This is a genomic window from Anaerobacillus alkaliphilus (genome assembly GCF_004116265.1).
GTDB lineage: Bacteria > Bacillota > Bacilli > Bacillales > Anaerobacillaceae > Anaerobacillus > Anaerobacillus alkaliphilus.
The window spans coordinates 346,029-576,714 of the sequence record NZ_QOUX01000046.1 but is presented as its reverse complement, the minus strand read 5'-3'; the positions used below and the strand labels follow the sequence as shown (position 1 = coordinate 576,714).

234 protein-coding genes, 1 tRNA gene, 1 pseudogene and 2 other annotated features (1 of these 238 running past the window's edge) are annotated in these 230,686 nt (G+C 35.8%); of the genes and pseudogenes, 178 read left to right on the top strand and 58 right to left on the bottom strand.

All coding sequences use genetic code 11. From position 1 onward, the window contains the following. Positions 1–246: 246 nt before the first annotated feature. Genes liaF through DS745_RS18040 form a run of 3 tightly spaced genes read left to right on the top strand, consistent with a single transcriptional unit; the run spans position 247 to position 2,837 of the window. Positions 247–1,065, top strand: coding sequence for a cell wall-active antibiotics response protein LiaF (liaF, locus tag DS745_RS18050; RefSeq protein WP_129079617.1), 819 nt, complete (start codon positions 247–249; stop codon positions 1,063–1,065). 1 nt (position 1,066) lies between these two features. Beyond that, on the top strand, positions 1,067–2,215 hold the full coding sequence (locus DS745_RS18045; RefSeq protein ID WP_129079616.1) for a sensor histidine kinase: 1,149 nt from the start codon (positions 1,067–1,069) through the stop codon (positions 2,213–2,215). Further along, complete coding sequence (locus DS745_RS18040; protein WP_129079615.1) at positions 2,208–2,837, top strand: response regulator transcription factor; 630 nt, start codon at positions 2,208–2,210, stop codon at positions 2,835–2,837. Before DS745_RS18045 ends, DS745_RS18040 begins: the two co-directional genes overlap by 8 nt. A gap of 52 nt (positions 2,838–2,889) precedes the next feature. Here the strand turns inward: DS745_RS18040 and DS745_RS18035 are convergent, their stop codons facing one another. Further along, positions 2,890–3,597 carry a Crp/Fnr family transcriptional regulator gene (locus tag DS745_RS18035; RefSeq protein WP_129079614.1) on the bottom strand — a complete coding sequence of 236 codons (708 nt, stop codon included), beginning with the start codon at positions 3,595–3,597 and terminating at the stop codon, positions 2,890–2,892. 179 nt (positions 3,598–3,776) lie between these two features. Here DS745_RS18035 and DS745_RS18030 point away from each other — a divergent pair, with 179 nt between their 5' ends. The 4 genes from DS745_RS18030 to DS745_RS18015 all read left to right on the top strand — a co-directional run bounded on the left by DS745_RS18030 (position 3,777) and on the right by DS745_RS18015 (position 8,129). After that, positions 3,777–5,924 (top strand): DNA topoisomerase III, encoded by a 2,148-nt coding sequence (locus tag DS745_RS18030; RefSeq protein WP_129079613.1) that lies wholly within the window; start codon positions 3,777–3,779, stop codon positions 5,922–5,924. A 104-nt stretch (positions 5,925–6,028) separates the two neighbouring features. Then, positions 6,029–6,859 (top strand): DUF2268 domain-containing putative Zn-dependent protease, encoded by an 831-nt coding sequence (locus tag DS745_RS18025; RefSeq protein WP_129079612.1) that lies wholly within the window; start codon positions 6,029–6,031, stop codon positions 6,857–6,859. A 207-nt stretch (positions 6,860–7,066) separates the two neighbouring features. Further along, positions 7,067–7,276 carry a YuzI family membrane protein gene (locus DS745_RS18020; RefSeq protein WP_129079611.1) on the top strand — a complete coding sequence of 70 codons (210 nt, stop codon included), beginning with the start codon at positions 7,067–7,069 and terminating at the stop codon, positions 7,274–7,276. Between the two features lie 106 nt (positions 7,277–7,382). Continuing rightward, complete coding sequence (locus DS745_RS18015) at positions 7,383–8,129, top strand: YjbA family protein (RefSeq protein WP_129079610.1); 747 nt, start codon at positions 7,383–7,385, stop codon at positions 8,127–8,129. A 96-nt stretch (positions 8,130–8,225) separates the two neighbouring features. On the opposite strand, the gene trpS is transcribed toward DS745_RS18015, so the two are convergent. Next, positions 8,226–9,212, bottom strand: a complete 987-nt coding sequence (gene trpS / locus DS745_RS18010; RefSeq protein WP_129079609.1) for a tryptophan--tRNA ligase — start codon at positions 9,210–9,212, stop codon at positions 8,226–8,228. Positions 9,213–9,281: 69 nt separating this feature from the next. Next, positions 9,282–9,533: a binding site (T-box leader), on the bottom strand. Positions 9,534–9,708: 175 nt separating this feature from the next. On the opposite strand from trpS, the gene DS745_RS18000 reads away from it, so the two are divergent. Continuing rightward, positions 9,709–10,281, top strand: a complete 573-nt coding sequence (locus DS745_RS18000) for a TlpA disulfide reductase family protein (RefSeq protein WP_129079607.1) — start codon at positions 9,709–9,711, stop codon at positions 10,279–10,281. Positions 10,282–10,313: 32 nt separating this feature from the next. Here the strand turns inward: DS745_RS18000 and DS745_RS17995 are convergent, their stop codons facing one another. Further along, positions 10,314–10,853: an HD domain-containing protein gene (locus DS745_RS17995; RefSeq protein ID WP_129079606.1), complete on the bottom strand. Its 540-nt coding sequence runs from the start codon at positions 10,851–10,853 to the stop codon at positions 10,314–10,316. A 289-nt stretch (positions 10,854–11,142) separates the two neighbouring features. Here DS745_RS17995 and DS745_RS17990 point away from each other — a divergent pair, with 289 nt between their 5' ends. From DS745_RS17990 to DS745_RS25405, 4 genes are all read left to right on the top strand, one after another. After that, positions 11,143–11,373: an excisionase family DNA-binding protein gene (locus DS745_RS17990; RefSeq protein ID WP_129079605.1), complete on the top strand. Its 231-nt coding sequence runs from the start codon at positions 11,143–11,145 to the stop codon at positions 11,371–11,373. A 23-nt stretch (positions 11,374–11,396) separates the two neighbouring features. After that, positions 11,397–12,593, top strand: coding sequence for a putative glycoside hydrolase (locus DS745_RS17985; RefSeq protein ID WP_196121282.1), 1,197 nt, complete (start codon positions 11,397–11,399; stop codon positions 12,591–12,593). 339 nt (positions 12,594–12,932) lie between these two features. Continuing rightward, positions 12,933–13,484 carry a GNAT family N-acetyltransferase gene (locus DS745_RS17980; protein ID WP_129079603.1) on the top strand — a complete coding sequence of 184 codons (552 nt, stop codon included), beginning with the start codon at positions 12,933–12,935 and terminating at the stop codon, positions 13,482–13,484. Between the two features lie 45 nt (positions 13,485–13,529). After that, on the top strand, positions 13,530–13,658 hold the full coding sequence (locus DS745_RS25405; protein WP_277750932.1) for a hypothetical protein: 129 nt from the start codon (positions 13,530–13,532) through the stop codon (positions 13,656–13,658). Between the two features lie 44 nt (positions 13,659–13,702). On the opposite strand, the gene DS745_RS17975 is transcribed toward DS745_RS25405, so the two are convergent. Both DS745_RS17975 and DS745_RS17970 read right to left on the bottom strand, forming a co-directional pair. Beyond that, positions 13,703–16,768, bottom strand: a complete 3,066-nt coding sequence (locus DS745_RS17975; RefSeq protein WP_129079602.1) for an efflux RND transporter permease subunit — start codon at positions 16,766–16,768, stop codon at positions 13,703–13,705. Position 16,769: 1 nt separating this feature from the next. Next, positions 16,770–17,984, bottom strand: coding sequence for an efflux RND transporter periplasmic adaptor subunit (locus DS745_RS17970; protein ID WP_161568305.1), 1,215 nt, complete (start codon positions 17,982–17,984; stop codon positions 16,770–16,772). A gap of 349 nt (positions 17,985–18,333) precedes the next feature. On the opposite strand from DS745_RS17970, the gene spxA reads away from it, so the two are divergent. Beyond that, on the top strand, positions 18,334–18,732 hold the full coding sequence (gene spxA, locus DS745_RS17965) for a transcriptional regulator SpxA (RefSeq protein ID WP_129079600.1): 399 nt from the start codon (positions 18,334–18,336) through the stop codon (positions 18,730–18,732). Positions 18,733–18,803: 71 nt separating this feature from the next. Here the strand turns inward: spxA and DS745_RS17960 are convergent, their stop codons facing one another. After that, on the bottom strand, positions 18,804–19,487 hold the full coding sequence (locus DS745_RS17960) for a TerC family protein (protein WP_129079599.1): 684 nt from the start codon (positions 19,485–19,487) through the stop codon (positions 18,804–18,806). Between the two features lie 385 nt (positions 19,488–19,872). On the opposite strand from DS745_RS17960, the gene mecA reads away from it, so the two are divergent. The 4 genes from mecA (at position 19,873) to pepF (ending at position 26,025) form a co-directional block, all read left to right on the top strand. After that, complete coding sequence (gene mecA, locus DS745_RS17955) at positions 19,873–20,541, top strand: adaptor protein MecA (RefSeq protein WP_129079598.1); 669 nt, start codon at positions 19,873–19,875, stop codon at positions 20,539–20,541. Positions 20,542–20,956: 415 nt separating this feature from the next. After that, entirely contained in the window at positions 20,957–22,468 is a 1,512-nt protein-coding gene (gene cls, locus DS745_RS17950) for a cardiolipin synthase (RefSeq protein ID WP_129079597.1), read from the top strand. A gap of 95 nt (positions 22,469–22,563) precedes the next feature. After that, positions 22,564–23,757, top strand: coding sequence for a competence protein CoiA (locus tag DS745_RS17945; protein ID WP_129079596.1), 1,194 nt, complete (start codon positions 22,564–22,566; stop codon positions 23,755–23,757). A 447-nt stretch (positions 23,758–24,204) separates the two neighbouring features. Beyond that, positions 24,205–26,025 (top strand): oligoendopeptidase F, encoded by a 1,821-nt coding sequence (gene pepF / locus DS745_RS17940; RefSeq protein WP_129079595.1) that lies wholly within the window; start codon positions 24,205–24,207, stop codon positions 26,023–26,025. Positions 26,026–26,548: 523 nt separating this feature from the next. On the opposite strand, the gene DS745_RS17935 is transcribed toward pepF, so the two are convergent. From DS745_RS17935 to DS745_RS17920, 4 genes are all read right to left on the bottom strand, one after another. After that, positions 26,549–27,454, bottom strand: a complete 906-nt coding sequence (locus tag DS745_RS17935; protein WP_129079594.1) for a ClpXP adapter SpxH family protein — start codon at positions 27,452–27,454, stop codon at positions 26,549–26,551. 21 nt (positions 27,455–27,475) lie between these two features. Beyond that, entirely contained in the window at positions 27,476–27,856 is a 381-nt protein-coding gene (locus DS745_RS17930; protein WP_129079593.1) for a globin domain-containing protein, read from the bottom strand. A gap of 181 nt (positions 27,857–28,037) precedes the next feature. Continuing rightward, positions 28,038–28,685, bottom strand: a complete 648-nt coding sequence (locus tag DS745_RS17925; protein ID WP_241657857.1) for a lytic transglycosylase domain-containing protein — start codon at positions 28,683–28,685, stop codon at positions 28,038–28,040. Positions 28,686–28,701: 16 nt separating this feature from the next. Further along, entirely contained in the window at positions 28,702–29,289 is a 588-nt protein-coding gene (locus tag DS745_RS17920; RefSeq protein WP_129079592.1) for a CYTH domain-containing protein, read from the bottom strand. 167 nt (positions 29,290–29,456) lie between these two features. Between DS745_RS17920 and DS745_RS17915 the strand changes: the two genes are divergently transcribed. The 4 genes from DS745_RS17915 (at position 29,457) to DS745_RS17900 (ending at position 32,376) form a co-directional block, all read left to right on the top strand. Further along, positions 29,457–29,840 carry a UPF0738 family protein gene (locus tag DS745_RS17915; protein WP_129079591.1) on the top strand — a complete coding sequence of 128 codons (384 nt, stop codon included), beginning with the start codon at positions 29,457–29,459 and terminating at the stop codon, positions 29,838–29,840. Positions 29,841–29,933: 93 nt separating this feature from the next. After that, the gene (gene yjbM / locus DS745_RS17910) at positions 29,934–30,581 is read left to right on the top strand and encodes a GTP diphosphokinase (RefSeq protein WP_129079590.1); all 648 of its coding nucleotides are present in this window, start codon (positions 29,934–29,936) and stop codon (positions 30,579–30,581) included. Positions 30,582–30,681: 100 nt separating this feature from the next. Continuing rightward, positions 30,682–31,476: an NAD kinase gene (locus DS745_RS17905; protein ID WP_129079589.1), complete on the top strand. Its 795-nt coding sequence runs from the start codon at positions 30,682–30,684 to the stop codon at positions 31,474–31,476. A gap of 12 nt (positions 31,477–31,488) precedes the next feature. Beyond that, entirely contained in the window at positions 31,489–32,376 is an 888-nt protein-coding gene (locus DS745_RS17900) for an RluA family pseudouridine synthase (RefSeq protein ID WP_129079588.1), read from the top strand. A 16-nt stretch (positions 32,377–32,392) separates the two neighbouring features. On the opposite strand, the gene DS745_RS17895 is transcribed toward DS745_RS17900, so the two are convergent. Further along, a complete protein-coding gene (locus tag DS745_RS17895) occupies positions 32,393–32,839 on the bottom strand; it encodes a hypothetical protein (protein WP_129079587.1) in 447 nt (148 codons plus the stop codon). Positions 32,840–32,939: 100 nt separating this feature from the next. Continuing rightward, positions 32,940–33,680, bottom strand: a complete 741-nt coding sequence (gene prpE / locus DS745_RS17890) for a bis(5'-nucleosyl)-tetraphosphatase PrpE (RefSeq protein ID WP_129079586.1) — start codon at positions 33,678–33,680, stop codon at positions 32,940–32,942. Between the two features lie 237 nt (positions 33,681–33,917). Here prpE and DS745_RS17885 point away from each other — a divergent pair, with 237 nt between their 5' ends. The 3 genes from DS745_RS17885 to fabI all read left to right on the top strand — a co-directional run bounded on the left by DS745_RS17885 (position 33,918) and on the right by fabI (position 37,100). After that, positions 33,918–35,984 (top strand): cation:proton antiporter domain-containing protein, encoded by a 2,067-nt coding sequence (locus tag DS745_RS17885; RefSeq protein WP_129079585.1) that lies wholly within the window; start codon positions 33,918–33,920, stop codon positions 35,982–35,984. A 34-nt stretch (positions 35,985–36,018) separates the two neighbouring features. Then, a complete protein-coding gene (locus tag DS745_RS24950; RefSeq protein ID WP_196121281.1) occupies positions 36,019–36,162 on the top strand; it encodes a hypothetical protein in 144 nt (47 codons plus the stop codon). A 152-nt stretch (positions 36,163–36,314) separates the two neighbouring features. Next, positions 36,315–37,100 (top strand): enoyl-ACP reductase FabI, encoded by a 786-nt coding sequence (gene fabI / locus DS745_RS17880; protein WP_129079584.1) that lies wholly within the window; start codon positions 36,315–36,317, stop codon positions 37,098–37,100. A gap of 152 nt (positions 37,101–37,252) precedes the next feature. Here the strand turns inward: fabI and DS745_RS17875 are convergent, their stop codons facing one another. Next, positions 37,253–37,702 carry a hypothetical protein gene (locus DS745_RS17875; protein WP_129079583.1) on the bottom strand — a complete coding sequence of 150 codons (450 nt, stop codon included), beginning with the start codon at positions 37,700–37,702 and terminating at the stop codon, positions 37,253–37,255. 197 nt (positions 37,703–37,899) lie between these two features. On the opposite strand from DS745_RS17875, the gene DS745_RS17870 reads away from it, so the two are divergent. Then, complete coding sequence (locus DS745_RS17870) at positions 37,900–38,226, top strand: DUF1360 domain-containing protein (protein ID WP_129080083.1); 327 nt, start codon at positions 37,900–37,902, stop codon at positions 38,224–38,226. A gap of 37 nt (positions 38,227–38,263) precedes the next feature. On the opposite strand, the gene DS745_RS17865 is transcribed toward DS745_RS17870, so the two are convergent. From DS745_RS17865 to DS745_RS17855, 3 genes are all read right to left on the bottom strand, one after another. Then, the gene (locus tag DS745_RS17865; RefSeq protein ID WP_161568304.1) at positions 38,264–39,070 is read right to left on the bottom strand and encodes a glycosyltransferase family 2 protein; all 807 of its coding nucleotides are present in this window, start codon (positions 39,068–39,070) and stop codon (positions 38,264–38,266) included. Between the two features lie 85 nt (positions 39,071–39,155). After that, positions 39,156–39,797 carry a hypothetical protein gene (locus DS745_RS17860; protein WP_129079581.1) on the bottom strand — a complete coding sequence of 214 codons (642 nt, stop codon included), beginning with the start codon at positions 39,795–39,797 and terminating at the stop codon, positions 39,156–39,158. 132 nt (positions 39,798–39,929) lie between these two features. Next, a complete protein-coding gene (locus tag DS745_RS17855) occupies positions 39,930–40,619 on the bottom strand; it encodes a BMQ_0737 family morphogenetic spore coat protein (RefSeq protein WP_129079580.1) in 690 nt (229 codons plus the stop codon). A gap of 182 nt (positions 40,620–40,801) precedes the next feature. Here DS745_RS17855 and DS745_RS17850 point away from each other — a divergent pair, with 182 nt between their 5' ends. Further along, positions 40,802–41,344, top strand: a complete 543-nt coding sequence (locus DS745_RS17850) for a hypothetical protein (RefSeq protein ID WP_129079579.1) — start codon at positions 40,802–40,804, stop codon at positions 41,342–41,344. 44 nt (positions 41,345–41,388) lie between these two features. Here the strand turns inward: DS745_RS17850 and DS745_RS24665 are convergent, their stop codons facing one another. Further along, positions 41,389–41,538: a hypothetical protein gene (locus DS745_RS24665; protein WP_161568303.1), complete on the bottom strand. Its 150-nt coding sequence runs from the start codon at positions 41,536–41,538 to the stop codon at positions 41,389–41,391. A gap of 217 nt (positions 41,539–41,755) precedes the next feature. Between DS745_RS24665 and DS745_RS17845 the strand changes: the two genes are divergently transcribed. Then, complete coding sequence (locus DS745_RS17845; protein ID WP_129079578.1) at positions 41,756–41,938, top strand: hypothetical protein; 183 nt, start codon at positions 41,756–41,758, stop codon at positions 41,936–41,938. 58 nt (positions 41,939–41,996) lie between these two features. Here DS745_RS17845 and DS745_RS17840 read toward each other — a convergent pair whose 3' ends face one another. Then, entirely contained in the window at positions 41,997–44,273 is a 2,277-nt protein-coding gene (locus DS745_RS17840) for an ATP-dependent helicase (RefSeq protein ID WP_129079577.1), read from the bottom strand. A 137-nt stretch (positions 44,274–44,410) separates the two neighbouring features. Here DS745_RS17840 and DS745_RS17835 point away from each other — a divergent pair, with 137 nt between their 5' ends. Next, positions 44,411–44,665 (top strand): hypothetical protein, encoded by a 255-nt coding sequence (locus tag DS745_RS17835; RefSeq protein WP_129079576.1) that lies wholly within the window; start codon positions 44,411–44,413, stop codon positions 44,663–44,665. Positions 44,666–44,693: 28 nt separating this feature from the next. Here DS745_RS17835 and DS745_RS17830 read toward each other — a convergent pair whose 3' ends face one another. From DS745_RS17830 to DS745_RS17815, 4 genes are all read right to left on the bottom strand, one after another. After that, positions 44,694–45,821, bottom strand: a complete 1,128-nt coding sequence (locus tag DS745_RS17830) for an MGDG synthase family glycosyltransferase (RefSeq protein ID WP_129079575.1) — start codon at positions 45,819–45,821, stop codon at positions 44,694–44,696. A gap of 176 nt (positions 45,822–45,997) precedes the next feature. Then, a complete protein-coding gene (locus tag DS745_RS17825) occupies positions 45,998–46,429 on the bottom strand; it encodes a GNAT family N-acetyltransferase (RefSeq protein WP_129079574.1) in 432 nt (143 codons plus the stop codon). Positions 46,430–46,431: 2 nt separating this feature from the next. Then, positions 46,432–46,941 (bottom strand): YjcG family protein, encoded by a 510-nt coding sequence (locus DS745_RS17820; RefSeq protein WP_129079573.1) that lies wholly within the window; start codon positions 46,939–46,941, stop codon positions 46,432–46,434. Between the two features lie 22 nt (positions 46,942–46,963). Then, positions 46,964–47,686 (bottom strand): alpha/beta hydrolase, encoded by a 723-nt coding sequence (locus DS745_RS17815; RefSeq protein WP_196121280.1) that lies wholly within the window; start codon positions 47,684–47,686, stop codon positions 46,964–46,966. A 155-nt stretch (positions 47,687–47,841) separates the two neighbouring features. Between DS745_RS17815 and DS745_RS17810 the strand changes: the two genes are divergently transcribed. The 3 genes from DS745_RS17810 to DS745_RS17805 all read left to right on the top strand — a co-directional run bounded on the left by DS745_RS17810 (position 47,842) and on the right by DS745_RS17805 (position 48,824). Further along, on the top strand, positions 47,842–48,399 hold the full coding sequence (locus DS745_RS17810) for a phosphatidylglycerophosphatase A family protein (RefSeq protein WP_129079571.1): 558 nt from the start codon (positions 47,842–47,844) through the stop codon (positions 48,397–48,399). An 88-nt stretch (positions 48,400–48,487) separates the two neighbouring features. Further along, positions 48,488–48,664 carry a hypothetical protein gene (locus DS745_RS24945; RefSeq protein WP_196121279.1) on the top strand — a complete coding sequence of 59 codons (177 nt, stop codon included), beginning with the start codon at positions 48,488–48,490 and terminating at the stop codon, positions 48,662–48,664. 85 nt (positions 48,665–48,749) lie between these two features. Beyond that, positions 48,750–48,824: transfer RNA gene (locus tag DS745_RS17805), tRNA-Val, on the top strand. Between the two features lie 39 nt (positions 48,825–48,863). Here the strand turns inward: DS745_RS17805 and DS745_RS17800 are convergent. From DS745_RS17800 to DS745_RS17770, 7 genes are all read right to left on the bottom strand, one after another. Next, a complete protein-coding gene (locus tag DS745_RS17800; RefSeq protein WP_129079570.1) occupies positions 48,864–49,304 on the bottom strand; it encodes an Hsp20/alpha crystallin family protein in 441 nt (146 codons plus the stop codon). A gap of 62 nt (positions 49,305–49,366) precedes the next feature. Then, entirely contained in the window at positions 49,367–49,585 is a 219-nt protein-coding gene (locus DS745_RS17795; RefSeq protein WP_129079569.1) for a spore germination protein, read from the bottom strand. A 70-nt stretch (positions 49,586–49,655) separates the two neighbouring features. Next, the gene (locus tag DS745_RS17790; protein ID WP_129079568.1) at positions 49,656–50,033 is read right to left on the bottom strand and encodes a spore germination protein GerPE; all 378 of its coding nucleotides are present in this window, start codon (positions 50,031–50,033) and stop codon (positions 49,656–49,658) included. Positions 50,034–50,045: 12 nt separating this feature from the next. Further along, on the bottom strand, positions 50,046–50,228 hold the full coding sequence (locus DS745_RS17785) for a spore gernimation protein GerPD (RefSeq protein WP_129079567.1): 183 nt from the start codon (positions 50,226–50,228) through the stop codon (positions 50,046–50,048). A gap of 4 nt (positions 50,229–50,232) precedes the next feature. Beyond that, positions 50,233–50,850, bottom strand: a complete 618-nt coding sequence (gerPC, locus tag DS745_RS17780; RefSeq protein WP_129079566.1) for a spore germination protein GerPC — start codon at positions 50,848–50,850, stop codon at positions 50,233–50,235. A 37-nt stretch (positions 50,851–50,887) separates the two neighbouring features. Then, positions 50,888–51,133: a spore germination protein GerPB gene (locus DS745_RS17775; protein ID WP_129079565.1), complete on the bottom strand. Its 246-nt coding sequence runs from the start codon at positions 51,131–51,133 to the stop codon at positions 50,888–50,890. A gap of 15 nt (positions 51,134–51,148) precedes the next feature. Next, a complete protein-coding gene (locus tag DS745_RS17770; protein ID WP_129079564.1) occupies positions 51,149–51,370 on the bottom strand; it encodes a spore germination protein in 222 nt (73 codons plus the stop codon). Between the two features lie 315 nt (positions 51,371–51,685). On the opposite strand from DS745_RS17770, the gene spoVIF reads away from it, so the two are divergent. From spoVIF to DS745_RS17745, 5 genes are all read left to right on the top strand, one after another. Next, on the top strand, positions 51,686–51,946 hold the full coding sequence (spoVIF, locus tag DS745_RS17765; RefSeq protein WP_129079563.1) for a sporulation-specific transcription regulator SpoVIF: 261 nt from the start codon (positions 51,686–51,688) through the stop codon (positions 51,944–51,946). A 120-nt stretch (positions 51,947–52,066) separates the two neighbouring features. Then, the gene (locus DS745_RS17760) at positions 52,067–52,609 is read left to right on the top strand and encodes a TlpA family protein disulfide reductase (RefSeq protein WP_129079562.1); all 543 of its coding nucleotides are present in this window, start codon (positions 52,067–52,069) and stop codon (positions 52,607–52,609) included. 151 nt (positions 52,610–52,760) lie between these two features. Then, complete coding sequence (locus DS745_RS17755; protein ID WP_129079561.1) at positions 52,761–54,947, top strand: malate synthase G; 2,187 nt, start codon at positions 52,761–52,763, stop codon at positions 54,945–54,947. A gap of 240 nt (positions 54,948–55,187) precedes the next feature. Further along, complete coding sequence (locus tag DS745_RS25025; RefSeq protein ID WP_206662938.1) at positions 55,188–56,900, top strand: response regulator transcription factor; 1,713 nt, start codon at positions 55,188–55,190, stop codon at positions 56,898–56,900. Positions 56,901–57,072: 172 nt separating this feature from the next. Beyond that, positions 57,073–57,420 carry an STAS domain-containing protein gene (locus tag DS745_RS17745; protein WP_129079560.1) on the top strand — a complete coding sequence of 116 codons (348 nt, stop codon included), beginning with the start codon at positions 57,073–57,075 and terminating at the stop codon, positions 57,418–57,420. A 41-nt stretch (positions 57,421–57,461) separates the two neighbouring features. Here the strand turns inward: DS745_RS17745 and DS745_RS24940 are convergent, their stop codons facing one another. After that, positions 57,462–57,599, bottom strand: coding sequence for a hypothetical protein (locus tag DS745_RS24940; RefSeq protein WP_196121278.1), 138 nt, complete (start codon positions 57,597–57,599; stop codon positions 57,462–57,464). Between the two features lie 192 nt (positions 57,600–57,791). Between DS745_RS24940 and DS745_RS17740 the strand changes: the two genes are divergently transcribed. Further along, positions 57,792–58,595, top strand: a complete 804-nt coding sequence (locus tag DS745_RS17740; RefSeq protein WP_129079559.1) for a glycosyltransferase family 8 protein — start codon at positions 57,792–57,794, stop codon at positions 58,593–58,595. A gap of 98 nt (positions 58,596–58,693) precedes the next feature. After that, a complete protein-coding gene (locus DS745_RS17735; RefSeq protein ID WP_129079558.1) occupies positions 58,694–59,671 on the top strand; it encodes a phosphotransferase in 978 nt (325 codons plus the stop codon). 120 nt (positions 59,672–59,791) lie between these two features. Here DS745_RS17735 and DS745_RS17730 read toward each other — a convergent pair whose 3' ends face one another. The 3 genes from DS745_RS17730 to DS745_RS17720 form a co-directional block, all read right to left on the bottom strand. After that, positions 59,792–60,583 carry a hypothetical protein gene (locus tag DS745_RS17730; RefSeq protein ID WP_129079557.1) on the bottom strand — a complete coding sequence of 264 codons (792 nt, stop codon included), beginning with the start codon at positions 60,581–60,583 and terminating at the stop codon, positions 59,792–59,794. A 65-nt stretch (positions 60,584–60,648) separates the two neighbouring features. Further along, positions 60,649–61,524 (bottom strand): glycosyltransferase family 2 protein, encoded by an 876-nt coding sequence (locus DS745_RS17725; RefSeq protein ID WP_129079556.1) that lies wholly within the window; start codon positions 61,522–61,524, stop codon positions 60,649–60,651. Beyond that, positions 61,521–62,318 carry a glycosyltransferase family 8 protein gene (locus DS745_RS17720; RefSeq protein ID WP_161568302.1) on the bottom strand — a complete coding sequence of 266 codons (798 nt, stop codon included), beginning with the start codon at positions 62,316–62,318 and terminating at the stop codon, positions 61,521–61,523. The genes DS745_RS17725 and DS745_RS17720 overlap by 4 nt, the downstream gene beginning before the upstream one ends. A gap of 205 nt (positions 62,319–62,523) precedes the next feature. On the opposite strand from DS745_RS17720, the gene DS745_RS17715 reads away from it, so the two are divergent. From DS745_RS17715 to DS745_RS17695, 5 genes are all read left to right on the top strand, one after another. Next, the gene (locus DS745_RS17715; RefSeq protein ID WP_241657856.1) at positions 62,524–63,327 is read left to right on the top strand and encodes a UTP--glucose-1-phosphate uridylyltransferase; all 804 of its coding nucleotides are present in this window, start codon (positions 62,524–62,526) and stop codon (positions 63,325–63,327) included. Positions 63,328–63,611: 284 nt separating this feature from the next. Beyond that, a complete protein-coding gene (locus tag DS745_RS17710) occupies positions 63,612–64,826 on the top strand; it encodes a TIGR04053 family radical SAM/SPASM domain-containing protein (protein ID WP_241657855.1) in 1,215 nt (404 codons plus the stop codon). A 203-nt stretch (positions 64,827–65,029) separates the two neighbouring features. Beyond that, the gene (locus DS745_RS17705; RefSeq protein WP_129079554.1) at positions 65,030–67,705 is read left to right on the top strand and encodes a response regulator; all 2,676 of its coding nucleotides are present in this window, start codon (positions 65,030–65,032) and stop codon (positions 67,703–67,705) included. A gap of 15 nt (positions 67,706–67,720) precedes the next feature. Continuing rightward, entirely contained in the window at positions 67,721–68,566 is an 846-nt protein-coding gene (locus tag DS745_RS17700) for a CheR family methyltransferase (protein ID WP_129079553.1), read from the top strand. Between the two features lie 18 nt (positions 68,567–68,584). Beyond that, positions 68,585–70,144, top strand: a complete 1,560-nt coding sequence (locus DS745_RS17695; protein WP_129079552.1) for an ATP-binding response regulator — start codon at positions 68,585–68,587, stop codon at positions 70,142–70,144. A 47-nt stretch (positions 70,145–70,191) separates the two neighbouring features. Here the strand turns inward: DS745_RS17695 and nfsA are convergent, their stop codons facing one another. Continuing rightward, positions 70,192–70,941 (bottom strand): oxygen-insensitive NADPH nitroreductase, encoded by a 750-nt coding sequence (gene nfsA / locus DS745_RS17690; RefSeq protein WP_129079551.1) that lies wholly within the window; start codon positions 70,939–70,941, stop codon positions 70,192–70,194. Between the two features lie 113 nt (positions 70,942–71,054). Between nfsA and DS745_RS17685 the strand changes: the two genes are divergently transcribed. After that, positions 71,055–71,270 carry a hypothetical protein gene (locus DS745_RS17685; RefSeq protein ID WP_129079550.1) on the top strand — a complete coding sequence of 72 codons (216 nt, stop codon included), beginning with the start codon at positions 71,055–71,057 and terminating at the stop codon, positions 71,268–71,270. An 11-nt stretch (positions 71,271–71,281) separates the two neighbouring features. After that, entirely contained in the window at positions 71,282–71,485 is a 204-nt protein-coding gene (locus DS745_RS17680) for a hypothetical protein (protein ID WP_129079549.1), read from the top strand. Positions 71,486–71,623: 138 nt separating this feature from the next. Here DS745_RS17680 and DS745_RS17675 read toward each other — a convergent pair whose 3' ends face one another. Together DS745_RS17675 and DS745_RS17670 are read right to left on the bottom strand one after the other, a co-directional pair. Further along, a complete protein-coding gene (locus DS745_RS17675; protein ID WP_129079548.1) occupies positions 71,624–71,980 on the bottom strand; it encodes a YppG family protein in 357 nt (118 codons plus the stop codon). 25 nt (positions 71,981–72,005) lie between these two features. Further along, complete coding sequence (locus tag DS745_RS17670) at positions 72,006–72,434, bottom strand: Hsp20/alpha crystallin family protein (protein ID WP_161568301.1); 429 nt, start codon at positions 72,432–72,434, stop codon at positions 72,006–72,008. Positions 72,435–72,616: 182 nt separating this feature from the next. Between DS745_RS17670 and DS745_RS17665 the strand changes: the two genes are divergently transcribed. The 3 genes from DS745_RS17665 to DS745_RS17655 all read left to right on the top strand — a co-directional run bounded on the left by DS745_RS17665 (position 72,617) and on the right by DS745_RS17655 (position 75,523). Beyond that, positions 72,617–72,928 (top strand): phage holin family protein, encoded by a 312-nt coding sequence (locus DS745_RS17665; RefSeq protein WP_129079546.1) that lies wholly within the window; start codon positions 72,617–72,619, stop codon positions 72,926–72,928. Between the two features lie 176 nt (positions 72,929–73,104). Further along, positions 73,105–73,740, top strand: a complete 636-nt coding sequence (locus tag DS745_RS17660; protein ID WP_129079545.1) for a hypothetical protein — start codon at positions 73,105–73,107, stop codon at positions 73,738–73,740. A 244-nt stretch (positions 73,741–73,984) separates the two neighbouring features. Next, the gene (locus DS745_RS17655) at positions 73,985–75,523 is read left to right on the top strand and encodes a hypothetical protein (RefSeq protein ID WP_129079544.1); all 1,539 of its coding nucleotides are present in this window, start codon (positions 73,985–73,987) and stop codon (positions 75,521–75,523) included. Between the two features lie 76 nt (positions 75,524–75,599). On the opposite strand, the gene DS745_RS17650 is transcribed toward DS745_RS17655, so the two are convergent. Then, complete coding sequence (locus DS745_RS17650) at positions 75,600–76,295, bottom strand: ATP-binding cassette domain-containing protein (RefSeq protein ID WP_129079543.1); 696 nt, start codon at positions 76,293–76,295, stop codon at positions 75,600–75,602. Between the two features lie 298 nt (positions 76,296–76,593). On the opposite strand from DS745_RS17650, the gene DS745_RS17645 reads away from it, so the two are divergent. The 6 genes from DS745_RS17645 to DS745_RS17620 all read left to right on the top strand — a co-directional run bounded on the left by DS745_RS17645 (position 76,594) and on the right by DS745_RS17620 (position 82,529). Continuing rightward, the gene (locus DS745_RS17645) at positions 76,594–77,673 is read left to right on the top strand and encodes a mechanosensitive ion channel family protein (RefSeq protein WP_129079542.1); all 1,080 of its coding nucleotides are present in this window, start codon (positions 76,594–76,596) and stop codon (positions 77,671–77,673) included. A 412-nt stretch (positions 77,674–78,085) separates the two neighbouring features. Further along, positions 78,086–78,358: a glutaredoxin family protein gene (locus DS745_RS17640; RefSeq protein ID WP_129079541.1), complete on the top strand. Its 273-nt coding sequence runs from the start codon at positions 78,086–78,088 to the stop codon at positions 78,356–78,358. A gap of 189 nt (positions 78,359–78,547) precedes the next feature. After that, complete coding sequence (gene aceA / locus DS745_RS17635; protein ID WP_129079540.1) at positions 78,548–79,828, top strand: isocitrate lyase; 1,281 nt, start codon at positions 78,548–78,550, stop codon at positions 79,826–79,828. Positions 79,829–80,056: 228 nt separating this feature from the next. Next, positions 80,057–80,779, top strand: coding sequence for a 2,3,4,5-tetrahydropyridine-2,6-dicarboxylate N-acetyltransferase (dapD, locus tag DS745_RS17630; protein WP_129079539.1), 723 nt, complete (start codon positions 80,057–80,059; stop codon positions 80,777–80,779). Between the two features lie 272 nt (positions 80,780–81,051). Further along, a complete protein-coding gene (locus DS745_RS17625) occupies positions 81,052–82,173 on the top strand; it encodes an N-acetyldiaminopimelate deacetylase (RefSeq protein ID WP_129079538.1) in 1,122 nt (373 codons plus the stop codon). A 113-nt stretch (positions 82,174–82,286) separates the two neighbouring features. Continuing rightward, positions 82,287–82,529 carry a YkuS family protein gene (locus tag DS745_RS17620; RefSeq protein ID WP_129079537.1) on the top strand — a complete coding sequence of 81 codons (243 nt, stop codon included), beginning with the start codon at positions 82,287–82,289 and terminating at the stop codon, positions 82,527–82,529. A gap of 63 nt (positions 82,530–82,592) precedes the next feature. Here the strand turns inward: DS745_RS17620 and DS745_RS17615 are convergent, their stop codons facing one another. Next, positions 82,593–83,429 (bottom strand): mechanosensitive ion channel family protein, encoded by an 837-nt coding sequence (locus DS745_RS17615; protein ID WP_277750931.1) that lies wholly within the window; start codon positions 83,427–83,429, stop codon positions 82,593–82,595. Positions 83,430–83,746: 317 nt separating this feature from the next. Between DS745_RS17615 and DS745_RS17610 the strand changes: the two genes are divergently transcribed. The 4 genes from DS745_RS17610 (at position 83,747) to DS745_RS17595 (ending at position 87,226) form a co-directional block, all read left to right on the top strand. After that, a complete protein-coding gene (locus DS745_RS17610; protein WP_129079536.1) occupies positions 83,747–84,292 on the top strand; it encodes a peroxiredoxin in 546 nt (181 codons plus the stop codon). A gap of 272 nt (positions 84,293–84,564) precedes the next feature. Further along, positions 84,565–85,014 (top strand): redoxin domain-containing protein, encoded by a 450-nt coding sequence (locus DS745_RS17605; protein ID WP_129079535.1) that lies wholly within the window; start codon positions 84,565–84,567, stop codon positions 85,012–85,014. 153 nt (positions 85,015–85,167) lie between these two features. After that, positions 85,168–86,382 carry a peptidoglycan recognition protein family protein gene (locus DS745_RS17600; protein ID WP_129079534.1) on the top strand — a complete coding sequence of 405 codons (1,215 nt, stop codon included), beginning with the start codon at positions 85,168–85,170 and terminating at the stop codon, positions 86,380–86,382. A 178-nt stretch (positions 86,383–86,560) separates the two neighbouring features. After that, positions 86,561–87,226, top strand: coding sequence for a potassium channel family protein (locus DS745_RS17595; RefSeq protein WP_129079533.1), 666 nt, complete (start codon positions 86,561–86,563; stop codon positions 87,224–87,226). Between the two features lie 45 nt (positions 87,227–87,271). Here the strand turns inward: DS745_RS17595 and rnjA are convergent, their stop codons facing one another. The 4 genes from rnjA to DS745_RS17575 all read right to left on the bottom strand — a co-directional run bounded on the left by rnjA (position 87,272) and on the right by DS745_RS17575 (position 90,411). After that, positions 87,272–88,939 carry a ribonuclease J1 gene (gene rnjA / locus DS745_RS17590; RefSeq protein WP_129079532.1) on the bottom strand — a complete coding sequence of 556 codons (1,668 nt, stop codon included), beginning with the start codon at positions 88,937–88,939 and terminating at the stop codon, positions 87,272–87,274. A gap of 3 nt (positions 88,940–88,942) precedes the next feature. After that, complete coding sequence (locus DS745_RS17585; protein ID WP_129079531.1) at positions 88,943–89,152, bottom strand: DNA-dependent RNA polymerase subunit epsilon; 210 nt, start codon at positions 89,150–89,152, stop codon at positions 88,943–88,945. Positions 89,153–89,578: 426 nt separating this feature from the next. Beyond that, positions 89,579–90,130 (bottom strand): peptide deformylase, encoded by a 552-nt coding sequence (gene def, locus DS745_RS17580; RefSeq protein ID WP_129079530.1) that lies wholly within the window; start codon positions 90,128–90,130, stop codon positions 89,579–89,581. A 134-nt stretch (positions 90,131–90,264) separates the two neighbouring features. Then, positions 90,265–90,411 (bottom strand): YjcZ family sporulation protein, encoded by a 147-nt coding sequence (locus DS745_RS17575; protein WP_129079529.1) that lies wholly within the window; start codon positions 90,409–90,411, stop codon positions 90,265–90,267. A 293-nt stretch (positions 90,412–90,704) separates the two neighbouring features. Here DS745_RS17575 and DS745_RS17570 point away from each other — a divergent pair, with 293 nt between their 5' ends. From DS745_RS17570 to lpdA, 5 genes are all read left to right on the top strand, one after another. Continuing rightward, positions 90,705–91,358: a YkyA family protein gene (locus tag DS745_RS17570; RefSeq protein ID WP_161568300.1), complete on the top strand. Its 654-nt coding sequence runs from the start codon at positions 90,705–90,707 to the stop codon at positions 91,356–91,358. 495 nt (positions 91,359–91,853) lie between these two features. Next, the gene (pdhA, locus tag DS745_RS17565; RefSeq protein ID WP_129080078.1) at positions 91,854–92,939 is read left to right on the top strand and encodes a pyruvate dehydrogenase (acetyl-transferring) E1 component subunit alpha; all 1,086 of its coding nucleotides are present in this window, start codon (positions 91,854–91,856) and stop codon (positions 92,937–92,939) included. Positions 92,940–92,942: 3 nt separating this feature from the next. Further along, positions 92,943–93,920: an alpha-ketoacid dehydrogenase subunit beta gene (locus tag DS745_RS17560; RefSeq protein WP_129079527.1), complete on the top strand. Its 978-nt coding sequence runs from the start codon at positions 92,943–92,945 to the stop codon at positions 93,918–93,920. Positions 93,921–94,011: 91 nt separating this feature from the next. After that, positions 94,012–95,313, top strand: coding sequence for a dihydrolipoamide acetyltransferase family protein (locus tag DS745_RS17555; RefSeq protein ID WP_129079526.1), 1,302 nt, complete (start codon positions 94,012–94,014; stop codon positions 95,311–95,313). Positions 95,314–95,316: 3 nt separating this feature from the next. Continuing rightward, positions 95,317–96,726, top strand: coding sequence for a dihydrolipoyl dehydrogenase (gene lpdA / locus DS745_RS17550; RefSeq protein WP_129079525.1), 1,410 nt, complete (start codon positions 95,317–95,319; stop codon positions 96,724–96,726). Positions 96,727–96,960: 234 nt separating this feature from the next. Here lpdA and DS745_RS17545 read toward each other — a convergent pair whose 3' ends face one another. Beyond that, a complete protein-coding gene (locus tag DS745_RS17545; protein WP_129079524.1) occupies positions 96,961–97,344 on the bottom strand; it encodes a hypothetical protein in 384 nt (127 codons plus the stop codon). A gap of 133 nt (positions 97,345–97,477) precedes the next feature. Beyond that, entirely contained in the window at positions 97,478–98,533 is a 1,056-nt protein-coding gene (locus DS745_RS17540; RefSeq protein ID WP_129079523.1) for an FUSC family protein, read from the bottom strand. Between the two features lie 157 nt (positions 98,534–98,690). On the opposite strand from DS745_RS17540, the gene DS745_RS17535 reads away from it, so the two are divergent. The 5 genes from DS745_RS17535 to DS745_RS17515 all read left to right on the top strand — a co-directional run bounded on the left by DS745_RS17535 (position 98,691) and on the right by DS745_RS17515 (position 102,144). Next, on the top strand, positions 98,691–99,515 hold the full coding sequence (locus DS745_RS17535; protein ID WP_129079522.1) for a polysaccharide deacetylase family protein: 825 nt from the start codon (positions 98,691–98,693) through the stop codon (positions 99,513–99,515). Between the two features lie 134 nt (positions 99,516–99,649). After that, a complete protein-coding gene (locus DS745_RS17530) occupies positions 99,650–100,741 on the top strand; it encodes a M23 family metallopeptidase (protein WP_129079521.1) in 1,092 nt (363 codons plus the stop codon). A gap of 182 nt (positions 100,742–100,923) precedes the next feature. Further along, the gene (locus DS745_RS17525; RefSeq protein WP_129079520.1) at positions 100,924–101,367 is read left to right on the top strand and encodes a hypothetical protein; all 444 of its coding nucleotides are present in this window, start codon (positions 100,924–100,926) and stop codon (positions 101,365–101,367) included. A 197-nt stretch (positions 101,368–101,564) separates the two neighbouring features. Further along, positions 101,565–101,861 carry a DUF3055 domain-containing protein gene (locus DS745_RS17520; protein WP_129079519.1) on the top strand — a complete coding sequence of 99 codons (297 nt, stop codon included), beginning with the start codon at positions 101,565–101,567 and terminating at the stop codon, positions 101,859–101,861. A 163-nt stretch (positions 101,862–102,024) separates the two neighbouring features. Next, complete coding sequence (locus tag DS745_RS17515) at positions 102,025–102,144, top strand: GapA-binding peptide SR1P (RefSeq protein ID WP_129079518.1); 120 nt, start codon at positions 102,025–102,027, stop codon at positions 102,142–102,144. A 116-nt stretch (positions 102,145–102,260) separates the two neighbouring features. Here DS745_RS17515 and DS745_RS17510 read toward each other — a convergent pair whose 3' ends face one another. Beyond that, positions 102,261–103,739 carry an aminotransferase class I/II-fold pyridoxal phosphate-dependent enzyme gene (locus tag DS745_RS17510; protein ID WP_129079517.1) on the bottom strand — a complete coding sequence of 493 codons (1,479 nt, stop codon included), beginning with the start codon at positions 103,737–103,739 and terminating at the stop codon, positions 102,261–102,263. A 390-nt stretch (positions 103,740–104,129) separates the two neighbouring features. Here DS745_RS17510 and DS745_RS17505 point away from each other — a divergent pair, with 390 nt between their 5' ends. Continuing rightward, on the top strand, positions 104,130–105,089 hold the full coding sequence (locus DS745_RS17505; protein ID WP_129079516.1) for an NAD(P)H-dependent flavin oxidoreductase: 960 nt from the start codon (positions 104,130–104,132) through the stop codon (positions 105,087–105,089). Between the two features lie 233 nt (positions 105,090–105,322). Continuing rightward, the gene (locus DS745_RS17500; RefSeq protein WP_129079515.1) at positions 105,323–105,601 is read left to right on the top strand and encodes a UPF0223 family protein; all 279 of its coding nucleotides are present in this window, start codon (positions 105,323–105,325) and stop codon (positions 105,599–105,601) included. A 29-nt stretch (positions 105,602–105,630) separates the two neighbouring features. On the opposite strand, the gene DS745_RS17495 is transcribed toward DS745_RS17500, so the two are convergent. Continuing rightward, on the bottom strand, positions 105,631–106,254 hold the full coding sequence (locus DS745_RS17495; protein WP_129080077.1) for a YktB family protein: 624 nt from the start codon (positions 106,252–106,254) through the stop codon (positions 105,631–105,633). Between the two features lie 350 nt (positions 106,255–106,604). Here DS745_RS17495 and DS745_RS17490 point away from each other — a divergent pair, with 350 nt between their 5' ends. Both DS745_RS17490 and DS745_RS17485 read left to right on the top strand, forming a co-directional pair. Beyond that, complete coding sequence (locus DS745_RS17490; protein WP_129079514.1) at positions 106,605–106,793, top strand: hypothetical protein; 189 nt, start codon at positions 106,605–106,607, stop codon at positions 106,791–106,793. A 166-nt stretch (positions 106,794–106,959) separates the two neighbouring features. Then, positions 106,960–107,748, top strand: a complete 789-nt coding sequence (locus DS745_RS17485; protein ID WP_129079513.1) for an inositol monophosphatase family protein — start codon at positions 106,960–106,962, stop codon at positions 107,746–107,748. 25 nt (positions 107,749–107,773) lie between these two features. Here the strand turns inward: DS745_RS17485 and DS745_RS17480 are convergent, their stop codons facing one another. Continuing rightward, the gene (locus DS745_RS17480) at positions 107,774–107,956 is read right to left on the bottom strand and encodes a DUF5325 family protein (RefSeq protein ID WP_129079512.1); all 183 of its coding nucleotides are present in this window, start codon (positions 107,954–107,956) and stop codon (positions 107,774–107,776) included. Positions 107,957–108,126: 170 nt separating this feature from the next. Here DS745_RS17480 and typA point away from each other — a divergent pair, with 170 nt between their 5' ends. Next, positions 108,127–109,971: a translational GTPase TypA gene (gene typA, locus DS745_RS17475; protein ID WP_129079511.1), complete on the top strand. Its 1,845-nt coding sequence runs from the start codon at positions 108,127–108,129 to the stop codon at positions 109,969–109,971. A gap of 29 nt (positions 109,972–110,000) precedes the next feature. After that, positions 110,001–110,339 carry a YlaH-like family protein gene (locus DS745_RS17470; RefSeq protein WP_241657854.1) on the top strand — a complete coding sequence of 113 codons (339 nt, stop codon included), beginning with the start codon at positions 110,001–110,003 and terminating at the stop codon, positions 110,337–110,339. Between the two features lie 72 nt (positions 110,340–110,411). On the opposite strand, the gene DS745_RS17465 is transcribed toward DS745_RS17470, so the two are convergent. Further along, entirely contained in the window at positions 110,412–110,612 is a 201-nt protein-coding gene (locus tag DS745_RS17465; RefSeq protein WP_129079510.1) for a YlaI family protein, read from the bottom strand. A 260-nt stretch (positions 110,613–110,872) separates the two neighbouring features. On the opposite strand from DS745_RS17465, the gene DS745_RS17460 reads away from it, so the two are divergent. After that, complete coding sequence (locus DS745_RS17460; RefSeq protein ID WP_129079509.1) at positions 110,873–111,328, top strand: pyridoxamine 5'-phosphate oxidase family protein; 456 nt, start codon at positions 110,873–110,875, stop codon at positions 111,326–111,328. A gap of 32 nt (positions 111,329–111,360) precedes the next feature. Here the strand turns inward: DS745_RS17460 and DS745_RS17455 are convergent, their stop codons facing one another. Further along, on the bottom strand, positions 111,361–112,074 hold the full coding sequence (locus DS745_RS17455; protein ID WP_129079508.1) for a YhcN/YlaJ family sporulation lipoprotein: 714 nt from the start codon (positions 112,072–112,074) through the stop codon (positions 111,361–111,363). A 242-nt stretch (positions 112,075–112,316) separates the two neighbouring features. Here DS745_RS17455 and DS745_RS17450 point away from each other — a divergent pair, with 242 nt between their 5' ends. From DS745_RS17450 to pyc, 5 genes are all read left to right on the top strand, one after another. Beyond that, complete coding sequence (locus DS745_RS17450; RefSeq protein ID WP_129079507.1) at positions 112,317–113,645, top strand: PhoH family protein; 1,329 nt, start codon at positions 112,317–112,319, stop codon at positions 113,643–113,645. Positions 113,646–113,809: 164 nt separating this feature from the next. Further along, the gene (glsA, locus tag DS745_RS17445; RefSeq protein WP_421721827.1) at positions 113,810–114,742 is read left to right on the top strand and encodes a glutaminase A; all 933 of its coding nucleotides are present in this window, start codon (positions 113,810–113,812) and stop codon (positions 114,740–114,742) included. A 134-nt stretch (positions 114,743–114,876) separates the two neighbouring features. Further along, the gene (locus DS745_RS17440) at positions 114,877–115,161 is read left to right on the top strand and encodes an Fpa/YlaN family protein (protein ID WP_129079506.1); all 285 of its coding nucleotides are present in this window, start codon (positions 114,877–114,879) and stop codon (positions 115,159–115,161) included. A gap of 129 nt (positions 115,162–115,290) precedes the next feature. Then, positions 115,291–115,743 (top strand): site-2 protease family protein, encoded by a 453-nt coding sequence (locus tag DS745_RS17435; protein WP_161568299.1) that lies wholly within the window; start codon positions 115,291–115,293, stop codon positions 115,741–115,743. 554 nt (positions 115,744–116,297) lie between these two features. After that, positions 116,298–119,747, top strand: coding sequence for a pyruvate carboxylase (pyc, locus tag DS745_RS17430; protein ID WP_129079504.1), 3,450 nt, complete (start codon positions 116,298–116,300; stop codon positions 119,745–119,747). A gap of 61 nt (positions 119,748–119,808) precedes the next feature. On the opposite strand, the gene DS745_RS17425 is transcribed toward pyc, so the two are convergent. Continuing rightward, positions 119,809–120,714 (bottom strand): COX15/CtaA family protein, encoded by a 906-nt coding sequence (locus DS745_RS17425; protein ID WP_338324553.1) that lies wholly within the window; start codon positions 120,712–120,714, stop codon positions 119,809–119,811. Positions 120,715–121,031: 317 nt separating this feature from the next. On the opposite strand from DS745_RS17425, the gene cyoE reads away from it, so the two are divergent. The 6 genes from cyoE to DS745_RS17395 all read left to right on the top strand — a co-directional run bounded on the left by cyoE (position 121,032) and on the right by DS745_RS17395 (position 126,516). Continuing rightward, positions 121,032–121,952 carry a heme o synthase gene (cyoE, locus tag DS745_RS17420; RefSeq protein ID WP_129079502.1) on the top strand — a complete coding sequence of 307 codons (921 nt, stop codon included), beginning with the start codon at positions 121,032–121,034 and terminating at the stop codon, positions 121,950–121,952. 46 nt (positions 121,953–121,998) lie between these two features. Then, positions 121,999–123,006 (top strand): cytochrome c oxidase subunit II, encoded by a 1,008-nt coding sequence (gene coxB, locus DS745_RS17415; protein ID WP_129080074.1) that lies wholly within the window; start codon positions 121,999–122,001, stop codon positions 123,004–123,006. A 42-nt stretch (positions 123,007–123,048) separates the two neighbouring features. Then, entirely contained in the window at positions 123,049–124,863 is a 1,815-nt protein-coding gene (ctaD, locus tag DS745_RS17410) for a cytochrome c oxidase subunit I (protein ID WP_129080073.1), read from the top strand. Position 124,864: 1 nt separating this feature from the next. Continuing rightward, a complete protein-coding gene (locus DS745_RS17405; RefSeq protein WP_129079501.1) occupies positions 124,865–125,482 on the top strand; it encodes a cytochrome (ubi)quinol oxidase subunit III in 618 nt (205 codons plus the stop codon). 4 nt (positions 125,483–125,486) lie between these two features. Further along, positions 125,487–125,831 carry a cytochrome C oxidase subunit IV family protein gene (locus DS745_RS17400; protein ID WP_129079500.1) on the top strand — a complete coding sequence of 115 codons (345 nt, stop codon included), beginning with the start codon at positions 125,487–125,489 and terminating at the stop codon, positions 125,829–125,831. A 232-nt stretch (positions 125,832–126,063) separates the two neighbouring features. Next, a complete protein-coding gene (locus tag DS745_RS17395; RefSeq protein ID WP_129079499.1) occupies positions 126,064–126,516 on the top strand; it encodes a DUF420 domain-containing protein in 453 nt (150 codons plus the stop codon). A gap of 41 nt (positions 126,517–126,557) precedes the next feature. On the opposite strand, the gene ytvI is transcribed toward DS745_RS17395, so the two are convergent. Next, complete coding sequence (gene ytvI / locus DS745_RS17390; RefSeq protein ID WP_129079498.1) at positions 126,558–127,616, bottom strand: sporulation integral membrane protein YtvI; 1,059 nt, start codon at positions 127,614–127,616, stop codon at positions 126,558–126,560. 116 nt (positions 127,617–127,732) lie between these two features. On the opposite strand from ytvI, the gene DS745_RS17385 reads away from it, so the two are divergent. Next, a complete protein-coding gene (locus DS745_RS17385; RefSeq protein WP_129079497.1) occupies positions 127,733–128,077 on the top strand; it encodes an Asp23/Gls24 family envelope stress response protein in 345 nt (114 codons plus the stop codon). A 79-nt stretch (positions 128,078–128,156) separates the two neighbouring features. On the opposite strand, the gene DS745_RS17380 is transcribed toward DS745_RS17385, so the two are convergent. Continuing rightward, a complete protein-coding gene (locus DS745_RS17380) occupies positions 128,157–128,507 on the bottom strand; it encodes a YugN family protein (RefSeq protein WP_129079496.1) in 351 nt (116 codons plus the stop codon). A gap of 126 nt (positions 128,508–128,633) precedes the next feature. Between DS745_RS17380 and DS745_RS17375 the strand changes: the two genes are divergently transcribed. From DS745_RS17375 to DS745_RS17365, 3 genes are all read left to right on the top strand, one after another. Then, positions 128,634–129,818: an alanyl-tRNA editing protein gene (locus DS745_RS17375; protein WP_161568298.1), complete on the top strand. Its 1,185-nt coding sequence runs from the start codon at positions 128,634–128,636 to the stop codon at positions 129,816–129,818. Positions 129,819–129,939: 121 nt separating this feature from the next. Then, a complete protein-coding gene (locus DS745_RS17370) occupies positions 129,940–130,368 on the top strand; it encodes a CBS domain-containing protein (RefSeq protein WP_129079494.1) in 429 nt (142 codons plus the stop codon). A 214-nt stretch (positions 130,369–130,582) separates the two neighbouring features. After that, positions 130,583–131,653 (top strand): CAP domain-containing protein, encoded by a 1,071-nt coding sequence (locus tag DS745_RS17365; protein ID WP_241657853.1) that lies wholly within the window; start codon positions 130,583–130,585, stop codon positions 131,651–131,653. Positions 131,654–131,965: 312 nt separating this feature from the next. Here the strand turns inward: DS745_RS17365 and DS745_RS17360 are convergent, their stop codons facing one another. After that, positions 131,966–132,466: a PaaI family thioesterase gene (locus DS745_RS17360; protein WP_161568297.1), complete on the bottom strand. Its 501-nt coding sequence runs from the start codon at positions 132,464–132,466 to the stop codon at positions 131,966–131,968. Between the two features lie 136 nt (positions 132,467–132,602). On the opposite strand from DS745_RS17360, the gene ylbD reads away from it, so the two are divergent. The 10 genes from ylbD to coaD all read left to right on the top strand — a co-directional run bounded on the left by ylbD (position 132,603) and on the right by coaD (position 140,846). Then, positions 132,603–133,076, top strand: coding sequence for a spore coat protein YlbD (ylbD, locus tag DS745_RS17355; protein ID WP_129079492.1), 474 nt, complete (start codon positions 132,603–132,605; stop codon positions 133,074–133,076). Positions 133,077–133,116: 40 nt separating this feature from the next. Then, on the top strand, positions 133,117–133,359 hold the full coding sequence (locus DS745_RS17350) for a YlbE-like family protein (RefSeq protein WP_129079491.1): 243 nt from the start codon (positions 133,117–133,119) through the stop codon (positions 133,357–133,359). A 135-nt stretch (positions 133,360–133,494) separates the two neighbouring features. Beyond that, a complete protein-coding gene (locus DS745_RS17345) occupies positions 133,495–133,929 on the top strand; it encodes a hypothetical protein (RefSeq protein ID WP_129079490.1) in 435 nt (144 codons plus the stop codon). A gap of 27 nt (positions 133,930–133,956) precedes the next feature. Further along, complete coding sequence (locus DS745_RS17340) at positions 133,957–135,606, top strand: DNA repair helicase XPB (protein WP_129079489.1); 1,650 nt, start codon at positions 133,957–133,959, stop codon at positions 135,604–135,606. Then, positions 135,594–137,276, top strand: a complete 1,683-nt coding sequence (locus DS745_RS17335; protein ID WP_129079488.1) for a hypothetical protein — start codon at positions 135,594–135,596, stop codon at positions 137,274–137,276. Before DS745_RS17340 ends, DS745_RS17335 begins: the two co-directional genes overlap by 13 nt. Before the next feature lie 23 nt (positions 137,277–137,299). Beyond that, on the top strand, positions 137,300–138,262 hold the full coding sequence (uvsE, locus tag DS745_RS17330; protein WP_129079487.1) for a UV DNA damage repair endonuclease UvsE: 963 nt from the start codon (positions 137,300–137,302) through the stop codon (positions 138,260–138,262). A gap of 61 nt (positions 138,263–138,323) precedes the next feature. Continuing rightward, positions 138,324–138,770, top strand: a complete 447-nt coding sequence (locus tag DS745_RS17325; protein WP_129079486.1) for a YlbF/YmcA family competence regulator — start codon at positions 138,324–138,326, stop codon at positions 138,768–138,770. A 110-nt stretch (positions 138,771–138,880) separates the two neighbouring features. Beyond that, positions 138,881–139,156 carry a YlbG family protein gene (locus tag DS745_RS17320; RefSeq protein WP_129079485.1) on the top strand — a complete coding sequence of 92 codons (276 nt, stop codon included), beginning with the start codon at positions 138,881–138,883 and terminating at the stop codon, positions 139,154–139,156. Between the two features lie 562 nt (positions 139,157–139,718). After that, a complete protein-coding gene (gene rsmD / locus DS745_RS17315; RefSeq protein ID WP_129079484.1) occupies positions 139,719–140,270 on the top strand; it encodes a 16S rRNA (guanine(966)-N(2))-methyltransferase RsmD in 552 nt (183 codons plus the stop codon). A gap of 87 nt (positions 140,271–140,357) precedes the next feature. Then, the gene (gene coaD, locus DS745_RS17310) at positions 140,358–140,846 is read left to right on the top strand and encodes a pantetheine-phosphate adenylyltransferase (RefSeq protein ID WP_129079483.1); all 489 of its coding nucleotides are present in this window, start codon (positions 140,358–140,360) and stop codon (positions 140,844–140,846) included. Between the two features lie 232 nt (positions 140,847–141,078). On the opposite strand, the gene ylbJ is transcribed toward coaD, so the two are convergent. Next, positions 141,079–142,296, bottom strand: a complete 1,218-nt coding sequence (ylbJ, locus tag DS745_RS17305; protein WP_153188179.1) for a sporulation integral membrane protein YlbJ — start codon at positions 142,294–142,296, stop codon at positions 141,079–141,081. Positions 142,297–142,428: 132 nt separating this feature from the next. On the opposite strand from ylbJ, the gene DS745_RS17300 reads away from it, so the two are divergent. Together DS745_RS17300 and DS745_RS17295 are read left to right on the top strand one after the other, a co-directional pair. Then, positions 142,429–143,211 (top strand): patatin-like phospholipase family protein, encoded by a 783-nt coding sequence (locus DS745_RS17300; protein ID WP_129079481.1) that lies wholly within the window; start codon positions 142,429–142,431, stop codon positions 143,209–143,211. A 1-nt stretch (position 143,212) separates the two neighbouring features. Continuing rightward, entirely contained in the window at positions 143,213–144,259 is a 1,047-nt protein-coding gene (locus DS745_RS17295; protein ID WP_129079480.1) for a YlbL family protein, read from the top strand. 23 nt (positions 144,260–144,282) lie between these two features. Here DS745_RS17295 and DS745_RS17290 read toward each other — a convergent pair whose 3' ends face one another. After that, the gene (locus DS745_RS17290; protein WP_129079479.1) at positions 144,283–145,512 is read right to left on the bottom strand and encodes a nucleotidyltransferase; all 1,230 of its coding nucleotides are present in this window, start codon (positions 145,510–145,512) and stop codon (positions 144,283–144,285) included. Between the two features lie 294 nt (positions 145,513–145,806). On the opposite strand from DS745_RS17290, the gene DS745_RS17285 reads away from it, so the two are divergent. From DS745_RS17285 to DS745_RS17270, 4 genes are all read left to right on the top strand, one after another. Next, a complete protein-coding gene (locus tag DS745_RS17285; protein WP_129079478.1) occupies positions 145,807–146,316 on the top strand; it encodes a YceD family protein in 510 nt (169 codons plus the stop codon). Positions 146,317–146,394: 78 nt separating this feature from the next. Further along, positions 146,395–146,568, top strand: coding sequence for a 50S ribosomal protein L32 (gene rpmF, locus DS745_RS17280; protein ID WP_129079477.1), 174 nt, complete (start codon positions 146,395–146,397; stop codon positions 146,566–146,568). A gap of 92 nt (positions 146,569–146,660) precedes the next feature. Then, positions 146,661–147,407, top strand: a complete 747-nt coding sequence (locus DS745_RS17275) for an enoyl-CoA hydratase/isomerase family protein (protein ID WP_129079476.1) — start codon at positions 146,661–146,663, stop codon at positions 147,405–147,407. A gap of 155 nt (positions 147,408–147,562) precedes the next feature. Next, the gene (locus tag DS745_RS17270; RefSeq protein WP_129079475.1) at positions 147,563–148,153 is read left to right on the top strand and encodes an RsfA family transcriptional regulator; all 591 of its coding nucleotides are present in this window, start codon (positions 147,563–147,565) and stop codon (positions 148,151–148,153) included. Between the two features lie 120 nt (positions 148,154–148,273). Here the strand turns inward: DS745_RS17270 and DS745_RS17265 are convergent, their stop codons facing one another. After that, positions 148,274–148,747 (bottom strand): N-acetyltransferase, encoded by a 474-nt coding sequence (locus DS745_RS17265; RefSeq protein WP_129079474.1) that lies wholly within the window; start codon positions 148,745–148,747, stop codon positions 148,274–148,276. A gap of 266 nt (positions 148,748–149,013) precedes the next feature. On the opposite strand from DS745_RS17265, the gene DS745_RS17260 reads away from it, so the two are divergent. From DS745_RS17260 to DS745_RS17025, 48 genes and pseudogenes are all read left to right on the top strand, one after another. Further along, positions 149,014–149,931, top strand: coding sequence for a 2-dehydropantoate 2-reductase (locus tag DS745_RS17260; RefSeq protein WP_129079473.1), 918 nt, complete (start codon positions 149,014–149,016; stop codon positions 149,929–149,931). Continuing rightward, a complete protein-coding gene (locus tag DS745_RS17255; RefSeq protein ID WP_129079472.1) occupies positions 149,928–150,314 on the top strand; it encodes a DUF3397 domain-containing protein in 387 nt (128 codons plus the stop codon). Before DS745_RS17260 ends, DS745_RS17255 begins: the two co-directional genes overlap by 4 nt. An 87-nt stretch (positions 150,315–150,401) precedes the next feature. Then, on the top strand, positions 150,402–152,027 hold the full coding sequence (bshC, locus tag DS745_RS17250) for a bacillithiol biosynthesis cysteine-adding enzyme BshC (protein WP_129079471.1): 1,626 nt from the start codon (positions 150,402–150,404) through the stop codon (positions 152,025–152,027). A gap of 164 nt (positions 152,028–152,191) precedes the next feature. Further along, complete coding sequence (mraZ, locus tag DS745_RS17245) at positions 152,192–152,623, top strand: division/cell wall cluster transcriptional repressor MraZ (RefSeq protein ID WP_129079470.1); 432 nt, start codon at positions 152,192–152,194, stop codon at positions 152,621–152,623. A gap of 107 nt (positions 152,624–152,730) precedes the next feature. Then, positions 152,731–153,672: a 16S rRNA (cytosine(1402)-N(4))-methyltransferase RsmH gene (gene rsmH / locus DS745_RS17240; protein WP_129079469.1), complete on the top strand. Its 942-nt coding sequence runs from the start codon at positions 152,731–152,733 to the stop codon at positions 153,670–153,672. A gap of 4 nt (positions 153,673–153,676) precedes the next feature. Beyond that, positions 153,677–154,033: a cell division protein FtsL gene (ftsL, locus tag DS745_RS17235; RefSeq protein WP_129079468.1), complete on the top strand. Its 357-nt coding sequence runs from the start codon at positions 153,677–153,679 to the stop codon at positions 154,031–154,033. A 42-nt stretch (positions 154,034–154,075) separates the two neighbouring features. Beyond that, complete coding sequence (locus DS745_RS17230; protein WP_338324552.1) at positions 154,076–156,283, top strand: penicillin-binding protein; 2,208 nt, start codon at positions 154,076–154,078, stop codon at positions 156,281–156,283. An 87-nt stretch (positions 156,284–156,370) separates the two neighbouring features. After that, the gene (locus DS745_RS17225; protein ID WP_129079467.1) at positions 156,371–158,305 is read left to right on the top strand and encodes a stage V sporulation protein D; all 1,935 of its coding nucleotides are present in this window, start codon (positions 156,371–156,373) and stop codon (positions 158,303–158,305) included. A gap of 229 nt (positions 158,306–158,534) precedes the next feature. After that, positions 158,535–160,016 carry a UDP-N-acetylmuramoyl-L-alanyl-D-glutamate--2,6-diaminopimelate ligase gene (locus tag DS745_RS17220; protein WP_129079466.1) on the top strand — a complete coding sequence of 494 codons (1,482 nt, stop codon included), beginning with the start codon at positions 158,535–158,537 and terminating at the stop codon, positions 160,014–160,016. Then, positions 160,006–161,364, top strand: coding sequence for a UDP-N-acetylmuramoyl-tripeptide--D-alanyl-D-alanine ligase (locus DS745_RS17215; RefSeq protein WP_129079465.1), 1,359 nt, complete (start codon positions 160,006–160,008; stop codon positions 161,362–161,364). Before DS745_RS17220 ends, DS745_RS17215 begins: the two co-directional genes overlap by 11 nt. A 19-nt stretch (positions 161,365–161,383) precedes the next feature. Then, positions 161,384–162,358: a phospho-N-acetylmuramoyl-pentapeptide-transferase gene (gene mraY, locus DS745_RS17210; protein ID WP_129079464.1), complete on the top strand. Its 975-nt coding sequence runs from the start codon at positions 161,384–161,386 to the stop codon at positions 162,356–162,358. A 1-nt stretch (position 162,359) separates the two neighbouring features. Then, complete coding sequence (gene murD, locus DS745_RS17205; protein ID WP_129079463.1) at positions 162,360–163,709, top strand: UDP-N-acetylmuramoyl-L-alanine--D-glutamate ligase; 1,350 nt, start codon at positions 162,360–162,362, stop codon at positions 163,707–163,709. 85 nt (positions 163,710–163,794) lie between these two features. Then, a complete protein-coding gene (gene spoVE, locus DS745_RS17200; RefSeq protein WP_129079462.1) occupies positions 163,795–164,895 on the top strand; it encodes a stage V sporulation protein E in 1,101 nt (366 codons plus the stop codon). Positions 164,896–165,103: 208 nt separating this feature from the next. Next, positions 165,104–166,195, top strand: coding sequence for an undecaprenyldiphospho-muramoylpentapeptide beta-N-acetylglucosaminyltransferase (murG, locus tag DS745_RS17195; protein ID WP_129079461.1), 1,092 nt, complete (start codon positions 165,104–165,106; stop codon positions 166,193–166,195). 18 nt (positions 166,196–166,213) lie between these two features. Then, the gene (gene murB / locus DS745_RS17190; RefSeq protein WP_129079460.1) at positions 166,214–167,122 is read left to right on the top strand and encodes a UDP-N-acetylmuramate dehydrogenase; all 909 of its coding nucleotides are present in this window, start codon (positions 166,214–166,216) and stop codon (positions 167,120–167,122) included. Between the two features lie 286 nt (positions 167,123–167,408). After that, positions 167,409–168,194, top strand: a complete 786-nt coding sequence (locus DS745_RS17185) for a cell division protein FtsQ/DivIB (protein WP_129079459.1) — start codon at positions 167,409–167,411, stop codon at positions 168,192–168,194. Further along, positions 168,178–168,879, top strand: coding sequence for a DUF881 domain-containing protein (locus DS745_RS17180; RefSeq protein WP_129079458.1), 702 nt, complete (start codon positions 168,178–168,180; stop codon positions 168,877–168,879). The genes DS745_RS17185 and DS745_RS17180 overlap by 17 nt, the downstream gene beginning before the upstream one ends. A gap of 7 nt (positions 168,880–168,886) precedes the next feature. Then, positions 168,887–169,579 (top strand): DUF881 domain-containing protein, encoded by a 693-nt coding sequence (locus tag DS745_RS17175; protein ID WP_129079457.1) that lies wholly within the window; start codon positions 168,887–168,889, stop codon positions 169,577–169,579. Beyond that, the gene (locus DS745_RS17170; protein WP_129079456.1) at positions 169,580–169,942 is read left to right on the top strand and encodes a small basic family protein; all 363 of its coding nucleotides are present in this window, start codon (positions 169,580–169,582) and stop codon (positions 169,940–169,942) included. A 275-nt stretch (positions 169,943–170,217) separates the two neighbouring features. Further along, entirely contained in the window at positions 170,218–171,498 is a 1,281-nt protein-coding gene (gene ftsA, locus DS745_RS17165; protein ID WP_129079455.1) for a cell division protein FtsA, read from the top strand. A 51-nt stretch (positions 171,499–171,549) separates the two neighbouring features. Then, on the top strand, positions 171,550–172,683 hold the full coding sequence (gene ftsZ, locus DS745_RS17160; RefSeq protein ID WP_129079454.1) for a cell division protein FtsZ: 1,134 nt from the start codon (positions 171,550–171,552) through the stop codon (positions 172,681–172,683). Positions 172,684–172,995: 312 nt separating this feature from the next. Beyond that, a complete protein-coding gene (spoIIGA, locus tag DS745_RS17155) occupies positions 172,996–173,922 on the top strand; it encodes a sigma-E processing peptidase SpoIIGA (protein WP_129079453.1) in 927 nt (308 codons plus the stop codon). A gap of 41 nt (positions 173,923–173,963) precedes the next feature. Continuing rightward, the gene (gene sigE, locus DS745_RS17150) at positions 173,964–174,683 is read left to right on the top strand and encodes an RNA polymerase sporulation sigma factor SigE (protein ID WP_129079452.1); all 720 of its coding nucleotides are present in this window, start codon (positions 173,964–173,966) and stop codon (positions 174,681–174,683) included. Between the two features lie 175 nt (positions 174,684–174,858). Beyond that, on the top strand, positions 174,859–175,644 hold the full coding sequence (gene sigG, locus DS745_RS17145) for an RNA polymerase sporulation sigma factor SigG (RefSeq protein WP_129079451.1): 786 nt from the start codon (positions 174,859–174,861) through the stop codon (positions 175,642–175,644). 136 nt (positions 175,645–175,780) lie between these two features. After that, positions 175,781–176,023: a YlmC/YmxH family sporulation protein gene (locus DS745_RS17140; protein ID WP_129079450.1), complete on the top strand. Its 243-nt coding sequence runs from the start codon at positions 175,781–175,783 to the stop codon at positions 176,021–176,023. Positions 176,024–176,148: 125 nt separating this feature from the next. Further along, positions 176,149–176,967, top strand: coding sequence for a peptidoglycan editing factor PgeF (gene pgeF, locus DS745_RS17135; protein ID WP_241657852.1), 819 nt, complete (start codon positions 176,149–176,151; stop codon positions 176,965–176,967). A 14-nt stretch (positions 176,968–176,981) separates the two neighbouring features. Then, positions 176,982–177,650, top strand: a complete 669-nt coding sequence (locus DS745_RS17130) for a YggS family pyridoxal phosphate-dependent enzyme (RefSeq protein ID WP_129080070.1) — start codon at positions 176,982–176,984, stop codon at positions 177,648–177,650. A 250-nt stretch (positions 177,651–177,900) separates the two neighbouring features. Then, positions 177,901–178,200 (top strand): annotated as a pseudogene (locus tag DS745_RS17125) (cell division protein SepF); the annotation flags it as partial. 26 nt (positions 178,201–178,226) lie between these two features. Beyond that, positions 178,227–178,487: a YggT family protein gene (locus DS745_RS17120; RefSeq protein WP_129079447.1), complete on the top strand. Its 261-nt coding sequence runs from the start codon at positions 178,227–178,229 to the stop codon at positions 178,485–178,487. 17 nt (positions 178,488–178,504) lie between these two features. Next, positions 178,505–179,278, top strand: coding sequence for a YlmH family RNA-binding protein (locus tag DS745_RS17115; protein WP_129079446.1), 774 nt, complete (start codon positions 178,505–178,507; stop codon positions 179,276–179,278). A 96-nt stretch (positions 179,279–179,374) separates the two neighbouring features. Beyond that, positions 179,375–179,872 carry a DivIVA domain-containing protein gene (locus DS745_RS17110; protein WP_129079445.1) on the top strand — a complete coding sequence of 166 codons (498 nt, stop codon included), beginning with the start codon at positions 179,375–179,377 and terminating at the stop codon, positions 179,870–179,872. A gap of 66 nt (positions 179,873–179,938) precedes the next feature. Next, positions 179,939–180,156, top strand: a binding site (T-box leader). A 266-nt stretch (positions 180,157–180,422) separates the two neighbouring features. Then, a complete protein-coding gene (ileS, locus tag DS745_RS17105; protein ID WP_129079444.1) occupies positions 180,423–183,182 on the top strand; it encodes an isoleucine--tRNA ligase in 2,760 nt (919 codons plus the stop codon). 135 nt (positions 183,183–183,317) lie between these two features. Then, positions 183,318–184,001: a TraR/DksA C4-type zinc finger protein gene (locus tag DS745_RS17100; protein WP_129079443.1), complete on the top strand. Its 684-nt coding sequence runs from the start codon at positions 183,318–183,320 to the stop codon at positions 183,999–184,001. Between the two features lie 137 nt (positions 184,002–184,138). Beyond that, positions 184,139–184,603 (top strand): signal peptidase II, encoded by a 465-nt coding sequence (lspA, locus tag DS745_RS17095; RefSeq protein ID WP_129079442.1) that lies wholly within the window; start codon positions 184,139–184,141, stop codon positions 184,601–184,603. Further along, positions 184,603–185,526 carry an RluA family pseudouridine synthase gene (locus tag DS745_RS17090; RefSeq protein ID WP_129079441.1) on the top strand — a complete coding sequence of 308 codons (924 nt, stop codon included), beginning with the start codon at positions 184,603–184,605 and terminating at the stop codon, positions 185,524–185,526. Before lspA ends, DS745_RS17090 begins: the two co-directional genes overlap by 1 nt. 215 nt (positions 185,527–185,741) lie before the next feature. Continuing rightward, the gene (gene pyrR, locus DS745_RS17085; RefSeq protein WP_338324551.1) at positions 185,742–186,293 is read left to right on the top strand and encodes a bifunctional pyr operon transcriptional regulator/uracil phosphoribosyltransferase PyrR; all 552 of its coding nucleotides are present in this window, start codon (positions 185,742–185,744) and stop codon (positions 186,291–186,293) included. 136 nt (positions 186,294–186,429) lie between these two features. After that, positions 186,430–187,752, top strand: a complete 1,323-nt coding sequence (locus tag DS745_RS17080) for a solute carrier family 23 protein (protein ID WP_129079439.1) — start codon at positions 186,430–186,432, stop codon at positions 187,750–187,752. Between the two features lie 197 nt (positions 187,753–187,949). Continuing rightward, entirely contained in the window at positions 187,950–188,855 is a 906-nt protein-coding gene (locus tag DS745_RS17075) for an aspartate carbamoyltransferase catalytic subunit (protein WP_129079438.1), read from the top strand. Beyond that, on the top strand, positions 188,848–190,125 hold the full coding sequence (locus DS745_RS17070; protein ID WP_129079437.1) for a dihydroorotase: 1,278 nt from the start codon (positions 188,848–188,850) through the stop codon (positions 190,123–190,125). The genes DS745_RS17075 and DS745_RS17070 overlap by 8 nt, the downstream gene beginning before the upstream one ends. Positions 190,126–190,127: 2 nt before the next feature. After that, a complete protein-coding gene (locus tag DS745_RS17065) occupies positions 190,128–191,222 on the top strand; it encodes a carbamoyl phosphate synthase small subunit (protein WP_129079436.1) in 1,095 nt (364 codons plus the stop codon). Between the two features lie 4 nt (positions 191,223–191,226). After that, positions 191,227–194,442, top strand: a complete 3,216-nt coding sequence (carB, locus tag DS745_RS17060; protein ID WP_129079435.1) for a carbamoyl-phosphate synthase large subunit — start codon at positions 191,227–191,229, stop codon at positions 194,440–194,442. Next, positions 194,439–195,215, top strand: coding sequence for a dihydroorotate dehydrogenase electron transfer subunit (locus DS745_RS17055; protein ID WP_129079434.1), 777 nt, complete (start codon positions 194,439–194,441; stop codon positions 195,213–195,215). The genes carB and DS745_RS17055 overlap by 4 nt, the downstream gene beginning before the upstream one ends. Then, the gene (locus tag DS745_RS17050; RefSeq protein ID WP_129079433.1) at positions 195,212–196,123 is read left to right on the top strand and encodes a dihydroorotate dehydrogenase; all 912 of its coding nucleotides are present in this window, start codon (positions 195,212–195,214) and stop codon (positions 196,121–196,123) included. The genes DS745_RS17055 and DS745_RS17050 overlap by 4 nt, the downstream gene beginning before the upstream one ends. Continuing rightward, entirely contained in the window at positions 196,120–196,836 is a 717-nt protein-coding gene (gene pyrF / locus DS745_RS17045) for an orotidine-5'-phosphate decarboxylase (protein WP_129079432.1), read from the top strand. Before DS745_RS17050 ends, pyrF begins: the two co-directional genes overlap by 4 nt. Continuing rightward, entirely contained in the window at positions 196,833–197,462 is a 630-nt protein-coding gene (pyrE, locus tag DS745_RS17040) for an orotate phosphoribosyltransferase (RefSeq protein WP_129079431.1), read from the top strand. Before pyrF ends, pyrE begins: the two co-directional genes overlap by 4 nt. Positions 197,463–197,508: 46 nt before the next feature. Continuing rightward, entirely contained in the window at positions 197,509–198,165 is a 657-nt protein-coding gene (locus DS745_RS17035; protein WP_129079430.1) for a class I SAM-dependent methyltransferase, read from the top strand. A gap of 245 nt (positions 198,166–198,410) precedes the next feature. Beyond that, complete coding sequence (locus tag DS745_RS17030) at positions 198,411–200,180, top strand: ABC transporter ATP-binding protein (protein WP_129079429.1); 1,770 nt, start codon at positions 198,411–198,413, stop codon at positions 200,178–200,180. Then, positions 200,180–201,991 (top strand): ABC transporter ATP-binding protein, encoded by a 1,812-nt coding sequence (locus tag DS745_RS17025; RefSeq protein WP_129080069.1) that lies wholly within the window; start codon positions 200,180–200,182, stop codon positions 201,989–201,991. The genes DS745_RS17030 and DS745_RS17025 overlap by 1 nt, the downstream gene beginning before the upstream one ends. Positions 201,992–202,258: 267 nt before the next feature. Here the strand turns inward: DS745_RS17025 and DS745_RS17020 are convergent, their stop codons facing one another. Next, entirely contained in the window at positions 202,259–203,968 is a 1,710-nt protein-coding gene (locus DS745_RS17020; protein WP_129079428.1) for an Rqc2 family fibronectin-binding protein, read from the bottom strand. Positions 203,969–204,154: 186 nt separating this feature from the next. Here DS745_RS17020 and DS745_RS17015 point away from each other — a divergent pair, with 186 nt between their 5' ends. The 17 genes from DS745_RS17015 to spoVM all read left to right on the top strand — a co-directional run bounded on the left by DS745_RS17015 (position 204,155) and on the right by spoVM (position 222,760). Then, positions 204,155–206,863: a calcium-translocating P-type ATPase, SERCA-type gene (locus DS745_RS17015; RefSeq protein ID WP_129079427.1), complete on the top strand. Its 2,709-nt coding sequence runs from the start codon at positions 204,155–204,157 to the stop codon at positions 206,861–206,863. Positions 206,864–207,114: 251 nt separating this feature from the next. Then, positions 207,115–208,002, top strand: coding sequence for a YicC/YloC family endoribonuclease (locus DS745_RS17010; RefSeq protein WP_129079426.1), 888 nt, complete (start codon positions 207,115–207,117; stop codon positions 208,000–208,002). Positions 208,003–208,126: 124 nt separating this feature from the next. Then, a complete protein-coding gene (remA, locus tag DS745_RS17005; protein WP_129079425.1) occupies positions 208,127–208,387 on the top strand; it encodes an extracellular matrix/biofilm regulator RemA in 261 nt (86 codons plus the stop codon). 160 nt (positions 208,388–208,547) lie between these two features. Continuing rightward, a complete protein-coding gene (gene gmk / locus DS745_RS17000) occupies positions 208,548–209,162 on the top strand; it encodes a guanylate kinase (protein WP_129079424.1) in 615 nt (204 codons plus the stop codon). After that, positions 209,162–209,371, top strand: coding sequence for a DNA-directed RNA polymerase subunit omega (gene rpoZ, locus DS745_RS16995; protein ID WP_129079423.1), 210 nt, complete (start codon positions 209,162–209,164; stop codon positions 209,369–209,371). Before gmk ends, rpoZ begins: the two co-directional genes overlap by 1 nt. A 188-nt stretch (positions 209,372–209,559) precedes the next feature. Then, complete coding sequence (gene coaBC / locus DS745_RS16990; RefSeq protein WP_129079422.1) at positions 209,560–210,768, top strand: bifunctional phosphopantothenoylcysteine decarboxylase/phosphopantothenate--cysteine ligase CoaBC; 1,209 nt, start codon at positions 209,560–209,562, stop codon at positions 210,766–210,768. Then, complete coding sequence (priA, locus tag DS745_RS16985; RefSeq protein ID WP_129079421.1) at positions 210,765–213,182, top strand: primosomal protein N'; 2,418 nt, start codon at positions 210,765–210,767, stop codon at positions 213,180–213,182. Before coaBC ends, priA begins: the two co-directional genes overlap by 4 nt. An 84-nt stretch (positions 213,183–213,266) precedes the next feature. Further along, complete coding sequence (fmt, locus tag DS745_RS16980; RefSeq protein ID WP_129079420.1) at positions 213,267–214,208, top strand: methionyl-tRNA formyltransferase; 942 nt, start codon at positions 213,267–213,269, stop codon at positions 214,206–214,208. 2 nt (positions 214,209–214,210) lie between these two features. Beyond that, positions 214,211–215,557, top strand: coding sequence for a 16S rRNA (cytosine(967)-C(5))-methyltransferase RsmB (gene rsmB, locus DS745_RS16975; RefSeq protein ID WP_129079419.1), 1,347 nt, complete (start codon positions 214,211–214,213; stop codon positions 215,555–215,557). A gap of 238 nt (positions 215,558–215,795) precedes the next feature. After that, entirely contained in the window at positions 215,796–216,863 is a 1,068-nt protein-coding gene (gene rlmN / locus DS745_RS16970) for a dual-specificity RNA methyltransferase RlmN (protein ID WP_129080068.1), read from the top strand. A gap of 3 nt (positions 216,864–216,866) precedes the next feature. Beyond that, positions 216,867–217,631: a Stp1/IreP family PP2C-type Ser/Thr phosphatase gene (locus tag DS745_RS16965; protein ID WP_129079418.1), complete on the top strand. Its 765-nt coding sequence runs from the start codon at positions 216,867–216,869 to the stop codon at positions 217,629–217,631. Then, the gene (gene pknB / locus DS745_RS16960) at positions 217,621–219,603 is read left to right on the top strand and encodes a Stk1 family PASTA domain-containing Ser/Thr kinase (RefSeq protein WP_129079417.1); all 1,983 of its coding nucleotides are present in this window, start codon (positions 217,621–217,623) and stop codon (positions 219,601–219,603) included. Before DS745_RS16965 ends, pknB begins: the two co-directional genes overlap by 11 nt. Before the next feature lie 45 nt (positions 219,604–219,648). After that, entirely contained in the window at positions 219,649–220,530 is an 882-nt protein-coding gene (gene rsgA, locus DS745_RS16955; RefSeq protein ID WP_129079416.1) for a ribosome small subunit-dependent GTPase A, read from the top strand. Between the two features lies 1 nt (position 220,531). Beyond that, positions 220,532–221,179, top strand: a complete 648-nt coding sequence (gene rpe, locus DS745_RS16950; RefSeq protein ID WP_129079415.1) for a ribulose-phosphate 3-epimerase — start codon at positions 220,532–220,534, stop codon at positions 221,177–221,179. Between the two features lie 131 nt (positions 221,180–221,310). Beyond that, positions 221,311–221,853 (top strand): energy-coupled thiamine transporter ThiT, encoded by a 543-nt coding sequence (gene thiT, locus DS745_RS16945; protein WP_129079414.1) that lies wholly within the window; start codon positions 221,311–221,313, stop codon positions 221,851–221,853. Position 221,854: 1 nt separating this feature from the next. Continuing rightward, complete coding sequence (locus DS745_RS16940) at positions 221,855–222,484, top strand: thiamine diphosphokinase (RefSeq protein WP_129079413.1); 630 nt, start codon at positions 221,855–221,857, stop codon at positions 222,482–222,484. A 195-nt stretch (positions 222,485–222,679) separates the two neighbouring features. Then, positions 222,680–222,760, top strand: coding sequence for a stage V sporulation protein SpoVM (gene spoVM / locus DS745_RS16935; RefSeq protein ID WP_071390873.1), 81 nt, complete (start codon positions 222,680–222,682; stop codon positions 222,758–222,760). 109 nt (positions 222,761–222,869) lie between these two features. Here spoVM and rpmB read toward each other — a convergent pair whose 3' ends face one another. Continuing rightward, positions 222,870–223,058: a 50S ribosomal protein L28 gene (gene rpmB, locus DS745_RS16930; RefSeq protein ID WP_129079412.1), complete on the bottom strand. Its 189-nt coding sequence runs from the start codon at positions 223,056–223,058 to the stop codon at positions 222,870–222,872. Positions 223,059–223,385: 327 nt separating this feature from the next. On the opposite strand from rpmB, the gene DS745_RS16925 reads away from it, so the two are divergent. The 7 genes from DS745_RS16925 to fapR form a co-directional block, all read left to right on the top strand. Beyond that, entirely contained in the window at positions 223,386–223,748 is a 363-nt protein-coding gene (locus DS745_RS16925) for an Asp23/Gls24 family envelope stress response protein (RefSeq protein WP_129079411.1), read from the top strand. Positions 223,749–223,830: 82 nt separating this feature from the next. After that, a complete protein-coding gene (locus tag DS745_RS16920; protein WP_129079410.1) occupies positions 223,831–225,507 on the top strand; it encodes a DAK2 domain-containing protein in 1,677 nt (558 codons plus the stop codon). Positions 225,508–225,524: 17 nt separating this feature from the next. After that, entirely contained in the window at positions 225,525–226,379 is an 855-nt protein-coding gene (locus DS745_RS16915) for a DegV family protein (RefSeq protein WP_129079409.1), read from the top strand. A 181-nt stretch (positions 226,380–226,560) separates the two neighbouring features. Continuing rightward, positions 226,561–227,226, top strand: a complete 666-nt coding sequence (gene sdaAB, locus DS745_RS16910; protein WP_129079408.1) for an L-serine ammonia-lyase, iron-sulfur-dependent subunit beta — start codon at positions 226,561–226,563, stop codon at positions 227,224–227,226. A gap of 66 nt (positions 227,227–227,292) precedes the next feature. Further along, positions 227,293–228,177, top strand: coding sequence for an L-serine ammonia-lyase, iron-sulfur-dependent, subunit alpha (gene sdaAA, locus DS745_RS16905; protein WP_129079407.1), 885 nt, complete (start codon positions 227,293–227,295; stop codon positions 228,175–228,177). Between the two features lie 2 nt (positions 228,178–228,179). Further along, on the top strand, positions 228,180–230,213 hold the full coding sequence (gene recG / locus DS745_RS16900; RefSeq protein ID WP_129079406.1) for an ATP-dependent DNA helicase RecG: 2,034 nt from the start codon (positions 228,180–228,182) through the stop codon (positions 230,211–230,213). Positions 230,214–230,301: 88 nt separating this feature from the next. After that, positions 230,302–230,686: the 5' portion of a transcription factor FapR gene (gene fapR, locus DS745_RS16895; RefSeq protein ID WP_129079405.1), read on the top strand. It continues 209 nt past the right edge of the window; 385 of the gene's 594 nt are visible here — the first part of the coding sequence; the start codon lies at positions 230,302–230,304; its stop codon lies beyond the right edge, outside the window.

Here is a 230,686-nt window from a genome sequence, read left to right as displayed (position 1 = left end):
TATATTATAAAATGTAGAATACGTAGCTCAGTCTTGAGACGGAGAAAAAAACCAACCCTTGGCTGTTACTTATTTTAAAAGAACTAATTATGATAGTAATAGACATAAGAAACGTATGAACCATACAGAAGGTTAGGAGGGAAATTGAAGAAAAGCTCAAAGAGAATTAGATTTTTATCACTTTACAATAACTAGTAATGATAAAATAGAAGTAAGTAAAAAAATCTGAAAAATGAGGAATGAAAGATGACAAACAAAGTCTTTGGGATCGTAATATTGGGTGTTGGTTTGTTATTTTTATTAACAAACATAGGGGTAATTGAAATGAACATCGGAACTTTTATCTCTATGTACTGGCCGCTAATCATCATTTACATTGGTCTACGACAAGTTTTACGTGGTTTTATTTACTTTGTAAAGAAACTTAGTGATGGAAAATGGCGGTTCAATAAGCTGTTTTGGGGAGCGTTAATATTAGCCTTTGGACTTGTTATCCAAGGGAACAAGCTTGAGTATTTTCAAATAAGTATGGGAGAGTTTTGGGGTTGGTTATGGCCAATTTTAATAATATATTTTGGTATATCACTAATCTTTAATCGGAAATCTGGCCTCATTGTTGTTGATTTAAGTGAGTTTGGTGATGAAGATAAAATTAAACCGTTTGAGAAAGAAAAATCTTTTAAAACATCTTCAAATTCAAAGCAGAAACTAATGATTGGAGATATTCGATTAGGGAAATCACCATGGCAAATTGATGAGATGAAGACATGGGTAGGTGTTGGAGATATCTCATTAGACCTGTCAACAGCTATGCTTAAAGAGGGTGTAAATACGATAGATTTATCTGGAGGTATTGGAGATGTTAAAATTTTTGTTCCAGAAGATCTCCCTATAAAAATTAATGCAGATGTAAAACTCGGTGAAGTAAAAATCTTTGATAATAAACAAGCGGGTACAAGTAGATTTGTTTCTTATGAAAGTGAAAATTATCAAAATGCAGAAAAAAAAGTACAGATCTATATCCAGTTGTCTATCGGGGATATTAAGGTGAAGCGAGTGGATTGAGATGAATATAAATAAAAAGAAACCAGTCCAGAGATTAACAGGAATCCAGTGGCACATTTTTAAGATACAGTGGAGAATTGTCCTCACTATCTCTGGTGTGTTTTGTTTTGGACTGCTAATAACAGCAACGTTTATTCAAAACATTCCAAGTCTTTATGAACGATACAATCAAATATCTAGCCTAACGTTATTTTCTAATTCGTTCTTTTATGGTGTATTCTTTGCTACAAGCTATGTTTTCCTTGTTTGCTTACTATGTTCACTAATCTACAGTATTCCTCTTGCTAGAAATATTAAGAAACAGTTAGAGAAACTCATTGATGCTGCAACAATATTTACAAGGGGAAAGTTAACCACCAGAGTGGAGCAAGACGTAGATCACGAATTTTCATTACTCGCAGAACAATTTAATGCAATGGCTAATCACTACGAAAAACAAGTTGTATCTTTGCAAAAATTATTAAGTGAAAATTCTCGTCTAATTGAACAAGCAGAACAAGCTGCATCGCTTGAAGAGCGACGTAAACTAGCTAGGGATTTACACGATGCTGTAAGCCAACAACTCTTCGCCATATCAATGACAATGGCAGCAATGCCAAGATTATTAGAGAAAAATCCCGAACAAGCAAAGGTCGTTTTTACAGATATTGAAAAAATGGTCAACAATGCTCAACAAGAACTAAGAGCTCTAATTATGCATTTACGACCAGTTACATTAGATGGCAAATCGTTTTATGAAGGTTTACAATCTTTGTTTACTGAATTAGCAATAAAAAATAAACATTTGAAGATTGAATTGGAAAATAATTCAGAAACAACCCTTCCTTCACGGATGGAGGATCAGTTATTTAGAGTTATCCAAGAAGCTATTTCAAATATGCTCAGACATTCAAAAGCTACATCTTTTATTATGAAATCCTTTGAAAAAGATGGGCGATTATTCATTATTTTAGAGGATAATGGAATAGGGTTTTATGTAGATGAAATGGAAAAGAAAGGCTCTTATGGATTAACTAGTATGAAAGAAAGACTGATTGAGTTAGGAGGAAACTTAACAGTCTTATCGTATCCAAACAAAGGGACAAAACTTGAATTAAGAATTCCTATACAGGGAGTAAGCGAACAATTGGAGGGGGAGCGCAATGAGTGAAAAGATTAAAGTACTTTTGATTGATGACCATGAAATGGTGCGCATGGGTTTAAAGACATTCCTAAGTCTAGAAGAAAATATTGAGATTATAGGTGAAGGTAGCAACGGTGAAGAAGCGATAAAGTTGGCTGAAGAACTCAGCCCTGATGTTATTCTAATGGACTTAATGATGGACAAAGTGAATGGTATTGAAGCAACAAAACAGATTACAAGTAAGAATAATCGTATAAAAATAATCGTTTTAACTAGCTTTCTAGATGATGAAATGGTGTTTCCAGTCATTGAAGCAGGTGCATTTAGTTATCTACTGAAGACCACTAGCGCAAGTGAAATTGCTAACACAATAGAAAAAGCCATGAAAGGTGAACCTACCATCGAAGGAAAAGTAGCTAGCTTGATGTTTAATCGTATGAAAGAAAGACCTAAGCACGAAGCGTTAACAACTAGAGAACGAGAGGTATTGACACTTTTAGGCAAAGGCCGGAGCAACAAAGAAATAAGCGAAGAGCTCCACATTGGTATAAAGACAGTAAAGACCCATGTTAGTAATATACTATCTAAGTTAGAATTAGCCGATCGCACACAAGTTGCAATATATGTAAATAAATTTTTTAAGCATTAAATTAGTGGTTAACTTGTATGGGATCAGTCTTATTTTTTCACCTTTTATTTAGTTAAATTGTACAAATTTCAACGGGACATTTTCCACAGCGTAAATGATTTTTTAAGTAGTTAATATCTTTAATTAAGATGTTTCCATTTAAAAACGCAATAACATTGGATTTCTTTAAATCCTGTAACATTCTATTTGCTGTTTCCCGAGAAGTCCCGATGAAGTTGGCTATATCTTGATTTGTTAGTTTGATAGTTATTAGAATATCATTATGATAGGTTATCCCATAAGAGTTACTAAAACGAATTAAAATCGAATAGAGTGCTCCAACTTTCCCGTAAAGAAGAAGATCTGAAAATTTCGCTTGAGTTGATTGTGTATTCCGAGCAAAAAGTTTAATAAACGAAACTGCAATTTCCCCATTTTGCAGAAACAAAGCCTCCAAGTGTTCACGGTTAAATTTAATAAGGCTAGAATTTTCGATTACCTCTGCGGTCATACTAACAGCCATTTCGTTAAATAGGCTAAATTCTCCGACAATTTCATCAGCTTGTTTTAAATGAAGAAAAAACTTCTTATGTTCAATCGTCATTTTACTTAATCTAACCTTGCCAGACCGTATTAAGTAAATACTCCTTGCTTCTTCCCCTTCATAAAATAAAATAGTTCCTTCCTTAACAAATGTTTCCACTCCATTTTGTAATAGGATGTCTTGATTTTCCTTTGATAATTGTTTGAAAAACGGTGTAATTTTGACAGTTTTATTCACTCCCCTATCACCCCTTATCTATCTTTATAACCCTTGCAATTCATAGTTTTGACACATCTTTAGAATAACACAATATTACATAAAGATGAACGGAACAAAAAAGTTTTCATCTGTTGGTTTTGCCAGAATATCAGAAAACACGTATGATAAACAAATGAACAGTAGAATGAGGGATAGTTATGAAACTACTTATTGCTGAAAAACCAGATCAAGGAATTGCTTTAGTTTCACAATTTAAAACCAAAAAACAAGATGGGTTTATTATCATCGAACCAAATAAATGGTTTCCGGAAGGCGGCTATTGTACTTGGGCAGTAGGACATCTGCTTCAACTTGTCCAACCTGAGATTTATAATTCAACCTGGAAAAAGTGGACGTTAGGAAATTTGCCTATAATTCCCGAAAAATTTCAATATGAAGTAGCAAAAGGAAAAAGTAAGCAATTACAAGTTATCTATAAATTACTTCGAAAGAAGGAAGTGACTGAAATTATTCATGGTGGAGATGCCGGTAGAGAAGGTGAGTTGATTATTAGAAGTATTATCCAAACAAGTGGAGTACAGAAACCGATGAAACGTCTATGGATCTCTTCACTAACACCCAAGTCTATTCTAGAAGGATTTGATAATCTACTAAATGAAGAGAATACAAGGAGCTTGTACTATGAAGCGTATACAAGAGCTTGTGCTGACTGGCTTGTTGGAATGAATGCTTCAAGAGCTTATTCTATTTTATTAAAAGATAAGGGTATTAGTGATGTCTTTTCTGCTGGTAGGGTTCAGACCCCTACACTTGCACTAATTGTTAAAAGAGAGAAAGAGATAAAAAAATTTCAATCCAAGCCCTTTTGGGAAGTAATTGGAACTTTTTCGATGAGTGGAAAAGAATATTCAGGTAAGTGGGAACAAGACAGCGAATCTCGGATTGAGAATGAGGAGTTAGCTCGTAATATAGTTAAGTTTTGTGAAGGGAAATTAGCAGAAATTCAAACAGCTGAAAGGGAACGAAAGACATTTGAGCCTCCGCTACTTTTTAATCTTTCTGCCATTCAAGCAACAGCCAATAGTATTTTTAAGTTTTCACCTAAAAAAACGTTGGATGTTTTGCAAAGATTGTATCAAAAAGGAATCGTCTCATATCCTCGTTCTGACTCAAATTATGTTACGAAAGGAGAAGCGGAAACATTTCCAGAAATTCTTCAAAAGCTTAGTAGGTTTAAGTCATATCAGGAATTTTTCCCTACCCCAGTAATATCAATAATGAACAATAAACGTTATGTGAATGACAAGAAGGTAACCGATCATTATGCAATTATTCCAACTGAACAAGTAAAAGATCCAAATACTTTATCTGCGGATGAAAGTAAGATTTATGATTTAGTTGTGCGACGTCTTATTGCTGCACATCATGAAGCCGCTATTTTTGACTATACAACAATTACTACTTTAGTAGATAAGCGGGCACGATTTATTTCAAAAGGAAAACAGCAAATAAATGAAGGGTGGAGAAAAGTATTATATAAGCAAGAGGATGAAGATGTTCTGTTACCACAGTTAATTGAAGGTGAATATGGTGAGGTAATAGCTGTTCAATTAAAAGAGGGGAAAACCCAGCCACCAAAGCGTTACACTGAGGGCCAATTAATTACACTTATGAAAACGGCAGGAAAGTATCTTGATAATGAAGAGCTTGAGAAAGTCCTGAACAAAACCGAGGGATTAGGAACTGAGGCGACCAGAGCAGGTATAATCACCATGTTAAAAGATCGTAATTATATTGAAGTCGAAAAAAATATAGTGTTTGCCACGAGAAAAGCACAAATTTTAATCGAAGCAATTGGTGACTCTCTTTTAGCGTCACCAGAAATGACAGCAAAATGGGAACAACGTTTAGCTGAAATAGGTCAAGGGAAATCTTCTCCGGGGACTTTTATGGAACAAACAAAAAGACTATCAACCAAGCTAATTGAGGATGCAAAAGGGAAGGCAGTAAACTGGAATTTCGAAGGACTTGAATATGAAGTGAAAAGTAAAATCACGACGAAATTTACGTTAGGAAAAAAATTAGGGAAATGCAAACTATGCGATGGAGAAGTGATCGATAAAGGAAAGTTTTATGGTTGTTCAAATTATAAAAAAACTTCATGTTCCTTTACAATCTCAAAAATATTATTAGGAAAAAAGCTGACTGAATCAACAGTAATCAAATTGCTTAATTCAGGGGCTACTAATGTCTTAAAAGGATTTAAGAAAGGGGATAAAACTTTCAGTGCAGCACTAGTATGGAATGAACATGAAAAGAAGATCAGCTTAACCTTTAAAAGCTAAAAGCTAAAAGATGTACAAACACAAGTTAAAGAAAAACTAAATAGTGACATCGTAACAACTCTTACATATCTATAGAAAGTAGAGGAGATTAGGAGGGGTTACAGTTGGGTGTTTCAAAAACAAATGTATTGATAAGGGACTTTATTAAACGAAGGAAAGAGGTTTCTCCTAAACATTATTTCCAGATACAATCTGAACTCTTATGTGAGCCTATTGCGGAATATTTTGAAGAGTACCATGCTGCCCAACTTCATAAGTACTTCTTAGATAATGGAATGTTTTTTCCTGATGCTAAGATCCTTCATGAGGTTAAAGAATTAGAAAAAAACAAGGTTTGGCAACTTGTACAAACTGAATATGAAAAGTTACAAAAGGAATGGAACGGAGCAAATGCTGAAATCTTTATTTTTCCTGCGGAGAGAAGAAACCAAGTTCTTATGAAAGATCTAAAAGGGAAAACTGGTGTAAGTTTTCATAATGTAGTTGTGCTCTTCTTAACAAAAGAAAATTCGCCTAATGAAATTAAAGCTTTACTTACGCATGAATATAATCACGTTTGTAGGTTATCAATGTTAGAACAGCAATTGGAGGAATTAACGTTATTGGATTCTATGGTTATAGAAGGAATGGCGGAAATTGCGGTAGAACAGACACAAGGTAAAGAAATGTTAGCACCATGGGTGAACCTGTATTCAAAAAAAGAACTTTTACCGTTTTGGATGAGGGTAAAACGTCATCTCGATTTAAAGGGAAAGAGTAATCACGATGTGTATTTATACGGTGATAAAAGATCTCGTACGTTTCCAAAATGGTTTGGTTACAGTGTTGGGTACTTAATTGTAAAAGAATATTTAGAAAAACATAGTGAAATGAAAATGGATGAATTGCTTCAAATTAATGCAGAAGATATTTTAAAGGACTCACAGTTTCATTAGAAAGAGAGGCTTCTTCTTGCTTCTCTTTCTTTGTTAGATAAAAAGCAGATTATTTGCTTGTCGCCGATAGGTGGTGCCTTGCGCTTTTCTTATTTTTTTAAAGGATTTTTTTCTTTTTTAGACGAAGTAATAGTTTAGGTGAAAAAATAAGGAATGGAGGGTATCCAATGCATCAAGTTCTAATCCATAGTCTTTGGTGGACAAGCAATGATTTTTAGACTTTTTCTTTTGTTAGTAGGGTTTGGTTTTGCCGTATCTGGAGGAATAAGTATGATTGCTTATTTGAACTATGTCACAGCGGGTTATACGTTCCTCTATTATCTAAAATTTATTTCTTATAGAGTAGAATTTCATCTTTTTCTTATAGGTTTTATTCTCATTGTAATTAGTATTTATATCCCTGCTTCTAAACGATAAGAGACGTAAAATGAAAAAAATTCCTAAAAACGTGGATTGTGGAATAAATTTCCTCACCTATGCCCATACTGTTTGTACAACATTCTTAGAGCAAGGGGGCTTTGTGATGGTCCACATTCGGGATGTATGGATCAACTGGTTTGAAGGCGAAGAAAATGGTTATAATGTCTGCGAATTTTTTGAATGGCGGAAAGATGATAAGATTGAACTCTTAGATCAAGTTGTTATCGTGAAGATGACAAGCAAGCTTTTTAACTACATAGAAAACAACTTAGCAGAATTACCAGAAGAGCTTCTAAATGATGTATATCAACAAAGTTTTCAAAGAAAGAACAATCAACGAATTCAGTTAGACTATTGCTTTATCGCTACTGACGGAAAAAAGGTTCTCGCTGTTGATACTTTGGGATACCAGACTCCAATTAGAAAGAGTAGACTAATGCCGCGTCAGGAAGAGATTGTTTTGGAATTAGCAATGAATGAATTTGTGAAAAATTACTATGTTGAGTATCTTGATCATCCAAGAGAACATCATATCTTGTCACCAGATCCGAAGTTAATGAGTGGTCTTATTCGGAAAGAACGCCAGTTAAAACAGTTATTGTTTATGGTTTTAGATCAATTGTATTCGACAGGCAACAGAGCAGAGGTTCAATATTGGTATACAGAATGGGCACCAACCAACTATGAAATGATACAATCAATGAATTTTGAAGAAGCATGGAACAGCCTGTATGCAGAAGTAAGGGATGGCTGGTCACACCAACATTATCAGCTATGTGAGCGGATGATAAAAGGCCAACCGTTTTTTGAAAAGCTTTGGGAACTCCAACATGCAGAGAGCGTGAAATAACAAAGAGCGAAGACTTAATTGTCTTCGCTTTTTGTTATTTTAGAACTTCGAAGCATCACTAACAACAATTCATAATTCATAATTGACAATTAGTTGTTATCTCTTCCTACCTAACCCCATCGCACGTTTTGCTTTGGCTAGAGTTTTTGAAGCAATTAGGTTTGCCTTTTCGGCACCTAGGTCTAAGATATCATCTAATTCAGTTGAACTAATCATTTCATGATAACGCTCTTGAATTGGTTTTAAGGTTTTTACGACTGCTTCTCCAACGGCTTGCTTGAAATCTCCGTATCCCAGCTTTGCGAACTCACTCTCTAACTGTTCAATTGATTTACCACTACATAATGAGTGAATGCTCAATAGATTTGAGATGGCAGGTTTGTTTTCTTTGTCATACTTTACAACACCTTCAGAATCAGTAACAGCACTTTTAATTTTTTTCATAATAGTATTTTCATCATCAAGCATCGAAATATAACTTTTTGCGTTCGGGTTTGATTTACTCATTTTTTTAGTAGGGTCGTTTAGAGACATAATTCGAGCCCCGACTTTTGGGATTCGAACTTCCGGGATAGTGAAAATGTCATTAAACTTTTTATTAAAACGTTCAGCTAAATCACGAGTAAGTTCTAAATGTTGCTTTTGATCCTCGCCAACAGGAACAATATCAGTATTATATAGGAGGATATCTGCCGCCATTAAAGGTGGGTAGGTCAGTAGTGCACTGGAAACAGCATCTTTACCATCAGACTTATCTTTGAACTGGGTCATTCTTTCTAACTCACCTATATAAGCGACACACTGCATCATCCATCCGAGTTGAGTATGTGCTGCGACCTCTGATTGAATAAAAAGCGTTGATTTATTTGGATCGATTCCAGCAGCAAGATAAAGTGCTGCTAAGTTTTTAATGTTTTTTCTTAGTTGAACTGGATCTTGCGGAACTGTAATCGCATGTTCATCAACAATACAAAAGTAACAATGATGATCATTCTGTAACTCAACAAAGTGCTTCATTGCTCCTAAATAGTTACCTAACGTTAAAGTCCCACTTGGTTGGATCCCTGAAAATATTGTTTTCATACTAGTTTCTTCCTTTCAAAATATCTTATAGTTTAATCAAAAACACAAAAAAGCCCACTCATCCCTAAAAGTAGGGACGAATGGACCGCGGTACCACCCTAATTATTCTAAAATTAGAATCTCTCTTTCCATACAGCTGATAAAGCGATATGGCTACCTTGATAACGTAAGGACAGACGCCAAATCCTACTACCACTTAGAAAGTAAGTTCGGTTTGGAAGCTCAAAAGCCCATTCCATCAAGTTCTACTATCTGTGTTCCACCATTCACAGACTCTCTAAAAGCTTTGCTTGATGTACTCTTCTTTATCATCGCAAAATTATAACAAGTTTTTCTAATTATACTTAAGCAAAAAGAGAAAAGCAAGATGATCTTCCCCTAAATGTTTTAGAGTAAAGTAGACATTGAAAACAGCAGGTTCCTGTAATTGATCAGACAACCCCGCATATACATGTACTATAGTACTTATCAGATCACAAGGTGGTGATGAGATTGTATGTTCCGTAATCGTTTTTTCTATTTAGCAGCTATTTTCTTTATTTTTTTATTTTTAGCACTTAATTATGAGCGTTCTGAAAATGTAACTAAACGACTGGAACAAGATGTCGTAGCATCAGCTTCTAGAGCTGGAGTTTATAAAGGTGATTTAGCTCAAGACTTTCAACTAGTCAATGCAAGAGGTGAAATGGTTAGACTTTCTCAATTTCGAGGCAAAAAAGTAATTCTAAACTTTTTTGCTACTTGGTGTGGACCATGCCAAGAGGAAATGCCGACATTAGTAGAATTAGACAAAAGGTTAAACAACGAGACGTTTACGATTATTGGTGTAAATGTTACAAAAGAAGAACCAAATCCAAATCAAGTGAAGGAATTTATTAAACATTATCAAGTTGAATATGTTGTATTATTTGATGGTGATGGAAAAGTGATGAAGGATTATCAGTTAATTGGTATTCCAACGACTCTTTTTATTGATGAAAAAGGGAAGATTATAGAGAGATTGAATGGAATTGTATCTTTAGAAATGATTAAAAATCATAATTTCTTTGATGGTAAGATTAATCAATGAATACAGAAAAGCTGCCTAGGCAGCTTTTCTAATCATAGTGATGCAAATTTATTTTGGTTTTTAGAAAGTTCATTGTCAATCATTTGGTCTAATCGTACAATCATTCGTCTTGCTTTTTCATCCTCAATTTGGCGATAATGGTGTGATCCGCTAGGTTCTTCATCCATCTCATCAGCTAGAGCAACGACCTTTTGCAGTGGATCTAAATAAAGGTTCCCATCAGGCAAATATGAATCTGTGTGCAATAAAATGGCTAGAGCAATTTTCTTAGCTTTCTGTGGGTGTTCACCTAACCTAACCAATAATTTATGAGCCCGTTCAGCCCCTTTAATTGCATGTATGTCATTTTCCTTATACAATTTATAATCCCATTTACCATTTCGGTACCAAGTATAATGACCAATGTCATGTAAAAAAGCTGCTTTTGTAGCTAAATCAGGACTAACATTAAACTCTTTTGAGAGGTTGAAAGCATGATAAGCTGCTGCGATTGCGTGTGCCATTCCTGACCTTTTTACATATTTTTGTGTAATTCGGTGCTCGAAAATTGATAATAATGTAATATCTCTCATCATGTCGCCTCCTTTATATTTTTGAATTCCACGTCTGACTTGAAGATATTTTTACTATTATACATATGTAAGGTAGGCAGTGCAAGTGAAAAAAATTCATTGAACAAAATATGCATGCAAAACTAAGGTTAATTGAAGGTTCGAAGCAAATGGTATAGGGAATAATAACTGTAGATTTTGTAGAAACACCTCAAGAAATGACGTTTTTTTAAGGAACTTATTGGTATTCCCTAGGATCAATTGTATAATCTTACTAAGAGAAAGTATTGCTGAATATAGGAGGGGAATTATGTATATTACAATTAGTGAATTAGCGGAATACTTACAATTGTCAGAAGACTATATTACTCAGCAAATTAAAATAGGAAACATTCGGGCAGTGCATGATGGAGAACAATATTTAGTAAATAAAGCACAGTTTAAAAATACAAGGGAAAAAATTGAGAAAGAAATTTTATTATGGCGTGAAGAACAATTGCAACAAATACCTCCTGATATTGATGTCAAAGATGAAGATTAGTAGATTAAGGAATGGGGTGTAAGATGGAAAAGCAAATACTGAGACTCATATCGTTTTGTTTAATGCTCATAATTTTTCTTGTTCCTGTAGAGACATACGCTGAAAAATTAGCTTCTGAACATATGACAAAAACAACAGAATTGCGAATGCCAAGTATACCTGAAAAAATGATAAGATTTACCTTCCAATCCGGTTATAATTTCGAGTATCCTGATGCTGTTCGAGGAATTTATGTTACTGGTCATTCTGCTGGAGGAGAGCGCTTCAATTCTCTTATTGACCTATTAGACAACACAGACTTAAATGCAATGGTTATTGATATTAAGGATGATTTTGGATATATAACTTATGTGCCAGAAGAAGCCTCACCCTACAAGGGCATAAGTAAACCATATATACGTAATCCTCAAGATATGATGAAACGCTTAGAGGAACATCAGATTTATCCTATAGCTCGAATTGTTGTCTTTAAAGATTCGGTTCTTGCCGAAAATCGCCCAGACTTATCATTCACTGAAAATGATAAAGTGTGGAAAAACAGACGTGGAGAAGCTTTTGTCAACCCATTTCTAAAAGAAGTATGGGACTATAACGTTGACATTGCCATAAAAGCGGCAAAAATGGGGTTTAAAGAAATCCAGTTTGATTATGTTCGTTTTCCAGAAGGTTTTGAAAGAAGAGACGAAATATTAGCATATGGTACAGGGGATTATCATGGTGGAGACAGAAATAATGTTCAGAAACGAGTAGATGCAGTAACCGACTTTGTCGCGTATGCTAGGGAACAGTTACAACCCTATGGTGTTGATGTATCTGTAGATATTTTCGGGTATTCAGCAACGATTTCCGAAGCTCCTGGCATTGGTCAAAACTTTTCTAGAATTTCGGAAAATGTTGATGTTATTTCCTCAATGATTTATCCGAGTCATTGGACATCCTATTTTGGTATATCTAAACCTGATTTACATCCTTACGAGCTCGTCAGCGCTTACGCCAAAGTAGAAAATGAAATATTATCTAGACTTGAAAATCGACCAATATCTAGACCTTGGCTTCAAGACTTTACGGCTTCCTATTTAGGGGCAGGAAACTATAAGGTTTATGGTAAAGAAGAGGTAGAGGCACAAATACGCGCCTTATATGAGAATGGAATTACAGAATTTTTATTATGGAATGCCGGTAACCGTTATACACAAGGTGTAAATTACAAATTAGAATAAAAGAAATAGCACACGAGGGGTAGAAAAAATTCCTTTTGTGCTTTTTCTTTTATTATTCAGGCTGTTTTCGTAAAGTTTGTTGCTTTCGTAAAAATCCCAAAAGCCGGATTTTTACACAAATTACTAAGATTTTACCACTAATTTAGTAAGTACTGCTCTTTTCTTACATAATTTATTGGCTGATATCTTCATCTAGGGTATTTTTCCGATTATTTTAGGATAAAAAAGCCACAATGTTTACGAAAAGAGCCATTATTCAAGAACAATGCTTAACAAATTTTGAAAAATGCATATACTATAAGTAGAGACATGTTATAGTCTAATACTTTGGAGGTAAGTATGAATTGGTATGAAAAGCTTAATCAGTACTTTCCGATAGAAGAAATGAAATCTCAAAAGCATATGGAGTTATTGTTAAAGGAAAAAGGAGATATTTATCACAAGGATGAAGGCCCGAATTATGTTATGATGTATGTAGAAATGGATGATTTTTTATTTATTGATTATCTATTTGTATCAAAAGATGCTAGGGGTCAAGGTCTCGGGAAAAAACTACTAACTAAATTAAAAAAGAAGCAAAAACCGATTATTTTAGAAGTAGAACCGATTAACTACGTCGATACAGATACGGAAAAGCGGTTAAGGTTCTATGAGCGTGAAGACTTCAAGCATGCTAAATCAATTGGTTATCGTCGAAAATCACTAGCGACAAACGAGATTACAGAGTTAGAAATTTTGTATTGGTCACCTGAGGCAGAAGACGAAGAAATGATTTTTGATAAGATGAAGCATACGTACGAAACGATTCATACGTATAAAGACAAAGAAATCTATGGTGAGGCCTATCAAAGTGTTGATGAAGTTCTGTCTTTTAATGAAGATAGGACCTAATTATAAATGTTTCCTTGATGTTACGCAAAAGGAAGGTGTTCAAAAATGAAATCAAGAGACAAAAAACGAAAAAAAACTAGAGAGATCTTGAAAGAGCTCAAAAAGAAATTACCTGGATTGCAGCATATTCCTGGTAGAAATCCTGTTTCGTCAAATTCAAGAACAACGGCATAATTACTAAAAAGGATGGCTTTGATAGCCATCCTAATTTTTATGCTTTAAACTTTTAATTCTAGACTTTTCTTTGCTTTTCTATTTTCCTTCCACTGATCAGCTACATAATAAATAGCGGGTATTAATAGGAGGGTAATAAAAGTGGCAAAGCTAAGACCAAATACAATTACGATAGCCATTGGCTGTTGGATTTCTGTCCCCTCGCCAAATCCTAAAGTCAACGGTATTAATCCAAGAATTGTCGTTAAAGCAGTCATTAATATCGGTCTTAATCTCGTTGGTCCTGCTTCTAGTATTGCCTCGTAGGTATCAACTCCCTTAGATTTCAATAAGTTGATATAGTCAATCAGGACAATCCCATTGTTAACAACAATCCCAGTTAAAATTAATATTCCAACAAGTGAACCTACACCAAGTGGTTGAAAAGTAATGAAAAGGCCAATTAATACCCCAATTACCGTAATAGGAACACTGAACATGATAATAAATGGTGAAAAGAATGACTCGAAACGAGCTGCCATGACCATATAGACAAGGATAACTGCTAATGCAATAGCCCCACTTAATTTAAAGAATGCATCTTGCATTTGTTCATTTTGTCCACCAAAAGAAATTCTGTACCCAGCAGGCAAGGACATTTCACTTCGCAAAGTTTCTTCGATTTCATTAATTGTACTCCCAAGATCTCGATCTAGGATAGATGCTCTTACAGTAACTTCACGGAGTCGGTCAGCCCGGCGGATTTGATTAGGACCTTGATCTCGTTCAATGAGTGCAATCGCATGAAGAGGGACTTTCTCTCCGGTAGGAGCGTCAATCAATAATTGTGAGAGGTGCTCAATTGAAGATGTATAGCGCTCATCAATCACTAATCGGACATCTATTTCATCACCACTTCTAGCAAGTCTTGTTGAAACTAACCCTCTTGTCGCATCGTTAATCGCTCCTGCTACTTGGGCACTTCTAATGCCATAGAATGATGCGCGTTCTCGGTTAATACTGACAGTTATTTCCGGATTTCCCGCTGTGAAGTTAGAGCTTGGTTCTCTTACTCCATCAACTCTTGAAATTAATTCAATAACTTCGTCTGAAAGAATACGTAATGTATCAATGTCAGGTCCTTTAACTGTAATTGAAACTGGATCTCCTGAAAAACCCGAATCGCTAGCAGACACGCGAATTTCTGCAGTTGGTATCTTTAGTAGTTGATTCCGTATGTCTTCTGCTACTTCAACGTCACTACGTTTCCTTTCTGAAAGGTCTTTTAAGAGAATATTATAGTTAGCTCGGTTCATTTGTGTCCCAGCTGCCAAGGAGAAGTTATCTGTTCCGCCGACTGTTACATATGACAAATCGATTTCAGCAATTTCTCCAAGGACTTGATCAATGTCTTGGACCATCTCATAAGTAGAATTTAGTGCACTTCCTGCAGGTAATCTTGCATCAATACCAACAAAGCCTTGATCTTGTGCTGGAAGGAATTCTTGACCAATGAATGGCGTTAATCCAAATGACGCTAAAAACAGGATGAAAGTTATCATTATTGTTGTTTTTGGTTTTTTAAGCACCTTTTGCAACACACCTCTATACCAATCGGAGGTTCGATTAAACCCGTGTTGAAAGGAAGACTCTTCATCACTAACCTTCATAAATGTTGATGAAAGAAGAGGGACAATAATGAGTGCTGTAAACAAACTAGCTAATAACGAAAATGCAACACTTAATGCTAATGGCTTAAATAATTGAGCGGCTAGCCCCTCTACGAAAACAATAGGAAGAAAAACGACGACTGTTGTTAGTGTTGATGCTACAATAGCACCTCCGATTTCGCTTGTACCTTCGATTGCCGCTTCTTTTAAGCTGTATCCCAATTGCCGTAATCGATAGATATTTTCTAAAATTACGATGGCATTGTCTACCATCATACCTATCCCTAATGCCAGTCCTCCTAATGTAAGTACGTTTAATGTAAGGCCACTAAAGTACATGAAAAGAAAGGTAGTGACAATCGAAATCGGTATAGAAAGGCCGATAATTAGTGTACTGCGCATATTCCGTAAAAATAAATACAAAACTGCTGCAGCTAATATACTACCTAAAAGCATATTCCAAGCGACTGCGCGAATTGACTGTTCGATAAATTTACTTTGGTCAAAGATTGCCTTAATTTCAACGCCTTCTGGTAGATTTTTTTTCAACTCTTCCAAGCGTTTATTTATAGCCCGAGAAACTGAAACAGTGTTAGCCCCAGAAGCTTTTAAAACTGAGAGCCCAACACTAGGTTCTCCATTAAGGTAACTTTCTTGAAGAACGGGTTTTGTTGTATCTTTTATTTCAACTAATGACCCTAATGGTACATTCCCTTGAATAGTTGGAATTGGTAACGTTTCTAAGTCAAAGATTGATGTAAACTGACTAGTAATTCGGATTGGTAGGTTTTGATTTTGATCTTGTAGGGACCCACCAGGTAAATTTAAATTTTCACTTCCGATAAGCTGTTGTAATTGCGAAAGACTAACACCGTAGCTGTTAAGCTTATTCGGATCGACAAGTAATTGTATTTCTTGTTCAGTACCACCTTCAACAGTAACAGCAGCAACCCCATCTACTGAATCTAGAAAAGGTTTAATTTCATTTTCAACTAGTTTTTTTGCCGTAATTAAGTCACCATTCGGTTCAGTAATGGCCAATTGTGTAATGGGCAACATACTAGGGTCAAAACGGAGAACCATAGGCATAGGAACTTCCCTAGGTAAGCTATCTCTAATTAAATCTAATCTTTCTCGCATGTTTAGGGTGGCAAAGTCCATGTCAGTACCCCAACCAAATGAGACTAGAATGAGCGCTCCTCCTGTACGAGATGTTGATGACACAGATTCGACATTTGGAATACTAGACATAATCTCTTCAATAGGTCTTGTAATAAGCTGTTCAATTTCTTCAGGTCCAGCACCTTCATAAGTGACCGTTACTGCAGCTACTGGAAACGTAAGTTCAGGAAATAAGTCTACAGGAAGATCACGTAGGGAAACTAATCCGAGAATTAGTATTAATACAATAACCATAGACATTGCTACAGGTTTAAGTACAGATAATCTAGCAATTTTCATGTTAATCCTCGTTTCTTACAGTTATTTCTGCTCCGTCAGTTAGACGTTCTTTTCCTCTTGTTACGATGAGATCGTTTTTAGCTATACCTTCATGTACTTGAATGACGTCGCCACTCCTAACACCTAAAACAACATTGTTTCGTTTGGCAATACCGTCTTTTACAGTGAAAACATAAGCTGAGTTTTCGTCATAAAGAATACTATCGACTGGGATGACATTAGCTTTCTCAATACCACCAATATCAATGAAAGCTGTCACCCGCATTCCACCTTTAATGTTTTCATTGGTATTTGTAATGGGGATTTCAACTTTAAATAAATTTGTTTGTGGATTAATAGTTGGCGATACAACTTGGATGTAGCTATCAATTTGATCTTGTATTCCATCTATTTGGATTTTTGCTTGCATGCTTTCTTTTAATTGAACGACTTGAAAACTATTTACTTGAAATGTTGCGATAATAGGGCTTAGGTTTACTACAGTTACAAGCGAATTGTTTGGTGGAGCAATTTGGTTTGGAGAAACATTTATTTCTGCAATAATCCCATCAATCGGAGATTTAATAGTAGTCGCATCAACAGCAATTTGGGCTTGGCGAGCATTTTGTTTAGCTATTTCTAACTGCATCTCTAACTCAGCAACATTTATTTGCGGTAAACTACCTAGTAGCCCTGCTGCTTGAGTAAGTTCTGCTTGTTTTAAAGAAGTTTCTAATGATTGTTGAATAATCATCAGCAAAGAGACTTCTTCGTTTTCATCAGTTAGACCTCGTATTAGTTGTCTAGAACTTTCTAAAGAATTTTCTAGTTCAATTTGTAACTTTTCAAGTTCGGCTAGGCTACTTTTGGCACCTTTTTGCATTTGTTTAGCTGTAGCTATCCCTTTTTCGAGTTCGGTAACTGCCTTTTGTGCTTGGTTGACTTGACTACGTAAAAGTTCATCGTCTAACTTTAACAGTTGTTCCCCCTTGGTGACTTTATCGCCTACCTTTATAAAAACATCTTGTACAGTCAACGGAGTGGTCGTGAAAAGAGGGATCACTGTATTAGGTAAGGCTTGACCTGAGATTTCTAATTTTTGCTCTAAGTTCATTTCTTGAACAGATATTACATCTACGGGTATTTGTTGACCTAATGCTGATTCACTTGTAATATCTTTTGTCGAACAACTTGCCAAAAATACTAATGAAGCAATGACCAGTCCAATACGTTTCAAGTTTTTCATCTCCTAAGTAAAATCTATAATTAATGTTTGTAAAGTGAATTTAACTATACTTGATCTTAAGAATTCTACTACTAAGGTACTATATTTTAGATAATAGTACAAAAGAAATCACCTTAAAAATTTCTTTTACAGATGTTTAACAAAAATTGAAATTGGGTAAATGGGGAAGAGCAATACATTTAAGTTTTTCCCTATGTACAGAGTGTATAAATTTTGTTTATTTTCTTTTCAATCAGGGGTGTTCAAATTAGAATAATTATTGTATAATTTAATTATCAACTAACATCATATCTAGCAAATATAGTTTTAGATAAAGATAATTTGAAGGGAGAATGCGAAAATGGTTACTCTATTTACATCCCCAAGTTGTACATCATGTAGAAAAGCGAAAGCATGGTTAGAAGAACACAACATAGAGTTTGTTGAAAGAAATATCTTTGCTGAACCATTAACAATTGAGGAAGTTAAAGAGGTTGTTCGAATGACAGAAGATGGTACTGATGAAATTATCTCTACTCGTTCTAAAGTATTCCAAGAAATGAATGTAGAAGTAGAGTCATTATCATTACAGCAATTATTTAAGATCATTAGTGAGAATCCTGGACTTTTACGCAGACCAATAATTATTGATGAGAAACGATTACAGGTAGGTTATAACGAAGCTGAAATTCGCCGTTTCTTACCTCGAAAAGTACGTACGTTTTTCCTACAGGAAGCGCAAAGAGCTGCAAACGAATAGATTTTATGAATACAAGCTTAAAGAGGCAGTTATCAGCTGCCTCTTCTATTTTTTTTACTTTTAGTTTTCCTCTAAAGTCTTAATTCAAAACTATCACCTTTCATCTTATTTACGATCCACCCAATTATAATTACACCGCTGATAATGATGACTTGTAACAGAGTTGAAACAAGTGGATGACTCGAAAACAGTGGAGCCAATAGTGGTTCATGAAGGATCATCTTTGTAGCTGTGAAAGCTAGTATTGCAGAGCCAATGTAAATAATGATCGGAAAGCGTTGCATAGCATTAAGAATGATTTTGCTGCCCCAAATAATAATCGGAACAGATACTATCAAACCAATTATTACTAATGTAATATTCCCATGTGCAGCTCCTGCGACCGCAATTACATTATCAAAACCCATGACGATATCGGCGATGATAATTGTTTTTATAGCTGCATAAATAGTTGTTGTCCCTTTAATATCTCTATCGTCATCTATCTCAACCAATAGATGGTAGGAGATATAGAGCAATAGAGCACCACCTATTGCCATTAGCATAGGAATTTTAAGTAGATAGACTGCTACTAAGGTTAAAGATATCCGAGCTATAATAGCTAGTACTATGCCAGCAATCATCGCTTTATTTCGGATTTCTTCAGGTAAGTTACGACAGGCAAGAGCAACAACTATAGCATTGTCACCACCTAATACAATGTCAATACAAATGATAGTTAGTAACGGAATAAGAAAGTCTAATTCTAGGCTCATGGACACACCTCAGGTTTCATAAGTGAATAAACAAATAGTAAGAAATTTATTTTGTAATAAATAGTAATGCAAAAGGACAACTTATTAACTAAACATATCACTTTATTAAGTAAATCATTCCATTTTTAGAAAAATAATAAGAGAAAATTTTCTGTATTAATTTGCTTAGCATATAATTTCCATTCTTAATTGATTTATCATAGAATAGAAGTATAATATATGAAAAGGAATTGCTTTTTCTTCGATGGAAACTTAGAAAACAAATGCTCTTTACTAGTGACCAAGGATGACTATTCAGTTAATGCTAAAGGGAAATTGTTATTCATTTCAAGGGATGAAGCATCCCTTCCGCCATTTTGAATTCGCCAGAAGGGAGAGAAGATTTATGGAGATTGAAAGACTAAATGAGTCAACGATTAAGTTTTATATTACCTATAAAGATATAGAAACCCGTGGATTTGATCGAGAAGAAATCTGGTATAATCGCGAACGTGGCGAGGAACTATTTTTTGAAATGATCAATGAAGCAAATGATAAAGAAAATTTTGAATTAGAGGGACCACTTTGGATACAAGTGCAAGCTCTTGACAAAGGTTTAGAAATTATCGTTACAAGAGGACAAATTACGGATGGTAACGTAAGACTTGAAATTCCAGTTTCAAACGAACAAGTAAACATTCCTGTCGACGACAATATTGTCGATATGTTAGATGATAACTTTGTAAAGAATAAATATCGTGATCAAGATGATGATCAACAAGAATTATTAGATCTTGTTATCGGTTTTGATGACTTTGAAGATATTATATCGTTAAGTCACCATTTCGAAGTGAGGGGATTTAAAAACGCCCTTTATCACTTCCAAAATCGTTACTATTTATTCGTGATGTTTACCGATGAGTTCCCTGAAGAAGAACAAGATGATATCCTTAGCCAAATTCTTGAATTCGGTTATGAATCTGAAATTACGATTCACCGTATTCAAGAATATGGAAAAGAAATTATAGGTGATGAAGCACTACAAGCGTTACGAGGAATGTTTTCAAAACATTAATATGCCGATCAAAAATTGGGGTCAGGCACTTCTGAGAATAGATACCAGTAAATCGCCTCAAGACGAAGGTTTCTTATTTGGCTATCTGTTAATTTAGGAAGTTGCAGTCCCTTTTTTTTATTTGGCTGTTTTCGCAAAGTTTGTTGCTTTCGTAAAAATCCCAAAATCTGGATTTTTACACAAATTACTAAGAATTTACTACTAATTTAGTAAGTACTGCTCTTTTCTTACATAATTTATTGGCTGATATCTTCATCTACGGTATTTTTCCGATTATTTTAGGATAAAAAGAGCCACAATGTTTACGAAAAGAGCCTTTTATTTTTAACCTTTATACCTTTATGATTACGAGTAAAGAGGAAGTAAATCTTTATAAAAAAGAAATACTTTCTATAGAAAGTGAGATAAGTAAACGATGAAGAAGAAATTACAAGTTATGGTATTTTTAGCCATAGTTGGTGTGGTCTTGTACCTAACAAAAAACTATTGGGAAGGCTGGATTGTTGGAATTGTCAGTATTTTATTTTCTCTTTCTGCTTTTTTTATAGCAATTGTCATATTCTTTGAAAATCGGCATCCTTCGAGAACAGTTACCTGGTTAATTGTGCTAGCTATTTTTCCAGTGTTAGGATTTTTCTTTTACTTAATGTTTGGGCAAAATCACCGAAAAATGAAAACCTTTACAGAGAAGGCAATCATGGATGAACAAGCCTTAGATCGAATAGAAGGGAATAAGCCTCTTAATGAAAATGAGTTAGGGAAAATGGGTGAGGACCAGCAACTGTTGTTTCGCCTGGCCCATAGGCTTGCAAACAGTCCCATATCGTTTGCTACAGAAACAAAAGTGTTAACCGATGGAAAAGAGACTTTTGCACATATATTAAAGGCTCTTAGGGATGCTACAAATCACATTCATATGGAGTATTATATTGTTAGAAATGACGAGATTGGAAACGAAATTAAAGACATATTAATTGAAAAGGCTAAACAAGGTGTAAATGTTCGCTTTCTATATGATGCCGTAGGCTGTTTTCAGCTTTCCAAGTACTATATACAGCAATTAAAGGATGCTGGTGTCGAAATGGTTCCATTTGCACCAGTAAAGATGCCTTTGTTAAATCATCGTATTAATTATCGAAATCACCGTAAAATTATTGTTGTTGATGGCCAAATTGCATTTGTAGGTGGTTTAAATATTGGTGATGAATATTTAGGGAAAAATGAATATTTTGGACATTGGCGAGACACTCATTTATTTGTAAGAGGAGAAGCTGTCCGTTCGTTGCAACTTATATTCCTACGAGATTGGTACTATATGACACGTGAAACATTACTAAAGCCAAATTATCTTTCCCCTGATTTGCCGACATCCGAACATTTAGGTGGAGTACAAATGATTGCAAGTGGGCCAGATACAAGGTGGGAGGTTATTAAGAAATTATTTTTCTCAATGATTACTTCTGCGAAAAAGTCTATTTGGATTGCCTCACCATACTTTGTTCCTGATGATGATATCTTGTCCGCACTAAAAATTGCAGCCCTAAGTGGTGTAGATGTTAGAATTTTGGTCCCTAACCGACCAGACAAAAGAATTGTCTTTTACGCGTCACGTTCCTATTTCCCTGAATTACTAGAAGCGGGAGTGAAAATTTATGAATATAACCGTGGATTTATGCATAGCAAAATCTTAATTGTTGATGAAGAAATAGCATCTATAGGTACCGCAAATATGGACATGAGAAGTTTTCATTTGAATTTTGAAGTGAATGCATTTCTGTATAAAACCAAAAGTGTTCATTCACTCGTTGGAGACTATATTTATGATATGGAGCACTCTACAATTATTAGCTATGAGAAATTTAAAAAACGCTCTATTCATAAAAAAATCTTTGAATCAACTTCAAGGTTATTGTCACCACTATTATAGTAAAGGGGGTAGAGTTTAGATCATGATAATCAATCTATTGATTTTCTAAACTCTACTCTTCAAACAATAGATAAGAATTACTTAGGAGGGATTATATGCTTGTTGCTTTAACAAAAGATGGAACTCCATTTTCTTTAGTAGCCCATCAGTACGAGAAGAAGGAACTACTGAAGTTCCGAGGGGAGAAATCATTTTTTTGTCCAGCATGTGGACAAGAAGTAATATTAAAATTAGGTTCTAAACATGCTTGGCATTTTGCTCATAAACAGGCCCTAAACTGTACAGTTGAAATGGAAGGGGAAACATTGACCCACCTCGATGGAAAGAAACTACTCTTTGATTGGCTTTTTAATCAAGGTCTTACTGTTTCATTAGAACCTTATCTAAAAGACATTAAACAGCGCCCTGATTTACTTGTTACTATACATAAGAAGACCTATGTCATTGAATTTCAATGTTCAAACATCTCCCCGCAGATTTTCTACAAAAGAACGGAAACCTATCAAAAAAACAATTACATTCCTGTTTGGATATTAGGCAGCAACCAATTAAAGCGAGCATATCGAAACGTGTATCGTCTTTCTAGTTTTCATTGGCTTTTTGCTCATACGAATTTATCTTCTATACAACTCCCGCAAATCATTTCATTTTGTCCACAGAGTAAAAACTTCCTATTCTTAAGAAATCTACTAGCACTATCTACTTCTCGAACAGCAACTACTCAAGTATTCATTCCCCTAAATAAATGTACCTTTCAAGAATTCCTCACGCCTGGTAAGCCTGCTCTTGATTATGTAACTTGGAGTAATACAAAACAAAATTGGCGTATATATTCACCTAAATGTAGTACAGCAGAACTATTTGTAAGGAAACTATTCCTTCAGAAAGGCCTTTCTTTCATGTTATTTTCTCCTACTGCTGGTGTTCCAGTTCCTTACCATCATTTTATTGAGACACCAACTTATATTTGGCAAAGTTGGATAAGTATTGTTTTTATTTTTAGTAGAAATATAGGTGAGAGTATTCATGTTAATCTTGTGATTAGAGCATTTCAAACACTTGTTAGAAAGGGTATTTTTCACATTCGCTTGTTGCCTTTAGAAAATAATGAGAGAAGCCAGCAAGCTATTCATGAGTATTTGAAATTTTTAGTAAGTGAAAATCTTCTCTTTACCACAGACCATCAACACTATCGAATACTTAAAGAGATTAACTTTCCTAGAAATCTTGAAGAGGCAGCGAGGGCTGATCGAAAGGTCATGGAGTATTTCATTCAGGCGAAATATTAGCAAATTTATTTCGGGAGTAGTAATATTATTTTGTTCAATGAATTACATAATTACTATATTAGTGTTTGATATAAGTTGATAAGGTAATTATGGAATTCATTTATAAAAAGGATTAATTCTTTTTCATAGCGAACAATATATATGGAATAAGCTTTATTTAGAAGGCTCTTTTCGTAACCAATGCTCCTGCGGTTACTCGTCGCAAAAAAAAACTGTTGCTTTCTTATCCCAAAATTATCGGAAAAGTATTCTAGATGAAGGTATCAGTCAATAAATTATGTAAGAAAAGAGCAATACTTACTAAATTAGTTGTGAATTCTAAGTATTTTGTGTAAAAATCCGGCTTTTGGGATTTTTACGAAAGCAACAAACTTTGCGAAAACAGCCATTTAGAAAGCTGCAAACTATTCTTGATACTATGTTATAGAAATACGGAGGTGCTTTATTTTGACAGAACAATTAAAGACAAAACAGCTACCAAAGCGTGAACAAATCCCTGTTGAAAGAACATGGGACGTGGAAGCGATTTTTGCAACAACTGAGGACTGGGAGACTGAGTTTAAATCGTTACAAGAAGAAATGCCTGATTTACAAAAGTTTAAAGGCCAGTTAGGTGTGAGTAGCGATAAACTATTTGAATGTCTATCTTATCAAAATGAGCTTAGCATGCGTATTGGAAAGCTATATGTATACGCACATTTAAAAAATGATCAAGATACCACAAATTCCTTCTACCAAGGTTTAAACGATCGCGCATCAACACTTGCAACGCAATTTAGTAACTACTCTTCTTTTATTATTCCAGAATTGCTTAGTATTCCGGAAGAAAAAATTAATGAATTTGTTGCAGAGAATGAAGATTTAAAATTATATAAACATGCCTTAGATGAAACCAATCGTCAACGCCCGCACGTTTTATCTGAAAAAGAAGAAGCTATTCTTGCTCAAGTTAGTGAAGTAACACAAAGTCCTTCTAATACGTTTGGGATGTTGAATAATGCTGATTTGAAATTTCCTACAATTAAAGATGAGAATGGCGAAGATGTGGAAATTACACATGGTCGATATATTCGTTTCTTAGAAAGTAGTGACGGTCGCGTAAGGGAAGATGCTTTCAAAGCTGTTTATGAAACATATGGGAAGTTCAAAAATACATTAGCAAGTACGCTCGGTGGGAACGTAAAGAAAAACTTATTCAACGCGAAGGTTAGAAATTATCCATCAGCACGTAAAGCAGCATTAGATAAAAATAATATTCCTGAGGTTGTATATGACCAGTTAATTGATACAATTAATGATCATTTACATCTACTACATCGTTATGTGGCTCTTCGTAAGAAAGCACTAAATCTTGATGAGATCCACATGTACGATTTGTATACTCCGATCGTTAAAGACGTAAAAATGGAAATTCCTTACGAGGAAGCTAAAGAACTTGTGACGAAAGGTGTAGAACCACTTGGAGAAGAGTACGTAAATATTATCAAAGAAGGTTTTGAAAAGCGTTGGGTTGATATTGAAGAAAATGTAGGGAAGCGTAGTGGGGCATACTCATCTGGTACATATGGAACAATGCCTTACATTTTAATGAACTGGCAGGATAACGTGAATAATCTATTTACATTAGCACATGAGTTTGGCCATTCTGTTCATAGCTACTATTCAAGAAAGACTCAACCTTATCACTATTCTGGTTATTCTATTTTCGTGGCAGAAGTAGCTTCAACATGTAATGAAGCGTTACTAAACGATTATTTATTAAAGGTAACTGATGATAAAAAGAAAAAACTATACCTTTTAAATCATTTTCTTGAAGGATTTAGAGGAACAGTGTTCCGTCAAACAATGTTTGCTGAATTTGAAAAACTTATTCACGAAAAAGCAGCTAACGGGGAACCTTTAACTCCAGAGTTGTTAACAGCTACTTATTATGAACTAAATAAGAAGTACTTTGGTGAAGATATTGTCATTGATGAGGAGGTTGGCTTAGAGTGGGCAAGAATTCCTCACTTCTACTACAACTTCTATGTATATCAATATGCGACAGGTTATAGTGCAGCAACTGCATTATCTAAGCAAATTCTTGAAGAAGGAGAGCCGGCAGTAGCTCGCTATATTGACTTCTTAAAGTCAGGAAGTTCGGATTATCCGATTGAAGTTCTAAAGCGTGCAGGTGTTGATATGACAAGTGCTGACCCTATTAAGGAATCCTTAGCAGTTTTTGAAAAAACATTATCCGAAATGGAACAATTGTTGTTTGAGGAATAAAATTAGAGGCTGAAGTAGTTTACTTCAGCCTCTTTATTATCTAAGAGAAACCTCTAAAACGCCTTTTCTCATTAAAACAGTGGACGGTAAATATAATCGATACAAAAAATAGAGGGGCAGATAGCCAAATGGGAAATAACTTCATTAAACTTATGACAAAGATTAAGAAAGTCACAAAGATGAAGAGAAGGCCAATTAAAAACATTCCATGATACATGATTTGTCCTCCTATCTTAGGGTATTTTATAATACTATTATGATAGAGAGGGACAACTTATTCCAACTGAGAATAAAACATGTCATTTTTGTGAAATTGTTCACAAACTTCTTGCATTTCGAAAAAGAAATTGATAAATTGTATATGTGAAGTAGATCACATAACTCCCCCTAGGTTCATGTGAAGTAAATTCACGAAAAATCCCTTTATTTAAATCCCTTAGTTGTTTGCATGATTTATATTGTAAAAACAGCAAAAAAGGCTAGGTCTCCCCAACCAAGCCTTTTTTGCATTTGTCCTGTGTAATTATTTACTGAGATAGCGCCAAAAGGTACCATATTTTACTGGAACACGCTCAACAATTTGACGTAACACAAGCTTTTTCATTTCTTTTTCTACTTCTTCAATTGATAGATCATAGACTACTGCAATTTCTTTTGTTGCAACAAACCTATGATGTTTGAGAAAGTCCTCAAGATAAACAGTTGGTGAAGACTCTGGTTTTTCACCGAGCATTTCTTCTAAAACCTTGACATAGACATCATAATCGTAAAGCCCCGTAACCATTAATCCTTCTTCGTCAATGTTGTCATTAAAAACTACGATAGTAGGAAAGAGCTCGACATTCATTTCTTTTGTCGTTTTTAAATCGCATTGTAATGCTTTAATAGCACCATCGGAATGTAAATCATTTTTAAATTCAGTCATGTCCAAACCACTAATACTTTGCGCACATTCAATCAAAACCTCTTCTTTAGAAATATTTTGCTTGTCTAGAAAAAGAAGTTCTCGTAATTTCCTAAGGTACTTAATACCTAATTGTTTTCCTTGTAACTCAGCAGCTTTAACCGCAATTGAAGCTGCAAAAGGAGTAGAAATAGGATTTTCTAACCAAATATCACCATCACAAGACATACCAGTTCTACTAGCTGTTTTCTCCCAAGCAACAGCCATGTCTTTATGTGTACGTTTTTCATTACAACATTGCAATTTTCCACCGATAATATAGCGAATTTTAAAGTATTTGCAGTAATGCATTTGTAGTTTTTTTAGAATTGGTTCGAATGCCCAACATTCTGGACAGAGGGGATCTATAAATGTATAAATTTCTAATGGCTTTTTAGTTGTTTCTGATTGATTGAGATTAGGCTCTTCAAAACCGCATAATCCTAACTCATCATTACAAATGGAATTAGAGTCGTTAGTAGACAACTAGATCCCTCCTTTCAGTTTTTAGCTATTAACCATATGATAGGCAGTTTGTGTTAAGCGCTCGAAGAAATAATCACGTATTGGGCCTTCAAGCTCAATTTCGTCCATAGCTTCACTCATACATTCAAGCCAAGCTTGTGCTCTTTCCAGCGTAATCGGGAAAGGCATATGCCTTGCTCTAAGCATGGGATGTCCATGCTCTTCTGTATATAGATTAGGCCCTCCGAGAAACTGTGTTAAAAATTGTTTTTGTACTCTAGCCGTTTCCGTTAAGTCGTCAGGAAAAATTGGAGAGAGTAACGGGTGAACTTGCACTTTGCCATAAAAAGTGTCTACAAGCTTTTCTAATATATCTTTTCCACCAAGAGCATAGTAGGGAATATTATCTGACTGAGAATTCATTATAGGTCATAGGTCTCCTTTAAAAGTATGTAGCCTTATTTTAGCAAGGTGAATACTCAATCGCAAATAATCAGCTTAAGTAAGAGAGTTATTCTGCAATGTGAATTGAAAGTTTACATCTATAGTATGTGATGAAAATAAAAAAACTTGTGATGAAAACAATTCATCACAAGTAACTTTACTAGGCATAATAACTATTTAGGACTTTTGGAACATAATTCCTAGTTTCTTTAAAAGGTGGAATCCCACCATACTTATCAACATTTCCTGGTCCAGCGTTATATGCAGCAAGCGCTAAATTTATATCCCCGTTATATCTATCTAACATCTGTCGTAAATATTTCGTCCCACCTTCAATATTTTCTTTCGGATCGAAAATATTTTTGACGTCTAGCCATCTAGCAGTTGCAGGCATTAATTGCATTAATCCAATTGCTCCGGCGTGACTCTTGGCATTCTGATTAAAGTTAGATTCATGCTTCATCACCGAGTAAATAAGCTTGGGATCGACATTGTATTTTCTTGCAGCTTCTTCAATATACCCACGGTATTTCTCAGCTCGTGTGGAAATTGTTGCAGGTAATGGGCTTTGTTGAGCGTCTACTTGTAAGTTCAATCTATGTGAATTCAAATCCATAAAGAAGTCTGTGACATCTTTATCCTTGAAAGTACTAATATTGTTCATGAATTCTGTGATATTATTTTGTAATTTCTCTTCTACCAAATTAGAGAGTATTGAATCGAATGAGGAAGAAGATGGGTTATTATTTCCTTGTAGGTTACGGATTGCTTGAAGTTGAAACATATGCTGATAAGATGCAATCTTCACAGGAACACCACCTCAATTATTTATTTTCTAGTTGTTGTTTCCTTAAGAAAAAACGTTTAATTTTATTATCGGTTTTTTTGATAGATATTTTATTTTCTCGAAAGATATTTTCGAATATTTCTTTTCCAATTTCTTCTTCATTAACTTCGTACTCTATCTCAAAATCCTCAGTATCTAAGTATTTACTATGGTCAAAAACAAGAGTTCCTCCATGATACTCTATTTCGGCCCTATTAGTAATTAATGATCCGAGGTACCTAAGTTTGACTATGTCAATATTAAACGAAAGAAGTAGTTGATCAGCAATTAACCCAGGAGGTAAAATTCCTTTAAAAGCAGATGTAGCCTCTTCCCTAGTGAGTTTTTGGTGTGTTTCTAGTAACCCAATTACATTTGGTTGTTTAAGTGTTAGTGTATATTGCTTATTTTTTTCTCTAATTCGCAAAGCACTATGATTAGATTTAAGCAAAAAATCATCCGAATCAAAATAGTGGTTTATTTGGGATACAAAGGCCGACTGATCTATGAAGAACTTCTTGCATAATACATGAAAATCAGACTTAGAGACTAGGTTTTTAAATTCAATTTCAATTTCTTGACTCAAATTATGACCCTCTTTAATAAAGATTTTTCTAAAATAGAAATAGTAGCTTGTCTTTTTACTTGTTTATCATACTATTTTTTCATGACTTTTAATAGTTCTTCATTACAGTAATTCTTGATTTTGTGATAAGATTATTTCGTAAAAAGTTATTTATTGGAGGAACAATAATGGCACAAAAACTTGTAGTTGTAGATTTGAACATTGGGGAAGCTGATGTAAACGTATTATTGGAGGAAAATGAGCTACTTAAAAATTCAAAAATAACACCCGAGGGTAGGATGTTAGCGGATTCCGAAAATGTAGCTTTTATATACTTACTCGATGTTGAGGATGAGTTTATTTATGTAAGCTTTCCGAGAGAAATTTGGGTTAACTTGGAGAAATCGTATAGACAAAAGTTGCCTTTGAACATTTACATAGATGAAAAAACGAAAGTGCATTTAACAGAGTTCCACGAAGAGTTAGAATATCTTATATCGAATATTGAGGAAAATAGTAATTATGGCGATAACATGGTACAAGCGGTTAGTGATATTTTCAAGATTAAATAATACAATAAAATCTTAGCTCCGCAAAGGATGCTCCTATGGCTTAACTCCCTTAAATGTATTGGAGTGAAGGTCAATAGTAATAGGGGGAAAGATATGAATTGGGACGTTTTTCTAGCACCATACCAACAAGCGGTTGAGGAAATAAAAATAAAATTAAGGGGTGTTCGTAAACAGTACAATATGTCTACTACAAAACATACCCCGATTGAATTTGTCACGGGAAGAGTGAAACCGAAATCAAGTATTTTGGATAAGGCAAAACGAAAGAATATTCCTATCGAAGAGCTTGAATCGAGGATGCAAGATTTGGCAGGAGTAAGGGTGATGTGTCAGTTCGTCGAAGATATTGATGCAGTTGTAAAACTAATCAGAATGAGAAAAGATTTTGAAATCATTGAAGAACGTGATTATATCGCTAATAAAAAAAGAAGTGGGTATCGTGCTTACCATTTAGTGATTAAATATCCGGTACAAACCATCGATGGAGAAAAGAAAATTCTTGTCGAAATTCAGATAAAGACATTAGCAATGAATTTTTGGGCGACTATTGAACATTCTCTATTATATAAATATAGTGGTGAAATACCTGAGAAAATCATCGACCGATTACAACGTGCAGCTGAAGCAGCTTTTCGATTAGATGAAGAAATGTCACAAATTCGTGGTGAAGTATTAGAGGCACAAGTAATATTCAGAAAAAAAGAAGAAGAACAGAGAAATCAAGAGAATTATGAATTATGAATGACAAACTTCAGCTTAGGCTCCGCTCCAAGCAAATTCTAAACATCCTTCACAATTCATAATTCATAATTCATATTTTCATTAGGGAGTTGTCCAAGGAATGAAGTTTGCGGTAATCTCACGGGGTGATGAGACGTCTAATGCCCTTATGCAAAAGATTAAGAATTACTTATTAGAATTCAATTTATCTTATGATAGCACTGAGCCAGATATTGTTATCACAGTTGGTGGTGACGGAACACTTCTTTATGCCTTTCATCAATATACTCATCGTTTAAATGATACGTCATTTGTTGGTGTTCATACAGGGCACCTTGGTTTCTATGCAGATTGGAAGCCTGAGGAAGTAGAACGCCTTGTTATTCATATTGCTAAAACACCATTTAAGATTGTTGAGTATCCACTTCTAGAAGTAATTGTTAGACATAATAATTCCGCAAAATCAGAACGTTACCTAGCACTTAATGAATGTTCAGTAAAAAGTGTTGTAGGTTCTCTTGTCATGGACTTAGAAATTAAAGGCGAGTTATTTGAAACATTTCGTGGTGATGGTTTATGTATCTCAACACCATCAGGGAGTACGGCTTATAATAAAGCGTTAGGTGGAGCGATCTTGCACCCATCATTAGCTTCAATTCAAATATCAGAAATGGCATCAATTAATAATCGTGTATACCGTACAATAGGATCTCCTCTTGTATTGCCACAACATCATACATGCTTGTTAAAGCCATTGAATGATGTCGATTTTCATATTACCATTGACCATTTGTCTATGGTCGAAAAAAGTGTGAAGTCTATTCAGTGTCGTGTTGCAGAGGAGAAAATTAGATTTGCTCGATTTCGCCCATTTCCATTTTGGAAACGTGTGAAAGAGTCGTTTATTAATGGGTAAGAGGGTTACATCATGCAGAACATAATACTCCACTGGACCGTGCCGGAAGCTTACAATCAAAAGCTATTGAGAGAGTACCTAAGAAATGAACAAAAAATTTCTCGTCAAGGATTAACAGACCTAAAACAAAGAGGTTCAATACTATTAAATGGAGAGAATGTTACTGTCCGAGCGGTCGTAAATATGGGTGATATGGTTACGGTCATTTTTCCTCCAGAGGAGCGAAGTGAAGGCTTACAACCTATCGAAATTCCTTTGGATATCGTCTATGAGGATGACCATTTACTGGTTATAAATAAACAGGCGAATTTACCTACTATTCCTTCTATCTATCACCCAAATAGATCCTTGGCCAATGGAGTACTTTTTTATTATGAGTTACATAAAATCCCTTGTACGTTTCATGCAGTTAACCGCCTTGACCGCGATACTTCAGGTCTTCTCGTCGTAGCAAAGCATCGCTATGCCCATGACTTAATGTCACAGCAGCAAAAAAAAGGAAAAGTAAAAAGAACGTATCTTGCAATTGTACATGGGCATTTGGTAAATAAAAATGGAACAATTAATGAGCCAATTGGCAGGAAAGACGATAGCATTATTGAACGAGAAGTTCGCATCGATGGTCAGATGGCTGTAACACATTATGAGGTGGTTAGGACGTTAAAGGAGGAGACAGTCGTAAAGCTCTCCTTAGAAACAGGGAGAACTCATCAAATACGTGTTCATATGGCATATATAGGTCACCCATTAGTAGGTGATGACCTTTATGGAGGAAAAGTAACAAAACTATCTCGGCAAGCCCTCCACAGTTATCAATTACAGTTTTTTCACCCAATCAATCAAGAAGAGTTACATTTTACTGTTCATCCACCAGAAGACATGGGAAATTTGATTAAATAAAAATAACGAAGCCCCTTTATGGAGCTTCGTATTTCTCTATATTTGGGATTAAAAATTGTAGGATTTCCATTTCATTTTCATCACTAATGACAACTTCAACCATATTAATTAATTCTTCATTATCGAGTTCTGCATCATATAAAAAAGACTCAGAAATAAAGTAGCTTTTCCTACCATCAATAGAAAATGGCTGTTTCTTTCCATCCTCGTATGTAAAATCGATCACTTCTGAGCCAAGGGCTGCTTGTAATGTCTCATCATAAATAATAAATTTTGCGTAGAGTGGTCCGACCTTATGGCGGTTTTCGTTTTCTAATAGCACATAGAAATTAATTAAGGACCTCTCTTCGTCAATAATTATCTTACTTTCTTTGGTGTTTGGCGTAATATTTACTTCATTCCCGCAACCGCTAAGAACGAGTAGTAAAAGTAGTAAGAGAAATGCAGTTTTCATTTTCATCATTAGTTTTACCTTTACCTTTCAGAAGCGTAATTTTATGTTCGTAAGTATATGACGGCGAATATTTAAAACAAAGTTAAGCTAGTGGAAAAGCCAGTCACCTCTAATCTTCGAAATCCCGAAATTTTTCTTGAACATAAGGTTGTCTTGAGTCAATAGATACCGTTTCTTTTTCAGGATATCGGAAAGCCGTTAATTTCCCACCAAATACACATCCTGTATCAATATTAATTGTATGATTAATCATTCGGGGTTCTTTTACAGGTGTGTGCCCGTAGACAATAAAAGAGTTCTTTTCTGTATATTTCTTTGCCCAATCACGTCGAATCGGCGAGCCATCCGGATGTTTCTCTCCAGTAATGTCACCATACAATACGAAAGTTTTGACTTTGTTATCTGTTCGACCAATATAATCAGACCGAATACCAGCATGTGCAATGACTAGCTTTTTTTCGTCTAGAGTTAAATAAAGTGGAGCATTTTCATACAACTCCATGTACATAGACCGTATTTTTCCGTATTTTTCTTTTGAGAGTGCTTTTAGTTCAGCAACGGTTGTTTCTAATCCATGTGTTTCTTGAACCTTTCTACCTAGAAAATAGCGATACAGTTTGTCACAGTGATTTCCAGGTGTATATAAAGCTAAGTCTTTTTTTACAATCGTTGAAATGATTTCTATGACTTTAATGGAGGAAGGACCACGATCTGTTAAGTCTCCTACGAAAGCTAGCTTTCGACCATTGGGATGAACAGGAAACCCATTGGACCAATCATACCCTAGTGTTTTCGTAAGTTCTACAAACTCGTCATAACAGCCATGTATATCACCAATAACATCATACATATTGACCACTCTTTCTTTACGTAATTTTATGCAGTTTCCATTTATAGCATATCAGACTTAAATAGAACCTATACTTTTGTTTAGATTAGTGATAATAACTACATGCTTTATCATAAGGTAAGAATAAGGTATATAAATAATTAGCCTAGTTTGGTATCAATTGACATCAATAGTAGGTTCTTTTATGATTGTAAGATATTTTTCTGATTAAAACAAAGAATAAAGGTGTGTGACATATTGTTTGATTTACCGGTTACAGATCCAGTGCTAATCTTTGCCTTAGCGATGGTTATCTTTTTAATTGCCCCTATTATTATGAGCAAATTAAGAATACCTGGGATTATCGGTTTAATTATTGCTGGAATTATTGTTGGTCCAAATGGATTAGGCATATTAGATCGTGATCCAACAATTATTCTCTTAGGTACTGTTGGTCTTCTTTATATTATATTTATTGCAGGTTTGGAAATAGATTTGGACGGTTTCAAAAAGTACCGAAATCGTAGCGTTATTTTTGGGTTACTTTCTTTTACCATTCCTTTTATTTTTGGAACCATTCTAGGATTTCTACTGGAATATTCTTTGCCAGCTGCAATTTTATTGGGTTCAATACTAGGATCTCATACATTACTTGCATATCCTATTGCAAGTCGACTCGGGGTATCTAAGAATAAAGCAGTAACTACAGCCGTAGGTGGTTTAATTTTAACGGATACGCTAGCTCTTTTAGTGTTAGCAGTAATTGCAGGATTGAAACAAGGAGATATTTCAATCTTATTTTGGTTAAATCTAGGAGTTTCTCTAACTCTTTATGTGTGTTTCGTATTATTTCTAGTTCCAATGATTGGCAAGTTCTTTTTTCGAAGTGTTACGAGTCATAGCTCAATGGAGTACTTATTCGTAATGTCCGTTTTATTTGTCTGTGCTTACATAGCAACAATTGCAGGTGTTCAGCCGATTATTGGTGCTTTTTTGGCTGGGCTAGCATTAAACCGTTTAATCTTTGAGCAAGGCCCATTAATGAATCGAATTAAGTTTGTAGGGAACGCATTGTTTATTCCGTTTTTTTTGTTGTCTGTTGGTATGCTAGTGGATTTTCGAGTATTAATTGAAGAGCCATTGGCACTAGTGTTTGCCTTCTCGATTGTTGCACTAGTCAATATGGGGAAATCGTTAGCGGCCTGGATAGCAGGTAAAATCTATCAATACTCTAATGATGAAATAAAAGTAATGTATGGCTTGACTATTCCTCAAGCAGCTGCAACTCTAGCTGCAACCTTGGTGGGGTATGAATTAGGTCTATTTTCTTTAGCAATAGTTAATGGGGTAATTATTATGATCTTGGTTACTTGTTTAATCGGCCCATACATGGTCGAAAAATACAGTCGTAAAATTGCTCAGTATGAGATGGCACAGCCTTATCAACAAAGCGCTGCTCCAGAACGAATTTTAATACCTTTGGCCAATCCAAAGACAATAGAGTCATTGTTAGATTTAGCTTTTATTCTCAAAACCCCGACTTCAGCAGAGCCTTTATATCCTATATCCGTCGTTAGAGGAAATGGTGGAGGGGAGGAAGCTAAAGTTGCTGAGGCTGAAAGAATGCTTGGTCATGCAGTCATGTACGCTTCTGGAGCAGATATACCAATCCGTTTATTAACAAGAGTAGACCATAATCCTTCTTCTGGTATTATTCGAGCAGTAACGGATACAAGAATCTCTATGATTATTGTTGGGTGGAATGGTAAGCTATCCACACCACAGCGTATTTTAGGAGGTGTGATAGATCAAGTATTAGAACAAACGAATCAAATGATGCTGGTTACAAAGTTAACACATCCACTAAATACTACGAAGCGTATGATTCTTATCCTACCACCAATGGTTTATCGGAAACCTGGATTTATTCAGTCGATTCAAACTATAAAAAGAATGGCAAGTCAGATAGGTGCCGTCATAGTCTGCCTTGTTATAAAGGGAGATCAAAACCATTACAAAAAGTTAATAAATGACCAGAAACCAGATATACCGATTCACTATGAGAGAATATACAAATGGAAAGATTTGGAACGGGATTACTTTCAACAATTAAAAAATGATGATTTAATTCTAGTAATTAGTGCCCGTCGTGGTACTATTGCTTGGCATCCTTATTTAGAGAAGCTTCCAAGGGAAATATCCAAAGTATCTCAAGAAAGCTTTATCATTTTGTTTCCTGAAGAAAATGAAAATATAGATTTACGTGGCACTAGAGGTACTTCGCTACCTAAAACAGTTCTTCCAGACAGAGAATATGAAAACTAAGAGCCGGAGAAACTAGGGTGTGAGGTGAAGTTCTATGGATTTAGTAATCATTTGTCCAAGATGTAGCAAAGAAGAAGAGATTGAGCACGTACTAACTGCTCAATCTAATCAAAATGTAATTTATGAATGTCCTCATTGCCACTATGTAAAACGAAATATTAAGACGAGTAAAGGATAAGTTGTATGTAGACTTATCCTTTTTTTATTTATTCCCGAGGAAATAGGTATCTATATTGAGAAAATTCTTTGCTTATTAATTGGTACATGCTATAATTATTAGTACCAAGTACTAATAACTACTGTTATATATTTTGAAGGAGGATTTTTCCGATGAATTTATCGTTAGAAAATCGAACGTTTGTTATTATGGGTGTTGCTAATAAGAGAAGTATTGCCTGGGGGATTGCTCAATCCTTATCTAAAGCAGGAGCTAGATTAATATTTACATATGCTGGGGAAAGACTTGAAAAGAATGTTAGAGATCTAGCAGAAACTCTTGATAGGAAAGATTTCCTCGTTCTTCCATGTGATATATCAAGTGATGAGGAAATTTCTAAAACATTTCAAACAATTAAAGAAGAAGTAGGGACTATCCATGGAATTGCTCATTGTATTGCATTTGCTAACAAGGAAGAACTAATTGGTGAGTATTTGACGACTACCCGTGAAGGATTTTTATTAGCGCAAAACATTAGTGCATATTCATTAACTGCAGTTGTAAAGGAAGCGCGAGAATTAATGACTGAAGGTGGTAGTATTGTAACCTTAACATATTTGGGTGGAGAGAAAGTGGTTAAGAATTACAATGTTATGGGAGTAGCAAAGGCTGCACTTGATGCTAGTGTAAGATATTTAGCAAATGATCTAGGAAAAGACGGTATTCGTGTTAATGCCATCTCAGCTGGACCAATTCGTACCTTAGCTGCCAAGGGAATTTCCGACTTTAATGAAGTTATGAAAGAATTCGAAACAAATGCACCACTTCGTAGAGCTGTAACACAAGAAGAGGTTGGTGATACAGCGTTATTTTTAATGAGTGATTTGTCACGTGGAATAACAGGTGAGATCCTTCATGTTGATGGAGGCTATAGTACAATAGGTTTAATGAAAAATTAAAAAAAGACGGGAAATGTGAATTACACATTTCTCGTCTTTTTTTGAGATGCTTAGTTTAAATAATATCTCCTATGTATAAAGGAAGTTGCTCATCAACTTCCTCTATGATTATCTTGGGAAAGTTATAGGACATCTTACAATAAACATATTATTTAAAAGTTAGATGAAGTATATTTTTCCTTAGCCAGAGTGTTCGATAATTTCTTTGCAGTCCAAGGAGGTGTTGGTTCGGCACTATTACGGGTAATAATCATCCGATATTGATTTTCTCGCTTTAGGTGAAATTTGTTCATATGAATTACTTGTTCTGTTCTTTTATTGATTGGATTTTTAGTACTATTTTCAATAAGGTGAACATTTATGTCCGTTTGATTAATTAAACGTTGAATTTTCCCTTGAGTCAGTCCTTGCACTTCTAGTAAAGTTGAAACAGTATCAGTTACTGATTCTTGAACATTAATTTGACTCTGTTTATTAGGTAACGGAGTACTTTCAATCGAGTTAATAACTTGTTGGATAGAGTCGATGCATACATTCAAAGATTGTTGCAGGTGTAACAGAGCTTGTGCATAATTTTTTTTTACAATTTTATTTTCCTTCATTTTCATCACCTATTTAGTCTTATTTTTGTATGTAACTTTAATAGTTAGTTGGGTATTTGTTTGTACTAGATGCATTTCTTACTATATGTATATGTACATGTCACTCACATAGTAGTACTAATTCTAATAAACTTGGTTTACAGACCAAATCTTAAAAGGTGGTATCCACCGTGAGCTCTATTTCATTTTTTGAGTTTATGATCCTATGTTTTGCTTCTTTTCGACTTACCAGATTAATTGTATTTGACACAATTACAGGTTTTCTCAGAAAACCGTTTCACGAGATAGTAGAAGAAAAAAATGAAGATGGAACAGTTGAAACGTATCTACACATTAAAGGAGAAGGTTTGAAATTCTGGATCGGGGAATTGTTAAGTTGTTACTGGTGTGTAGGAGTGTGGTCCTCACTCTTTTTAGTTATAACATACCATTATTTTCCTATTACTGGATCTCTTATTCTTGTCTTAGCAATTGCTGGTGTTGCAGCAATAATTGAAACAATTGTAGCTAAATATTCTGACTAAAAGGAAAGGTCACCATAAAGGTGACCTTTTGTAATAATTATTTAGATTGATAATTATCTTGGAAACGAAAAGATTTATTTGAATATTTTAAGCGAGGTTCTTTCATTTTTGTAACCCTCCACTGATATTTCATCTGAGAAAGCTTCGTTGGGAGGTATAAGTCCCTGTGAATATTCTTAATTTGATTGTAGATGTAGTGGTGCTTTTTTTTAGATTCTGTAATCATACTGTTACCGTGTTTACGGTAATTGAAAAGTGGTTCTTCTACACAGGAACATCTCCAGCCATGCTTCGCTAGGTTAATCCAAAATTCCCAATCCTCATAACCTTCTGTTAAGCTTTCATTATAGCCGCCCACTTGTTCCCAGGCAATTTTTCTAAATAAGGATGTGACTGACACATTATTGTGATATAGTAATTTGTAAAAATTAATTGGTGGTGGAACATGGACAAAATTCACATCACCAAAATACCTCATACCTACTGATACAAAACCAACGTCTGTTGTTTCCTCGAGGATTTTCATTGTTTTTTCAACAATAGTTGACTCAATGGTATCATCAGCATCTAGTGGCAGTATATATTTTCCTGATGATGTATTAATCGCTGTATTTCTTGCAGCTGGTAATCCCTTATTTACTTCATGGTGGATAACCGTAACAGAAGTGTCGCCTTCAACTTTTTTTAAAACATTCTTTGTAAGGGGATCGGTAGAAGCATCGTTCACAAGGATTATCTCCACATTCTGATATGTTTGATTTTTGGCGGACGAAATGGCTTCTTCTACATATTTTCCGTAGTTGTAACAGGGAATGATAATACTAACTAGCGGAATATCATTCAAATAAATCCCTCCAATACCGTTGTCATCCAATAGAATATGAAATTGTTGAAGGAATGGTACCATTATGGAGGATACTGGTTATTGTTTAAAACGTTAATGAGATACTGTTCAACGATTTTCTGCCCGATGACAGTTGTTCAAAATAACAAAACGCTTCAACAATCACTTGTTTTAATGAATGGTTTTCTTTAAATTTAATATCAAACCCTGAAAAAATAAGTTTCTCACCTGGGGGTAGTTCTGTAGTTTGTTTTGGTTTTAACCAAAGTTCTCCTTTCTCTAGCCATTTATGTCGCCAATCTTCGTGAAGGTATGACCATTCCTCAAAAGCGCTTAAAACCTTGTTGCTCGCTCCACTGACTTCCCCAATCTTTCCACCTACAATCGTTTGCCTAGGTTCATTCACTTTTAAACAAATAATTGGATTTGTTAAGGTTGTTTCGCCACTATTCGTAACAATAAAGCTTCCGTAGATAAAATGTTGATTCGTTTCCTTATCTTGTATAAATGAATGATTAAAATAAGAGGTAACATCCGAAATAGGATCTTTTTCTACTTCCTGAGGCTTTTGTTCTTCAATATTTTTACTTAGTAAAGCTTGTGAAATTAGGTATTCATATTTATCACATAAAAATTTATATTTTGCGGCTTCTGACTGGTAGTAAATTAGTTTTTGTCTAACTTCTGAATAATTAGTTTTTCTAGTTTCTTGATTAGTTTTTTTCAAAAGCTTTGCACGCCCTTTCTTAATCACCTTGTAAATATGTATGCAACTACATTTGTTTGTATTTAATAGATCGTAAAATAACAAAAAAGTAAGCTAGATTTTATAATCTAGCTTACTTTTGTTGAAATTAGCTTAACATTTGTGTTTTGGAGGGAATACCTCAGGACATTGTGGTGGGAATGTAATATCCGGACATACAGAGATAGGTGCAATGATCTCTTCACGAGGTTTGCAGATACGCCCCTCGATTTCAATTTTAACCTCGGCTTCAACTTGAACTGATTGGCATAGAAGAAGTGTTAATGCTAATTGTTCAAATTCTCCGTTTTCACAAGACAATGTTCCTTCACACTCAAAGTAATATACATGTGCGTTAATTTTTGTACCTTCTGGTGCACATAGTAAATACTTATCGATGATGCAGAAAGATATTGGTTGAGAAGTTAGTACCCCAAGAACCTTTCCACAATCAATCCCTGTTACTTGAATAACGAAGTAGCCAGTAGTTTTAAGACGCACTAATTGTAATGTTGTGTCAAGTTCGTCAACAAAGACATCTTGGCGCTCTCCTACTTGAGTAACTTTAATATCGTCGACATCAATTTTGTTGCCTTCAGAGTCGGTAGGGAAGCACTTAACTTCTAACGTTGCATCTGGGCCGAAGAATTCACATGGATCAACTCCAGGGTATCCATCATTAGAAAAACCTAATTTAGCTAAGCCTTCTACTCCTTCAAAGCAAAAGTCCTTATGAATTTCTCTTGTTACCCAATCATATACCTTATCAACGCGAATACACAGTCTTTCTTTTTCTTTAGACATATACGGTTGGCTCCTTTCAAAAATAGGTAGTAATACTTGACTAATTCATACTATGTATTTGGATTAAAATTGTGCAAATGTTGAGATATAAAAATGGTCTTTTCAAAAAATAAATACAAAAATGGGCAAATGGAACATATATATGATAAGAGAGGATATTAAACAAGGAGAGGAGGGAGAAAGTGACAGTTGACAATCGTACGAAGTCAATACGTAAATTGGATCCGGTTCAATTAAAACAAAGAATAATTCATCTGCAAGCGGAACTTTCTCGCTATAAGCAGCAAGTAGATAGTTACCAAAATAATTATCACTATAACCAATTTGATCAGTTAAAGGAGATTATCAAGCACAAAAATGAAGAAGTTAATCAGTTACAGCAACAGAAGTTGGAACTTGAGGAAACTGTTCAACGAATAGAAGGAAAGAAATCTCGATATGAAGAAACGTATACTGATTTACAAAATAAAGTTAATGAACTTTTAGCTGAAAACAAAATATTACAGGAAGAAACTGAATTGCTACAGACCGAGAACGCAAGCCTAAGAGACACGTTAGATAATCAAGAGGAAGAAGTAGTCAGACTTCGTCATAAGGTTGAAGAGTTGGAGGAGGAAACCAGTCTTTTTAAACCAAGAAAAAACTCGCTTCAATTAAATAGAGAAACTGACGCAGCGGACTCTTGGTTTTTACGCACACTAAAACAGCAAAATAAAGAAGAATAGAACAATAACAGTGAGATTGGAAGTCCCGATCTCACTGTTTTTATTTATTTTAACTTCCTTTTTCCACAAGAACCACAACCACTAGGGGCTTTCTTTGATTTAAAACCTGAGGAGACCACATGGACTTGAGAACCACTTGTAACAGGTTTCTTTCTAGTTGGACCTATAGGAGTAACCTTTTTTTGTTTAGCCATAATTCTCACCTCTGAATTTAACTTTATATTAGAATATGGGACTATATGTAAAATGTGTATAATAGAGACCTATTATTTTAAATTTCGAGGCAAAAGTCTAATAGGACAAATGCCCACACAAAGTCATTAAGAGGGCATAGGTTAATATAGGCACAGTGTTTCCTAAAAATGCTGTTAATAACAAACATACACACAAGAAATATTGAGGAGGAGCATCATGAAAAAGAAAAAAATTAGAAAAGTTGATCAGGTGGAACCGAAGGTAGAAGAAGTTAAAGAAGAACAAATCGAAAATCAAGAAGTTCATCCGTTTGCAGCCTGGGATAATCTAATGTTTATGAGAAGAAGACCAGCTGAAAAGACATTAGAAGAAGAATCACTGAACAATGACAAGAAGTAAGGTATTAAAAAAAGGGAAAGCCGAAGTTTAGCGAGGGTTTCCCTTTTTTATGTAATTATTAAGATCTAATGGTATTCATTTCACGTACAAAGCGAGAAGGGTTTGCTTTTTTTCCCCGTCTTTTCTGAGGGATTGAGACATATAAATGTTCCATTGCCCTAGTAACTGCAACATACATTAGTCTTCGTTCTTCTTCCAAAGGACCAAAATTACCTTCTCGAAGTGATTCTAAGGAGTAATCGTGCGGAAAGCCACCTTCTACCACATTCAGAATGTAAACTGTCTGAAATTCTAAGCCTTTGGCGCGATGAACGGTAAGCAATTGAATGCAATTATCGGACTCGCTTTGTGCTTTGTACTCTTTTGCTTTTAAAATCATATGGTCTACGTGTTGGAGGAAATCAGTAATTCTTTCATGACTAGAAGCAGCTACCTTTAAATCACGTAAATCATCAGAACCTTTGTCGATCACATTTCCTTCATTCCCATGCTTTTTAATATAGTCATTTAACCCCATTTCTTTCTCAATCCATTCAAGCGCTTCTTTTGGGGCAAAATTTCGTAACTGTTTGAAGAGTGGGATCATTTTTTTTAACTTTTTCTGTTGAAAAGGTTGTATATCAGTCAGTTTTTCTAAAGCTTCTAATAGGGAACAATCGTGTAAAATTGACATTGCTTTTAAGTCCCGTAAACTTGATTGCTTTATAAACAAAGCCCCTAATAACTCTTTAATTGAGTCTTGATCGTCCGGATGAAAGCTAAGTCTAAGATAAGCAAGAGCTTTTCGAACGGTTCGTCGTAAATAAAATGACTCACCATCAAACTCTACACTAAAAGGTAGGCTTGAAGAAACAAGCCTTTCAAACATAGCCCTTGAAGAAGAGTTAGTTCGAAATAGAATAGCAAAATCCCGAGGCTTTGCACCATTTTCTATTTTCTCTTTTATATCAGCTACAATCATCGTTGCTTCTTCTTCCTCATCATAGGGGAAAAATTGAATAGGCCGAAGGGAGCTATCACGGGCAGCAATGATTTGCTTATCTTTCCTAGTTTTATTATGCGAAATAATGTTTTTTCCGCTGGATACGATTGAATGATTCGATCGATAATTACAATTTAGGGATACTGTTTTTGCAGTTGGGAAGTCATCTTTGAAATTCAGTATGTAAGATGGGTCACTTCCTCTAAAACTATAGATGGACTGGTCATCATCACCAACGACACAAAGATTTTTAGATTTGTTTGCAAGTAGTGAAATAATGCTATATTGAACTTTATTAATGTCTTGGAATTCGTCTACTAGAATATAAGAAAACCTTTCTTGATACTTCTCAAGCAAGCCTTGATTTTCCACTAATAGTTGATAACATCCCACCAACATATCATCAAAATCAAAATATTGAGAGCTACTTTTTGAGAGTTCATAACGCTCATAGATCAACCTTACATTTTCTTCCCATTCAGTTTCGACCTCTATAATAGAAGGGTTTAGGAGTTGGTTTTTCCAATAGCTTATCTGTGATAATGCTTGATCGAAGGCGAATTCTTTATCATCTATTCCTAGGTCTTTCGTGGCCTCTTTAATGATTTGCTCACGCTGCCAGTCCCATTTCAAAAGTTTATTCGGTTGCCACTGAGAACTTTGGTGATGCATAAGCATTTTGTAAAAGATGCTATGAAACGTCCCTACAACCAAGGTATTCAAGTCCTGTTTTGTAACGCTTTTTATTAGATGCATTCGTTGTTTCATTTCTCTTGCTGCCTTTGAAGTGAAAGTAACCAAGAGCAACCGATTTGCAGGAATTTTCTTTTCCGTCATCATATATGCTGTTCGCGTTGTCAACACCCGAGTTTTGCCACTTCCTGCTCCTGCCAATACTAGTAATGGTCCCTCAGTAGTTGAAACGGCTGTCCATTGACTTTCATCTACCATATATGCGTCTTGCCTCTTAGTAACATTGGTTTGAGGGATGAATGAAGGAATGCTTTTTACAACATATGGTTCTTTCCAACAATCAATTAATGGCTTTTGTAGTGTTGCAACCCCACCATTTATTTCACGTTTCATTGGGAGGGTAAAACTTCCAACGTTTTTTGGTTGTTCGAATAAATCGGTCTTGGTTTCTAAAGCTGAAATACTTTCTTCGCAATTAAACATTTGCGAGGGATGAATGAATCTAGGTGGTTGAAGAATACTAATTTTCAGTCTGACATGCTGGCGACAACAGGGACAAGTAATTTCCCCCCTTTGACTTGCTAGAAAGTATTTCTGAAAATCAGCACGGTCTATTTTTGTTAAGTTAATTAGTTTTTCCTTAAATAAGGCGATGAACATTGAAAACCTCCATTAAACTTAAAAACTAGTAAGTAACTACTATATCAAAAAAAGGGGAAACATGTAAGGTAAGCGAGCATACAAATAAAAGGAAAGTTTACAACTAACTAAACAACGCTAGATAGGGAATTGGAGGGATGAGTCTGGGGTATATACCACCTGTTCGAGATGACCAATCAATTCAGTACGGATTACGTAAATATCAAGTGAGTGAAGGAATCGTGCCAGTAGCACCTGTTGCTAAAGGTTCATTTTATAGCTTACTAGCAGATCAGAATAGAAAGTACGTAAGCTCAACTCACACAAAGAAAAGTCCCAACCATAAAGAGCTGTCCAGAACGCTTTACAGTGAAATTACAGGAAAAGGGATGTATATTGATTTGGAAATCTAGAGGGTGGCTTTTCCCCCTCTAGATTTTTTTAAGCATTTGTACGTTGCCTTATAAAAGTATCATTGTAAATAATTTCAGAAATTTGCTTTGCAGAATTAGATATTTTTAGTTTTTTTGCATTTTCGGTCATTATACTATGATAGTGAGGATTAAAAATAATTCGTTCTAATAGTACCGGGATTTCTTCAACGATCTCTGCTTTAATAGCTGCCCCGTAATTCATTAGAAATTGACTGTTCTGTTCTTCTTGCCCTGGCAAAGGTTGAAAGATTAATACTGGAGTTTCACAAACCAGTGCCTCTGACATCGTGACTCCCCCAGCTTTTGAGATAATGACATCACTTGCTTTTAAATATTCCATAAACAGATTAGTAAATCCTAATATTCGTAACTTATGTTTACTTTTAAGCTTATCCATTTTTCCTTTAGCACGGCGGTTTTCACCAGTCACACAGATAATCTGAAGCTGTTCATTATAAGATTCTAATCCTGAGAGAATTTTAGTGAATTTGGCAAGGCCAACTCCACCACCTGCTACTAACACCGTTTTCAGATTTTCATCTAAATGAAGTCTTCTTCGTAATTCTTGCTTTGAGTATTGATCTATGTCTTCTCTAGGTGTCGGTATGCCTGTCGAATAAAAAAGCTGTGCATTTTGTTTGTAGACATTTGAATAATAACGTAAGTGTTCAGATGCAATAAAATAACCATCAACTTCATTGTGAACCGACATTGGATGAACAGCAAAGTCCGTTAATAATGCATAAAGCTTTAGAGGAAGTTGTTTCTTTCGGATTACATTTGCTAACATTGTTGTTGCTATTGGGTGCGTTGTGATGATTGTATCGGCTTCTTTTTCCTGTAATATTTGAAAAAGCTTATTTGTGAGAAATGCATTAAATTGTTTTAAGAAAATTGAATTAGGATTTTCTTCAGAGTATTGATACAGTTTTCCCCAAACACTTGGCCGATACCTTAGTAATCGTAAATAATTATCCAATACAACCTTGTGAAAAAGCTTATTGATTGCGTCAAACGTATCAATAATCTCAACCTCGAAATTTTTTGTTCGTAAATGGCTAAGAAGGACTTTGGAAACCTGATTATGACCGTTCCCAAATGAAACCGAAAAAATGATAATTTTCCTTTTATTCATGGTAATAAAACCCTTTCATAAAGAGGATATAAACTATATTTCATCCATATCATGTTTCGTTTATTATTAGGAAAACTGTAAAAATCATGCATGAAATTTAAATGGTTTTTCAGGGAACGTAAAAATCTCTTAATAAAAAAAACGATAAGCATTAAGCTTAATCGTTTTAGGGTTCATTAATTATCATTTCCTTTTTTTATCATTGTAACATGTGGAATGCCTGCATCCAGGAACTCTTCTGAGTATACTTCATAGCCAAGTTTACGATAAAACTCAATTGCTTGGACCTGGGCATTCAACTTGAATGAATGTAATCCAACGGATTTTCCTTCAGCTTCAATAGCTTCCATTAGGATCTTACCAATACCCTTAGAGCGGTAATCGTTATCAATACAGATACGTTCAACTTTCCCAAAGCCATCAAGTTCACGTAAGCGACCAGCACCTATTGGCTTTCCATCGTCATATATGACGAAATGTGTTGCTATATCCTCAAACTGATCAATTTCTTCTTCTGGAGGAACTTGTTGTTCTTCAACGAAAACTTTAACCCTAACAGAGTATGCGTCTTCTAATTGAGTTGTGTTTGCTACTTTTACAACTTTCATTATTAACTATCCTTTCCTAACAGAAAAGTTTCATATACTGTCCAAGAACCATTGTCTAATTGATAAAGAAGTTGTATACGGTCACAGATTTCTTCGTGATTAATTGACTCCATACGCAGTCTTCCTAACACATCATGAAACTCGTCATCTTCAAGATCTTGACCAACCGTGATATGTGGTACAAATTGATACGCTTGTTCTTGCTCAAGTACCCCTGTATTTAGTTTCTTCTGAAGAGAAATAAGTTCCTCGGATTCTTGGACACCCATATAAATTGTATTATTCATAGGGTTAAACGCACTATATTTAAATACATGCAATGTGAACGGGTTAACTTCCTTAACAATTTTTTTTATTTCACCAATTAACGTTTTCGCATCTTCTGTTTCAAACGCTTCTTTTAGGGTGATATGAGGTGGAATTAGCGCGTAGTGGGAGTCATAACGTGCCCGCAATGAATTTGCCTTATCCTGTAGTTGCTTTGATGGAAAGATTGCTACTCCGTATTTCATTTACATTCCTCCTAGAAATCATTTATTTTAGCATTGATATGAGTGCTTTACCTAAATCTTGTTGCCAGTACGTCCAAGTGTGGTCTCCATTAAATTCTTCGTACATGACCTCAATTCCTTTTTCTTTTGCTAACTGATAAAAATTTCGATTAGGAGTTAAGAAGTCTTTTGTAGCGCCCTTTGTTGTCACTACTTCTGTTTCATGGATCCCAATCGTATGGTAGAAACGGAGAAGCTCAGGCTTAGTAAATGAACTTAGAGCGTCTAGCGTTTTCTGATCAATATATGGTGATTGAGCAATGACCTGTCCAAAAGTATGTGGATATTCTAGCGCAGCGTGTATGCTTACTGTTGCTGCAAGTGAGTCACCAAGTAGAGTTCTTCCGTTGGCAAGCTCAAATGTATGATATTTTCTCTCAATGTGAGGTATAACCTCTTCAGCTAAAAAGCGGATGTATTCCTTGTTTTTAGAGCCATTAGGAGAGTATTTATTATATCGGTCTTCAATTGAATGGTATGGGATCATCACCACAATACAATTTTGTATTTGTTTTTCCTCTAGAAGTACGTCGGTGAGAGTAGCCAGTTTTCCTTTCTGAAGGTAATCATCTCCGTCTTGGGCGATTACTAATTGATACGTATAAAGTGTTGAAAAATTCCCAGGTAGATAAACTTTCAAATGTATTTTTTCCTGCAAAAAACGACTATCTATATAGTCATCAATAATTTTCCCTTTCAACGTCACAAACAAACCCTCCTGTTAGCTCAACTAGTTCAATATGATAATAATATACCATTTTTATCTTTTGAAAACGAAACTTAAGCTCTGACTTACAACAAATGAAGAAAAACTGGATCTGTGGTAGAATAAAGGTATTCTTTCTTAAAGGAGGGCTCTAAATGAAATATGTTGAACCAGTACATTGTCATATTGTTGAAAAGGCAGCTAGAGACTTACTAAAAGAACGTGGTGTAGAAATGATTGATATTGCAGAGATTGTCTATAAAATGCAAATTCAATATACGGAAACATTGACAATCGAGGAATGTATCGAAAGTGTTGATAGAGTATTAGAAAAGCGTGAAATCCAACATGCTATTTTAGTAGGTGTTGAGCTAGATAAGCTAGCAGAGAAAGGGATGCTTTCAGAACCACTCCAATCAATTGTGGCAATGGATGAAGGGCTTTTTGGGGTAGATGAAACGATTGCCCTTGGAAGTGTTTTTGGTTATGGGAGTATTGCAGTAACAACTTTTGGTTTTTTAGATAAAGAAAAGACAGGAATTATTAAAGAGCTAGATAAAAAAGGTAGTCAAGTTAATACCTTTTTAGATGACCTGATTTGTAGTGTTGCTGCGAATGCCTCAAGTCGACTTGCTCATCGTCTACGTGATCGTCAGGAAAAACTTAGAGAAGATGAGATTAATAGACGAGATTCTGAAGAGAGAATTGGCTAACTTCAGTCTCAAGATGCTATGATATGCTATGATAAAAATTAGCGTATTGGAAATAATATGTATATCTTTATTGGGGAGAGATACACATATGAAGGCCACTCGATGGATTTACTGGAAACAAATATTTCAATCTAAATTTCAAGCTAGTTGCCTAAAGGCAAAACTTGAGGAAAATTGGCGTGGTGGATATGAACTGCCACCTTGGGTAGAAATCCGCAAGCTAGCAGAACAGAAATATGTAGTTCGCTACACGTATGATGAATAGTCAGGAAAAGCAGTCTTCGTACTGCTTTTCCGACAACAAACTTGACAAAATCATGGGTAAGTTATATGATGAATATAACTTATTTGACTCGTTAGCTCAGTGGGAGAGCACTTGCTTGACAGGCAAGGGGTCGTTGGTTCAAGTCCAATACGGGTCACCATACATAACAATCAAAACCCTTACAATTTGTAAGGGTTTTTTAATCTTCTAAATTTTTGATTGGAATACGATTTTCTTGATGCTGACCAGTTAGAAGTCGGTAAAGATGAATGATTAATAATCCATGTTTATACTCAGCGTCTACTTTATCTTCTCGTACAGTATATGGTAATTCAATGACCCGTTTGAAGTTAGCATTTTCAAATTCCTGTTGTGTTGATCGAAAGTTCTCAAATTCTATATTAAAATAGCCACCTACACTAACGATATTTCCTTGGACCTTCAATGAAATTGTATCTACATCTTTAATCCCCGGCAAGAAGACTACACATAGAATTTCATTAATTCCCTCGTACAGATTTACTTTTACTTCCTTATTTTGTTCTTGACTATTGTCAAAGAGATGGTGAAAACTTTTGAAGAAATTTTGATCAAAAGTTTTTTGGAACGGCTTCATCCATTCCATTAGTTCACGGTCCATGGGATCACCACCTTTAGATAATACAATGTGTAAATGATAGAGTCTTAGAGAAACCCTATCATTTACACATTACCAGCTTGATTTTGGTCAACTACATCTGGGTCTAAGACATTATTCATATTAAGTCCATTGTTAACAATTGTGAAGTCACCAGAGTTACCACCACCTGAACCAGAAACAGATTTAGAAACACTCTTTGGCGATATGTTGAGCGTATCGCCAAAATTAATGACTCCACCGTTTTCATTAATCTTGAAAGGTCCTCCAACAATTGCAGGCATATAAACACACCTTTTTTCATCCGTATTAATACATAGTGTATGTGATGAATTTAGTTAGGTTACAATCCTATTATAATTCCTCACGAACCCTTTCAATTTGCCTTATATGCTTAATTCTTGATTCTGCTTGGATATTTTGTGTAGAACCGATATGGTATACACTAGATCCCGAAACACTTGTTATTTGTATGTGTTTTGCTTTGATAAAGCTCGATTGGTTAAATCGATTTATTAAAACTTGTTCGGTAACGGGTAAGTGAGGTAGAGTGATGGTGAAAATACGATATGCTTCAAAGTTTCCTTCTTTACCATAAAAAAATTCCACTTGTCTTTGTACTGCTAAAGCCCAATTTTGAGGTGTAATTTGAACTGAGTCCCCAATTTGAAATACAGAGCTTAAACCCAAGTTTCGTAAAAGCGTGCTACTGACTACAGATGTTCTATGCATACAATAACAATCCTATTCATCTTCCAAAATAAGGGGTACGAATGGGCCGATAATTAAAGATTCAGGTGGGGTATCAAAAACGGATGACAATGAAATGTTGTTTGTATCACCTATTAAAAAAATTGAGGAAGAGGCAACACCTCTAATTTTAATATCACCTACAGAAATATCGTGGTTAACAACGGTAAAGTTCATAGTTTTACTCTCCTTTCTGAGGCAAGTGTTTAATAAACTGTTCAATAGTTTTATTTATATCATTTGTAATCTTGGTAATAGTCGTCTGTTCTATTTCTTTTAAACCTAGCTCATCAGCTTCTACTGTATTTAATCCTCGTAAATAGTAATGGATCCGCGGTTCAATTTGTTTACGTACGTCATCAATAATGAAATTACGGTAGGAAGTTTCTAAATGGTTATTATACTGTTGCTCTATAGCAGCCATGACGTCATAACAATCGTTATTTAAGTACTGGAATACGGCATTTTTTACATTTTCAAATAGAAATGGATTTTGCTGTGCTGTTGCTGGTAAATTAACACTGTTTCGACTAACTGTAAAATCTTCTATGGAAGTTGGTTCAATGCCACCAGTCGGTGTGATACCAATATTTAGAGTTCCCTCTAATCGTTCTACTTTTAACTGATCAAATTTATATTCGATACGTTCGACTTTACCGGAATTTTCCTTCCTCATCGTCTCTATATTTGCTTTGAGATCTTCTATCAATAGTTCTAAATGATCAATCTTTCTTTGTTGTACTTCTAAATATTGATATAACTGTTGAATTGATGTTATAAAGTCATAGTTGTAGTACATAAAATTCCTCCTATCCCATACTTTTCTAAATTAATAACTAAAGTAACGTTGGTGTAACTGGCGCTGGTGGTACAAGAGGGATTAATGGAGTTGTTGGTTCTCCGCTTCCAACTTCCCAAAGTTGTGCAGGAAGGGGACCTGGTTCGGTAAATCCCCCTGTATTGTAAAGATTAGACAATGATCTAATCATCCCCGCGCTTCCAATTTGTAAGACAGACGAGTTTGAGACACTATCAACTCTAAAATTGTTAATTTGAATTGTTTGGTTAATATAGAAGTTCATATAGATACCCCTAACCTAAAGGATTGTACTGATATTTCCATCAGCAAAATCTTTATCATACGTATTTGTTGTACTATGCTCGTTTCGCACATTTAAATTATCGCCTGTATTAAACGATCCAGCGCCAGCAAATGTTTTTGCTGAACTAACAGGCGATATAGTGAATACATCGCCTATATTAAACACCGCACTAGAACCCATGGCATTTATTTTTATTGCTCCAACAATTGCAGGCATACAAATCCGTCCTTTTTCTTTTTAATGATAGTAATAAGGTATGTGAATGCCTATAAATTGTGAAATGATTACTTATTATTGGAGGTTTTTAAATAGTTACTTAGAGAAATTTCCTTCTTACCTATATTCGTATAAAAATTGGACACTAATCATGCCAAATATTTTGTTCTTAAGACTTAAAAAGGCGTTTTCCTCAATTCTTTCTTTTTCAGTACAAGTAATTAACCTTTCTTTAGTTTTTACATATAGTGGTACTATGAAAATTTTTAAAAAGCCTATAGTTCTCTAGGTTATGATAAAAGGGAGGTAACTGCTGTGAGTAATAATCCGTTATTTGACAATATTCAGAAAAAAACTGGTGTTAATATGGGAGAAGTATTAAAGTTAGTAAATTCCATTCAAAATGCGAATTTTAAAGATGAGGCAACAGTAAGGCAAATTATTAAACAGGTTGGGCAAATTGCAAACAAACCTGTTAATAAGGAAACCGAAGATCGCCTGGTAAATACAATTATTAATAACACTGAGCAAGTCAACTTTAATACAATCGCAAAAATGTTAGACAAGAAAAAATAAATCATGTTTATGAAGATGACTTATTCATTAAGTCATCTGTTTTTTTTGAAATATTGTAAAGCTTCTCTTTTGTTTTCACCAATTTATACGATATAGTAGGATTGTAAAGGAGGTTATTGTGTGTTAAGACAAAGAATAATTAGTTTAGTTGTACTTATAGTAGCTATTGGTTTCATTTCTTATGCTGTTGTAACAAACCAATCACCAAAGGTAGGAGCTGAAAAAGGTATGCTCGCTCCGGATTTCACTCTACCGCTTTGGGAAACAGGAGAGCAAGCCTCACTTTCTTCATATAGAGGAGAAATTGTTGTCTTAAACTTATGGGCTTCATGGTGTCCACCTTGTCGAAAGGAAATGCCTGACTTAATCCGCTTACACGAAGATTATAAAAATCAAGGTGTTGTTGTATTAGGTGTCAACCTTGCCACACATGAGCGTGATGAAAATGGAGTCGAAGAGTTTATGAATGAATTTAAAGTGAACTTTCCTACCTTTATTGATCAACCTATTGATCAGGTTAATCGTAGAGGAGTTGTTGCATCCTCATATAACATTCAAAGTATTCCCTATACATATATAATTGATTCCAATGGTAGAATTGCTCACGTAATTAGAGGGGAAGTGACTTACGGGATGTTAGAAACCTTAATAAAGGAACTTTAAAGGAGAAGTCACATGAAATTGTGACTTCTTTTTTTAAAACATTCTTTATAAGAAAAATAATTATTGAAAATACTTAGTAATTAATGGTAAAGTTGTGTTATAATACAGATTAAACTGTTATCTATCAACAATCAAAAGGGGGATTATCTTAATGGAGAATTATGTAAAATATGGAGATCTTATGGTTGCGTCTGTCTTGGCGGAATTTGTCAATCAGCAAGCAATTCCAGGTACAGGTCTTTCGGTTGATAAATTTTGGAGCGGGTTTCAAACCTTAATCGAAGAACTAGCACCAGAAAATGAGCGTCTCTTAAAGAAGCGTGAGGAGTTGCAACATAAACTTAATGAGTGGCATAGGGAACATAGAGATCATTTTCGTACAGAAGAGTATACATCCTTTTTAGAAAAGATTGGATATCTAGAACCAGTTGTAGAGGATTTTACAATTAGAACTGAGAATGTTGATGATGAAATTGTGCGACAAGCAGGTCCACAGTTGGTAGTTCCTGTGAATAATGCTAGGTATGCGATTAATGCAGCAAATGCACGCTGGGGAAGTCTTTATGATGCCTTTTATGGTACGGATGTAATAGGTGATGAAGATGGGATGGAGAGGGGGAGTAGCTATAACCCTTTGCGAGGTCAGAGAGTGATTTCAATGGCGAAAGAATTCCTCGATACTACAATTCCTCTACAAATTGGTAGCCATAAAGATGTTGTTACCTACTCTGTAGCCAACAATTATTTAGAAGCACATTTTATAGACGGAAGTACAACCCTTTTAGCTGAGCCGAAGCAATTTTTAGGTTACCAAGGAATAATGGAAAAACCCGAAACATTATTGTTTAAGAATAACAATCTACATTTTGAAATTTGCATCGACTATAACCACCCTATTGGAGCAAGTGATAAAGCTGGTGTAAAAGATATTGTGTTGGAGTCTGCTCTAACAACAATCATGGATTTTGAGGATTCTGTCGCAGCAGTAGATGCTATGGATAAAGTAGAGGTATACAATAATTGGTTGGGCTTAATGAAAGGAAACTTAACAGCAACCTTTCAAAAAGGTGAGAAAACGATAGTACGTCGTTTAAATGAAGATAAAACCTATAGGGACTGTTCGGGTTCGGAATTCTCTTTACGGGGTCGTTCTTTACTGTTAGCTAGAAATGTTGGTCACTTAATGACATCCGAGGCAATTCTATATGGCGATGAAAAAGAAATACCAGAGGGTATTATGGATGGTGTTATATCAGGTTTAATAGCTAAGCACGATTTGTTAGGAACGGGTAATTATCTGAACTCTAAGAAGGGCTCAGTTTATATTGTGAAACCAAAGATGCATGGTTCTGACGAGGTGGAATTTGCCAATCAATTATTTAACTGCATTGAAGATCTACTTGAACTAAAAAGAAACACATTAAAGATTGGTGTCATGGACGAAGAACGAAGAACCACTTTAAATTTGAAGAATTGTATCAATAAAGTAAAAGACCGTCTTGTCTTTATAAATACCGGTTTCCTAGACCGAACGGGAGATGAAATTCATACGTCTATGGAAGCGGGACCGATGATACGCAAAAATGATATGAGATCATCTAAGTGGTTAAAAGCGTATGAGGTTGCAAACGTTGTCGTTGGAATTAACGCAGGTTTACCTGGTCGTGCACAAATAGGCAAAGGTATGTGGGCAATGCCTGACTTAATGGCAGAAATGGTTAAGCAAAAGATTGGTCATCTTAAAGCAGGTGCAAACACTGCCTGGGTACCTTCACCGACTGCAGCGACGTTACATGCCCTTCATTATCACGAATTAAATGTAGCGAAAATTCATGATTCTTTTAAAACTGAGATAGATAACCTCCGTACGGAAATCCTAACATTTCCGGTAGATAATACTGGCAACTGGAGTGCTGAAGAAATTCAACAAGAGCTTAATAATAATGCTCAAGGTATTCTCGGGTATGTTGTAAGATGGGTAGAACAAGGAATTGGTTGCTCGAAAGTACCGGATATTAATAATATTGGTCTGATGGAAGATAGAGCAACTCTTCGTATATCTAGCCAGCATTTGGCAAATTGGCTACATCACGGGATTTGCTCCACGGAGCAAGTGATGGAAACGTTAGAAAGAATGGCTAGCGTAGTCGACGAACAAAATCTAGATGATCCAAATTATTGTCCAATGTCAGCGGATTATCAAAATTCAATTGCCTTTCAAGCAGCCTGTGAGTTAGTGTTTGAAGGTGTTCGGCAGCCAAGTGGTTATACTGAACCGATCCTGCATCGCCGTAGATTAGAAGCAAAAAGGAAACAAGAAGTAAGCGTGAGTAAGTAGAATTGTAGCTGAAGCATTTTCCAAAGAAGGAAGGTGTTTCAGCTTTTTTCGTAAAAATTGGAGATAATCCTTAAATGTGTCATGACCTTCTGGCTCTAGAGAGTATTCAATATTACCTTTTTCAACCATTGCTATTTTAATTATTATTCTCTAGAATTTAAATCAACAGTACTAGGAGGGACATGAGTATGAATAAATTTCCCTAGCTTATTGCAAGACTTACAAGATGATTATTCACAATTGTTAGGACTATCGGTAATTATTACTGATAGCTTAGGAAACCTTGTTACAAACCCTTCGTATACCACCCCACTTTCGATAAAGATAATGGCTGAGAGAGCTAAATCCTCAGAAGACATTCGCAGTATTTTAAATCCTTATTTACATATTGAGGATTCTATTATTTTTGAGGGGACTACCTCTATCTATGTTGGTATGAGGTTTATTATTACGCCAATGGAGCTCAGCGGATTGTCAAATAAGTACTATATTTTTTGTGGCCCGTTTGTAGATTGTGCGGATACTAAGAAGTTGATACTTGAAAACTCTGTGGAGATGGAAGAATTAAAAGAGGTTAAAGTTGTTGATGAATGTTTACTAAAACAAGTTTTAAAACAATTACACCATTTTGCAGTCGTATCTAATGAGATTTTGTTATTACAATATAGGAATGAATTAGAAGCGAAATTGTTTCAAATTAATAATCAAATTGATCAATGTCCTTCAATTAGTGAAGGGCATCTCCCGGAAATTCTTGATGAAGTCTACTATATTTTTAACAAAAGAGTGGCTGAAAACCAATTTCAGTTGGGGTTTGACCTATTTGGTTTTGCTAAACCAATGAACAATGAAAAATATGAGATTATTTTTTCTAAAGGTCAAAATGCCGAAAGACTAAACGGGGTAACTTTTTTTATTGGTGAGAGCTTTTTAGGGCAAGCTGTCACATTAAATGAAAGTAAATACTGGAAGGACATAACAAAAGATCCTAGAAACCTATTTTTCAAAAAACGTGGAGTAGATATACTACAATTAATATGTATACCTATAGTATACCAGTCTAATAATTTTGGACTTATTTTTATTGGTTTAAATAAGCGTACGAGGACATTAGATCACTATATTCATCACGGCTCTCTTTTGGCTAATCGTTTATCCAAGAAGCTTTATATCTCTAGTAGAAATAGTAGGGTGGACGTTTTAAATAAGCAACTACTAATGCTAAAAGAGCTGTTAGAAGTCATCGTTAAGCAAGGTAAGTCTAGTTTAGAGGCAATATTACACGTGCTAGATATTATAAGAGAATATGCTCATTCAGATGATATTGGTGTTGTCTATCAATTAGAAGGCAAACTGAACGTAATTACTAGAGCCTTAGCCGTTAAGACAAACGATTTGAAAGATTTTTTTCTTAATTATCAGACTAAATTAGAACAGCCCAAAGATAAACTCTACTTTGAAATGGTGTTACCTACCGCAATTTTAATTGGACTACCAATCAGGGAGTATCATACAGACCTAGAAGGACTGCTCGTTTTTAAGGTTAAAAAAGAATATGGAATAGATGATTTCGAATTTTTACTAGATTTACGTGATCTTGTTCAAGGTGTACTTAGTAGGACTAAATTAGATCTTAATATAGGAATTAAATCCTATAGCGATGCTGATAATCTCGAAAATTCAGTAGAAATGCTTGATGAGCAGATGTATAGCGATGAAATTGCAAATATTAAACCTATTATTGACCAACTAGCGTTAACAAATCGTGAAAAAGAAGTATTATTTTTAGTGCTAGAAGGTTTTAATAATCAAGAAATAGCTGAAAAGTTATATATAAGTGTTCATACCGTGAAAAACCATATTACAAACATCTTCAAAAAGTTAAACGTTCAAGATCGTGCTCAAGCGTTTGCATTAATTTACAAGATAAAATACACGATGAACGTGGAATAAAAACTCGGATCTTCCGGGTTTTTTTATTTAAGCCTCCATAAATAGGAATAATAGCTAATTGAAATAATTCGTTATTAGGGTCAAAATATAGTAAACAATGTTGAGCTTTAGTTTACCTAATAAATATAATGATAAAAAATAATGGCGTACATGTGAAAGGGTGGAAATACTTATGGGAGAATTCTCTCAAAGGAACATTGACAATCGTATTGAAGTTTTATTAACGAGTATTGAAATAACAGTTAAGAATGTCAATGAATTTAAAGGCGGATTAGAGAAATTGCTAAATTCCAATAGTAATTATTTATTGTTAGATTTAAGCAAGACAATTTATATGAACAGTGCAGCTCTTGGATGTATTGCGGATACAGTTATGAAAGCAAAAAAGCTAGAGAAAGAGATTGTGATAGGCGGGATACAGTCAACTATTCTTGAAGTATTTAAAATTATTAAGTTCGAATCGTTTGTGACTTTGTTTACTGATTTAGATGAAGCAATAAATTATTTACAAGAGAAGTAGTTAGTAAGGCTTTCACTTTTGTGAAAGCCTTATTTTTCTGTCTATAACACTGTTCCTAAAAACCAAATGAGCCCAAATAGAAATAATAAAATGACGACAATCACTACAATGGCGATACCAAAGCCAAAGCCGATTCCAGGGAAGGCTGCTACGCCTCCTGTTGCTGGAACACCGTACACGATTACAACACCACCTTTCACATGTCTACTACAACTTATGTTTGTACTTTATGGAAGGTGTGTAAAAATGAGGGGTTTTTCCCTAGTCACTAGAGAGTAGATCATGGCAACGATAATAGTTAGACATATATACAATCCAGACAAGGCTCTTAAACATATAGTAAAAGAACGACCGACAGAAGGAGTGGTAACTTGTACATTGTCTCGGCAACAAACGAAAACTATGCTGAACCATTAGCAGTGATGCTAACCTCACTTTTGAAGAATAGAAAACATGACAGTTTTGTACACATCTTTATACTTTATGGCGACCTTATTGAAGTTACTAAAGCGAAATTAGAAAGAGCAATCAAAAAGTATAATGGCTCAGTAACGTTTATTAAAATGAATGTTCAATTGTTTGAGAACTTTCCGTTAAGCAGGGGGGGACAAAACTATATTAGCCATGAGGCTTATTACCGTATTTTGATTCCTGAGGTGCTAAGTAAAGATATTTCCAGAGCGTTATATCTAGATTGCGATATGATAGTTAGAGATGATATTTCAAAGTTATGGGAAATTTCAATAGAGGGTTATGATCTAGCTGCAGTAGATGAATCAAGAGTCCTTTCAGAAAGGAAAAGAGATAAACGTATTAACAGGCTATCCTTACCTACTAGTGCATATTATTTTAATTCAGGTTTATTGTTTATGAATTTAAAAAGATGGAGAGAGAAAAGAATTTCTACTGAAGTAATTCAATTTATTGAGGCTAATCCTAATAAATTGAATTTACTAGATCAGGATGCTTTAAACGCAGTTCTTCACAATCGTTGGCTTCGTTTGGGTGATAAATGGAATTTTACAAAAGCCCATTCTAAAAGGCTTCCTCTTTATAAAGCTGCAATCCTTCACTTTACAGGACCTGATAAACCTTGGGACACTGATAACCCTTTTTATAAAGAGTATTTAAACTACCTTAAAAAATCCATGTGGAAGAAACCTATTCAGGAGTAACCAAACTTAATAGGAGAATGGATCGTAATTTAAAAGCCGATGTTAATCTTAGAAACTCTCACATGGTATAAGGCTAGCTAATGGAAAGTAGGCGATAAATGATGCCAAATGAAAATGTGTACACTGATTCTAATGGCAATAGGATCTTAAGGAAAGATATTGAAATGATTTGTGAGGAACATCAAATAGGGCGCTTAATAAAAGTAGTTGGATCTCCTAATAATGGCAATATTAATGGGATTATCTTCGTACAAACAGCAAAAGGAAAATATGTTATTCGATCTTTATCAATCTACACTACTAAGGAACGAATCGTTTATCTTGAAAATGTTTTACGAGCTCTAAAAAATGTGGGGGTACCAGTTCTTCGTTCAATAAAAACGCAGGGAAATGATTACTATTCAAAAAAGGGTGGTAAATTTATTCAAGTGTATCCTTATGTTGCAGGACATAAATTTATGTTCTTAAAACAGCAAATCGAAGCAAATGCAAAGATGCTAAGTAAATTTCACCAAACATTAGCTTCATTTGAACAAGGACCTTTACCAGATGTATTTATTTATCCGAATTTAAGAAATCTTACTAACAAAATTCAAACATTAACCATAGGTAATAATGCTTTACCTAGCAAGACAGTTTCTAAAATTGTATCTCTGTATTCATCTATTGAAAAACAATGGGAAAGAATAAATCCGAAAGACTTACCTAAAACAATCATCCATGACGACTGGCACCCTTGGAATATGGTTTATAAAGCTAACGGTTCAGTAGCAGCTATTCTTGATTACGACTATTTTCAACAAGGTGAACGAATATATGACATTGCCTATGTACTCTATTATCTTAACAAACGTGTAATAGGTGGAAATTTAAAGCAAACACGATTGTTTTTAAGGTCTTATGGAGAATTAATAGACATAGAAAAAGCAATTTTACCAATCGTTATTGCTAAAGTTGCCTTGTTTAATATCCTGTTTGCAACAAACAATAAATCTGAAGACAAATTAAATAGGATCTTACATGTAAATGAAGAACTAATTAATCGTTTGCTTAATAAGGGGCTATTAGGGAGTTGAAAAAAGGGGATGTCATCAAGGTAAAGACCGTTAGAGACATCCTTTTTACTCTATGTTATTGAAGTTTTAGAAGGTAAACGTTTGACTAGTATTTTTTGATTTAGTATTTTGCACTGTTTGTTATTCTCCATACTGTAAATCATATATATAATTTCTTGCTGGGTCATTTAATTTACGCTTAACTGGATGGACTAACCACCCTTCATTTAATTGGATACACTCAATTAATTCACTCTTAGTAAAATATGGGCGAAAACGAATTAACCTTTGCCCTACTTCTTCTGGATAATTTTTTAATTTAAATCCTAGTTCATTTGCTAAGTTTACAAAAACTATTTCTTCAATCCCAAAGACAGTTGTTTCTGTAAGTGCGGTTTTAAGTTCTACTTTTTTTTCATAGTTTACGAACTCTTTAACAAGCGCCTTGCTCATGACTTGACCAACATTAAATACTCCCAAAAAAGAACTTACGGAAAAAAACGGTTTCCATGTATCCTTTTCTTTAATGAATGATTTTCCACAAGTCCAATTTTTATCAGGAATCCTTAACTTAACTGCCATATAATCAGCATCCTGCATTTGCTCTTCTATAAATTCCTCAAAACCTTTACGAAAAAATAAGGCATCTGAGTCTATATTTATAAAATAATCATATTCAAGTTCTATTTCTTCAAGCCATTCCATTGTTTCAACAAAATACATGGCAAGGTTCCCATACTTCAATTGTTTACTAGTTGGGCAAACGGGGACATTGAGATCAGTGCAAAGATTTGAGTTTTTACCACCGTTATATAGTACTACATAACTGTTAGGGCAATAATGATTAATGTTTAAGATCAATTGTTTGATGAGTTCTTTATTTTCATGGACAAGTACAGCAAAGCAAATCTTCCTTTTTGTTGTATCCTTCATGTTTACCTCCAGCTTCTGTTTTAACGAGCTTTGATATTCGGACACCCAAGGAGGTGGGAGAAAAATCAGTCACTAGTAAATAAATTTCTTAGTTTTCCTCGTTTGATCGCTTCTTTGTAATAGGTGTTTTTTAAAAGGATGTCTTTATGTTTCTTAGCAAAATCCATAAACTGTTCGGTAAATTCAGGTTTAAACTTTAGAAAAGAATAAATGTTTTTAGCTACTGCATATTCTAACTCTTGTTGATAACGTGGATTTCCCTCTGTAAGTAGTCTCTTCCAAGCTTGTATAACGCCTAACGTTTTTAGATCGTTACTTTTCGTAATAGAACCACTACGGATATTATAGTAATAGAGAGGCTTATTGAGATAAGCTGGAGACTTTGCATTTGTTAATAATAAGGGAATTGTTGCGAGATCTTCATACCAACCGTCTGGATAGAGGGTTGATTTAAACAAGCTTTTTTTTATTAACTTATTCCAAGAAAATGCAGCTTTTGTAATGTGCATAACCGCTTGCTTTTGATCCAATTGCTTCCCACGGAAGCCCTTATAAACCTTCTTTCGAGTATTTTTAATCTCGACATAATCACACATTATGAAGTCATGTCCTTGTTTAGCCAGTTTATATAATTTCTTAAACATCTCCTGATCGACGAAATCGTCAGAATCAGCAAAGCCTACATAACGGGCTCTTGCCATTTTTATCCCGTAATTTCTGGCATTACCAGGTCCTTTGTTTTCGGTATATAGCGTAATTATTTTAGACGGATATTTCTCCTGTAACCGATCTATGATACGTTGAGAATTATCAGTAGAACCGTCATTGATGATAATGATCTCGATATTTTCTAAGGTTTGGTTTACCAACGACTCTATACATTTTTCTAAATATTTTTCCGTGTTGTATACGGGTACTATTACCGAAACTTTGGGTTTCATAGATTTTCACTCTCATTCCATAAAGATGTTTGCAAGTACTTAAAGTATTCATCTTTATAACGAACTTCAGAATTCCAAGGTTTCTTCCATCCTGCAAAATGGATAATTACAGGTTTTACCTCAATGGAGGCATCCCAATGGGTGGGTGTATAATTCCATTTGTAGTCAAGTTGCAACCACTCTTTATTTAGAACAACATTTAATGCATCTTGATCCATTAAGGTTAAGTTGGGATGATCACTTAAATAGTTAATAAGTTGTTCTGATACTTTTTCTTTTCTCCATTTTTTAAAATTCAACAACAAAACTCCAGCATTAAAGTAAGGAGACTTTTTACTCAACCCGAGTTCTTTTTTTAACCTTCTTTTTCTCCGTGTATTATATGAACAGGACTCATCCACAGCTGCAACAACATGTTGCTTAAGATCAGTATTCCATAATTCACCAATATCACCAGTAATGATAACATCGCAGTCAATATATAAAACTTTCTTAGTACGTTTACCTAATAGTTTAGGTAAGATAATTCTATAGTACGTTTCATTTGTAATATAGCCAATTGTTGAATTTTCTGGAAGATCTTTAGTAATTTCTAGGTTTGGTCTTAGAAATGTAATTTCCTTTGAATACTTGTTTGCAACCATATTGAGTCTCTTTTTATTTTTCTCTGAAATTCCTCCATCAATGATAAATATGTTAAGTTGTTCTTTATTGATTGTGTTCTCAAACAAAGACTGTAGCATTACTCCTAAATGCTGAGAATACTGATCGTTGCTAGTACTTACAATATTCAAAGAATTCACTCCTTACTAATTGTTTTTACATCTTATGAGATTTAGTAAGGTATTGACAGTATCTTTGTCTAATAGAAAGATTTGTCTAGTAAAATTACCTTTGAAAATTGATATACACAAAGTCCAATTTATATTGGACAAGTTACAGGCAACTTCAGAAACGAATAATTTATATAGTGGTTGTGATAAAGGGGGTGGAATGCAAATGATGAAGAAAATTAGAAAGGCAATTATTCCAGCAGCAGGTTATGGTACCAGGAATTTGCCAATAACAAAAGTAATACCCAAAGAAATGTTTCCGATTAATGGTAGACCTGCTATTCATTATATTGTTGAAGAGGCCGCTCGGGCTGGGATTGAAGAAATATTAATTGTTGTATCTCGAAATAAGAATATGATTTTAGATTATTTTGATAGATCCCTTGAATTGGAAACCTTTCTAGAGAAAAACAATAAACAGCACTTAATCGAAGAAGTACCGTTCCCAAATGTTCATATTCAATTTGTACGCCAACCGTACTCTGAGGGATTAGGGGATGCTGTAGCCTTAGGAAAGCGTTTTGTGGGTAATGAACCTTTTGCAGTGTTACTTCCAGACGATATCTTTCTATGTTCAAATGCTGGAGCACTTGAACAACTAGTGGATGCTTACCAAGAGTCCAACTCTTCGATAATTGGTTTACAAGAAGTCTTACCTGAGTACTTGAAAAACTACGGAGTTGTTAAAGAAGAAAAAATTAGTGACCTTCACTATAAGATTTTAGACATCGTTGAGAAACCTAAAAGCTCGCCACCTTCTAATTTAGCTGTGACTGGTCGCTATATATTTAACCCTTCAATTTTTACTTACTTAGACAAAGTAGAAAAAGGTGTTGGAGGAGAAATTCAGTTAACAGATGCGATAAAGGCTCTCTTAGTAGAAGAAGAATGTTTTGGAATAAATATACAAGGCAAACGTTATGATATTGGTTCTGCAAAGGACTATCTTACTCTCCTCAAAATTTTGTAAATTCTATAATATAGATAGAAAAGAAGGGAAAGAACGTATGTATATACGTTTCTATTCCTTCTTTTTTAAATGTTCATGAAATGTTCGAAACCTATAAACCTACATATATCATGTGTTTAAGGTACTTAGTTCTGAATATGAGTTTTTTCTGTGATTTTTTTCACAGTTATTAGGTTGAGGAAGTAATAATCTTTATTTATAAGGATTACCCGTAAATAAAATAATAACATGCTTTTTAGACCGAATAACATCTTTAAAAAATAACGTAAAGTTTGGTGATAAAAATGTTGAATGAAATGGAACAAAGAAAGCCCATTGGAGGACATCCACATGGGAAAGGACACCCGGAAGGACATCCAGGCGGGATTGGTACGACCATTGATTATAATGAAAATCCGTTTATTGTAATATGGGAGGTTACTCGCGCCTGTCAGTTAAAATGCGTTCACTGTCGAGCAGATGCGCAAACACAACCTCATCCAAATGAGCTTAGTCATGAGGAAGGAATTAAGTTAATTGATGAAATTTATGACATGAATAATCCGATGCTTGTTTTTACGGGTGGTGACTGTATGATGCGTGAAGATCTTTTTGATTTAGCTGAATATGCAGTAAAAAAAGGAATGCGTGTGTCAATGACACCTAGTGCAACTCCAAATGTAACAAAAGAAGCAATGGAAAAAGCAAAAAGTGTTGGTTTATCACGTTGGGGAATAAGCCTAGATGGACCTACACCAGAAATTCATGATCATTTTCGCGGAACTCCTGGATCGTTCGATCTTACAGTTGAAAAAATAAAGTATTTAAATGAATTAAATATGCCACTGCAAATAAATACTGTTATTTCGCGTTATAATTACGACTCATTAGAAAAGATGGCGGAATTAGTAGGTGAATTAAAAGCAGTGATGTGGTACATCTTTCTTCTGGTTCCTACAGGTAGAGGGCAGATGGACGATTGTTTAACCCCTGCTGAACATGAAAAAGTATTCCGTTGGCTTTATGAGTTAGGAAAAACTGCTCCGTATGATATTAAAACAACAGCAGCTCAACACTACCGTAGAGTGGTTATCCAACAAAAGCACCGTGAGAAGCTCATTGATAAGGCCGATATACGTTATGAAGACTCAATAACAGATACGGCATATCTAATCGATGGTTTAAAACGTGCACCTAAAGGTGTCAACGATGGCAATGGATTTATTTTTGTTTCACATACTGGGGATGTAATGCCAAGTGGGTTATTACCAATAGTCGTTGGAAATGTTAGAGAGAAGAAGTTAGCAGAAATTTACCGCGAAGCTCCTGTTTTAAAAGAACTTCGTAATCCAGATTTATATAAAGGGAAATGCGGTGTTTGTGAGTTTCGCAATGTATGCGGAGGGTCGAGATCAAGGACTTATGCAGTTACAGGGGATTATCTTCAAAGTGAACCTTTCTGCGTCTATATACCAGAAGCATTGCGTAATAATGGAAAAGAATTGACACCGAACGTTTAATAGAGAAGAGACTCCCAAAAGGGCAGTCTCTTTTTTTGTCTAGTAAAGAACTATCCTCATCGATGAATAGAGAAGAAATCCTACAATTTGCGAATTATCTCTAGTAACGAGTACTATATTATAGTAGAATCAAATGAAAACTTGTAAAAATTTTGGTTTTACTTCATTTTTTTGTAAAATAAGATAAAGTGGAAAGGTGTATTATGAAATTAAAAACGAAACTATACCTAGGATTTGGTACAATCTTGGTCATTTTAGTACTCATAAGTTCCATTGTTCTTTACACGTTAAATACTCAAAAAAATAATTTAGAAGTTATTGTTCAAAATAGTTATGAAAGAGTAAGCATAGCTCAAGCGTTAAAGTCAAATGCTCAAACGAAAGCAAGGTTCGTAAGAGAATTCTTTTTAAATGACTTAGGTGAAAAAGACTATCTGGAAGAAGAACTAAAAATTACCAAGTTGATAGAGAAATCTAACATTCTATTCAATGAACTTAGTGTTTTGGGTTCAAGTAATCTCAATTCAATTGAGTTAGTTAGAGAGCTAGAACACTTAAATGGTCTACAAGATAGGAATATTGCGGTTGCGATTGAATTATTAAAAGAAGGCTCTTATGATGAAGCGAAAACCCTCATTATCGTTGATAATGCTAGTATTCTATCTAATTTAATCTCAGGGATGGACCTGTTAACTGAAACAGAAGAAGAGGCAATGGAGCAATTACTTGAGAATTCTCTTGAGACATATCAATCCACTCTAGTCTTGTTTGTCATATTAGTTTCTATTAGTTTTGTCATTGTAATCGGAATTACAACATCTGTCATACGAAGTTTTTCAGTAAGCTTAAATAATGTTAGAAATGTCATGATGAAAATTCCTCACCAATCGTTTGATAATATTCCCAGAATAAAAACAGAACTGCATAATGAGTTTGACGATGTTGCAAAAGCGTATAACGAGATGGCTGAAGCTCTTGAACGTTATGCTAGCACAGAAAAGAATTATCAAAGTTCGTTAGAGGAAGAGAATTGGCTGAAAACACAATTCGCAGATGTAACTACTAGTTTTCAAGGGGCTCAAAAGTTATCGCTATTTGGAAAAATTTTTGTTTCTAAGATGGCGACCACAGTTAATGCTACCTATGGAATGTTTTATTTTAAGGAAGATAAAGGATATAGGGGAACAGCTACTTATGCTGCAGAACAGGAAGACATAACTGGCGATACAATGATCCTTAAAGGAGAAGGTCTCGTTGGTCAGTGCGCTTTAAATAACCGAGTTATTCTTTTAGATCACTTACCAAGTGACTATATCGTAACAAAATCGGGTTTGGGTAAAGCTTCACCAACACATTTAATGCTTTTGCCAATTCAATTCGAAGGGGAAGTACTAGGAGTTCTTGAGCTAGCCAAATTTGAAACTTTTACACCATTGCAGCAAAGATTACTTGAACAAGTCTGTCTTTCTTTAGGACCAAACCTTGATCGAATTCAATACCACATGGAAATTGAAAGGCTTTTAGCTGAATCTCAAGTCTTAACGGAAGAGTTACAAGCACAATCAGAAGAATTGCAACAGCAACAAGAGGAATTAAGAACAATAAATGAAGATCTATATAAAGAAAACATCCTTACAGAAGAAAAAACAAAAGAGCTAGAAAAGATCAAAAGTGATCTTGAACAAAAAAATAGAGAAATCTTATTAAGTTCAAAATACAAAACGGAATTTTTAGCCAATATGTCACATGAATTAAGAACACCGTTGAATAGTATGTTAATTTTATCAGAGATCTTATCAGAAAATAATGATAGAAACTTATCTAAAAAACAAATAGAATATGCACAAACTATTCATACCTCTGGTAAAGATCTTCTAAATTTAATTAATGATATTTTGGATTTATCGAAAGTGGAATCTGGAAAGTTAGAAATTTTTCCGGAGGAAGTTGAAGTAGATGAAATTGAAGCATTTGTTCAACGTCAGTTCACCCCTATAGCTAGTCAGAAGAATTTAAACTTTGAGATAGTGATCGATAGTAATATTCCAAAAATTATTATTACAGATGACCAGCGTCTAAAACAAATTCTAAAAAATCTTCTTTCGAATGCTTTTAAGTTTACTAATAAAGGAAAAGTAACTTTACACGTACATGCCGGTTCAAAGGAAACAAATTCAAAATTAATATTCTCAGTGATTGATACTGGTATAGGAATTCCTTCCCATAAACAGCAGGTTATCTTTGAGGCATTTAACCAACTAGATGGGACCACTTCACGAAAGTATGGCGGAACAGGCTTAGGGCTTTCAATCAGTAAGGAACTGGCTCAGTTATTAGGTGGTTATCTGGCAGTACGTAGTGAAGAAGGGGAAGGAAGTAACTTTTCTTTATACTTGCCAGACCTAATTGAGTCCAAAACGTATGATGATTTGCCGCTAGTTGCTGCGACTGTAGAAGACACCATGGAGATTGTAAGCAGTAGCGCTGATCATATAAAAGTGGAAGACCTAAGTAATAAGACAGTTTTAATTGTTGATGACGACATGAGGAATGTCTTCGCGTTAACAAGTATTCTAGAAAAAGAGAAAATGAATGTTCTATATGCAGAGAATGGCCTCGATGCTATAAAAAAATTAGAAGCTACAAAGATTGATATTGTGCTTATGGATATTATGATGCCTAAAATGAATGGTTATGAGACGATGACCGAAATCAGAAAGAATGAGAAGTTAAAGGATATTCCAATTATTGCATTAACAGCGAAAGCAATGAAAACGGATCGTCAAAAATGTATCAGTGCAGGTGCTTCGGATTACATTAGTAAACCAGTAGATTTAAATCAATTACTGTCACTTATTAGGGTATGGCTGTATAAGTAGATGGGGGGGAACTAATTGGACCTAGATAGGAAAGACCAAATTGAAAAAATAGAAACTGAATTATTTCTTGAGGCAATTTATCGATTATACGGTTTTGATTTTAGGAATTATGCCTTTGAGTCAATAAAGAGGCGAATATGGTATAGTGCCCGAGAAACAAAGGCAAAAACAATTTCGGAATTTCAAGGACAAGTATTGTATCAACCAGAGCTTATTAAAAACCTTACCAATAATTTTTCAATAACAGTAACTGAAATGTTTCGGGATCCTAGTTTTTTCGAGGCATTTCGTCTGAAGCTTGTTCCGCTATTAAAACAGCACCAGACTATTAGAATTTTGGTTGCTGGTTGCGCTTCGGGAGAGGAAGTATATTCATTGGCAATTTTACTCTCTGAAGAGGGCTTATACGAGCAAACAAGTATTTATGCAACTGACATAAATGAAGAAATCCTTGAAAGAGCTAAGCAGGGAAAGATTGCACTGACTCATATGAAGCATTATACGAGAAACTACCTTCAAGCAGGTGGGCAAAAGGAATTTTCAAAGTATTACAGAGTAGAAGGAGAAAATGCTTACCTGCATGATTTTCTTAAAAAAAACCTAGTATTTGCTCATCATAATTTAGCAACTGACCACTCTTTTAATGAGTTTCATATTATTCTATGTAGAAACGTACTCATCTACTTTAATAAAGAGTTAAAGGAACGAGCGTTTACCCTTTTTTATGATAGTTTAAGAGAAGATGGTATTTTATGTTTAGGTAGCCAAGAATCAATATTTTCTACTAATGCTTTTACTGACTTTGACTATACGAACAAGATTTATAAGAAAAACGAAGACATAGATCTGGAATTAAACTAAAAGTAGGGGGAGCATTAGATGGATCAAGATAATTTAAAAGCAAAAGTCTTACTCGTCGATGACCGACCTGAGAATTTATTAGCTCTGGAAGCTGTGTTAGCAGATGGTGAGTACGAGCTAGTTTTTGCCCATTCAGGAGAAGAAGCATTAAAACATATCTTGAAAGAGGAATTTGCAGTTATCCTATTAGATGTTCAAATGCCTGGACTTAATGGTTTTGAAACGGCTAAGCTAATTAAAGGAAGAAAGGTTTCCGCACATATTCCAATTATCTTTATTACGGCTTTAAGTAAAGCTAACGAACATATTAAAGAAGGTTATTTAACTGGTGCAGTAGATTATATTTTCAAGCCATTTAATCGTACAATTTTAAAAAGTAAAGTAGATGTTTTTGTTCATATATTCCTAAAGCAAAAACAAATAGAGTTTCAAAGAAACAAACTAGCTGAGAAACAAATGGAGTTAAAATACCAATACAACAATCTAGAAAAGCTTATTCAGGAGAAAACGAATGAATTAGTTATCGCAAACCATGAATTAAAAACATCCCAAGAACGGTTTCAAAAGATCTTTCAATTTAGTCCGAATTTAAAAGCGATTTGTACATTAGAAAATGGTCGTTTTTTAACCGTAAATAAGAGTTGGATCGAAGTTACTGGGTATAGCGTTGAGGAAATAAACGATAACGGTTTGCAGTTTATATTTTCAGAGAACGATGTTCCTTTAAATATACAAGTAGACTTACATAATCGGAAGGTAAGGTTTATAACTAAAGAACAAGAGGTACGAATAGGGCTGTTATCTACAGAAAAGATTATGATTAATGATGAAGAATGCATTCTTAGTGTTATCACAGATATAACGGAGCGTACTAAGCTTGAAAAGGAAATTTCACGACTAGATAGTCTGAATTTAGTTGGTGAAATGGCAGCAGGCATTGCCCATGAAATTAGAAATCCGATGACAACAGTGATTGGGTTTTTACAGATCGCAAAGAATGACTTAGACGCACCATTGTCTGAGCAATACATTAATCTAATGTTATCGGAATTGAAGCGGGCAAACGGAATTATTACTGAATTTTTGACGTTAGCAAAAGATAAAACGAGCAACAAAAAAGTTGAAAACCTTAATAATATCATTCAACTGCTATACCCGTTACTACAAGCAGAAGCTATAATGAATTCAAAATCTGTTCATTTAGAATTGGGTGATATACCAACGGTAAACGTTGACGAAAAAGAGATGCGACAAATGATTTTAAATATTGGCTTAAATGGTCTAGAAGCCATGTCTAATGGCGGAAATGTTACAATTCGAACATTCTTAGATGAAAAAGGTTCCGTAGTGTTGCAGATAAAAGATGAAGGTAGAGGAATGCCTAAAGAAGTACTAGATAAGATTGGTACACCATTTTTTACAACCAAAGAAAACGGTACAGGTTTAGGAATGGCTATTTGTTACAGTATTGCGGCTAGGCACGATGCTCAAATTTCAGTTGAGACAAGTGAAGCGGGTACTAGTTTCTATATTTGTTTTGCTGCTGAGAGAGCAAAAATAAAGCAATTAAACAATTAGTCATAGGGGAGACTTGCATCGTTAGCTAGTCCCCTCTATGACTTATTTTATTTCAATAAATAACCTTTTTGTGCCAGGAAGTTTTTAAGTGTTACTCTTTTCTCAGAAGTCAACATTCGAGTTGTTTGCTCAGTCCAACGATCTTTTCTCACGCCATTTGTTCTGTCGTTATAATATTCAGAAATGATTTCGTTATAGCTGGTAAGTTGAATTTTTAATATCTCGTTATTTTGCTGGTACTGATCTTGATGATATACATTTTCCATTGGAAGACGTGGCTTTGTCCCTGGGTCTTGATCAGGAAAGCCTACAGCTACTCCTACTATTGGGATAACGTGTTTAGGTAGTTCTAAAAGCTCACTTACTTCTTCAATATTACTTCTAATGCCTCCTATATAGACAGTACCAAGTCCTAGTGACTCAGCTGCTATAACAGCGTTTTGAGCTGCAAGAGTAGCATCAACTGCACCTATTAGAAACTTTTCTGTACTATCAAGAGCTAGTGGTTCATTGTAATTTTCAAGTTCGGCACCGAGTGTATGGCGGTGGAAATCTGCACAAAATACAAAAAAATGGCCATTTTTAGCTACATATGGTTGATTACCTGCTAGCACTGATAACTTTTCTTTTATTTCTTGATTTCGAATACCAATAATTGAGTATGCTTGTAGAAAACTTGAAGTTGGTGCCATTTGGGCACTTTTCACAATGGTATTAATCTGCTCTTCTGTGAGTTCTTCATCTTTGAATGCTCTAATCGATGCGTGGTTTTGTAACAATTTTATTGTTTCGTTCATCTTGTTCACTCCTAATTCATTTGCAATTTAGCTAGTTAAATTCTAACATAAAATATTAGGAGCAAATAGTAAAGTGGATTTACTCAAAAAACTAGATAAAGGAGGGTCTTCCATTGGATCAGGGTTTATTACTATTGTTGGCTGCCGTCATAGGTGTTTTTGGAATATTATATGTGTTCAAGACATCAATGAACGCTATTATCGATGGAATGAAGAAAAAAGATTATCAAGCCGTTGATAAAGCTCAAACGAAAATGTTTACTAATATTATCTTAGTTGAAATTGTACCAATAATTTTAGTAGTTATCGCGATACTAGATATGTTTTAGGAGGGTTAATTATGGGGTATTTTATTGCAATTATTGTGGTTTGGATCATGGGCGTTATTGGTGTATTAAGTGAGAGAAGTAATCCGTCTATCGCCAAGCTAGAAGCACATGAAAAAATGCGAATAACTGGATTAACGTTTATTGGATTTGCCATTGTTAGTTCCCTTCCTGCGATTGCACTAATTTTACTAGCAGTTCAATTAGGGTTTAATTAAGTGAGTGAATTTCATAATTACCAAAAACGAGCCAGCCAAAACTTGGTATCTTCGCGGCGAGAATATGAAATTATGAAATTCATTAAATTATCAATGAAAAGCAAACAAGTCACTTTTGTACTTGTTTGCTTTTTTTGTCTATTTCTTTGGCGTGAATAGTGAGCCAATTTGTTTCATAATAGGACTTACTTGATTAACTGTCTTCATCATCTCGTCAAATTGATTAACTGCTTTTTGAAAATCGAAGGTTCCATCAGGGCCTGTAAACATTCCAACTGGAGGATTAGCCCCTGGTTGAGGTTGATTTTGCTGGCCTTGGTTTTGCTGAGCCTGTTGTCCTTGTTGTGGCCCAGGCTGTGGATAGGGAAAAGGTGGTGGAGGGTAATATCCTCCTTGGTATCCATATGGATGGTGATATTGGTTTGGGTATTGATACGAATGTATTTGTTGTTGTGGATAATAAGGGAATTGCTGCTGCTGATTTCGGTAATACATTGAAAATCACTCCCTAGTCATAATGTTATTCAATTTCAATTGTGCGCTTCTTATTAGGGACAACAATTTTTAATAGACCATCACGGTAGGAAGCCTTAACTTCCCTCTCCGATACATGGAAAGGTAATAAAACAATTCGTTCAGCTTTGTGATACGATCTTGTGCTGCGAAAGCTATGTTGGATGTCATTCTTTTCTTCAATAACTTCAGCATTTTGAACACTAATTCTAATTTGATTACCATAGATATCTAAAATAATTTGCTCCTTTTTTATACCTGGTAGTTGGGCTTCGATTATATAATTATTATTAGTTTCATATTGGTGAACTGGAAATGCTGTACCGAAGTGAAAATTGCGAAAGGCATCTTGAAAAAAGCTGTCTATTGACTTTAAGAATTCTCCAATTGGCTGTTCATTAAACGGATTTGGAAGGTTATCTTTCTTCTTACTCAAATCAATCACCTCAATCAATAAGTTATCCCTTTAAACATGATTTGTCATTATACCTTATGAGGAAGTTGGTTGAATGGTTTGGGCTAAAGTCTAAGAAATAATAGAAATAAGCAAGAAACTAAACGAATGTCGTTCCCTATAGATCTAGTAAGAATAAACTAGTAAAAAAGGGAGGAATGTACATGCTTTCCGAAATATTACCGCAAATAGAGATTAGTAATCAGTTAACCCTTGTCGTTCCTGCGCTAATGATTATCGGTTATGCATTAAAGAGGACACCGCAAGTTGCTGATTGGCTAATTATTTGGATTTTATTACTGATAGGGATAGTAGCAAGTGGTCTTACTCTTGGTTTTACTGTTAGCGGTATAGCCAACGGTATAATCGCTGCTGGAGCTGCCATTACTTCTCACCAAGCTTATAAACAGACAATGATCCGAGGTAGGTTAGTTCCAAAGAAGCAACTGGGGGACAGAAACCGCGAAAAAAAATAAGTCAATAAGAATGATGAATAAAAAGGAACAGATGAGATCTGCTCCTTTTTACTATTATTAAAATTATTATGCTCAAAACCATATGAAGAAAAAGTATGTTATTAAACAATCATATTTTTGTCATAAATAAAATCTATAGTATACTTTACTATAGAAAAAGAAGAGGAGAGTTACTTATGAATTTTTTTATGTTTTTAGCTCCAGTATTATTAATCGTAGGGTTATTTGGGCTTTATGATAAAATTCGTTTATGTAAGAAAAACGGTGTATTTCCTTACGACTTTAGATTGTACCGTTGGTTTGCTCTATTATTATTTCTTATTGTACCTGTGAGATTATTTCAAGAAGAGTTTAGATTTGTAAAAGTTGGCTTTTATATCCTCATTCCTGTTGTGTTAATTTGGTTATTCTATGTTCATTTTAGAGATGGAAAAGCTTATAAGGTTATAGACATCTCAGAAAAAGAGTTCCTAACAAAAGTTGAACAAATCGTAAAGGAACATAAAGTGAAAATGCAAAAAGGACAACCTGCAAGTAGTGAATATCCTTTCATTTACAAACTTGGTAATACAGAAGCGTCAATTCTGATAGATCGTACAAAAGGGAGACTAAATGAAACCCATGAATTTTCGTATGTACTTACATTTAAAAAATGGTGGAAGTTACCCAATAGTGAAGTAATTATCGAGGATTTAATTAAAAGACTGCAACATGAGAGAGAACCACTTAAGCTTCAGAAACACAAAGTTATTGGTGTGGTTTACGCGATGATCCTGTTTATTGGGTTATATTTAGCATTGAATACATTCTAGACAGTTGAGGAAATTCTCAACTGTTTCTTTTTTTTGGCTTAAAGAAAAAATATATAAAATTGTCACAACCGAAATCACTACTGATGTGGTAATTTTAATAATAGACCTTCTAATTTGAGGTCAACCGGTCATCAGACGTTTCCAGACTTCTACCATTTACCGGAAGAAAAAAAAGATGTATGATAAACAGCGGTATAATAAAGATTAACATTATAAATGTTGGTAAAGGGGAGTATTAAATCATATGGAAGTAATTCTTGAACAAATAGGGAGCTTACAAATGTTAAATCATTTCTGGCTAACCTTATTTTTATTAATCCCAATGGTTTTAATTTCAAGAACGGTTGTCGCTGGAACAAGATTTTCACCTATTCTTATTATTGTCATTTTTGGATTAGGTATGGGCTACGTACTTGTAGCAACTGGTGTAGCGGAGCCAGGATTGAGTGAATTTCCACTCGTTAATTTCATTGCCAAGACGACAATCATTGCATTAATTGTTTCATTCTTTGTAGGTGGACAAGAGCTTAGGAAAATCTTAAGTGGAAAAGATTTAGACGGTGAGGACATGATTGTTCCATCTTCTGAAGAAACCGTGTTGGGTACGACGAGAACACAATTTGTATTTATTTTCCGAACATTCTTCCTACTTCTTGGGATAGAAGGTACTGTCAGATTTTTTCTCGGTTTAGATAGTGGTGAGTTAAGTAGATACTACCCATTAATTGCATACATAGGTCTTGTAGGGTCAATTATCTTAATCGATAATAAGGCAGTGATCAAAAACAAGCATTTGTATCTTCGCAAGGGTCTACTAGAAATAGTAGTGATTGTTGGTGTATTAATTATTTCAGCCCATCTAGCTGGGTATATAAGACCTATTATTGGGTTGCCGCAAATATTCTTTGCGATGTTAATCGCAGCAGGAATTGGCGCTATTTTTTATAATTATAGCTTTGGCCCGACTGTTAAAGCATTACTATTCGCGGGTATCCCTGTTGTGTTAGCAGCTAACTTCATGGTAGGGGGTTCCAGAATTGGAGAGGCATTCTCTATTGAAGGAATGAACTCAGTATTAGCCTATGGGTTTTTCGGCCAACTTTTTTGGATGTTTGGTGGAATCGCCTTACTGATGTTTTTCGCAAGAACAACCCATGTGAGAAATTTAGCTCCAGGGATGGCTGGCGCTTTGTCCCACTCTGGACTAACAGGAGCTTGTACAGCAGGTGACTTAGGGAAGGTGGCAGCTAGCCGTGCTCCTATAATGATTAACATTCCATTTTTTGGACACGTTTTTGTTTTCTCGGTTCTAGCGATAAGTGCTGAAAGGGGAGAATTGTTATTACTTCCATCGCTATTAATTATAGCAGTTGGGGTTGTACTAACAGTTCTTTCATTGAAGAATCTGCGCCGAGCAAATGGCGTTGATAACAAAGAAGTAAAGGCGCTAATGCAATTCTCTTTTGGCTGGCAGTTGTGTGCTGTCTTTGGTGGTTTAATGTTACTAAGCTTAAGTGCAATGCCAATGGACTATGCAGCTATGGCACAATCTTCGGCAATTTCACACTTTGGACTTTTTGCTGCAGTTCAGGAAGGAATGTTTGGATTAGAAGCAGCTGCATTAATACCATTTATCTTTTCTATGCCGTTTCTTGTGCATCCAATTGTGTTCTTTATGTTTGGGAAGGCTATGGAGAAAGATGGAGCGATGCCAACTACACCGGTTTATTTATTAATGGCACTTGGAGTTATTGGTGTACTCTTTGCCTTAGTTGCAATTTAACTACGTAAGAAAGGTCTAACTTGTTTATTCAAACTAGACCTTTCTTTTTTTACAGGTAAGTAAACGCTTACATGTTTTAGTGTAAAATACGATGCTCAGGATCATTCATTTCGATAAGTTTTCCATTATCTAGTTTAAGTTTTCGATCATAAAAATGACCAATATCCGTGTCACCAGTAATAATTAATGTAAGTCGCTGTCTCCTAACATAATTAACGAGTAAATTCATTAGTTCATAGTGTTCTTCTTCATTCATTCCCATTGTTAGTTCATCCAGTAATAATAGTCGTGGGTTTGACATTAATATTCTAGCTATCGTGATTTTTAGGCGATCTACCTTTGTTAATTCCTCTGGGTATTCTGTTAGCTTTTTTGAACTAATTTCTAACATGGAGAGGATATATTGAGCTTCTTCATCAAATAGATTATAATCAGGATCGTCTTCTTCTTGGCCCATTAACAAATGTTGCTTTGCTGTTAAATAAGGTATTAAGCAATCTTCACTTGTTAAAAAGCCAATATACTTTAGCCGCCAGTCTGAACGCTTTTCAATTGTTAATAAATCTTTACCAAATACTTTGATCGTTCCGTGATTAGGTGGTGTCATAGCTGCGATCATTTTTAGTAGAGTTGTCCTTCCACTACCATATTGACCGCTAATAAAGACAATCTCACCTTCATGGACATGTAACGACAAATCATTAAATAAGATATTTTTTCGGTTCCCTGTAATATATTTTTTGGAAACATTTTTCGCCGTTATCACATACACGTTATTTCACCCCTCTCATAATACATAATATGATTTCAAGATTACTCCCATAACAATATTTAAGCACTTATTTTTAAGAAAATATAGATGAATTAGCCCAGAAATTTGAATATTATATTAAATTTTTGTGGTCAAAGTTGTATATCTACCCAAGTGAACATATTCACTAGTTGCGAAAAAGTAGTTAGTAAGTATATCATTTAATTATTAGTTTTTGAGTAAGCAAGTGCTGAAAATTATGAAGAACTATAGGAGTAGCTTTATAGATTTCCGCGTTCAAGTAAATAGGAGGTTTTCAATGTTTGATGATTTTTTGACCCGATTGGACTGGTTAACAAACTGGGAAGATGTCGGGATTGCTTTAGGAATTTTGCTGATTTTTCATGTTTTTCGAAGTATCTTTACTAAGTACATTTACAAATTGTTATTAAGGTTAGCCAAAAAAACACCGACAGATGTTTTATCCAATCTTTTTATAGCTTTCGAAGGGCCATTACGCTTATTTTTCGTCGGAATTGGCTTTTATTTGGCATTAATGTATCTACCGCTAGAAGCAAAAACGAATGAGTTTATCATTCAGGTTTATCGCTCGTTTCTAATTTTTTTGGTAGGCTATGGATTGTTTAACTTATCAGCTTCATCCTCATTATTGTTTCAAAAAATTGGTTCCAAATTAGACGTACAAGTAGATGAAATCCTGCTACCTTTTTTATCAAAACTAACAAGGATAATTATTATTGCATTAATGATTAGTATCATAGCTGGAGAATGGGGCTATGATGTGAACGGCTTTATAGCAGGGCTAGGACTTGGAGGTCTTGCATTTGCTCTTGCAGCAAAGGATGCCATTGCTAACTTATTTGGAGGCGTAATAATTATTACTGAAAAGCCTTTTTCAATTGGAGATTGGATTAGAACACCAAGTGTCGAAGGAACAGTCGAAGATATTACTTTTCGTAGTACAAAAGTTCGAACGTTTGCTCAAGCTGTTGTAACAGTTCCAAACTCTACTCTAGCTAATGAACCAATTACAAATTGGACAAGAATGGGTAAGCGAAGAATTTCATTTCATTTAGGAGTTACTTACTCAACTCCGAAAGATAAGTTGGAAGCATGTACGAAAAAAATAGATGACATGCTAAAAAGTCATAGTGAAATTGATCAGGAAGTAATTTTTGTTCGTTTTGATGAGTTCAACGAAAGTAGTTTAGACATTTTTGTATATTTCTTTACAAAAACTACAATTTGGGGAGAATTTCTTGCTGTAAAAGAAGATGTTAATTTTAAGATCATGGAAATCTTGGAACAGGAAGGTGTTTCTGTTGCCTTTCCTAGTCGAAGTATTTTTATTGAAGAAGAAACCAGTAAGGAAGTGTAATAAAAGAAGGCTGTTTTTGCAGAGTTTGTTGCTTTCGTAAAAATCCCAAAAGCCGGATTTTTACACAAATTACTTAGAATTCACCACTAATTTAGTAAGTGTTGCTCTTTTCTTACATAATTTATTGGCTGATATCTTCATCTAGGGTATATTTCCGATAATTTTAGGATAAAAAAGCAACAGTTTTTTTGTGCGACGAGTAACCGCAGGAGCAATGTTTACGAAAAGAGCCTAAAAGAAACAGCCTAATCTGTGTCTGGACACAATACTAGGCTGTTTTTTCATAGTAAGTTCAAAGGTTAACGGTGAATCACTATATATTATATGGTATAACTAAATAATAGCTGCAAATTTTATTACAAATTACCGTGATGAAAAGTATAATCACATATATAAGGTGGGGAGTAATGTTATGTCTTCTGTCGAAGTAATTGTCTATACTAGTACAGGTTGTCCTTATTGTGAAAAGGTAAAAACTCACTTAACAGAATGGGGAATTGAGTTTGAAGTACGAAACGTAACACTATATAAAGAGTATTTCGAGAAACTACGTGAAAATAACATTCCTGGGACACCTGCTACATATGTAAATGGAAAGCTCATACTAGGTTTTCAGGAAAAGAAGTTCAAGGAAGCCTTGGGCTTAGAGGAAGATAATGAGTTAGATGTAGAGGTTAGCAAGTAGTACTTTCTACAACACTAAAAAATGGTAGGAATTGGAATTTTCCAATTCCTTTTTTTATTGGGTAAAGCTGAAAAAAAATAATTCAAATTTATCGCTAAAAAAAGGTTGCATTTACCAAACCTCTGTTATAGTATAATAAATATAAAATGTAACTGTATCAATACAGAAAAGAATAGGAGTGAATGAACGATGACAAATCATTATCAAGAAGAAGTTATGAAATTAGAAACAAGTTGGCAAAATGACAAAAGGTGGGAGGGTATTACTAGAAATTATTCTGCTGCAGATGTAATCAAACTAAGAGGATCTGTGCAAATTGAACACACACTGGCTAGAAGAGGTGCAGAGCGACTTTGGAACCAACTTCATTCAATGGATTTTGTTGCTGCTCTAGGAGCGTTAACAGGTAATCAAGCAATTCAACAGGCTAAAGCTGGTTTACAAGCGGTTTACTTAAGTGGCTGGCAAGTAGCTGCAGATGCAAACTTAGCGGGGCAAATGTACCCTGACCAAAGTCTTTATCCTGCAAATAGTGTGCCTATGGTGGTTAAACGTATAAATCAAGCTTTACAGCGCGCAGACCAAATCCAGCATATGGAAGGTAACGGTAACATTGATTACTTCCTTCCAATTGTCGCAGATGCAGAAGCTGGATTTGGTGGTCAATTAAATGTGTTTGAGCTAATGAAGGGTATGATTGAAGCAGGTGCTGCCGGAGTTCACTTCGAAGATCAATTGGCCTCTGAGAAAAAGTGCGGTCATTTAGGAGGAAAAGTATTAATCCCAACTCAAACAGCTGTCCGAAATCTCACAGCAGCTAGACTTGCTGCCGATGTTTCAGGCGTTCCTACGTTAATTATCGCAAGGACTGATGCTGATGCGGCAGATTTAATTACGAGTGATGTTGATCCGTATGATTGCGAGTTTATTACAGGTGAAAGGACACCCGAAGGTTTCTTTCGATCAAAACCAGGTATTGAGCAAGCGATTTCACGTGGCTTAGCTTACGCGCCTTATGCAGACTTAGTTTGGTGTGAGACATCAAAACCAAGCTTAGAAGAAGCAAAAGCATTTGCTGATGCCATTCATGCCAAGTATCCAGGAAAGATGTTAGCCTATAATTGTTCCCCTTCGTTTAACTGGAAGGCTAACTTAGATGAAGAAACGATTGAGAACTATCAAATTGAGCTCGGTAAAATGGGCTATAAGTTCCAGTTTGTAACATTAGCAGGTTTCCACGCGTTAAATCATAGTATGTTTGAATTAGCTCATGCATATAAGACTCGAGGAATGGGTGCTTACTCTGAACTTCAACAAGCGGAATTTGCTAGCGAAGCAAAGGGATATACAGCTACACGTCACCAACGTGAAGTAGGTACTGGATATTTTGATGAAGTTGCCCAAGCGGTTTCGGGTGGTACTTCTTCAACAACTGCTTTAAAGGGCTCTACCGAAGTAGCTCAGTTTTAATAATTCCACGTGATATTACTTCCCGCTTTAAACGCTACGTCTCACCAACGTAGCGTTTTTTGAGTTAAAACAAATGGTTTACATGAATACTTACCAATAAAGTTAAACTAAATAAGGAATGTAAATCAAATCGCTTGTCACTACTAGTACTTTTTGGTAGAGTAAAGTATAATTTGTATGTATGATTACATAATCAAAGAACTTTATGTGCATGGGAGGAAATTGGAAATGAAAATGATGGATGCAAACGAGATTATCTCATTTATCTCAAACAGTGTAAAATCTACACCTGTGAAGGTTTATGTTAAAGGTGACCTAGAGGGAATTAATTTTGGAGAAAATACAAAAACATTTATCTCTGGTTCAACAGGAACAATATTTGGTGAATGGGCTGATATTGATGCAGCACTTCAATCAAATGCAGATAAAATTGAGGACTTTGTTGTTGAAAATGATCGTCGCAACTCTGCAATCCCTTTACTAGATATAAAAAATATTAAAGCGCGCATTGAGCCAGGTGCAATCATTCGTGATCAAGTTGAAATTGGTGACAATGCTGTTATTATGATGGGGGCTTCAATCAATATCGGGTCTGTTATCGGTGAAGGTACAATGATTGATATGAACGTAGTATTAGGTGGAAGAGCAACAGTAGGTAAGAATTGCCACATAGGTGCTGGATCTGTACTAGCAGGTGTAATTGAACCACCTTCAGCTAAACCGGTTGTCGTAGAAGATAACGTTGTTGTAGGAGCCAATGCTGTAATCTTAGAAGGTGTTACAGTTGGACAAGGTGCGGTTGTTGCAGCTGGAGCAATTGTTACGGAAGACGTACCACCAAACACTGTTGTAGCAGGTGTACCTGCACGTGTGATAAAAGAAATTGATGAGAAAACTAAAGGTAAAACTGAAATTAAACAAGAGCTTCGTCGATTAAACGAAGATCGTTAATCACAATGAAGATACCTGCTAGCCTTTATGGCAGTGGGTATTTTCATTAGGTTGTTTTCGCAAAGTTTGTTGCCTTCCGTAAAAATCCCAAAAGCCGGATTTTTACACAAAATACTAAGAATTCACAACTAATTTAGTAAGTATTGCTCTTTTCTTACATAATTTATTGGTTGATATCTTCATCTAGGGTACTTTTCCGATTATATTAGGGTAAAAAAGCAAATGTTTACGAAAAGAGCCTTTCATTATTACTAAAAAAAGAGGTAGTTAATATGGTTGAGTCTCAGTTTATTAATATAAGAAGACAATTGCATCAAATTCCCGAGCTTGGTTTTGAAGAATTTAAAACACAAGAATTTTTACTTACTTTTATTAAGAACTTACCACAACAAAATATTGAAATTGCTACATGGAAGACCGGTTTATTTGTTAAGGTAATTGGATCAACTCCATCAAAAATAATTGGCTACCGAGCTGATATAGATGGGCTCCCTATGGAAGAAGAAACAAACTTGCCATATAAATCACAACACGAGGGGAAAATGCATGGTTGTGGCCATGATTTTCATATGAGTATTGCCCTTGGTGTCTTATCTTATTTTGCAAGTAACCAACCTAAAGAAACAATCTTATTTATCTTTCAACCAGCAGAGGAAGGGCCAGGTGGTGCAAAGCCAATGCTTGAGAGTACGTTTTTCAACGAAAATCGTCCAAGTATGATGATAGCACTACATATCGCTCCGGAGTACCCAGTTGGAACGGTTGCAACGAAAACTGGTTTGCTCTTTGCAAATACGTCTGAACTATTTATAGATTTAGAAGGTAAGGGGGGCCATGCTGCCTATCCTCACACAGCCAACGATATGGTTGTAGCCGCGAGCCACTTTGTGACTCAACTCCAAACAATTGTTGCTAGAAATATAGATCCGCTCGATTCAGCAGTTGTAACCATTGGGAAAATTACAGGTGGCACAAAGCAAAATATTATTGCTGAGAGAGCAAGAGTAGAAGGCACTATTAGAACATTATCACTGGAATCGATGGCAAAAATAAAAAAGCGTATTAAAGCTCTAGTTAACGGTATTGAATTAGGTTTTGACTGTAAGCTATCAATCGATTTTGGATCAAACTATTGCCAAGTATACAATGATGAAACAATTACCAATAGTTTCATGGAGTTTGTTCAAAAAAATTATCCTAGAACAACACTAATTGAATGTAGAGAAGCTATGACCGGTGAAGACTTTGGTTATTTTCTAGAACAAATTCCTGGATTTATGTTTTGGCTAGGTGTTAATTCTGAATATGGACTTCACTCAAACCATTTAAACCCTAACGAAGAAGCAATTCCGTTTGCGATAAACCTGATTGTGGAGTACTTACAAACTGTTTAATTTTATAAGAAAGTATGAAAACAGAATAATCTTCCATTTAATTGGACAAATTACCGTTGTAGAGAGATGTATCTTTACATATATAACGGATGATTTGGAAGGAGGAACGTTTTATGGCGAAGATTGGTGTTGAACAATCTTTAACTGATGTTCAAGAAGCGTTACAATCAAAAGGTTATGATGTTGTGCAATTAAAGCAGGAGAATGATGCGCAAGGTTGCGATTGCTGCGTAATTACGGGGCAAGATCAGAATGTAATGGGAATTCAAAACGTAGTTACACAAGGCTCAGTAATTAATGCTAATGGTCTAACTGCTGAGGAAGTTTGTCAACAAGTTGAGAACAAACTTCAATAACTTTAGATAGGGAATGACAAAAAATTAGCCTTCTAAGTTTAGAAGGCTAACCAATGTCGTTCCTTATTTCTTTTCCATATAGACTTGGTGAGGAAATGGAATTTCGATTCCGTGACGATCTAATGCTTCTTTCAGAGCTTTTCGAAGTTTTCTTTCAACCGCCCACTGTGACATATTTTCTGTCTTTGCAATAATTCTAATCACAACATCAGAGTCACCTAAACTTTGTACGCCTACAACATTAGGGCCTTCTTTAATTGCAGTCTCTTCTTTAGCAACTTCATCACAAACTGTTTGTAATACTGCAATAGCCTCATCAATATTTTCATCATAAGCGATACTTATATCGACTAGAGCTCTCATATTCCCACGTGAATGATTACTTACACTTTTAATCTCGCGGTTTGGAATAAAATGTAGTGTTCCATCAAAACCTCGTACACTTGTTGTGCGTAATCCAACTTCCTCAACGACTCCGTCTACTCCCGCCATAGTGACATAGTCGTCAACTTCTATTTGTTTTTCAAGTAAAATAAAAAAACCAGTGACAACATCACTTACTAACCCTTGTGCACCAAAACCAATAGCTAATCCTATAATACCAGCTCCAGCAATTAATGGTGCGATATCATAATCAAAAATACCGATTACGATGGTCAGTAAGAAAAAAATAAGAAAATATGTAAAAACATTAAGAGTTAGTTTTTCTAGTGTTTTCGTTCGGCCAGGGTGCATTCCTCGCTGTTCTTGAACCTTGCTAAACGAACTAGAAATAACCCTAGTTCCAATCTTTTTTACAAGCATATAAAAAAAGATAATTCCTATTAACTGCAGGACAATAATAGACACGCTCATAAAAAATTGACTCCAATCATATGTTTCGAGCCATCCAATCGTCATTTATATCATCTCCCTCTCATTTCTATAATACCCCGAACTGATAGTACACTAAACATAACCTAGATTTTAACATAATTAGTTAGAAACTTAAAATAATATATGGCTAGTTTGTTACAATTTCTAGTACTTGAAAAAGTTTTATTTAAATGATTAGTTATCCGTCTCTGATTCGGGTTATAATACCATTGTTATTGTTATAAATGGATGATTTTACTAACAATTAGTTGACCAAGCTGTAAAGTCTTTTCTATAATAGTGACTGTAATGGAATGTGAATATCATACCCGAAAAGGGGAATATTTTAGGAGGTTATACATATGAGTGACAAAAGAATGGTAGGAAAACAAGCACCAAGATTTGAAATGGATGCGGTAATGGCTAGTAAAGAATTTGGAAAAGTAAGTCTTGAAGAAAATATGAAAAATGACAAGTGGACTGTCCTTTTCTTCTATCCTATGGATTTTACATTTGTTTGTCCGACAGAAATTACTGCTTTAAGTGACCGTTACGACGAGTTCGAAGATTTAGATGCCGAGGTAATTGGAGTTTCAACTGATACAGTTCATACCCACTTAGCTTGGATTAACACTGACCGGGACTCAAACGGATTAGGTGAATTAAAATATCCTTTAGCAGCTGATACAAACCATGTTGTCTCAAGGGAATATGGTGTTTTAATTGAAGATCAAGGTATTGCTCTTCGTGGTTTATTCATCATTAGCCCAGAAGGTGAGTTAATGTATTCAGTTGTTAACCACAACAACATTGGTCGTGATGTTGATGAGACTTTACGAGTTCTTCAAGCATTACAAACTGGTGGATTATGCCCTGCTAACTGGAAGCCAGGTCAAGCAACACTTTAATTCATAAATTTACTTTAGAAAAGGGTCTAGCTATTAGTTAGGCCTTTTTATTAAAAGGCTGTTTTCCTCAAAGTTTGTTGCTTTCGTAAAAATCCCAAAAGCCGGATTTTTACACAAAATACTAAGAATTCACAACTAATTTAGTAAGTATTGCTCTTTTCTTACATAATTTATTGGCTGATATCTTCATCTAGAGTATTTTTCCAATTATTTTAGGGTAAAAAGCAACATGTTTACGAAAAGAGCCTTTTAAAAATTCGAGGAGGATTTGTATGAAATTAAGAACACCAATGCCAGAACTTTCTGGAGCAACAGAATGGTTAAATGGTGAAGTAACAAGAGAAGATTTGGTTGGCAATAAGCCAACTTTGTTTCACTTTTGGTCAATTAGCTGTCATTTATGTAAAGACGCTATGCCAAATATTAATGAGTTTCGTGATCTATATAAGGATCAATTAAATGTTGTAGCTGTTCATATGCCACGTTCGGAGAAAGATTTAGATCTTGAAGAAATTAAAAAGGTTGCAACAGAACATGAAATCAGCCAACCGATTTATATCGACAATGAACATAAGTTAACGGATGCGTTCGAAAATAAATATGTACCTGCGTACTATGTTTTTGATAGTGAAGGTCAGCTTCGGCATTTTCAGGCAGGTGGGGGCGGAATGAAAATGCTAACGAAGCGTGTAAATCGAGTATTAGGTATTAAGGAAGAATAAATTATCTAGTTGAATGAATTTCATAATTACCTTAATGGAGCCATTACGATACTATTGAATTATGAAAATCAATGAGTAAAAATTATACACTAAAATAATGAGTCACCTCTTTCTGTATAGATTTGTATATATAGATTGAGGTGATTTTTTTTTATGAATATTAATGATAAAAGAAATAGCTTAGCTAGGCATAGTAGCCGATCTTACCGAAGAAGGTCTAGATCAGATATTAGAAATATAGCAATTCATCATAGTGCAACAACATCAGGAAGTGCAGAAGCGTTTGCCAGATATCATGTAAACCAATTAGGGTGGCCTGGTATTGCTTACCATTATGTTGTAAATAAAGATGGTTCGATCGATCTTTGTCATGATCCAGAAGTGGTTAGTTACCATGTTGGAAATAGTAATTCAAGAGCTCTTGGGATTTGTATGGTCGGAGATTTTCGTACTCAAACTCTCGAAACAGCCCAAAGAGAAGCGACCATTGCGTTGATAAGAAGCTTGCTTGTTGATTTTAATCTAACCGTTGACGACGTTTGGGGACATATAGAGTTCCCAGGTTATGAATGGAAGCAATGTCCTTCTATTAGTATGGAGCAGTTTCGTCGCTCATTAAGTACAGGAGAAGCAGTATCTCCGCCTAGTATTTCCGTTCCAACCCAATCTAGAGAAAGAACACTCTTAAGCTTGGGTGACCGTGGAAATGATGTTCGAGCTGTTCAACAGCAGCTAGCAGATTTAGGATTCAATCCAGGCCCAGTAGATGGGATTTTCGGACCATTAACTACGGATGCAGTAGAAAGATTTCAAAGGGCGTCTCGGATAAATGTTGATGGAGTTGTGGGTCCACAAACGAGAACTGCAATGAGTAACTATAGCCCTCCTTCTGAGCCTATAGAACATGGGGCGCCTTCTGATGAGCCAGATGAAAGAGAGAGCCAATTTCTAGAGGAAAATCGAAGAATGTTACGCTTTATTAGGCCGATGATGCGAGGGGAAGATGTTAGAGAAGTGCAAGAGAAAGTTGGGGCTATTTTAGATGGTACCTACGGACCTGATACTGAAAGAAGAGTAATGGATTTCCAACGAAGAAATAATTTAGTAGCAGATGGGATTGTTGGGCCGCGAACATGGGCTGCATTAGATGGAATTTCCCAGATAAGCCCAGTTTATAGTAGGTTATTATCATTACGTGATCCAATGATGAGGGGAGAAGATGTTAAACATGTTCAAACAGCACTGAATGTGACAGCAGATGGAGTTTTTGGCCCCATAACTGAGCGAGCCGTTCGTAATTTCCAAAGACAACAACGACTACAAGTTGATGGAATTGTTGGACCTCAAACCTGGAACCGGTTATTTTAAATCATTTGTGCCCCTAATAAATTTAAAATTAAATTGCTTAAATTTTTTTAATATTGTGATATGATTATAGTAAAATACCCGATGAACTAGCTCTCCCTTTACAAAGTCAATTGAGGGCAACACGTACGAGTGTGGGAGGTAGTTTGGCTTTTCTAATGGATGGGGGAAATGCTAAGATATGAAGAAACAGTTTGCAGTAATTGGTTTAGGTAGATTTGGGGGAAGTATTTGTAAGTCATTAAGTGAGCAAGGAATGGAAGTGCTTGCAATTGATACTGATGAGGACAAAGTAAATAATTATTCTTCTATCGTAACTCATGCTGTTGTAGCTGATGGTGCAGATGAGAATGCCTTAAGAAGCCTTGGAATTCGTAACTTTGATCATGTAATCGTCGCTATTGGTGAAAATATTCAAGCTAGTATTTTAACAACATTAATCTTAGATGAATTAGGAGTCAAACATATTACGGTAAAAGCTCAAAATGATTACCATGAAAAAGTATTAAATAAAATTGGAGCACATAAAGTTGTACATCCTGAAAGGGATATGGGTGTTCGGATTGCTCACAATATCGTCTCGAAAAATGTATTAGATTACCTAGAACTTTCTAAGGATTATAGTATTGTTGAATTAATCGCTGGAGAAAAGATGAATAATAAATCGCTCATTGAGCTTAACATCCGTGCTAAATATGGGGTAAATATAATGGCAATAAAGCGAGACGGTAACATTAACGTTTCTCCATACGGCACAGAGAAAATTCTAAGCGGTGATATATTAATTGTCATTGGGGCTGTAGTTGATATAAATAAGCTAGAAGATGCCTTATTTGATAAAGATTAAAAAAAGAAGAGCTTATGATGTAAGCTCTTCTTTGATTCAACAAATTTATACTTCCATAATAATTGGTAAGATCATTGGTTTTCGCTTCGTTTTTTCATAAAGGAATGGCCCAAGAACATCAGTAATTTCATTCTTGATTTCGGACCACTGTGATGTTTTTCGATCCATAATGCCTTGTAAATGCTTAGCAAGAAGTGCTTGAGCATCATTTATTAAGTCGCCAGATTCTCTCATATAAACGAACCCTCTTGAAATAATGTCTGGCCCTGCAGTAACCTTAAATTCTTTCATATTTAAGCTTACTACCACTACGACTAGACCTTCTTCAGATAAAATACGTCGGTCTCTTAATACAATATTTCCAATATCTCCAATGCCGTTTCCGTCAACATAGATAGAGCCAGATGGTACTTTACCAACAATTCCTGCCTCTTCTTGGCTAAGTGCCAATACTTCTCCGTTATCCATGACGAAGCAATTTTCTTCTGAAATATCACAATCCATAGCAAGCTTAACATGCATTTTTAACATACGGTATTCACCATGGATTGGGAAGAAATATTTAGGCTTCATTAAGCGTAGCATTAATTTTTGTTCTTCTTGACCACCATGCCCTGAAGTATGAATATCACTTAATGATCCGTGGATGACTTCAGCACCAGCTCGATACAGTTGATTAATTGTTTTACTTACACTTAATGTATTACCTGGGATAGGTGATGATGAAAATACAACTGTGTCACCAGGAATAATCTGAATTTGTCTATGAGTTCCAAAAGCAATACGAGATAGTGCAGCCATAGGCTCTCCTTGGCTACCTGTACAAAGAATTGTTACTTCGTTTGCAGGGAGTTTATTTAATTGGCTTGGATCAACGAAAGTTCCCTTCGGAGCCTTAATATAGCCCAAGTCTTGACCGATTGTAATAGCATTCTCCATACTTCTTCCAAATACTGCTACTTTACGGTTATTAGCTACTGCCGACTCGACAACCTGCTGTAAGCGATGAATATTTGATGCGAAAGTAGCGAAGATCACTCGACCATCTACCTTACGAAAAATAGTATCAATGCTTTCCCCGACTCTTCTTTCTGACATAGTGAAACCTGGAACTTCACTATTCGTACTATCAGATAAGAGACAAAGTACACCTTCTTGTCCAATTTGTGCCATTTTTGTTAGATTCGCAGGCTCTCCAACTGGGGTGAAATCGAATTTAAAATCCCCTGTATGAACGATGTTACCTGGAGGTGTCTTAACCACAATTCCGTATGAGTCAGGAATACTATGTGTGGTACGAAAGAAAGTTACCGATACTTTTTCAAATTTGATAATGTCATCTTCTTTAATCTCTATTAGTTTCGTTTTTCTGAGCAGTCCATGCTCTTCTAACTTCCCTTTTAGTAGTCCTAGTGCCAATTTTCCACCATAGATTGGAATATTAACTTGTCTTAATAGGTAAGGAATCCCACCGATATGATCTTCGTGACCATGTGTAATAAACAGTCCTTTTATCTTATCTACATTTTTAACAATATACGTATAATCAGGAATGACATAATCAATTCCAAGTAACTCATCTTCAGGAAACTTTATTCCTGCATCAATGAGGATAATCTCATCTTGAAATTGTACTGCGTATGTGTTTTTTCCAATTTCGCCTAACCCACCTAGGGCAAAAACGGCTGTTTGATTGTTTTTAACTTGCTTCATAATCTATATAATCTCCACTTTAAAATTTTCATTCTGCTTTTCATACTCTAGGAATTCATTTTCTACTGGTTGTACAAATTCAATATTATAAGCTCTTGAAGCTAATTTTTTTCTTACTTCCATTTCAGAACTTGCTTCAACGTATATTGATTTAGTTTTTTCACGAACAGGTACTTCTGTCACTCTTTCTTGGAACAATACTTTATAAATCATTTGAACCTCTCCTTAAATCGTTAATTTATCTTTCATTATTATAAATGATACTGGATTTTTTTTCATGTTTTTCTTTTTGTTTCATGTCAATATATGAACAATATAGGTTAATTTCAATAAAACAATGATAATAAGCATCATACATGATTTTTCTTTAGATAACAAATTTAGCCAAGAAAATATGGCTGTAGTTAAGTTAGGTTTCCAAAAGACGGTTCTTTGGTAGAAGGTCACGACACCGTTTTAATAATTTTTCGCGCCACTTTTTAAACATGAAAATCCCCCTTTAACTCATACAGGTTTCTTAGAGTTAGTATGCGTTACAACGGAGAACTCATGAATGGAAATTAAATGATAAGCGTTTCTATTATCTGATATAGAAACAAACAAAAAAGAAGACAGACAGTAGAGTCTATCTCCTAAGACCTAAAGAAAAGCTTGTGGAACTGGTTTACTAAAAGGATCTTTTTCCTCTTCAATTCTGTCGTAAAACATAACACCATTTAAGTGATCAATTTCATGTTGAAAAACGATGGCCGGAAACCCTCTTAACCGTAATGATATGTCTTCTCCTTCGAGAGTAGTTGCCTGTACAGTTATTCTTGAGTATCGAGGTACGAGTCCGGGTACATCACGATCAACTGATAGACAGCCTTCACCGTTCTCTAGTTGTGTCAATTCAACTGAGTGACTAATGATCTTTGGATTAAATAAGGCATATTCATATAGATTATCATTTTGATCGGTTGTTAAAACCGCAATCATTCGTTTAGAAACGTTAATTTGTGGAGCGGCAATGCCTACACCAGGTCTTAATTTATACTTTTCAGCTATTTCGGGATTTTGACTGTTATGTAAGAACTCCATCATCTTTTGCAATATTTCTTTATCTTCTTGTGACGCTGGTAATGAGACCTCTTCGGCGATTTTACGTAATGTAGGATGTCCCTCTTTTATTACATCTTTCATTGTTATCATATTCTTTCAACCCCTTACTATCTCTAGAATGTGTACTATTATGTTTCATGATTATACTATACAATTATGGGTAAAGAAAGAAAGAAACGAGAAGTAGACCTCTCGTTTCCTAAAAAAATTGTTACATTATGCTACTATAACCAAGCAGCTCCCACAATAATTAATAAAATGAATAGAACAACAATTAACGCAAAGCCAGTTCCTCTTGGTGCAACAGGCGCTGCGTAAGCAGGTGCTGCATAGCCAAATCCGCATGGGTCAGTACAACCATATCCGTACATAGTTTATTTCCTCCCTCAAAAGTTAATTCACTTCTTGTTGTGATACAATATTATGCTATGCAAAAGGTAGGTACCTGTTTGGATATTCACCCATTTTTTTTGGATATTTCTTAGTTAAATAGATAAGGCATGGATAAACCAGTTAAAATGGCAAAAAATTGTACTAAAACATGTCCAAAGTAATATATATTAGATATAGAAAAGATAGTAAATGGTTGTCAATTAGTCATTATTAGTATAGTGTGTAAGAAACACCCTAAATGGAAAAGTTTTGTTAATAAGGGGGCATTTTTGTGATTAAGAGAAAAAATACTGGTGTAACCTTACTATTAATTTTAATATTTTTAATTAGTGGTTGTACTAAAGTAAATCCTGCAGAAGATATTTATCACCATTTAGAAAAAGCAGTAAGTTTAGAAGCTGCCTTTGAAGAACAACAAGAGCCACTCTCCAAAGCTGAAAATGAAGAATACGAACTATATGATGAGATACTTACTCTAGCTAATCTAGAAGAAATTCAAACGTTAGCCAATCAGGCTGAGCAAATAGCTCTGTCGAGAAAGGAAATGATTGAGAAAGAAAAAGCAAGTATTGAAGAGGCTTATAGTGAATTTACACAAGTACATCCAATTATTGAAACCATTGAAAACGAAGAATTAAGTAGATCAGCAACTGAATTAGTAACAGTTATGGAAAAACGATATAAGACCTATACTGAACTATACAATGAATATAGAAATGCAATTGATCTAGATATTGAATTGTATCAATTGGTTCAAAAAGAAGATTTAACGATTGATGAATTAGAAGCACAACATGATAAGGTTAATTCATCATATGAAGCAGTTAATAAGCTTAAGGATCAATTTAATACTTATACGATAAAGTACAACGAACTAAAAAGAAGCTTTTATGAGCTAGCTGAGTTAGAGGTAGTTTACCAATAAATGAAAAGAGGAAATTCTACAAGATGTTTCTTTGTAGAATTTCCTCTTTTTTATTTTAATTTCTAATTCATTCATTTACTGGTAAATATAACAGATAACCTGTGTATTAAGACTGAAAAAATGTTAGTATATAGGGATTTCTTGAAAAATCTAATACAGTAAAGAAAGTATTGCTGAAACAGTTGGTAGAGAAAAATTACCCAGTAAAGCAAAAGTTCTATAAAAAAACCTTATATAATCAAGATTAAACCGTTGACAATTATTTTTTAATTAATGTAAACTAAGCACAGATAAAAAGTGTTGTACCATTACTTTTATAAAATTATTAATACAGTTATTGAAGTGCATAGATATTTTCGGAGTTTTTCTAAGGAAATAACTGAAATATTTTCCTAAAGTGCTGTTGTATTGAAGTGAAATATGGGCAACCTAAACTAGAGTAAATCCGTAATTATAATTTCTTTTGATAGGAAAGGAAGAGGTGAACGTTTGATGATGAAGAGTAAAACTTTAGAGCAAGTTGAAAGTCAGTTTGAAACCTTTCAAATCTTAAATGAAGAGGGAGAGGTAGTTAATGAAGCGGCTATGCCGAAGTTAAGTGATGAACAATTACAAGAACTAATGAAACGTATGGTCTATACAAGAATTTGGGATCAACGAGCTATTTCATTAAATCGTCAAGGTAGATTAGGGTTCTACGCTCCTGTTGCTGGTCAAGAAGCATCGATGCTAGGTTCTCATTACGCATTACAAAAAGATGACTGGATTTTACCAGGTTACCGCGATATTCCACAAATTGTATTCCATGGAGTAACGTTAGAGCAGGCGTTCTTATGGTCACGTGGACATTTCCAAGGCGGACAAATGCCTGAAGGCGTTAACGTTTTAATGCCACAAATCATTATTGGTGCACAAATCATTCAAGCAGCAGGTGTAGCGGTAGGATTAAAACGCAAGAACACTGGTACTGTAGCTATTACTTATACTGGTGACGGTGGAGCATCTCAAGGAGATTTCTATGAAGGATTAAACTTCGCAGGTGCATTTGGAGCTCCAGCGATCTTTGTTGTACAAAACAACCGTTTTGCTATCTCTACTCCAGTTGAAAAACAATCAGCTGCTAAGACAATTGCACAAAAAGCTGTAGCCGCTGGTATTCACGGTGTTCAAGTTGATGGAATGGATGTGTTAGCTGTTTATGCTGCTACTCATGAAGCACGTGAACGTGGACTTCGAGGGGATGGACCTACACTCATTGAAACGTTAACGTACCGTTATGGTCCACATACGATGGCTGGTGACGATCCAACTCGATATCGTACAGCTGATCTAGATGATGAATGGGAAAAGAAAGATCCACTTGTACGTTTCCGTAAGTTCTTAGAGAAGAAAAACTTATGGTCAGAAGCGCAAGAAAACGAAGTGGTAGAGCAAGCGAAAGAAGATATTAAAGTAGCTATTAAGAAGGCCGATGGTGCACCTAAGCAAAAAGTGACTGATTTAATTGGCTTTATGTATGAAACACTTCCAAATAACTTGCAAGAACAAATGGAAGAATATAAAGCAAAGGAGACGAAATAAACTATGGCACAAATGACAATGATCCAAGCAATTACCGATGCCATGCGAGTGGAAATGAAGAAAGATGAAAGCATTCTGCTTTTCGGAGAAGACGTAGGGAAGAACGGCGGGGTTTTCCGTGCGACTGAAGGCCTACAAGCCGAATTTGGTGAAGAGCGTGTGTTTGACACTCCTTTAGCGGAATCGGGAATTGGTGGTTTAGCAATTGGCTTAGGTTTAACTGGCTTTAGACCAATTATGGAGATCCAATTCTTCGGATTCGTATTTGAAGTTTTTGACTCAGTTGCGGCTCAAATGGCTCGTATGCGTTATCGATCAGGTGGGAAATATCATTCACCGGTAACAATTCGCTCTCCTTTTGGTGGTGGAGTAAAAACCCCCGAGTTGCATGCTGACAGTTTAGAAGGGTTAATGGCGCAAACGCCTGGTGTAAAAGTAGTAATTCCGGCAACGCCTTATGATGCAAAAGGTTTATTAATTTCGGCGATTCGTGACAACGACCCTGTTATCTTTTTAGAGCACATGAAGCTTTATCGTTCATTCCGTGGTGAAGTTCCTGAGGGAGAATACACAATTGAATTAGGAAAAGCGGACGTGAAACGTGAAGGTAAAGATATTTCCATTATTACTTATGGAGCAATGGTTCACTCATCACTAAAAGCTGCCGAAGAATTAGCAAAAGAAGGAATCGATGCGGAGGTTATTGATCTTCGTACAATTAGCCCACTTGACATTGATACGATTATTGCATCTGTAGAAAAAACAAATCGTGCAATTGTTGTTCAAGAAGCTCAAATCCAAGCTGGTATTGCTGCAAATGTTGTAGCTGAGATCACTGAAAGAGCAATCCTTAGTTTAGAGGCTCCTGTACTTCGTGTTGCGGCTCCTGATACGGTCTTCCCTTTTGCTTCTGCTGAAGATGTATGGTTACCTGGTTATAAAGAGATTGTCGAAAAAGCTAAGAAGGTAATTAATTTCTAATAAAGAGAAAAAAGGAGCTAATGCTTCTTTTTCAGTCTGAACAATATAGTTAATTTTTTCATAAATGAAAGAGGATAGGGAGGCGTTTTTTGTGGCGTTTGAATTTAAACTTCCTGATATCGGTGAGGGTATTCATGAAGGTGAGATTGTCAAATGGTTTGTAAAACCAGGAGACGAAGTTAAGGAAGACGATATTTTACTTGAGGTTCAAAATGATAAAGCAGTTGTAGAAATTCCTTCTCCAGTAGAGGGCAAAATCTTAGAATTAAAAGTCTCTGAAGGAACTGTTGCTGTCGTAGGAGATGTACTTGTTACAATAGATTATGACGGTGAGATCCCAGCATCAGCTCACGGACATCACGAGGAGGAAGAAGCGGCGGCTCCGGCTCCAGAAGCGAAAGAAGAAGTTGTAGCTGAAGCCCCACAAGGCGAAGTAGATGAATCTAGAAGAATTATTGCGATGCCTTCTGTACGAAAGTACGCTAGAGAAAAAGGTATTGATATTAGAAAAGTTCTTGGTTCAGGCGAAAATGGTCGTATCTTAAAAGGCGATATTGATAACTTTGGGACTGCACCAAAAGCAGAAGCTGTCGATGCAACTTCTACTCCTGTAGCTGAAGCGCAAACTGCTCCACAGGGACGTTCGGCTGCAGAGAAAAAAGCAGTGAAACCATATGAAGCAGTTCATGGTGAGCTAGAAACTCGCGAGAAGATGAGTGGTATCCGTAGAGCCATTTCAAATGCGATGGTAAATTCTAAGCACACGGCTCCACACGTAACATTAATGGATGAAGTGGATGTAACTGAATTAGTGTTACACCGTAAAAAGTTCAAGGATGTTGCAGCACAAAAAGGGATTAAGTTAACATATTTACCTTATGTAGTGAAGGCCCTAACATCTGCTCTAAGAGAATACCCAACATTAAATGCTTCAATTGATGATGTAAATGAAGAAGTAGTTTATAAGCACTACTTTAATATAGGTATTGCAGCTGACACAGAGAAAGGTTTACTTGTTCCTGTGGTAAAAGATGCAGACCGCAAATCAATCTTTAAAATCTCAGCTGAAATCAATGAACTAGCAACAAGTGCTCGTGAAGGTAAATTATCGCCTGATAAAATGAAGGGTGGTTCTTGTACAATTACAAACATCGGTTCAGCTGGAGGGCAATGGTTCACGCCTGTAATTAATCATCCAGAAGTTGCTATTCTTGGAATTGGACGGATTGCAGAAAAACCTGTAGTATTAAATGGTGAAATTGTCGTTGCACCTGTGCTTGCGCTGTCATTAAGTTTTGATCACAGACTAATTGATGGGGCAACTGCACAAAATGCGTTGAATCATATTAAACGCTTACTGAACGATCCACAATTACTAGTCATGGAGGCGTAGAAAATGGTAGTAGGAGATTTTGCGGTAGAGGTAGACACACTTATTATTGGAGCGGGTCCTGGGGGATATGTTGCAGCTATTCGTGCAGCTCAGTTAGGGCAAAAGGTAACGATTGTCGAGAAAGAAAACCTAGGTGGAGTTTGTTTAAATGTTGGATGTATTCCATCAAAGGCTTTAATTTCAGCAGGTCACAAGTATCATGATGCAACAAATTCTGAAGATATCGGAATTACTGTAGGTAATGTTTCTTTAGACTTCTCAAAAGTGCAAAAGTGGAAAGCGTCTGTCGTTAATAAATTAACGGGTGGCGTTGAAGCGTTATTAAAAGGAAACAAGGTTGACATTGTTAAAGGTGAAGCGTACTTTGTTGATGAGAGTACAGTTCGTATTATGGATGATAAGTCTTCTCAAACTTACAAGTTCAACAATTGTATTATTGCTACAGGGTCAAGACCTATTGAACTGCCGGCATTTAAATGGACTGAGCGTGTTATTTCTTCTACTGGAGCACTAGCTTTGAAAGAAGTTCCTAAGAAAATGGTTGTTATTGGTGGCGGCTATATCGGTGTAGAACTTGGTTCTGCTTACTCAAATCTGGGTACACATGTAACAATCTTAGAAGGCGGAGCTCAAGTACTTCCTGGTTTCGAAAAACAAATGAGTCAGTTAGTAACAAAGCGTCTAAAGAAAAATGGTGCTGAAATTTTCACAAAAGCTTTAGCTCAAGGTGTTGAAGAAACAGCTGACGGTGTAAAAGTTACAGCAGAAATTAATGGTGAAACACAGACGTTTGAGGCTGATTATGTATTAGTTACTGTAGGTCGTCGTCCAAATACTGAGGATCTAGGTTTAGAACAAGTAGGTATTGAAATGACAGACCGTGGCTTAGTAAAAGTTGATAAGCAATGCAAAACTAATATCAAAGGTATATTTGCCATTGGTGATATTGTTGAAGGTCCAGCACTTGCTCATAAAGCATCATATGAGGGCAAAGTCGCTGCTGAGGTAATTTCAGGGCATCCGGCTGAAGTGGATTACTTGGCAATCCCAGCGGTTGTCTTCTCAGGTCCAGAGCTTGCCTCTGTGGGTCTAACAGAAGCTGAAGCTAAAGATGCTGGTTATGATGTTATCGTATCTAAATTCCCATTTGCAGCTAATGGTCGTGCATTATCATTAGATGAAACTGATGGATTTATGAAAATGGTAACTAGAAAAGAAGATGGCTTAGTACTTGGTGTTCAAATTGCTGGGACTAACGCATCTGATATGATTTCAGAAGCTTGTGTGGCGATTGAAGCAGGAATGACTGCTGAAGATATCGCTATGACAATCCATGCGCATCCATCACTAGGTGAAATTACGATGGAAACTGCTGAAGTTGCTATTGGTATGCCTATTCATATCGTTAAATAAAATAAAAAGAGACTGAACTTAATCAGTCTCTTTTTTATTTTAGGCTCTTCTCGTAAACATTGTGGCTTTTTTATCCTAAATTAATTGAAAAAATACCCTAGATGAAGATATCAGCCAATAAATTATGTAAGAAAAGAGCAGTACTTACAAAATTTGCGGCAAAATCTTAGTAATTTGTGTAAAAATCCGGTTTTTGGGATTTTTACGAAAGCAACAAACTTTGCGAAAACAGCCTTATTTTATTAATGCTTCTTCTAGCGCTTCTAAGATGTCACTTTTATTTAAACTTCCTTCTACACGAATGGTTATGTAGTTATTATGTATAACTAATAATGTTGGATACTCTTGAATTTCATAGTGCCTGACTAAATCTCTGTCAGAAGAATGAATGATGTTAAATGAACGTATTTTTTCAGGATATCTTCGTTTAACGTCTAACAGTGCATCGTAATAATTTCCTTCTGCATGAAGAAAAAGGTCATCTGAAAAGAGCAAAGTAATATTCTCATCTTTTTTTTGTAAAAAAGGGTAGTTTGTCATAACTTCTTCATTTTGAGAACAGCTCGACAATAATAGGAAGAAAGGGATTAAAGAAATAGCTAATTTTATTCTTAACACAACGCCATTCACTTCCTTTTCCCATAGGTAATAGTTCACATTCAAGTTTAGTTTACCATGGAAAACAGTGATTTTTCTGTTCGTAATGAAACTGTTACATAATTGAAAAATTACAATCTCTTAAATTCCTCTGTTAATCATATTGAACTTTTTCTGCAAATATATATGCTGGGTAATTCTTATTGTTTTCTGAAAACACTCGTTCTTCTTCAGTTGCTTTTTGTAACTGGGATAAACAGTCAAGGATGCCAAGTAGTTCATAAAATAAGGTTTCTTTTTGACCGTAATTTGAGTTAGATTGAATTTCTTTTTTTAATAAATGAAAGATATCTTCCTTATATTCTGACAGTTGTTGATCATTTTTAATTGTACTTTCTGTACAGTATTGAGTAATTAATTGTGCTGACGACATAAGTAGTTTCTTTTCAGCGGAAGATAATCCAGCATTTAAGTTAACATAGCTCAGGTTTCCAACATGAGAGATTAATTTCTGCAATTTAGTTAGTTTTCTTTGTAAAAATTGAAAGGATCTATCTTCAAGTTCATCGCGCTTTCGATATTGCCATTCGTCTTCTTGGTATTGGCACAATTGAAAAGCTTTCTCTAAATCTTGATGTAGCTTTCTAAAACTACTATTGACGTTAGCGCTTGTTGACTTTGAGATAGCTGAAATCAATTCTTCTGAATGCAAGGCGGTATTTTCAAAGAGTTCATTTACCTTACTTACGAGCAGCGGTCCAAATCTTGGAGGTAATACAGCAAAGTTTACTAATGTTGAAATAATAATTCCTAATGAAGTACCTGAAAGTCTAAACAGAAATTCTGTAATAATTCCTTCGTTGGCGCCAGGAATCATTGCAACTGCAGTAAGGGTGGCAACTAATGTACCGTTATCTAGTTTAAGATGGTGACATAAAAGAATAGTGAGCATGCTAACAAGAGCAAAGGTTAGTGCACCTTGACCAAGGATTAAATCAAAGAGTAAAGCAAACCCAGCACCTACTGCTGCAGCAGGTAATCGGATAATGCCCCTTTTTAATGAGTCTGCTGCGGTAGGTTCAGTTGTAACAATGGCAGTGATTACAGCAAAAATTACAGGTAAACCAAGTTTCGAGCAAATTAATGCAGTTATAAAAACTGCAATACCAGTTTTGATAATTCTACGACCGACAAACTTAAATGGATTCATTTTAATTCACCTTTTGATCTCTAGTAGTAATAGTATTTGTAGGTTTTGGTAAAATATACAATTTTAATTTTTATACTCACGGTTATGTATGGTTATGTTAATATCTATAAAATATAATAGAAGAAGTATTAGAAAAGGCTAAATATCGGGGTGAAAGATGAAAAAGTTAAAAAATGCATATTTACTACTTTCTATGGTGTTCATACTATCTGCTTGCGTTACGGAAACTAACCAGAATCAAGAAGGTGAGAAAACAAGTGAAGTTGTTCAACCTGAGATAGAAATCATAATTGAAGAAGTGACAGTTGATGAAATCGAAGTAAATGAAACAGGAGCCAATGACGTTATTGAAGCTAGTGCCCGATATATATTAGAAAGTGACCACACTGTTAAACCCTTGAAAGAGTCCGAGAGTGACCGGGTGGTACTACTAACAATTGATGATGCGCCAAATCGTTATTCTGTAGAAATGGCAAAATTATTACATGAAAAGAATATTAATGCGATCTTTTTTGTTAATGGCCATTTCATTCAAAGTGAAGAAGGGAAAGCTAAATTAAAAAACATCCATGATTTAGGTTTTGAAATTGGAAATCATACAATGACCCATCCGAATTTAAGAAAGTTGTCAGATGAACAACAGCGCCAAGAAATTATTGAACTCAATGATCTAATTGAGGATATAACAGGCACAAGACCTCGTTTTTTTCGAGCCCCATTTGGTGTAAATACAGATACCTCAAAACAAGTGGTCAAAGAAGAGTCGATGCAATGGATGAACTGGACCTATGGGTATGATTTCGAAAAGGATTATATGGAAAAAGATGCTTTAGCAGAAATAATGGTTAATACAAACTTATTAAGACCAGGAGCAAACCTACTAATGCACGATCATTTATGGACACTAGAAGCTTTACCACTAATTATTAGAGGTTTACAGGAAAAGGGATATGATTTTGTTAACCCCAAGGAAATAAAGTAATACACCAACTACACTAACTTTGGTTGGTGTATTTTTTTTGGTTGAGCTTTTAGGAAAGCACCAGACCGTTTATGTTTAGGTTTGTAATCAAATGGCCAAAATAGTGACTAGCATTGTTTAAAAGGGTGAAATAGATGAAGTGGCTTCTAATACTCCTAAGCAGTTTCTTAATCATGTCTGCTTGTGGGGCACGACAACATTTAGAACAACAAGAAACAAAAGCTACAAAGGAAAATTATTATGGTTATCAGCTAGAAAAAAAAGATGAATTAAAAAGAATAAGTTTAGCTACGATTGGTGAAGAAAGAGTTATTAATGTGCCTGATTTTGTAAAATCTCTTAATGGTGAATATCAGTATGACCCCATTCACCGTACTTTAAAAATAGAGATTGGCGAGGACATCTATAAGTTCATTTATGGAGTACCTGTGATAGAAAAGAATGGAGTTTACTTACCTATAAATAATATTGAGTTATTTGTTGTTGAGGAGAATATCTACTTACCATTAAACTTCTTGAGAATAGTTTTGGGTCTTGATATTAGGTACGGTAGTGAAGGTGATGTTTTTTATGAGTGGGACGAGTCAGCTTTAGTAACTAATTCTTCCTATTTTAATTTAATTGAGGAGGAGGAATGGACTGTAAACTCAATGATAGACTATTTAGGATTTTTAACAAAACCAATCGAAGGAGCAAAGGTCAGTACAATTCCGAATCATCTTCCTGGGGCAAAGCGGGCATACCGAAATGGCTACCATGAAGGTATTGATTGGTACGCGTATGCTTCAGGACAACATATATCTACTACAACACCGGTATATGCTATGGCTGAAGGGGTTATTGTTCGAGCTGACCATGACTATCAGGAATATGTATCTCAAGAAAATAGAAATCAAGATTTACACTTAACAGTGAAGCTAGGAGAAACCCCTGAATATATTTTTGATCGTTTGCGCGGAAGGCAAGTTTGGGTTCAATATGATAAAGGCGTCATGAATCGTTTTGCTCATCTTGACTCGATTCCCGAAGATATTAAAGTGGGTGACGTTGTTAATAGTTCAACAGTAATTGGATATGTTGGTAATTCAGGTACAAGTGGTGCTGTTAAGAAAGATGGGACTCAGCTACACTTGCACCAAGATATTCTAATTTATGGAGAACTTTTTTGGAAGCCATTTTCGCTAGAAGAAGTAAAAATAATCCTACAATCTGTATTTGGTGAATAGTTCTTTATGAAACAAGGGTCAGAAATTAATTCTAGCAATCAGACATAAATTGACAGCATTCGCAATCCTTCTATGCTATTCTTGTTAGGCTATATATTGTAAGAATTACAAGATTAGGCTACTAATTTTAGTGAACTCAAAGCATCGAGCGCCTTGCGCTTTACTCATTTGGAGGGATATAGGTGAATAAATCTGACAAACTTGATGAATTGCGACTTGAGGTTGGGATGATTGCAGATCGTGTATCTACGTGTAATGATTTCTATATTGGAATTATCAATACAATGGGCAATCTTCTTCCGCATCAATTTGGCGTGGCTATTTATAATTGCAGTAACGGGTATTTTAGTCATTTTATTGGGTATGGAAATCTCTCAGAACCAAAGGTAGTAAAATATGGGGATGGGATGTTTAGTATATGTAGTATCAGGGGTGAGGTAACGATACATAAAAGTCAAGGTAAAACCTTGGCCTATGCTCCATTTTACGATGGACACCATTTGAAGGGTATTTTATTAGCTGAATGTCAAGATGCTAGATACGATGTTACAGAAGAGGATATAATATTTCTTGAAGAAATATCTAAGTTTATTGGTGAAAAAGGAAGACACTACCTTAGTTTTTAATTGATAATAATAGTATCTAAATGAGAATTAAGTTTTATTGATTTTATAAATACTTCAATTTAAAACCTAAGTTTCATAAGGTTTTAATAGGACAATCCAACTCGAATTAATTTTATCCTTAAATGATTTTCTGGTTGACTATTATAATTATTTTAGTTATAATAAAATTCAGAAAACTTAAAAAGGAGGCCTTGTAGATGAACTTATTTGAAAGACTTTATGATGAGCAAGAAGATGTAAAGGTACAATTTATTGGCTTTACTACTGAAAATGCCCGGTATGATTTTGGAATCGTTTATACAAATATGTTCTTTGGAAAGCCTCTAGTAGTCTGTATGCAAACCGGTCGTTCAACGTTAATATGTGCTGAAGAAGCGGAAAATTGGGAACATGTTAAGAAGGTTTTTCAAATTAAATGTGACAACGAAGCTAAGGACCTTGCTATATTTTTCACCAGCAAGTTACCAACAATGAGCTTTGAAAATCAATATTAAATTCTATGATAAAAAGAGTGCAGATCCAAAGATTTGGCTCTTTTTTTGTGTTTACTTTTTATAAATGTGTTATACAATTTATCCTTGACAGAACAATTGTGTCATATTATTATTAGTATAACGATATTAAAACGCTTACAAAAACTTTGAAGGGGTGGACTGAATGGGTGTTATCGTTTGTCAAAATTGTGGGAAAGTAATTGAACATTTTGAAGCTGAGAAGGTTTCGACACTGTATGGAACTTGCTGCGAAAACTGTAAAAATAAACAATCTAAAAAATAAATTAAGTTAGCTATAAATTAAAAGGTAGACAATAATTATTGTCTACCTTCTTTGTTATAAGTGCTACCAAGGAACCCAACACTTTGTACTTGATTAGTATGTCACAATTGCCTGACCTAACTAATTGCTTTTCTTTCTTTAATTACTCGAATAGATGTAAATGTTTCATCTTCAGGACCTTGAACAGGAAGGCCTACATCGATATTTTCTTGAATGTACGTAATATTTTCTTCAGTAATGATTTCTCCAGGTATAAAAATAGGAATACCTGGTGGGTACACCATAACGAACTCAGCAATAATACGCCCTGCTGATTCTTTAAATGGAATGACCTCGGTTTCCGCGTAAAAAGCATCGCGTGGAGAAAGAGCTAAAGTTGGAATGTCAGGTACATGCACTAATATTTCATTTCGCTTTGCGCGTTCTGACTTGGCCATAAACTTATTTGAGAGTTTCTTTAACGCCTCAATTAAAAGCCCGGTAGTTTCTATGTTATCGCCAATAGAGACAATACAAAGGATGTTGTATAGGTCAGAGAGCTCGACTTCAATATTATAATTTTCTCGTAACCAGACCTCAACTTCATATCCGGTAATGCCTAAGTCTTTTACAGAAATAATCATTTTAGTTGGGTCAAAATCATAGGTTGCCTTTGATCCTAATATCTCAGGACCGACACAGTAAATACCTTCAATTTCATTGATATGATCTCTTGTCTCATTAGCTAACTTAATTGTTCGATCAATTAAATCATAACCCTTCGTAGCTAACTGTTTCCTTGCTACGTCAAGAGAGGCAAGAAGTAAATAAGAAGTTGAAGTTGTCGTTAACATACTGATGATAGACTGAACTCTTTTGGGTGAGACCAAGTTCCCTCTTACATTCAATACGGAGCTTTGTGTCATTGAACCGCCCAGTTTATGTACGCTTGTGGCAGCCATGTCTGCACCTGCCTGCATCGCAGACATTGGTAGTTCATCATGAAAATGAATATGAACTCCATGAGCTTCATCTACAAGTACTGGAATATCATAACTGTGTGCAATTTCAACAATTCTTTGTAGGTTAGCAGAAATACCAAAATACGTAGGATTAATCACTAGTAATCCTTTTGCATCCGGATGTGAACTTAAAGCTTTTTCAACTGCCTCTATCGTTATGCCATGAGAAATTCCTAGGTTAGGGTCTATTACTGGGTGAATAAAAATAGGTGTTGCTCCAGAAAAAATAATTGCAGACATAATTGATTTATGAACATTTCTTGGAACGATGATTTTGTCGCCAGGTCCACAAACGCTCATAATCATTGTCATGATTGCGCCACTAGTACCTTGAACTGAAAAGAACGTATGATCAGCACCGAAAGCTTCTGCCGCTAACTGTTGGGCCTCCTTTATCATCCCATGAGGATGATGAAGATCATCTAAAGGACCAATATTGATTAAATCAATTGATAAAGCATTATCTCCTATAAAGCTACGAAACTCTGGGTCCATTCCTGTTCCTTTTTTATGACCAGGGATATGAAATTGTACTGGATTTTTCTTTGCATGTTCAAGTAATCCAGTGAATAACGGTGTTTTTTGTTGAGACATAATAGTTAATTCACCTCATAAGTTAAAAGTATATTTGAAACGGATATTACCCGATACAAAATTTTATAATAATTAATTACCAAAGGCTCTTTTCGTAAACTTTGTGGCGATTACAACAAAATGTATCGTTTATAATTGAGTATTTTGTTGATTAATCAGTTTAGAGGTTAGAAAAGATGCCCGCCAAACTTTGTTCAATGACTAAGCTGCTTATCTGAAAAACAACAACCTTTACGAAATAGCTTTATCAAAACAAAATGAGTATATCAAATTCGAATAAAAATTCAAAGTAAAAAATATCTAGTATATCCTCTTAAAAGGAGTTTTCTTCATTTGTATGGAAATTATTAATAGAAAGTTTGTATACTTATACGAATAGGGGGAAATAAATTGGAAACTAGAGTAACCAAATTGTTAAAAATAAAGTACCCAATTATTCAAGGTGGACTTGCATACTTAGCGTATTCTGACCTTGCTGCAGCTGTTAGTAATGCAGGGGGGCTAGGTCAAATAACAGCTATGTCATTAAAAACACCTGAGGACCTTAAATTAGAAATTCGAAAAGTAAAAGAAAAAACTAATAAGCCTTTTGGGGTCAATTTTGCGATTGGACAACACGGTAGACCATTTGAACATTTGCTAGAAGTAGCTTTGGAAGAACAGGTACAGGTAATATCAATGACCGGAGGAAATCCAGCTCCTATTTTTGACCGATTAAAAGGGGTAGATGTAAAGAAACTAGTCTTAGTGGCAGCGAGAAGACAAGCAGAGAAAGCAGAAGAACTTGGGGCAGATGCTGTCATGGTTGTTGGACAAGAAGGTGGGGGTCATCTTGGTAGACACGATGTTAGCACACTTGTTTTGATTCCTCAAGTGGTTGATGCAGTCTCAATCCCTGTGATAGCTTCAGGTGGGATTGGTGATGGTAGAGGTCTAATGGCTGCTCTAGCTTTAGGTGCAGAAGGTGTGGAAATGGGTACACGCTTTGTAGCGACGCAAGAATGCATTCATGCGCATGATTTGTATAAAAATATGTTAGTTGATTTAACAGAAAGTGATACGGTTGTTATAAAGCGTAGTATAGGTGCCCCAGCCCGCGCCTTAAAAAATTGTTGGACAGAGCAAATTCTGTCTTTGGAAAAGCAGGGAGCTACCTTTGAACTATTAAAACCGTATATTAGTGGAGAAGCAAATAAAAAATATATTTATGAAGGATGTCCTGAAGAAGGTTTCGGTTGGGCTGGACAAGTCGTTGGGTTAATTCATGATATCCCAACAGTCTCTGAGTTGTTTGAAAGAATGTTGAGCCAAGCAAGCACCATCCAAACCAAATGGAACAATTTTTATTAAAGGCTCTTTTCGTATACATTGTGGCTTTTCTATCCTAAAATTATCGAAAAAATACCCTAGATGAAGATATCAGCCAATAAATTATGTGAGAAAAGAGCATTCCTTACTAAATTAGTGGTGAATTCATAGTAATTTGTGTAAAAAGCCGGCTTTTGGGATTTTTACGAAAGCAACAAACTTTGCGAAAACAGCCTTATTAAATTATTAAATAACCGAATGCAAGGAGACAAATTATGGATATAAACATTCCAATATCTCTTGACTGGACAAAAGAAGAGGTAATTGATGTAGTTCAGTTTTTTCAAGGAATAGAAGAAGCTTACGGAAAAGGCATTGATAAAGCTCGGATGCTAGATTTGTACAAACGTTTCAAAGTAATCGTTCCAAGTAAAAGTGAAGAAAAACAGCTTTTTAGAGAATTTGATGAACAGTCCAATTACATTTGTTACAACGTAGTAAAAGAAGCCTTAAATAAAGAATCTGCTAAAACGAAAATAAAGCTCGGGCGCTAGACCGAGCTTTATTTTCATTTTTCAATAAGTTAGAAAGAAGCTTTATACAGCGGCATTAATGTTTCCATAGTGCTTCTCGCTAATTGAAGGAATTGATCACCACTCTTTAGAATTGGATCATCTGAGGCTATATGACGGCCGACTAAGAATTCTGCTTTTTTTACATCACGGAAACGAACCAGCATATTTTCAAATTCTTGTTTATCCAATTCCTTTACTTGAAAGGCATCTTTCTTCATATGATCTAAAGATATGACAAAATCCTTTGGGATGACTTCGTAAACTTCATCAAGATTATTTAAGAAGTTTTGGGCTATGCTAGTTTTATTTGGAGCTTCATAGATAAGGGCAAACCAGATAAATACGTGGTCATCGAATAAGCCAACTTGAAAATGAGGGTGTTTTTTGTACCCTCTTTTATCATGACAAATGGCTAGCCAAGTATCCTTGGGTGGGTTTACTGTTCTACGTGCGTGTTTTGCAATATGTAAATACATTTCATTTCCACTTACTGCGGACAAATCACCACTTAGAACTTCACCAATTTCCTTAAATTTAGGCTGGATTCTACCTTGAATAGCTCCCATGCGTTCTTCTAAGCCTTCAAGTGAAAAGGTATCAAAATCTTCTTGTTTAAATCCAGTAAACATGATAATCAATTCCTCTCAGAAATTATTTAAAACTATTTTACCATAACTATAAAGAATGTCATAAATTAACGCTGGATGAGTAAAGGGTTAATTATTTAGTTTAGTCATTGGTTTTAGGTGGTACTAAGTAGTTGAAGGGGGAACTTCTTAAAATACTCAAATGGTAGAATATCTTCTAAATATTTTTCTGAAAGAGACGTTTTAGTGGAAACATTCTAGGGTCCTTATACATATGCTATAATAAGCAAAGTTAATAAAATCAGAATATTCGGTAAAATCTTGTCTCCTCAAGTCTTGTATGAAAATCTTAAGTAGGTCAATAGATACTATACAAAAAAGGAGTGTAGGTTACCATGGAACAAGTTGTTCAAACGTTTAAGAGGACTGATGGCGAAAAAAGAATCGCTGTTTTACGCTTGGAGATTGATTATGAGTTGGCGACACTACACGATGCTTTAGTTGCTCGAGACTACAAAAAAATTGCTGAATGTAAAAAAAAGCTCGAGAAATTCCGTTTAGAGTTGATCCGATTAGAAGTTTAACAGAAAAATGTAATAGTAAAAAGAATGATACTAATTAGGTTATTTAGGCTAATGTATCATTCTTTTTTTGATGTAACGGTTTATCATAGATGATCGGTTTTCTTTATAAACGCCCTTTGTTTATGTCATAATAGAGAAACAATAGATGACAAAGGAGACGAAAAAAATGAGCAACAACGATTGGGATTTCATTGCGAATAAGGCAGAAAATATAGTTAGAGAAGCTGCTCAGTTAATTAAACATTCACTTCAAACAGAGCTCATCGTAGAATATAAATCCAACCCCAATGATTTAGTGACAGAGATGGACCGGAAAATTGAAGCCTTTTTCTGTGAACAAATTACAAATGAGTTTCCAAAGCACTATATCTTGGGTGAAGAAGGTACAGGTAAAGATTTAAATACACTTGATGGAACAGTATGGATAATAGATCCTATAGATGGAACTACAAACTTTGTTCATCAACAACGGCATTTTGCTATTTCTGTTGGAATTTATGAAGATGGAGTAGGGAAAGTAGGGATTATCTACGATGTTATGGCAGATGAACTGTATTTAGCACTCGAAAATAAAGGGGCCTACCTAAATGGTGTTCAATTGCCGATGCTTAAAGAGGCAAAAGTAAGTGAAGCCTTAATAGCGTTAAATTCAGGTTGGATTTTAAAAGATGAACGATTAAAGGATTTAGTAAGTAAATGTCGTGGAACTCGGGCTTACGGAGCTGCTGCAATTGAAATGGCTTCTGTAGCAGCTAATCGAATAGACGGTTATATTAGTTTAAACCTTTCGCCATGGGACTTTGCTGCTGGAGCTATATTAATTAAAGAAGTAGGTGCTGTGATTTCTACGATAGATGGCAAGGAACTAGATCTTTTAAACAATAGTTCTCTCTGTGTTGCTAAGAATGGTCTATATCAAGAATTACAAAATGATTTTTTAAATAAAAAGGGATGAAATCATCCCTTGATTGCGTTTCTATTTAGTTTGATTGAGAACGTAATTTCTTTCTTAAGGAAAACCCAAATCCACAACATATGGTAGCAGTTAAAATGGATAAGCTAAATACTAAGATACTTTGTAGGGAAATGGAAATGCCTACTCCAATTATGGCACAGGTTGTTAAAATAGATAATAATAAAAAGGTAATTTGGTCTTTTTTCAAGTTAATCCCTCCTAAGTTCTAGTGTACAAGTATTTCATCAAAAATCAAATTATTTTCTGTTTTGGCAGATAAGATTGTAAAAATAGTATTCCTTTTTAAAAATTGTGCTATAATAGAGCAGTTGTGAACAATTTCGGACAAATATTTTACCTTTAAGGAGAGACACATAGATGAAGCAACGAGAAAATATTCGAAACATCGCGATTATTGCCCACGTTGACCATGGTAAAACAACTCTAGTTGACCAGTTGTTACACCAGTCAGGAACGTTTCGAACAAATGAGCAAGTTCAAGAAAGAGCAATGGACTCAAATGATTTAGAAAAAGAAAGAGGAATTACAATCTTAGCTAAAAATACTGCTATTCAATACGGTGAAACACGTATTAACATCCTAGATACTCCTGGACACGCAGATTTTGGTGGAGAAGTTGAACGTATCATGAAGATGGTAGACGGTGTTTTACTCGTAGTTGACTCTTACGAGGGCTGTATGCCACAAACACGTTTTGTTCTTAAAAAGGCATTAGAACAGAATTTAAAACCGATTGTAGTTGTAAACAAAATTGACAAGCCGTCAGCTAGACCATTAGAAGTAGTCGATGAGGTTGTTGATTTGTTAATTGATTTAGGAGCAGATGAAGAGCAATTAGAATTCCCTGTCGTATTTGCATCGGCAATTAATGGAACTGCAAGCACTGATTCTGATCCAGCTAAGCAACAAGAAAATATGAATGATCTATTTTCAGCTATCCTCGAACATATCCCAGCACCAATAGATAATAGTGAGGAAGCACTTCAGTTTCAAGTAACAATGTTGGATTACAACGACTATTTAGGAAGAGTTGGGATTGGTCGTGTTTTCCGTGGTAGTATTAAAGTAGGACAACCTGTAGCTTTAATGAAGCTTGATGGATCTGTGAAACAGTACAGAGTAACAAAACTATTTGGTTTCCTCGGGTTAAAGCGAGTAGAAATTGAAGAAGCGGTATCAGGAGATATTATTGCTGTTTCTGGTATGGAAGAAATTAATGTCGGTGAAACAGTTTGTCCAATTGATGCTCAAGAGCCACTACCAATTTTGCGTATTGATGAACCAACACTACAGATGACATTCTCGGTAAATAATAGCCCATTTGCTGGACGAGAGGGTAAGTACGTAACAAGTAGGAAAATTGAAGAACGTCTACGTGCTCAATTACAGACTGATGTTAGTTTACGTGTAGATGATACTGATTCTCCTGAGGCTTGGGTTGTTTCAGGTCGTGGTGAGTTACATTTATCTATCTTAATTGAGAATATGAGACGTGAAGGTTACGAAATACAGGTTTCAAAACCTGAAGTAATTGTAAAAGAAATTGACGGTGTTCGTTCTGAACCAGTTGAGCGTGTATTAATTGATGTTCCTGAAGAGTATACAGGTGCTATCATGGAATCGATTGGGGAACGTAAAGGTGAAATGCTAAATATGGTTAACAATGGTTCAGGTTCAGTTCGTTTAGAATTCCTTGTTCCTGCCCGTGGTCTTATTGGATATTCTACTGAATTCATGACACAAACAAGAGGGTATGGAATTATTAACCACACGTTTGAAAACTACCAACCAATGATTGAAGGTAGAGTAGGTGGTAGACGTCAAGGTGTTCTTGTTTCAATGGAGAATGGCAAAGCGTCTCAATATGGAATTATGCAAGTAGAAGATCGTGGTATTATTTTCGTTGATCCTGGTACTGAAGTTTACGAAGGAATGATTGTTGGTGAGCATACTAGGGAAAATGATATTACTGTAAACATAACAAAAGTTAAGCAAATGACAAATATGCGTTCTGCTAACAAAGATCAAACAGTTACAATGAAGAAGCCTAGAATTATGACTTTGGAGGAATCTCTTGAATATTTAAACGATGACGAGTTATGTGAGGTTACTCCTACTTCAATTCGTTTGAGAAAGAAAATTCTAGATAAAAACGAACGTGAGCGTATGGATAAGAAAAAGAAGACAGCTGCACAAAGCTAAGATATCTTTACTCTTAAGGAGGACTTAATTTGGGTACCCCTGAAGCAAATATTGTCACGCCAAAGTTTTCCGCATTAGCAGAGGCACTAGGTGCTGGAAATCCAGAACAATTTTTATTTGCCTTTTCAATTTTATATTTAGTTGTTGTGGCTTTAACTGTAGTTGTTTATAACTTAGGTTTTGCGCGAAAGCTTCCAATCCTAAAAACAGCTATCGTCTATATTGCGCTCTTATTTGGTTCAATCTTTACAACGCTGTTAGCATTAAGATTGCCGGTCGTTGAATCGTTATTAATTGCCACTTTTGTATTAGGTGCATATAAATATCGAATGTATAAAGAGAAGAAAGAAAATGCAGCCCAAAGCTAAAAGACGCTTCTAATAAAAAAAGCTGACAAATTCGAGAAACTCGAATAGTCAGCTTTTTTTATTGTATTAAATCTACCAATCGTCTTCAGTTTGAACAGGCTTGTTAATTCGAAATTTTCCAGTAGCCATTCTTGCGTTTGTACGCTCGGTTATACGATCATGGCATACTTGGCAGGTATACGTATGTATCGGTCTATTTCTTAATCGTTTTGCTAAAAATGACTCGTTTTCAATTGTTTCAATCTTATCACAGATAACACATTTAACTCTCAAATTTTCTTCACCTCATTACTAGTAGCGACACTAAATTTAACTTGTCTAACTTTCTAGTCTATACAAGCATTATAGATGAAATGTGTTGTATTGTGAAGCGGTAGAAGCCTGAAGTTTTTGAATTCCTCATGTTAATGGTTCTAATTAGTTTTAACATGAGGTAAAAAAAGGTATAGTATACTTGTAGTATATTGTACTTTTCAGTTAGAAGATAGAAGAAGTGAGCATGTAGACACACATAATATAAGGAGGTTTTTAATTTGGCAAATCAAGTAGAAACAGTTTTAACAGATGAGTTATTTGAATTACTTCAGAAAGAACGTTTTGTGACAATTGCAACAGTGGATCATGAATCTGGTGGACCTAATGTAAGTGCGATATCGTGGGTGTTTGCATCATCTAAAGAAGCGGTTCGTTTCGCTGTGGACAATAGATCAAGAATTATTACGAATATTCAAGGAAATTCAAAGGTTGTCTTAAATATCATTGGTAACGAGTCTACATACTCCATTAGTGGAGAGGCGAAAGTAAAAGTAGATAGACTCGAGGATGTTCCATTAAAGCTGGCTTTAATAGAAATTCACATTAATGAAGTTCGTGATGTTATGTTCTATGGTTCAAAAATATCTGTCGAGCCGAAGTATGAAAAGACGTATGATAAAGATGCTGCCGATAAACTAGATAATCAAGTTATGACAGCGATAAAAAAAGCTTAGTCTGTTGACTAAGCTTTTTTCTATCTTTGAAATTAATTACTATTATCTTTACGCTTCTCCTGTGCTCTTCTAGTGTTTCTATGCATTTCACTACCATCACCATTTGGTGTGCCTAATCCCCCAGTTTGATTTCCAATTGTTTCATTATCCATGTTACGCTTTCCTTGTTCTTCTTGGATATTTTCAAGTTCTTGATCTTGTCCTTCACTTAGCCTCTCCGTATTTGCATCTGTAGGTTCTGGCTCAGATTTCCGATGCTCAGGACCTGGAATTACGGGCATTAAACGACCCACGATACCTGCAAGTTCGTTCATAATACCCCCAACAGGATGCCCAGCATTAATTTCTTTTCGCATTTCTTTAAGGCGTGCATTGATATCTGGGTCTGCAGTTACGAAAGCATAGGCACCATGGGGATCAGAGCTTAATGCTTCGGCAACTTCATATTTTACAACCCCTACATCTGAACGATCTAAATCTGCTTTTACATCAATTCCAACTACTGCTAAATCACCTAATACTACTGCTGTTGCACTGTTAACTTCAGGTAGCCTTTCTGTAAGATGAACTAAATGTTCTGCAACTTCTTCGGCATTTTTAAATTCTTTCTCGCGTGGATCTCGAGCTTGTTCTGCAATTCCAAGTGGCTGTTGTGTACCTGCATTCTGGTCCTGAGCAATATTTTGTTGACAGCCAAACAATAGTAGAATTGTCACTGCGTATATACAAAATTGAATAGTTTTCATGAACAATCAACCCTTTCTTGTAAATATTTATAAATATTGTTCGTTTCTTCGTCTATCTTTATTCGGTTGTACATACATTTATAGTAAAATACCTTCCTCACCTAATTGTAAGATGAAAAAAAGAAGCCCTACTTTTAAAATGTTTTTACTAATTTTGGGGCCACGCTATCTCACTTTTTTTTTCCGTGCATAACTTAGTAATAAGACACATTCCCTATTACAATAGTCAAGGAGGCGTGACGTTGAATAAAATCTACGTCTTAGATACGAATGTATTACTACAAGATCCATTAGCAATATTTGCCTTTGAAGAAAATGAAGTAGTAATTCCTGCAATTGTTCTGGAAGAAGTTGACTCAAAGAAGCGCTATATGGATGAAATTGGCCGTAATGCAAGACAGGTTGCAAAAATTATGGACCAATTTCGTGAAAAAGGAAAGCTTCATGAGAAAGTTCCGCTAGAAAACGGTGGAGAATTAAGAGTGGAACTAAATCATCGTTCATTTGAAAAGATGAAGGATATGTTTGATGAGAAAAGTAATGATAATCGTATTATTGCAGTTGCTCTAAACTTACATTTAGAAGAAAAGCTAAAAGAGGATGGGAAACCTGTAATATTAGTCTCTAAGGATGCGCTAATGCGTGTTAAGGCAGATGCAATTGGTATCCAAGCTGAGGATTTTTTAAGCGATAGAGTAATTACTTCTGATCATATTTATTCAGGGTATCTTGAAGCGTTTGTAAGTCAGGATATTTTAAATAAATTTTATAAAGATCACAAAATTGGTGTAGAAGAATTAGGTAATTACAGAAAATACCCTAACCAATTTGTCATCCTTAAGGATGAATTAGGAAGTTCTGGTTCTGCTATTGGGAAAATTGATAAAGATTGTAGAACTGTAATTCCTTTAATTCGTGATTTGGATCATGTTTGGGGTATCAAACCTCGGAATGTACAGCAGAGGATGGCTTTTGATTTACTGTTAAGAGATGATTTACCTTTAGTAACATTAGTGGGTAAGGCTGGGACAGGAAAAACCTTGCTATCACTCGCAGCAGGGTTGTTACAAACAGAAGATCTTCATAAATATAAGAAACTCTTAGTTGCCAGGCCGGTGGTTCCTGTCGGTAAAGACCTAGGTTATTTACCTGGAGAAAAGGAAGAGAAACTTAGACCTTGGATGCAACCGATTTATGATAATTTGGAGTATTTATTCAATACAAAGAAACCAGGTGAATTAGATCAAATTTTAGCAGGGATGGCTTCCATTCAAGTTGAGGCTTTAACTTATATTCGTGGAAGAAGTATACCAGAACAATATATTATTATTGATGAGGCCCAAAACTTAACAAAACATGAAGTAAAAACAATCTTAACGCGCGTCGGTGAGGGAAGCAAAATTGTTTTAATGGGTGATCCACAACAGATTGACCATCCGTATTTAGATGAGTATAATAATGGTCTTACGTATGTAGTGGAAAAGTTCAAAGGGGAAAAAATAAGTGGACATGTAAAGTTAGAAAAAGGAGAACGATCTGGACTTGCACAGCTAGCAGCAGATATCCTTTGATTGTCTAGATTACATGAATATATAAAAAGTATAATCCTGTTTGGGATTATACTTTTTTATTATTACTTAGCTTACCTACTAAATTCTTCTATTTGACTTATCAAATCTTTCCTACTGGGCCATTCTAATAGGAGAGAAGGAGTTAAGGGAGTGTATATAGGAAAATGAGTGAATGTGTCTACGATGAAACATTACATAATATGTTAATAGAGGCAAGTAAATTTACAATAGATGGTGTGGTCGCAGATTATATCCCGGCATTAGGAGAGGCAAATCGTGATACTTTATCAATAGCAATATATCGTGGAAAAGAAGATTGTATTGGAGCCGGTTGCCTGGAAGAGAAATTCACGTTACAAAGTATTTCAAAGGTAATTACACTAGCCTTGGCACTTATGGATCATGGGGAAGAGTACGTCTTTTCAAAGGTTGGAATGGAACCTACAGGAGATCCGTTTAATTCAATTGCTAAATTAGAGTCACACATACCATCTAAACCATTGAATCCGATGATTAACGCTGGAGCACTTGCTGTATCAAATATGATAGTGGGTAATAGTAACGAAGAGAAGTTAGGTCGTATTCTAAGTCTTGTCCATGAGATGACTGGTAATCCAACGATCAGTTTTTGCCCTCGAGTAGCCCAATCAGAGTTGGAAACTGCATTTCTAAATCGTTCATTATGTTATTTTATGAAGCAACATGGAGTAGTAGAAGGGGATGTTGAAACACTGCTTGACCTATACACTAAGCAATGTGCAATTGAAGTGAATTGCCATGACCTTGCCAAGTTAGGTTATGTCATAGCTAATGATGGTATTAACCCCGTCACTAATCAGCAAGTCATTCCACTCCATATAACTAGGATCCTAAAAACTTTTATGGTTACTTGTGGTATGTACAATTCATCAGGGGAATTTGCGATCCGGGTTGGCATACCTGCAAAAAGTGGGGTTTCAGGAGCTATTATGGGTTCAATTCCTCATGGTATGGGGATCGGTATATATGGACCTGCTTTAGACGATCGGGGAAATAGTGTTGCTGGTATGAAACTATTAGAGAGCCTTTCTAGTAGGTTCAATCTAAGTATTTTCTAATTGATAATTCAACAATATTTACATGATATATTGTTTATCCCTATAAATAACTCTAATATATTGCAATTTTTGATTATAAAAGCTATCATAGTGTCATAAGGACAGTGAAACGACTCGTACGGGAGGGAATTAATATGTCTGAGGAAGTACTTAATGGACATTCTGAAAAAGCGTACGCCCTTCTAAAAGCGGATGCAGATAAGATTTTAAAGCTCATTGAAGTTCAAATGGTGAATTTAACAATGCCTCAATGCCCTCTTTACGAAGAGGTTTTAGATACACAGATGTTTGGTTTGTCTAGAGAAATTGACTTTGCAATTCGTCTTGATTTAATAGAACATGAAGTAGGCAAGCAATTGTTATCTGAACTTGAACGTAAATTAGCAGGGCTTCATGAAGCATCGATGAAAAAACCTTAAATGTAAAAAAGATGATTCTAATAGATAACCGTTACTTATATAATGTAATTATTGTTACATGTAGCTAACGTTTATCCTTAGCGAATCATCTTTTTTTAGTTTTCAATAAAAGTCATTGGGGGAATTGTGTTGGCAAGTCTAATATTTATAATTTTTTGTACTTTAACGATACTTCCAGTAACGATTGTACTTCACGAATTAGGGCATTTATTTTTTGCAAGATTGTGTCAAGCGAAAGAGATATCTATAACATTAGGGATTGGCAATGAGTTGTTTCGATTTAAGAGCTTTAATACTACATTTATTTTCTGTTTCTTACCTATCGGTGGGCAAACAAAGTATGAATTGTTAGAAACTAAGAGCTGGCAACGGAGAATTATCTCGATCGGCGGACCACTAATGAATGGATGGGTCGCTTTTTTGTTGCTCATTCCTGGTATTGGTTATGGCACTCAATACATAACAATTTGGTTTCAGTGGTTAGCTATGTTTAATATTTGGATGTTGTTAATAAATACTATACCGTTTAAGTTTGGAAATTATTATTCTGACGGTTGGATAGTATTCGCGAAAAAAATTTAAATCAGTGAGTGAATTTCATAATTACCAAAAACGAGCCACCCGAACCATATGTAGTTGCGAAAGGTTTAGCGCAACTACATATGGTTTCTTCGTGGCGAGAATATGGAATTATGAAATTCATTAAAGTAAGTATTTTAAAAATTCATGATTTTGTACACAAATTGCTTTTCTAAGACTTTTAAATAATGGTAATATAGTAATTAAGCTTTATTATCACACATATGGTCAGCTCATCAGATAATTATTTTTGGATTTGGCTCTTTTCACAAAGTTTGTTGCTTTCGTAAAAATCCCAAAAGCCGGATTTTTACACAAAATACTAAGAATTCACAACTAATTTAGTAAGTATTGCTCTTTTCTTACATTATTTATTGGCTTATCTTCATCTAGGGTATTTTTCCGATTATTATAGGGTAAAAAAGCAAAAATGTTTACGAAAAGAGCCTTGAATTTTTAATCACCTCCCGCCCTACTTACAAAGTAGACGCGGTTGATGTATGGGCATAAACTTTATCGACGAAAGCTTATCAAACAATCAACAAGGAGGAGTTTACATGAATCGGATGAAAAAAGTTAGTAAGGTGCTAGTTGCAAATCGTGGTGAGATAGCCATCCGTATCTTTCGAGCGTGTACAGAGTTACATATTCGTACTGTTGCTATTTACTCAAAAGAAGATACCGGTGCCTATCATCGTTATAAGGCGGATGAGGCATACCTAATTGGTGAGGGTAAAAAACCAATTGATGCTTATTTAGATATTGATGGAATTATTGAATTAGCAAAACGAAATCAAGTTGATGCAATTCATCCCGGTTATGGTTTTCTTTCTGAAAACATCCACTTTGCTAGGAGATGTGAAGAAGAAGGAATTATATTTATAGGTCCGAAATCAGAACACCTACATATGTTTGGCGACAAAGTTCAAGCAAGAGCTCAAGCGATCGCTGCGGGGTTACCAGTCATTCCAGGTAGTGATGGTCCTGTAAATTCAATTGATGACATAGAGCAATTTGCGATTAAACATGGTTTTCCTTTCATTATTAAAGCCTCACTAGGTGGGGGCGGTCGTGGGATGAGGATCGTTCGCGCAAGCCAAGAACTAGCTGAAGCGTATGCCAGAGCAAAATCAGAAGCTAAATCTGCATTTGGAAACGATGAGGTTTATGTAGAGAAATTTATAGACAAACCAAAACATATTGAGGTACAAATTTTAGGAGATCATAGTGGAAATATTATTCACTTATATGATCGAGATTGCTCTGTTCAACGTCGTCATCAAAAAGTCGTCGAAATCGCACCAAGTGTATCGTTATCTGATGAAGTGAGAGAACGAATATGTGAAGCAGCCGTGCAATTGATGAAGAATGTGAATTACATTAATGCTGGTACAGTCGAATTTTTGGTTACTAATTCTGGTGAATTTTATTTCATTGAAGTAAACCCTCGAGTTCAAGTAGAACATACGATTACGGAGATGGTTACAGGTGTTGATATTGTACAAGCTCAAATTTACATTGCGGACGGTGAGGAACTTCACGGTAATAGATTAAATATTCCAATTCAAGAAAACATTATTTGTCATGGGTTTGCCATTCAATCAAGGGTAACTACTGAAGATCCAAGTAATAATTTTATGCCGGATACTGGGAAGATTATGGTTTACCGTTCAGGTGGCGGTTTCGGAGTACGACTCGATGCGGGAAATGGATTTCAAGGGTCCGTGATTTCTCCATACTATGACTCTTTATTAGTTAAGTTATCAACTTGGGCGTTAACCTTTGAGGATGCAGCGTCAAAAATGTTACGTAATCTAAGGGAATTTCGTATTAGAGGAATTAAAACAAATATTGCCTTTTTGGAGAATGTAGTCCAACATGAAAAGTTTTTGAATGGTCAGTATAATACTTCTTTTATTGATACAACACCAGAGCTGTTTGTATTTCCTAAACGAAAAGATAGAGGAACGAAAATGCTCTCATTTATTGGGGAAACAACTATTAACGGTTATCCAGGTTTAGAGAAAGTAAAAAAACCTGTGTTTGATGAACCGGTTATTCCAAAGCTGAAGCTCTCCGAACCTTTCCCAAATGGTACTAAACAAATCCTAGAAGAACAAGGGGCAGAGAACGTCGCTAAATGGGTAAGTGCTCAAAAAGAAATACTGTTAACAGATACCACATTCCGTGATGCACACCAATCATTGCTAGCTACACGGGTTAGAACTCACGACTTAAAGCGGATTGCTGAGCCGACAGCGAGATTGCTTCCTAATCTGTTTTCATCAGAAATGTGGGGTGGGGCTACGTTTGATGTTGCAATGAGATTTTTACATGAGGATCCGTGGGAACGTTTGCTAACGTTAAGAAAACAAATGCCAAATTTATTATTACAAATGCTCTTCCGATCTTCTAATGCTGTAGGGTACACCAACTATCCCGATAATGTTATTAAGGAGTTTGTAAAAAAATCAGCTGAGGCTGGAATAGACGTCTTCCGCATTTTCGACTCATTGAACTGGGTTCCAGGTATGACCCTATCGATCGAAGCAGTTCGTGAAACTGGGAAAATTGCAGAAGCAGCCATGTGTTACACAGGAGATATATTAGATCCTGCTCGTACAAAGTATGATTTAAACTACTACAAGAATTTAGCGTTAGAGCTTGAAAAATCTGGGGCACATATACTAGGAATAAAAGATATGGCCGGACTACTTAAGCCAGAGGCTGCCTATCGATTAGTATCTACATTAAAAGAGACTTTATCGATTCCCATTCATTTGCATACACATGATACGAGTGGAAACGGTCTTTACACATATGCTAGAGCAATAGACGCTGGTGTTGATATTGTGGATGTCGCAATAGGTTCAATGGCTGGACTAACCTCCCAACCAAGCGCAAATAGTTTATACTATGCATTATCAGGAAGTGCCCGTCAACCAAACTTAAACATAGATTCACTTGAGAAGTTAGGTGTTTTCTGGGAGGATACGAGAAAATTTTACCAAGGTTTTGAAAGTGGCATGGTTGCACCTCATTCTGAAGTTTATCAACATGAGATGCCTGGTGGTCAATATAGTAATTTACAACAGCAAGCGAAAGCAGTTGGATTAAAAAATCGCTGGGATGAAGTCAAACGGATGTACCGTACCGTTAACGATATGTTTGGTGACGTAGTAAAGGTTACACCTTCTTCTAAAATTGTCGGTGATATGGCTTTATTTATGGTCCAAAATAATTTAACTGAAGAAACCATTTATGAAAAATCTGCTTCACTTGATTTTCCTGATTCGGTTGTGGAATTTTTCCAGGGGTATTTAGGCCAACCATATCAAGGTTTCCCGAAGCAACTTCAAGATATTATTTTAAAAGGCAAAGAAAAAATTACTGGTAGACCAGGTGAGAGCTTACCTGCTGTTGATTTTGAAGCTGTAAAAAAAGAATTGTTTGAGAAGTTAAATCGTCAAGTAACAGATTTTGATTTATTGTCTTATGCTATATACCCAAAAGTTTATTTGGATCACCAACGTTTCTATGAACAATTTGGTGATGTATCTGTCCTTGATACACCAACTTTCTTATATGGACTTCGGCTTGGTGAGGAAATTGAAATAGAAATAGAAAGAGGAAAAACCTTAATTGTTAAACTTGTTTCAATTGGTGAGGCCCAAAAAGACGGTACGAGAGTTATTTATTTTGAACTCAACGGTCAACCAAGGGAAATTACGATAAAAGATCAAAATATTGAAACGACAATTGTTGCCAAAACTAAGGCGAATAAAGATAATCCTAATCACATTGGAGCTACCATGCCTGGGACTGTTGTAAAAACATTGGTTGAAAATGGCGATAAAGTGAAAAAAGGTGACCATCTTATGATTACCGAGGCTATGAAGATGGAGACAACTGTTCAAGCGCCTTTTGACGGAAAAGTTACACGTGTGTATGTACAAAATGGTGAAGCGATTCAAACAGGTGATTTGTTAATTGAACTTCAAGGGTAAGAAAAAAGAGGGAGAATATTCGAGACTTAGTCTCTGAATATTCTCCCTCTTTTAGTATTTATCACTTCGCTCTTGTAGCTAACATCACTAGGTAACTTACTGCACCAAATAAACAGGTAATAATAAAAGCATGAAGCATAGCTGATACTAAACTCATTGCTGTAAATACAACATAAGCACCGCTAATTACTTGTAGTGACACCAGTATAAATGCTATGAGTGCTGTTACACGAAGAGCAATTTCGTCTTTGTAATTTCGGTAAACATATATTACTAGGGCTAAAAGAATAAGGAACATAATTCCCGCGGCTACTCGATGACCGAATTGAACAGCAATGGCTCCTTTAAGCGGTGGAATAATTTGTCCATTACACAAGGGCCAGCCGTCGCAAGCAAGGCTAGAGCCGGTATGACGCACTAAAGCACCTGTATAAACAACAATATATAAATAAGTAAAGACAAAGTATATGAATGTTTTTAAATTTGGAGAGATTTTTGGGTGTCTAACTCTTGGTCCGTTATCCTCTTCGAAAACGAGAATAGTAAGCAAGAGTACACTAGCAAAAGAAACTAGTGAAAATCCAAAGTGTAAGGCTAGTACAGCAGATGATTGGCCCCAGACAACAGCAGCAGCCCCCAATAAACCTTGAAAAACAATAAACAGTACGGCAATGATTGCTAAGAATTTCGTTTCGCGAACATGGGGTAACTTTTTCCACGTCCAAATTGCTAGAGTAATAACCATAATTCCAAGAATCGCAGAGACTGCTCGATGACTTAGTTCTATAATGGTTTCTAATGTATTGATCGATTCAGGTATAACTTGTCCATGGCAAAGTGGCCAAGAATCCCCGCACCCTTGTCCTGATTCGGTTTTTGTTACTAATGCCCCTTGTAACAAAACAATAATCATCCCAATAGTGGTTAGTATGGAAAATATTTTCAGTTTTTTATTCAAATTGTTCACCTAACCTTTATTTCTACGGTTTTTACCCGCGATTTGGTCTATCTAATTGTAAGAACAAAACAGTATCTTGTCAATTGCTAAAGAGAAGCATATTATTACCTTTTTTACTATAGTAATGATAAAATCTAGTTGAATTTGAAATTGGAAAATATAAGTGATGAAAATCACGGAAAGATCATTTATAATGTGAGTATAAAGTCAATTGGCACTAAGTTAATGTTATTTACTAGTTTCTAACAAGGAAGACTAGTGTTATAATATGTTCTTAGAATAGCTTATGACTTTCTAGTCTCATAAGTTAATGGAGGTGAAAATAGTTGAATAAAACCGTACTCGAAGGAACTGAAGTTTTAGATAGTTCCATTACTTCAAAAGTTACTTGGAGGGACTTTCTTGCATTAACAAAAGTTGGAATTGTAATGTCGAATATGATTACAGCGTTTGCAGGTATGTTCCTAGCCGCTTACTATATGGATATTCAATTAATTGCAAATTTACATCTTGTCATATTTGGTTTACTTGGATCTGCCTTAGTAATGGCAGGTGGTTGTACTCTAAACAACTATATTGATAGAGATATTGATCATCTAATGGACCGAACTCAAGAAAGACCGACAGTTACTGGTAAAATACCAGAAAAACAAGTTTTGTTATTCGGTCTTCTTTTATCTGCTCTAGGATTGTTGTTTTTACTAGCGGCTTCCCTTACGGCATTGGTATTAGGTTTTATAGGTCTAATTTTTTACGTTGTTATCTACACGATGTGGACAAAAAGAACGACATCTTTAAATACAATTGTTGGTAGTGTTTCTGGAGCAGTTCCACCACTTATTGGTTGGGCAGCAATAGACTCTAGTTTACACCCGGTTGCATGGGTATTATTTCTTATTATGTTTATCTGGCAACCACCTCACTTCCTAGCTCTAGCAATGAAGCGTTGTGAGGAATATCGAAGAGCGGGCATTCCGATGCTTCCTGTCGTATCAGGCTTCGCAGTGACTAAACGTCAAATGGTTTTATATGTTGCAGCCCTTATTCCAATCTCACTGCTCTTATCACCAATGTTTGGTCCTGTCTACACTGCCATAGCAGCAATACTAGGAGTTGGTTGGTTAGCACTAGGGATTGCTGGTTTTGTCATGAAGGACGATATGAAATGGGCAAGATTAATGTTTGTTTATTCTTTAAACTACTTGACAATTATCTTTATTCTAATGGTTGTTCTCCATATTGTTTAGACATAAATTAAAATGAAAAATTAAAAAGGGGAGGTTTACAACTTTGATGAAACAACTTATCAAACTGCTTCCGTTGACAGCACTTTTGTTCTTGCTCGCGGGCTGTGGTGAAGTGAACTTAACGTCTCTTGATCCTCAAGGACCAGTAGCAGAGATGCAACTATCACTAATTAAGCTTAGTCTTTACGTTATGATTTTTGTCATTGTGATAGTTTTTGCACTTTTTGCATTTGTTCTCTGGCGTTTTAAAGAAAAGCCAGGTGACACGCACATTCCAAAACAGGTAGAAGGAAATCACGTACTTGAACTTATTTGGACAACGGTACCAATCTTGTTACTATTAATTATTGCAGTTCCGAACGTCATGGATACGTTCACATTAGCAAATGTGGATGCTGACGAGAACTCGATTACTGTAAAAGTAACGGGGCACCAATTCTGGTGGGAATTTGAATACCCAGATCACGACGTAGTTGCAGGTCAGGATATGTACATTCCTACGAATACAAAAATTATTGTTCAGTTAGAAGCTAGTGATGTTATCCACTCATTTTGGGTACCAGCTTTAGCGGGGAAACAGGATAATGTACCAGGAATTACAAATGATATGTGGATTAAAGCTATAAATCCTGGTATTTACAAAGGTAAATGTACAGAATTATGTGGGGAAGCTCACTGGTTAATGGACTTTAAAGTAATTGCAGTTGAACCAGAAGTATTCGATCAATGGATAACAAACATGAGTCAACCAGCTGACGAACCAGCAACTGCAACAGCAGAAGCAGGTCGTGATGTTTTCCAAGCAAGTTGTATTGGATGTCACGCAGTAGGTGGAGTAGGTGGAAACCCAGCAGTGGGTGGACCAGACTTAACAAACTTTGGTGAAAGAACAGTAATCGCTGGATTTTTAGAGTTCAACGATGAAAACTTAGAGAAATGGATTCGTTATCCTGCAGAAACTAAACCAGGAAATAAAATGCCTGGGTTTAACTTGAATGACGAAGACATGAAAGCTTTAATTGAATATATGAAGGGCTTAAAAGTCCTAGACTAACCGAAACAGAAGGAGGTAACTTCATTGGCAAACTCAGTGGCTATGAAAAAAAGCACACTTTGGGATTGGCTAACGACGGTAGACCATAAGAAAATTGGAATTATGTATTTGGTTGCCGGTGCGTTTTTCTTCGTGTTAGGTGGACTAGAAGCCATGTTAATACGAATTCAGCTAATGTTCCCAGAATCTAACTTTGTTAGTGCTCAAGCTTTTAATGAGCTAATTACAATGCATGGTACAACAATGATCTTTTTAGCTGCCATGCCATTACTATTCGGATTTATGAACTTTATTGTGCCTCTACAAATTGGTGCAAGGGACGTTGCATTCCCATTCTTAAACTCATTAGGTTTTTGGTTGTTTTTATCTGGTGGTATCTTGCTTAACCTAAGCTGGTTCTTTGGTGGAGCACCTGACGCAGGTTGGACAGCTTATGTTCCTTTATCAAGTGCAGCATATGCAAGTACAGGATTAGATTATTATGTGTTAGGGTTACAGATTAGTGGTGCGGGTACATTAATTGGGGGAATTAACTTCCTAGTAACAATTATTACAATGAGAGCACCTGGTATGACAATGATGAAAATGCCATTATTTACGTGGAGTACATTTGTTGCATCAGCACTTATCTTATTTGCTTTCCCAGCATTAACAGTAGGTCTTTTCTTATTAATGTTTGAACGATTATTCGGCGCTAACTACTTTATTGTAGAAGCAGGCGGTAACGTTGTTATTTGGCAACATTTATTCTGGATATTTGGGCATCCGGAAGTATATATTCTAGTATTACCAGCGTTTGGTATCTTTTCTGAAGTATTATCAACGTTCTCTAAGAAGCGTCTATTTGGTTATAGTGCAATGGTATTTGCAACACTAATTATCGGTTTCTTAGGTTTCATGGTGTGGGCGCACCATATGTTCACAGTTGGTATGGGTCCTGTAGCTAACGCAATTTTTGCTGTGGCAACCATGGCGATTGCTGTACCGACAGGGATTAAGATCTTTAACTGGTTACTAACACTCTGGGGTGGAAGAATCCAATTTACAACGGCTAATCTTTTTGCATTAGGATTTATTCCTTCTTTCGTATTAGGTGGAGTAACTGGGGTAATGTTAGCAACATCAGCAGCAAACTACCAGTTCCATGATACGTACTTTGTAGTAGCTCACTTCCACTATGTAATTATCGGTGGGGTAGTATTTGGATTATTTGCGGGTACATTCTACTGGTGGCCAAAAATCTTTGGAACAATGCTAAACGAAACATTAGGAAAATGGTTCTTCTGGTTATTCTTTATTGGTTTCCATTTAACATTCTTCGTACAGCATTTCCTTGGATTAATGGGTATGCCTAGACGTGTAGCATCTTATTTAGATGGTCAAGGTCTAAATGACTTAAACTTTATTAGTACAATTGGGGCTTTCTTTATGGCGGTTGCTTTCATCATTCTTCTTGCTAACATTTTTGTTTCAAGAAATGATAAAGCAGTTAGTGACCCTTGGGATGGTCGTACCCTTGAGTGGGCAACTTCTACTCCTGTTAAAGAGTACAACTTTGCTCAAACGCCAGTTGTTCGTGATTTAGATGCATTATGGTACGAGAAAATGAAAGGTAACAAAAGGTTACCAGTAGCAGAACCACTTGGTGAAATTCATATGCCAAATGGATCAATTCTACCATTAATCATGTCAGTTGGTTTGTTTATAGCAAGTTTTGGATTTATTTATCACACGTATATCATTTCAGTGATTGGTCTTGGAATTACACTAGGTTGTATGCTTGTAAGATCAATTAAAGAAGATCACGGATACCATATTCCAGTAGATCAAATTGAACAAGACAAGGAGGTTGGATAATATGGGTCATGCACACCATAATTCGGGCGTACTACCTCCAAACCCTGAAAAAGCAACACTTGAAGGGAAAAATAAATTTATAGGTTTCTGGTTATTCTTAGGTGGGGAAACGGTTCTTTTTGCAAGTTTGTTTGGAACGTATTTAGGACTAAGAAATGGAACTGCAGGAGGACCAACTGCTGCTGAATTGTTCCATTTACCACTTGTCTTTGTAGCTACAATGATCCTTTTAACAAGTAGTTTAACGAGTGTATTTGCAATGATTGCCATGAAAAAAGGCAATTATAAGGGAATGCTAGTATGGATGTGGGTAACAGTTGCACTAGGATTATCGTTCTTAGGACTTGAAATTTATGAGTTCTATGACTATTTAAATAATGGTTTAGGATTTACGACAAGTGCATTTGGTTCAGCGTTCTACACATTAGTAGGATTTCACGGGGCCCACGTTGCATTTGGTGTAGCCTGGATTATTACCTTATTAATTCGTTACCGTAAAGGTGGATTAACATTAACGAATGCTCCTAAATTCTACTTAGCTAGTTTATACTGGCACTTTATTGACGTAGTTTGGGTGTTCATCTTTACAATTGTATATCTAATGGGAATAGGAGGATAGATGCATGGAACCTAATCTTAATTCAAACGAACCTCAGATTAAGCTTTCAACAAAAGATAAGTTAAAGCTTGAACGTGAAATGAAACACCAAATTATCACTTTTGCTTTAATGATTTTCTTTACGGCATTAGCTTTCTTGGCTGTTGCTAGTGATTTAATTCCATCATCATTCGCACTACCATTTATTCTAATCCTTGCAGTTGTTCAGGTAATATTACAACTTTATTATTTCATGCACTTAAATCAAAAAGGTCACGAATGGCCAAATGCATTTATGATTTCTGGAATAATTGTTGTCATTCCAATGATTGCAGCACTAATGCTTCTTTTAGGAGTAGTGAAGTATTAATAAGGAAAAAGAAGCTGACAAATCTACACGATTGTCAGCTTCTTTTACTTAATGTTCATTTTTAATTTTGAATATTGAATAGCTGTAAGCTAGAACTTCTTGGCTATACTATACATATAATTCATAATTCACAATTAGTAATGTAAATATGTTTGAAATATGTCAAACTCTATAAGTGATGTGATAAACGTCACATGTTAAAATAGTAATAATGTTGAAAGGAGGAGCTTAATTGATATTACCATTAATTAGTACAATATTTATTGCAATTAGCGCAATATTCGTAGCTTTAGGATGGGTGGCTGTGGCCAAACGCAATATAGACCTACATCAAAAAATGATGTTTTTAGGAGCAGTTTTTGCTAGCGTATTCTTTATTACCTATGTATCCAAAACAGTATTTGTAGGAAGTACAGCCTTTGGGGGACCTGAGGAAATAAAACTATACTACACAATCTTCTTGATATTTCATATTATTTTAGCAACGATTGCTGCAGTTTTAGGAATTATTGCATTGATTTCTGGATATAAAAATAACCTGAAGTTACATCGAAAGTTAGGTCCTATTACATCAGTTATCTGGTTTTTTAGTGCTTCTTCAGGTATTCTGGTTTATTTACTGCTTTATGTAATTTATCCCCCTGGTGAAGTTACAAACGTATTTAGGGCTATTTGGGGCTTTTAAATCAGAGGTATAAGAAAAAAGTCTGGCATAAGCCAGACTTTTTATAGTTTAAAATTAAACTTAATAATTCCTGCCTCTTTAGCTGAAGTAAATAAGATGACGACAAGAGGACCGACAATAAACCCCATAACGCCAATTAATTTCAATCCAACATACATAGCAATTAATGTTGCAAGAGGTGATAACCCAATTTGATGTCCCATTACCTTTGGCTCCACTGTACGTCTAATGACCAATAGAATTGCTGCAAGGATTAGCAGTTTCGTTGCTAAGGCCATGTCGCCAGCAATAAGATGGTAGAGTGCCCATGGGGCTAAAATAATAATTGAGCCGAGTAATGGTATAAAATCAATGATCCAAATAATAAATGACATTAATAATGCTACTTCAGGAACAATTAATAACAAGCCTATCAAAGAAACGAGAAATATAATAATACTAACTAGAAATTGTGCCTTAATAAACCCAAATATTACATAGGAAAGTCTTGAACTCATAAATTGGACTTTATCCCGAGTTTTTTCAGTTAGATGAGAGAAAATTTGATCTTTTAACTTAGGTAGTTCAAGTAAGAACAAGTACAAGGCAATTAAGTATACGATTAATGTGACTAAATAAGCGGGAATTTTTGTGACAAGTGAAGTAACATCACTAACTAAATTTCTACTACTAACTGTACTTCTTAATGTCATAAGCGATTGTTGCACATATGTCCCAATTTCCTCGAGAAGCTCTGGCGGTAAATCTTCAAATTTATCATTTAAATTTTGTTGAGTATTTATCCAAGCATAATTAATTTCGGTGATATATGATGGTAAATTCTTTACAAAATAGTCTGCTTGAGTAATGGCTTTTGTTGTTATAAAGTAACCAGTCAAGCCTATGAAGCATAAAAATATCATAAACACGATAAACACAGCTAAACTTCTTTTTACCTTATTTTTCATTTGTAACAATTTTACCACTGGAGATAACAACATGGCTGTTAGTAGCGCGGCAATAATCGGTACAGATACAGGTAAGATAAAAAAACCTGCTATTACAATTAAAATTATTGTAATAAAAATAATAATATTTTTCTTAGTTAAAAAAGCAGACATTTCGAACTCCTCTCACGAACAACTTAATATTATTATAGTATTTTTTTATAAAAATTTACAGTGAAATGCTAGTAAAAATATTGGATTTATGAACATTTTGTTAAGGAGGACTCGTCATGTTAAAGAAAAGGCTAGAAAAAGGAGAGTTATCAATCTTTGATGATGTAGTAAAAGTGATTACCGAGATGGCAATTAGTGAAATAAATGGCGTTGAGGTAAGTACATCTTTTTTTCAACAAAAGATACTTGAAAAGGTCAATAGAAATAACCGAAACATTTTCATTAATTCCTCTAATGATGGTATTACGATCTCTCTAAAGGTTGGAGTTAGATATGGTTTGGAATTATCAGTAGTTTTATCGGAGTTACAGCAAGTAGTAAAAAATCATGTTGAATTGTATACGAATTTTAGTGTAAAAGAAGTAAATGTTTTAGTCGATCAAATAATTGTAAATGAATAAAAACGTATGAACTTAAGATAAGCTCATACGTTTTTTTATTTATTCCAGGCTACATGCTGTTTTTGCAGTGCCTTCAAGACTATTTTAATAAAGCTGCAATCTGTTCTATCTTTTTGTTACTTTTATCTAAGATATGTTTAGGGAATTTTTCATCTGCATATTCAACTCCGTGTGGATAGTAATGCTTCCCTAAAATTGGATCTAAAAACTTAATCACACTATAAGGAGAAGGAATTTCACCTTTAACTGCGTAAGCTTGTACTCGTAAATAGTACACATCATCGTTTACTAAGTCATCGAATTTATAGTCAAATGTAACTCTTTCATAATCCCATTGCCCAGCATGAACAAAACCAGCTTCACCCAGTACATGTTCAGCTACAGAAAATTCAATTTCTTTACCTGTTAATTCAGTTCCTTCAAATTTCATTTATTTTACCCTCCTATTATGTAAGCTAGCTTCATCTAATTATGATAGTATGAAAAGTAAGAAGATGCAATTAAAATCACATAAATTAATCATTTGGTTTTAATATGAACAAAAAGGATGAATAAAATGACTAAAAAGATTTTTGAACATGATCCATATTTGAAAGAGTCTTGGGCAACGATTAGAGATACAAAGACAGTTAATGGGGAAACATGGGTAGCTCTTGATCAAACTATATTTTACCCTGAAGGGGGTGGACAACCAGCTGATCTAGGTACAATTGATGGAATACCAGTGTTGGATGTTCAGATTAACGACAATGTAGTACTACATAAATTGGCTAATCAAATTGAAAAAAGCCGGGTAAAACTTGAAATTGATTTTCCTCGCCGTTTTGATCACATGCAACACCACACAGGTCAACACTTGTTATCTGCTGTTTGGTTAGAGTTTTTTGGTATCCGGACATTATCCTTTCATTTGGGGAAAGAAGTTTGTACGATTGATCTACAAGTAGATGAGCTTAACGAAGAACAAATTCAACAAGTGGAAGCTAAGCTTTCTCATTATATTTTCGAAAATAGAACCGTTGAAAATTACCAACTCCCTTATGAGGAGATTGACAAGGAAAAACTAGTAAAGCTTAAGGATAAGCCGAAGTTTGTACGATTTATAGAAATTGAAGGTATTGATACGTCTACTTGTTGCGGTACACATGTACGAATGCTTGGTGAATTAGGCTTGGTTAAAATTCTTGGCTGGGAAAAAAATAAGCAAAATGTTCGACTATCCTTTGTTTGTGGAGCAAGAGCATTTTCATTTTTTCAGGAAGTATATGAGGCAGTTCGTGAAGTAAGCAAAAAGCTAAACATACCTCCTACATTAGTTAAAGAAAGATTTTCAGGTTTCTATACAGGTCACCAACTACTCAAAAGAAACCATCAAAAGTTATATGAAAAAGAAATTCATAACGAGGCGGCAACTATTATTAGTGAAGCGATAAACAACGTTATTGAAGTTAGCTGGGAAAATAAACCTTTACAAGAGATGAAGGATTTGGCAAAGATTATTATCGAAGCTGGTGATAAGGTCGTAATCTTTCATAATAAATCCCAAAAAACATGGATCTTGGCTGCTTCGTCTTCTAAATTATTTCATGTAGGTAATTGCCTCCAAGTATTAAAGGAAAGGTTTGGCGGTAAAGGAGGAGGAAACGCTGTTTTTGGACAATGGATAGGTGATGTCTCACAGGAAACTTGGCTTGCTATAAAGGAAGAGTTATTACACGCTACAAAAGTTCATCATGATTGATGAACTTTTTTTAGTCTACCTAAAACAGTATGATTTCTTAAGAGAAACATCCATAAAATTATTGTTTTCGGACATATTATTAGTGAAAAGTAAAAGGTTATTATAAGGAGGCTATATAGAAATGGAACATGTACGTGATGTCATGACTTCAAATGTAGAGTATTGTACACCACTTGATAATGTTTATGAAGTTGCGGTTAAAATGAAAGAATTAAATGTGGGGGCAATTCCTATATGTGAAAACGATCACCTCCTCGGCATGATTACCGATAGAGATATCGTGATAAGAGGGGTTGCAGAGAAACGTCCGAACTCTACTAGAGTTACTGATATTATGAGTGAACATCTCATAACAGCAGAGCCTACAATGAGCTTAGAAGAGGCTGCAAAATTAATGGCTAAACATCAAATTAGACGATTACCAATCGTTGAAAATAACAGGTTAGTTGGAATTTGTTCGTTAGGTGATTTAGCTGTACATGATGGTTCTGATGATGATGCAGGATATGCATTATCAGAAATCTCGGAGAGCCCACAAGTTCATCACTAATTAGTTATGAGGATGATTGAAATTCTAAAGGTCAAATTACTTTTTAGAAGTAATTTGACTTTTTTCTTTTTTTTCTCCCATTGGCTTGGACGAATTTTCCCGAATAACCTATGTTTTTAGCATAAAGTATATGCAGGAGAATATACATATAAAAAGAAAAGAGTTATATAGATTAAACGTAAATTTCGAGGCTAACAAAGAGAGAGGGGTGCACATGAAAAAACTTGGTTGTGGAATGTTTTTAGTTCTTTGCTTTTTAAGTCTAGCATTGATTATTGCGCTTCTTGTGGACAACCTACTTGTGAACGATAATGAAACTACTCATACACAAGTTAATTTTATTGAAGCAGAAAAGACTTTATACGAGGCAAAATTAGAGGATAAAGAAAAATCAATCCTACTACAAGAGGACGGTTTACACAAATTAATAGGTTTGCCGGTCAATGAGATAATAAACATCTATGGGGAACCTAGTCGTATTGATGTTTCTGCCTACGATTACGAATGGTGGATATATCCAAGTAGCGAAAGTTATATTCAAATAGGTGTTGATGAAGGCTATGTAGTTACTGTTTATTTTATTGGGAGCGAGTTGTTAATTGCGCCTTTCTATATTGGGCAGTCGTATGAGGAAATAATGAATGAGATTGGATTTCCTCAACAAGTTTCATTTAATGTAAAAGGGAATTCTTATCAATTTAATTTGACAGAAGAGGAACTTGAAACTCGGCCGCTGCTTTTTGCAGATCATGTGTTTATCCAGCTTTACTTTGATACATTTACAAAAAAACTTTCAGGAATTCGCTATTTAAATGGTGAGACCTTGATTAAGCATCGACCTTATTCAGTTGTGTATCGTGGTGAACTAATTGAAGCGAAACCTTTATCGGCTGATCAATGGAGGGATATCGAGTATGGGGCTTCGTTACAAATTTTAGCGATAACAAATGAAATCCGAAAACGTCATGACCTAAATAAGTTAGAGTGGGATGAAGAAACCTCAATCGTTGCTTTCCATCATAGTGAAGATATGAGTATTAATGAATATTTCTCACATACCTCGCCTTCGGAGGGAGAACTAAAAGATCGCTTAAAAAAGCAAGGTGTACTATACCAATTAGCGGGTGAAAATATTGCTGCAAAGTATGTAGATTCGATCGCAGTAGTTGAAGGCTGGCTGAATAGTGAAGGCCATCGAGTGAATTTACTTCATGAAGAGTTTACGCATTTAGGTGTTGGTGTGTATGAACGATACTATACCCAAAACTTTATTACACCTTGGTAATTACGTGGAGCATCCTTCAGCTATGGAGGATGCTCTATTGTTGTATTATAGGATAGTATAAAATTTCAACGTAAGAATTGTCTAGTTCCAGGCGCCATCTGCTCCTGCGGTTACTCGTCGCAAAGGTGCGACGAAGTTAATTCGAGGATGTTCTTGGCTCGAGGTCAAATAACCTGCCCGGTAAAAGTGAAAGTGCACACTACTTGCTCCTGCGATTACTCGTCGCAAAGCTTGCAAAGAAGAATATTCAAGAAGTCGCTTGCCAGAACATTTGCTTTTCGCCGATAGGCGGGCGCCTTGCGCTTTGCTTATTTAAGATGTTCTAGGCTTCAAAACAAAAAAACTCCCGGTTCCAATGGCCACCAGACTCTCCTCATCGTTATATACCCTAGCCTCGCATACACATAGGGAATTACCTTTATGAAGAATTGATGCAACGCATATGAGCTCTTTACCAAGACCTGGTTTTAAGTAGTTTATTTTAAGTTCTGTTGTAACAGTTGCATAGCCATCGGGAATTGATCGATGAACGATAGATCCCATTGAAATATCAATTACAGATGCAATAATTCCACCGTGTACCATTCCAAGGGGGTTATGAATGAGAGGTTGTATTGGAATACGAATTTCATAATTTCCGTTTTCTAAGACTGTTCCTTTTACTTGCATGAGAGCTGAGAGATACGAACGATGCTTCCCATTATGTTTTTCTTTGATATTACGAAATAAAGTCTCAAGAATTTCCCTATTTTCAGAAGAAGCCATTGTTAAATATTGCTCAATTTCATCTAAAAGTTTATTTTTTTTTGTCATAGTTAACATCTCCTAGAAACTTCATAATTACAGGATGTTTTATATTTTACTTTAAAAATAGGCGCACACATAGCTAGGCGCTTTTGTATGATGTAATAGAACTATGTAGATGTATTTTTCATGAGGAGGTGCCTTTATGAGTAAGAGAACTACTTTACATCCGTCTGTACAACAGTTTAAACAATTTGTTAAGAAACATCCATTACTAATTAAAGAAGTGAGGGCAGGAAAAAAATCTTGGCAAGACTTTTACGAAGAATGGACCATTTTAGGTGACAATGAAGAAGTATGGAAAAAGTACAAAAAAATTGAGGCCTCTGATATCGACGAGGAAGAAGAAGTTGAGAGTACGGATGAAAAAGAAGAAAAAGATCAAGGGGAAAGCAAAGGTCCTCAATTTGGTGAAATTCTCTCAATGCTAAAATCCATCAATTTAAATGATATCCAAGGTCATGTACAAAATCTAAGCGGGATTATGGCTACTGTTCAAGGCTTATTACAGTCATTTCAATCTAATCCGTCTAACCAAAGTGGTTCAAATTCACAACAAACACAACAATCTCAACCACAACAAAATCAACAAAGCCCTTTTAATTTCCGACAGTTTTAATACAAAATGATCAAAGAAAATCTAAGAAGGGGCTTATATTATGAGACAGGATATTCAAATGTATATTAATCAGCGTCCAGAAATCAAACAATTTATTCGGCATAATCCAATTTGGTATCGTTATTTGGCTAGGGATCCTCAGTCTATTACTCAACTAGAAAATGAAGTTAAGGTCTTTCAAGGGAAAACACTCCCTCAAAAGTTAGATCGTTTTCAATCAAATTTAAATATGGCGTTGATGCTTTTTGATATGGTAAAAGGCATGGGAACACCTCAGCAATAGGTAGATGAAGGAGACTCATCTACCTATTTTTTTGTGAAAAATAATAGTTCTTAACGAATAGCTTTATTCCATGGATAAATGAGAAAAAAAACGGTAAAACTTGAATTATGATATTTTAAAGGGTGGGTTTAATAAATGCTTAAATTTATATTTGCTATTTTAGTATTATCAATGAATGTCTCCAACAGTGTAGAAACGCTTGTTTATGATGATCAATTGTTTACAAAATCAATTCCTTATGATGAGACGTATGAGCGACTAGTTACTTCACAAGACTTGGAAGAAAAAGAAGACCGTCTGATCGTGAAGTATGATGTGAAAGATGGAGATATCTATGTCGAATGTTTTGTAAAAGATTTTTCCTTTTCAAAAGAAAAAGCTGGAACTTTGAAAAATGAAGGTGAAGGTCATGTTCATCTATATATAAATGACAACAAAGTAGACTCTATTTTTACATCTTCATTTATTATTAAATCTCTGCCTATCGGAACTTATAAAATTAAGGTAGAACTTGTACATAACGATTATAGTTCTTATGAAGTCTTTGAAGAATTTGAAGTGAAATTATAAAATTTCCATTTGAAAGCGGGTCTGCCAATGCTATTTAATAAGGAAAATCCAATTGTAGTACAAAGGGATGGTACCATCATTGTTGAATCCAACCACAAACAATTTTCAATTATACAGCCGATGGTAGCGCAAATGGCAATATTAGAAAAGGCAACTCTTTCTTCACAGACCTATCGGTTATCACCTTATTCAATTTGGTCGGCTCAATCTCAAGGTATTCAATTAACCGAGATCATTAACTTTCTAAATGAGTATAGTAAGTTTCCTTTAGCACAAAGTATAATCCAATTCATTGAAGATCAATATATACGATCAAGTGCGATAGTTATAGAAAAGCTAATTGATGGTTGTGGAGTAACTTTTGAGGATAAGCATGCTGAAGTTACGTTATTAAAAGATCCAAAAATTAAAAAGTTATTACAGAAAGTGAATAACTATTGGCTTTTTAATGAGTCAAATAGAGGTGAGTTTAAAGCTCTTTGTTTAACATATGGCTATTTTGTTATTGACAAAATTGGTTTTGAAAAAGGTCAGCGGTTAAATATCCAATTATCTGATCAAGTTAGTCTAAGACCTTATCAAAAAGAGGCAATTAAGCATTTCTATAAAGGTGGTAAAGCAAACGGTGGAAATGGAATTGTTGTAATGCCATGTGGTTCTGGTAAAACGATTGTTGGCCTTGGTGTTATTGAGAAGGTAAAAGAAGAAGTTTTAATCATCACTTCTAGTGAAACTTCAATGAAACAATGGCAACGTGAAATCTTAGATAAAACAACTATTTCTGAGGAAGATGTTGGTCTATACAGTAGTTCTAGAAAAGAAGTAAAACCAATAACAATTGCTTCTTATCAGATGATGATTTATAAAGATCATGATACAAAACAGTTTATTCATTTGCCATTGTTTAACGTGCGTAATTGGGGTCTAATTATCTATGATGAAGTACATCTCTTACCAGCTCCTGTTTTTAGGACAACCGCAGGTATTCAAGGTAAGAAAAGGTTAGGTTTGACAGCCACGCTAATTAGAGAAGATGGAAAAGAAGATGAAGTCTATAGTTTAATTGGTCCTAAACAGTATGAAGTTGGCTGGAGAGGATTGGAAAACAATGGATGGATTGCTAGGACAGTGTGCAAAGAAATTCGGGTCGATTTCTCTGACGATGAGTTACAAAAATATATAAAAAGTAACCAACAACAACAATTTAAACTTGCGTCTACAAATTCTACTAAAGTAGCAGTCATAAGAAAATTATTATCGAAACACGTACATCAACCAACCCTTATTATTGGTCAATATCTTGATCAGCTTGTAGACGTCGCAGATAGGTTAAAATTACCGATGATTACTGGAAAAACTCCTCAAAATGAGCGAGAACTTATATATAATAAATTTCGTAATGGGGAAATAGCTGTTCTTGTTGTAAGTAAGGTTGCTAACTTTGCAGTTGATTTACCCGATGCTGAGGTTGCTATTCAGATATCAGGTGCGTTCGGTTCAAGACAAGAAGAAGCACAACGAGTAGGAAGAGTATTGCGACCTAAAAAAGAAAATAATGAAGCCTATTTCTATTCAATTGTGACTAAGAATACCAAAGAGGAGTTATGCTCAGGGCATAGGCAATTATTTATGTTAGAGCAAGGATATACTTATGAGGTGGAAGAGTGGTTATCTTAACGATAGAACAATGTTTATCACAGCTAAATATTGATGTGAAAAATCAGATAAAAAAACAACTTGAAGAATATGGAGCAAAAGAAGAAGAAGACTTGGCAAAGCTACTAACTAATATTGATTTCCGAAGAAACTTACTCTCGAGTCTCTCGGTAGAAGAGTCTTCTAGTTATTTATCTATTTTAAGAAAATACAGTATGTATATGCCTACAATGCAAGGTGAAGAGCAAATGACTCCAATGGAAGAGAAAATTGCTCTTCTTTTATTACGTCAAAAGGGAATTGCTTATAAACTTGATGAAAAAAAGCATAAGCAACAATATATAATACCTAGTGAATTTGTTGAAGCATACTTCGAAAACATGTATCACCAGGAGTATGAATGTTCCAATCAACCTTCAATATCACTGAAGAAGTATGTATATTACCTCGTTGAACTACTTAAAACGTTGAAAGAAACTCAGATAAAGAAGGTGGTTAATTCAGATTTGATGACTAGTGTAAATCCTTCTGTTAATTGGAGTTTGCTCCATGAATTTTTAGTTAGCGAGAAGCTGTTACTTGAAAGCCAAGCTGGTACGTTAGTAAATGAGCAGCAATGTGAGATATTCTTTCGTAAGTCTACCATTGAAATAAAAAAGATGTTAACTAAATTTATCTTGTGGCATGGTCTAGAGGAATCGCTTTCTTGTCACTTCCTTTATTGGATTATTTTCTCTTTAAAAGGTGGGCTAGAACGAAAGAGGGTTGAAAACTTTATTACGGAACAAGGTATTCACCCCAAAGTGCTACAAGAGGTTCTAGAGCAATTAGTGATACTAGATATTGTATCACCTTATGAAGAGATTATCCTGAGCACAAATGAACTATATGAAGAAGTAGAAGAAGCAGAAGGAATGGAAACAGGAGTATTAGAGTTTCTCGTTCCGGTTTCAATAAGTAATACAGCTATTTGGATATTTAGGTCATGGGGTACAATCTTACAGTGGGATGCCATGATACATTTTTCGTTTACCTCTGAAACAGTTGCTAGGGCTCTTGAAGATAAACATACGATAGATCTATTAAAGGAATATTTACTATCTTATTTTCCAGAGAATGTAGTAACGAATTGGCACCCGACTTTGAATAACTGGGTTGAGAAAGGGATGCCCATTGTCAAAAAAGAACTCTTAGTTTTTTACCGTATTACTGAAAAGTTACACAGAAATTACATTGTGGAACACTGGAAAGAATGGTACGAACAAACAGAGAATGGTTTTTTGATTGAGAGGGAATTTGTAAATTCATTTGAAAAACTGCTCTCCAAACTTTCTTTACGTGTTTTAACTGAAAATCGACCCCATGATTTTACAAATATAGAAGATGAGCTAGAGATTACTCTAAAAGACGAGTTTCCTTTAATAGGTACTGCTTTACCAGAGGTTGAACGGTTACCCAAACAGTGGTTTATTCCTACGTATTATGAAGAGAGAATGGTCCAGAGAATTCTCAAACAAGCAATTGTTTTGAAGCTCTCTGTACAAATAGAAACTGTGGAACAGGAAATAATAAAACTATATCCGTTAAAACTCATCTTAACTAATGGATCATATAGTGTAATAACAAAAGAAGAAACGATAATAAAAATACATGCTATTTCAAGAATATCCATCATTCATCCCTTGAACTGATGAGTGATAAAGGGGGTATAGTAATGATTGTTCGGTTTGGATACGTAGCTATGAGTGTTCAACTGAAAAATGCTTCTCCTTCACAAACCATGACGGTTAAGCAGTTTGAGCAAATAACAGATAAAGAAGCGGCCATTCGTAAACTTGAGCGTATCTCTGTATCAAATTTAGAGAACTGCTTTAGACTTTTAAAACATAATTGGGCACATGAAATAGAATTTTTTCGATTTTCCTCAAAGCTTGTTCCTTTGGTAAATCATCCACATACGGAAGGTTGGAAATTTGAAGAGGCGATTTCGCCAATATTAAAAAAAATAGGTGAATTTATTTCAAAGCACAATATGCGAATTGGATTTCATCCTGACCACTTTGTCGTATTGAATAATTTGGATGAGGACCTATTAAAACGTTCGTTACATACACTCCTTTATCATTATAAACTGTTAACCGGTATGGGCATAGATCCAACACATCGCTGTGTTCTGCATGTTGGTGGAGCTAAGAATGGGAAGGTCGATGGTTTAGAAGACTTTATCGAAAACTTTGAAAAAATTCCTAAGCCAATCCAAAAAATGATTATATTAGAAAATGATGATACTGTATATCATATTGAAGATGTTCTATACTTAGGTGAAAAACTTCAAATACCAGTTGTTTTTGATCTTCATCATCATGATGTACATCAGCCGGAGGAATTTTCTTTTCTTGATATCTGGCAAAGAGTGGTAGAGACGTGGAAGCATAGTCTACTTCCTGTAAAGATCCATGTTTCCTCTCCTAAAGAAGGTGAGGACGATAAAAGGCATCATGATTACATTAATGTTGAGCGATTGATGAAATTTTTACATGAAATAAAAGGTAGCGTTCCTCATCTAGATATAATGATAGAAGCGAAAAAGAAAGATGAAGCTCTTATGAGAGTAATGGAACAGTTAAGTCAAAGACAAGATTGTACAATTAGATCCCAGGCAAGCATTACAATATAGGAGTAAACACTCGCTTTCGAAGATTTACCATGATATAATTTATTACTTAAGGAGGGTTATTATGTTAAAGTTAAACGCTGTTACAACTACAGACATCGTTTCTGAGTCATTAAACCTTGCAGAAATGATTGTTCAATCACAGCAATTTAAACAATATGAAGCCGCAAAAACCGCTCTCCGAAGTGATATTGAAGCTCAAGAAATGATCTGGAATTTTAATAAACGAAAAGATGAATATGAAGAAGTTCAAAGATTCGGCAAATATCATCCAGATTATAGTCGTGTTTCAAAGGAAGTGCGAGAATTAAAGCGTAAAATAGATTTATGTGAACCAGTTGCTCTTTTTAAGAAATCTGAAAAAGATTTGGAAACACTGTTAAATGATGTGAGTCTTATTATTGCTCATGCTGTATCCAAAACGATAAAAGTTCCAACTGGAAATCCATTTTTTGACTCTATGTCTTGTAGTGGTGGTTGTGGAACAGGTGGTAAATGTGGATGTAAGTAACCACAGAAGGTACGGGGGTTATGTTACCTTAGCACTTCAATATTGAAGAAAGTGGAAAGTCGTGGTAGACTTTTAGTAAAGGTAATGTGAGAATAAAGGAGAAAATGGAAATGATAGGGAACCGAATCGGTCTAGCAGTTTGGTTACACTCTTTAAAATATGTAAGACAAATGAGAAAGTACGGAAATGTACACTATGCATCAAAGCGAATGAAATATGTCGTTCTATATTGTGATGGCTCAACAATTGATGATACAATCGAACGTTTAGAATCATTACATTATGTGAAATTAGTTAGTAAATCAATGCGACCATTTCTAAAAACAGAATTTCAAAATGCCAAACCCGACAAAGCAAAAGAATACGATTATAAAATGGGTATTTAATTATATAATGTAGGGCTAACTGTTTTTGCGGTTAGCTTTTTTTACATTATAGGAAAGTATATAATTTCGACTTAAATATTGTTTAGCTCCAGGCGCCATCGGCTCGAGGTCAAATAACCTGACCGAAAAAAAGTGAAAGAGCGCACTTTTTTCGGTCAGAACATTTGCTTGTCGCCGATAGGCGGGCGCCTTGCGCTTTTCTTATGATATATTTTAATAATTTCTCAAAAAAAAATCCTCGTAGGTTCACCTACGAGGTGCCTGATAGCAAAAACAAAATCGTATACTTTGTTTTTGCACAAGGCTATGGGAGAGGAGAAACCGGAGGAAGAACTTATGGGGAAACGTAAGCCTTCTCCGCGGTTGTCAGCAACACGAGATATTCATGTTGCTATTTTTATTATGACCATTGAGATATGTTCTATACATCCTCTCTTTTATTGAGAATTTTCTATCAATTATAAGAATTAAGGTAAATCTGTTAAGGTTTTTCATTTTTTGTGTTAGGATTGGAAAAGATATTGGCAAAATGTTAGATATCATCATAAGGTGAGTGATTTGCGTGAGAGTAATATCAGGAAAATGTAAAGGTAGACCTTTGAAAGCGGTACCAGGCCAAACGACAAGACCAACAACCGACAAAGTAAAAGAATCAATATTTAATATTATTGGACCATATTTTAATGGTGGACAAGGGTTAGATCTATATGCAGGAAGTGGTGGGCTTGGTATCGAAGCATTAAGTCGAGGTATAGACAAGTTGATCTTTGTAGATCAAAACCCTAAAGCAATTGAAATCATTCAGTTAAACTTAAAGGCTTGTCGCTTTGAAGATCAAGCTGAAGTCTATCGTAATGATGCCAGACGCGCATTAAAGGCTGTTGCCAAACGAGAGATTAAATTTGATGTCATCTTTCTAGACCCACCATATGCGAAACAGCGTTTAGAAGAAGAGATCACCTTTATTATAGAAAATGAACTATTAATGAATGAAGGAATGATAGTCACTGAGCACGATGCTTCACTGACATTACAGCACTCTATTGCTACAGTATCCTGTGATAGACAAGAAATATATGGTGATACCGGTATTACCATTTATAAATTTAAGTAATAGGTAGAGTTGTAAAACCTCAAACTTTAGATTCTACATTCTACATTTTTCATTTTTCATTACCATTACATAAAAGGGGGATTTACATTGGCTAGCACTGCGGTTTGCCCAGGAAGCTTTGATCCAGTAACTCTAGGACATCTAGATATAATAACAAGAGGTGCAAGTGTTTTCGATAAAGTCATTGTTGCTGTACTAAACAATCGTAGCAAACAACCTTTATTTACAGTAGAAGAAAGAGTTCAACTTTTAAAAGAAGTTACTAAGGATATTCCAAATGTTGAAATAGATTCTTTCAATGGTCTACTTATTGATTATGTCAAAGAAAAACGTGCGAGTGCAATCATTAAGGGACTTCGTGCCGTCTCTGATTTCGAATATGAAATGCAAATGGCCTCCATTAATCGAAAACTTGATGAAGACGTAGAAACATTTTTTATGATGACAAATAATAAGTTTTCTTATTTAAGCTCTAGCATTGTTAAAGAAATTGCTAAATACAATGCTCCAGTTGGGGATCTTGTTCCTGAAGTAGTGGAGAATGCTTTAAAAGAGAAATTTTTAAAACTTAAATAATGTAAGGCTCTTTTCTTAAAAATTGTGGCTTTTTTATCCTAAAATTATCGGAAAAATACCCTAGATGAAGAAGTCTGCCAATAAATTATGTAAGAAAAGAGCAGTACTTACTAATTTAGTGGTGAATTCTTAATAATTTGTGTAAAAATTCGGCTTTTGGGATTTTTACGAAAGCAACAAACTTTGCGAAAACAGCCTAATATAAAAAGAGGTGGACATATGTCGACCTCTTTTATGGTGATAATTTTTTAAATGTTAGAACTACATATATCATTAAGGCTATTAATGTAACCAGTTGGCCATATGTTAGGAGTAGTTGCCACATATTATGAAAGACAGAGTATGTTTCTCCCTGTAGAAAAACGGGGACTGTGTTGGTGCCTTTTTCCACCAATTGTTGATCTACGTACAATGGCTTCCAAAGAATAACTGTAAAGAAAGCAGCAAAAAGACCATGGAAAAGCCTAGCAATAAAAAATGGCTTAAAACGAATATCAGTTTCAGCTAGAATGCTTGCAACTTGTGCTTGTACCGAAAAACCACTAAACGCTAAGATAAAGCTAGTTATGATCACTTGCTGAAAAAGGGTTGCTGCACCTGTTTGACTAGCCATCTGACCACCTAACGTTATTTCAAAGATACCAGATATTAATGGTAAGCTTAATTCATTTGGCATATGAAAAAATGCTAAAATGACAGATACGAATAGGGAGAGCAACGTTGTAATGTCCAAAAGGCTTAATAATCGATTTAGAACGGAAAATAAAATAATAAATCCACCGATCATTAATAGGGTTGACACGGATGATTGAACAGCATCGCCGAGTATTTTTCCAATCGGTCTTCCATCTTTTAATCTTTCTTGATGAAGCATGTGAAGAGCAGTTTTTAAGGAAAGCTTATTATCTTTATCTTTTTGAGTTGTCTCTTCTTTTTTACTACCATGGAATCTCATGACAAGACCAACACAAAAATTGCCTAGATAATGTGATAAGGCTAAGACTATTCCTAAAGCTGGATTATGAAAGAAACCAACTGCAATTGCACCGAAAATGAATAACGGGTTGGATGAATTGGTGAAAGAAACAAGCCTTTCAGCCTCAATGGCAGTTAACTTATTTTCTTGTCTTAGTCTTGCTGTTAGCTTTGCACCAGCTGGATATCCTGACGCAAGTCCCATTGCCCAGACAAAACCACCGACACCTGGCACTCTAAATAGGGGACGCATTAGTGGTTCGAGAAGAGTACCAAGGAAACTAACAACTCCAAAACCAATTAAAAACTCTGACACGATAAAGAAAGGTAATAATGATGGGAAAACCACTTCCCACCACATTGTCAATCCGCGCAATGAAGCTTCAAAGGATTCCTTTGGAAAAACCATTAAGGAAGCTGCCATAATAGTTGCGCTTGAGGCGAGAATAATTGTTTTTAATTTTGAGGCGTTCACTGGCCTGCCCCCTTGAAAATTTGTACTTTGATACATGTCCTATTAATCAATATACGTATACAAGGATAAATTAGACCATATGATTTTAGAAGACGGACAAAAGTATGCAATGGAAGTATGGGGGGAAAAATTGTGAACCGACCAAAAATAGGTTTAGCTTTAGGTTCTGGCGGTGCTAGAGGGTTTGCACATATCGGTGTTATTAAAGTACTTGAGGAAGCCAATATTCCAATTGATTGTATTGCTGGAAGTAGTATGGGAGCACTAGTAGGTGCATTTTATGGAGTTGGTTACTCACCAGAGCAAATGGAAAAAATGGCTCTCCACTTTCAACGAAAGTATTATCTAGATTTTACAGTACCAAAAATGGGGTTCATTACTGGTGACAAAGTAAAACAACTAATTAAAATCCTAACTAAAAATAAAAAAATTGAACAGTTACGACCGAATTTAACCATTGTAGCTACAGATCTTCTAAAAGGAGAAAAGGTTGTCTTTAAGGAAGGGGACATTTCAACAGCCGTGCGTGCCAGTATATCCATACCAGGTATTTTTGTGCCTGCAAAAATCGGTGATAGATTACTAGTTGATGGGGCTGTTGTTGATCGCGTTCCGATTTCAGAAGTGAAAAAAATGGATGCTGATATTGTTATAGCCGTTGATGTCTCTTACTTTGAAGTGGAGCCAGAAATAAATTCAATCTTTGATGTCATTATGCAGAGCATGGACATTATGGAGCGAGAGATGATTCGCTTTCGAGAAATAGAAAGTGATATTATGATAAAACCAATGATTAATCAATATAGTTCAACTGCATTTAAAAACATTGATACAATTATCCAACATGGGGAAGATGCAGCAAAAGCTAAATTAGCTGAAATACAGCAATTGTTACAGAAATGGAAGGAGAAATGAAATGGCCATTATTCAAAAATCTCCATTATTTAAAAAACGATGGATAATTCTAATAGTATTTGTGTTATTGATTAATTTTTACCAATTGCCTTACTATTTTACGAAACCTGGTGATGCTCAAATATTGCATCCGATTATTAATGTTGAAGGTGGTTATGATGAAAAAGGGACCTTTATGCTGACAACCGTTCGTATGGGCCAAGCAAACATCATTAACTATTTATGGGCTAAATGGAGTGATCAAAGAGAACTTATCCATGAAGAGTTTGTTCGTCGAAGTGGGGAAACGGATGAAGAGTATCATCATCGTCAACTAATGATGATGAGTTCATCTCAAGATTTGGCTACAATCGTTGCTTATAGCAAAGCTGGTAAAGAAGCGTATTACACGAATTTTGGAGTAATTGTAACGGGGACAATTGATGAGATGCCTGCTTCAACGCTTCTAGAACTAGGTGATTTAATTGTTGCAGTGGATCAAAATAAGGTTACGACAGTGGATGAACTCCTTGCTCAAATTGGTGATAAACCCAAAGATGCTGGTGTCTTATTAAGTATTATTCGTAACGGTGAGGCAAAAGATGTGGAGCTTACTGTTACGTCTTTTCCTGAGGAACTAGACCCAACAAAAGAGAGAGTTGGAATTGGAATTACAAGTCCAGTAACGAAGCGTGAGCTAACCGTTAACCCAAAAATTACAATTGATACAAAAAAAATCGGCGGTCCATCGGCCGGTCTTATGTTTAGCTTGGAAATATATAATCAGTTAGTATCTGAGGATATAACGAAAGGTTATCACATTGCAGGTACTGGTTCTATTAATGAAGCCGGAGAAGTTGGCAGAATAGGTGGGGTAAAGCAGAAAGTCATTGCAGCCGAGCGTGCTGGAGCACATTATTTTTTAGCTCCAAATGAGTTTGACTCACCAAGCTCTAACTACGTAGATGCAGTTGAAGCCGCTAAATCAATTAATGCCAAAATTAAGGTAATTCCGATTGATACATTTGAACAAGCGTTAGAATTTCTTGAAAGCTTAGAAGGAAAATAGTAAAGAGTAAAGAGTGTAGATTATTAAACACAATCTACACTCTTTAGGATAATTGGCGGGTGGGCATATTCTTGTGTCATTAGCTTATTTTGAATGATTGGGTCAAAACCAAGTGCATAACAGGTTGCGGCTCTTTTTTCTATTTCAATAAAAGGATGTCTATACTTAGATAGAGTTGAGATAAGTGGGACATCCATTTGCTTTTTGTAGGAGTTAATATAATCCCTGCCTTTTTGGTTCATACCTAATACTCGAATGTAAGGGCTAGGGGTCGTTACATGTTTCATTTCTAGTTTCGACGTATTTGTTAAAATATGTAGACAATATCGCTGTAACCTTGTCCAGGTGTATCGTTTTGTTTTTAACTCCTTCATCAGCTCTTGAAACGAAGTAGCTTCTTTTATGCAGCTTGCGATGCGGTACTCTAATCCTTCCTCCGCCTCATAGATGTTACCTAAATCCTCTATTGAAGATGTTAGGATTTTGTACTTCAAAAAGGGGAATAACCGCTCCCAATGTTGAAAGCCATTATGCAAGTCTAGAAAATCTTGGATTTCCATAAACGTTGAAGTAGGTACAACATGTTCAATTGTCTTTAAGTCTTTTTTTTGCTTAATGATGGATTCCCTAATACTTGTCGCACTAGCAATTGATTGGATCGGAACTTCTTTATCATGGTATTGGGCAGTGGTCCGTTGAATCGTGTAAGGTGTTATTTTTGAGCTTTGTTCGTATATCGCTTTGACATAATGGTACCCTAAGATGTTATTTGGTCTCGACAAGTCTAACATTTCATCACGGTTTTCCATTTTCGTAAAAGCAGTAGCTAATGCTTTCGGGTAGCTCATTCCTTCTTTTAAAAATTGTTGAACAAAAACTTGATATGTATCTTCATTTTTTGAAATATAGGATACCAGATGCTTGAACTGTTGTATGTCACCTGCTTCACTACCAAAGCAAATAGCATTAGCACCTATACCGTTTAAGATGGAAACAGCTCCGTTTGCAAAGGTTTCCGCATGTTGTGTTGCATACACATATGGTAGTTCTAAGACAATGTCAACACCATTGGCTAAGGCCATTTTTGTACGCGACCATTTTGATACGAGAGCAGGTTCACCACGTTGTAAGAAGTTACCGCTCATAACCGCAATAATTAAGTCAGCGTTTGTTTCTTTTTTTGATTCATTTACATGAAGGGCATGTCCATTGTGAAAAGGATTGTACTCAACAACTACACCAGTAATATTCATCGGTAACTCCTTAAATAAAATAGATTCAATAATTATTTCCGATTTTTTACTTTTTAATACTATAGGCCAAATTATATAAAATTAATTAACTAAAAGTCCAATAAGCTATTTCTATTTTAGATAATATTATGGTAGAATTCACTTTGTTAGTTAATATAAAATAAATATTTTTCATTATAAGAATAAGAAAGTTAAAAAGATAACATAAATATAGAGAAACAGTGTAAAGAAGAAAGGTTGACAAAATATCAATCGAAGGCTATAATTACCTTTGTTGTCTTGAGGTGAAAATGAATGAAATGGTCAGTTCAGCAACTTAATACGTTAAAGAATAAGGGATTAAAAATTGATGAAATGGTCGACGTAAGTGACTTAAACAAAGTTAACCAAGAAATACGTGATATTTCATTAGTTCATGTGAAAGGTGAAGGGGTTTTTTCAAACCATTCCATTACTTTTCCTCTTGAAATTGAGGGAGAGATGACTCTACCTTGCTCAAGAACACTAGCTGACGTATCGTTTCCTTTTCAAATTCAAACTTCTGAAACTTTTAAGTTACATGATTGGATTGGATTTGATGATCATGATGATGATTTGCATGGTATAGAAAATGATACATTGGATTTGCTCCCTTATATTAAACAAGCTATCCTTCTTGAAATTCCTTTGCAAATTTTTTGTGAAGGTATCGAAGGGGAAGCACCCCCATCAGGAAATGATTGGGAGTTATTGACAGAAGAAACCAAAAAAGAACGAATTGATCCTCGATTAGCAGGACTCGCGAAGTTCTTTGATGACAAGTGATGTGTTTAAAAATGTAAGTATCCGGCTATTCCGGCCTTCATTTTAACATATTTTATCAAGTTGAAGGAGGTGGGAATCATGGCAGTACCTTTTCGTAGAACGTCAAAAACTCGTAAAAATAAACGTCGTACACACTTTAAGTTAGAGGTACCAGGAATGGTAAAATGCCCAGAATGCGGCGAATTAAAACTAGCTCACCGTGTATGTAAATCTTGTGGGTCTTATAAAGGAAATGAAGTAGTAAGTAAGTAATCTTACTTTCACTTCAACAAAAAGCAGGAAGGGAAACCTTTCTGCTTTTTGTTGTATAATAAAAGAAAAATCTGAAGAGAGGGGAAATATACATGGGGAAAGTGACCTTGAAAATTCAAAATCACCAAGCTTGGCTATCAATTAATCGTCCAGAAAAAAGAAATGCCATAGATTACGAAGTCATTGAACTGTTAAATGAACAACTGGACATTATTGGAGAGAATAATGAGGTAAAGGTGTTAGTCGTGACTGGTGTAGGAGAACAAGCTTTTTGTTCCGGAGGAGATTTATCTGTTTTTCACTCAATACATACAAAGCAAGAAGCGAAGGAAATGTTGGTGAAAATGGCTGAAGTCCTTCATAAGCTATTCTTCTTTCCTAAACCAACCATCGCTTTCCTAAATGGTTCTGCAGTCGGTGGAGGTTGCGAGATTGCAACTGCATGTGATTTTCGTATTGCTGAAAAAAATGTTAAGTTAGGTTTTATTCAAGGAAAATTAGGGATTACAACAGGGTGGGGAGGATCAACCTATTTAGTTGAGAGGGTTTCTAATCAAGATGCATTTTGGATGCTGTTGTCCGCTGAAATTTTTGATGCGAAAGAAGGTCTCAATAGGGGATTTATCCAGAATATGTTCACCAGAGAAGAGTTCGATTATTGGTTAATGACTTATACTAAACAGCCGTTAGGTGTAATAAAAGCATATAAGCAAAGAATATTAGCTCAATATAATCAAAATGTCATGTTAGAACGAGTTTTAGCAGAAATTGAAGACTGTTCAACTCTATGGGAGACCCCAGAACATCACGAAGCTGTCCAACAATTCCTACAAAAATAAGGCTACTCGTTACTTACAGTTGCTTATTCTGCATACTACTGTTCTCTGAATAAATAGAATTAAATAGGTAATAATTCCTTAATAGATCAAAAGAGTCTATCTTTTCTAGTAATTGCATAAAGATAGTAAAAAAGGATTTTCATTGGAGGGATTAGATGTCTATCGTTCGTCAAGATGCTTGGACTAATGATGAGGATTTAGTATTAGCGGAAGTCGTTTTAAGACATATACGGGAAGGCAGTACACAATTAGCTGCCTTCGATGAGGTTGGAGAACGTTTATCACGAACATCAGCTGCTTGTGGTTTCAGGTGGAATTCCAGTATTCGTAAAAAATATGAGGCTGCCATTGCGATTGCCAAAAAACAACGTAAAAATTTAAAGAAAACAAAGTTAGAAGATTCCCAAAAAGCTTCACAAGTTGAAGTGGCTAGTGATATTACCGAGGAATTTACACCTGTGCTTGAGACGATAAATGAAGAAGTAGTGACCATTGATGATCAATTAACAATAGACAGTGTCATTGATTTCCTTATCTCCCAAAAGGGAGTACTATCATCTAATGCTGACTTAGTAAGTGAAAATAAAAAGTTGGCCGAAAAGGTTGATGAGCTAACAAGCGAAAATAAAAAAATTACGAAGGAACTCCTTGCACTACAAGATAATTATGATCTAATGAAGCAAGACTATAAATTACTAATCGATATTATGGATCGAGCAAAGCAACTATCTATAGTAAAAGGGTAAACATAAATGAAATAAAAAGATCGGCCAATTATGGCCGATCTTTTTTAACTTTGACTTAAGCAAGGTTACTCCACAATATGTATAAGCAGGGTGTGAAGTTTCTAAATAAATTCATAGTTACTATTCCTGTTCGGTAACACCCTCTGGGAACCAAACATAAGGGTTTTCTCCACGATCTCGTTGTTCGTGATATGTTAAGGCATTAAAGCCCATTTTTGTCCAAAAGTCATCTGAACGTTGACGTGCATTTGTTTTAACTGGTAGATTAAAGCTTTTTGCAAAATTAACAAGCGCCATGCCAAGTCCTTTCCCTTGATACGGTTGAAGAACTTCTAATTTCCAAAGTTCATAATAATCTTGAGGAGGATTAAAGTAAACATCGTATTTTTTGTCGATACGATATAAACTCATTCTAGCGACAAGTTTCTTCCCGTAATAGATGCCGTAAAAAGGAGACTCGCTATCACCCTCAATGATATTAGCCCTTAAATCCTCTTTCATTGACAATTCTTGCGCGCCGTATTCTCTGAAGTTTTCAAACTCTTCGAGAGTTTTATAATTAACTAGTAGGCGCTTAATTTCAATATGCTCCATATAATTTTACCTCCAACATTGTAGTATTGATACAAACGACTAAAAATGTTCACTGTTTTATTTTACTATAAAATCAATACGAGTTATCTATAAATTTAAATTTTTTAAAAAATATCTTCTCTTTTTACAAAATCATCCGTTTTCGTTTCCTGTCTTTTGCTATGATATGCTACTATTTATATAAATGGTATTGCTAAAAATGATGAAGGGTTTACACTACGGGTTAGGACAAGGTAATTCTAGATAGAATTAAAGGTGGAGCTTTTATGAGAAAAATTGGCATTATTGGAGGAGGCTCAATCGGACTCCTTTTAGCGGGATATCTAAGTAAAGCTAATTATGAGGTTACAATTTATACAAATACCGAGAAACAAGCTAAGTCGTTATCTACAGAAAAACTAATACTGCATAATCAACAAGGAACAACAGCTTATACTGTCAATAGTATACCGTTTGACCAGGCTGATTATTACACGGATGATTGTCTTTTTGTAGCTGTAAAACAGTATCATCTAAAAACACTTGTGCCAAAATTAAAAGATTTACCTGGGTCCATTCGTACAATGGTTTTTCTACAAAATGGAATGGGGCATCTTAAGTATTTAAATGAGTTGACTAGTAAGTCAGAAAATATTTATGTTGGTATTGTTGAACATGGTGCGCTAAAAAAATCGGACTTTGTTGTTACTCATACAGGAATAGGTGAGTTGAAGATTGGAAGTTACCGTGAGAGACAAGCCAAAAGTTCAGCTATATGGGAAAATTTGACGAAAGTAGGTTTTCGAACGAAGCATTACTCTGACTGGCTTCAAATTATGGAAAGAAAATTAGTTGTGAATGGTGTTATTAACCCCTTAACTGCACTATATAGAGTAAAAAATGGTGAATTGGTTCGGAATCCTTATTTTCAAAAAATTATGAGACAACTATTTGATGAGATTGCCCATGTTATCGATTGTAACGAAAATGACTGGGAACAGATTTTGCAAATTTGTGAGAACACAAGTGAAAACCATTCTTCTATGCTTAGAGATATTGAAGAAGGGCGAGAAACAGAAATTGAGGCTATTACTGGTGTATTACTTGATAAAGGGAACAACCAAGAAATGACCTTACCACTGAACAAGTTCATTTTCAACTGTGTGAAAGGAATAGAGTTAAGGGAAAGGGGGGGGACGAAGTGAGTGAAGCTATAGCGTGGGTTGTAGCAACATTAGTAACTTTACCAATTATTTGTTTTTATTTAATTTATATCATTAGTGTCAAGACAAGTAAAAACAAGAAAAAGTCAATAAAATTAGCTGTTGATTTATCGGCATCCTTTTTTATTATAGCTGTGTACTATATTGCTTATGAAATTTGGGCACTATCTTTGTTTTGGGTAATATTAATTTTGATTATAATTGTAGCGATGATCTTTACAGTTATTCACTGGAAAATATCTGAGGATATTCAGCTTGGGAAATTAATTAAAGGGATTTGGCGTTTTAACTTTATTCTTTTCTTTCTTGCTTATCTTGTTCTTAGTATTTATGGACTGGTATTAAGTATTTATTCCATTACGTAATTAAGTGTAAATATTGGCGTTAATGATTTAGGTCTGCTATACTCTAAATTATTTCAGTTGACAGAAATATAGGGAGGTGTTTGCGGGTTGTTCATAAAAGAGTCTCAGCTATCAAAGCAATCGAAGGTTATGGACGATTATTTCAAAGGGAGTCCACTTCTCCAAGATTTTTTTGATTATGACTATCAAAACGATGCCGATTATAGTGAGCGGAGAATAGAATTAGGTTTACGTAAGTTTCAAAGAGAAGCTCTTACAGAACATTTGCTAATGTTTAATAAAAACTATCAATGCTCTACTGAAACAGTAGTGAATATTGAAAAGTTCCTCGACGATCGCACCGTAGTAGTAGTAGGTGGGCAGCAGGCTGGAGTTTTAACTGGTCCTTTATATACAATACATAAGATTATTACCATTCTAAAGTTTGCAAAAAGACAAGAGGAGTTATTACAAGTTCCTGTTCTTCCTGTATTTTGGATTGCTGGGGAAGATCACGATTTTGAGGAAATAAATCATATTTATAGTGTAGACGCAGGTAAATTACATAAAAGAAAAGTTAAAGAGGAAAATCAAACAAAAAAATCCGTTTCTGAACTTACCTTAAATAAAGATGCTATAACTAAATTAGTAAGAGATTTGTTTTTAGATACAAGTGAAACTATTCATACCAAGTCTTTAGTAAATGAAATACATTCATTAATTGTTAATAGCGAAACTTACATTGACTTATTTGCAGCATTTATCCACAAATTATTTAAACATAGCGGGATTATTTTACTCGATTCACACCATCCTGATTTGAGAAAGCTAGAAATTCCTTTCTTTAAACAACTTGTAGAAGAAAATCAGTCTCTTAATGAGAAATTTTTACACACTTCAGAGGCTTTTTTAGCGAAAGGGTATGGCGAACCAATTGAGCGGGCAGAAAATAATGCGCATTTATTCTATCATTTGAATGGAACGCGCTTGTTGTTAGAACGACAGGAACATGTTTTCGTTGGCAAGCAGCAAGTCTTTTCTATTGGAAAAGAGGATCTCGTAAAGCTGATTGAAGAAGAACCTCATAATTTTAGCAATAACGTGGTAACGAGACCTTTAATGCAAGAATTTTTATTGCCAGTGTTAGCATTTGTTGGTGGACCAGGTGAGATTGCCTACTGGGCTACCTTAAAAGATGCGTTTCATTTATTTAACTTTAAAGTACCGCCAGTTGTTCCGCGACTTTCCATGACCTTTGTGGAACCGCATATAGAAAAGTGGCTTGAAAAAGGAAGTTCGACTGCTCTAGAGGTAGTTTCAAGTGGTACCATTCGTGCTAAAGACCAGCTCGATTATTGGAATGAGAAACATCAAATCGACGCAGCGTTACACAATATTTTAGACCAAGTGGAAAGAATACACTTGCCACTGAAAGAACTTGTTTTGAAGTTTGATAAGGGTTTAGAGCCGATGGCCCTGAAAAATGAGTTGATAGTCAAAAAAGAACTTACCTATCTAGCGCAAAAGATTGAAAAAAGCGTTCGACAAAAATATGATCATGAATGGGCAAAATTTGAATTAATTGAATCAAACCTGATACCTAATGGAGGTCTTCAGGAGCGGAGTTTGAATATCCTTAAGTATCTAAATGAGTATGGTTCCACATTTGTAGAAGAGTTGTTAGAGCTACAATATGATTTCAATAATCAACATAAATTCATATACCTTGGTTGACAAATATCGGTGTGTAGTGACCTTCAATAAAAAATATGGCGAACAAAAATCCTGTGTATTTTGCAGGATTTTTTTTTATTATCAAGAATTTTTAAAATAAAGTGGTAGAAAGTGGAGGGATGTGGTATTTTAGAGGTATAAAGTGGGGAGAGGGGGAACTTCACGTGTTTATGGGGGAATATCATCATACGATTGATGAAAAAGGAAGAATGATTATTCCTGCGAAATTTCGTGAGGGACTTGGCTCCAACTTTGTGATAACTAGAGGATTAGACCAATGTTTATTCGTTTATCCTGAAAGTGAATGGAAGCAATTAGAGGAAAAACTGAAAGTTTTACCTTTTACGAAAAAAGACGCTAGAGCGTTTACTCGTTTCTTCTTTTCAGGAGCAACGGAGTGCGAGTTAGATAAGCAAGGGAGAGTTCTTGTTTCAGCACCATTACGACAATACGCATCTCTTGAAAAGGAATGTGTTGTTATAGGTGTATCTAACCGTGTGGAGGTTTGGAGTAAATCAATGTGGGAAGAGTATTTTTCTCAGTCTGAGGATTCGTTTAGCGAGATAGCAGAAGGAATTGTAGATTTTGATTTATAAACGAAACTAAGATAAGTGCTACAGATGGTTTAAACGTGTAATTGTCGGATAAATCACTCTCGTTTGTTGCAACATAGAAGAAGTACATAAATTAAGAAGGTGTTTATATGTTTAATCACATTACAGTTTTAAAAGAAGAATCAGTCTTGGGACTAGATATTAAAGAAGATGGCGTATATGTGGATTGTACTCTTGGAGGAGCAGGACATTCCCAATTAATTCTGTCCAAGCTTTCTAGTAAGGGACACTTATATGCTTTCGATCAAGATGATATCGCTATTGCTCACGCTAAAGAAAAATTAAAAGAGTACGAAGGTAAGTTTACAATTATAAGAAGTAATTTTCGCTATTTAGAAAAGGAATTACAGGAACGAGGCGTTAGTAAAGTTGATGGGGTTTTATTTGATCTCGGGGTTTCATCACCACAATTAGATGAAGCTGAACGTGGATTTAGTTATCACCAAGACGCACCACTTGACATGCGGATGGATCAGTCATCTCCCTTAACTGCTGAAGAAATTGTCAACGAATGGTCATTTCATGATCTTATGCGCATTATCTCAAGGTACGGTGAAGAGAAGTTTGCGAAACAAATTGCTAGAAAAATTGAAATGCATCGCTCTGAAAAACGCATTAAAACAACAGGAGAATTAGTCGAAATTATTAAGGAAGCCATCCCGGCACCTGCAAGACGGACAGGTGGGCATCCTGCAAAACGAACATTTCAGGCTATTCGTATCGCTGTAAATGATGAACTTAGAGCATTTGAAGATGCGCTAAACGGGGCTATTCATATAACAAAAATTGGTGGAAGAATTGCTGTTATTACCTTCCATTCATTAGAAGATCGAATTTGCAAAACAATTTTTAAAGATGCTAGTACAGGGCCTGAACTACCACGTAACATGCCAGTTATTCCTGAAGGCTACGAACCAGTACTCAAACTTATCACCAGAAAGCCAGTATTACCTTCTGATATGGAAGTTGAGGAAAATAAGCGTTCACGATCTGCAAAGTTACGAATCGCTGAAAAACAAAAGGAGGTTTAATGAAATGAGTAATCTTGCTAGACAGTTTGAAACAAAGCAGAATCATACCATATCTACAAATGTTCAGAACAAACCTTTAAGAAAAAATCGCATTACTAGCGGAGAGAAATTCTTATACTTTACGACGATTTTCGGAATAGTATTCGCAACGTATTTGGTCATTTCTACATATGCAAGCATTTATATCACAAATAGTGAAATTCACTCTTTGGAGCGATCGATTAATGAACAAATAACAAATAATGAAGCGCTTCAACTCCAAGTGACAGAACTTTCGGCGCCTGACCGAATTTTACAAATCGCTAAAGATCAGCTTGGAATGACTTTAAACGATAAAAATGTTAAGGTTGTGCAGAACTAGTTCAATACTGAACTAGTTTTTCACATATAAGAGGTGATCATCTTGGGAACAGCTAAACTCAATAAAATGAATATTAGAGCAGTTGTATTGTTAATTGTTTTCTTGTTATTGTTTTCCCTATTAGTAGGTAGAGTTGGTTATATCCAGTTTAACAAGACTGTGAATGGACAGGAACTTGAAGGGATTGCTGAAGATCGCTGGACGAGAAAATATCCAGTAGAAGGGAAAAGAGGGACAATTTTTGATCGCTTTGGCGATGTTTTAGCCGAAGAAATACCATCTTATACCCTTGTAGCCATCCTTGATAAAAATTCTCGAAACCGTGTTGAAGACCCTAAACTGACAGCTGAGAAATTAGCACCTGTTGTTCAAAGAAATGTAGAAGATATAGAAAGGATTCTATCTACTGGTCTAGCCGACGGACGATTTCAAGTGGAGTTAGGGGTAGGAACGAAAAACTTAAGTTTAGAGACAAAAAGAGAAATAGAAGAATTGCAGTTAAAGGGAATTACATTTCGAAAGGAACCCCGTCGTTATTACCCTAAGCAAACTTTTGCTTCTCATGTTATAGGTTATACAGAACGGGATATGTCAAGAGCTAGAATGGGCTTAGAAAGTAGTTTAAACGAGTACTTAGATAAAGAAGATGGCTTTATTCAATATTTAAGCGACCGTAAAGGTATAAAGCTTCCTAATATTGAAGAGGTCATTGAAACACCGCAAAATGGATTTGATGTATTTCTGACAATTGACTCCAATATACAAATGGCCTTAGAGCAAATCATGTCACAGGTAGAGGAGCGCTATGAGCCAGAACGCATGATGGCAATTGTTGCCGACCCTAAAACTGGCGCAATCCTTGCAATGAGTAATCGGCCAAGCTTTAATCCGAACTTCTATGAGGAAATTACGAATTATACAAACTTTACAATATCCTCTAGATTTGAGCCTGGTTCGACAATGAAGATGTATACATTAGCAGCGGCTATTGAAGAAGGTGTATACGAGGGTAGTGAACTCTATCAATCGGGAAGTTATCAAATTGGTGGAAGAAGAGTCCGTGACCATAACCAAGGATTAGGTTGGGGCAAAATTCCTTTTGATGAAGGGTTTCAACGTTCGTCCAACGTCGCTTATTCAATTTTAGCTTTAGAGAAATTAGGACCTGATCGTCTATATTACTATCTAGATAGATTTGGATTTAGGGCATCTACTGGTATTGATCTTCCTAATGAAGCTAGTAGCCTAATTGCTGACTCATACAGAATTGATGCTGCTACTACAGCATTTGGACAGGGATCAGCGATTACTCCTATTCAACAAATTCAAGCAGCTACTGCGATCGCGAATGGTGGAAAGATGATGAAACCTTACATTATCGATCGCATGGTGAACCCTAATACTGGTGAAGTTGTTACTAAAACAGAGCCAACTATCGTGGGTGAACCTATTTCTAGTACGACAGCAAAGCGAGTTCTTGAATTAATGGAATCAGTTGTTACCTCTCCGGCAGGGACAGGTAAACCTTATTACATTGAAGGATTTGAAATCGCAGGGAAAACCGGAACAGCTGAAATATCAAATCCAAATGGACCAGGATATTTGAGTGGACATGGTCAGTATATTTATTCCTTTATGGGAGTAGCACCGAGATCAAACCCACAGTTAATTGTTTATGTAGCTGTTGACCGACCGAAAATTGAAATATACGAGCAGGGATCAGCTCCTGTTTCCCAGATTTTTACATCGGTAATGAAGCACAGTCTGCAATATTTAAATATTTCTCCAAATGCTAGAGCTACAGGTACACAATTTATTGATGAAGGTTCACTTATTGAAGATTATGTTGATGAAACGACACTCTCTGCAAAAGCTGAGCTAGAAAATTTAGGTTTAGATGTTCACGTAATGGGGACAGGAAATAAAATCGTTGCTCAAGTTCCTCGGAAGGGTACGATGCTCTTACCTGGTGAGAAAATTCTATTTAAAACTAATAGTACTACTTTCCCGATGCCTAACATCACCAATTGGTCATTAAGAGACGTAATGAAACTAGCAGATCTTCTTGAATTAAATGCTAATATCATTGGTACGGGCTTTGTAAGAGAACAAAGTATCTTACCGGCTACGGAAATTGAAATAGGAGATTACATTGTCATTGAATTAACACTACCAAATCAAATGGATGTGGACGTCTCTTTGCCTGTAGAAGAGGAAGAGGAGGATACTAAAATAATCACCATGGATTAACACGGACAAGGTGGTCTAAATTTATTCGTACAAGCATAAAGTTGAAACAAGCCTACAAATGTTACCTAAGATAAGGGGGATATAGTTGTGCGTGTTTCTAATGTTACTGTACGAAGACGTTTAGTTTTCGTTTTAACTTTCGGCTTACTTTTCTTTTTTGTAATTGTCCTAAGACTAGGGTATGTTCAATTTGTTCTAGGAGACGATTTAACAAACCGAGCCGAAGACTCATGGAGTAGAAATATTCCTTTCGAAGCTAAACGAGGTGAAATCCTAGATAGGAATGGAATTCCCCTTGCCACAAATGTTAGTGCTCCATCAGTCTTAATTGTTCCAAGACAAATTAAGAACCCTGCTGAGGATTCAGCGAAATTAGCCAGTGTTCTTAGAATGGATCAAACACGAGTATATGGTCTTTTGACTAAGAAAGAATCCATTGTGCGAATTAATCCTGAGGGTCGCAAAATTAGCAATCAACTTGCAAATGAGGTTCGTGCTCTTGGGATACCAGGAGTATATATTGCGGAGGATAATAAGCGTCATTATCCGTTTGGTAACTATTTGTCACATGTACTTGGATTTGCAGGAATTGACAATCAAGGTCTTACGGGAATTGAACTTTACTATGAAGAAAAATTAAGTGGCCAGAAGGGTTATGTGTCATTTTTTTCAGATGCAAAAGGGCGTCGGATGCCAAATTTAGCCGATGAATATACCCAACCAGTCGACGGGTTAGATTTAAAGTTGACCATTGATACAAAGGTTCAAACGATCATTGAACGGGAATTAGATATTGCTGAAGCGATTTATAAACCTGATGGCGCAATTGCAATTGCAATGAACCCTAACACAGGTGAAATCTTAGGAATGTCAAGTAGACCCGATTATGATCCCGAGAACTTTCGAAATGTACCACCAGAAATTTATAACCAAAATAAGCCGGTTTGGATGCAATATGAACCTGGATCAACCTTTAAGATTATTACGCTAGCAGCGGCCCTTGAAGAAGGAGAGGTAGACTTAGAGAAAGATACATTTAACGATCCTGGCTTTATAGAAGTTTCTGGCCACCGTTTGCGCTGTTGGAAGAAAGGTGGTCATGGGCACCAAACATTTCTAGAAGTTGTTCAAAACTCATGTAACCCAGGTTTTGTTGTCTTAGGTGAACGTTTAGGAAAAGATCGATTGTTTGATTATATTGAGAATTTTGGTTTCGGCCAAAAAACTGGGATTGATCTACAAGGCGAGGGGAAAGGGATTTTGTTTAATCGAGATCGTGTAGGTCCACTTGAACAAGCGACCACTGCTTTTGGCCAGGGGGTTGCGGTAACACCGCTTCAACAGGTTACAGCTGTTTCTGCAGCCATTAACGGTGGGTACTTGTATACACCATATATTGCAAAGGAATGGCTTGACCCAATGACAGGTGAAACATTGAATATGACTCAACCGGTCATGAAGAGAAGAGTAATTTCTAGCGAGACTAGTGCTCAAGTTCGTTATGCTCTTGAAAATGTAGTTGCAAAAGGAACAGGTAAAGGAGCATTCGTTGAGGGTTATCGGGTTGGAGGAAAGACAGGTACTGCTCAGAAGGCTCAGGGAGGACGTTATTTAGAGAACAATCATATTGTCTCTTTTATCGGTTTTGCGCCAGCCGATGATCCACAAATCGTTGTCTATGTCGCCATTGATAATCCGAAGGAAACCGTTCAGTTTGGTGGAGTTGTTGCAGCACCTATCGTAGGAAAAATTATTGGTGATAGTCTAAGGGCAATGGGTGTTGAAAAAAGAACTGACCAAATTGAAAAAGAACGGATCTGGACCGATCAACCTTTAGTTGAGGTACCAGACGTAGTAGGAAGAACAAGACGTGAGATCAATGAAGCTTATTACGAATTAAGGTTAGATGTCAGTGGTTCAGGAGATATCGTATTAGCTCAGTCCCCGGAACCTGGCCTAAAAGTAAAGCAAAACTCGACGATACGCATTTTATTAGGTGACAAATCTGATAGTGAAGATTAAAATAAATCTATCTGTCTTTTAATAAAAGTATGTGGATCGGTGTAGTCAGCGTAATTATTAGGGATAGCACTTTGATCTTCCTAAAGTAGCTATCCCTTTATTTAAATGTTGAAGTTTCAATTTTTTGTATCATAAAATTGAAACTTCAACATTTAAACCACTGCTAGAGTTTAAAAATCCATAAATAACGATACGATAGAAGTAAGTAAAGATTGTGAGGTAACGTAAAATGACAAAATTAAGTGAATTAGTTAACCACCTATTTGAATATAAGAAGACGAGTAATCAAGATCCTATTATTAATTCAATTGAAATGGACTCCCGACTAGTGAAAAACGGTAGTCTATTTATTTGTATAGAAGGTTATACAGTTGATGGGCATAATTTTGCGAAAGAGGCTATTAAAAATGGTGCAGTCGCAATTTTAGCTGAGAAGCCAGTTGATGTTGAAGTTCCAGTCATTTTAGTAAAGGATACGAAAAGATCGATGGCGATAATTGCCAATGTCTTCTACGACCATCCTACAACAAAGCTTACCTTAATTGGTGTTACTGGAACAAATGGAAAAACGACTACAACTCATCTAATTGAGAAAATACTCAATGATGCGAAAAAGCAAACCGGCCTTATTGGCACAATGTATATGAAGATAGCTAATGAAACGATTGAAACTAAGAACACAACTCCAGAGTCGTTGGCTTTACAACAAGTTTTTTCAAAGATGGTTGAAAAAAATGTGGACACAGCGATTATGGAAGTATCAAGCCATGCACTCCATTTAGGCAGAGTAAGAGGGTGTGACTTTGATATCGCTGTGTTTACCAATCTAACTCAGGACCATCTTGATTATCATGAAACGATGGAAGCGTACCGAAATGCGAAAGGACTATTGTTCGCTCAATTAGGTAACTCATACTCTCATCAAAGTCGAAAGATTGCCGTCTTAAATAGTGATGATCAAGCATCTAAAGAGTATGAAAAAATGACAGCTGCCCAGATTGTTACATATGGCATAGATCAAAAGAGCGATATTACTGCAACTAATATCCGTATTACAGCTCAAGGTACATCCTTTGACGTAAATGCATTTGGTAAAGAAGCTCCGGTGTCTTTAAAAATGATTGGAAAATTTAGTGTTTATAATGCATTAGCAGCAATGGCCACATGCTTAGTAGATGGTGTTCCATTGGAAGTAATTATTAACTCATTAGAAGAAGTAGAAGGTGTCTCAGGCCGTTTTGAGCCTGTTGACGCAGGGCAGGCTTTTACAGTCGTTGTAGATTATGCCCATACTCCTGATAGCTTAGAAAATGTCTTACAAACAGTTCGTGAGTTTGCAAAAGGAGACATCTATGTCGTTGTAGGATGTGGTGGAGATCGCGATAAAACAAAACGACCACTGATGGCTAAAATTGCCAGTGAGCTCGGTGATTTTGTTGTCTTAACGTCAGATAACCCAAGAAGTGAAGATCCAAAACAGATTATACTTGATATGGAAAAAGGGTTATCAGATCAACATAAATCTACCTCAATGATAGATCGAAGAGAAGCAATAACATATGCAGTCAAACAAGCTAACCCAAATGATGTCATTGTGATTGCTGGTAAAGGTCATGAAACATATCAAATCATCGGGAAAGAGACATCCTTTTTTGATGATCGGGTGGTAGCTACTGAGGCGATAAAGGAGTTGTTAAAGAATGGCCATTAAACTCAACCTTTTAAAAGAAATAGCATCGAAAGATAGAAGTGCTATAGGCGAAGATATAAATATAAAGGAAGTTTTTATCGATAGTCGTAAGGAAGTTCAAAACGGCTTATTTATTCCGATTGTTGGAGATCGCTTTGATGGACATTCGTTTTTACTTGGAGCAATTAAGAATGGCGCTATTGCAACACTATGGGAGGAAGGAAAAGAATTACCCAGTGGTCTACCAGAAAACTTTCCCATCTTTTTTGTTAAGGACACGTTAAAAGCTTTAGAACAGTTAGCTAGAGTATACTTGCAAGAGGTAGCGCCTATTGTCATTGGGGTTACAGGTAGTAATGGAAAAACTTCTACTAAGGATCTAATTGAAGCTGTATTAACTACTGAGTTTAAAACTCATAAGACAGCTGGGAATTATAATAATCACATTGGTTTACCTTTGACAATCTTGTCGATGCCAAAAGAATGTGAGGTCATTATTCTTGAGATGGGAATGAACAACTTTGGAGAAATATCTTTCTTAAGTAACCTAGCAAAACCAGATCTAGCTATCATTACAAACATCGGGGAATCACACATTGAACAATTGGGAAGTCGAGAGGGAATTTCAAAAGCGAAATTAGAAATTGTTGACGGCTTAAAAAACGATGGAGTGTTAATTTTAGACGGTGATGAGCCACTGCTTCTAGGGGAAAAAAGTGCCCAGACAATTACATGTGGCTATGGAGAATCAAATGATTATCGAATATCTAATATTGAGCAAAAATCTAATCTAACCAGATTTTCAATTAATGAGCAAGATCATTATACAATCAGACTTCTTGGCAAACATAATATAAAAAACTCTTCGTATGCAATTGCCGTTGCAAAATATTTAGGCATGAACGAGCATACAATTCAAGTAGGATTAAACAATTGTGTGTTAACAGGAATGAGGATGGAAAAACAGCAAGGTTTAAATGGTTCTATTATTATCAACGATGCTTATAATTCTAGCCCAACGTCTATGAAAGCTGCTATTGAAACAATGAAACAGTTAGATGGTTTTCAAAGAAGGGTACTGGTTTTAGGAGATATGTACGAATTAGGAAATGATGAAAAGGAACTACATCGTTCAGTAGCTAGCGTAATATCAACACCTATTACACATCTTCTTACAGTAGGCGACAAAGGAAAATGGATTGCGGAGGCATTATTAGAGAGTAATAATGATAAAATAGAAGTGAACTCGTATCATTCAAAGGAAGAGCTCACAAAACATATCAAACCTTTATTAGATCATGGTAGCATCGTTCTTATTAAAGCATCTCGTGGGATGAAGTTAGAAACGATTGCCAAGGACCTATATTGATAGAAAGGGGGCTTAGGTAATGTCTGAAAAATTTTTATTTATTACACTAGTTGTAGCTTTTGTTATAGCAGTTATTCTCTCTCCAATCATTATTCCATTTTTGCGGAGATTGAAATTTGGTCAGAGTATTAGGGAAGAAGGACCTAAATCTCATCAAAAAAAGAGTGGAACACCAACAATGGGTGGAGTCATGATATTACTGGCTATTGTGATTTCTACGATCGTTATGGTAGGACAATATGATGAAGTTTCTGCGGAGATTTATTTATTACTCCTTGTTACTGTTGGTTTTGGACTTTTAGGATTTTTAGATGACTTTATTAAAGTAGTATTAAAGAGAAATTTGGGATTAACCTCTAAACAAAAGCTACTAGGTCAATTAGTCGTTGCTGCTATTTTCTATATTGTTATTAGGCAGTCAGGACTATCAACAGTCATTTCAATCCCAGGCACCGATTTAGGAGTGGATATTGGCTTATTTTACTTACCATTAATTGTTGTGATGCTTGTGGGAGCTTCAAATGCAGTAAATTTAACAGATGGATTAGATGGGCTTTTAGCAGGTACATCAGCAATAGCTTTTGGTGCCTATGCAATTATTTCTTTTAATGCTGGTCAAATGGACGTTGCGCTCTTCTGTGCTGCTGTTGTTGGCGCGGTACTTGGCTTTTTAGTCTTTAACGCTCATCCTGCAAAAGTATTTATGGGGGACACTGGTTCCTTAGCGTTAGGAGGAGCAATTGCTGCAGTCGCAATTTTGACAAAAATGGAGATATTACTAGTAATTATTGGTGGAGTTTTCGTTATTGAAACTCTTTCAGTTATTATCCAAGTTATTTCGTTTAAAACAACAGGAAAGCGTGTGTTTAAAATGAGTCCACTTCACCATCACTATGAATTGTCAGGGTGGTCTGAGTGGAGAGTCGTTGTCACTTTTTGGCTAGTTGGTCTCGTTTTTGCGGTGCTAGGAATTTACTTAGAGGTGTGGATGTAAGATGAAAAATACAGAGATCTTTAATGGAAAACATATATTAATTATTGGCCTTGCAAAAAGTGGGTTAGCTGCAGCAAAGCTTCTACATAAATTAGGTGCTACTATTGTTGTAAACGACCAAAAGCCATTAGATGAAAATGCGCAAGCGCTTGAACTTCAACAAGTAGGAATTGAAGTTATTTGTGGAGGGCACCCCTTAGAAATACTAGATCATCAATATGACTTAGTTGTTAAAAATCCAGGTATTCCTTATTCTAATCCTTTAATTCAAAAGGCATTAGAAAAAGGAATTTCTGTCGTTACCGAGTTAGAAATTGCTTCGTTACTTTCAGAAGCTGAAATAATTGCTATTACTGGCTCTAATGGAAAAACGACGACTACGACTCTTATTTACGAAATGTTAAAAGATAGTAAAAGAATACCTTTAGTAGCAGGTAATATCGGAACAGTCGCATGTGAGGTTGCGGAAAATGCAAAGGAAACGAATGTGCTTGTAACAGAAGTTTCTAGTTTCCAGCTCATGGGAACTGAGCTCTTCCATCCGAAGATTGCTGTGTTTTTGAATTTATTCGATGCCCATCTCGACTATCATGGTACTCGTCATGAATATGGTTTAGCTAAGGCAAAGATCTTTGCTAACTTAACGGAGGAAGATTTTTGCGTTGTGAACGAAGATGATGCAGAGGTTATGAAACTTTCTGAGAATGTAAAAGGGAAAAAAGTAACATTTTCTGTGCAGAAAAAAGTTGAGAATGGAGCTTTTATTGAAGATAACCAAGTGTATTTTCAAAATGAGCAAATCATATCGGTTGACAAAATCGTATTACCTGGCAAACATAACTTAGAAAATATCCTTGCAGCAATTTGTGCGGCAAAGCTAGCAGGTGCAAAAACAAAACAAATAGTTAGCGTTCTAACAACATTTGCTGGTGTTAAGCATCGCACTCAATATGTGACTACAATTATGGATAGAAAGTTTTACAATGACTCAAAGGCTACGAATATGCTAGCTACCAAAGTAGCAGTTTCAGCCTTCCATCAACCAGTCATATTACTAGCTGGTGGATTAGATAGAGGGAACGAATTTGATGAATTAATTCCGACATTAAAAAAGGTCAAAGGCGTTGTATTGTTTGGAGAAACGGCTTCTAAATTACAGCATGCAGCCCAAAAAGCAGGGTTGGGTCTCATAAAAGTTGTCAACAATGTTACAGAAGCTGTAAAGGTAGCCTATGAATTGTCGGATACTGGAGATGTCATTTTACTTTCACCAGCGTGTGCGAGTTGGGATCAATTTAAGACGTTTGAAGACCGTGGAGAAGCTTTTATAGAAGCTGTTAATAATCTATAAAATAATGGACATGTTTTTGTGAGCTTGGCATAGAAATAGGTAATAGGGGCTTGCCCAAATTCAAGAATGAATGAGGTGTTCCACATTGCCTAAAACGAAATCTACACCAGACTTTGTTTTAATCATTACAACTCTAGCCTTGTTAACTGTAGGGATGATCATGGTATATAGTGCTAGTGCTGTTTGGGCAACATATAAGTTTGATGATGCATTCTTTTTTGCAAAAAGACAGCTGTTTTTTGCAGGGCTAGGGGTCATTGCTATGTTTGTAATCATGAATGTTGATTATTGGATATGGCGGAAGCATTCTAAACTCATCGTTATCATTTGTTTTATCTTACTAATTATCGTACTAATTCCTGGAGTAGGATTAGTTCGAGGTGGAGCGCGAAGTTGGTTAGGAGTTGGAGCCTTTTCTATTCAACCTTCTGAGTTTATGAAATTTGCTATGATCGCTTTTCTCGCGAAATACTTGTCTGAAAATCAAAAGAACATCACGAAATTTAAACAGGGCTTATTGCCGTCACTATCATTAGTTATGCTTGCTTTTGGTTTAATTATGTTGCAGCCAGATCTTGGTACAGGTGCAGTGATGGTCGGGACTTGTATTGTGATGATTTTCGTATCAGGAGCAAAGATAAGCCATTTTGTTGGGCTTGGGATGATAGGCTTAGGTGGACTTGTAGCCTTAATTATTTCAGCACCATATCGGATGAAACGAATTACATCTTTTTTAGATCCGTGGTCTGATCCACTAGGAAGTGGTTTTCAAATCATTCAATCACTTTACGCGATTGGCCCAGGTGGATTAATGGGATTAGGGTTAGGAGAAAGTAGACAAAAATTCTTTTATCTACCAGAACCTCAAACGGATTTTATCTTTGCCATACTTTCAGAGGAACTAGGCTTTATCGGCGGTACGTTTGTTATTTTATTATTTAGCATACTACTATGGCGTGGTATCCGTGTTGCTCTAGGTGCTCAAGATTTATTTGGAAGCTTGCTTGCCATAGGGATCATTGGGATGATTGCTATTCAAGTGATGATAAACATCGGTGTAGTTATTGGGCTAATGCCGGTAACAGGAATTACGCTACCATTTTTAAGCTACGGTGGATCTTCCTTAACACTTATGTTAGTCGCTGTAGGAGTATTATTGAATATAAGTAGATATGCGAGATACTAAGTGCGAATTATAAATTAGGAATTATGAATTGTGAATTATGAATGAGAAGGCTTCGTAGCTTTTCTATAAAACAATTGAACATTCACAATTCATAATTGCCCCTCCAAGGGGGCTTTTTTCTTTTTATAGGTGATATTTAGTGTTAAATTAAGATATAATGGAGAGATGAGAAGATTTTTCCTTTTCGCAAATGGAGGTGTTTGTCATTATGAGAGTGATCGTTAGTGGTGGTGGGACAGGAGGTCATATTTATCCTGCCTTGGCTTTGATTAAAGAAATACAAAAACGAGAACCGAATGCAGAATTTTTATATATAGGAACTGAGAAAGGACTTGAAAGCACCTTAGTTAAACGTGAAGGGATTGCTTTTAAAACCATTCATATTACAGGCTTTAAAAGAAAATTATCTTTAGATAATGTAAAAACCGTTATTCGCTTTTTAAGAGGGGTAACTAGAGCCAAACAACTCATTAAAGACTTTAAGCCAGATGTTGTCATCGGAACTGGGGGGTATGTGTGTGGTCCTGTCGTTTATGCAGCAGCAAAACTAAAAATTGCAACGGTTGTTCATGAACAAAATAGTGTTCCTGGCTTAACTAATAAGTTCTTAAGTAAATATGTAAATAAAGTGGCAATTTCCTTTAAAGAATCGAAGAATTTTTTTCCGAAAGAGAAGGTTGTTTTTACAGGTAATCCTAGGGCTACTGAGGCGGCGTTAGTTGAGGAAAAAGATCGCTTAACAGATATGGGATTAAGCAAGCTGAAAAAAACAGTTTTAATTGTCGGGGGTAGCAGAGGTGCTAAACCTATAAACGACGCTTTCTTAGAAGTCTTAAGAGATGCTGGCCAAAGAGAGTATCAATTTCTATATGTTACCGGTGATGTTCATTACCAAAATGTGATGAAAAAAGTGGAGGAGCACGGAAATCCACCGAATATTAGAATAGAACCATTTATTCACAATATGCCAGAAGTTTTGAAAAATGTACATTTAATAGTTGCTAGAGCGGGTGCTACTACTTTAGCTGAAGTAACAGCTATTGGATTACCAAGCATACTAATTCCTAGTCCTTATGTGACAAATAACCATCAAGAGAAAAATGCCAAGTCCCTTAGTGAGAATGGGGCAGCAGTAGTAAAGTTAGAAAAAGAAATGTCAGGAGCGATCTTGCTTAAAGAAATTGACGAGATCTTACTTAACGAGAGTAAATGGAAGCAAATGCATGAGGCATCGTTAAAACAAGGGAAACCAGAAGCAGGACGAGAAATGTATGAGCTAATGAAAGAGTTAGCAAAATAATAGAATTTGGAGGATTATATGGATCGACTTATAAAAAAACTACAGGAAGCAAATGTAGGCCAATTGCGAGTAAATGAACCTTTGGCTAATCATACAACTTGGAAAATTGGCGGTCCGGCCGAAGTTCTTGTCATACCGAAAGATATTGATACCTTAATTACTACTTTCAAAATAATTAATGAAAGTGGCTACCCTCTGTTTATCCTTGGAAGAGGTTCAAACCTTTTAATTTCAGATGAGGGTGTTAATGGAATGGTAGTTAAGATAAGCGATTGTTTAGATCATTTAGAAGTTAATGGTGAAGAAATCCGAGTTGGAGCTGGGTTTTCTTTGATAAAATTAGCAACCATGATAAGTAAGCAAGGATTATCAGGACTTGAGTTTGCTGGTGGTATCCCAGGATCCGTCGGTGGGGCAGTCTTCATGAATGCAGGGGCACATAAATCAGATATCTCAAATATCTTAACTAAAGCTAGAATTCTTTATCCAGATGGTACGGTAAAATGGTATTCCAATAAAGAAATGGATTTTTCCTATCGAACTTCTAGGTTGCAAAAAGATGGTGGTATTTGTATTGAAGCTATCTTTCAATTGCAAAAGGGTGAAAAAGAAGAAATTGTAGCAGAAATTCAGAAAAATAAAGAATATCGTAAGAAGACGCAACCATGGGATTATCCTTGTTGTGGTAGTGTTTTCCGTAATCCATTGCCAAATCATGCGGGGAAGTTAATTGAGGATGCTGGCTTAAAAGGATTTACAGTTGGTGGGGCGCAAGTATCTGAGATGCACGCTAATTTTATAGTAAATATTGGTGATGCAAAAGCAAGCGATGTTTTAAAATTGATTGATCATATAAAAGCCGTGGTTTACAGTAAGTTTCAAATTGAACTTGAAACAGAAGTAGAGGTAGTTGGGAATAGAAAATAAATGTAAAAATCTTGTTTTTATGTTACATTTAATAGTGCAAATTGCATTTTTGAAAACGGCATATGTTGTATGCCGTTTTTTTAAATTTTTTCTTACGAATTACTTGTTTACAAAACAGAGAGAAGCTAAGATAATAATATATCAATGTTGTCAATAGTTTGTTATTTATTGCACTTACGTTTTAAATTTTAGCTAAGCTTTTATAAGTTAGTAACCAGATTAAGTAGAATAACTTCAGTCTCGTTTACTAACCGTCTAACATAGCATACATTGGAGGAAGGTTGTTATGGATCAGCAAAAGGTGATAACCCTTGAAGATCGAATTCCAAAGCTTAGAATTCAAAGAAAGCAACGAGCAAATAGACGTTTAATCTTCTATTTGTCATTCTTTTTCCTGTTATTACTAACAGTTATATATTTTCAATCACCGTTAAGCGATGTAAAGGAAATTGTCATCGATGGTAATCGCTATGTTTCAGACGAAGCCATTATAAATGTTAGTAGACTTGAGGAAAGGACAAGCTATTGGGGATTAAATAAGCAATTGATTGAAGACGAGGTATCCTCTATCATTGAAATTAGTGACGTGAAGGTGCAAAGGATATTCCCAAACACAGTTAAGATCACTGTAAAAGAATACACAAGAGTTGCTTATTTAGTTGCGGAAGGAAAGTATTATCCTATTTTAGAATCTGGGAAAATCTTAGACAAAGAGGAATTCTCACAACGGTTTCCGACTGATGCACCGTTATTAATAGGCTGGAAAACAGATGATGAGTTGGCTGAGATGGCAGCAGAACTAAGCTACCTACCCGAAAGCCTAATTCATCGAATATCAGAAATATACTTTACGCCTGTCCAAGAAGATCCACTTAGGATTACACTATATATGAATGATGGATTTCAGGTGAGCTCAACAATACGACATTTTTCGCAAAGAATTGGAGATTATCCCGCAATTGTAAAGGAATTGGACCCGAATATAAAAGGGATCATTCATATGAAAATGAATCCTTATTTCGAACAATTCCTCGATAATGAGGAGGAAGAAGAAAGTGAAAGTGAAGGGTAATCATGTCATCCTCTCAGTTATCTTGATCATTACGGGATTTATTATTGCATTATCTTATCAATTTGCAAATGAAGTCCCTAAAAATCAGGTAATTACAGAGAGGCAATGGAAAAAAGAAGACGAATTAAGAAATCAAGTGTTATTTGAACAATCAGTAAACCGTAACCTAGCTGAAGAGTTGCGTGCGATACAAGCAGAAATTACTGGGATAGAAGAAGAAATCGCTATACAACAAAGGACTTATTTTAACTTAGTAGAAGATTTAGACAAGCTTCGTATGGCTACAGGTACCGTAGGCATAAAAGGCCCAGGAATAGAAGTTACATTAACGGATGCACAATATGTACCTGACGGAGATAACCCTAACTTTTATATTGTTCACGAATTTCATATTCAAAAGGTTATACATGAATTATTAGTAACACAAGCTGAAGCAATCGCTATTAATGGGCAACGAATATCACATCGATCTTACATTCAATGTGTGGGCCCTGTAATTCGTATTGATGGTAACACTTCCTTTGCTCCGTTTGTGATTACTGCAATTGGTGATTCGGCTAAATTACACGATTCTCTTCATTTGCCAGGTGGTGTAAGGGATCAACTACTCTCTGACCAAATAGAGGTGAGAATTGAAAAGAAGGATCTTATTATGATGGACCCTTACTTATCAGATAGAGGGTGAGTTTAATATGAAAGATAGAGTTATTATATTTTCAATCGTTACAACCATTATTGGTTTTATGATCGCTATTCAATTTAAGACGACCAATGAACCTGTTGTTCGAGATACTCGAGATATTTTACAGTTACAGCAAGCTTTGCGTCTTGAAAAAGAACGACAGCAAGAGCTTAACCAAGAAATTCAGAAACAACTAACTCTCCTAAACCAACTTCAGGAGAAAGAAAACATTGAAGATGTTATGATTGATGCTTTAAATGATTTGAAGGAACGGGCGGGATTAACCCCTGTGAGTGGAGAAGGAATTATCTTGGAAATTAAACCAATGTATACTGACTATGGTTTTGTTCCTCAAACTGTTCCTCCTCATTTATTAAGGATTTTAATTAATGAATTAAATATCTACAACGCTCGTGATATTGCAATAGGAAACCAACGAATTATTTCTACTTCTGCCATTCGTGACGTAAATGGTGTCACCCATGTAAATGCAAGAAGAATACCCAATTTGCCGTTGAAAGTGAAAGTTCTTGCTAATGATGCAGAAAAATTGCATCATGAAATGATTGTTTCTCAATCGGTGGAATACTTTGCAATTGAAAATTTAAGCATAACATCGACGCCAATTAATTTCACTACGTTACCTGGTTATGATCAAGCACTACGAGTTCGATATTTACAGCCAATAAAGGAGGAATCATAAATGTGGTTACCGGTTATTGGGCTGCTTATAGGTCTGCTTCTAGGATTTTGGACAGAATTCAGGATCCCTGACGCTTATACAAACTACCTATCAATTGCAGTTCTTGCTGCACTTGATACACTATTTGGAGGAATTAGAGCACATTTGCAAAATACGTTTGAAGAAAACGTGTTTGTAACTGGTTTCTTTTCAAATATATTGTTGGCTGCAAGTTTGGCTTTTCTAGGCGTGCATCTTGGTGTAGACTTATATTTAGCTGCAATTTTCGCCTTTGGAGTTCGCTTATTTAATAATATCGCTGTAATTAGGCGGATCCTTCTTTCGAAGTGGACAGCGAGAAAAGAAAATGAATCTGAAGTTTAAACCTGACGACTCTGAAGTTATTTTAAAAAAACAAATTATTTTTATGTGAAAAAAAGGGGAATGAAGAGTATTTGTTGAATAATTACTTAATGGATAGAGAAAAGTTTACTGGTTTTTAAGCGTGATTTTTCTTATACTGTTCATAGGGAAATATTTTTCTTGATATTGTAACAAAATACTTTTCTTTTCCTAATATTTACTAAAGCTTAAGTTCGATTATTAGGGTAATATGAATGATAATAGAGAAGTTTATTTATTGAAGGAGGTGCCAAAGAATGAACAACAAAGAGACTTATGTTAGTTTAGACATCGGTACATCCAATGTTCGAGTAATCATTGGAGATATTGCAAACGGCTCATTAAATATCATAGGTGTAGGTAATTCAAAAGCAGAAGGAATAAAAAAAGGTTCTATTGTGGATATTGATGAAACAGTTCGATCCATAAAGCGTGCAGTTGAGCAAGCTGAAAGAATGATTGGCATGTCTATAGAAAATGTGATTGTTGGTGTATCTGGCAACCATATTCAACTTCAACCATGTCACGGAGTTGTTGCTGTTTCAAGTCCTGATCGCGAAATTGGCGAAGAGGACATCAGAAGGGTAATTGATGCTGCTCAAGTTTTTTCACTACCACCAGAGCGAGAAATTATTGATGTGATACCAAAGCAATTTATTGTTGACGGTCTAGATGAAATTACTGATCCAAGAGGAATGATAGGTGTTCGACTAGAGATGGAAGGAACCATTATTACAGGTTCTAAAACAATCTTACATAACTTATTACGCTGTGTTGAAAGAGCCGGCTTAAATATTGCAGATATTTGCTTACAACCACTAGCAGCAGGTTCAGTTGCTGTGTCTAGGGATGAAAAAGGTTTAGGAGTTGCCCTCGTTGATATTGGTGGTGGTTCTATGAGTGTATCGATCTTTGAGCAAGGTACACTACAAACTACTACAGTAATACCTGTTGGTGGCGACCATATAACAAATGATATTGCGATTGGCCTCCGGGTTTCTACTGAAGAAGCTGAACGTGTGAAAGTTAAATATGGACATGCCCATATTGAATTAGCATCAAAAGATGAGACCTTTAAGGTTTCAAAAATTGGTAGCGAGTTAAAGGAAGAATTTTCCCAATATGAGTTATCATATATAATTGAACCTCGCATAGCTGAGATGTTACAGTTAATAGAAAATGAGGTTTATAGACTTGGCTATGGAGACTTACCAGGAGGATTTGTCCTAACTGGTGGGACGGTGAAAATTCCTGGTTTACTTGAGTTAGCAAGGGAAATCCTACAAAATAATGTGAGGGTTGCTATTCCTGATTATATAGGAGTACGTGAACCTCAATTCACAACTGGGGTAGGCTTAATACAATTTGCCCATCGTAATAGCAAAATACAGGGCAAGGAAGTAGCTGCCACGTTAGGAACTATCCAAGTTGAAGACAAGCAAGACAGAAAAGAGGCTCCTGCTAAAAAGAAGGATGCACTTCAAGGTCAAGCTGTTAAAAAGAAAGTATCAAGTTGGTTTAAAGTATTTTTTGAATAACCATAATTTAACTGAAATGATATCGAGACATGATCGATTGGGGGACCTTATATGTTAGAGTTTGAAATGGATATGGACCAATTAGCGAAAATTAAAGTCATCGGAGTTGGCGGTGGCGGTAGTAACGCTGTTAATAGGATGATTGAAAACGGCTTACAAGGTGTAGAGTTTATTGCGGTGAATACTGATGCGCAGGCTCTTCATCTTTCGAAGGCGGAGCATAAATTACAATTAGGTGGGAAATTAACACGTGGATTAGGTGCTGGTGCTAATCCAGACGTTGGAAAGAAAGCGGCAGAAGAAAGTCGCGAACATTTAGAAGGAATTTTGTCTGGTTCGGATATGGTCTTCATTACTGCTGGAATGGGTGGTGGAACTGGAACAGGTGCTGCACCAGTAATTGCAGAAATTGCTAAAGAAATTGGAGCTTTAACTGTAGGTGTTGTTACACGTCCGTTTACATTTGAAGGAAGAAAACGTTCTAGTCAAGCGGCTGGTGGTATCAGTGCTCTTAAAGAAAAAGTAGATACCTTAATTGTTATTCCAAATGACCGTTTATTAGAAATTGTTGATAAGAATACACCAATGCTCGAGGCTTTCCGTGAAGCTGATAATGTATTAAGACAAGGTGTACAGGGTATTTCCGATTTAATTGCAGTTCCAGGGTTAATTAACCTTGACTTCGCTGATGTGAAAACGATTATGAGTGATAAGGGTTCTGCTTTAATGGGAATTGGTATTGCAACAGGTGAAAATCGTGCGACAGAAGCTGCAAAGAAAGCTATTTCAAGTCCATTATTAGAAACGTCAATAGATGGTGCACAAGGTGTACTAATGAATATTACTGGTGGAACAAATTTAAGTTTATATGAAGTACATGAAGCTGCCGAAATCGTTTCTTCTGCTTCGGATCAAGAAGTTAATATGATTTTTGGTTCTGTAATTAATGAAAATCTTAAAGATGAGATTGTAGTTACCGTTATTGCAACTGGCTTTAATGACGAAGTTCCAAAAGTGGCAAGAACACAAAATCAAACTCAAGGGAAACCAGCTGCTACAAAAAAACCGGTTGCTCAACAACATGAAGAAAGCTCGTATTCAACGGAGCGCCAACCTTCAGTACAGCAGGAATCAGTTGATACATTAGATATTCCAACGTTTTTAAGAAATCGTCGTAATCGTTAAACCTTTTACTAAAAGTAAAAGAGACTAACTTATTTGTTTTCTTCTTAAGAAGGAAATAGTAAGTTAGTCTCTTTTTTTTGTACTCTATTACTAAAATTATACAAAACAGTTGACAAATCTCTTTGTTGTAGAACTTAAATTAATGAGACCTGACGACAATTTAAGTGGAAATAACCTAAAATTTCTCTGATTCTATCGGCATAAACTGACAGACTTATAAATACGATGTGAGATATACTAGTTTCAAATTCTTTTTAAGAGGTTGTTCAAAAATCTATGATTTAATCTTTGACGATTAAGGAAGGAGCCGATATGGCTATTTATCTGGATGTCATATGGTTTCTAAATTTTTGTATTGACCTATTATTATTAGTATTGACGGCTCTAGTACTAAAAAGAAGCTTTAAGAAATGGCGGCTCCTTTTGGGTGCTTTAGTCGCGTCGAGCTCAATCTTCATAGTTATGACAACATTAAGCCCGTTATTTTATCATCCAATGTTTAAGTTAATTTTTTCATCTTGCATCGTTGTTACTGCTTTCGGATTTAAAAAAATATCATACTTTATTCAAAATCTCCTAACATTCTATTTCGTTAGCTTCATTTGTGGAGGTGGGTTAATTGCATTACATTTCATGTTTAATAACGAAATGGTTATTTTGAATGGAGTAGTAACAACGAAATCTACAGGTTTAGGAACTCCAATTAGCTGGTTATTAGTAGTCATTGGATTTCCAACGATTTGGCTCTTTGCTAGGAAAAGAATTGAGCAAATGGAAGTTAGGAAAGTGAAGTACGAAGATATCGTTCAAGTAGATCTATTTATACTAGATAGGCAAATCCAGTTAAAAGGATTAATTGATAGTGGCAATCAGTTACAAGACCCATTAACAAAAAAGCCCGTTATGGTAATAGATATGAACGATCTTCATAATAAATTCCCTAAATCTATAGTACAGCAAGCAAAACATCCTGAGATGATCGGTGATCCGAGTTTTGTTATTGACAAAGACTGGGAGGAAAAACTATGTATTATTCCATATCGAGGGATTGGTCAAGTAAATCAATTTATTATTGGAATTAGACCGAATAAAGTAATTGTTACATTGGGTCAGGGCGAAGAGCTTGATTGCAGTAATGTAATTGTTGGTTTAAATTTCACAAATTTATCTTCTGAGGGAGATTTTAACTGTATTCTTCATCCTCAGATGCTTATTCAAGGGAAAAAGCGTTTAGCTTAGTTAACAACAAAAATGTAACTGTAACTTTAGGAGGTACATACATGAATAAACTGAAATTAAAATTGACTTTAATGTGGTACAAATTGTTAATGAAATTAGGTTTGAAAGCTGATGAAATTTATTATATAGGAGGTAGTGAAGCACTACCTCCTCCCCTCTCAAAAGACGAGGAAGAGCATTTGTTAAGTAAGCTGCCTACAGGTGATAAAGCTGTTCGTTCAATGTTAATTGAAAGGAATTTACGATTAGTCGTTTACATTGCACGTAAGTTTGAAAATACAGGTATTAATATCGAAGATCTAATTAGTATCGGAACGATCGGTTTAATTAAAGCAGTAAATACATTTAATCCAGAAAAGAAAATTAAATTAGCAACCTATGCTTCAAGATGTATTGAGAATGAAATATTAATGTACTTACGTAGGAATAATAAAATTCGCTCTGAAGTGTCGTTTGATGAACCGCTAAATATCGATTGGGATGGAAATGAGCTACTACTTTCAGATGTTTTAGGAACAGAGGAGGACATTATTACAAAGGGAATTGAAGAGAAGGTAGATCGGAAATTACTCGTTAATGCACTTCATACACTTAATGCAAGAGAAAAACAGATCATGGAACTCCGCTTCGGACTAGCAGGTGGAGAAGAAAAAACTCAAAAGGATGTTGCAGACTTGTTAGGTATCTCACAATCGTATATTTCAAGGTTAGAGAAACGTATTATAAAAAGGTTGAGAAAAGAATTTAATAAAATGGTTTAAAAAATTTAGAAAACAATAAATACAGTTTTTCTAAAAAAAATTTTTAGTCCAAAGACCGCTCTGTATCAATGTTTATGCTTAAAAGTGAATTTCCACGTTTCTGAAGTAGTGCATATTTTTCCCACCTGAGGAGATACTTACTCTTGTACATCAACTCCTGTAAGGAGGGAAAGAATTGACACGAAATAAAGTTGAAATATGTGGTGTTGATACAGCAAAGTTACCAGTACTAACAAACAAAGAGATGCGTCAGTTATTTGAGGAACTTCAAAGTGGCGACAACTCGGCAAGAGAAAAACTAATTAACGGAAATTTAAGGTTAGTTTTAAGTGTTATTCAGCGCTTTAACAACAGGGGAGAGTATGTTGATGACTTATTCCAAGTGGGTTGTATTGGGTTAATGAAATCGATCGACAACTTCGATTTAAGTCAAAATGTTAAATTCTCTACGTACGCAGTGCCAATGATTATCGGGGAAATTAGGCGTTACCTACGTGACAATAACCCAATTCGAGTTTCTAGGTCACTAAGGGATATTGCTTATAAAGCATTGCAGGTAAGAGACTCTTTAATGAGCGAAAAAAGTCGCGATCGTGAACCGACAATACAGGAAATTGCCAAGGTACTTAACGTACCGAAAGAGGACATTGTTTTTGCCCTTGATGCTATTCAAGATCCTGTCTCGTTGTTTGAGCCAATTTATAATGACGGTGGAGACCCAATCTATGTAATGGATCAGATTAGTGATGATAAACAAAAGGATATTCAATGGGTAGAAGAAATTGCCTTGAAAGAAGCAATGGTTAGATTAAGTGAAAGAGAAAAAATGATTTTAAATATGCGTTTCTTCCAAGGGAAAACGCAAATGGAAGTAGCTGACGAAATTGGTATTTCTCAAGCACAAGTTTCAAGGCTTGAGAAAGCAGCAATCCAACAAATGAATAAGCATGCAAAAGCTTAAGGTAACCCACGGGGTTACCTTTTTTCTTTTTAGTGAGTTCTAGCAAAAAAAGTTTTCTTTAGAGTAATTGAGTAAATATAATTCAGCGCCAGTACATATATATGATATAAGCTAACTAATTAATGGGGGAATCGGCATGCTAAAAATATCTGAAATTCAATCGAAGGATATAGTAAATATTTCTGATGGCAAGGTGTTAGGGCATATTAGTGATCTAGATATTAACTTAGAAGAAGGAACAGTACAATCAATTATTATTGGGAGTACGGGAAGAATGCTTACATTTTTAGGTGGAAAAGAGTCAGAAATGGTAATACCATGGGAAAATATAGTGAAAATAGGTTCTGATGTAATTTTAGTTCGTCTAGAGGAAAAGTAATATTCACTCTATGGCTTTCGCATTGTTAATGCGGAAGCTAAATTTTTTTGAAGCGATGAAAGTCTATTTGTTAGTAGAAAAATATGTTAGAATAAAAAAAAGTATTAGGAATAGGAGTGTCTTTGTTGAGAGAAGAACCTTTTGTTTCCAATAACAAGCTGTTTTTATCGGTAGAGCCGTTTAAACAGGTCGATGATAACCTTGTTGTCGGATTTTCAACGAGAATAAATGGAAAAAGTACTGATTCATATAGCTCATTAAATATGGGTTTACATGTTCAAGATAATGTCTGTGATGTAATTGCTAATCGTGAGGCGCTAGCAGCTGAACTTGGAATACCACTTAGTAACTGGGTGTTTGCAGACCAAGTGCACGGTAATAATATTAAAAAAGTTTGTAAAGAAGATGTTGGTGCAGGATCTTTATCGTTGGAAACTGCGGTTAAAGATACTGATGGCTTATATACAAGAGAGAAGAACGTGCTACTTGCTAGTCTTTACGCTGACTGTGTTCCATTATACTTCTACTCAACAAGTGCTAACATTGTTGGTTTAGCACATGCTGGTTGGAAGGGTACTGTTGGTGAAATAGGGCCGAAAATGATTCGTATTTGGGTGGAAGATGAAAAGATACCTCTTGAAACTATTTATGTAGCTATTGGGCCGTCTATTTCTCAGAGGTGCTATGAAGTAGACGATTATGTTATTGATAGAGTAAGGAAAATAGTACAGAACGAGAACCTTGCACCATATAAAGAAATAGCGACTAGTAAATATTTACTCGACTTGAAAGAGTTAAATAAACAACTACTTCTAAACATGGGTGTTAATGCTAATCATATTTTCACCTCTAATTACTGTACATTTAATGAGAAAGCTTTATTCTTCTCTTATCGGAGAGAACAAAAAACAGGTAGAATGATGAGTTTTATTGGTAGAGTGTAGGGAGGACATAAATGGTGACTGTTAAACAGAACTTCGCTCAAATACACCAAGAAATACAAGAGGCGTGCGAGCGAGTTGGAAGAGATATTACTAATGTAAATGTTATTGCTGTGACGAAATATGTAAGTGACGAAAGAGCTCAAGAAGCATTAGATGCAGGGATTCATCATATTGGTGAAAATAGAGCTGAAGAAGGCCTGAAAAAATGGCATAATTTAAATGGAAAAGGAACATGGCATTTCATAGGTTCACTTCAAACTAGAAAAGTGAAGGAAATCATCGATAAATTTGATTACATTCATTCGTTAGACCGATTAAGCTTAGCAAGTGAAATTCAGAAACGTGCTAGTAAAAAAACGAAGTGTTTCGTCCAAGTAAACGTTTCTGGTGAAACATCGAAGCATGGGCTAGATCCTGAAGAATTATTTTCGTTTGTTAAAGAACTAGATAAGTATCCGTTAATTGAAGTAGTTGGCTTGATGACGATGGCTCCATTTGAAGACCCTGAAGCAACTAGACCATTCTTTAAGAAATTAAAAGAGCTTCAACAAAACGTACAAGCATTGAACTTGCCATATGCTCCTTGTAAAGAGCTTTCCATGGGGATGTCAAATGACTTTCAAATTGCAATCGAAGAAGGAGCAACCTTTATTAGGTTAGGCACTTCATTGGTTGGGGAATAAATAAAATTATGAATTATGAATTATGAATTATGAATTATAGCTAGACTTGCCCTGAAGCTTTCTCTTAAACATTCAAAATTCACAATTGACAATTCACAATTCACTAAGGGAGAGAGTAGAAATGAGCTTGAAAATGAAATTTAAGCGTTTCTTTGAACTAGAAGATGAACAAACTGATACACAAACAGCTAGAACTGAAAATCAAGAAATAGATGAACAATACGTGATAAGAAATCAAGAAAAACGAAGTGATAAAACGAATGTTGTGAGTTTACAAAGTGTACAAAAAGCGGCAAAAGTCATGTTGATTGAACCTAGAACTTATGATGAGGTTCAGGATATTGCTGATCACCTGAAAAATCGAAAAGCGGTTGTTATTAATTTGCAACGCATTAGCCATGACCAAGCAAAACGAATCGTCGATTTTTTGAGTGGAACAGTGTATGCTATAGGTGGGGACATTCAAAAGCTGGGGGCTAATATTTTCCTTTGTACTCCTGATAATGTTGACGTAACAGGTTCAATATCAGATTTCCTTTCTTCTGAATAAATATTTGAAAAGTAGGTGTTTAAATTATGGCTATGATTGGTAATCTCATCAATCAATTATTATTTTTGTATTCATATGTTGTCATTGCGTATATTCTGATGTCATGGTTTCCTAATGCAAGAGAATCTTCTATTGGACAATTCATTGCTTCACTGGTTGAACCGTACTTGGCTCCGTTTCGAAAAATTATACCTCCTCTTGGAATGATTGACATTTCTCCTATTGTTGCTATTCTTGCTTTACGTTTCGCAACAAACGGAGTTACAGCAATTTTCTCGATGTTTTAAGATAGGTATTTACAACCATGAGTGTGTATGATCATTTTCGTAAAGAAGAGCGTCCTTTTGTCGATCAAGTAATGGAATGGAAAGAAGGAGTAAAAGGACGTTTTTTACATAAGTTGACAGATTTTTTAGATCCTCGGGAACAGCAAATCTTAACGTCAATTATTGGACAAGATCCAGATGTTGTTTTTTCCTTATATGGTGGAAATGAGAATGCTGAGCGTAAACGGGCATTTTTGCACCCTCCTTATCTTGACGCCACAATAGATGACTACCAACTCTCGGCTTATAGGGTTCATTATCCCCATAAGTTTGTAAATTTGTCTCATCGAGATTTGCTAGGGTCTATGATGGGTTTGGGATTGAAAAGAGAAAAATTTGGTGACATCTTACTAGAAGAAGAACTAATACAAATTATTGTTGCTTCTGAAATAGGTAGTTATGTTGAAGCGAATCTTCAAAGTATTGGTAGGGCTCAGGTTCGTTTAGAACAAGTTTCTCTCAATACATTGATGTTACAAAAAGAAGAATGGTTAGAAAAGGTTATTACAGCAAGTTCCCTTCGCTTGGATGTTATTCTTTCGGAAATTTATCAGGTATCTAGGTCAAAAATTATGCCATATATCGAATCGAAAAAAGTGAAAATCAACTGGAAGTTAGTTGAACAACCTTCGTTCCAACTTCAAGCTGGTGATCACATCTCGGTAAGAGGGTTAGGAAGAAGTAAACTAATTACTGTACAAGGTAAAACGAAAAAAGATAAATGGCGTCTTGATATTGGTTTGCGAAAATAGCTGATAATATTTGCAGGAATTTTACTATTTATGTCGAAATAACTAATAATCTGGTTTCTCTATCTATTATTTGCGAATAAATTTGGAGGTGGCAATATGCCCTTAACACCATTAGACATTCATAACAAGGAATTCAACAGGGGTTTTCGTGGTTATGATGAAGATGAAGTAAATGAGTTTTTAGATCAAGTAATTAAAGATTATGAGATCGTCCTTCGTGAAAAAAAAGAACTTGCTGAAAAGGTTGTAGATTTAGATGAACGATTGGCTCATTTTGCCAATATTGAATCTACTCTTAATAAATCTATACTGATCGCTCAAGAAACAGCAGAAGAAGTAAAAAGAAATGCACAGAAAGAAGCTCAGTTAATTATTAAGGAAGCCGAAAAGAATGCAGATCGTATTATCAACGATTCTTTGTCAAAATCAAGAAAGATTGCCTTAGAAATTGAAGAGTTAAAAAAGCAAGCTTCTGTCTATAAAATGAGATTTAAAATGTTAATAGAAGCTCAACTTGAGATGCTCGGTACTGACGACTGGGAAGATTTAAGTAAGTCTCGAGAAGAAAGAAATGAGTATGTAAGAGAAGGTTAAAATTTTGGCCATTTCTTGACGTAGATACTATTTTTGCATATAATACCTTTATTAATTAAATGGATCAAACAGGCATGGATTGGGACAGTACTTTTTACTAAGCTAGCTTAGCGAGTCGGGGATGGTGAAAGCCCGATATAGTCATAAAAAGGAAAATCACCCATGAGCTTCACACCGAAGACTTCGAGTAGGCTGTGACGAGTCATTCACGTTACGAATTTCAAGTGAACAGCATTCGTCTGTTTATCAGGGTGGTACCGCGGGTTAACCTTCTCGTCCCTATTGTGGACAGAGAAGGTTTTTTTATTTGGTTGTTTTCGCAAAGTTTGTTGCTTTCGTAAAAATCCCAAAAGCCGGATTTTTACACAAAATACTAAGAATTCACAACTAAGTTAGTAAGTATTGCTCTTTTCTTATATAGCTTATTGGCTGATATCTTCATCTAGGGTATTTATCCGATTATTTTATTGTAAAAAAAGCTACAATGTTTACGAAAAGAGCCTTTTATTTTTATTACAATGTTTTTACTATATTAGTGGAGGATAAAATTATGGATTACAAAGACACATTACTAATGCCTAAAACGGAATTTCCGATGCGTGGGAATTTACCGAATCGTGAACCACAAATCCAAGAAAAGTGGAATGAATTGAATATCTACAAAAAGGTTCAAGAAAGAACAAAGGGTCTACCTTTATATGTATTACACGATGGACCACCTTATGCGAATGGAGATATTCATATAGGCCACGCCTTAAATAAAATTTTAAAAGATTTCATTGTACGCTATAAATCAATGGCTGGTTTTCAAGCACCTTACGTACCTGGTTGGGATACTCACGGATTACCAATCGAAACAGCTCTTACTAAAAATGGGAAAGTAAAACGTAAAGAGCTAACAGTTGCTGAATTCAGAAAACTTTGTGAAGAATATGCCCTTGATCAAGTTGATCGTCAACGAGAGCAATTCAAGCGTTTAGGTGTTCGAGGTGACTGGGAAAACCCTTATATTACTCTTCATAAATCATACGAAGCTCAGCAAATTAAAGTATTCGGCGATATGGCGAAAAAAGGCTATATTTACAAAGGTAAAAAGCCTGTTTATTGGTCTCCATCATCAGAATCTGCTCTTGCTGAAGCTGAAATTGAGTATCAAGATAAACGTTCCCCTTCTATTTATGTTGGTTTCAAAGTTAAAGATGGGAAAAATGTTTTACAAGGTGACGAAAAAATTGTTATTTGGACAACAACTCCATGGACGATCCCAGCAAATTTAGCCATTTGTTTACATCCTGAATTAGAATACTCAGTTGTAAAAGTGAATGATGAGAAATACGTAGTTGCTTCTGGGCTGTTAGAAAACTTGGTAAAAGTATTTGAATGGGAAAATTATGAAGTTGTAAATAAAGTAAAAGGTGCTGAACTTGAATTCGTAACGGCAATACATCCTTTCTACGACCGTGAATCATTAGTTATTTTAGGTGACCACGTTACTTTAGATGCCGGTACAGGTTGTGTTCACACTGCTCCCGGTCATGGGGAAGATGACTTTATCGTTGGCCAAAAATATAACCTTGAAGTGTTATGTCCGGTTGATGACAAGGGTTGCTTTACAAGTGAGGCACCTGGATTTGAAGGATTGTTTTACGATGAAGCGAACAAGCCGATCACAGAGAAGTTAACTGAAGTAGGAGCTTTACTAAAACTTGCATTTATGACGCACTCTTATCCACATGATTGGAGAACGAAAAAACCCGTTATTTTTAGAGCTACTGCTCAATGGTTCGCTTCGATTAAAGACTTCCGTGAGGAACTATTAACTTCTATTAAAGAAGTTGAGTGGGTGCCTGCTTGGGGAGAAACGAGACTTTACAACATGGTTCGTGATCGTGGTGACTGGTGTATTTCAAGACAGCGCGCTTGGGGTGTACCGATTCCGGTCTTTTACGGGGAAGATAATGAGCCAATTATCACAGATGAAACAATTGATCACGTTTCGAATTTATTTAGAGAACATGGATCAAATATCTGGTTTGAATGGGACGCTAAGCAGTTATTACCAGAAGGATTTACTTCGCAACAAAGTCCTAATGGCCAGTTTACGAAAGAAACTGACATTATGGATGTTTGGTTTGACTCAGGATCATCTCATCAATCAGTTTTAGTTGAACGTGATGACCTAGAACGTCCTGCTGATCTTTATCTTGAAGGTTCTGACCAATATCGTGGTTGGTTTAACTCTTCTTTATCGACTTCAGTTGCAGTCTCAGGGAAAGCCCCATATAAAGGTGTATTAAGCCATGGTTTTGTCTTAGATGGTGAAGGTAGAAAAATGAGTAAATCTTTAGGGAACGTTGTGGTACCAAATGATGTAATGAAGCAGCTTGGTGCAGATATTCTTCGCTTATGGGTAGCGTCAGTTGACTATCAAGCAGATGTTCGTGTCTCTGATGATATTTTAAAACAAGTTGCGGAAGTTTATCGTAAAATTCGTAACACGTTCCGATTCTTATTAGGAAATCTTCATGATTTTAATCCGGCAACAGACCGTGTAAGCTTAGAGAATTTACCTGAATTAGATCGCTATGTCTTAATAAAGTTAAATAAATTAATTAAAGAAGTGAAAGGAAATTATGACCTGTATCAGTTTGCAGGTGTTTATAATAAAATTCATAATTTCTGCTCTATTGAATTAAGTTCTTTCTACATGGATATAGCCAAAGATACGTTATATATCCAACATAAGAATGATCCTAGCAGACGATCAATTCAAACAGTCATGTATGAAGTATTAGTTTCTTTAACAAAGCTTGTAACGCCAATTCTTCCGCATACAGCAGATGAGGTTTGGCCATTTATTCCGGATGTAGAAACCGAAAGTGTACAATTAACAGATATGCCTGAGGAGAACACATCTGTTTATAATGAAGTGATTGAAGCTAAATGGGATCAGGTGTTAGAATTACGTGATGATGTTTTAAAGGCACTAGAAACGGCGAGAAATCAAAAAATTATTGGTAAGTCACTAACAGCAGGAATTAAATTATATCCAAACAAAGATGTAAAAGAATTGCTTACATCAATTGGTGAACTAGAAAAGCTATTCATCGTTTCTAAAGCTGTAGTTGCTGGTGATTTTGAAGTAGCGCCGACTGAAGCCCAACGATTTGAAACATTAGCCATAGTTGTAGAAAAAGCAGCGGGTGAGACATGCGAACGCTGTTGGGTTGTTACTGAAACAGTAGGCCAAGACGAGGCACACCCGACACTTTGCTTAAGTTGTGCAGATGTAGTGAAAAATCATTATTAAAAAAAGAAAGCAAAACAAGGCAGTAAGCCTAGTTTTGCTTTTTTTACATTCATTTAGCAAATCTTGTTTCGGCTAAGCTTTTATTGTAAGGATAAACTACAATTGAAACCATCTTTTCCAAAGGAGGTTCGTAAGATGGGTAAATATGATATGATAAAGCAGCAATTAATCACTGAAAAAGACCGTCTAGAGGAAAGAATCCGAGAACTAGACCGCTATGGCCTTAATAAGTCACTATCCTTCTCTATAGGGGAACTATCGGTTTATGATAACCATCCAGCGGATATTGGTACAGCTCAGTTTGAAAGAGAAAAGGACCTAGCTCTATTTGAACATATTCATCAAGAATATGAAGATGTTTTGGCTGCATTGGATAGAATGGAAAAAGGTACGTATGGAATTTGTGAAGTATCAGGGAATGAAATTCCATTCGAACGTTTACAAGCACTACCAACAGCGAGAACAACGATTGAGTTTAGTAAGGAAAAAGAAATTGCAAGAGAACGACCTGTTGAAGAAGATGTTTTAAAAGGCTTTGACGAGTTTGTTTTTGATGACAATGACCGAGAAACTGAATTTGATGCTGAAGATGCCTGGCAGTCTGTAGCCACATTTAATGATAATTCCATGGTGTTTGAGGACTCGAGTATAATTCAGCAAGAGTTAATTGGTTATGTAGAAGAAGTTGAAGCCATCGCTTCTACGGACATTGAAGGTTATAAAGGTGATGACAGTGTTGATTTTCAACGGAATGTCCACTACGATCACTATATGGATCAATTAGATCGCCACCTTGAAGATAGCGATGAAAATGAATAGAAGGGGTTATCCCCTTCTATCTTAATTGTTAGCTTTTATTCATTTTGTCGTTAGTCTGCTACCCCAAGATTGTTCAAAACTTACAGCTGTGCTAAAATGCTTAAGAGATGAACATAAGGGAAGCGGAGGAACTATAGGTGAGATATTACATATTAGCACTAATTGTACTTGTTTTAGATCAGGTAACAAAGTGGCTTGTTATTACACAAATGTCACTTCATCAACAAATACCCATTATTGAAAATTTACTTTATCTTACTTCACATCGTAACAAAGGAGCAGCGTTTGGAATTTTGCAAGGACAGATGTGGTTATTTTTTATCGTCACTCTATTTGTAGTTGCTTTTGTTGTTTATTACATAAACAAACATACGAGGGAAAGTAAGCTTTTAGGAATTTCATTAGGTCTTGTTTTAGGTGGGGCATTAGGTAACTTTATTGACCGTCTATTCCGTGGAGAAGTTGTTGACTTCATTGATGTTTATATATTCACATATGATTTTGCAATTTTTAACGTAGCAGATATGGCATTAGTTATTGGGGTAGGGGTATTAATATTACAAATACTTTTAGAAGAAGGAAAGACAAGGGAGAAAAAATAATGGAAACTTTTGAATGGATTATAAATGAAGAAGCACAAAATGAACGTCTAGATAAATGGCTTTCATCGCAAGAAAACGATTGGTCACGAACTCAGGTACAACAGTGGATGAAAGAAGGGAATCTTACTGTTAATGGAAATAACGTTAAGAGCAATTACAAGTGTCAAATGAATGATCACGTGGTTTTACATGTTCCTGAACCACAATTGCTTGATGCCGAACCAGAGGAAATGGATCTGGATATTGTTTATGAGGATGAACACGTTCTGGTTGTGAACAAACCACGTGGGATGGTTGTGCATCCAGCACCTGGTCATTTGACTGGTACATTAGTTAATGGGTTAATGGCACATTGCAAGGATTTATCTGGTATTAACGGGGTCTTACGTCCTGGTATCGTTCATCGTATTGATAAAGATACATCAGGCCTATTGATGGTAGCTAAGAATGATAAATCACATGAGTCATTGGTAAACCAATTAAAAGATAAAACAACAACACGGATTTATAAAGGAATTGCCCATGGTGTGATTGCCCATGATCATGGGACAATTGATGCACCGATTGGACGAGATAAGCAAGACCGACAAAGTATGACTGTTACAGATGATAATAGTCGTGATGCAGTAACTCATTTTACCGTTTTAGAGCGTTTAAAGGAATTTACTTTGGTAGAATGTCGGCTTGAAACAGGCCGTACACATCAAATTCGTGTTCACATGAAATATATTGGACACCCATTAGCTGGTGATCCAAAGTATGGACCTCCACGAACACTTAAGTTACCAATTGAAGGCCAAGCACTACACGCAGCTGTATTAGGGTTTACACACCCAGTAACGGGTGAGAGACTAACTTTTGAACGAGATGTTCCTGATGATTTTAATTACTTACTCGACGAAATTCGAAAAAGTTCTCGTTGACATAGATTTTAAAACCTGACATAATGAAGTAGACAAGAATATAGTGTTCCCTTTAACTACAGTCCCGTGAGGCTGAGAAGGAATTGTGAAAACGTACAGATAGTATATCTATGTCTGTTTATTACGTGTACACAGAAAACCTCTCATCAATGGGTGAGAGGTTTTTTTATTAGGGAAAACTAAGAAAAATTCTCTATATGAAAGGTGGAAATACCGTGTCAAAGGCTACTGTTCTCTTAGATGAACAAGCTGTAAGAAGAGCACTGACTAGAATTGCCCATGAAATTATTGAACGAAATAAAGGTATTGATGATTGTGTCCTAGTAGGGATAAAAACAAGAGGGATCTATATAGCAAATAGGCTTGCTAAACGTATTGAAGAAATAGAAGGCTCTCGCGTCAACGTAGGCGAAATTGATATCACTTTATACCGTGATGATTTATCTCATAAAGAGGGAAATAAGGAGCCATTATTAAATGGCGCATCGGTCCCTTTTAATGTAAACGAAAAAAAAGTAATCTTGATCGATGATGTTTTATATACAGGTAGAACTGTAAGGGCTGCATTAGACGCTTTGATGGATATTGGGCGTCCAGAACAAATTCAATTAGCAGTGTTAATCGATCGTGGTCATCGTGAATTACCAATTAGACCTGACTACGTCGGTAAAAATGTACCAACATCTAAAAATGAAATTATCGTTGCAAAGTTAACAGAAGTTGACGGCGTAGATGAAGTGACAATTGAACAAAAAACCTCCCTTTAAAGCAGTCCTGTGAGGCTGACAAGGGGTATACTCCTCTAACTTAAATTTGCAATGGGCAAATTTAGCTGGATGAACATACCTCTTTGAAAAAACAAAGAGGTTTTTTGTATGAAGTTATCTTAGAGGAGGAAGAAATATGAATAGTCAAAAAGAAGTAGGAATCAGAGAAATACCAAAAGCAGATAAGTGGTTAATCCTAAGCTTACAGCATTTATTTGCAATGTTCGGAGCAACAATCTTAGTTCCTTACCTTGTTGGATTGAGTCCAGCAGTAGCCTTAGTCTCGAGTGGTCTAGGAACATTAGCATACTTATTAATTACAAGAGGTCAAGTACCTGCTTACTTAGGTTCTTCGTTTGCTTTCATTGCCCCAATTATAGCAGCGACTACATTAGGCGGACCAGAAGGGGCAATGATCGGAAGTTTTGTTGCAGGATTAGTTTACGGGGGCGTAGCACTTGCAATTAAAGTAAGTGGGATTAATTGGTTAATGAATCTTTTGCCGCCAATCGTTGTTGGCCCAGTTATTATGGTTATCGGTTTAGGATTAGCAGGTGTAGCCATTGATATGGCAATGTATGATTTAACAGTTGATCCAAAGGTATACGTTCCAACTTTCTTCTTAGTAGCACTAGTTACATTAGGGATTACAATCATATCATCAATGTTCTTTAAAGGATTTTTCGGACTAATTCCTATCTTATTCGGGATTGTTGGAGGCTATACATTTGCCTTCTTACTTGGAATGGTTGATATGACTCCAGTGAAGGAAGCTTCTTGGTTCCAAGCTCCTGACTTTATGTTCATGTTTGTAAATTACACACCTCAGTTCTCATGGCAGATCATGGCAATTATGGTTCCAATCGCAGTGGTTACGATTGCTGAGCACATGGGTGATCAAATGGTGTTAAGTAAAGTAGTAGGGAAGAACTTCATTAAAAAGCCTGGTTTACACCGTTCGTTACTAGGTGACGGAGTCGCAACGATGATCGCTGCTATGATTGGTGGACCACCAAATACGACTTATGGTGAGAATATCGGTGTCGTAGCTTTAACAAGAGTATACAGTGTCTTCGTTATCGGCGGAGCAGCTATTTTAGCAGTCACTTTTGGATTTGTCGGTAAGATCTCTGCGTTAATCTCTACGATCCCAACTGCAGTTATGGGTGGGGTGTCAATTCTACTGTTCGGTATTATCGCTTCTTCTGGTTTAAGAATGCTAATTGACAATAAAATTGATCTTGGCAAAAAACGCAACTTAATTATCTCGTCAGTAATTCTTGTGATCGGTATTGGTGGTGCGTTTATCCAGGTATCAGGTTTTTCTATTGCTGGTATGGCTTTAGCGACAATCATTGGAATTTTTCTTAACTTAGTTTTACCTGGTAGAGAAAAAATTGATGTAAACAAGATGTTTAATGAAGAAGTAACGGAAAGCAAAACATCAGCAATTTCATAGCGTCATCCCTTTAATTAAGTACGAGAGACTTATAAGGGTGTTATCAAATAAAGCCGAGTGGTGGTAGAGATGCCCATTCCTCTCTTTATTGCACCCTTATAAGAATTTATAAGGGTGTTTTTTATTAAATATGTTTGGTTTGAGCAATATAAAATGATCCTGATTTATTCGTGAGAGGTATGAAAGGGGAATTTGGTATGAAACATTTATTAACGATCACAGAGCTCGATAATGAAGAAATTCTTGATATCTTACATGAGGCTCAACAGTTTTTAGAAGGAAAAGCTTGGGTGCCAGCGACTGATAAGTTTGTTGCAAATCTATTCTTTGAACCAAGTACGAGAACAAAATTTTCTTTTGAAGTAGCAGAGAAAAAACTCGGTCTTCATGTTCTGAACTTTGAAACTCATTCCTCAAGTGTTCAAAAGGGAGAAACATTGTACGATACTGTAAAAACTTTAGAGGCAATTGGTGCCAATGCAGTTGTTATCAGGCATCCCAAAGATCACTATTTCGATGAGCTTGTAGGTGGAATTTCTATTCCGATAATAAATGGAGGCGACGGTTGTGGCCACCATCCCACTCAATGTTTACTTGACTTACTTACGATACAGCAGGAATTTGTTATTTTCCAAGGATTAAATGTAGTAATTGTTGGGGATATTCGTCATAGTCGTGTGGCAAGATCGAATGCTGATGTGTTAAAGCGACTTGGGGCAAATGTTTATTTCTCAGGGCCGGAACAATGGATGGATGATGCGATGGTAGGGGGGAATTACTTACCAATGGATGAAGCAGTTAAACAGGCAGATGTGATGATGATGCTCCGTATTCAACACGAGAGACATGCTTTTAAAATGATTTCATCAAAAGAAGAGTATCATCAGTTATTTGGCTTAACGATAGAAAGAGAAGCAATGATGAAAAAACAAAGTATTATTATGCATCCTGCACCTATTAATCGGGATGTTGAAATAGCAGATTCTTTAGTTGAATGTGAACGATCCCGTATTTTTAAACAAATGACAAATGGGGTAGCGGTGAGACAAGCAGTACTTAAACGTGCTTTACAACAAAAAGGGGAGGTAGTTTCAATTGGCTAAGCTATTAAAAAACGGAAGAATTTTAGGTGAGGATGGAACATTACAAAAGGTGGACATCTTAATTGATAAAGATCTGATTACAGCGGTAGAAACAGAAATTTCCGTAGAAGCACATGAGGTTATCGATTTAAATGCCAAGGCGATTTTTCCAGGGTTTGTTGATCTACATGTGCACTTGCGAGAGCCAGGTGGGGAGTATAAAGAAACGATTGCGACAGGAACAATGGCTGCAGCGCGTGGAGGCTACACGACAATTGCTGCTATGCCTAATACTCGTCCTGTACCTGACACGAAGGAACAAATTGAGTGGTTAAATCAAAGAATTTTAGAAACAGGAAATGTTCGAGTATTACCGTATGCTTCTATTACAATTCGTGAACTTGGAAAAGAAATGACAAATTTTAAAGAGTTAGCAAACGCTGGTGCATTCGCATTTACGGATGACGGTGTGGGAGTTCAAGATGCAAGTATGATGCTTCAAGCAATGAAGGAAGCCGCGTCGATTAATAAAGCAATTGTTGCCCATTGTGAAGAAAATACACTAATTAATAAAGGCTCAGTACATGAAGGTGAATTCTCTAAAAAAATGGGATTAAATGGAATACCTTCAGTTTGCGAAGCTGTACACATTGCAAGAGATGTTTTATTAGCAGAAGCTGCAGGAGCACACTATCATGTCTGTCACATTAGTACAAAAGAGTCTGTCCGTGTTGTTCGTGATGCAAAAAGAGCTGGTATACGGGTAACGGCTGAAGTAACGCCACATCACTTGTTGCTCTCAGATCAGGATATTCCAGGGTTAGATACAAACTATAAAATGAACCCACCGTTAAGGGGAATTGAGGATAAGAAGGCATTAATTGAAGGCTTACTAGATGGTACGATTGACTTCATCGCGACAGATCATGCGCCACATTCTGAGGCAGAAAAAAGTGAGTCTATAGAATTGGCACCATTTGGGATCGTTGGCCTAGAAACGGCATTTCCATTACTCTATACACATTTTGTTGAAACAGGGATTATCTCATTGAAAGATTTAGTAGACAACTTAGCAAAGAAACCATGCGAAGTGTTTGGGCTTCCGTATGGAACGTTACATGTTGGAGCAAAGGCCGATATTACTATTGTAGACCTTGAGCATACTGAAAAAATTGATCCAGAAAGCTTCTTATCAAAAGGGAAAAATACCCCATTTGCAAATTGGGAGTGTAAAGGTTGGCCAGTAATGACAATTGTCAACGGTGAAGTTGCTTGGAAAAGGGAGGAATAACAATGAAACGTCAATTAATTTTAGAAAACGGTGAAGTTTTTGTTGGAAAGGGATTCGGTAGTACAAGAGAAATGTCAGGAGAAGTTGTTTTTAATACAGGGATGACAGGATATCAGGAGATTTTATCAGATCCATCTTATTGTGCACAAATCGTTACACTAACATATCCTTTGATTGGAAATTACGGAATTAACCGAGATGATTTTGAGTCTATTTCTCCTTCAATAAACGGATTAATTGTCAAAGAAGCAGCAAAATTTCCTAGCAACTGGAGAAATGAAGAGTCAATTGACGAACTATTAAAAGCTCTAAATATTCCAGGGTTAGAAGGCATTGATACAAGAAAGTTAACTAGAATGATCCGAAATGTTGGAACACTTCGTGGAAGAATATGCGGTATGGACGTGGATGTTGATGCAGTCGTCGATGAACTAAATAAGTTAGTTTTACCACGTGATCAAGTTGCTCATGTTTCAACAAAAGAGTCTTATGCTAGTCCAGGAAGAGGGTACCGCGTAGTCTTAGTGGACTTTGGGATGAAAAAAGGAATTCTAAGAGAATTAAATAATCGAAACTGTGATGTTGTTGTCGTTCCTTACAATGCAACAAGTGAACAAATTTTACGTTTTAATCCAGATGGAATTATGTTAAGTAATGGCCCTGGGGACCCAGTAGATGTTCCAGAAGCGGTTACTATGATTAACGAATTACTAGGAAAAGTACCGATTTTTGGTATCTGTCTAGGCCACCAACTATTAGCACTAGCATGTGGTGCAAAAACAACAAAATTAAAATTTGGCCACCGTGGGTCTAACCATCCTGTGAAAGAATTAAAGACAGGAAAAATTGCTATAACTGCACAAAACCACGGGTTTACAGTAGAACCTGAAACAGTTGGAAATACAAGATTAGAGGTAACCCATGTTGCTGTAAACGATGGAACGGTTGAAGGAATGGAACATTTAGATTATCCAGCATTCAGTGTACAATATCACCCAGAAGCTTCACCAGGACCAGAGGATGCAAACGATTTATTTGAACGATTTATGGAACTAATGCAAAACAATATTGAATCTAAAGCCGTAGCTAGGAGGTAACACCATGCCAAGACGTGAAGATATTAAGAAGATTTTAGTAATAGGTTCAGGACCAATTGTTATTGGTCAGGCAGCGGAGTTTGATTATGCAGGGACACAAGCTTGCCAGGCGTTAAAGGAAGAAGGGTATGAGGTTATTCTTATTAATTCAAATCCAGCTACAATTATGACTGATACATCAATGGCTGATAAAGTTTATATTGAACCTATTACCTTTGAATTTGTAAGTCGTATTATTAGACAAGAGCGTCCTGATGGATTGTTACCGACACTTGGTGGACAAACAGGATTAAATATGGCAGTCGAGTTAGAAAAGTCAGGAATTCTTAAAGAGTATAATGTTGAACTTCTAGGAACAAAACTACATTCAATTGAGCAAGCAGAGGATCGTGATTTATTCCGAACGTTAATGAACGATTTAAATGAACCAGTCCCAGCAAGTGCGATTATCCATACGCTAGAAGAAGCCTATAAATTCGTAGAGGAAATTGGATATCCAATTATTGTTCGTCCAGCTTACACTCTTGGCGGAACGGGTGGAGGACTAGTTTATAATGAAGAGGATTTAATTGAAATTGTTACAAGTGGCTTAAAGTATAGTCCTGTTACACAATGTCTAATTGAAAAAAGTATCGCTGGATTCAAAGAAGTAGAATATGAAGTGATGCGCGACGGTAAAGATCAAGCAATCGTTGTTTGTAATATGGAAAATATTGATCCAGTAGGAATTCATACAGGTGACTCTATCGTAGTTGCACCTAGCCAAACATTGTCAGACCGTGAGTATCAAATGCTACGTAACTCTTCATTAAAAATCATTCGAGCTTTAGGAATAGAAGGTGGTTGTAACGTACAGTTTGCCTTAGATCCTGATAGCTACCAATATTATATTATTGAGGTTAATCCTCGTGTTAGTCGTTCGTCAGCATTAGCATCAAAAGCAACAGGGTATCCAATTGCCAAAATAGCTGCTAAAATAGCGGCTGGCTATGCACTAGATGAAATTATGAACCCTATTACAAAAACGACGTATGCAAGCTTCGAACCAGCCTTGGATTATGTTGTTTCAAAGATCCCACGTTGGCCGTTTGATAAGTTCGAAGCAGCTAATCGTACATTAGGAACGCAAATGAAAGCAACTGGAGAAGTCATGGCGATCGGTAGGAACCTAGAAGAGTCACTACTAAAAGCTGTGCGTTCATTAGAAGCTAATGTACTACATCTTCAGATTGATAAGCTTGAAGCATTAACAAAAGAAGAAATGGACCATCGCTTGCATAAAGCAGACGATGAACGTTTATTTATCGTAGCAGAAGCATTCCGTCGTGGTTATTCAGTTGAGCAACTTTGGGAATTAACAAAGATTGATCGTTTCTTCCTAAATAAAATCCAAGGAATTATTCAATTTGAAGCGACACTTAAAGATGCACCATTTAATGAAGAAGTATTAGTGGAAGGAAAAGAGCTTGGTTTTTCTGATGATGCCATCGCCAAATTCTGGAATACAACGGAAAGAGAAGTCTATGACTTCCGTTATGAGAAAGGGATCATTCCAGTATACAAAATGGTAGATACATGTGCTGCTGAATTTGAATCGTTCACGCCTTATTTTTACGGCACATATGAAGATGAAAATGAGTCAATCATTACCGATAAAAAGAGCATTGTCGTTTTAGGCTCAGGACCAATTCGCATTGGTCAAGGGATCGAGTTTGACTATGCAACGGTTCATACAGTATTAGCTATTAAAGAAGCTGGATATGAAGCGATTATTATTAATAACAATCCTGAAACAGTCTCAACTGACTTTAGTATTTCAGATAAGTTATACTTCGAGCCACTAGCAGTAGAAGATGTAATGCACATTATTAATCATGAGCAACCATTAGGAGTTATTGTACAGTTTGGTGGTCAAACAGCGATTAATCTAGCAGATGAATTACAAGCTAGAGGAGTCACGATATTAGGAACATCATTAGAAGCAATGGACACGGCTGAAAATCGTGATAAATTCGAGCAAGCCCTGCAACAATTACAAATTCCACAACCGCTAGGCCGTACAGCGACTAGTGTTGATGAAGCAGTAAAAATTGCCAATCATATTGGTTACCCTGTTTTAGTTCGACCTTCATATGTACTAGGTGGCCGTGCGATGGAAATCGTTTATTTCGAAGAAGAACTACTACGATATATGACAAATGCAGCTAGAGTAAATCCAAAGCACCCAGTATTAATTGACCGTTATTTAATTGGTAAAGAAATAGAAGTAGATGCAATTTGTGATGGTGAAACAGTAGTAATCCCAGGAATTATGGAGCACATTGAAAGAGCTGGCGTTCACTCTGGTGACTCAATTGCAGTATACCCTCCACAAAGCTTAACAGAAGCAACAAAAGAGATAATTATTGAGCGCACAATTAAATTAGCTAAAGGATTAAATATTGTTGGATTATTAAACATTCAATTTGTACTTCATGAAGATGAAATCTATGTACTAGAAGTAAATCCACGTTCAAGTCGTACAGTACCATTTTTAAGTAAAATTACCGGTGTTCCTATGGCAAATCTAGCAACAAAAGCGATCCTCGGTATCAAATTGCAAGAATTAGGGTATGAAACTGGGTACGTTCAAGAAAGTAAGGAAGTATCCGTAAAAGTACCGGTGTTCTCATTTGCCAAGCTTCGTGATGTTGATATAACGTTAGGACCGGAAATGAAATCGACTGGTGAAGTAATGGGACGAGATGTTAATTTAGAAAAAGCTCTATATAAAGGATTGGTTGCTTCTGGAATGAAAATTCCTACTCATGGTTCAGTGTTATTTACAGTTTCTGACAAGGATAAAGAAGAGGCTCTAGAACTAATTAGAAGGTTCCATCGTATTGGCTACCATATCTTAGCTACAGAAGGAACAGCCTCTAGAATAAAAAATGAAAATATCCCAGTGACTGTTGTCAACAAAATTGGAGGTCCAAAACCTCATATGCTTGATATTATTCGTCAAGGTCAAGCGCAATTTGTTATTAACACATTAACAAAAGGAAAACAGCCTTTAAGAGACGGCTTTAGAATTCGTCGCGAGTCAGTTGAAAACGGTGTTGTTTGCTTAACAAGTATTGATACTGCAGATGCACTGTTACGAGTATTAGAATTAATTACTTTTGCTTCAGAACCGATGCCTTCGTTTAAAGAGGAAAAAGTGGTGGTGACAACGCAATGATCGTTGAAAATATGGAAATAGTTAGCCAGAAAAATATTGCAAGTCAAGTTTACGAGCTCGTCCTTCAAGGACAAGAGCTCGTTAGCCTTGCAATCCAAGGACAGTTCCTACACGTCAAAGTAAGCGAGGGAACAGATCCAATGCTTCGCCGACCAATCAGTATCGCAAGTATTGATAAAGATAAAAATCAATTAACAGTAATTTACCGTGCAGGTGGTAGAGGAACAAACATGCTTGCAAACAAACAGGTAGGAGATCAGGTATCTGTTTTGGGACCATTAGGAAATGGTTTCCCAGTGGAAGCGACAAACGCTGGTGAAAAAGCTGTCTTAATAGGTGGTGGAATCGGGGTACCACCTCTATATGAACTTTCAATGCAACTTGTTGCAAAAGGTATAACTGTTATTCACGTTCTTGGTTTTGCAAGTAGTAAAGACGTCTTTTATGAAGAGAAGTTTACGGAACTCGGGGAAACGTACGTGGCAACGATGGATGGTACAAAGGGTTACCATGGTACAGTTATTGACGTGATAAAAGACAAGGGGATTAGCTTCGATACAATATACTCATGTGGACCTACACCAATGTTAAAAGCAATTGAAACAACATTTCCAGAAGAGAGAGGTTTTCTTTCGTTAGAAGAAAGAATGGGTTGTGGGATTGGTGCATGTTTTGCCTGTGTCTGCCACGTTCAAAATGATCCTACTGGGATAGCTTATAAGAAGATATGTACGGATGGACCTGTGTTTGCGATTGGAGAGGTGGAACTATGAGTAGATTAAACATGGAGTTACCGGGACTTTCAATGCGAAATCCGATTATGCCTGCTTCAGGCTGTTTTGGTTTCGGAAAAGAATATGCCAAGTTTTATAATTTAGAAAAACTCGGGGCAATTGCGATAAAAGCTGCTACGGTTGAAACGAGATTTGGTAACCCAACACCACGTGTAGCTGAAACATCGAGTGGAATGCTTAATGCGATTGGCTTACAAAACCCAGGTCTTGATAGTGTGTTAGCCAATGAACTTGTCTGGCTTGAACAATATGATGTACCAATAGTAGCAAATATTGCTGGGACAAAAACAGAAGATTATATTGAAGTCGCAGAAAGAATTTCGAAAGCAAAAAATGTTCATGCGATTGAATTAAATATCTCTTGCCCAAATGTCAAAGAGGGTGGGATTACATTCGGAACAGATCCAAAGGTAGCAAGTGAATTAACCAAGCTAGTAAAAGAGGTTTCTAGCGTTCCTGTCTATGTAAAGCTTTCGCCAAATGTTACCGATATTGTTGAAATGGCAGTAGCAGTTGAAGAAGCCGGTGCAGACGGACTAGCGATGATTAACACACTTTTGGGTATGAGAATTGATTTACGCAAGCGAAAACCGATTTTAGCGAATGGTTCAGGTGGACTTTCAGGCCCAGCGATTAAACCAGTGGCGATTCGAATGATCCATCAGGTTAGTCAAGTTGTCTCTATACCGATTATCGGTATGGGAGGAATTAGTTCGGCCGAAGATGTGGTCGAATTTTTCCTAGCTGGGGCAAGTGCGGTTGCAGTAGGTACAGCTAACTTTGTTGATCCCTTTGTTTGTCCAACCATTATTGATGAGCTACCAGGTTTACTAGATGAGCTTGGGGTTGAGCATATAACTGAATTGATTGGAGGTAGCTGGAAATGAGTAAAAGTCCAATTATCATTGCTCTAGATTATTCAGATGAAAAACCAGTTTGGGAGCTATTAAACCAATTTGGTGACGAACAGTTATTTGTAAAAGTAGGGATGGAGCTTTATTATAGCTGTGGGAACTCCTTACTTAGCAAACTAAAGGAAAAAGGTCACAATATATTTCTAGATTTGAAGCTTCATGATATTCCAAATACGGTTGGTCGGGCGATGCAGTCACTTGCACGTCTTGAAGTGGATATAATAAATGTTCATGCCGCTGGTGGATGCTTGATGATGGAACGTGCTCTTGAAGGGTTGGAAAAAGGTACTTTAAGTGGGAAAGATCGTCCTACATGCATCGCTGTTACTCAATTAACCAGTACAAGCGAGAATGTGATGCAAGAAGAGTTAAAAGTGAATGGAAAGATTGAAGATATTGTTGTTCATTATGCTAGTCTAGCTAAACGTAGTGGCCTTGATGGAGTGGTATCATCACCTTTAGAAGTCCCATTGATCAAAGAAGCGTGCGGAAGTTCGTTCCTAACAGTAACACCTGGAATTCGGTTAGCAGGAGACTCGAAGGATGATCAACAACGAATTACAACTCCAAAGGAAGCTAGGAGCTTAGAAAGCGACTTTATTGTAGTTGGAAGAAGTATAACAGCGAGCGTTGACCCGTTATTGGCATTACAAACAATCAAAAAAGAGTGGAGTGAAGGCTTGTGAAACAACAACTAGCTAATCATTTATTAGAAATCGGTGCGGTCCATTTAAAGCCTAATGAACCATTTACATGGACATCAGGAATGAAGTCACCTATTTATTGTGATAATCGTTTGACGCTTTCATATCCTTTAGTACGTAGGAAAATTGCGATTGGCTTAGAAGAGCTAATCAGAACTCACTATCCTGAAGTGGATGTCATTGCAGGAACAGCAACAGCTGGGATTGCGCATGCAGCCTGGGTTAGTGATAACTTAAATTTACCAATGGTTTATGTTCGTGGTAAAGCCAAAGAGCATGGTAAAGGAAACCAAATTGAAGGACTAATTAAAGAAGGACAAAGCGTTGTCATTGTCGAAGATTTAATTTCAACAGGTGGAAGTGTCATTACCACAGCAGATGCATTAAGAACAGCTGGGGCCAATGTATTAGGCGTTGTAGCGATTTTTACATATGGCTTAGAAAAAGGGAAAACACTACTAGCTGAAGCAGGACTGAGCTATTATACAATTACAGATTATTTGACACTTATTGATGTAGCGAATGAAAACGAGTTAATTAATCAAGAGGACCTTGCAAAATTAAAAAAATGGCGTGATAACCCTTCATCATTAGATTGGCTTTCATAATGGCTAAACTCTGTATGAAGGAACTCTCATACAGGAGGTTAGATTGATGAAGAAAATGCAAGGTGAGGATTTTAACAATCTTGTTCGTTTTTTTGATGGAATGGCGCAGACAAGTTGGCTTAGTGGAGTTCATAATTTACTTAAGGACGCTACAGGAAGCTGGGTAGGTAAGAGTGTCTTAGATGTCGGATGCGGGACAGGTCGACTCTTACTAAGAGGAGCCAAAGAATCAATGCATGTGACAGGCATAGACTTATCTTCAGAAATGATAAAAGCATCTACTCAAACCTTTCTTTTTCATGAATTAGGACACAAAGGAACGTTTCTAGTTGGAGATGCATACGAGTTGCCATTCCCTAACAACCAGTTTGATATTGTTCTTTCAACATGCGTGTTATTTTTACTTCCTGAACCTACCGTTGCTATGGAGGAAATCCTTAGGGTTATTAAGGAAAACGGTATAATTGCCATGTTAAATCCATCAATAAAAATGAATCAGCAAGAAGCTTCACGCTATTGCATAGACCATAATCTTTCAGGCTTCGAAGAGAAAACACTGTTACAATGGTCAACGATCTCTACAAGTAGACATCGTTATTCAACAGAGCAACTCACAGCTTATTTTACTGATGAAGGTGCAAAAGTGGTACGCAACATTAACGTTTTAGATGATTTAGCCATTATTACAATTGCAAAATTCTAAACAAAACTAGTCTCGATAGGTGGGACTAGTTTTTTATTTAACTCTTAAAAAAAGAGGATTCGTTACTAAATAGGAGAGAAATGAAGACAATTGGATTATTTTCGACAATAAAGCCAAGAAACTAGGAAATTTAAGGGTAGAAAATTATTTCGGAAACCGATATATTATAGATTACCTATTACATTTTTGCACTTTAAAAAATTTTCTTACTATTTTAGATGGTTCATCTATATTGGAGGTTTAACATGAAAACGTTTCTTAGGCTTAAACAATTTTATTGGCCGTACAAAAAGTACTTTTTGGGTTCTATTTTATTTTTATTTTTTGTAACAGCAATTACTGTAGTCTATCCAGTAATCCTTAAGGTCACGATAGATGATGTAATCTTAGCTGGAAATTACAACTTAGTTCCTTATGTTGCCTTAGGATTTATAGGTATTATGGTAATCAAAGGAATTGCAACCTACTACCATCAGTTTTTTGGGGACTTATTTGGAATTAAAACGGTTTACGAGTTACGTAATTCATTGTACAAAAAACTACAGTATTTACCTTTCCGTTATTATGACAATGCCAAAACAGGTGACCTCATGTCGAGGCTTACCGCTGATGTGGAGGGCTTCCGCTTCTTCTTATCATTTGGTTTTGCTCAGGCTTTGAATTTAATTTTATTAGTAGGGCTTAGTTTAGGAATTATGTTATATTTTAGTGTTCCACTTGCATTACTTACTCTTGCAGCAATGCCTTTTTTAATTGTAGTCGTTTATCGTTTTGATAAAGAAGTTCACCCTGCATTTAAAGGAATAAGGAAATCCTTTGCAAGGCTTACTACAAAGGTTCAAGAAAATATCAGTGGTATGAACACAGTAAAATCACTCTCAAGAGAAGATTACGAGATTGATAAGTTTGTTAATAACAATGGTGATTATAAAGATAATTACATTTTAACCTCAAATATTTGGGCGCGTTACTTTCCATTAATGGAGCTTATTGGACAAATTTGCGTCGTGATGCTTTTAGGATTTGGTGGTTTCATGGTTATTAATAATCAATTAGCACCAGGGGAGCTTGTCGCATTCTTTAGTTTAGTTTGGTATATTATTGGACCGCTTATGAATTTAGGGTTTATCATTAATACATTTTCTCAGTCAAAGGCATCAGGAGAACGACTTGTTGAAATACTTGATGAAAATGAAGATATTAAAGATACTGAAAAGGCTATAACTGTAGAGGAATTACAAGGTCATGTTCAATTTCGTCATGTAACACATAGTTATGGCACAGAAGACGGAGAAGCTCTTAAAGATATTAGCTTTGATGCACCAGTAGGAAGGGTTATTGGTTTAATTGGTGCAACTGGTGCAGGTAAGACTACGATTACCCAATTGATTTCTCGCTTCTATGAACCAAATCATGGCGAGATTTTAATTGACGGTCGAGATATAAGTGAATACTCAATTCAATCATTACGAAAAAATATCGGAGTTGTACTACAAGAGTCATTTTTATTTTCGTGTTCCATCCGCGATAACATTTCTTACGGTTTTCCCGAAGCAACGTTAGAGCAAATTCAAGATGCAGCTAAGCGTTCAGATGCTCATGAGTTTATTATGGAACTCCCTGATGGGTATGACACAATTCTAGGGGAGCGTGGAATGGGCCTTTCAGGAGGACAAAAGCAAAGAATTGCGATTGCCAGATCAATTTTGATTAATCCTAGTATTCTTATATTAGATGACGCTACGAGTGCTGTAGATATGGAGACAGAAGCAAAAATACAAGCCGCTTTTCAAGAAGTGATGAAGGGACGGACAACGTTTATCATTGCTCATCGGATCTCTTCATTAATGCACGCAGATGAAATTCTAGTGTTAGAAGATGGAGAAGTTAGAGAACGAGGAACGCATGAAGAGCTATTAGTGAACAAAACAGGATTATATCGACGTATTTACGATATCCAATTTAAAGATCGTGAAACTTTAGTCGAGGTAGAAAGCAAGAAGGTGATTATATGATGAAAGAAAAGAAAGCCCGTAATAATCGATTTCATTATGCAGTAGATTCAGTCATTGAGAAACCATTTAACTGGAAACAAATGTTACGATTATTTAGCTATATCAAGCCATACTCAAAAAATTTACTTCCTTTATCCATTATAGCGATGCTTGTTTCCACTGCAATACGTCTTATAACACCAATTTTAATTGGGGTTTATGCCTTAAATAATGTTATTTATGATGGGGATGGGGGGGCTTTAAGGAATATCGTTATTTTGATTGCCGCTCTCTATATTATCTCATGGGTAGCCAATACCTGGCGTATTCGCTGGATGAATAAACTTGGACAATATGTTATTTTTGACTTACGTCAAAGCCTATTTAAACATATTCAACGCTTGTCACATAAATTTTTTGATAAGCGTTCAGCAGGATCAATCCTAGTTAGGATCACAAATGATGTAAACTCATTACAGGATTTATTTACAAATGGTGTTATTAACTTACTGATGGACCTACTGATGCTTGTTGGGATTATTGTCATTTTGTTTTTCTTAAGCCCACAGTTAACGTTGGCAGTCATGATTATTTTACCTTTAATGTTTCTAATTTCGACTGGGTTACGTCGCCGAATTAGGCGTTCTTGGCAATTAGTTCGCTTAAAGCAATCACAGATTAATTCACATTTAAATGAAAGTATTCAAGGAATTCGTGTAACACAATCGTATACTCAAGAACAAGAAAATATTAGCTTTTTTAAAGAAATGAACCAGGATAATTTTCTCGCTTGGCGTGATGCGACACAAAAGAACGCAATGTTTCGTCCTTTTGTCGAAATGTCGAATGCGATTGGTACAGCTATTTTAATTTGGTACGGGGTAACACTTATTCAAAGCAATACGATTGATATCGGAACATTCGTCTCCTTCGCTTTTTATTTAGGGATGTTTTGGGAACCGATCTCACGTCTTGGCCAGGTGTATAATCAACTTTTAGTTGGGATGGCTTCTTCTGAACGAATTTTTGAGTTTCTAGATGAAAAACCTTCAGTGAAAGAAAGTAGTAAAGCAATAGCGTTACCAAACCTCAAGGGAGAAATTGCTTTTGAAAATGTCCGCTTTTCTTATGATGACAAACGGACAGCGTTAAATGAAATTAATTTAAAAATAGAAGCTGGGCAAACAGTTGCCTTAGTTGGTCACACTGGATCTGGTAAGACAACAATTGTAAACCTTATTGCAAGGTTCTATGATCCAACAAGTGGTACTGTCAAAATTGATGGGCATGATCTAAAAGAAATCAAGCTTGAGAGCTTAAGACAACGTGTAAGCACAGTACTTCAAGAAACATTTATTTTTTCTGGAACGATTATGGATAATGTTCGATTTGGGAAACCTGATGCTAGTGACGAAGAAGTAATAAAAGCATGTGAAACAGTAGGTGCTCATAAATTTATTGAACAATTAAAAGCTGGATACTTAACTGAAGTAGAGGAACGAGGAAATATTTTATCAGTAGGCCAACGACAGTTATTATCGTTCGCAAGAGCGTTGCTTGCTAATCCTCAAATCTTGATCTTAGATGAAGCAACGGCAAGTATTGATACGGAAACAGAGCAAGTCATCCAAGAAGCATTACGCACTCTCTTAAAAGACCGTACCTCAATAATGATTGCTCATCGATTGTCTACCATACGCGAAGCAGATAATATTATTGTATTGGAACACGGCAATATCTTAGAGACAGGAAATCATGATGAACTTATGGCCCAACAAGGAGAATACTATAAGCTTGTTAAAGCACAGTTTAAAGTGCTGGATGCGGGATAAGTTCTAATTGTCAATTGTCAATTTTGAATGTTGAATTAAAAACCAAATGATAGTAAAGGGAACGGCTTATAACAAATAAGCACGTTCCCTTTTCATAATTCATAATTCATAATTCATAATTCATAATTCATAATTCATAATTCATAATTCATAATTCATAATTCATAATTCATAATTCATAATTCATAATTCATAATTCATAATTCATAATTCATAATCCATAATTCATAATTCATAATTCATAATCCATAATTCATAATTCATAAATTACTTCCTAAGCTTCTTCACAACATCTTCAGCTGGTGTTACGTATACTGTCGTTTGATTGTCATAGATGACATAGCCTGGTTTTGAACCGCTTGGTTTTTTCACGTGCTTAATTAACGTGTAGTCAACGGGTACGGAGCTTGAGTGTTTGGCTTTACTAAAGTAGGCTGCCAGTTGTGCGGCCTCTACTAAGGTTGTTTCATCAATGTTAGAGCTTCGGATTACTACATGTGAGCCAGGAATGTCTTTTGTATGTAACCATGTCTCAGATTGCCTTGCCAGACGATTTGTTAAATACTCATTTTGTTTATTGTTTTTTCCAACGAGGATTTCAACACCAGTTGAAGATTTATATTCTTCGAGAAACGGCTTCGTTTCTTTTTTCTTTTTTACTTGTTTTTTGTTGCGGTTGCGGATGTAGCCACCCTCGATTAATTCTTCTCTAATTTCAGCGATATCCCTTGGTGCAGCTGACTCCATTTGACCAAGGATTGATTCCAAATAGATAAGCTCTTGTTGTGCGATCTCAATTTGTGCTTTGACAATTTCAAGTGAATTTTTTGCTTTGTTATATCGTTTAAAATAACTTTGGGCATTGTCTGAAGGCGATTTTAACGGATCAAGAGGAATACTAACCATTTTTCCTTCTTCATCATAGAAATCGATGACTTCGACCTCTTTTTGCCCTTTTTTTATTTGATGTAGATATGCAGTAAGCAATTCACCAAGTTTTCGATATTTTGAAGCTGCCTCAGCATCTACTAACGTTTGCTCAAGCTTTTTAATTTTCGATTTATTTTTTTGGAATTCATTTTTTAGAAATTTTTCAAGATCGTTTGCTTGTTGGTGAACACGATCTCGCTCAGCTTTTCCAAAATAAAAGTGATTTAACATCTCACTAACAGAATCGAACATTCGACTCGTTCCATTTAAGTGGCTAAGTTCAATAATTGAGAAATGTTCTTTGTTGGTTGTCGTTGTTATTTGTGGCTTAAAATGTCCTAAATTAATCTCATCAATAACTTCAAGGAAAGCGTTTGTAAGAGTTTCTCGATTTGGTAGCTTAGCTTTATAAAGAATTTCTTTTGTTAGTTGTGGCGACAATCCAGAAAATTGCTGCAACATCTGGCTATCAAGTTTTCCAGAATTAAAGTCCATTTTTTTGATAAACGTTTCTTTATCAATTGATAGTGGATTTAGCTTTTCTTGCTCTGGTGGGAGTTTGTATGTTTGCCCAGGTAAAATGGTTCGATAGCTATTAACTCCTGGGGATAAATGCTTAATACTATCAAGAATTTTATCACCTTTTTCATCAAGTAAAACGATGTTACTGTGGCGCCCCATAATTTCAACCATTAATTTTTTATAGCTAACATCACCTAGTTCATTTCTACCTTTAATATTAATTTTTACAATTCTTTCTAATTCTAACTGTTCAATTCCTTCAATAATTCCACCTTCAAGATGCTTTCTTAATAGCATACAAAACATTGGCGGTTCAGCAGGGTTATCAACTTTTTCATTTGTTAAATGCATTCTTGCAAAACTAGGGTTAGCAGACAATAGCAACTGGTGGTTTGCTCCGTTTGCTCGAACTGTAAATAGTAGTTCTGTTTTAAAAGGTTGATATATTTTTGTAATTCTCCCCGAAAGGAGCGTTTGATTAAGTTCAGTTACTACTGCTCTCATTACTGTGCCGTCAAAAGACATATCTTCTTCACTCCATTACCATAGGTATTACCCTAGAAATTATAACCTTTTTTCTTGAAGTAGCAAAATTAGAATGATTTTTCCAATTCACTTAACAGTATAGCATTTTTTTGGACGTGCCTGAATAAAGATAGTTTGTAAAGGACAAGGCAGGTCGTCTAAATGATATAAATGTGAGGTGTTGATATGAAGTGGTACGAACGCGAAATAAAAGATGTTGAACAAATGACCCGATCGCATTTTTCGAATGGTTTAACTGAAGAAGAAGCTAATAAAAGGTTAAAGCAATTTGGTTACAATAAGCTGGATGAAGGCGAAAAGGTACCAGCTATTTTCTTGTTTTTAGCGCAATTTAAAGACTTTATGGTTATTGTTTTGCTCGTAGCAACATTAATATCGGGTTTGTTAGGGGAATACATCGATGCGATTACCATCATACTGATTGTCTTATTAAATGGGGTCCTTGGCTTTATTCAGGAGCGAAAAGCAGAAAAATCATTGGCTGCATTAAAAGAACTTTCGGCACCACAGATGACAGTCCTCCGTAAGGGTGAATGGACAAAAGTCCCATCGATCGAGGTCGTTGTAGGGGACATTGTCAAATTCACTAGCGGAGATCGAATTGGCGCAGATATTCGTATTATCGAAGCGAAAGGACTAAGAATTGAAGAAAGTGCGTTAACTGGTGAATCCGTGCCAGTACAAAAAACAGAGGCAGTTTTATCCGGTTCAGATCTTTCAGTTGGAGATCAAGAGAATATGGCTTTTATGGGGACGATGGTCACTCAAGGAAGTGGGATTGGTGTTATTGTTGCCACTGGTATGAAAACGGAAATGGGGAAAATAGCACATTTGCTCCAATCTGCAGAAACTCTTGTCACACCTTTGCAACGCAAACTTGAACAGTTAGGGAAAATATTAATTTTAGTTGCACTTTTACTCACAGCTTTAGTAGTAGTTATTGGGGTTTACCAGGGCCATGACATTTACACAATGTTCTTAGCTGGTGTGTCTTTAGCAGTTGCTGCTATTCCGGAAGGGTTACCTGCAATTGTTACTGTGGCTCTAGCACTCGGTGTACAAAGAATGATAAAAAGAAAGGCGATTGTGAGAAAGCTTCCTGCAGTTGAAACATTAGGCTGTGCATCCGTCATTTGTTCTGATAAAACAGGGACGTTAACACAGAACAAGATGACAGTAACTAACCTATGGTCAGGAGGTAAAACATGGGATGTTTCCGGAACAGGCTATCAACCTGAAGGTGATTTTTATCATAATGGTAGAAAAATTCATATCGATACAGAAAGAACACTACAACAACTTCTAACGTTTGGGGCCTTATGTAATAATGCTAGAATTGTAACCAATGAAGTAAAAGAAGGGCTTCTAGGAAAAACAAAGCTAGAATATTTGATAGATGGAGATCCAACTGAAGGAGCTTTAGTTGTCTCGGCTGAAAAAGCAGGAATTACTAGAGACCTCTTTCAAGAAGAATATAAGATCTTAGAGGAATTGCCATTTGATTCAGCTAGGAAAATGATGAGTGTCATTGTTGAAAGGAAAAAAGATGGTAAGCGCTTTGTCGTTACAAAAGGTGCACCTGATGTTTTATTAAAAAGAAGCGAACAAATATTATGGGAAGAAAGAAAACAACCATTATCTCCTCAAAGAGAAGCTGCTGTTGTTGGTGCAATTGATCAATTGGCATCACAAGCATTGCGTACAATTGCAATAGCGTATAAGGAGATTGATAAACAATTTAACTACACTTCAGAATCAATGGTGGAAGATAAACTTACGTTTATTGGGCTCCAAGGGATGATTGACCCACCAAGACCAGAAGTAAAGGCATCTATTATAGAGTGCCGAGATGCAGGAATAAAAACAATTATGATTACTGGGGATCATATCATTACAGCACAAGCGATTGCAAAACAATTAAACATCTTGCCTGCCCATGGAAAAATTATGGATGGAACTACACTGGCTAAAATGAGTGTAACTGACTTAGAAGAAGTTGTAGATGATATCTACGTATACGCCCGTGTTTCGCCTGAACACAAGCTAAAAATTGTTAAAGCACTTCAAGCCAAAGGGCATATTGTGGCCATGACTGGAGACGGAGTAAACGATGCACCTGCAATAAAGGCTGCTAATATTGGCGTAGCAATGGGGATAACTGGTACAGACGTAGCTAAAGAAGCATCTTCTCTAGTGTTAAGTGATGATAACTTTGCAACAATTAAAGCAGCAATTAATGAAGGCCGGAATATCTATGATAATATACGGAAATTTATCCGCTATATGCTTGCCTCAAATGTCGGTGAAATATTAGTTATGTTATTTGCAATGATGCTTGGCATGCCTCTTCCATTAGTAGCAATTCAAATTCTCTGGATTAATCTAGTAACGGATGGGTTACCTGCGATGGCATTAGGTCTTGACCAAGCAGAAAATGATGTAATGAAACGAAAACCACGACATCCTATGGAAAGCGTTTTTGCTAGAGGTCTGGCATGGAAAATTGTCAGTCGAGGATTCATGATAGGTGTTGTTACACTAGTTGCATTTTGGCTAACATTAAATCAAAACCCTGATGATTTAATGCGAGCACAATCTGTTGCTTTTGCCACACTAGTTATGGCTCAGTTAATTCATGTTTTTGATTGCCGAAGTGAACATTCTGTTTTCCACAGAAACCCATTTCAAAACATCTACTTGGTATTTGCAGTGTTATCGTCCATTGCTTTGATGCTTGTGGTTATGTACTTCCCACCGTTACAACCTGTTTTCCACACAGTGGGCTTAACTATTCGTGAATGGATGCTTGTACTAGGAATGGCAGCAATTCCTACTATTGCATTAGCCGGGTTCCATATTTTTAAAAGAAAATAAATAATAAGAAAAGCCAATGTAACCATTCAAATGATGGTTTACATTGGTTTTTTATTTTTTACGGAGGGGCTTTTTCCTATATATCCGAGAGAAGTTACACTCTTCAGTTTCTTTTAGAGAGATAAATAACGAATAAATTGATGAAAAAATTCCTTATTACTGACTAAGTGTATAAATTGTAAGTGATTTTAATTTCCTCTACTTGTTGATAATGGTAAAATTGGTTAGAATAGAAGTGTGGATGTGATATTATGTTAGTTAGTATGACTGGATATGGTCAAGCATTTGTAGAAAAAGAACAATATCGAATAAGTGTCGAGATGAAATCAATCAATCATCGATTCTCTGAAGTAACCATTCGAATGCCTCGGCAATTTTTATTCCTTGAAGATAAGTTAAAAAAACAGGTGAGCCAGTTTGTACAACGCGGAAAAGTCGATGTTTTCTTAACAATTGAAGGGGATGGATTGGTAGAACGGACCCTTCAGGTTGATTGGAATTTACTAGGCGAATTCTACCGATTGCATGATGAAGCTCAAAAAAAACTATCTCTAAATCAACAATTATCTTTAGAAAAATTGTTATTGCAGCCAGATGTTGCAACCATAATCCAAAGAGAGAACCAATCCGAAACATTAGCGACAGAAATAATCTCCGTTACTGAGAAGGCTGCAATGGAATTACTGAAGATGCGTTCAAAGGAAGGAGAGTTATTAGCTAACGATTTCGTCCTTAGACTAAACAAGGTCCGATCGCTTACTTCTGAAATTGCTACCTATGCTCCTTTAGTAGTTGAAACATATCATCAACGACTCTTAAAGAGGATTGAGGAATTCTTAGAAGGAAAAGTAGATGTTGAAGAAAGTAGGATCTTAACAGAGGTAGCGATATTTGCAGATAAAGCTAATATTGATGAGGAGCTGACTCGACTAAATAGCCATACAGAACAATTTCTTTCAATTATTGAGAGTCCTAAATATGGTGCAGTAGGTAGAAAATTAGATTTCCTTGTTCAAGAGATGAATAGAGAAATCAACACGATTGGCTCAAAATCTAATGATATACATATAAGTAGGCATGTAGTAGAATTAAAAGCCGAACTAGAAAAGATCAAGGAGCAAGTTCAGAATATCGAGTAACTACGTATTCTTGCTTAATTTAGAGATTTTCATTTTATAAATGCATTAATTTCTGCTAGTATAAAAAAAGGTGTTAAAATAACCAGAGATCTGGTTATAATATATAGATGGGCAGGGGAAAACAATGAATATTAAACTTATTAATATTGGCTTTGGCAATATTGTATCAGCGAATAGAATTATTTCTATTGTAAGTCCTGAGTCAGCACCAATAAAACGGATCATTCAAGAAGCTCGTGAGCGTAATATGTTAATTGATGCTACATATGGAAGAAGAACCAGGGCCGTTATTATTGCTGATAGTGATCATGTCATTTTATCTGCTGTTCAACCGGAAACGGTAGCACAACGTTTATCTAATAAAGATGATATTTCAGAAGACTAAAATGAAATTAATCAACAATCATATTCCGGCTAATGTTCAGTTAGCTGGAGTTTTGTAATTACTATAAAGGTTCTTGGGAAAAATAGTATCTACAAAACAGAGGCTTTTAGTTTTAAAAAGAGGCTCAATTGTTTTTAATGGATTGAATTTGGAGGTAGTGATGAAAAAGGAAAGAGGTTTGTTAATAGTTCTTTCTGGACCGTCCGGAGTAGGGAAAGGAACGGTTTGCGGAGCACTTAGAAAGCAAGACACAGATATTTTGTATTCTGTATCTGCGACAACTCGGACTCCGAGAGAAGGAGAAATTGATGGAGTTAACTATTTCTTCAAGACTCGTGAACAATTTGAAGAAATGATTAAACATGATCAGCTCCTAGAATGGGCTGAATATGTCGGCAACTTTTACGGAACACCGGTAGATTACGTTGAAAAAACGTTGAGTGAAGGGAATGACATCATTCTTGAAATTGAAGTTCAAGGTGCCTTAAAGGTCAGAGAAAAGTTTGCCGAGGGAGTATTTATCTTTTTAATGCCACCTAGTCTTGCTGAACTTAGAAACCGAATAGTTGGACGTGGTACAGAAACAGAAGATTTGATAAACAATCGAATGACTGTCGCTAAAGATGAGATTGAAATGATGAGCAAGTATGACTATGTTGTTGAAAACGACGAAGTCCATCTTGCAGTTGAACGGATTAAGGCAATTGTGACAGCGGAACATTGTCGTAAAGATCGATTAATCGCAAAATATCAACAGTTAGTGGAGGCTGAGTAATGTTATACCCATCAATTGATAATTTATTAACGAAGCTAGATTCGAAATATACACTGGTCACTGTTTCTTCAAAAAGAGCTCGCTATCTTAAAGAGTCAAATGAACATGATTTAATGGTAGAAAAACCGAAATCATATAAACAAGTTGGAAAGGCACTTGAAGAGATTTCTGCAGGGCAACTTTCCTTTAAACGTAGAGAAGAAGAATAATAAATTTTGCAGAGGGGATGACTCAATTGTGGTAACTAACCCCTATTATATATTAGTTAACAAGGCTTTTCTTTCGTGGCTTGTAGCTAAATCATATATAATAGGTAGGGTTACGCCTAAAATGAGTCATCTCTTTTTTTGTACAATTACAATTAATTCATGAAAACTATATTTTTGGAGGGGATGGAATGTTAACGGGGAAAAAGGTTTTATTATGCGTAACTGGAGGAATTGCTGTCTATAAAGCGTGTGCCCTTACTAGTAAATTAACACAGGCCGGTGCCGTTGTAAAAGTAGCTATGACAGAGGGTGCTTCAAAGTTCGTGACGCCACTTTCCTTTCAGTCATTATCAAGAGAACCGGTTTATGTTGATACATTTGACGAAAAGGATCCTACAAAAATTACACATATAGATATCGCCGACTGGCCAGATGTTGTCTTAGTTGCTCCTGCAACGGCAAATATGATTGGAAAGATTGCTAATGGGATTGCTGACGATTTAATTTCAACAATGATTTTGGCAACTACAGCCCCTGTTTTGGTGGCTCCTGCTATGAATGTACATATGTATGAACATCCGGCCGTAAAGGCAAATTTAGAGAAATTAAAGTCTTTTGGCTATAAGCTATTAAGCCCTAGTGAAGGTTATCTAGCATGCGGGTATGTAGGAAAAGGTAGATTGATGGAACCGGAAGATATTATCACTAATTTAGAAGGTTTTTTTAAACCACAATCTTCACCTTTGCAAAATAAAACAGTACTAGTAACCGCAGGACCTACTCAAGAGAGGCTTGACCCCGTTCGATACTTTACAAATCGCTCTTCCGGAAAAATGGGTTATGCTATTGCCGAAGAAGCAGCAAAACGTGGAGCTAATGTAATATTAGTGTCAGGCCCAACGAACCTTCAACCGCCAGCCAATGTTCATTTCGTTCAAGTGAAATCTGCAAACGACATGTATGAAAGTGTCATGGAGCATTACCGAAATGTTGACGTGGTAGTTAAATCAGCAGCAGTTGCAGATTATCGTCCGAAACTTGTCGCAGACCAAAAAATAAAAAAACAACCAAGTGATTGGTCGATTGAGATGGAGAGAACAACTGATATCTTACATACGCTAGGTACAGAAAAGACACATCAACTATTGATTGGCTTCGCTGCAGAGAGTGAACAAGTTGAGTATTATGCTCAGGATAAATTACGTCGGAAAAATCTAGATATGATCGTTGCCAATAGTATCCTTCAGTCTGGTGCTGGATTTGAAGGTGATACAAATATAGTCACCATGTTTAAAAAAGATGGGACATCAGTTTCCCTACCGTTAATGAGTAAACAGGAAGTTGCTAGTAACCTATTAAATGAAATAGAACTACTATTAAAGGAAAATGTAGAATGATTGTACAAGTTGTCGTTGATGTTCCGACAGGTGGAACTGATCGTCTTTTTGATTATAAAGTACCTACTCACCTTCAGGGTATGGTTGAAAGTGGTATGAGAGTCATTGTGCCTTTCGGTCCAAGGAAAGTTCAAGGATTTGTTATTCATACTAGTAATGAATCAGACCTAGCCAAATTGAAGGAAATTGATGAGGTGCTTGATGTAACTCCAGTTCTGACGAATGAATTGTTAGAATTAGGTGATTGGCTGACGACGAATGCACTTTGTTTTAAAATAACAGCATATCAATCAATGTTACCTGCTGCCTTGAAAGCTAAGTATAAAAAGGAAGTTATGCTAACGAACCATGAATATCTTCAAGAGCTACCTATTGAAGTTAGAGAATGGTTTAAACATCGAAAGGTTGTAGATTGGGAAGAGTTAATTACTTCGGGAGATAAGCAATTATTAGTATTGGTAAAAAAAGGAGTAACGCAAGGTTTATTAGAAGTAATTCATAAGGTTAACGATAAGGTAACTCAAAAGACAATTAGGGTTGTAGAACCGGTTTCAGTAAATTCATTAACTAACCAACTTCATCAACTGGATAACCGGGCATTAAAGCAAAAACGGGTGATCGAGTATTTTTTAGATAATCCTGAGCCAATTTCCGTAAGTGCCCTGATGGAGCAAACCGACACAACAAGAAGCACGATAAAATCGTTAGTGGACAAATTAGTTTTAACCGAAAAAGAAGTAGAGGTAATGCGTGACCCTTATGTCAATCGAAGATTTAAAAAAACAGAACCATTACCATTAACAGCACATCAACAAGACGTTATCACTCCAATTTTCCACTCCTTAATCGAACATCAACATCAAACGTTTTTAATACACGGTGTAACTGGTAGCGGAAAGACCGAGGTGTATTTACAATCTATTGCTAAAGCTCTTGAAATAGGGAAGGAAGCAATTGTACTTGTTCCTGAAATTTCATTAACACCTCAAATGGTTCAACGTTTTAAAGAACGCTTTGGGTCGTTAGTAGCCGTTCTCCATAGTGGACTATCGACTGGAGAAAAGTATGATGAATGGCGAAAAATTCATCATGGTCGTGTCAAAGTTGTTGTTGGTGCCCGGTCAGCCATTTTTGCACCGTTTCGCAATATTGGCATTATCATTATTGACGAAGAACACGAAGCAACCTATAAACAGGAAGAAAACCCCAGATATCATGCGAGAGACGTGGCGATCCAACGTGCGAGTTATTATCAGTGTCCAGTCATACTTGGAAGTGCGACACCCTCGTTAGAAACCTATGCTCGAGCAAAAAAAGGGGTATATCAACTATTAGAAATGCTCACAAGGGTCAATCAAGTGACGCTACCCGCAGTAGAAATCATTGATATGCGAGAAGAGTTGAAAACAGGTAATCGATCTATGTTCTCAAAGGCTTTACATGAGAAACTTTCCGACAGGCTTGCTCGTGGGGAGCAAAGTGTTTTATTTTTAAATCGTCGCGGGTATTCAACATTTGTAATGTGTCGAGACTGTGGATATGTAGCGCAGTGCCCTCATTGTGATATTTCTTTAACCTATCATCAGACGAGCCGCTCGTTAAAATGTCACTACTGTGGTCATCAAGAGAGAATGCCTCAAACTTGTAGCAGCTGTAACAGTGAACATATTCGTTTTTTCGGATCTGGTACTCAAAAAGTTGAAGAAGAAGTAGCTAAAGTCTTTCCTGGAGCTAGAGTTATTAGAATGGACGTTGATACAACTAGAAAGAAGGGTGCCCATGAACGGCTACTTACACAGTTTGCCGAAGGGAAAGCTGATATCCTTTTAGGAACTCAGATGATTGCTAAAGGGTTGGATTTTCCGAACATCACTTTAGTAGGAGTTTTAGCAGCGGATTCAATGCTTCATCTCCCTGATTTTCGAGCGAGTGAACGAACATTTCAATTGTTAACTCAAGTGAGCGGTCGCGCCGGGCGTCATCAATTACCAGGTGAAGTCGTTATCCAAACATATACTCCTGAGCATTACAGTATTGATTTAGTAAAAAATCACGATTTTCATGCATTCTTTGAAAAAGAGATGGGAGTTAGGAGGCTTCAAAGCTATCCTCCATATTATTATATTACAGTCATCCAGGTATCTCACCCAGAGATTACGAAGGTTATTGACGTTACTGAAAAAATTACTGCATATGTAAGAAGATCACTTTCTGATCAATCGGTTGTATTAGGTCCAGTTGCATCATCAATCCCTCGGATCAAAGATAGATATCGTTATCAATGCATGATAAAATACAAAAATGAACCGAGACTCGTAGAGATACTAAAAGAAATAATTGAAAACTATAAAAAAGAAACAAATCAAGGAACCTTGCAAGTTTCTATCGATATGAATCCGTATGTTTTAATGTAAAATGTAGAATTATGAATTATGAATTTTAAATTATGAATTTTACATTCTACATTCTACATTCTAAATTAGTGAGAGGTGTTATATATGAGAGTTGTTTTTATGGGAACTCCTGATTTTTCAGTTCCTGTGCTTAAGCGTTTGATAGAAGATGGCTATGAAGTAGTGGGTGTTGTAACGCAACCAGATCGACCAAAGGGTAGAAAAAAAGAGTTAACTCCGCCACCAGTTAAAGTAGAGGCTCTTAAACATAACCTTAAAGTGATTCAGCCCGAAAAGTTAAGAAATCTAGAAGATTTGCAACAAGTTCTAGACTTACAGGCAGATTTGATTGTCACAGCTGCTTTCGGACAAATTTTGCCTAAACCACTGTTAGATGACCCTAAATATGGATGCATAAATGTTCACGCTTCTCTTTTACCAGAATATCGCGGTGGAGCACCAATTCATCAAGCAATCATTGATGGTAAGAAAGAAACTGGGATTACAATTATGTATATGGTAGAAAAATTGGATGCTGGTGATATTTTAACGCAAGCAAAAGTTGATATTTTAGAAGAAGATCATGTGGGAACATTACATAATAAATTAAGTGTTATTGGTGCTGAGTTATTATCACATACTATTCCCAAGCTCATCGCAGGAGAACTTACGCCGGTGGAGCAAGAGGATGAAAAGGTTACTTTTGCTCCTAATATAAGCCGTGAGAAAGAAAAAATAAATTGGGAAAATGGGGGTGAGGAGATTTATAATCAAATTCGAGGCCTTCACCCTTGGCCAGTCGCATACACTAGCCTAAATAATCAAGTAATAAAAGTTTGGTGGGCCCAAAAAATCCTCAAGATGAAAGAAGCAACTCCAGGTACCGTTGTTTCTATTGATAGCGATGGCTTTGTTGTAAGTACTGGAAATGAAGTATACATAAAAATAGTTGATCTACAGCCATCCGGTAAAAAACGAATGACAGCAGAGCAGTTTTTACGAGGTGCTGGTGGTGATTTAACAGAAGGTACTAAGTTAGGAGATTAGATATGAGTAAAAAAAATGTACGAGAGGTAGCCTTAGATATTCTACTACAGATTGAAAAAAACCAAGCGTACTCAAATCTTCTATTAAACCAATCAATAAAACGCGAAAAACTTATTGAAAAAGATGTTGGTTTACTTACGGAGATTGTCTATGGAACGATTCAACGAAAAAATACACTAGACTACTATTTAAGCTCTTATGTAAAAGGAGGATTGAAAAAGTTAGATCCATGGGTACTGATCCTTTTACGTCTGTCATTATACCAAATGATCTATTTAGATCGAGTTCCTGAACGTGCAATAGTCCACGAAGCAGTGGAAATTACCAAGAAAAAGGGTCATAAAGGTATCTCTTCAATGGTCAATGGAACGCTGCGAACGTTTTTACGTGAAGGAATACCTTCTCTAGAAAAGGTAGAAGATCCTCATGAAAAACTAGCATTACAATGGAGTCACCCAACATGGCTCGTAAAACGATGGTTAGATCAATTCGGAAGTGAACAAACAAAGCAAATATGTGAAATTAATGCCGTTCCACCGGTTGTTACAGCACGAATTAATCAGGTACAAACGGATGACATTGAAAAAGTCATTGAAATGCTCGGAAACGAAGGAGTAGAAGCAGAGAGAGGAGATCTTTCTGTTGATTCGATAAAGATTACTCGTGGTACTCTTCCGAATACAAAGCTCTTTAAAGATGGGTGGCTTTCTATTCAGGATGAGAGTTCAATGATTGTTGCTAGAGCTTTGGCACCGAAGGCGGGGATGAAGGTACTAGATAGCTGTGCAGCTCCAGGTGGTAAAACGACTCATATAGCGGAGTTAATGAATAATCAAGGTGAAATTTATGCGTTAGATTTACATGAGCATAAAGTTAAGCTAATTGATGAACAGGCAAATCGTTTAAACTTATCCATCATTAAAACGAGGGCTACAGATAGCCGTAAAGCTGGGGAGATTTTTGAAGAAGAGAGCTTTGATTGCATCCTAGTAGACGCTCCTTGTACAGGCCTAGGTGTTATCCGCCGGAAGCCAGATATTAAATGGCAAAAGCAAGAGGCAGACATCGATCGAATTACAACAATTCAGCATGCGATCTTAAATGCTGTTGCTCCACTTCTTAAAAAGGGCGGTAGACTTGTATATAGTACTTGTACGATTGACTCGATGGAAAACGAGCAGGTTGTTAAGGAGTTCTTAGAAACTCATCAGGATTTCCGATTTGATGGCACCCTTAGAGAACGTTTACCAGAGAAAGCTCAAGCGTTATATAAAGATGGGATGGTACAAATCTTACCATCAGATTTTCAAACGGATGGCTTTTTTATCTCGAGCATGGTGAAACTATAAATAAAACTATTATTCAAAGGATCTTTCGTAAACATGGTTGCTTTATTACCCTAAAATAATCGAAAAAAAACCTAGATGAAGATATCAGCCAACATATTAAGTAAGAAAAGAGCAATACTTACTTAATTACTGGTGAATTCTTAGTATTTTGTATAAAAATCCGGCTTTTGGGACTTTTACGAAAGCAACAAACTTTGCGAAAACAGACTATTCAAAAGAAAAAGGTGTGTCAATAATTATGATAGAAATACAACAAATAAATCCATCAATTTATAGCCTACAATTCGAGACATTAGAAGCTTGGTTGAAGGATAATAATGAACCAAAGTTTCGTGCGGGGCAAATTTTTGATTGGCTTTATAAAAAAAGAGTAGCATCTTTTGAAGAAATGACAAATTTATCAAAGGATTTACGTGATAAGTTGGCGAATGATTTTAATTTGACAACATTAAAAACAATTGCCAAGCAACAATCAAAGGATGGGACGATAAAGTTCTTATTTGAGCTGCACGATGGTTATTCAATCGAAACGGTTGTCATGCGACACGAGTATGGAAATAGTGTTTGTGTGACAACACAGGTAGGTTGTCGAATTGGTTGCACGTTTTGTGCATCAACTTTAGGAGGGTTAAAACGAAACCTAGAAGCAGGAGAAATTGTTGCTCAGGTATTACAATCTCAACGTGCCCTAGACGAAGAAGATCAACGAGTAAGCTCGGTTGTTGTTATGGGTATTGGTGAGCCTTTTGATAACTATGATCCACTTGTCAGTTTTCTGAAGACCATCAATAGTGATAAAGGTTTAAATATCGGTGCGAGGCATATAACCGTGTCAACAAGCGGTATTATTCCAAAAATTTATGATTTTGCTAATGAAAAGTTACAGATCAATTTTGCAATTTCCTTACATGCACCTACAAACGAAATAAGAACGTCGTTAATGCCAATAAATAAAGCCTATACGTTGGATAAATTAATGGACGCCGTTCGCTATTATATAGAAAAAACAGGACGAAGGGTAACGTTCGAATATGGATTATTTGGTGGCGTTAATGATCAAGTGGAGCATGCTGAGATGCTTGCAAAATTACTGAAAGGTATTAAGTGCCATGTAAACTTAATTCCAGTAAATGATGTTGTTGAAAGAAATTATGTTCGTACTCCAAGAGAACAAATATTTAAGTTTGAAAAAACATTAAAAGCAAATGGAGTAAATGTTACTATACGTCGCGAACAAGGACATGATATCGATGCGGCTTGTGGTCAGCTAAGAGCAAAGGAACGTAAAGAAGAAACGAGGGGATAAAGGATGGAAGCGGCATTTAAATCGGATGTTGGACAAGTTCGGTCTCACAATGAGGATAATGGAGGCTTTATACGCAATAAAGACGGAATATTACTAGCTGTTGTTGCTGATGGGATGGGAGGACATCAAGCAGGTGATGTAGCTAGTAAAATGACTTTGGATATACTATTAGAAAAATGGCAGGAAACTGAAGGCCTGTCGACTCCAACCAGTATTGAAACATGGTTAGAAGAAGCAGTTACTGAAGTTAATTCGGAGATTTATGAGCATTCATTAACAAATCCACAGTGTCAAGGAATGGGAACAACACTGGTCGCCGTTATATGTACAAATCTTTTTGTTACCTATGCACACATTGGCGATAGTCGTGCTTACTTAATGAGTGATGAGACCTTCTTACAAAAAACAGAGGATCATTCTTTGGTAAACGAATTGGTTCGTTCTGGACAAATTACGGCGTTAGAGGCAGAAAATCACCCACGAAGAAATGTTTTGTTACGAGCGTTGGGTACTGAAAGTAAAGTCAAAATTGATATTAGTACCATTAACTGGGATGAAGGGCATTTTGTTCTATTATGTTCAGATGGTCTGTCAAATAAATTAAAAGACTTGGAGATGCTTGAAATACTCCAACAGAATCAAAGTCTTGAAGAAAAAGTAACAAAGTTAGTAACAGTTGCTAATGAACGGGGTGGCGAGGACAATATTTCCGTAGCTCTTGTTTATAATAGTTACAAAGAAACTAGTGGTGATGGCGATGATAGGTAAACGAATTAACGGTCGGTATCAAATACTAGAAACTATTGGTGGCGGAGGGATGGCTAACGTCTATAAAGCCCATGACGCAATACTAAATAGAACTGTAGCTGTAAAAGTGCTTAGACCACAGTTCTCTGATGATGAAGAATTCATTCGGAGGTTTCGAAGAGAAGCGCAAGCAGCTACTAGTTTATCTCACCCCAACGTTGTCAATATTTATGACGTAGGTGAAGAAGCAGATCTATACTATATTGTCATGGAGTATGTTGCTGGATTAACGTTAAAACAACTTATTCAACAACGCGGGTCATTGCCTATATCTGAAATAATCGGTATTATGTCACAAATTTCTTCAGCTATAGCTCATGCCCATGCTAACCATATTGTTCATCGCGATATTAAACCTCATAATATCCTGATAAGTGAAAGTGGCGAAGCTAAGGTTACCGATTTTGGGATAGCAAGAGCCATGACGTCTGCCACGATTACCCATACAAACTCAGTGATGGGGTCTGTACATTACCTATCGCCAGAACAAGCACGAGGCGGATTGGTTAACGAAAAATCGGATATTTATTCACTAGGGATTGTATTATATGAGATGGTTACTGGTAGAGTTCCGTTTTCAGGTGATACGGCAGTTTCAATTGCGATTAAGCATTTACAAACAGAAGTTCCATCACCACGAAAGACAAATCCTACGTTACCACAAAGTGTTGAAAATATAATATTAAAAGCAACAGCAAAAGATCCATTTCATCGTTATACGAGTGTTCGTGAACTAGAGGAGGATTTGCATACTGCTCTAGATCCTAGACGAATAAACGAAGAAAAGTTTGTCATACCAGATGATAACGAGGATGTAACAAAAGCGATTCCGATAATTAAAGAAGATCTTTTTGCAGATGATAATCTTGAACAAACAAAAATTAAAACTCAAAACGAACAGAAGCCAAATCAGAGTGACGAAGATAAACCAAAGAAAAAGCGAAAATGGGTAATGATTACGTTCATTACTTTCTTTTTACTAGTTGGATCCGTGATAGCAGCGTTTGCAATCATTCCAAAGCTTCTTCATGTTGACGAAGTTCTAATTCCAGCGGATTTGATTGGGATGGAATATGACGAAGTATTTGAAACGTTAACAACACTTGGGTTACTAGTTGAAAGGGAAGACCAAAATCATGGGGAAATTCCTGAAGGACATGTGATAAGCACAAACCCTGAAGCGGGTCGGACGGTTAAAGTAAATACGACAATCACTGTATTTGTAAGTGAAGGAAAGCCTAAAATAGAAATGGTCGATGTAACATCGTTAGATAAGGAGATAGCTCGAAAAACGCTGATAAGATTAGGTTTTAAAGAAGAGAATATTCAAGAGGCTACTGAAGAATCAGACATTGAGGAAGATAAAGTGATTAGACAAACACCTTTACCTGATGAACTAATTGTTCCTGAGGAAACAATTGTAACCCTAACGTATAGTATTCCAAAATGGTTTTCTTTACAAAATTTAACTGGACTACCAAGTGAAGAGGTAAGAGATTATCTTACGAAACATGGTCTAATCATGAAATCACATTATGAGTTCTCAGACCATGTCCCTGAAGGTCGAGTCATTGAACAAAGTCCCCCAGGATTTCGGTTGGTTCAGAAAGGTACAGAAGTAATAGTTGTTTTTTCAAAAGGCCCAGAACCTCAACCAGAACCAGAACCGATCTCAACTATAGTTAATAAAGAAGCTCCTGTTTCACCAGAAGACCAACTTGCAAATATTGGATATCCGATTAAAATTACGTATAGAGACTCTTTAAACAAGGAGCACGTAGTCTTTATAGAAGAGTTTATACAAAAGACAAAGATCTATGATATACCTGTTACAATAAATCCTGGTGATTATGCAGAAGTTATACTTTATATTGAAGGGGAACAATATGGTAATACTGATATCTATCGTTACGATGATGTAAAGGAAAATTAGTTCTACATCTATTCATGAATAGATGCAATTATTAAGGAGGATTCAATGCCTGAAGGAAAGATTATTAAAGCGTTGAGTGGATTTTATTACGTAGAGAGTCAAGGTGAAATATATCAATGTCGTGCTAGAGGAAATTTCCGTAAAAGAAAGCTGACCCCTCTAGTAGGTGACATTGTACAATTTGAGGCGGAAAACAAGACAGACGGTTACATTTTAGGTCTGAAAGATCGCTTTAATGAGTTAATAAGGCCGCCGATAGCAAACGTTGAGCAAGCAATCTTAGTTTTTTCAGCAATGGAACCAAAATTTAGCACACTTTTGTTAAATCGATTTTTAGTTCACATTGAGTCTAACCAAATTGAACCAATTATTTGTGTTAGTAAAATTGATTTATTAAAACCAGAGCATCGCGAGGAAATTAATGAGTTTATTGCCGATTACGTAAAGTTGGGGTATACCGTACTAAAAACCTCAATTTATATGGAGGAATTAATAGAAGAAGTTAGACCATGGTTAAATGGAAAGACTAGTGTATTTGCTGGACAATCAGGAGTTGGAAAATCTTCGTTGCTAAATTCATTAAAGCCTGAGTTACAACTAGAAACAAATGAAATTTCTTCTCACTTAGGCAGAGGAAAACATACCACGAGGCATGTAGAGTTAATTCCAATTGGAACGGGTTTAGTTGCTGATACACCAGGGTTTAGCTCGTTAGAATTTACAGAAATTGAAGCAGAACACCTTTCAGATTGCTTTCCGGAAATGAGAGAGAGAGCTCATCTATGCAAGTTTCGAGGCTGTACTCATTCATCTGAACCAAAATGTGCGGTACGGGCAGATGTTGAAGCTGGGGAAATAGCTGCGTATCGTTATGAAGACTATTTAAGCTTTTTAGATGAGATAAAACAACAAAAACGGAGGTACTAACATGGTTAAGATTGCGCCGTCAATCCTATCTGCTGATTTTGCGAGACTTGGAGAGGAAATAAAGGATGTTGAAAACGGAGGGGCTGATTATATTCATGTAGACGTCATGGATGGACATTTTGTTCCTAATATTACAATTGGCCCATTAATTGTTGATGCAATCCGACCAATTACGAAATTACCTTTAGACGTCCATTTAATGATCCAAAATCCAGATAACTATATTCCGCATTTTGCAAAGGCTGGTGCTGATATTATTACTGTTCATGTGGAAGCTTGCACACATCTTCATCGTACAGTTCACTTAATTAAAGAACAGGGAGTAAAAGCAGGTGTCGTTCTTAACCCTGCTACCCCTGTTGATACCATCCAACATGTTATTGATGATGTTGATATGGTTTTACTAATGACAGTTAACCCGGGTTTTGGCGGACAAAAATTTATAAAACAGGTGCTGCCAAAAATATACGCAGTAAGCGAAATGGCGAAATCAAAGGGATTATCAATAGACATTGAAGTAGATGGCGGTGTAAATATCGAAACTGCGAAGTTATGTGTTGAGGCAGGAGCGAATGTATTAGTAGCTGGATCTGCTATCTATAATGAAACAGATCGTGCTCATGCTATTAGAAAAATCAGAGGTCTTTAAAATGAGATAATTAAGATGACGTTTGAAGTGAGAGTTCCTACTAGTAGGCTGGAGTTATTTGCTTATTTAGGAAATTTATTTCATCGTCATCTTTTTTCCGTAACTAACAAGAAATAGAGAGGTGTAAGTAAATGAAACGACCAGTTTTACATTTAACTGAAATTGCAATGATGGCAGCGTTAGCATTAGTTTTAGATCTTATTTCGATTAAAGGATTTTGGGGGTATGGTGGTTCTGTTTCCTTAGCCATGATACCAATTTTACTTATGGCATTTCGTAGGGGGCTTTCTGCGGGATTATTAACCGGATTTATTGTTGGTGCGATTCAAATGTTTACCGGTTACTTTGTTCATCCGGTTCAAGTTTTTTTAGATTATACAATTGCTTATACTGTCGTGGGATTTGCTGGGGTTTTTAGTATCACGCATTTAACTACTCGAACAAAAAGGACGATAGCAATCATCGCAGGCGTATTTTTAGCCTCTTTTCTAAGATTTATCACTCATTTTATTTCAGGGGTTGTTTGGTTTGGCATTTATGCACCTGAGAATATGAATGTCGTTTTGTATTCAATTATTTATAATGCTTCATATATGATACCTGTGTTCTTACTTTCGACAGTGGTGTTTATTTTACTTTCCAATGCCGCACCAAGACTTTTACACGGTAAATAGCATGAAAGTAATAAAGATTGTTGCTGGGGGACCTAGAGAGTGTCTCCCAAGCCTACAGAAGAAAGAAAATGAAATTTGGATAGCTGTTGACAAAGGCTTTGAACATTTACTCAATCACCAGATTGTTCCTGATTTTGTCCTAGGGGACTTTGATTCTGTTTCTGTAGATGGTAAGAAGTTAATAACGAAACAGAACTACATTCAGTATCCTGCTGAGAAAGATAAAACTGATCTTGAGATTGCTTTTTTACATGCCATAGATGAGTCACCTGACATTATTGTGATTTATGGGGCAACAGGAGGTAGGTTGGATCACGAGTTATTGAATATCCAATTATTGAAGCAGGGGATTGATAAACGAGTTACTGTCTATATGATTGACAAAAAAAATAAAATTACGTTGAAAAGTCCTGGATGTTATAAAATTGAAAAAAGTCAGTATCAATACGTTTCTTTTCTTTCGCTCTTTGAAAAGGTAGAAAAGTTAACCTTACAAGGCTTTAGATATCCACTTTATCAGGCGACATTAAATCATGGCTCAAGTCTTTGCATTAGCAACGAACTAATTTCAAATAAAGGTACTTATTCGTTTTCCTCAGGCATATTAATGGTGGTAGAAAGTTCTGATTAGACAAACTATATAGGTTTTCAAAAAAAGAATTTTAGTTATGTAGGAAATGTAAATAAAGTATAAATCCTAGGTTTTCACTAAAAAATAGGTACTATTTCAAAAAACCTGAATATACTTATTAATAACTGAGGACTTTTCATACTTTATTCCATTGCAGGCCGAAGGCGACAATCCCATGTCGAGGAGGGAAATTTAATGAAATTTTATACGATTAAGCTACCCAAATTTTTAGGTGGATTTGTAAGAGTAATCTTGAATTCGTTTAAAAAAGGTTAAACAAAAAAGCACCATCGGGTGCTTTTTTGTTTGCGCTATGGAAACTATAAATTTTAAATGAAAAACGAAGGCTTTCGCCAATAGAATTGACTTCTAGCCGTTTTTCTAATTATACGCGCTCAATTTTGCCTGATTTTAAAGCTCTAGCAGAAACGTACACACGTTTTGGCTTTCCATCTACCATTATACGTACTTTTTGTACGTTGACGCCCCACTTACGCTTTGTTTTGTTCAATGCGTGTGAGCGTTTGTTTCCTGTACGAGCTTGTCTTCCAGTAATTACACATTTACGTGCCATGATTGCACCTCCTTGTAAACCATGAGATGACACTCAAATTCATCTTATAAATACTTGCTAATAGTAGCATAGTAAAAAAAAGATTGCAAGAGGTTTTAAAATATTTATCAAGGAAAGATACTTGACAGTTGGTTTCTAAAAGTTATACTCATTAAAGTAAATGATTTAAGTACTTATAGGTTACCCTTAAAATAGACCTGAAAGTTAGCGTAAACATAGAGTATATGACAAATACTCCATCTTAATAACAGTTTTCTTTTAAAATGTGGGTAATTATAGTAAAATGTGATTAGCCATGAAGCTACACTCTAAAAGGGGGATTCGATCATGTCAATTAAGATGAAAACACAATTAGGTGTAATTGATGTTTCTAAAGAAGTTGTTGCTGTTATCGCAGGCGGTGCTGCAATAGATTGCTATGGGATTGTTGGAATGGCATCTCAAAAACAGCTGAAAGATGGACTAAACGAACTGCTAGGAAAGGAAAACTTTACTAGAGGCGTTGTTATTCGTGAGGAAGAGGATGAAATCCATATTGATATGTATATCATTGTCAGCTATGGTACGAAAATCTCAGAAGTAGCGCATAACGTCCAAACAAAAGTTAAATATCAATTAGAGCAAATGTTAGGCTTAACAGTAGACTCAGTGAATATCTTTGTACAAGGGGTTAAAGTGACAAACCTATAAAGTTTGTTCAAAGAGGACAAAAAAGAATGAAACACACCAATCTTTACGTCCTCTTATAGATATAAGTTAAGGAGGAACATTAGTGGCACTTAAGAGTTTAGAGGGCGAAAAACTTGCCCAGATGTTTATAGTAGGAGCGAACAATTTAACGCAAAATGTTAAGTTAGTGGATTCGTTAAATGTTTTCCCTGTTCCAGATGGGGACACAGGAACGAATATGAATTTATCAATTACTTCTGGAGTAAAAGAGGTAAAGCAACAAGCACCAGACCATGTTGGAAAATTAGCTGGAGCGTTCGCAAAAGGCTTGCTGATGGGAGCTAGAGGAAACTCGGGAGTAATTTTATCACAGCTCTTTAGAGGCTTTTCTAAGTCTGTAGAAGGTAAAGCTACCTTAAATGGAAAACAGTTTGCTGATGCCTTTGCAGCAGGCGTAGACATGGCCTATAAAGCTGTGATGAAACCAGTTGAAGGAACAATCCTCACTGTTGCTAAAGATGCTGCCAGAAAAGCACAGGATGCAGCGAAACGTTCAGATGATATTATTACGATCATGGAAGCAACTTTAAGTGAAGCAAAGGCCTCATTAGAAAGAACTCCTGATCTATTACCGGTACTAAAAGAGGTTGGTGTAGTTGATTCTGGAGGGAAAGGCCTTGTAATTATCTATGAAGGCTTTCTAGCAGTTTTAAAAGGAGAAAAACTAGTAGAACTTCAAGCAATCCCATCAATGGATGACTTAGTGAAAGTGGAACATCACCATAATGCACAAAGTCACATGTCAACAGAAGACATTGAGTTTGGTTATTGTACGGAAGTTATGGTGAAGTTTGAGCAAGACAAGCTAGATAAAAACCCTTTTAACGAACAAGATTTCCGCAATCTATTAGATAAACATGGTGATTCTCTTCTTGTCGTTTCTGATGAAGATTTACTTAAAATACATATTCATGCAGAACAACCTGGGGACGTCATAACTCATGCCCAGAAATTTGGGAGCTTACTGAATGTTAAGATTGAGAATATGCGTGAGCAACATACCCATCTTCTAGAGGAAACGAAAGCTGTCTATGAACAAAAACCAGCACCACCAAAGCCGATGAGTGAATTTGGAATTATCACAGTTGCCATGGGTGAAGGGATTGCCAAAATGTTTAAAAGCTTAGGAGCTGGTGTTGTCATTGAGGGTGGGCAAACAATGAACCCAAGCACCGAAGATTTTGTAAAAGCCATTTCAGAAGTAAATGCAAAGAAGATCATAATCTTACCTAATAACAGTAACATTATTATGGCAGCTGAGCAGGCTTCTTCAGTCGTTGATCAAGAAGTTGTTGTAGTTCCATCAAAAACAGTTCCACAAGGGCTTACAGCATTACTAGCTTTTAATCCAAGTGGTACACTTCAAGAGAATCATGAAAATATGAAAGACGCCCTTTCAGCTGTTAAAACAGGACAAGTAACTTTCGCTGTCCGCGACACAAGTATAGACGGTATTGAAATAAAGAAAGATGATTTTATGGGCATTGCAGAAAAGAAAATTGTTTCATCTGGACCTGACCGCCTAACGGTAACGGAACAATTGTTAGAAATAATGATTGACGAAAATTCAGAAATTCTAACAATTATTCGAGGAGAAGATACAACAGACGAAGAGGCTGAAAAGCTAGTAGCTATTGTTGAAGAAAAGTTTGAGGACATTGAGGTTGAAGTTTATGAAGGCAATCAACCGCTTTATTCCTACATTTTTTCAGTTGAATAAAAGTAAGGGGGATGCTTATGGCCAAAGTGAAGATTGTCACTGATAGTACAGCTGATTTACCCAAAACACTTGCAGATGAACTAGACATTACTGTTGTTCCGTTAAAAGTATTGTTTGGAGAAGAAACTTTTGAAGATGGGATAACAATCACTGCGGATGAATTCTATAAAAAATTAGCATCAACTTCAATTATACCTTCAACCTCTCAGCCAACACCGTACCAGTTTGAAGAGGTTTACAAGGAAGTTGCTTCAGAAGAAGAAACTCATATCATTTCAATTCACCTTTCTTCAAAATTAAGTGGGACTTTTCAGTCAGCAAGTATTGCTAGGGATATTATAAAAGACGAAATTGATGTTACTGTTGTTGACTCTAAGAGAGCGTCCTATGCCATCGGAATTATAGTGGTTGAGATTGCTAAGTTAGCGAAAGCTGGTGCTACGAAAGAAGAGTGCTTAGCAAGGCTTGATGTCTTATTACAAAGGACGCGTGTTTACTTTATGGTAGACACATTAGAATTCCTTCAAAAAAATGGTCGAATTGGTAAAGCCTCAGCGGTCTTAGGATCATTGTTAAAGATTAAACCAATCCTATCCTTAAACGAAGATGGAGAAGTTTTTCCTTTTGATAAGGTAAGAGGTCAGAAAAAAGCGTTAGCGAAGATATATGAGTTTATTGAGAAAGAGTATGGAACAGATGAGCTTCATGTAGGGATTTCTCATGCCAATGCAAATGAATTTGCTTCAGAAGTTATGACAGAGATTAAAGGACGTTTTCATGTTAGTTCTGAAGTAATTACTGACATTGGACCAGTGATTGGTGCTCATGTTGGTCCGGGTACAATTGCGATCTCAGTTACCATTGCTAAGTAAATAAGTAAGATGCTGTTCCTTCGACAGAACAGCATCTTTTTTTGGGTTATTATACTAATATATTATTATATATTTTTGATAACAAATCTTTGAATATCGATTATAATAGAAATAACTATAGAAATGTTAGTAATAAAAACCTTTATCAGAATAAAGTCAAAAAAGATGGCGGGGGTATACGATGAAATATAGAACAGTGTTTGATATTATCGGTCCGATCATGATAGGTCCCTCTAGTTCACATACTGCAGGTGCTGCAAGGATTGGTCGTGTAGCGAGAACTTTACTGGGGAAAGAACCTAAATGGGCTGAAATCTTTTTTTATGGTTCATTCGCACAGACGTATAGAGGCCATGGTACTGATGTTGCGATTGTCGGTGGCTTGTTAGACTTTGATACGTTTGATCAACGAATCAAAAGTTCATTACAGATTGCAAAAGACTTAGGCATAGAAATTAAAATGGTAGCGGAAGATGCCGTAACAGATCATCCTAATACGGCAAAAATCAGACTTGGTACAGATGAACATGACGCTATAGAGTTAGTAGGAATTTCTATCGGCGGTGGAAAAATAGAAGTGGTAGAGTTAAATAGTTTCCAACTAAGGCTTTCTGGAAATCATCCTGCAATATTGGTTGTTCACGATGATCGTTTTGGGGTTATTGCGGCTGTTTCGAATGTCTTAGCAAAGTACGAAATTAATATTGGACATATGGAAGTATCTAGGAAGGAAAAAGGGAAAGAAGCATTGATGGTTATTGAAGTAGATCAGAATGTCGATCAACGTCTATTAGATGAGGTAGCGTCCCTTCCGAACATTACGAAAGTAACAAAAATTCACGATTAGTACTAAAGAAGTAATTTAGTTTAGTAAAGTAAAAATAAATTTAACTGAAAAAGAGAGGTTTTGTATATGTTTCGTAACGTGGCAGAGCTTGTTGAAATAGCAGAGAAAGAAAACATTAAAATCTCTGACATAATGATTAGACAAGAAATGGAAGTAACAGAAAGAAGTTTTGAAGATATTTTTACTCAAATGGACCGAAACCTCATTGTAATGGAAGAAGCTATCGAAAGAGGAATTAAAGGGGTAAGATCAGTTACAGGTTTAACTGGTGGAGATGCGGTGCTTTTGCAAAATTATATAAAAAGTGGAAAATCTCTTGCTGGTGAATTTCACCTAGATGCTGTAAGCAAAGCTATTGCTACCAATGAAGTGAATGCTGCCATGGGTACGATTTGTGCAACACCAACTGCAGGTTCGGCAGGTGTAGTTCCTGGGACTCTTTTTGCACTTAAGCATAAGGTTAATCCAACACGTGAGCAAATGGTACGTTATTTATTTACTAGTGGAGCGTTTGGCCTAGTAGTAGCGAATAATGCCTCGATTTCGGGAGCAGCTGGAGGGTGTCAAGCCGAGGTAGGATCAGCCACTGGAATGGCTGCTGCAGCTATTGTTGAGTTAATGGGTGGTAGTCCAAAGCAAAGTGCTCATGCTATGGCGATTGCTTTAAAAAATATGTTAGGTTTAGTTTGTGATCCAGTTGCGGGCCTTGTTGAAGTTCCATGTGTGAAAAGAAATGCTATGGGTGCTTCAAATGCAATTATTGCTGCAGATATGGCTTTAGCAGGAATTGAAAGTCGTATTCCTTGTGATGAGGTAATTGATGCGATGTATAAAATAGGTCAAACAATGCATAGAGACCTTAAAGAAACTGCTGGAGGAGGTTTAGCGGCTACTCCAACAGGTAGAGCACTAGAAGCAAAGATTTTTGGATTTAGTAGCCAACAAAAATAACTATGTTAAATAACTCAACGACACTCGTAAAAGGAATAGGAAATGAAAAGGCGAAAGATTTAGAAGCATTGGGAATCTATACAGTAAAAGATCTGATTGAATACTTTCCGTTTAGGTACGAGGATTATCGTCCAAAAGAGATCCAGGAGTTAAAGCATGAGGATAGAGCAACCCTTATTGGAACTGTACAAAGTGAGAGTACGGTTCGTTTCTTTGGTAAAAAGAAATCAAAGCTATCAGTTCGAATACTTGTAGGTAACATCCTATTAACTGCCGTTTTTTTTAACCAACATTACTTAAAACCTAAGCTAGTAGTTGGGGAAACCGTTACTCTAACAGGGAAGTGGGACCAACATCGCCTTACAATAACGGTAAGTGAGTGTAAATTTGGAGTATTAGACAGCCAGGGGTATGATCCTGTTTATTCTGTCGGTGGAAACATTACGGTCAAAGGGTTAAAAAAGATGATTTCTAGTGCGATGGAACAATATGGACAGATAATAACGGAAATACTCCCGGAAAGATTTCTTACTAGTTATAAATTGATAGAGAGAAAACTTGCCATCTATAAGCTTCATTATCCTAAAAGCTTTGAAGATGCGAAACATGCTCGAAGAAGAATGGTCTATGAAGAATTTTTACTTTTTCAACTTAAGATGCAGGCATTAAGGAAGTTTCATCGAGAAAATAGTGGTGGTACAGCGATTAGAATTCAAAAGGATGATGTCGAACTCTTTATTAGTAACTTACCTTTTCCATTAACAATTGCACAACAACGAGTGGTTAAAGAAATTCTTAGAGATATGGAGTCTCCGTATCGAATGAATCGCCTACTACAAGGTGATGTAGGTTCAGGTAAGACTGTAGTAGCAGCTATTTGTCTTTATGCTGCTGTAACCGCTTCATTTCAGGGTGCTTTAATGGTTCCTACGGAAATTTTAGCTGAACAACATTACCATTCTTTAAAAGGGTTGTTAGAGCCGATGAACGTCACTGTAGAGCTGTTAACAGGATCGATTAAAGGGAAGAAGCGTAAGGATATTCTTGCTCGTTTGCAATCAGGTCAGGTAAACGTGCTAATTGGCACACATGCATTAATTCAGGATGAAGTGGTCTTCGAGCACTTAGGACTTGTGATTACTGATGAACAGCATCGCTTTGGAGTTGAGCAAAGAAGGACACTAAGGAATAAAGGACAAAATCCTGATGTTCTTTTTATGACGGCAACACCGATCCCACGGACACTAGCTATCTCAATTTTTGGCGATATGGATGTTTCTACTATCGATGAAATGCCAGCCGGTCGAAAACCGATTGAAACGTATTGGGCGCAGCACCATATGCTCCAAAGGGTGTTGGGGTTTGTAGAGAAAGAATTAAAAAAAGGACGCCAAGCCTATGTCATTTGTCCACTAATTGAGGAATCGGAAAAGCTAGATGTTCAAAATGCAATAGACGTCCATACTCAACTCCAACAATTTTTCACAACTTATCAAGTTGGTCTTATGCATGGAAGACTTCACCCATCTGAAAAAGAAGCCGTTATGAAGCAGTTTAGTGCAAATGAAGTGCAAATCCTTGTGTCTACTACTGTAGTTGAAGTAGGTGTAAATGTTCCGAATGCTACTATTATGGTGATCTATGATGCAGAACGTTTTGGGTTATCGCAGTTACATCAGTTAAGAGGTAGAGTGGGTAGAGGGGATGCTCAGTCTTATTGTATATTATTAGCTGACCCTAAATCTGATGTTGGCAAGGAACGAATGAAAATTATGACTGAAACAAATGATGGCTTTGAACTGTCGCAAAGAGATCTTGAATTGAGAGGGCCAGGAGACTTTTTTGGTTCAAAACAAAGTGGCTTACCTCAATTTAAAGTTGCTGATATGATTCACGATTTCCGTGCTCTCGAGGTAGCTAGAAACGATGCTGTTGAACTAGTAACTTCAGAATACTTTTGGACAAGCCCAGAATACAAGTCATTAGTCATGTTTTTAGAGGAAGAAGGAGTATTAGCAGGAGAGAAAATGGACTAGCGTAGATTTTATTATTGAAATCTACGAGTATTTTTTATATACTACTTTTAGTACCTAGTCATAGAAGCTTGGAAGGTGTAGAGAAATTATGAGACGTTCGAAGAAAGAACGGCAACAATTTTTAAAACAAAAAATAAACGAAAATCCTTTTGTAACTGATGATGCGCTAGCTGAATTCTTTCATGTAAGTGTGCAGACGATACGGTTAGACCGATTAGAACTGTCAATACCTGAACTGAGAGAGAGAATTAAACATGTGGCTGAAAAGCAATTTGATACGGTAAAGGCATTGCCGTTAGAGGAAGTAATAGGTGAAATTATAGATTTACACTTAGACCAAAGAGCAATTTCTCTTTTAGATATTGGGCAAGAGCATGTCTTTTCCAGAACAAGAATAGCAAGGGGACATCACTTGTTCGCCCAAGCTAATTCACTTGCAGTTGCCATTATTGATGATGAATTGGCACTAACCG

Bases quoted from the DNA above. Each gene is read 5' to 3' on its own strand.
- liaF (WP_129079617.1), top strand. From the start codon at position 247: ATGACAAACAAAGTCTTTGGGATCGTAATATTGGGTGTTGGTTTGTTA.
- DS745_RS18045 (WP_129079616.1), top strand. From the start codon at position 1,067: ATGAATATAAATAAAAAGAAACCAGTCCAGAGATTAACAGGAATCCAG.
- DS745_RS18040 (WP_129079615.1), top strand. From the start codon at position 2,208: ATGAGTGAAAAGATTAAAGTACTTTTGATTGATGACCATGAAATGGTG.
- DS745_RS18030 (WP_129079613.1), top strand. From the start codon at position 3,777: ATGAAACTACTTATTGCTGAAAAACCAGATCAAGGAATTGCTTTAGTT.
- DS745_RS18020 (WP_129079611.1), top strand. From the start codon at position 7,067: ATGATTTTTAGACTTTTTCTTTTGTTAGTAGGGTTTGGTTTTGCCGTA.
- DS745_RS18015 (WP_129079610.1), top strand. From the start codon at position 7,383: ATGGTCCACATTCGGGATGTATGGATCAACTGGTTTGAAGGCGAAGAA.
- trpS (WP_129079609.1), bottom strand. From the start codon at position 9,212: ATGAAAACAATATTTTCAGGGATCCAACCAAGTGGGACTTTAACGTTA.
- DS745_RS18000 (WP_129079607.1), top strand. From the start codon at position 9,709: ATGTTCCGTAATCGTTTTTTCTATTTAGCAGCTATTTTCTTTATTTTT.
- DS745_RS17995 (WP_129079606.1), bottom strand. From the start codon at position 10,853: ATGAGAGATATTACATTATTATCAATTTTCGAGCACCGAATTACACAA.
- DS745_RS17990 (WP_129079605.1), top strand. From the start codon at position 11,143: ATGTATATTACAATTAGTGAATTAGCGGAATACTTACAATTGTCAGAA.
- DS745_RS17985 (WP_196121282.1), top strand. From the start codon at position 11,397: ATGGAAAAGCAAATACTGAGACTCATATCGTTTTGTTTAATGCTCATA.
- DS745_RS17980 (WP_129079603.1), top strand. From the start codon at position 12,933: ATGAATTGGTATGAAAAGCTTAATCAGTACTTTCCGATAGAAGAAATG.
- DS745_RS25405 (WP_277750932.1), top strand. From the start codon at position 13,530: ATGAAATCAAGAGACAAAAAACGAAAAAAAACTAGAGAGATCTTGAAA.
- DS745_RS17975 (WP_129079602.1), bottom strand. From the start codon at position 16,768: ATGAAAATTGCTAGATTATCTGTACTTAAACCTGTAGCAATGTCTATG.
- spxA (WP_129079600.1), top strand. From the start codon at position 18,334: ATGGTTACTCTATTTACATCCCCAAGTTGTACATCATGTAGAAAAGCG.
- DS745_RS17960 (WP_129079599.1), bottom strand. From the start codon at position 19,487: ATGAGCCTAGAATTAGACTTTCTTATTCCGTTACTAACTATCATTTGT.
- mecA (WP_129079598.1), top strand. From the start codon at position 19,873: ATGGAGATTGAAAGACTAAATGAGTCAACGATTAAGTTTTATATTACC.
- cls (WP_129079597.1), top strand. From the start codon at position 20,957: ATGAAGAAGAAATTACAAGTTATGGTATTTTTAGCCATAGTTGGTGTG.
- DS745_RS17945 (WP_129079596.1), top strand. From the start codon at position 22,564: ATGCTTGTTGCTTTAACAAAAGATGGAACTCCATTTTCTTTAGTAGCC.
- DS745_RS17930 (WP_129079593.1), bottom strand. From the start codon at position 27,856: ATGAATTCTCAGTCAGATAATATTCCCTACTATGCTCTTGGTGGAAAA.
- DS745_RS17915 (WP_129079591.1), top strand. From the start codon at position 29,457: ATGGCACAAAAACTTGTAGTTGTAGATTTGAACATTGGGGAAGCTGAT.
- yjbM (WP_129079590.1), top strand. From the start codon at position 29,934: ATGAATTGGGACGTTTTTCTAGCACCATACCAACAAGCGGTTGAGGAA.
- DS745_RS17905 (WP_129079589.1), top strand. From the start codon at position 30,682: ATGAAGTTTGCGGTAATCTCACGGGGTGATGAGACGTCTAATGCCCTT.
- DS745_RS17900 (WP_129079588.1), top strand. From the start codon at position 31,489: ATGCAGAACATAATACTCCACTGGACCGTGCCGGAAGCTTACAATCAA.
- DS745_RS17895 (WP_129079587.1), bottom strand. From the start codon at position 32,839: ATGATGAAAATGAAAACTGCATTTCTCTTACTACTTTTACTACTCGTT.
- prpE (WP_129079586.1), bottom strand. From the start codon at position 33,680: ATGTATGATGTTATTGGTGATATACATGGCTGTTATGACGAGTTTGTA.
- DS745_RS24950 (WP_196121281.1), top strand. From the start codon at position 36,019: ATGGATTTAGTAATCATTTGTCCAAGATGTAGCAAAGAAGAAGAGATT.
- fabI (WP_129079584.1), top strand. From the start codon at position 36,315: ATGAATTTATCGTTAGAAAATCGAACGTTTGTTATTATGGGTGTTGCT.
- DS745_RS17875 (WP_129079583.1), bottom strand. From the start codon at position 37,702: ATGAAGGAAAATAAAATTGTAAAAAAAAATTATGCACAAGCTCTGTTA.
- DS745_RS17870 (WP_129080083.1), top strand. From the start codon at position 37,900: ATGATCCTATGTTTTGCTTCTTTTCGACTTACCAGATTAATTGTATTT.
- DS745_RS17855 (WP_129079580.1), bottom strand. From the start codon at position 40,619: ATGTCTAAAGAAAAAGAAAGACTGTGTATTCGCGTTGATAAGGTATAT.
- DS745_RS24665 (WP_161568303.1), bottom strand. From the start codon at position 41,538: ATGGCTAAACAAAAAAAGGTTACTCCTATAGGTCCAACTAGAAAGAAA.
- DS745_RS17845 (WP_129079578.1), top strand. From the start codon at position 41,756: ATGAAAAAGAAAAAAATTAGAAAAGTTGATCAGGTGGAACCGAAGGTA.
- DS745_RS17840 (WP_129079577.1), bottom strand. From the start codon at position 44,273: ATGTTCATCGCCTTATTTAAGGAAAAACTAATTAACTTAACAAAAATA.
- DS745_RS17835 (WP_129079576.1), top strand. From the start codon at position 44,411: ATGAGTCTGGGGTATATACCACCTGTTCGAGATGACCAATCAATTCAG.
- DS745_RS17830 (WP_129079575.1), bottom strand. From the start codon at position 45,821: ATGAATAAAAGGAAAATTATCATTTTTTCGGTTTCATTTGGGAACGGT.
- DS745_RS17825 (WP_129079574.1), bottom strand. From the start codon at position 46,429: ATGAAAGTTGTAAAAGTAGCAAACACAACTCAATTAGAAGACGCATAC.
- DS745_RS17820 (WP_129079573.1), bottom strand. From the start codon at position 46,941: ATGAAATACGGAGTAGCAATCTTTCCATCAAAGCAACTACAGGATAAG.
- DS745_RS17810 (WP_129079571.1), top strand. From the start codon at position 47,842: ATGAAATATGTTGAACCAGTACATTGTCATATTGTTGAAAAGGCAGCT.
- DS745_RS24945 (WP_196121279.1), top strand. From the start codon at position 48,488: ATGAAGGCCACTCGATGGATTTACTGGAAACAAATATTTCAATCTAAA.
- DS745_RS17800 (WP_129079570.1), bottom strand. From the start codon at position 49,304: ATGGACCGTGAACTAATGGAATGGATGAAGCCGTTCCAAAAAACTTTT.
- DS745_RS17795 (WP_129079569.1), bottom strand. From the start codon at position 49,585: ATGCCTGCAATTGTTGGAGGACCTTTCAAGATTAATGAAAACGGTGGA.
- DS745_RS17790 (WP_129079568.1), bottom strand. From the start codon at position 50,033: ATGCATAGAACATCTGTAGTCAGTAGCACGCTTTTACGAAACTTGGGT.
- DS745_RS17785 (WP_129079567.1), bottom strand. From the start codon at position 50,228: ATGAACTTTACCGTTGTTAACCACGATATTTCTGTAGGTGATATTAAA.
- gerPC (WP_129079566.1), bottom strand. From the start codon at position 50,850: ATGTACTACAACTATGACTTTATAACATCAATTCAACAGTTATATCAA.
- DS745_RS17775 (WP_129079565.1), bottom strand. From the start codon at position 51,133: ATGAACTTCTATATTAACCAAACAATTCAAATTAACAATTTTAGAGTT.
- DS745_RS17770 (WP_129079564.1), bottom strand. From the start codon at position 51,370: ATGCCTGCAATTGTTGGAGCAATAAAAATAAATGCCATGGGTTCTAGT.
- DS745_RS17755 (WP_129079561.1), top strand. From the start codon at position 52,761: ATGGAGAATTATGTAAAATATGGAGATCTTATGGTTGCGTCTGTCTTG.
- DS745_RS17745 (WP_129079560.1), top strand. From the start codon at position 57,073: ATGGGAGAATTCTCTCAAAGGAACATTGACAATCGTATTGAAGTTTTA.
- DS745_RS17735 (WP_129079558.1), top strand. From the start codon at position 58,694: ATGATGCCAAATGAAAATGTGTACACTGATTCTAATGGCAATAGGATC.
- DS745_RS17730 (WP_129079557.1), bottom strand. From the start codon at position 60,583: ATGAAGGATACAACAAAAAGGAAGATTTGCTTTGCTGTACTTGTCCAT.
- DS745_RS17725 (WP_129079556.1), bottom strand. From the start codon at position 61,524: ATGAAACCCAAAGTTTCGGTAATAGTACCCGTATACAACACGGAAAAA.
- DS745_RS17715 (WP_241657856.1), top strand. From the start codon at position 62,524: ATGATGAAGAAAATTAGAAAGGCAATTATTCCAGCAGCAGGTTATGGT.
- DS745_RS17710 (WP_241657855.1), top strand. From the start codon at position 63,612: ATGTTGAATGAAATGGAACAAAGAAAGCCCATTGGAGGACATCCACAT.
- DS745_RS17705 (WP_129079554.1), top strand. From the start codon at position 65,030: ATGAAATTAAAAACGAAACTATACCTAGGATTTGGTACAATCTTGGTC.
- DS745_RS17695 (WP_129079552.1), top strand. From the start codon at position 68,585: ATGGATCAAGATAATTTAAAAGCAAAAGTCTTACTCGTCGATGACCGA.
- nfsA (WP_129079551.1), bottom strand. From the start codon at position 70,941: ATGAACGAAACAATAAAATTGTTACAAAACCACGCATCGATTAGAGCA.
- DS745_RS17680 (WP_129079549.1), top strand. From the start codon at position 71,282: ATGGGGTATTTTATTGCAATTATTGTGGTTTGGATCATGGGCGTTATT.
- DS745_RS17675 (WP_129079548.1), bottom strand. From the start codon at position 71,980: ATGTATTACCGAAATCAGCAGCAGCAATTCCCTTATTATCCACAACAA.
- DS745_RS17665 (WP_129079546.1), top strand. From the start codon at position 72,617: ATGCTTTCCGAAATATTACCGCAAATAGAGATTAGTAATCAGTTAACC.
- DS745_RS17660 (WP_129079545.1), top strand. From the start codon at position 73,105: ATGAATTTTTTTATGTTTTTAGCTCCAGTATTATTAATCGTAGGGTTA.
- DS745_RS17655 (WP_129079544.1), top strand. From the start codon at position 73,985: ATGGAAGTAATTCTTGAACAAATAGGGAGCTTACAAATGTTAAATCAT.
- DS745_RS17645 (WP_129079542.1), top strand. From the start codon at position 76,594: ATGTTTGATGATTTTTTGACCCGATTGGACTGGTTAACAAACTGGGAA.
- DS745_RS17640 (WP_129079541.1), top strand. From the start codon at position 78,086: ATGTCTTCTGTCGAAGTAATTGTCTATACTAGTACAGGTTGTCCTTAT.
- aceA (WP_129079540.1), top strand. From the start codon at position 78,548: ATGACAAATCATTATCAAGAAGAAGTTATGAAATTAGAAACAAGTTGG.
- dapD (WP_129079539.1), top strand. From the start codon at position 80,057: ATGAAAATGATGGATGCAAACGAGATTATCTCATTTATCTCAAACAGT.
- DS745_RS17625 (WP_129079538.1), top strand. From the start codon at position 81,052: ATGGTTGAGTCTCAGTTTATTAATATAAGAAGACAATTGCATCAAATT.
- DS745_RS17620 (WP_129079537.1), top strand. From the start codon at position 82,287: ATGGCGAAGATTGGTGTTGAACAATCTTTAACTGATGTTCAAGAAGCG.
- DS745_RS17615 (WP_277750931.1), bottom strand. From the start codon at position 83,429: ATGACGATTGGATGGCTCGAAACATATGATTGGAGTCAATTTTTTATG.
- DS745_RS17610 (WP_129079536.1), top strand. From the start codon at position 83,747: ATGAGTGACAAAAGAATGGTAGGAAAACAAGCACCAAGATTTGAAATG.
- DS745_RS17605 (WP_129079535.1), top strand. From the start codon at position 84,565: ATGAAATTAAGAACACCAATGCCAGAACTTTCTGGAGCAACAGAATGG.
- DS745_RS17600 (WP_129079534.1), top strand. From the start codon at position 85,168: ATGAATATTAATGATAAAAGAAATAGCTTAGCTAGGCATAGTAGCCGA.
- DS745_RS17595 (WP_129079533.1), top strand. From the start codon at position 86,561: ATGAAGAAACAGTTTGCAGTAATTGGTTTAGGTAGATTTGGGGGAAGT.
- rnjA (WP_129079532.1), bottom strand. From the start codon at position 88,939: ATGAAGCAAGTTAAAAACAATCAAACAGCCGTTTTTGCCCTAGGTGGG.
- DS745_RS17585 (WP_129079531.1), bottom strand. From the start codon at position 89,152: ATGATTTATAAAGTATTGTTCCAAGAAAGAGTGACAGAAGTACCTGTT.
- def (WP_129079530.1), bottom strand. From the start codon at position 90,130: ATGATAACAATGAAAGATGTAATAAAAGAGGGACATCCTACATTACGT.
- DS745_RS17575 (WP_129079529.1), bottom strand. From the start codon at position 90,411: ATGTACGGATATGGTTGTACTGACCCATGCGGATTTGGCTATGCAGCA.
- pdhA (WP_129080078.1), top strand. From the start codon at position 91,854: ATGAAGAGTAAAACTTTAGAGCAAGTTGAAAGTCAGTTTGAAACCTTT.
- DS745_RS17560 (WP_129079527.1), top strand. From the start codon at position 92,943: ATGGCACAAATGACAATGATCCAAGCAATTACCGATGCCATGCGAGTG.
- lpdA (WP_129079525.1), top strand. From the start codon at position 95,317: ATGGTAGTAGGAGATTTTGCGGTAGAGGTAGACACACTTATTATTGGA.
- DS745_RS17540 (WP_129079523.1), bottom strand. From the start codon at position 98,533: ATGAATCCATTTAAGTTTGTCGGTCGTAGAATTATCAAAACTGGTATT.
- DS745_RS17535 (WP_129079522.1), top strand. From the start codon at position 98,691: ATGAAAAAGTTAAAAAATGCATATTTACTACTTTCTATGGTGTTCATA.
- DS745_RS17530 (WP_129079521.1), top strand. From the start codon at position 99,650: ATGAAGTGGCTTCTAATACTCCTAAGCAGTTTCTTAATCATGTCTGCT.
- DS745_RS17520 (WP_129079519.1), top strand. From the start codon at position 101,565: ATGAACTTATTTGAAAGACTTTATGATGAGCAAGAAGATGTAAAGGTA.
- DS745_RS17515 (WP_129079518.1), top strand. From the start codon at position 102,025: ATGGGTGTTATCGTTTGTCAAAATTGTGGGAAAGTAATTGAACATTTT.
- DS745_RS17510 (WP_129079517.1), bottom strand. From the start codon at position 103,739: ATGTCTCAACAAAAAACACCGTTATTCACTGGATTACTTGAACATGCA.
- DS745_RS17500 (WP_129079515.1), top strand. From the start codon at position 105,323: ATGGATATAAACATTCCAATATCTCTTGACTGGACAAAAGAAGAGGTA.
- DS745_RS17490 (WP_129079514.1), top strand. From the start codon at position 106,605: ATGGAACAAGTTGTTCAAACGTTTAAGAGGACTGATGGCGAAAAAAGA.
- DS745_RS17485 (WP_129079513.1), top strand. From the start codon at position 106,960: ATGAGCAACAACGATTGGGATTTCATTGCGAATAAGGCAGAAAATATA.
- typA (WP_129079511.1), top strand. From the start codon at position 108,127: ATGAAGCAACGAGAAAATATTCGAAACATCGCGATTATTGCCCACGTT.
- DS745_RS17455 (WP_129079508.1), bottom strand. From the start codon at position 112,074: ATGAAAACTATTCAATTTTGTATATACGCAGTGACAATTCTACTATTG.
- glsA (WP_421721827.1), top strand. From the start codon at position 113,810: ATGAGTGAATGTGTCTACGATGAAACATTACATAATATGTTAATAGAG.
- DS745_RS17440 (WP_129079506.1), top strand. From the start codon at position 114,877: ATGTCTGAGGAAGTACTTAATGGACATTCTGAAAAAGCGTACGCCCTT.
- pyc (WP_129079504.1), top strand. From the start codon at position 116,298: ATGAATCGGATGAAAAAAGTTAGTAAGGTGCTAGTTGCAAATCGTGGT.
- coxB (WP_129080074.1), top strand. From the start codon at position 121,999: ATGAAACAACTTATCAAACTGCTTCCGTTGACAGCACTTTTGTTCTTG.
- ctaD (WP_129080073.1), top strand. From the start codon at position 123,049: ATGAAAAAAAGCACACTTTGGGATTGGCTAACGACGGTAGACCATAAG.
- DS745_RS17405 (WP_129079501.1), top strand. From the start codon at position 124,865: ATGGGTCATGCACACCATAATTCGGGCGTACTACCTCCAAACCCTGAA.
- DS745_RS17400 (WP_129079500.1), top strand. From the start codon at position 125,487: ATGGAACCTAATCTTAATTCAAACGAACCTCAGATTAAGCTTTCAACA.
- ytvI (WP_129079498.1), bottom strand. From the start codon at position 127,616: ATGTCTGCTTTTTTAACTAAGAAAAATATTATTATTTTTATTACAATA.
- DS745_RS17385 (WP_129079497.1), top strand. From the start codon at position 127,733: ATGTTAAAGAAAAGGCTAGAAAAAGGAGAGTTATCAATCTTTGATGAT.
- DS745_RS17380 (WP_129079496.1), bottom strand. From the start codon at position 128,507: ATGAAATTTGAAGGAACTGAATTAACAGGTAAAGAAATTGAATTTTCT.
- DS745_RS17375 (WP_161568298.1), top strand. From the start codon at position 128,634: ATGACTAAAAAGATTTTTGAACATGATCCATATTTGAAAGAGTCTTGG.
- DS745_RS17370 (WP_129079494.1), top strand. From the start codon at position 129,940: ATGGAACATGTACGTGATGTCATGACTTCAAATGTAGAGTATTGTACA.
- DS745_RS17365 (WP_241657853.1), top strand. From the start codon at position 130,583: ATGAAAAAACTTGGTTGTGGAATGTTTTTAGTTCTTTGCTTTTTAAGT.
- DS745_RS17360 (WP_161568297.1), bottom strand. From the start codon at position 132,466: ATGACAAAAAAAAATAAACTTTTAGATGAAATTGAGCAATATTTAACA.
- ylbD (WP_129079492.1), top strand. From the start codon at position 132,603: ATGAGTAAGAGAACTACTTTACATCCGTCTGTACAACAGTTTAAACAA.
- DS745_RS17350 (WP_129079491.1), top strand. From the start codon at position 133,117: ATGAGACAGGATATTCAAATGTATATTAATCAGCGTCCAGAAATCAAA.
- DS745_RS17345 (WP_129079490.1), top strand. From the start codon at position 133,495: ATGCTTAAATTTATATTTGCTATTTTAGTATTATCAATGAATGTCTCC.
- DS745_RS17340 (WP_129079489.1), top strand. From the start codon at position 133,957: ATGCTATTTAATAAGGAAAATCCAATTGTAGTACAAAGGGATGGTACC.
- uvsE (WP_129079487.1), top strand. From the start codon at position 137,300: ATGATTGTTCGGTTTGGATACGTAGCTATGAGTGTTCAACTGAAAAAT.
- DS745_RS17325 (WP_129079486.1), top strand. From the start codon at position 138,324: ATGTTAAAGTTAAACGCTGTTACAACTACAGACATCGTTTCTGAGTCA.
- DS745_RS17320 (WP_129079485.1), top strand. From the start codon at position 138,881: ATGATAGGGAACCGAATCGGTCTAGCAGTTTGGTTACACTCTTTAAAA.
- DS745_RS17295 (WP_129079480.1), top strand. From the start codon at position 143,213: ATGGCCATTATTCAAAAATCTCCATTATTTAAAAAACGATGGATAATT.
- DS745_RS17290 (WP_129079479.1), bottom strand. From the start codon at position 145,512: ATGAATATTACTGGTGTAGTTGTTGAGTACAATCCTTTTCACAATGGA.
- DS745_RS17285 (WP_129079478.1), top strand. From the start codon at position 145,807: ATGAAATGGTCAGTTCAGCAACTTAATACGTTAAAGAATAAGGGATTA.
- rpmF (WP_129079477.1), top strand. From the start codon at position 146,395: ATGGCAGTACCTTTTCGTAGAACGTCAAAAACTCGTAAAAATAAACGT.
- DS745_RS17275 (WP_129079476.1), top strand. From the start codon at position 146,661: ATGGGGAAAGTGACCTTGAAAATTCAAAATCACCAAGCTTGGCTATCA.
- DS745_RS17270 (WP_129079475.1), top strand. From the start codon at position 147,563: ATGTCTATCGTTCGTCAAGATGCTTGGACTAATGATGAGGATTTAGTA.
- DS745_RS17265 (WP_129079474.1), bottom strand. From the start codon at position 148,747: ATGGAGCATATTGAAATTAAGCGCCTACTAGTTAATTATAAAACTCTC.
- DS745_RS17260 (WP_129079473.1), top strand. From the start codon at position 149,014: ATGAGAAAAATTGGCATTATTGGAGGAGGCTCAATCGGACTCCTTTTA.
- rsmH (WP_129079469.1), top strand. From the start codon at position 152,731: ATGTTTAATCACATTACAGTTTTAAAAGAAGAATCAGTCTTGGGACTA.
- ftsL (WP_129079468.1), top strand. From the start codon at position 153,677: ATGAGTAATCTTGCTAGACAGTTTGAAACAAAGCAGAATCATACCATA.
- DS745_RS17220 (WP_129079466.1), top strand. From the start codon at position 158,535: ATGACAAAATTAAGTGAATTAGTTAACCACCTATTTGAATATAAGAAG.
- DS745_RS17215 (WP_129079465.1), top strand. From the start codon at position 160,006: ATGGCCATTAAACTCAACCTTTTAAAAGAAATAGCATCGAAAGATAGA.
- mraY (WP_129079464.1), top strand. From the start codon at position 161,384: ATGTCTGAAAAATTTTTATTTATTACACTAGTTGTAGCTTTTGTTATA.
- murD (WP_129079463.1), top strand. From the start codon at position 162,360: ATGAAAAATACAGAGATCTTTAATGGAAAACATATATTAATTATTGGC.
- murG (WP_129079461.1), top strand. From the start codon at position 165,104: ATGAGAGTGATCGTTAGTGGTGGTGGGACAGGAGGTCATATTTATCCT.
- murB (WP_129079460.1), top strand. From the start codon at position 166,214: ATGGATCGACTTATAAAAAAACTACAGGAAGCAAATGTAGGCCAATTG.
- DS745_RS17185 (WP_129079459.1), top strand. From the start codon at position 167,409: ATGGATCAGCAAAAGGTGATAACCCTTGAAGATCGAATTCCAAAGCTT.
- DS745_RS17175 (WP_129079457.1), top strand. From the start codon at position 168,887: ATGAAAGATAGAGTTATTATATTTTCAATCGTTACAACCATTATTGGT.
- DS745_RS17170 (WP_129079456.1), top strand. From the start codon at position 169,580: ATGTGGTTACCGGTTATTGGGCTGCTTATAGGTCTGCTTCTAGGATTT.
- ftsA (WP_129079455.1), top strand. From the start codon at position 170,218: ATGAACAACAAAGAGACTTATGTTAGTTTAGACATCGGTACATCCAAT.
- ftsZ (WP_129079454.1), top strand. From the start codon at position 171,550: ATGTTAGAGTTTGAAATGGATATGGACCAATTAGCGAAAATTAAAGTC.
- spoIIGA (WP_129079453.1), top strand. From the start codon at position 172,996: ATGGCTATTTATCTGGATGTCATATGGTTTCTAAATTTTTGTATTGAC.
- sigE (WP_129079452.1), top strand. From the start codon at position 173,964: ATGAATAAACTGAAATTAAAATTGACTTTAATGTGGTACAAATTGTTA.
- DS745_RS17140 (WP_129079450.1), top strand. From the start codon at position 175,781: ATGCTAAAAATATCTGAAATTCAATCGAAGGATATAGTAAATATTTCT.
- DS745_RS17120 (WP_129079447.1), top strand. From the start codon at position 178,227: ATGGCTATGATTGGTAATCTCATCAATCAATTATTATTTTTGTATTCA.
- DS745_RS17115 (WP_129079446.1), top strand. From the start codon at position 178,505: ATGAGTGTGTATGATCATTTTCGTAAAGAAGAGCGTCCTTTTGTCGAT.
- DS745_RS17110 (WP_129079445.1), top strand. From the start codon at position 179,375: ATGCCCTTAACACCATTAGACATTCATAACAAGGAATTCAACAGGGGT.
- ileS (WP_129079444.1), top strand. From the start codon at position 180,423: ATGGATTACAAAGACACATTACTAATGCCTAAAACGGAATTTCCGATG.
- DS745_RS17100 (WP_129079443.1), top strand. From the start codon at position 183,318: ATGGGTAAATATGATATGATAAAGCAGCAATTAATCACTGAAAAAGAC.
- DS745_RS17090 (WP_129079441.1), top strand. From the start codon at position 184,603: ATGGAAACTTTTGAATGGATTATAAATGAAGAAGCACAAAATGAACGT.
- DS745_RS17080 (WP_129079439.1), top strand. From the start codon at position 186,430: ATGAATAGTCAAAAAGAAGTAGGAATCAGAGAAATACCAAAAGCAGAT.
- DS745_RS17075 (WP_129079438.1), top strand. From the start codon at position 187,950: ATGAAACATTTATTAACGATCACAGAGCTCGATAATGAAGAAATTCTT.
- DS745_RS17065 (WP_129079436.1), top strand. From the start codon at position 190,128: ATGAAACGTCAATTAATTTTAGAAAACGGTGAAGTTTTTGTTGGAAAG.
- carB (WP_129079435.1), top strand. From the start codon at position 191,227: ATGCCAAGACGTGAAGATATTAAGAAGATTTTAGTAATAGGTTCAGGA.
- DS745_RS17055 (WP_129079434.1), top strand. From the start codon at position 194,439: ATGATCGTTGAAAATATGGAAATAGTTAGCCAGAAAAATATTGCAAGT.
- DS745_RS17050 (WP_129079433.1), top strand. From the start codon at position 195,212: ATGAGTAGATTAAACATGGAGTTACCGGGACTTTCAATGCGAAATCCG.
- pyrF (WP_129079432.1), top strand. From the start codon at position 196,120: ATGAGTAAAAGTCCAATTATCATTGCTCTAGATTATTCAGATGAAAAA.
- DS745_RS17035 (WP_129079430.1), top strand. From the start codon at position 197,509: ATGAAGAAAATGCAAGGTGAGGATTTTAACAATCTTGTTCGTTTTTTT.
- DS745_RS17030 (WP_129079429.1), top strand. From the start codon at position 198,411: ATGAAAACGTTTCTTAGGCTTAAACAATTTTATTGGCCGTACAAAAAG.
- DS745_RS17025 (WP_129080069.1), top strand. From the start codon at position 200,180: ATGAAAGAAAAGAAAGCCCGTAATAATCGATTTCATTATGCAGTAGAT.
- DS745_RS17020 (WP_129079428.1), bottom strand. From the start codon at position 203,968: ATGTCTTTTGACGGCACAGTAATGAGAGCAGTAGTAACTGAACTTAAT.
- DS745_RS17015 (WP_129079427.1), top strand. From the start codon at position 204,155: ATGAAGTGGTACGAACGCGAAATAAAAGATGTTGAACAAATGACCCGA.
- DS745_RS17010 (WP_129079426.1), top strand. From the start codon at position 207,115: ATGTTAGTTAGTATGACTGGATATGGTCAAGCATTTGTAGAAAAAGAA.
- remA (WP_129079425.1), top strand. From the start codon at position 208,127: ATGAATATTAAACTTATTAATATTGGCTTTGGCAATATTGTATCAGCG.
- gmk (WP_129079424.1), top strand. From the start codon at position 208,548: ATGAAAAAGGAAAGAGGTTTGTTAATAGTTCTTTCTGGACCGTCCGGA.
- rpoZ (WP_129079423.1), top strand. From the start codon at position 209,162: ATGTTATACCCATCAATTGATAATTTATTAACGAAGCTAGATTCGAAA.
- coaBC (WP_129079422.1), top strand. From the start codon at position 209,560: ATGTTAACGGGGAAAAAGGTTTTATTATGCGTAACTGGAGGAATTGCT.
- priA (WP_129079421.1), top strand. From the start codon at position 210,765: ATGATTGTACAAGTTGTCGTTGATGTTCCGACAGGTGGAACTGATCGT.
- fmt (WP_129079420.1), top strand. From the start codon at position 213,267: ATGAGAGTTGTTTTTATGGGAACTCCTGATTTTTCAGTTCCTGTGCTT.
- rsmB (WP_129079419.1), top strand. From the start codon at position 214,211: ATGAGTAAAAAAAATGTACGAGAGGTAGCCTTAGATATTCTACTACAG.
- rlmN (WP_129080068.1), top strand. From the start codon at position 215,796: ATGATAGAAATACAACAAATAAATCCATCAATTTATAGCCTACAATTC.
- DS745_RS16965 (WP_129079418.1), top strand. From the start codon at position 216,867: ATGGAAGCGGCATTTAAATCGGATGTTGGACAAGTTCGGTCTCACAAT.
- pknB (WP_129079417.1), top strand. From the start codon at position 217,621: ATGATAGGTAAACGAATTAACGGTCGGTATCAAATACTAGAAACTATT.
- rsgA (WP_129079416.1), top strand. From the start codon at position 219,649: ATGCCTGAAGGAAAGATTATTAAAGCGTTGAGTGGATTTTATTACGTA.
- rpe (WP_129079415.1), top strand. From the start codon at position 220,532: ATGGTTAAGATTGCGCCGTCAATCCTATCTGCTGATTTTGCGAGACTT.
- thiT (WP_129079414.1), top strand. From the start codon at position 221,311: ATGAAACGACCAGTTTTACATTTAACTGAAATTGCAATGATGGCAGCG.
- DS745_RS16940 (WP_129079413.1), top strand. From the start codon at position 221,855: ATGAAAGTAATAAAGATTGTTGCTGGGGGACCTAGAGAGTGTCTCCCA.
- spoVM (WP_071390873.1), top strand. From the start codon at position 222,680: ATGAAATTTTATACGATTAAGCTACCCAAATTTTTAGGTGGATTTGTA.
- rpmB (WP_129079412.1), bottom strand. From the start codon at position 223,058: ATGGCACGTAAATGTGTAATTACTGGAAGACAAGCTCGTACAGGAAAC.
- DS745_RS16925 (WP_129079411.1), top strand. From the start codon at position 223,386: ATGTCAATTAAGATGAAAACACAATTAGGTGTAATTGATGTTTCTAAA.
- DS745_RS16915 (WP_129079409.1), top strand. From the start codon at position 225,525: ATGGCCAAAGTGAAGATTGTCACTGATAGTACAGCTGATTTACCCAAA.
- sdaAB (WP_129079408.1), top strand. From the start codon at position 226,561: ATGAAATATAGAACAGTGTTTGATATTATCGGTCCGATCATGATAGGT.
- sdaAA (WP_129079407.1), top strand. From the start codon at position 227,293: ATGTTTCGTAACGTGGCAGAGCTTGTTGAAATAGCAGAGAAAGAAAAC.
- recG (WP_129079406.1), top strand. From the start codon at position 228,180: ATGTTAAATAACTCAACGACACTCGTAAAAGGAATAGGAAATGAAAAG.